216 protein-coding genes, 4 tRNA genes and 6 pseudogenes (2 of these 226 only partly in view) are annotated in these 230,686 nt (G+C 56.6%); 128 read left to right on the forward strand and 98 right to left on the reverse strand.

The features are described from left to right. Both R8G34_21845 and R8G34_21850 read right to left on the reverse strand, forming a co-directional pair. Positions 1 to 187 carry the start of a sugar ABC transporter permease gene (locus tag R8G34_21845; protein MDW3225500.1) on the reverse strand. 734 nt of this gene lie to the left of the window's left edge, so 187 of the gene's 921 nt are visible here — the first part of the coding sequence; it begins with the start codon at positions 185 to 187; its stop codon lies beyond the left edge, outside the window. Positions 188 to 315: 128 nt separating this feature from the next. Beyond that, on the reverse strand, positions 316 to 1,572 hold the full coding sequence (locus R8G34_21850) for an ABC transporter substrate-binding protein (GenBank protein MDW3225501.1): 1,257 nt from the start codon (positions 1,570 to 1,572) through the stop codon (positions 316 to 318). Between the two features lie 234 nt (positions 1,573 to 1,806). Here R8G34_21850 and R8G34_21855 point away from each other — a divergent pair, with 234 nt between their 5' ends. The 12 genes from R8G34_21855 to R8G34_21910 all read left to right on the forward strand — a co-directional run bounded on the left by R8G34_21855 (position 1,807) and on the right by R8G34_21910 (position 12,747). Further along, positions 1,807 to 2,613, forward strand: coding sequence for an IclR family transcriptional regulator (locus R8G34_21855; GenBank protein MDW3225502.1), 807 nt, complete (start codon positions 1,807 to 1,809; stop codon positions 2,611 to 2,613). Positions 2,614 to 2,617: 4 nt separating this feature from the next. Continuing rightward, a complete protein-coding gene (gene ugpC, locus R8G34_21860) occupies positions 2,618 to 3,676 on the forward strand; it encodes a sn-glycerol-3-phosphate ABC transporter ATP-binding protein UgpC (protein MDW3225503.1) in 1,059 nt (352 codons plus the stop codon). 103 nt (positions 3,677 to 3,779) lie between these two features. Further along, positions 3,780 to 4,058, forward strand: a complete 279-nt coding sequence (locus R8G34_21865; protein MDW3225504.1) for a hypothetical protein — start codon at positions 3,780 to 3,782, stop codon at positions 4,056 to 4,058. Next, positions 4,058 to 5,677, forward strand: coding sequence for an AMP-binding protein (locus R8G34_21870; protein ID MDW3225505.1), 1,620 nt, complete (start codon positions 4,058 to 4,060; stop codon positions 5,675 to 5,677). Before R8G34_21865 ends, R8G34_21870 begins: the two co-directional genes overlap by 1 nt. After that, positions 5,674 to 6,495, forward strand: coding sequence for a tryptophan 2,3-dioxygenase family protein (locus R8G34_21875; protein MDW3225506.1), 822 nt, complete (start codon positions 5,674 to 5,676; stop codon positions 6,493 to 6,495). The genes R8G34_21870 and R8G34_21875 overlap by 4 nt, the downstream gene beginning before the upstream one ends. Positions 6,496 to 6,525: 30 nt before the next feature. Next, the gene (gene kynU, locus R8G34_21880) at positions 6,526 to 7,686 is read left to right on the forward strand and encodes a kynureninase (GenBank protein MDW3225507.1); all 1,161 of its coding nucleotides are present in this window, start codon (positions 6,526 to 6,528) and stop codon (positions 7,684 to 7,686) included. A gap of 72 nt (positions 7,687 to 7,758) precedes the next feature. Then, the gene (locus R8G34_21885) at positions 7,759 to 8,907 is read left to right on the forward strand and encodes an ABC transporter substrate-binding protein (GenBank protein MDW3225508.1); all 1,149 of its coding nucleotides are present in this window, start codon (positions 7,759 to 7,761) and stop codon (positions 8,905 to 8,907) included. Positions 8,908 to 8,984: 77 nt separating this feature from the next. Beyond that, complete coding sequence (locus tag R8G34_21890; GenBank protein MDW3225509.1) at positions 8,985 to 9,902, forward strand: branched-chain amino acid ABC transporter permease; 918 nt, start codon at positions 8,985 to 8,987, stop codon at positions 9,900 to 9,902. A 1-nt stretch (position 9,903) separates the two neighbouring features. Continuing rightward, entirely contained in the window at positions 9,904 to 10,887 is a 984-nt protein-coding gene (locus R8G34_21895; protein ID MDW3225510.1) for a branched-chain amino acid ABC transporter permease, read from the forward strand. Continuing rightward, positions 10,880 to 11,635, forward strand: a complete 756-nt coding sequence (locus R8G34_21900) for an ABC transporter ATP-binding protein (protein MDW3225511.1) — start codon at positions 10,880 to 10,882, stop codon at positions 11,633 to 11,635. The genes R8G34_21895 and R8G34_21900 overlap by 8 nt, the downstream gene beginning before the upstream one ends. Further along, positions 11,632 to 12,321 carry an ABC transporter ATP-binding protein gene (locus R8G34_21905; GenBank protein ID MDW3225512.1) on the forward strand — a complete coding sequence of 230 codons (690 nt, stop codon included), beginning with the start codon at positions 11,632 to 11,634 and terminating at the stop codon, positions 12,319 to 12,321. Before R8G34_21900 ends, R8G34_21905 begins: the two co-directional genes overlap by 4 nt. Positions 12,322 to 12,348: 27 nt before the next feature. Continuing rightward, on the forward strand, positions 12,349 to 12,747 hold the full coding sequence (locus R8G34_21910; GenBank protein MDW3225513.1) for a RidA family protein: 399 nt from the start codon (positions 12,349 to 12,351) through the stop codon (positions 12,745 to 12,747). 72 nt (positions 12,748 to 12,819) lie between these two features. Here the strand turns inward: R8G34_21910 and R8G34_21915 are convergent, their stop codons facing one another. From R8G34_21915 to R8G34_21925, 3 genes are all read right to left on the reverse strand, one after another. Further along, positions 12,820 to 13,161, reverse strand: coding sequence for a hypothetical protein (locus R8G34_21915; GenBank protein ID MDW3225514.1), 342 nt, complete (start codon positions 13,159 to 13,161; stop codon positions 12,820 to 12,822). Between the two features lie 319 nt (positions 13,162 to 13,480). Continuing rightward, the gene (locus R8G34_21920) at positions 13,481 to 15,511 is read right to left on the reverse strand and encodes a PhoX family phosphatase (protein MDW3225515.1); all 2,031 of its coding nucleotides are present in this window, start codon (positions 15,509 to 15,511) and stop codon (positions 13,481 to 13,483) included. 157 nt (positions 15,512 to 15,668) lie between these two features. Beyond that, a complete protein-coding gene (locus R8G34_21925) occupies positions 15,669 to 16,871 on the reverse strand; it encodes an FAD-binding domain-containing protein (GenBank protein MDW3225516.1) in 1,203 nt (400 codons plus the stop codon). A 151-nt stretch (positions 16,872 to 17,022) separates the two neighbouring features. Here R8G34_21925 and R8G34_21930 point away from each other — a divergent pair, with 151 nt between their 5' ends. From R8G34_21930 to R8G34_21955, 6 genes are all read left to right on the forward strand, one after another. Beyond that, positions 17,023 to 17,652: an ATP-dependent Clp protease proteolytic subunit gene (locus tag R8G34_21930; GenBank protein MDW3225517.1), complete on the forward strand. Its 630-nt coding sequence runs from the start codon at positions 17,023 to 17,025 to the stop codon at positions 17,650 to 17,652. Between the two features lie 135 nt (positions 17,653 to 17,787). Continuing rightward, positions 17,788 to 19,053: an ATP-dependent Clp protease ATP-binding subunit ClpX gene (gene clpX / locus R8G34_21935; protein MDW3225518.1), complete on the forward strand. Its 1,266-nt coding sequence runs from the start codon at positions 17,788 to 17,790 to the stop codon at positions 19,051 to 19,053. Positions 19,054 to 19,188: 135 nt separating this feature from the next. Next, positions 19,189 to 19,551 (forward strand): RidA family protein, encoded by a 363-nt coding sequence (locus tag R8G34_21940; GenBank protein MDW3225519.1) that lies wholly within the window; start codon positions 19,189 to 19,191, stop codon positions 19,549 to 19,551. Positions 19,552 to 19,642: 91 nt separating this feature from the next. Continuing rightward, positions 19,643 to 20,026: an NADH:ubiquinone oxidoreductase subunit NDUFA12 gene (locus R8G34_21945; protein MDW3225520.1), complete on the forward strand. Its 384-nt coding sequence runs from the start codon at positions 19,643 to 19,645 to the stop codon at positions 20,024 to 20,026. Positions 20,027 to 20,034: 8 nt separating this feature from the next. Beyond that, positions 20,035 to 20,481, forward strand: coding sequence for an outer membrane lipid asymmetry maintenance protein MlaD (gene mlaD, locus R8G34_21950; protein ID MDW3225521.1), 447 nt, complete (start codon positions 20,035 to 20,037; stop codon positions 20,479 to 20,481). Beyond that, on the forward strand, positions 20,478 to 20,834 hold the full coding sequence (locus tag R8G34_21955) for a DUF2155 domain-containing protein (GenBank protein ID MDW3225522.1): 357 nt from the start codon (positions 20,478 to 20,480) through the stop codon (positions 20,832 to 20,834). The genes mlaD and R8G34_21955 overlap by 4 nt, the downstream gene beginning before the upstream one ends. Here R8G34_21955 and aat read toward each other — a convergent pair. The 3 genes from aat to accB are packed head-to-tail and all read right to left on the reverse strand — an operon-like array spanning position 20,798 to position 23,300. Next, a complete protein-coding gene (gene aat / locus R8G34_21960; GenBank protein ID MDW3225523.1) occupies positions 20,798 to 21,430 on the reverse strand; it encodes a leucyl/phenylalanyl-tRNA--protein transferase in 633 nt (210 codons plus the stop codon). The two genes, R8G34_21955 and aat, sit on opposite strands and share 37 nt — an antisense overlap. An 11-nt stretch (positions 21,431 to 21,441) precedes the next feature. After that, the gene (accC, locus tag R8G34_21965; protein ID MDW3225524.1) at positions 21,442 to 22,794 is read right to left on the reverse strand and encodes an acetyl-CoA carboxylase biotin carboxylase subunit; all 1,353 of its coding nucleotides are present in this window, start codon (positions 22,792 to 22,794) and stop codon (positions 21,442 to 21,444) included. Between the two features lie 11 nt (positions 22,795 to 22,805). Beyond that, positions 22,806 to 23,300 (reverse strand): acetyl-CoA carboxylase biotin carboxyl carrier protein, encoded by a 495-nt coding sequence (gene accB, locus R8G34_21970; protein MDW3225525.1) that lies wholly within the window; start codon positions 23,298 to 23,300, stop codon positions 22,806 to 22,808. A gap of 147 nt (positions 23,301 to 23,447) precedes the next feature. Here accB and R8G34_21975 point away from each other — a divergent pair, with 147 nt between their 5' ends. Further along, positions 23,448 to 24,962, forward strand: a complete 1,515-nt coding sequence (locus R8G34_21975) for an AMP-binding protein (protein MDW3225526.1) — start codon at positions 23,448 to 23,450, stop codon at positions 24,960 to 24,962. Between the two features lie 122 nt (positions 24,963 to 25,084). On the opposite strand, the gene R8G34_21980 is transcribed toward R8G34_21975, so the two are convergent. The 5 genes from R8G34_21980 to R8G34_22000 all read right to left on the reverse strand — a co-directional run bounded on the left by R8G34_21980 (position 25,085) and on the right by R8G34_22000 (position 30,351). Then, complete coding sequence (locus tag R8G34_21980) at positions 25,085 to 25,840, reverse strand: ABC transporter ATP-binding protein (GenBank protein MDW3225527.1); 756 nt, start codon at positions 25,838 to 25,840, stop codon at positions 25,085 to 25,087. Between the two features lie 63 nt (positions 25,841 to 25,903). Continuing rightward, complete coding sequence (locus R8G34_21985) at positions 25,904 to 26,668, reverse strand: ABC transporter ATP-binding protein (protein ID MDW3225528.1); 765 nt, start codon at positions 26,666 to 26,668, stop codon at positions 25,904 to 25,906. Positions 26,669 to 26,679: 11 nt separating this feature from the next. Continuing rightward, on the reverse strand, positions 26,680 to 27,879 hold the full coding sequence (locus R8G34_21990) for a branched-chain amino acid ABC transporter permease (GenBank protein MDW3225529.1): 1,200 nt from the start codon (positions 27,877 to 27,879) through the stop codon (positions 26,680 to 26,682). Continuing rightward, positions 27,879 to 28,910 carry a branched-chain amino acid ABC transporter permease gene (locus tag R8G34_21995; GenBank protein MDW3225530.1) on the reverse strand — a complete coding sequence of 344 codons (1,032 nt, stop codon included), beginning with the start codon at positions 28,908 to 28,910 and terminating at the stop codon, positions 27,879 to 27,881. The genes R8G34_21990 and R8G34_21995 overlap by 1 nt, the downstream gene beginning before the upstream one ends. Positions 28,911 to 29,001: 91 nt before the next feature. Next, positions 29,002 to 30,351 carry a substrate-binding protein gene (locus R8G34_22000; GenBank protein ID MDW3225531.1) on the reverse strand — a complete coding sequence of 450 codons (1,350 nt, stop codon included), beginning with the start codon at positions 30,349 to 30,351 and terminating at the stop codon, positions 29,002 to 29,004. Positions 30,352 to 30,588: 237 nt separating this feature from the next. Here R8G34_22000 and R8G34_22005 point away from each other — a divergent pair, with 237 nt between their 5' ends. The 5 genes from R8G34_22005 to R8G34_22025 all read left to right on the forward strand — a co-directional run bounded on the left by R8G34_22005 (position 30,589) and on the right by R8G34_22025 (position 36,716). Next, a complete protein-coding gene (locus R8G34_22005; GenBank protein MDW3225532.1) occupies positions 30,589 to 31,878 on the forward strand; it encodes a short-chain fatty acyl-CoA regulator family protein in 1,290 nt (429 codons plus the stop codon). A 129-nt stretch (positions 31,879 to 32,007) separates the two neighbouring features. After that, positions 32,008 to 32,391, forward strand: a complete 384-nt coding sequence (locus R8G34_22010) for a response regulator (GenBank protein ID MDW3225533.1) — start codon at positions 32,008 to 32,010, stop codon at positions 32,389 to 32,391. 3 nt (positions 32,392 to 32,394) lie between these two features. Next, a complete protein-coding gene (locus R8G34_22015; protein ID MDW3225534.1) occupies positions 32,395 to 32,673 on the forward strand; it encodes a hypothetical protein in 279 nt (92 codons plus the stop codon). After that, a complete protein-coding gene (locus R8G34_22020) occupies positions 32,673 to 35,366 on the forward strand; it encodes a sensor histidine kinase (GenBank protein ID MDW3225535.1) in 2,694 nt (897 codons plus the stop codon). The genes R8G34_22015 and R8G34_22020 overlap by 1 nt, the downstream gene beginning before the upstream one ends. A gap of 123 nt (positions 35,367 to 35,489) precedes the next feature. Beyond that, positions 35,490 to 36,716 (forward strand): FliM/FliN family flagellar motor C-terminal domain-containing protein, encoded by a 1,227-nt coding sequence (locus tag R8G34_22025; protein ID MDW3225536.1) that lies wholly within the window; start codon positions 35,490 to 35,492, stop codon positions 36,714 to 36,716. Positions 36,717 to 36,721: 5 nt separating this feature from the next. Here the strand turns inward: R8G34_22025 and R8G34_22030 are convergent, their stop codons facing one another. From R8G34_22030 to R8G34_22055, 6 genes are all read right to left on the reverse strand, one after another. Further along, the gene (locus tag R8G34_22030) at positions 36,722 to 37,156 is read right to left on the reverse strand and encodes a TIGR01244 family sulfur transferase (protein MDW3225537.1); all 435 of its coding nucleotides are present in this window, start codon (positions 37,154 to 37,156) and stop codon (positions 36,722 to 36,724) included. Positions 37,157 to 37,166: 10 nt separating this feature from the next. Then, entirely contained in the window at positions 37,167 to 37,364 is a 198-nt protein-coding gene (locus R8G34_22035) for a DUF6691 family protein (GenBank protein MDW3225538.1), read from the reverse strand. Positions 37,365 to 37,483: 119 nt separating this feature from the next. After that, positions 37,484 to 37,588, reverse strand: coding sequence for a hypothetical protein (locus tag R8G34_22040; GenBank protein ID MDW3225539.1), 105 nt, complete (start codon positions 37,586 to 37,588; stop codon positions 37,484 to 37,486). A gap of 13 nt (positions 37,589 to 37,601) precedes the next feature. Further along, positions 37,602 to 37,772 carry a hypothetical protein gene (locus R8G34_22045; protein MDW3225540.1) on the reverse strand — a complete coding sequence of 57 codons (171 nt, stop codon included), beginning with the start codon at positions 37,770 to 37,772 and terminating at the stop codon, positions 37,602 to 37,604. Between the two features lie 266 nt (positions 37,773 to 38,038). After that, positions 38,039 to 38,902 (reverse strand): MBL fold metallo-hydrolase, encoded by an 864-nt coding sequence (locus R8G34_22050; GenBank protein MDW3225541.1) that lies wholly within the window; start codon positions 38,900 to 38,902, stop codon positions 38,039 to 38,041. A 62-nt stretch (positions 38,903 to 38,964) separates the two neighbouring features. Continuing rightward, on the reverse strand, positions 38,965 to 39,207 hold the full coding sequence (locus R8G34_22055; protein ID MDW3225542.1) for a hypothetical protein: 243 nt from the start codon (positions 39,205 to 39,207) through the stop codon (positions 38,965 to 38,967). A 1,205-nt stretch (positions 39,208 to 40,412) separates the two neighbouring features. Between R8G34_22055 and R8G34_22060 the strand changes: the two genes are divergently transcribed. Next, a complete protein-coding gene (locus R8G34_22060; protein ID MDW3225543.1) occupies positions 40,413 to 40,697 on the forward strand; it encodes a DUF2312 domain-containing protein in 285 nt (94 codons plus the stop codon). Positions 40,698 to 41,524: 827 nt separating this feature from the next. Here the strand turns inward: R8G34_22060 and R8G34_22065 are convergent. Continuing rightward, positions 41,525 to 42,512, reverse strand: a pseudogene (locus tag R8G34_22065) (IS110 family transposase). A 21-nt stretch (positions 42,513 to 42,533) separates the two neighbouring features. On the opposite strand from R8G34_22065, the gene R8G34_22070 reads away from it, so the two are divergent. Continuing rightward, positions 42,534 to 43,466 carry an IS5 family transposase gene (locus R8G34_22070; GenBank protein MDW3225544.1) on the forward strand — a complete coding sequence of 311 codons (933 nt, stop codon included), beginning with the start codon at positions 42,534 to 42,536 and terminating at the stop codon, positions 43,464 to 43,466. A gap of 1,114 nt (positions 43,467 to 44,580) precedes the next feature. Here R8G34_22070 and R8G34_22075 read toward each other — a convergent pair. Further along, complete coding sequence (locus tag R8G34_22075; protein MDW3225545.1) at positions 44,581 to 45,108, reverse strand: hypothetical protein; 528 nt, start codon at positions 45,106 to 45,108, stop codon at positions 44,581 to 44,583. A gap of 242 nt (positions 45,109 to 45,350) precedes the next feature. Between R8G34_22075 and R8G34_22080 the strand changes: the two genes are divergently transcribed. Then, on the forward strand, positions 45,351 to 47,939 hold the full coding sequence (locus R8G34_22080; protein ID MDW3225546.1) for a methyl-accepting chemotaxis protein: 2,589 nt from the start codon (positions 45,351 to 45,353) through the stop codon (positions 47,937 to 47,939). Positions 47,940 to 48,021: 82 nt separating this feature from the next. Here the strand turns inward: R8G34_22080 and metG are convergent, their stop codons facing one another. The 4 genes from metG to R8G34_22100 all read right to left on the reverse strand — a co-directional run bounded on the left by metG (position 48,022) and on the right by R8G34_22100 (position 52,407). Further along, on the reverse strand, positions 48,022 to 49,743 hold the full coding sequence (gene metG / locus R8G34_22085) for a methionine--tRNA ligase (protein MDW3225547.1): 1,722 nt from the start codon (positions 49,741 to 49,743) through the stop codon (positions 48,022 to 48,024). Positions 49,744 to 49,836: 93 nt separating this feature from the next. Beyond that, entirely contained in the window at positions 49,837 to 51,066 is a 1,230-nt protein-coding gene (locus R8G34_22090) for an MFS transporter (GenBank protein ID MDW3225548.1), read from the reverse strand. A gap of 65 nt (positions 51,067 to 51,131) precedes the next feature. Further along, a complete protein-coding gene (locus R8G34_22095) occupies positions 51,132 to 51,728 on the reverse strand; it encodes a YceI family protein (protein MDW3225549.1) in 597 nt (198 codons plus the stop codon). Positions 51,729 to 51,789: 61 nt separating this feature from the next. After that, the gene (locus R8G34_22100) at positions 51,790 to 52,407 is read right to left on the reverse strand and encodes a hypothetical protein (protein MDW3225550.1); all 618 of its coding nucleotides are present in this window, start codon (positions 52,405 to 52,407) and stop codon (positions 51,790 to 51,792) included. 136 nt (positions 52,408 to 52,543) lie between these two features. On the opposite strand from R8G34_22100, the gene R8G34_22105 reads away from it, so the two are divergent. The 5 genes from R8G34_22105 (at position 52,544) to R8G34_22125 (ending at position 58,203) form a co-directional block, all read left to right on the forward strand. Then, positions 52,544 to 53,587, forward strand: a complete 1,044-nt coding sequence (locus R8G34_22105; protein ID MDW3225551.1) for an aldo/keto reductase — start codon at positions 52,544 to 52,546, stop codon at positions 53,585 to 53,587. A 349-nt stretch (positions 53,588 to 53,936) separates the two neighbouring features. Continuing rightward, the gene (locus R8G34_22110) at positions 53,937 to 54,851 is read left to right on the forward strand and encodes a 3-keto-5-aminohexanoate cleavage protein (GenBank protein ID MDW3225552.1); all 915 of its coding nucleotides are present in this window, start codon (positions 53,937 to 53,939) and stop codon (positions 54,849 to 54,851) included. Continuing rightward, a complete protein-coding gene (locus R8G34_22115) occupies positions 54,848 to 55,384 on the forward strand; it encodes a hypothetical protein (GenBank protein MDW3225553.1) in 537 nt (178 codons plus the stop codon). The genes R8G34_22110 and R8G34_22115 overlap by 4 nt, the downstream gene beginning before the upstream one ends. After that, positions 55,381 to 56,856, forward strand: a complete 1,476-nt coding sequence (locus tag R8G34_22120; GenBank protein MDW3225554.1) for a carnitine 3-dehydrogenase — start codon at positions 55,381 to 55,383, stop codon at positions 56,854 to 56,856. The genes R8G34_22115 and R8G34_22120 overlap by 4 nt, the downstream gene beginning before the upstream one ends. 429 nt (positions 56,857 to 57,285) lie before the next feature. Further along, positions 57,286 to 58,203 carry an EamA family transporter gene (locus tag R8G34_22125; GenBank protein ID MDW3225555.1) on the forward strand — a complete coding sequence of 306 codons (918 nt, stop codon included), beginning with the start codon at positions 57,286 to 57,288 and terminating at the stop codon, positions 58,201 to 58,203. Between the two features lie 52 nt (positions 58,204 to 58,255). Here the strand turns inward: R8G34_22125 and R8G34_22130 are convergent, their stop codons facing one another. Together R8G34_22130 and R8G34_22135 are read right to left on the reverse strand one after the other, a co-directional pair. Beyond that, positions 58,256 to 58,960: an NUDIX hydrolase gene (locus tag R8G34_22130; GenBank protein MDW3225556.1), complete on the reverse strand. Its 705-nt coding sequence runs from the start codon at positions 58,958 to 58,960 to the stop codon at positions 58,256 to 58,258. Between the two features lie 36 nt (positions 58,961 to 58,996). Beyond that, positions 58,997 to 59,398 (reverse strand): DUF983 domain-containing protein, encoded by a 402-nt coding sequence (locus tag R8G34_22135; GenBank protein ID MDW3225557.1) that lies wholly within the window; start codon positions 59,396 to 59,398, stop codon positions 58,997 to 58,999. A gap of 223 nt (positions 59,399 to 59,621) precedes the next feature. Between R8G34_22135 and R8G34_22140 the strand changes: the two genes are divergently transcribed. The 4 genes from R8G34_22140 (at position 59,622) to R8G34_22155 (ending at position 61,587) form a co-directional block, all read left to right on the forward strand. After that, the gene (locus R8G34_22140) at positions 59,622 to 60,074 is read left to right on the forward strand and encodes an EF-hand domain-containing protein (GenBank protein ID MDW3225558.1); all 453 of its coding nucleotides are present in this window, start codon (positions 59,622 to 59,624) and stop codon (positions 60,072 to 60,074) included. Positions 60,075 to 60,142: 68 nt separating this feature from the next. After that, the gene (locus R8G34_22145; protein MDW3225559.1) at positions 60,143 to 60,733 is read left to right on the forward strand and encodes an RNA polymerase sigma factor; all 591 of its coding nucleotides are present in this window, start codon (positions 60,143 to 60,145) and stop codon (positions 60,731 to 60,733) included. Further along, complete coding sequence (locus R8G34_22150) at positions 60,720 to 61,088, forward strand: hypothetical protein (GenBank protein ID MDW3225560.1); 369 nt, start codon at positions 60,720 to 60,722, stop codon at positions 61,086 to 61,088. Before R8G34_22145 ends, R8G34_22150 begins: the two co-directional genes overlap by 14 nt. Before the next feature lie 4 nt (positions 61,089 to 61,092). Then, complete coding sequence (locus tag R8G34_22155; protein MDW3225561.1) at positions 61,093 to 61,587, forward strand: periplasmic heavy metal sensor; 495 nt, start codon at positions 61,093 to 61,095, stop codon at positions 61,585 to 61,587. Positions 61,588 to 61,619: 32 nt separating this feature from the next. Here the strand turns inward: R8G34_22155 and R8G34_22160 are convergent, their stop codons facing one another. Further along, a complete protein-coding gene (locus tag R8G34_22160; protein MDW3225562.1) occupies positions 61,620 to 63,023 on the reverse strand; it encodes a diguanylate cyclase in 1,404 nt (467 codons plus the stop codon). 100 nt (positions 63,024 to 63,123) lie between these two features. Between R8G34_22160 and R8G34_22165 the strand changes: the two genes are divergently transcribed. From R8G34_22165 to R8G34_22205, 9 genes are all read left to right on the forward strand, one after another. Further along, positions 63,124 to 63,408: a DUF3572 domain-containing protein gene (locus R8G34_22165; GenBank protein MDW3225563.1), complete on the forward strand. Its 285-nt coding sequence runs from the start codon at positions 63,124 to 63,126 to the stop codon at positions 63,406 to 63,408. Further along, positions 63,405 to 64,103, forward strand: coding sequence for an HAD family hydrolase (locus R8G34_22170; protein ID MDW3225564.1), 699 nt, complete (start codon positions 63,405 to 63,407; stop codon positions 64,101 to 64,103). The genes R8G34_22165 and R8G34_22170 overlap by 4 nt, the downstream gene beginning before the upstream one ends. A 122-nt stretch (positions 64,104 to 64,225) precedes the next feature. Further along, on the forward strand, positions 64,226 to 65,788 hold the full coding sequence (locus R8G34_22175) for a trimethylamine methyltransferase family protein (GenBank protein MDW3225565.1): 1,563 nt from the start codon (positions 64,226 to 64,228) through the stop codon (positions 65,786 to 65,788). Between the two features lie 99 nt (positions 65,789 to 65,887). Then, positions 65,888 to 66,475: a heme NO-binding domain-containing protein gene (locus tag R8G34_22180; protein ID MDW3225566.1), complete on the forward strand. Its 588-nt coding sequence runs from the start codon at positions 65,888 to 65,890 to the stop codon at positions 66,473 to 66,475. Next, entirely contained in the window at positions 66,472 to 67,503 is a 1,032-nt protein-coding gene (locus R8G34_22185; GenBank protein MDW3225567.1) for a GGDEF domain-containing protein, read from the forward strand. The genes R8G34_22180 and R8G34_22185 overlap by 4 nt, the downstream gene beginning before the upstream one ends. 301 nt (positions 67,504 to 67,804) lie before the next feature. Continuing rightward, positions 67,805 to 68,242, forward strand: coding sequence for a GAF domain-containing protein (locus R8G34_22190; protein MDW3225568.1), 438 nt, complete (start codon positions 67,805 to 67,807; stop codon positions 68,240 to 68,242). Between the two features lie 184 nt (positions 68,243 to 68,426). After that, a complete protein-coding gene (locus R8G34_22195) occupies positions 68,427 to 70,772 on the forward strand; it encodes a cache domain-containing protein (protein MDW3225569.1) in 2,346 nt (781 codons plus the stop codon). Further along, positions 70,756 to 71,397, forward strand: a complete 642-nt coding sequence (locus R8G34_22200) for a response regulator (GenBank protein MDW3225570.1) — start codon at positions 70,756 to 70,758, stop codon at positions 71,395 to 71,397. The genes R8G34_22195 and R8G34_22200 overlap by 17 nt, the downstream gene beginning before the upstream one ends. Positions 71,398 to 72,384: 987 nt before the next feature. Beyond that, positions 72,385 to 74,469 carry a methyl-accepting chemotaxis protein gene (locus R8G34_22205; GenBank protein ID MDW3225571.1) on the forward strand — a complete coding sequence of 695 codons (2,085 nt, stop codon included), beginning with the start codon at positions 72,385 to 72,387 and terminating at the stop codon, positions 74,467 to 74,469. 638 nt (positions 74,470 to 75,107) lie between these two features. Here R8G34_22205 and R8G34_22210 read toward each other — a convergent pair. After that, positions 75,108 to 76,306 (reverse strand): annotated as a pseudogene (locus R8G34_22210) (IS3 family transposase). Between the two features lie 104 nt (positions 76,307 to 76,410). Here R8G34_22210 and R8G34_22215 point away from each other — a divergent pair. After that, positions 76,411 to 77,412, forward strand: coding sequence for an IS110 family transposase (locus R8G34_22215; GenBank protein ID MDW3225572.1), 1,002 nt, complete (start codon positions 76,411 to 76,413; stop codon positions 77,410 to 77,412). Between the two features lie 601 nt (positions 77,413 to 78,013). On the opposite strand, the gene R8G34_22220 is transcribed toward R8G34_22215, so the two are convergent. The 5 genes from R8G34_22220 to R8G34_22240 form a co-directional block, all read right to left on the reverse strand. Continuing rightward, positions 78,014 to 78,088, reverse strand: a tRNA-Glu gene (locus R8G34_22220). Between the two features lie 91 nt (positions 78,089 to 78,179). Then, entirely contained in the window at positions 78,180 to 79,919 is a 1,740-nt protein-coding gene (recJ, locus tag R8G34_22225) for a single-stranded-DNA-specific exonuclease RecJ (protein MDW3225573.1), read from the reverse strand. A gap of 27 nt (positions 79,920 to 79,946) precedes the next feature. Then, positions 79,947 to 80,909 carry a class II fructose-bisphosphatase gene (gene glpX / locus R8G34_22230; GenBank protein MDW3225574.1) on the reverse strand — a complete coding sequence of 321 codons (963 nt, stop codon included), beginning with the start codon at positions 80,907 to 80,909 and terminating at the stop codon, positions 79,947 to 79,949. 85 nt (positions 80,910 to 80,994) lie between these two features. After that, positions 80,995 to 82,281 carry a homoserine dehydrogenase gene (locus R8G34_22235; protein ID MDW3225575.1) on the reverse strand — a complete coding sequence of 429 codons (1,287 nt, stop codon included), beginning with the start codon at positions 82,279 to 82,281 and terminating at the stop codon, positions 80,995 to 80,997. Between the two features lie 84 nt (positions 82,282 to 82,365). Next, entirely contained in the window at positions 82,366 to 82,650 is a 285-nt protein-coding gene (locus R8G34_22240) for a hypothetical protein (protein ID MDW3225576.1), read from the reverse strand. 97 nt (positions 82,651 to 82,747) lie between these two features. Between R8G34_22240 and R8G34_22245 the strand changes: the two genes are divergently transcribed. Then, the gene (locus R8G34_22245; GenBank protein MDW3225577.1) at positions 82,748 to 83,362 is read left to right on the forward strand and encodes a TetR/AcrR family transcriptional regulator; all 615 of its coding nucleotides are present in this window, start codon (positions 82,748 to 82,750) and stop codon (positions 83,360 to 83,362) included. Here the strand turns inward: R8G34_22245 and R8G34_22250 are convergent. After that, positions 83,343 to 84,254, reverse strand: coding sequence for a pirin family protein (locus R8G34_22250; GenBank protein MDW3225578.1), 912 nt, complete (start codon positions 84,252 to 84,254; stop codon positions 83,343 to 83,345). The two genes, R8G34_22245 and R8G34_22250, sit on opposite strands and share 20 nt — an antisense overlap. A 215-nt stretch (positions 84,255 to 84,469) precedes the next feature. Between R8G34_22250 and R8G34_22255 the strand changes: the two genes are divergently transcribed. Next, a complete protein-coding gene (locus R8G34_22255; GenBank protein ID MDW3225579.1) occupies positions 84,470 to 84,688 on the forward strand; it encodes a hypothetical protein in 219 nt (72 codons plus the stop codon). Positions 84,689 to 84,899: 211 nt separating this feature from the next. Then, a complete protein-coding gene (locus tag R8G34_22260) occupies positions 84,900 to 85,844 on the forward strand; it encodes an NAD(P)-dependent oxidoreductase (GenBank protein MDW3225580.1) in 945 nt (314 codons plus the stop codon). Here the strand turns inward: R8G34_22260 and R8G34_22265 are convergent. Then, positions 85,841 to 87,271, reverse strand: coding sequence for a serine--tRNA ligase (locus tag R8G34_22265; protein MDW3225581.1), 1,431 nt, complete (start codon positions 87,269 to 87,271; stop codon positions 85,841 to 85,843). The genes R8G34_22260 and R8G34_22265 overlap by 4 nt on opposite strands. A gap of 88 nt (positions 87,272 to 87,359) precedes the next feature. Continuing rightward, entirely contained in the window at positions 87,360 to 88,067 is a 708-nt protein-coding gene (locus R8G34_22270; protein ID MDW3225582.1) for a serine protease, read from the reverse strand. A gap of 257 nt (positions 88,068 to 88,324) precedes the next feature. Between R8G34_22270 and yajC the strand changes: the two genes are divergently transcribed. From yajC to R8G34_22320, 10 genes are read left to right on the forward strand one after another with little or no spacing between them, the layout of a single operon-like run. Then, positions 88,325 to 88,603, forward strand: coding sequence for a preprotein translocase subunit YajC (gene yajC / locus R8G34_22275; GenBank protein MDW3225583.1), 279 nt, complete (start codon positions 88,325 to 88,327; stop codon positions 88,601 to 88,603). Positions 88,604 to 88,636: 33 nt separating this feature from the next. Further along, entirely contained in the window at positions 88,637 to 90,298 is a 1,662-nt protein-coding gene (gene secD / locus R8G34_22280; protein MDW3225584.1) for a protein translocase subunit SecD, read from the forward strand. A 1-nt stretch (position 90,299) separates the two neighbouring features. After that, complete coding sequence (gene secF, locus R8G34_22285) at positions 90,300 to 91,274, forward strand: protein translocase subunit SecF (GenBank protein ID MDW3225585.1); 975 nt, start codon at positions 90,300 to 90,302, stop codon at positions 91,272 to 91,274. Further along, positions 91,267 to 92,019 carry a sulfite exporter TauE/SafE family protein gene (locus tag R8G34_22290; GenBank protein ID MDW3225586.1) on the forward strand — a complete coding sequence of 251 codons (753 nt, stop codon included), beginning with the start codon at positions 91,267 to 91,269 and terminating at the stop codon, positions 92,017 to 92,019. Before secF ends, R8G34_22290 begins: the two co-directional genes overlap by 8 nt. A gap of 8 nt (positions 92,020 to 92,027) precedes the next feature. Continuing rightward, a complete protein-coding gene (locus R8G34_22295) occupies positions 92,028 to 92,381 on the forward strand; it encodes an Mth938-like domain-containing protein (GenBank protein ID MDW3225587.1) in 354 nt (117 codons plus the stop codon). 42 nt (positions 92,382 to 92,423) lie between these two features. Then, positions 92,424 to 93,041 (forward strand): heme ABC exporter ATP-binding protein CcmA, encoded by a 618-nt coding sequence (gene ccmA / locus R8G34_22300; GenBank protein MDW3225588.1) that lies wholly within the window; start codon positions 92,424 to 92,426, stop codon positions 93,039 to 93,041. Continuing rightward, on the forward strand, positions 93,038 to 93,694 hold the full coding sequence (gene ccmB, locus R8G34_22305) for a heme exporter protein CcmB (GenBank protein MDW3225589.1): 657 nt from the start codon (positions 93,038 to 93,040) through the stop codon (positions 93,692 to 93,694). The genes ccmA and ccmB overlap by 4 nt, the downstream gene beginning before the upstream one ends. A 52-nt stretch (positions 93,695 to 93,746) precedes the next feature. Next, entirely contained in the window at positions 93,747 to 94,514 is a 768-nt protein-coding gene (locus R8G34_22310) for a heme ABC transporter permease (GenBank protein ID MDW3225590.1), read from the forward strand. Then, entirely contained in the window at positions 94,514 to 94,669 is a 156-nt protein-coding gene (ccmD, locus tag R8G34_22315; GenBank protein MDW3225591.1) for a heme exporter protein CcmD, read from the forward strand. The genes R8G34_22310 and ccmD overlap by 1 nt, the downstream gene beginning before the upstream one ends. Next, positions 94,662 to 95,201, forward strand: coding sequence for a DsbE family thiol:disulfide interchange protein (locus R8G34_22320; GenBank protein MDW3225592.1), 540 nt, complete (start codon positions 94,662 to 94,664; stop codon positions 95,199 to 95,201). The genes ccmD and R8G34_22320 overlap by 8 nt, the downstream gene beginning before the upstream one ends. Positions 95,202 to 95,208: 7 nt before the next feature. On the opposite strand, the gene R8G34_22325 is transcribed toward R8G34_22320, so the two are convergent. After that, positions 95,209 to 95,910, reverse strand: a complete 702-nt coding sequence (locus R8G34_22325) for an SDR family oxidoreductase (protein MDW3225593.1) — start codon at positions 95,908 to 95,910, stop codon at positions 95,209 to 95,211. 3 nt (positions 95,911 to 95,913) lie between these two features. Then, on the reverse strand, positions 95,914 to 98,601 hold the full coding sequence (acnA, locus tag R8G34_22330) for an aconitate hydratase AcnA (GenBank protein MDW3225594.1): 2,688 nt from the start codon (positions 98,599 to 98,601) through the stop codon (positions 95,914 to 95,916). A 226-nt stretch (positions 98,602 to 98,827) separates the two neighbouring features. Between acnA and R8G34_22335 the strand changes: the two genes are divergently transcribed. Further along, a complete protein-coding gene (locus R8G34_22335) occupies positions 98,828 to 99,523 on the forward strand; it encodes a DUF1223 domain-containing protein (protein MDW3225595.1) in 696 nt (231 codons plus the stop codon). Between the two features lie 136 nt (positions 99,524 to 99,659). Here R8G34_22335 and R8G34_22340 read toward each other — a convergent pair whose 3' ends face one another. The 4 genes from R8G34_22340 to purB all read right to left on the reverse strand — a co-directional run bounded on the left by R8G34_22340 (position 99,660) and on the right by purB (position 102,980). After that, positions 99,660 to 100,718 carry a FliG C-terminal domain-containing protein gene (locus tag R8G34_22340; protein ID MDW3225596.1) on the reverse strand — a complete coding sequence of 353 codons (1,059 nt, stop codon included), beginning with the start codon at positions 100,716 to 100,718 and terminating at the stop codon, positions 99,660 to 99,662. Positions 100,719 to 100,790: 72 nt separating this feature from the next. After that, positions 100,791 to 101,315 (reverse strand): hypothetical protein, encoded by a 525-nt coding sequence (locus tag R8G34_22345; protein ID MDW3225597.1) that lies wholly within the window; start codon positions 101,313 to 101,315, stop codon positions 100,791 to 100,793. Between the two features lie 98 nt (positions 101,316 to 101,413). Continuing rightward, entirely contained in the window at positions 101,414 to 101,581 is a 168-nt protein-coding gene (locus R8G34_22350; GenBank protein MDW3225598.1) for a carbohydrate-binding module family 14 protein, read from the reverse strand. A gap of 94 nt (positions 101,582 to 101,675) precedes the next feature. Continuing rightward, positions 101,676 to 102,980 carry an adenylosuccinate lyase gene (gene purB, locus R8G34_22355; GenBank protein MDW3225599.1) on the reverse strand — a complete coding sequence of 435 codons (1,305 nt, stop codon included), beginning with the start codon at positions 102,978 to 102,980 and terminating at the stop codon, positions 101,676 to 101,678. An 83-nt stretch (positions 102,981 to 103,063) separates the two neighbouring features. On the opposite strand from purB, the gene R8G34_22360 reads away from it, so the two are divergent. From R8G34_22360 to R8G34_22380, 5 genes are all read left to right on the forward strand, one after another. Further along, positions 103,064 to 103,396 carry a hypothetical protein gene (locus tag R8G34_22360; GenBank protein MDW3225600.1) on the forward strand — a complete coding sequence of 111 codons (333 nt, stop codon included), beginning with the start codon at positions 103,064 to 103,066 and terminating at the stop codon, positions 103,394 to 103,396. Further along, complete coding sequence (locus tag R8G34_22365) at positions 103,386 to 103,799, forward strand: DUF6314 family protein (protein ID MDW3225601.1); 414 nt, start codon at positions 103,386 to 103,388, stop codon at positions 103,797 to 103,799. Before R8G34_22360 ends, R8G34_22365 begins: the two co-directional genes overlap by 11 nt. Positions 103,800 to 103,921: 122 nt before the next feature. Further along, a complete protein-coding gene (locus tag R8G34_22370) occupies positions 103,922 to 104,521 on the forward strand; it encodes a biotin transporter BioY (GenBank protein MDW3225602.1) in 600 nt (199 codons plus the stop codon). A 146-nt stretch (positions 104,522 to 104,667) separates the two neighbouring features. Beyond that, positions 104,668 to 105,234, forward strand: coding sequence for a hypothetical protein (locus tag R8G34_22375; protein MDW3225603.1), 567 nt, complete (start codon positions 104,668 to 104,670; stop codon positions 105,232 to 105,234). 9 nt (positions 105,235 to 105,243) lie between these two features. Further along, positions 105,244 to 105,561: a hypothetical protein gene (locus tag R8G34_22380; GenBank protein ID MDW3225604.1), complete on the forward strand. Its 318-nt coding sequence runs from the start codon at positions 105,244 to 105,246 to the stop codon at positions 105,559 to 105,561. Here R8G34_22380 and R8G34_22385 read toward each other — a convergent pair. Both R8G34_22385 and dddP read right to left on the reverse strand, forming a co-directional pair. Next, positions 105,558 to 106,778 carry a bifunctional alpha/beta hydrolase/OsmC family protein gene (locus R8G34_22385; GenBank protein ID MDW3225605.1) on the reverse strand — a complete coding sequence of 407 codons (1,221 nt, stop codon included), beginning with the start codon at positions 106,776 to 106,778 and terminating at the stop codon, positions 105,558 to 105,560. The genes R8G34_22380 and R8G34_22385 overlap by 4 nt on opposite strands. Before the next feature lie 620 nt (positions 106,779 to 107,398). Continuing rightward, the gene (gene dddP / locus R8G34_22390) at positions 107,399 to 108,739 is read right to left on the reverse strand and encodes a dimethylsulfonioproprionate lyase DddP (GenBank protein MDW3225606.1); all 1,341 of its coding nucleotides are present in this window, start codon (positions 108,737 to 108,739) and stop codon (positions 107,399 to 107,401) included. Positions 108,740 to 108,866: 127 nt separating this feature from the next. Here dddP and R8G34_22395 point away from each other — a divergent pair, with 127 nt between their 5' ends. Continuing rightward, entirely contained in the window at positions 108,867 to 109,604 is a 738-nt protein-coding gene (locus R8G34_22395) for a DUF3445 domain-containing protein (GenBank protein ID MDW3225607.1), read from the forward strand. On the opposite strand, the gene R8G34_22400 is transcribed toward R8G34_22395, so the two are convergent. From R8G34_22400 to R8G34_22410, 3 genes are all read right to left on the reverse strand, one after another. Next, positions 109,593 to 110,519, reverse strand: coding sequence for an alpha/beta fold hydrolase (locus R8G34_22400; GenBank protein ID MDW3225608.1), 927 nt, complete (start codon positions 110,517 to 110,519; stop codon positions 109,593 to 109,595). The two genes, R8G34_22395 and R8G34_22400, sit on opposite strands and share 12 nt — an antisense overlap. A gap of 175 nt (positions 110,520 to 110,694) precedes the next feature. Continuing rightward, entirely contained in the window at positions 110,695 to 112,098 is a 1,404-nt protein-coding gene (gene glnA / locus R8G34_22405) for a type I glutamate--ammonia ligase (GenBank protein MDW3225609.1), read from the reverse strand. A 48-nt stretch (positions 112,099 to 112,146) separates the two neighbouring features. Continuing rightward, on the reverse strand, positions 112,147 to 112,485 hold the full coding sequence (locus tag R8G34_22410) for a P-II family nitrogen regulator (GenBank protein ID MDW3225610.1): 339 nt from the start codon (positions 112,483 to 112,485) through the stop codon (positions 112,147 to 112,149). Positions 112,486 to 112,650: 165 nt separating this feature from the next. Between R8G34_22410 and R8G34_22415 the strand changes: the two genes are divergently transcribed. Then, on the forward strand, positions 112,651 to 114,312 hold the full coding sequence (locus tag R8G34_22415; protein MDW3225611.1) for an NAD(P)H-hydrate dehydratase: 1,662 nt from the start codon (positions 112,651 to 112,653) through the stop codon (positions 114,310 to 114,312). Here R8G34_22415 and R8G34_22420 read toward each other — a convergent pair. Further along, entirely contained in the window at positions 114,309 to 114,827 is a 519-nt protein-coding gene (locus R8G34_22420; GenBank protein MDW3225612.1) for a Hint domain-containing protein, read from the reverse strand. The two genes, R8G34_22415 and R8G34_22420, sit on opposite strands and share 4 nt — an antisense overlap. Before the next feature lie 388 nt (positions 114,828 to 115,215). On the opposite strand from R8G34_22420, the gene R8G34_22425 reads away from it, so the two are divergent. Further along, positions 115,216 to 115,299, forward strand: a tRNA-Leu gene (locus tag R8G34_22425). Between the two features lie 63 nt (positions 115,300 to 115,362). Here R8G34_22425 and R8G34_22430 read toward each other — a convergent pair. From R8G34_22430 to R8G34_22480, 11 genes and pseudogenes are all read right to left on the reverse strand, one after another. Then, a complete protein-coding gene (locus R8G34_22430) occupies positions 115,363 to 115,815 on the reverse strand; it encodes a hypothetical protein (GenBank protein ID MDW3225613.1) in 453 nt (150 codons plus the stop codon). Between the two features lie 114 nt (positions 115,816 to 115,929). Beyond that, entirely contained in the window at positions 115,930 to 116,073 is a 144-nt protein-coding gene (locus R8G34_22435) for a hypothetical protein (protein ID MDW3225614.1), read from the reverse strand. A gap of 121 nt (positions 116,074 to 116,194) precedes the next feature. After that, entirely contained in the window at positions 116,195 to 116,827 is a 633-nt protein-coding gene (locus R8G34_22440) for a recombinase family protein (protein ID MDW3225615.1), read from the reverse strand. Positions 116,828 to 117,219: 392 nt separating this feature from the next. Next, positions 117,220 to 117,576: a hypothetical protein gene (locus R8G34_22445; protein MDW3225616.1), complete on the reverse strand. Its 357-nt coding sequence runs from the start codon at positions 117,574 to 117,576 to the stop codon at positions 117,220 to 117,222. A gap of 44 nt (positions 117,577 to 117,620) precedes the next feature. Then, positions 117,621 to 118,274 (reverse strand): hypothetical protein, encoded by a 654-nt coding sequence (locus R8G34_22450; GenBank protein MDW3225617.1) that lies wholly within the window; start codon positions 118,272 to 118,274, stop codon positions 117,621 to 117,623. Between the two features lie 110 nt (positions 118,275 to 118,384). Beyond that, positions 118,385 to 119,530 carry an alpha-hydroxy acid oxidase gene (locus R8G34_22455; protein ID MDW3225618.1) on the reverse strand — a complete coding sequence of 382 codons (1,146 nt, stop codon included), beginning with the start codon at positions 119,528 to 119,530 and terminating at the stop codon, positions 118,385 to 118,387. Continuing rightward, a pseudogene (locus R8G34_22460) lies at positions 119,530 to 120,273 on the reverse strand (SDR family oxidoreductase). The gene R8G34_22455 and the pseudogene R8G34_22460 overlap by 1 nt, the downstream one beginning before the upstream one ends. A gap of 9 nt (positions 120,274 to 120,282) precedes the next feature. Beyond that, entirely contained in the window at positions 120,283 to 121,047 is a 765-nt protein-coding gene (locus R8G34_22465) for an SDR family oxidoreductase (GenBank protein MDW3225619.1), read from the reverse strand. Between the two features lies 1 nt (position 121,048). Next, entirely contained in the window at positions 121,049 to 122,359 is a 1,311-nt protein-coding gene (locus R8G34_22470) for a Xaa-Pro peptidase family protein (GenBank protein MDW3225620.1), read from the reverse strand. A gap of 60 nt (positions 122,360 to 122,419) precedes the next feature. Next, positions 122,420 to 123,229 (reverse strand): SDR family oxidoreductase, encoded by an 810-nt coding sequence (locus tag R8G34_22475; protein MDW3225621.1) that lies wholly within the window; start codon positions 123,227 to 123,229, stop codon positions 122,420 to 122,422. A gap of 18 nt (positions 123,230 to 123,247) precedes the next feature. Further along, positions 123,248 to 124,996: an extracellular solute-binding protein gene (locus R8G34_22480; GenBank protein MDW3225622.1), complete on the reverse strand. Its 1,749-nt coding sequence runs from the start codon at positions 124,994 to 124,996 to the stop codon at positions 123,248 to 123,250. Positions 124,997 to 125,018: 22 nt separating this feature from the next. Between R8G34_22480 and R8G34_22485 the strand changes: the two genes are divergently transcribed. From R8G34_22485 to R8G34_22525, 9 genes are all read left to right on the forward strand, one after another. Beyond that, complete coding sequence (locus R8G34_22485; GenBank protein MDW3225623.1) at positions 125,019 to 125,273, forward strand: hypothetical protein; 255 nt, start codon at positions 125,019 to 125,021, stop codon at positions 125,271 to 125,273. A 32-nt stretch (positions 125,274 to 125,305) separates the two neighbouring features. Beyond that, on the forward strand, positions 125,306 to 126,262 hold the full coding sequence (locus R8G34_22490; GenBank protein MDW3225624.1) for a sugar ABC transporter substrate-binding protein: 957 nt from the start codon (positions 125,306 to 125,308) through the stop codon (positions 126,260 to 126,262). 79 nt (positions 126,263 to 126,341) lie between these two features. Then, on the forward strand, positions 126,342 to 127,133 hold the full coding sequence (locus R8G34_22495; GenBank protein MDW3225625.1) for an SDR family oxidoreductase: 792 nt from the start codon (positions 126,342 to 126,344) through the stop codon (positions 127,131 to 127,133). An 83-nt stretch (positions 127,134 to 127,216) separates the two neighbouring features. Beyond that, on the forward strand, positions 127,217 to 128,191 hold the full coding sequence (locus R8G34_22500) for an ABC transporter permease (GenBank protein ID MDW3225626.1): 975 nt from the start codon (positions 127,217 to 127,219) through the stop codon (positions 128,189 to 128,191). A 13-nt stretch (positions 128,192 to 128,204) separates the two neighbouring features. Continuing rightward, entirely contained in the window at positions 128,205 to 129,206 is a 1,002-nt protein-coding gene (locus R8G34_22505) for an ABC transporter permease (GenBank protein ID MDW3225627.1), read from the forward strand. Then, positions 129,203 to 130,732, forward strand: coding sequence for a sugar ABC transporter ATP-binding protein (locus tag R8G34_22510; GenBank protein MDW3225628.1), 1,530 nt, complete (start codon positions 129,203 to 129,205; stop codon positions 130,730 to 130,732). Before R8G34_22505 ends, R8G34_22510 begins: the two co-directional genes overlap by 4 nt. Then, positions 130,732 to 131,598 carry an NAD(P)-dependent oxidoreductase gene (locus R8G34_22515; GenBank protein ID MDW3225629.1) on the forward strand — a complete coding sequence of 289 codons (867 nt, stop codon included), beginning with the start codon at positions 130,732 to 130,734 and terminating at the stop codon, positions 131,596 to 131,598. The genes R8G34_22510 and R8G34_22515 overlap by 1 nt, the downstream gene beginning before the upstream one ends. Then, positions 131,595 to 132,299 carry a ThuA domain-containing protein gene (locus R8G34_22520; GenBank protein MDW3225630.1) on the forward strand — a complete coding sequence of 235 codons (705 nt, stop codon included), beginning with the start codon at positions 131,595 to 131,597 and terminating at the stop codon, positions 132,297 to 132,299. Before R8G34_22515 ends, R8G34_22520 begins: the two co-directional genes overlap by 4 nt. 103 nt (positions 132,300 to 132,402) lie before the next feature. Then, on the forward strand, positions 132,403 to 132,708 hold the full coding sequence (locus R8G34_22525) for a hypothetical protein (protein ID MDW3225631.1): 306 nt from the start codon (positions 132,403 to 132,405) through the stop codon (positions 132,706 to 132,708). 51 nt (positions 132,709 to 132,759) lie between these two features. On the opposite strand, the gene R8G34_22530 is transcribed toward R8G34_22525, so the two are convergent. Continuing rightward, a complete protein-coding gene (locus R8G34_22530; protein MDW3225632.1) occupies positions 132,760 to 134,847 on the reverse strand; it encodes an acyltransferase family protein in 2,088 nt (695 codons plus the stop codon). A 412-nt stretch (positions 134,848 to 135,259) separates the two neighbouring features. Continuing rightward, positions 135,260 to 136,659: pseudogene (locus R8G34_22535) on the reverse strand (IS1182 family transposase). Between the two features lie 546 nt (positions 136,660 to 137,205). Here R8G34_22535 and R8G34_22540 point away from each other — a divergent pair. Beyond that, positions 137,206 to 138,276 (forward strand): choloylglycine hydrolase family protein, encoded by a 1,071-nt coding sequence (locus tag R8G34_22540; GenBank protein ID MDW3225633.1) that lies wholly within the window; start codon positions 137,206 to 137,208, stop codon positions 138,274 to 138,276. 539 nt (positions 138,277 to 138,815) lie between these two features. On the opposite strand, the gene R8G34_22545 is transcribed toward R8G34_22540, so the two are convergent. The 3 genes and pseudogenes from R8G34_22545 to hpt form a co-directional block, all read right to left on the reverse strand. Next, positions 138,816 to 140,174 (reverse strand): DUF1214 domain-containing protein, encoded by a 1,359-nt coding sequence (locus R8G34_22545; protein ID MDW3225634.1) that lies wholly within the window; start codon positions 140,172 to 140,174, stop codon positions 138,816 to 138,818. A gap of 210 nt (positions 140,175 to 140,384) precedes the next feature. Next, a pseudogene (locus tag R8G34_22550) lies at positions 140,385 to 140,621 on the reverse strand (IS3 family transposase). 144 nt (positions 140,622 to 140,765) lie between these two features. Continuing rightward, positions 140,766 to 141,308, reverse strand: coding sequence for a hypoxanthine phosphoribosyltransferase (gene hpt / locus R8G34_22555; GenBank protein ID MDW3225635.1), 543 nt, complete (start codon positions 141,306 to 141,308; stop codon positions 140,766 to 140,768). A 69-nt stretch (positions 141,309 to 141,377) separates the two neighbouring features. On the opposite strand from hpt, the gene R8G34_22560 reads away from it, so the two are divergent. Continuing rightward, positions 141,378 to 141,824: a type II toxin-antitoxin system RatA family toxin gene (locus R8G34_22560; protein ID MDW3225636.1), complete on the forward strand. Its 447-nt coding sequence runs from the start codon at positions 141,378 to 141,380 to the stop codon at positions 141,822 to 141,824. A gap of 27 nt (positions 141,825 to 141,851) precedes the next feature. Continuing rightward, positions 141,852 to 143,147, forward strand: a complete 1,296-nt coding sequence (locus tag R8G34_22565; protein MDW3225637.1) for an MmgE/PrpD family protein — start codon at positions 141,852 to 141,854, stop codon at positions 143,145 to 143,147. On the opposite strand, the gene R8G34_22570 is transcribed toward R8G34_22565, so the two are convergent. Genes R8G34_22570 through ispD form a run of 4 tightly spaced genes read right to left on the reverse strand, consistent with a single transcriptional unit; the run spans position 143,133 to position 145,222 of the window. Beyond that, positions 143,133 to 143,597, reverse strand: a complete 465-nt coding sequence (locus tag R8G34_22570) for a CinA family protein (GenBank protein ID MDW3225638.1) — start codon at positions 143,595 to 143,597, stop codon at positions 143,133 to 143,135. The two genes, R8G34_22565 and R8G34_22570, sit on opposite strands and share 15 nt — an antisense overlap. Beyond that, positions 143,594 to 144,091, reverse strand: coding sequence for a phosphatidylglycerophosphatase A (locus tag R8G34_22575; GenBank protein MDW3225639.1), 498 nt, complete (start codon positions 144,089 to 144,091; stop codon positions 143,594 to 143,596). The genes R8G34_22570 and R8G34_22575 overlap by 4 nt, the downstream gene beginning before the upstream one ends. Next, positions 144,088 to 144,567, reverse strand: a complete 480-nt coding sequence (gene ispF, locus R8G34_22580) for a 2-C-methyl-D-erythritol 2,4-cyclodiphosphate synthase (GenBank protein MDW3225640.1) — start codon at positions 144,565 to 144,567, stop codon at positions 144,088 to 144,090. The genes R8G34_22575 and ispF overlap by 4 nt, the downstream gene beginning before the upstream one ends. Then, on the reverse strand, positions 144,557 to 145,222 hold the full coding sequence (ispD, locus tag R8G34_22585) for a 2-C-methyl-D-erythritol 4-phosphate cytidylyltransferase (GenBank protein ID MDW3225641.1): 666 nt from the start codon (positions 145,220 to 145,222) through the stop codon (positions 144,557 to 144,559). Before ispD ends, ispF begins: the two co-directional genes overlap by 11 nt. Before the next feature lie 233 nt (positions 145,223 to 145,455). On the opposite strand from ispD, the gene dusB reads away from it, so the two are divergent. The 5 genes from dusB (at position 145,456) to R8G34_22610 (ending at position 152,605) form a co-directional block, all read left to right on the forward strand. Further along, a complete protein-coding gene (dusB, locus tag R8G34_22590; GenBank protein ID MDW3225642.1) occupies positions 145,456 to 146,385 on the forward strand; it encodes a tRNA dihydrouridine synthase DusB in 930 nt (309 codons plus the stop codon). Beyond that, the gene (locus R8G34_22595) at positions 146,382 to 147,458 is read left to right on the forward strand and encodes an ATP-binding protein (protein MDW3225643.1); all 1,077 of its coding nucleotides are present in this window, start codon (positions 146,382 to 146,384) and stop codon (positions 147,456 to 147,458) included. The genes dusB and R8G34_22595 overlap by 4 nt, the downstream gene beginning before the upstream one ends. A gap of 14 nt (positions 147,459 to 147,472) precedes the next feature. After that, on the forward strand, positions 147,473 to 148,837 hold the full coding sequence (locus tag R8G34_22600) for a response regulator (GenBank protein ID MDW3225644.1): 1,365 nt from the start codon (positions 147,473 to 147,475) through the stop codon (positions 148,835 to 148,837). Positions 148,838 to 148,937: 100 nt separating this feature from the next. Next, positions 148,938 to 151,196 carry a PAS domain-containing sensor histidine kinase gene (locus tag R8G34_22605; protein MDW3225645.1) on the forward strand — a complete coding sequence of 753 codons (2,259 nt, stop codon included), beginning with the start codon at positions 148,938 to 148,940 and terminating at the stop codon, positions 151,194 to 151,196. Further along, a complete protein-coding gene (locus R8G34_22610; protein MDW3225646.1) occupies positions 151,193 to 152,605 on the forward strand; it encodes a sigma-54 dependent transcriptional regulator in 1,413 nt (470 codons plus the stop codon). Before R8G34_22605 ends, R8G34_22610 begins: the two co-directional genes overlap by 4 nt. Position 152,606: 1 nt before the next feature. Here the strand turns inward: R8G34_22610 and R8G34_22615 are convergent, their stop codons facing one another. Together R8G34_22615 and R8G34_22620 are read right to left on the reverse strand one after the other, a co-directional pair. Next, on the reverse strand, positions 152,607 to 153,632 hold the full coding sequence (locus R8G34_22615; GenBank protein ID MDW3225647.1) for a nuclear transport factor 2 family protein: 1,026 nt from the start codon (positions 153,630 to 153,632) through the stop codon (positions 152,607 to 152,609). Between the two features lie 54 nt (positions 153,633 to 153,686). Next, positions 153,687 to 154,169 (reverse strand): hypothetical protein, encoded by a 483-nt coding sequence (locus R8G34_22620; GenBank protein ID MDW3225648.1) that lies wholly within the window; start codon positions 154,167 to 154,169, stop codon positions 153,687 to 153,689. Between the two features lie 104 nt (positions 154,170 to 154,273). On the opposite strand from R8G34_22620, the gene trkA reads away from it, so the two are divergent. The 4 genes from trkA (at position 154,274) to hflX (ending at position 158,871) form a co-directional block, all read left to right on the forward strand. Continuing rightward, positions 154,274 to 155,650, forward strand: coding sequence for a Trk system potassium transporter TrkA (trkA, locus tag R8G34_22625; protein ID MDW3225649.1), 1,377 nt, complete (start codon positions 154,274 to 154,276; stop codon positions 155,648 to 155,650). A 54-nt stretch (positions 155,651 to 155,704) separates the two neighbouring features. After that, positions 155,705 to 157,207 (forward strand): potassium transporter TrkG, encoded by a 1,503-nt coding sequence (locus tag R8G34_22630; GenBank protein ID MDW3225650.1) that lies wholly within the window; start codon positions 155,705 to 155,707, stop codon positions 157,205 to 157,207. A gap of 129 nt (positions 157,208 to 157,336) precedes the next feature. Beyond that, positions 157,337 to 157,576, forward strand: coding sequence for an RNA chaperone Hfq (hfq, locus tag R8G34_22635; GenBank protein MDW3225651.1), 240 nt, complete (start codon positions 157,337 to 157,339; stop codon positions 157,574 to 157,576). Continuing rightward, positions 157,573 to 158,871 (forward strand): GTPase HflX, encoded by a 1,299-nt coding sequence (gene hflX / locus R8G34_22640; protein ID MDW3225652.1) that lies wholly within the window; start codon positions 157,573 to 157,575, stop codon positions 158,869 to 158,871. The genes hfq and hflX overlap by 4 nt, the downstream gene beginning before the upstream one ends. 16 nt (positions 158,872 to 158,887) lie before the next feature. On the opposite strand, the gene R8G34_22645 is transcribed toward hflX, so the two are convergent. Both R8G34_22645 and R8G34_22650 read right to left on the reverse strand, forming a co-directional pair. Beyond that, positions 158,888 to 159,451, reverse strand: a complete 564-nt coding sequence (locus R8G34_22645) for a pseudouridine synthase (GenBank protein ID MDW3225653.1) — start codon at positions 159,449 to 159,451, stop codon at positions 158,888 to 158,890. A gap of 3 nt (positions 159,452 to 159,454) precedes the next feature. Further along, positions 159,455 to 161,920 (reverse strand): penicillin acylase family protein, encoded by a 2,466-nt coding sequence (locus R8G34_22650; protein ID MDW3225654.1) that lies wholly within the window; start codon positions 161,918 to 161,920, stop codon positions 159,455 to 159,457. Between the two features lie 103 nt (positions 161,921 to 162,023). On the opposite strand from R8G34_22650, the gene R8G34_22655 reads away from it, so the two are divergent. Continuing rightward, positions 162,024 to 162,896, forward strand: coding sequence for an NAD(P)-dependent oxidoreductase (locus R8G34_22655; GenBank protein MDW3225655.1), 873 nt, complete (start codon positions 162,024 to 162,026; stop codon positions 162,894 to 162,896). Between the two features lie 59 nt (positions 162,897 to 162,955). Here R8G34_22655 and R8G34_22660 read toward each other — a convergent pair whose 3' ends face one another. After that, positions 162,956 to 163,522, reverse strand: coding sequence for a YSC84-related protein (locus tag R8G34_22660; GenBank protein ID MDW3225656.1), 567 nt, complete (start codon positions 163,520 to 163,522; stop codon positions 162,956 to 162,958). Positions 163,523 to 163,634: 112 nt separating this feature from the next. Continuing rightward, complete coding sequence (gene hemB, locus R8G34_22665) at positions 163,635 to 164,633, reverse strand: porphobilinogen synthase (protein MDW3225657.1); 999 nt, start codon at positions 164,631 to 164,633, stop codon at positions 163,635 to 163,637. Positions 164,634 to 164,755: 122 nt separating this feature from the next. On the opposite strand from hemB, the gene R8G34_22670 reads away from it, so the two are divergent. Next, positions 164,756 to 165,283, forward strand: coding sequence for a component of SufBCD complex (locus R8G34_22670; GenBank protein ID MDW3225658.1), 528 nt, complete (start codon positions 164,756 to 164,758; stop codon positions 165,281 to 165,283). A 33-nt stretch (positions 165,284 to 165,316) separates the two neighbouring features. Next, on the forward strand, positions 165,317 to 168,817 hold the full coding sequence (mfd, locus tag R8G34_22675; GenBank protein MDW3225659.1) for a transcription-repair coupling factor: 3,501 nt from the start codon (positions 165,317 to 165,319) through the stop codon (positions 168,815 to 168,817). Here mfd and R8G34_22680 read toward each other — a convergent pair whose 3' ends face one another. The 3 genes from R8G34_22680 to R8G34_22690 all read right to left on the reverse strand — a co-directional run bounded on the left by R8G34_22680 (position 168,818) and on the right by R8G34_22690 (position 172,317). Next, positions 168,818 to 169,984 (reverse strand): multidrug effflux MFS transporter, encoded by a 1,167-nt coding sequence (locus tag R8G34_22680; GenBank protein ID MDW3225660.1) that lies wholly within the window; start codon positions 169,982 to 169,984, stop codon positions 168,818 to 168,820. It abuts the gene before it with no gap. A 180-nt stretch (positions 169,985 to 170,164) separates the two neighbouring features. Continuing rightward, positions 170,165 to 170,806: a DsbA family oxidoreductase gene (locus tag R8G34_22685; protein MDW3225661.1), complete on the reverse strand. Its 642-nt coding sequence runs from the start codon at positions 170,804 to 170,806 to the stop codon at positions 170,165 to 170,167. Continuing rightward, entirely contained in the window at positions 170,803 to 172,317 is a 1,515-nt protein-coding gene (locus tag R8G34_22690; protein ID MDW3225662.1) for a class I adenylate-forming enzyme family protein, read from the reverse strand. Before R8G34_22690 ends, R8G34_22685 begins: the two co-directional genes overlap by 4 nt. Positions 172,318 to 172,381: 64 nt before the next feature. Between R8G34_22690 and R8G34_22695 the strand changes: the two genes are divergently transcribed. Then, positions 172,382 to 173,005 carry an XRE family transcriptional regulator gene (locus R8G34_22695; GenBank protein ID MDW3225663.1) on the forward strand — a complete coding sequence of 208 codons (624 nt, stop codon included), beginning with the start codon at positions 172,382 to 172,384 and terminating at the stop codon, positions 173,003 to 173,005. Between the two features lie 5 nt (positions 173,006 to 173,010). On the opposite strand, the gene R8G34_22700 is transcribed toward R8G34_22695, so the two are convergent. Beyond that, entirely contained in the window at positions 173,011 to 174,726 is a 1,716-nt protein-coding gene (locus R8G34_22700; GenBank protein ID MDW3225664.1) for an extracellular solute-binding protein, read from the reverse strand. Positions 174,727 to 175,182: 456 nt separating this feature from the next. Between R8G34_22700 and R8G34_22705 the strand changes: the two genes are divergently transcribed. Both R8G34_22705 and R8G34_22710 read left to right on the forward strand, forming a co-directional pair. Then, the gene (locus R8G34_22705; GenBank protein ID MDW3225665.1) at positions 175,183 to 175,968 is read left to right on the forward strand and encodes a 3-hydroxybutyrate dehydrogenase; all 786 of its coding nucleotides are present in this window, start codon (positions 175,183 to 175,185) and stop codon (positions 175,966 to 175,968) included. Positions 175,969 to 176,028: 60 nt separating this feature from the next. Then, positions 176,029 to 177,066 (forward strand): patatin-like phospholipase family protein, encoded by a 1,038-nt coding sequence (locus tag R8G34_22710; protein ID MDW3225666.1) that lies wholly within the window; start codon positions 176,029 to 176,031, stop codon positions 177,064 to 177,066. A gap of 2 nt (positions 177,067 to 177,068) precedes the next feature. Here the strand turns inward: R8G34_22710 and R8G34_22715 are convergent, their stop codons facing one another. The 4 genes from R8G34_22715 to R8G34_22730 all read right to left on the reverse strand — a co-directional run bounded on the left by R8G34_22715 (position 177,069) and on the right by R8G34_22730 (position 180,539). Beyond that, positions 177,069 to 177,791, reverse strand: coding sequence for a DUF502 domain-containing protein (locus R8G34_22715; GenBank protein MDW3225667.1), 723 nt, complete (start codon positions 177,789 to 177,791; stop codon positions 177,069 to 177,071). Between the two features lie 76 nt (positions 177,792 to 177,867). Then, positions 177,868 to 178,800 carry a pseudouridine-5'-phosphate glycosidase gene (locus R8G34_22720; GenBank protein ID MDW3225668.1) on the reverse strand — a complete coding sequence of 311 codons (933 nt, stop codon included), beginning with the start codon at positions 178,798 to 178,800 and terminating at the stop codon, positions 177,868 to 177,870. Continuing rightward, positions 178,797 to 179,690, reverse strand: coding sequence for a PfkB family carbohydrate kinase (locus R8G34_22725; GenBank protein MDW3225669.1), 894 nt, complete (start codon positions 179,688 to 179,690; stop codon positions 178,797 to 178,799). The genes R8G34_22720 and R8G34_22725 overlap by 4 nt, the downstream gene beginning before the upstream one ends. Positions 179,691 to 179,732: 42 nt before the next feature. Further along, positions 179,733 to 180,539, reverse strand: coding sequence for a DUF4198 domain-containing protein (locus R8G34_22730; GenBank protein MDW3225670.1), 807 nt, complete (start codon positions 180,537 to 180,539; stop codon positions 179,733 to 179,735). On the opposite strand from R8G34_22730, the gene R8G34_22735 reads away from it, so the two are divergent. After that, positions 180,538 to 181,686: a HupE/UreJ family protein gene (locus R8G34_22735; protein ID MDW3225671.1), complete on the forward strand. Its 1,149-nt coding sequence runs from the start codon at positions 180,538 to 180,540 to the stop codon at positions 181,684 to 181,686. The two genes, R8G34_22730 and R8G34_22735, sit on opposite strands and share 2 nt — an antisense overlap. 3 nt (positions 181,687 to 181,689) lie before the next feature. Here R8G34_22735 and R8G34_22740 read toward each other — a convergent pair whose 3' ends face one another. Further along, positions 181,690 to 182,310: a thiamine phosphate synthase gene (locus R8G34_22740; protein MDW3225672.1), complete on the reverse strand. Its 621-nt coding sequence runs from the start codon at positions 182,308 to 182,310 to the stop codon at positions 181,690 to 181,692. Between the two features lie 130 nt (positions 182,311 to 182,440). Here R8G34_22740 and R8G34_22745 point away from each other — a divergent pair, with 130 nt between their 5' ends. The 3 genes from R8G34_22745 (at position 182,441) to R8G34_22755 (ending at position 185,888) form a co-directional block, all read left to right on the forward strand. After that, the gene (locus R8G34_22745) at positions 182,441 to 183,196 is read left to right on the forward strand and encodes an RNA methyltransferase (GenBank protein ID MDW3225673.1); all 756 of its coding nucleotides are present in this window, start codon (positions 182,441 to 182,443) and stop codon (positions 183,194 to 183,196) included. 65 nt (positions 183,197 to 183,261) lie between these two features. Then, entirely contained in the window at positions 183,262 to 184,416 is a 1,155-nt protein-coding gene (locus R8G34_22750; GenBank protein ID MDW3225674.1) for a COX15/CtaA family protein, read from the forward strand. Then, the gene (locus R8G34_22755) at positions 184,413 to 185,888 is read left to right on the forward strand and encodes a carboxypeptidase M32 (protein MDW3225675.1); all 1,476 of its coding nucleotides are present in this window, start codon (positions 184,413 to 184,415) and stop codon (positions 185,886 to 185,888) included. The genes R8G34_22750 and R8G34_22755 overlap by 4 nt, the downstream gene beginning before the upstream one ends. A 2-nt stretch (positions 185,889 to 185,890) precedes the next feature. Here the strand turns inward: R8G34_22755 and R8G34_22760 are convergent, their stop codons facing one another. Continuing rightward, the gene (locus R8G34_22760) at positions 185,891 to 186,241 is read right to left on the reverse strand and encodes a DUF6614 family protein (protein MDW3225676.1); all 351 of its coding nucleotides are present in this window, start codon (positions 186,239 to 186,241) and stop codon (positions 185,891 to 185,893) included. A 55-nt stretch (positions 186,242 to 186,296) separates the two neighbouring features. Then, positions 186,297 to 189,008: a DNA gyrase subunit A gene (gene gyrA / locus R8G34_22765; protein MDW3225677.1), complete on the reverse strand. Its 2,712-nt coding sequence runs from the start codon at positions 189,006 to 189,008 to the stop codon at positions 186,297 to 186,299. 229 nt (positions 189,009 to 189,237) lie between these two features. On the opposite strand from gyrA, the gene R8G34_22770 reads away from it, so the two are divergent. Beyond that, the gene (locus R8G34_22770) at positions 189,238 to 189,507 is read left to right on the forward strand and encodes an usg protein (GenBank protein ID MDW3225678.1); all 270 of its coding nucleotides are present in this window, start codon (positions 189,238 to 189,240) and stop codon (positions 189,505 to 189,507) included. A gap of 112 nt (positions 189,508 to 189,619) precedes the next feature. Here the strand turns inward: R8G34_22770 and R8G34_22775 are convergent, their stop codons facing one another. After that, the gene (locus tag R8G34_22775) at positions 189,620 to 190,567 is read right to left on the reverse strand and encodes a radical SAM protein (protein MDW3225679.1); all 948 of its coding nucleotides are present in this window, start codon (positions 190,565 to 190,567) and stop codon (positions 189,620 to 189,622) included. Between the two features lie 173 nt (positions 190,568 to 190,740). Between R8G34_22775 and zwf the strand changes: the two genes are divergently transcribed. Genes zwf through pgi form a run of 3 tightly spaced genes read left to right on the forward strand, consistent with a single transcriptional unit; the run spans position 190,741 to position 194,473 of the window. After that, complete coding sequence (gene zwf / locus R8G34_22780) at positions 190,741 to 192,207, forward strand: glucose-6-phosphate dehydrogenase (protein MDW3225680.1); 1,467 nt, start codon at positions 190,741 to 190,743, stop codon at positions 192,205 to 192,207. Continuing rightward, positions 192,204 to 192,875: a 6-phosphogluconolactonase gene (pgl, locus tag R8G34_22785; GenBank protein MDW3225681.1), complete on the forward strand. Its 672-nt coding sequence runs from the start codon at positions 192,204 to 192,206 to the stop codon at positions 192,873 to 192,875. The genes zwf and pgl overlap by 4 nt, the downstream gene beginning before the upstream one ends. After that, entirely contained in the window at positions 192,872 to 194,473 is a 1,602-nt protein-coding gene (pgi, locus tag R8G34_22790) for a glucose-6-phosphate isomerase (protein MDW3225682.1), read from the forward strand. The genes pgl and pgi overlap by 4 nt, the downstream gene beginning before the upstream one ends. A gap of 82 nt (positions 194,474 to 194,555) precedes the next feature. Here the strand turns inward: pgi and R8G34_22795 are convergent, their stop codons facing one another. Further along, positions 194,556 to 195,038 (reverse strand): thioesterase family protein, encoded by a 483-nt coding sequence (locus R8G34_22795; protein ID MDW3225683.1) that lies wholly within the window; start codon positions 195,036 to 195,038, stop codon positions 194,556 to 194,558. 127 nt (positions 195,039 to 195,165) lie between these two features. Here R8G34_22795 and R8G34_22800 point away from each other — a divergent pair, with 127 nt between their 5' ends. The 3 genes from R8G34_22800 (at position 195,166) to R8G34_22810 (ending at position 198,061) form a co-directional block, all read left to right on the forward strand. Next, positions 195,166 to 196,782, forward strand: a complete 1,617-nt coding sequence (locus tag R8G34_22800) for a long-chain-fatty-acid--CoA ligase (GenBank protein MDW3225684.1) — start codon at positions 195,166 to 195,168, stop codon at positions 196,780 to 196,782. Positions 196,783 to 196,909: 127 nt separating this feature from the next. After that, positions 196,910 to 197,341, forward strand: coding sequence for a hypothetical protein (locus R8G34_22805; protein MDW3225685.1), 432 nt, complete (start codon positions 196,910 to 196,912; stop codon positions 197,339 to 197,341). Between the two features lie 646 nt (positions 197,342 to 197,987). Beyond that, a tRNA-Gly gene (locus R8G34_22810) sits at positions 197,988 to 198,061 on the forward strand. A 736-nt stretch (positions 198,062 to 198,797) separates the two neighbouring features. Here R8G34_22810 and R8G34_22815 read toward each other — a convergent pair. The 3 genes from R8G34_22815 to speB all read right to left on the reverse strand — a co-directional run bounded on the left by R8G34_22815 (position 198,798) and on the right by speB (position 202,836). After that, entirely contained in the window at positions 198,798 to 199,670 is an 873-nt protein-coding gene (locus tag R8G34_22815) for a class I SAM-dependent methyltransferase (protein MDW3225686.1), read from the reverse strand. Beyond that, complete coding sequence (locus tag R8G34_22820) at positions 199,667 to 201,715, reverse strand: ASKHA domain-containing protein (protein ID MDW3225687.1); 2,049 nt, start codon at positions 201,713 to 201,715, stop codon at positions 199,667 to 199,669. Before R8G34_22820 ends, R8G34_22815 begins: the two co-directional genes overlap by 4 nt. A 134-nt stretch (positions 201,716 to 201,849) precedes the next feature. Next, complete coding sequence (speB, locus tag R8G34_22825; GenBank protein ID MDW3225688.1) at positions 201,850 to 202,836, reverse strand: agmatinase; 987 nt, start codon at positions 202,834 to 202,836, stop codon at positions 201,850 to 201,852. Positions 202,837 to 202,999: 163 nt separating this feature from the next. Between speB and guaB the strand changes: the two genes are divergently transcribed. The 6 genes from guaB (at position 203,000) to R8G34_22855 (ending at position 212,615) form a co-directional block, all read left to right on the forward strand. Then, complete coding sequence (gene guaB, locus R8G34_22830) at positions 203,000 to 204,448, forward strand: IMP dehydrogenase (protein MDW3225689.1); 1,449 nt, start codon at positions 203,000 to 203,002, stop codon at positions 204,446 to 204,448. Between the two features lie 37 nt (positions 204,449 to 204,485). Next, entirely contained in the window at positions 204,486 to 205,649 is a 1,164-nt protein-coding gene (locus R8G34_22835) for an RsmB/NOP family class I SAM-dependent RNA methyltransferase (protein MDW3225690.1), read from the forward strand. 133 nt (positions 205,650 to 205,782) lie between these two features. Next, positions 205,783 to 208,050, forward strand: a complete 2,268-nt coding sequence (locus R8G34_22840; GenBank protein ID MDW3225691.1) for an ATP-binding protein — start codon at positions 205,783 to 205,785, stop codon at positions 208,048 to 208,050. A gap of 386 nt (positions 208,051 to 208,436) precedes the next feature. Continuing rightward, positions 208,437 to 209,516 (forward strand): recombinase RecA, encoded by a 1,080-nt coding sequence (gene recA / locus R8G34_22845; GenBank protein ID MDW3225692.1) that lies wholly within the window; start codon positions 208,437 to 208,439, stop codon positions 209,514 to 209,516. 145 nt (positions 209,517 to 209,661) lie between these two features. Next, positions 209,662 to 212,322, forward strand: coding sequence for an alanine--tRNA ligase (gene alaS, locus R8G34_22850; protein MDW3225693.1), 2,661 nt, complete (start codon positions 209,662 to 209,664; stop codon positions 212,320 to 212,322). A gap of 5 nt (positions 212,323 to 212,327) precedes the next feature. Continuing rightward, positions 212,328 to 212,615 carry a DUF1330 domain-containing protein gene (locus tag R8G34_22855; GenBank protein ID MDW3225694.1) on the forward strand — a complete coding sequence of 96 codons (288 nt, stop codon included), beginning with the start codon at positions 212,328 to 212,330 and terminating at the stop codon, positions 212,613 to 212,615. A gap of 54 nt (positions 212,616 to 212,669) precedes the next feature. Here R8G34_22855 and typA read toward each other — a convergent pair whose 3' ends face one another. The 3 genes from typA to R8G34_22870 form a co-directional block, all read right to left on the reverse strand. After that, on the reverse strand, positions 212,670 to 214,487 hold the full coding sequence (gene typA, locus R8G34_22860; GenBank protein ID MDW3225695.1) for a translational GTPase TypA: 1,818 nt from the start codon (positions 214,485 to 214,487) through the stop codon (positions 212,670 to 212,672). A gap of 108 nt (positions 214,488 to 214,595) precedes the next feature. Then, complete coding sequence (locus R8G34_22865) at positions 214,596 to 214,931, reverse strand: SMR family transporter (GenBank protein MDW3225696.1); 336 nt, start codon at positions 214,929 to 214,931, stop codon at positions 214,596 to 214,598. Between the two features lie 15 nt (positions 214,932 to 214,946). Continuing rightward, the gene (locus tag R8G34_22870; GenBank protein ID MDW3225697.1) at positions 214,947 to 215,405 is read right to left on the reverse strand and encodes an Lrp/AsnC family transcriptional regulator; all 459 of its coding nucleotides are present in this window, start codon (positions 215,403 to 215,405) and stop codon (positions 214,947 to 214,949) included. Positions 215,406 to 215,517: 112 nt separating this feature from the next. On the opposite strand from R8G34_22870, the gene R8G34_22875 reads away from it, so the two are divergent. Beyond that, complete coding sequence (locus R8G34_22875; protein ID MDW3225698.1) at positions 215,518 to 215,724, forward strand: DUF6356 family protein; 207 nt, start codon at positions 215,518 to 215,520, stop codon at positions 215,722 to 215,724. A gap of 139 nt (positions 215,725 to 215,863) precedes the next feature. Here the strand turns inward: R8G34_22875 and R8G34_22880 are convergent, their stop codons facing one another. The 4 genes from R8G34_22880 to R8G34_22895 form a co-directional block, all read right to left on the reverse strand. After that, on the reverse strand, positions 215,864 to 217,078 hold the full coding sequence (locus R8G34_22880; protein MDW3225699.1) for an NADP-dependent isocitrate dehydrogenase: 1,215 nt from the start codon (positions 217,076 to 217,078) through the stop codon (positions 215,864 to 215,866). Positions 217,079 to 217,391: 313 nt separating this feature from the next. After that, complete coding sequence (locus tag R8G34_22885) at positions 217,392 to 217,970, reverse strand: HD domain-containing protein (GenBank protein MDW3225700.1); 579 nt, start codon at positions 217,968 to 217,970, stop codon at positions 217,392 to 217,394. After that, positions 217,963 to 218,205, reverse strand: coding sequence for a hypothetical protein (locus tag R8G34_22890; protein MDW3225701.1), 243 nt, complete (start codon positions 218,203 to 218,205; stop codon positions 217,963 to 217,965). Before R8G34_22890 ends, R8G34_22885 begins: the two co-directional genes overlap by 8 nt. Positions 218,206 to 218,209: 4 nt before the next feature. After that, positions 218,210 to 218,863: an alpha/beta hydrolase gene (locus R8G34_22895; protein ID MDW3225702.1), complete on the reverse strand. Its 654-nt coding sequence runs from the start codon at positions 218,861 to 218,863 to the stop codon at positions 218,210 to 218,212. A 168-nt stretch (positions 218,864 to 219,031) separates the two neighbouring features. Between R8G34_22895 and R8G34_22900 the strand changes: the two genes are divergently transcribed. The 15 genes and pseudogenes from R8G34_22900 to R8G34_22970 all read left to right on the forward strand — a co-directional run. Further along, positions 219,032 to 219,493, forward strand: a complete 462-nt coding sequence (locus R8G34_22900; GenBank protein MDW3225703.1) for an Rrf2 family transcriptional regulator — start codon at positions 219,032 to 219,034, stop codon at positions 219,491 to 219,493. Beyond that, positions 219,490 to 220,638 (forward strand): aminotransferase class V-fold PLP-dependent enzyme, encoded by a 1,149-nt coding sequence (locus R8G34_22905; protein ID MDW3225704.1) that lies wholly within the window; start codon positions 219,490 to 219,492, stop codon positions 220,636 to 220,638. Before R8G34_22900 ends, R8G34_22905 begins: the two co-directional genes overlap by 4 nt. 15 nt (positions 220,639 to 220,653) lie before the next feature. After that, positions 220,654 to 222,189 carry a Fe-S cluster assembly protein SufB gene (gene sufB, locus R8G34_22910; GenBank protein MDW3225705.1) on the forward strand — a complete coding sequence of 512 codons (1,536 nt, stop codon included), beginning with the start codon at positions 220,654 to 220,656 and terminating at the stop codon, positions 222,187 to 222,189. Between the two features lie 369 nt (positions 222,190 to 222,558). Then, positions 222,559 to 222,873 (forward strand): heavy metal-binding domain-containing protein, encoded by a 315-nt coding sequence (locus R8G34_22915; protein ID MDW3225706.1) that lies wholly within the window; start codon positions 222,559 to 222,561, stop codon positions 222,871 to 222,873. 75 nt (positions 222,874 to 222,948) lie between these two features. Further along, a complete protein-coding gene (sufC, locus tag R8G34_22920; GenBank protein ID MDW3225707.1) occupies positions 222,949 to 223,704 on the forward strand; it encodes a Fe-S cluster assembly ATPase SufC in 756 nt (251 codons plus the stop codon). Next, entirely contained in the window at positions 223,704 to 224,984 is a 1,281-nt protein-coding gene (sufD, locus tag R8G34_22925; protein ID MDW3225708.1) for a Fe-S cluster assembly protein SufD, read from the forward strand. Before sufC ends, sufD begins: the two co-directional genes overlap by 1 nt. Beyond that, positions 224,984 to 225,469: a YIP1 family protein gene (locus R8G34_22930; GenBank protein ID MDW3225709.1), complete on the forward strand. Its 486-nt coding sequence runs from the start codon at positions 224,984 to 224,986 to the stop codon at positions 225,467 to 225,469. Before sufD ends, R8G34_22930 begins: the two co-directional genes overlap by 1 nt. Positions 225,470 to 225,471: 2 nt before the next feature. After that, complete coding sequence (locus R8G34_22935) at positions 225,472 to 226,059, forward strand: YIP1 family protein (protein ID MDW3225710.1); 588 nt, start codon at positions 225,472 to 225,474, stop codon at positions 226,057 to 226,059. Further along, positions 226,052 to 227,272, forward strand: coding sequence for a cysteine desulfurase (locus tag R8G34_22940; GenBank protein ID MDW3225711.1), 1,221 nt, complete (start codon positions 226,052 to 226,054; stop codon positions 227,270 to 227,272). Before R8G34_22935 ends, R8G34_22940 begins: the two co-directional genes overlap by 8 nt. Before the next feature lie 27 nt (positions 227,273 to 227,299). After that, on the forward strand, positions 227,300 to 227,779 hold the full coding sequence (locus R8G34_22945) for a hypothetical protein (protein MDW3225712.1): 480 nt from the start codon (positions 227,300 to 227,302) through the stop codon (positions 227,777 to 227,779). A gap of 57 nt (positions 227,780 to 227,836) precedes the next feature. Then, a tRNA-Arg gene (locus tag R8G34_22950) sits at positions 227,837 to 227,913 on the forward strand. A gap of 66 nt (positions 227,914 to 227,979) precedes the next feature. Next, positions 227,980 to 228,195 carry a hypothetical protein gene (locus R8G34_22955; GenBank protein ID MDW3225713.1) on the forward strand — a complete coding sequence of 72 codons (216 nt, stop codon included), beginning with the start codon at positions 227,980 to 227,982 and terminating at the stop codon, positions 228,193 to 228,195. A 39-nt stretch (positions 228,196 to 228,234) separates the two neighbouring features. Then, positions 228,235 to 229,359 (forward strand): annotated as a pseudogene (locus R8G34_22960) (IS3 family transposase). Positions 229,360 to 229,693: 334 nt separating this feature from the next. After that, the gene (locus R8G34_22965; protein ID MDW3225714.1) at positions 229,694 to 230,473 is read left to right on the forward strand and encodes a DeoR/GlpR family DNA-binding transcription regulator; all 780 of its coding nucleotides are present in this window, start codon (positions 229,694 to 229,696) and stop codon (positions 230,471 to 230,473) included. Continuing rightward, positions 230,470 to 230,686: the 5' portion of an ABC transporter ATP-binding protein gene (locus R8G34_22970; protein ID MDW3225715.1), read on the forward strand. Its footprint extends 845 nt past the window's final position; only the first 217 of its 1,062 coding nucleotides appear in the window; the start codon lies at positions 230,470 to 230,472; its stop codon lies off the right edge, out of view. The genes R8G34_22965 and R8G34_22970 overlap by 4 nt, the downstream gene beginning before the upstream one ends.

A 230,686-nucleotide genomic window follows, 5' to 3' on the forward strand; every position in this document is an offset into this window, starting at 1 on the left:
AGGTGGCATCCCCCAGACCGTCCCAGTCATAAAAGGAGATCATGATCGACTGATAGATCGGCCAGATCACGTAAAAGGCAAAGAACAGCATCGCGGGGGCCAGAAACAGCCAGGGCGTGACGGCGATCTCGTTGCGCTTGTACCAACTGCGTTTGGCGCTCTCGGGGGCTGGATCCAGTGCTGACATGGGTGTGTCTCCTCGATATCTGCGGGCGTGTTCAGTGTCGCGGCGCATGGGACAGCGGGAGGGGATCACGCTGTGCGATGGGCCGGGGGTCGACCGGGCGTTTGGGAGCCGCCCGGTCGGTTTTTAGATTACTTGTAGACGCGTTCCTGAACCTTATCGAGGCGGTTCAGAATGTCGTCGAGGTTGTCAGGGATCACCATGAATTCCTGAAGACCCTGCATGGCTTCGGCTGCCATTTCCGCCGGGTAGTCACGGTCAAAGAACTGCGCAACACCGCCCGGAGAATTGGAGGACAGCATTTCAAATCCCTCGTTGAGGAACTTGTCATCATCCACGGAGGCCGAGGCATTCACCGGCAATTGGCCAAGGTTCGCGCCGTTGTTGATCTCGGTCTGAACATCCGCTGAAACCGCAAAGCGCAGGAATTCACGCGCGGCTTCCTTGTTGGAGGCATTGGCCGGGATGTGGAACGTGTCTGTTGGAGCGTCTTCGGCCAGGGCCACATCCGGGTTGATCGCCGGGAACTGGTAGAAGTCCAGCTGATCGTCCGTCAGGCCCGCTTCGCGCAGCGGCGCGACGGCAAAGTTACCCATAAGATAGGCCGCAGCTTCGCCATTGACCATGAAGGGCAGGGCTTCTTGCCAGGAGTAATTCTGGTGGTTTTCCAGAAATGCCCCCATGTCGATGAGTTCGCGCCAGTTGGCGAAGGTTGCGCGCACGCGGTCATCGGTCCATTTCACGTTACCTGCGGCCAGATCCATGTGGAAATCAAACCCGTTGGTGCGCATATTGAGATAGTCAAACCAGCCGCCCGCCGTCCACAGGAACTTGGAGCCGATGGTGTAGCAGGCACGACCCGAATCGATGATCGCCTGACAGTTGGATTTCATCTCGTCAAAATTCGTCGGCTCAGACAGGCCCAGCTCTGCGTAGATGTCTTTGCGATAGTAGATGCCCCACTGGTAGTAGGTGTAAGGCACGCCCCATTGTTTGCCATCAATCGTCATCGCGCCCTTCGTGGAGGCGAGGTTGTCGGCAATCGCAGGCTCCGCCCAGAGGTCAGAAACATCCTCAAACAATCCAGCAGACACATAGGGTGTCATGCGGTTGGCCGCATACCATGTGGCCACATCCGGGCTGTCCGCCGTCAGGAAGTTACGGATCTGCGTTTTATAGGCTTCGCGGTCGATCACTGTGGTCTCGATGGTGAGGCCGGGGTGCAGCGCGCCGAAATCGCCGATCATCTTCTCCATCGTTGCGCGCGGCGCGGGGTTGGAGGTGTCGAGGAAAATTTTCAGATCGCCCGTCAGCTCTGCATGAGCCGTGCCGGCAAGCATGGTTGATCCGGCCAATGCCAAAGCCATTGAAGTGGTGGTGAAACGCATGGTGTCCTCCCTAGGGTGCGTGTCCAGATATGAAACTGTTTTTGGTTCCATTATTTGAAACCGAGTTTTATATATTGAAAACTACACTGCAATCTGCATAGACTGTCAACAGTGTTCTTTGGGAAACTGGCGAACACGTCTGGCGCTCCGGGAGGCGGTTCTGGGTTTAAGCACATGATGTTTAAGCAAAGTTCCGAAAGGTGAGGGTCTGACAGGATAGGGAGGTGAGAGCATATGTCTGGGGACGGAACCGTTGGCAAAGCGCTGGATGTGCTGGACCAGGTGGCGGCCTATGGGCGTCCCGTGCGGTTTGGAACCCTGTTGGAAGCCAGCGATTTCCCCAAGGCAACGCTCTATCGGTTTTTGCAAACGCTGACCTCGCAGGGGATGCTGTCCTATGATCCGGACCGTCAGACCTATAGTCTTGGCGTGCGTCTGGTGCGTCTGGCCCATGCGGCCTGGACCCAAAGTTCACTGGCCCCGATTGCCCGACCGTTCATTGACCGACTAAGTGCGGAGACCGGGCAGACGGTGCATCTGGCACAGCTGGACAACGCGCAGGTACTTTACGTGGACAAGCGCAACGCAACGCAGCCCATCGAGATGTATAGCGACGCGGGCAAGGTTGGCCCGGCCTATTGCACCGGGGTCGGCAAGGCGATGATGGCCTTTATCCCCGAAGCGGATCTGGCGCGCGTGATCGCGCAGCAATCGTTTCACCGCTTTACCGAGCACACCTATACCACGCCGGAAGCCTTATGCGCCGAGCTTGAGGCGATTCGGGAGCGCGGGTATGCCTTTGACCGCGAGGAACATGAGCCGGGCATCATCTGCATCGCGCAACCTATTCTGACGGATCGCGGCCGCATTCTGGGCGCCATGTCCATTACGGCTTCGCTGGAAACCACCACACTCACACAACTCGAAACCTGGGCTCCGCGACTGGCGCGGACCGCCGAGGCCATTGCCGAAGAGGCACAGGCCTGGCGTTTCCCGGACTCACATCTTCCACCAACAGACCTTCAACATACAGGGACATAAAACAATGACCGGTGTCACGCTGAACGATGCGATCAAACGCTATGGCGACGTACAAGTAATCCACGGTGTCGATCTTCAGGTCGAAGACGGGGAATTTTGTGTTTTTGTCGGCCCGTCGGGCTGCGGGAAATCCACGTTGCTGAGGATGATTGCGGGCCTGGAAGAAACCAGCGACGGGCAGATCCACATCGGGCCGCGCGATGTGACGCGCATGGACCCTTCCGAGCGCGGTGTGGCGATGGTGTTCCAGACCTATGCGCTTTACCCGCATATGACGGTCAAGGAGAACATGGGGTTTGGCTTGAAGATGAACGGTTTTCCCAAAGCGGAGATCGATCAGAAGGTAAAAGCGGCCTCTGATGTTCTGAAGCTGGAGGAATATCTGACCCGTAAACCGGCGGCCTTGTCGGGCGGACAACGCCAACGCGTCGCCATTGGACGCGCGATTGTGCGCGGGCCGGAAGTGTTCCTGTTTGATGAACCGCTGTCCAATCTGGACGCCGAGTTGCGTGTGGAGATGCGGGTGGAAATCGCCCGGCTGCACAAGGAAATTGGCGCCACGATGATTTATGTGACCCATGATCAGGTCGAGGCGATGACGCTGGCGGATAAGATCGTCGTGCTGCGCGCTGGGCGCATTGAGCAGGTCGGCGCGCCGCTGGATCTATATCGCAACCCGGACAATAAATTTGTGGCAGGCTTCATCGGATCACCGGCGATGAATTTCCTGGAAGGGGTCGTGGGCGAGGGCGGCGTTGAGGTCGCAGCGCTGGGTCGCAGTGTGGCGGTCACGGCGGATTTGCCAGCCATCGGCACAAAGGTATCCTTGGGCATTCGCCCCGAGCATCTTGAGGTGCACATCGGCAAAGGTGATTTGCACGCGGACCTGTCCGAGGCGCTGGGCGGGGTGTCGTATTTGCATTTGGTGGCTGGCACGGGCGAACGCATCATTGCCGAAGAACGCGGCGACATTCGGGCCAAAGCAGGGGACACCGTGGACATCAGTTTTGAGCCACACCGTGCGATGGTCTTTGCCCATGACAGTGGTTTGCGCATCCGTTAGGCAGTTTTGCGGGATCACAGCGCCGACGTGAATATATTTTAGGTTTAAAATATTTTTACTTGAAGCAAATTGCGACTCACCCTAACCTTTTCTTCAAAGGGCGGTGCGCAATGTGCCTGTCCGGCAGGAGACGGTTCTGGTGATGGCGCAGGCGTTTTGGAGAGTTTTGAGCACGCATCGCGCGGCGTCCGGCGCGCATGCGCAGATTCGTATCAGAGCGCGCAATTATTCGATTTGTGATATTTTTCGTACTTTTACGGGCGCTGCCGTGCGTGAAATGGGATGGAATTTTCAGGCGACCCTGGCGGTTTTGGGGCGTCTCGCACGTCGATGGGTTGCGGTGTGGCTGGGCCAGTCGAGCCGTCACATGGGGGCGCGGTGATGTTGTTTGCTTCTGCTCACAGCGACAGTTTCGCGCGGGATAATCTGCCCCCACAAGACACATGGCCCGACCTTTTGCTGGAGGGTTTTGACTATCCCGAACGCTTGAATGCCGCTGTTGAACTGACAGATGCGATGGTTGCGCGCGGGTTCGGGGACAACACAGCGCTGATCGGCAACGGGCGCAGGCGGACCTATAAGGAGCTTAGCGATTGGACCAATCGTCTGGCCCATGTGCTGGTCGATGATCTTGGGGTGAAACCGGGCAACCGGGTGCTGATCCGTTCGGCAAATAATCCTGCCATGGTGGCCTGCTGGCTGGCCGCAACCAAAGCAGGCGCCGTGGTGGTCAATACCATGCCGATGCTGCGCGCAAGTGAGTTGAGCAAGATCGTGGACAAGGCTGAGATCAGCCACGCGCTCTGTGACACGCGCTTGATGGATGAAATGACCGCCTGCGCCAAGACCAGCGCGTTTGTGAAATCCGTGGTCGGTTTTGATGGCACCTCCAACCATGATGCGGAACTGGACCGGCTTGCGCTGGAAAAACCGGTGCAATTTGAGGCCGTTGCCACATCGCAGGATGACGTCGCCCTTTTGGGGTTTACGTCGGGCACCACTGGGGATGCCAAAGCGACGATGCATTTTCACCGCGATTTGCTGATCATCGCGGACGGTTATGCGCGCGAGGTGCTGGGCGTGGTGCCGCAGGATGTTTTTGTCGGATCTCCGCCTTTGGCTTTTACCTTCGGGTTGGGCGGGCTTGCGATTTTCCCACTGCGGTTTGGCGCGGCGGCGACGCTGCTGGAAACAGCCTCCCCACCCAATATGATCGAGATCATCGAGAAATACCGCGCGACGGTTTGTTTCACCGCACCCACAGCGTACCGCGCCATGCTGGCCGCGATGGAGACTGGCGCGGATCTCAGCAGTCTGCGCGCCGCGGTCTCTGCGGGTGAAACCTTGCCCGCACCGGTCTATCAGGACTGGCAGGACAAGACCGGCAAACCCATGCTCGACGGGATCGGGGCGACGGAGCTTTTGCATATTTTTGTGACCAATCGCTTTGATGATCACAAAGCGGCGTGTACCGGCAAACCGGTGCGCGGCTATGAGGCGCGGGTGATCGATGCGCGCGGCAAGGAGGCCCCGCGCGGCACCGTGGGCCGTCTGGCCGTGCGCGGGCCGACGGGGTGCCGGTATCTGGCGGACGCGCGACAGGCCACGTACGTGCAGGATGGTTGGAACATCACCGGCGACAGTTTTTCCATGGACGAAGATGGGTATCTGCATTTTGCCGCGCGCAACGATGATATGATCATTTCGGCCGGGTATAACATCGCCGGCCCCGAAGTGGAGGCCGCACTGTTATCCCACGCGGCGGTGCGTGAATGTGCCGTGGTGGGTGCCGCCGACGAGACGCGTGGGGCGATCGTTGAAGCGCATATTGTTCTGAACAATGAAATTGAGGGCAGCGACAGTCTCATCACGCAGTTACAGGATCATGTGAAGGGTGAAATCGCGCCATATAAGTACCCGCGGCGTGTGGTTTTTCGTGAGAGCCTGCCCAAAACCGCGACGGGCAAGATCCAGCGCTTTGCCCTGAGGGAAAAGACATGAGTGACACGCCGTCCGAGGGGGCGAAAATGGATTTCGCTACGGATATGTCCTATGGAGATTATCTGCGGCTCGACCCGATTTTGGATGCGCAACACCCGTTGTCAGACGCCCATGACGAGATGTTGTTCATCGTGCAGCATCAGACGTCCGAGTTATGGATGCGGCTGGCGATCCACGAGTTGGAGGCGGCGCGGTCGGCGATCCAGAAGGGGGAGTTGCGCCCCGCCTTCAAGATGCTGGCGCGTGTGGCGCGGATTTTTGAGCAACTCAACGGCGCCTGGGATGTGTTGCGCACCATGACGCCCAGCGAATACACCGCGTTTCGCCCGTCGCTTGGCAATTCATCGGGGTTTCAGTCGCATCAATATCGGTTGATTGAGTTTATTTTAGGCAATCGCAATGCGGGATTGATGAAACTCCATGCGCATAAGGAAGCGGCCACGGTGGCTTTGAGCGGGGAGTTGGCACAGCCCTCGCTCTATCAGGTCGCGCTTGATCTGTTGGGGCAACGATTTGACACGTCGGGTCTTGCCGGGCCTGTGGCGGAAACCGCTTGGCAAGCACGCAGCGATATTCAGGAGCTGTGGCAAAAGGTTTATGAGGACCCTGAAACCTATTGGGAAATTTATGAGCTGGCGGAAAAGCTGGTGGATCTGGAAGACTATTTCCGGCGCTGGCGCTTTAATCATGTGACCACGGTAGAGCGCATCATTGGGTTCAAACGTGGCACCGGGGGCACGTCGGGTGTTGGCTATCTGCGCAAAATGCTGGAAGTTGAGCTGTTTCCGGAACTCTGGCACGTGAGAGGGGCCCTGTAAGTGGCAAATATACTGCGAAAAGAGGCGTTTATGCTGCCTGAGGGGATGGTTTACCTTGATGGTAATTCACTGGGGCCGATGCCGCGCGGCGTGCCGGACCACCTGTCGGGGATGTTGAATGACGAATGGGGCGCTTTGCTGATCAAGGGCTGGAACGCGGCGGGCTGGATGGATCAACCCACCCGCGTTGGCGACCAAGTGGGCCGTCTGATTGGCGCGCCTGCGGGATCGGTCGTGATGGGCGACACGCTGTCGATCAAGGTCTATCAGGCGGTGGCGGCGGGATTGAAAGTGCGCCCGAAACGTCGCGTGATCCTGTCGGACACCGGGAATTTCCCGACCGATCTCTATATGGTTGAGGGGCTGATCAAGACGCTCGATCAGGGCTATGAATTGCGCACGGTGGCACCTGAGGATGTGGCCGGCGCGATCACTGAAGAGGTCGCGGTGGTGATGCTGACGCAGGTGGATTACCGCACCGGGCGCATGCATGACATGAACGCGATCACGGCGGCGGCGCAGGCAAAAGGTGCGGTGATGCTCTGGGATCTGGCGCATTCGGCGGGGGCGGTGCCGGTGGATCTGGCCGCTTCAAAGGCTGAAATGGCCGTGGGCTGCACCTATAAATACCTGAACGGCGGGCCGGGGGCACCGGCGTTTATCTATGTGCGTCCCGATCTGGCGGACACCATCGAACCCGCGCTCAGCGGCTGGTTGGGTCATGATGCGCCATTTGATTTTGCGCTGCATTATGCGCCCGGCGCGGGGATTGAGCGCATGCGCGTCGGTACGCCGCCGGTGATGCAGATGAGCGCGCTGGAAGTCGCGTTGCGGCTCTGGGACGACGTGGATATGGATGACTTGCGCGTGGCCTCTGTGGCCTTGCAGGAACAATTCATTGCCGAGGTCGAGGCCCGTGTTCCGGCGCTGGAACTGGTCAGTCCGCGCGACCCGACCCTGCGTGGCAGTCAGGTGTCGTTCCGGTTTGAGCATGGGTTTGCCGCGATGCAGGCCTTGATTGCACAGGATGTGATTGGCGATTTCCGCGCGCCCGATATCATGCGGTTTGGCTTTACGCCGCTTTATCTGGATGGCGAAGATGTCAGCATTGCGGTTGACCGGATGGTCAAAGTAATGGACGAAAAGCTGTGGGATGATCCTAGGTACCGCACAAGGGGCCGGGTCACATAGACAATCTGCGGGCAGAACGCCCGGCACAAATAAAGAGGCCGAAAGCGCCTTGGACACCATGGGAGATACGAAATGAAAATGAGATCAATGATTTTGGCGGCTGGCTTGGCGGCTCTTGCGAGCGCCAGTTTCGCAGATGGGCATGGCGGCAAGGTAAAGGTTGGCATGATCACGACCCTGTCGGGCGGTGGCGCTGGCCTTGGCATTGATGTACGCGATGGCTTCATGCTGGCGGCCAAGATGGCCGGAAACGACAATCTGGAAGTGGTGATCGAGGACGATCAGCGCAAACCCGAAATCGCGGTGCAACTGGCGGATAAGATGATCCAATCCGAAAAGGTCGATGTGATGACCGGGATCATCTGGTCCAATCTGGCGATGGCCGTGGTGCCGGCGGCGACAGCACAGGGCAAGTTTTACCTCTCGCCCAATGCCGGGCCTTCGGCGTTGGCGGGCAAGGGGTGCCATCCGCTTTATTTCAACGTCGCGTGGCAGAATGACAACCTGCATGAGGCCGCCGGGGCCTATGCCAAGGAGATTGGATATACAAATTCTTTCATCCTCGCGCCAAATTATCCCGCCGGTCAGGATGCATTGACCGGGTACAAGCGCACCTATGGGGGCGAATTGGCCGGTGAGATTTACACCAAACTGGGCCAGACCGATTATGCCGCCGAGATCGCGCAGATCCGCGCGTCCGGAGCCGATAGTGTATTTTTCTTCCTGCCCGGTGGCATGGGGATTTCCTTCCTGAAACAATACGCAGGTTCCGGTGTGGACTTGCCGGTTGTGGGTCCGGCCTTCAGCTTTGATCAGGGCATTCTGCAGGCCGTGGGCGATGCCGCTTTGGGTGTGAAAAACACCAGCCAGTGGAACAAGGACATCGACAATGCCGCCAATAAGGCGTTCGTCGAGGGGTTTCAGGCGGAATACGGGCGTCTGCCTTCGCTCTATGCGAGCCAGGGATTTGACACCGCCAACCTGCTGCTGAGCGCGATGGGCAAGGCCGATGTCAAAGACGCCGATGCCTTCCGCGCGGCCCTTGCAGAGGCGGATTTTGCATCAGTGCGGGGTGATTTCAAGTTCGGCTCCAACCAGCACCCGATCCAGAACTTCTATGTGCGCGAAGTGATCAAGGAGGGCGATGTGTTCACCAACAAGATCATTTCAGCCAGCCTGACCGATCACGGTGATGCATACGCTGCGGAATGTTCCTACTGATCTGAGCGCTGCCCCGGTTTTGGGGCAGCATCCTTTCCTCTTGAGGCGACGCGCAGCAGCGCGCAGGCGGAGCTTTCATGTCCAGCATCCTGCTCATCGAACAGATCCTGAACGGCTTGCAGTTCGGCGTGATGCTGTTCCTCATGGCCGCTGGTTTGACGCTGATCTTTGGTGTTATGGGGCTGATCAACCTCGCGCATGGCTCGCTTTATATGGTCGGTGCTTTTGCGGCGGCGGCTGTGGCCGGGGCGACCGGGTCTTTTGTGCTCGCGCTCGCGGCCAGCCTTGTGGCAGCGGCAGCAGCAGGCGCCGTGGTCGAATTGGTAGTGATCCGTCGCCTTTATGACCGCGATCATCTGGATCAGGTGCTGGCAACCTTCGCGCTGATCCTGATCTTTTCCGAAGGCACGCGCTGGGTCTTTGGCTCCTTTCCTCTGTTTCTGGACATCCCGGCGGCACTGTCCGGGCCGGTCATGCTGCCCGGTGGCATCCAATATCCCGCATATCGTTTGCTGATCATCGCCATCGGGTTGTTGATTGCCTTTGGCCTGTTCCAACTGATCGCGCGCACCCGCATCGGTATTCAGATCCGCGCCGGAGAAAGTGATCGCGAAATGATCGCGGCCCTCGGCGTGGATATTTCCAAACTCTACACCATCGTCTTTGCCCTCGGCGCGGGCCTCGCTGGTCTCGCGGGTGCGTTGGTTGGTGCGATCCAATCGGTGCAGGTGGGCATGGGCGAACCGGTGCTGATCCTCGCTTTCGTGGTGATCGTGATTGGTGGGATCGGCTCGATCAAGGGGGCCTTGGTGGGGGCTTTGCTGGTCGGGCTGACCGACACGCTGGGCGGTGTGCTGTTGCCGATCCTGTTTGGCGCTTTCATGGAACCGTCTTCGGCCACGGTTGTCGGCTCCTCGCTGGCCTCCATGTCGATCTACATTCTGATGGCGGGGGTTTTACTGTTCAAGCCCACCGGCCTTTACGGGCGTGCCTGAGATGGGCCGCGCTTCCCTCATAAACCTCGTATTGTTCGCCATGCTGCCTGTCACGGCGTTGATCGCGCTGATGTTGGATGAGCCTTTCATCATCACGCTCACGACCAAGGTTGCCATTCTGGCACTGGCTGGGGTGGGGCTGAACATCGCACTGGGGCTCGGGGGGCTGGTCAGCCTCGGACATGCGGCGTTTTTCGGGATCGGCGGCTATGCCATGGGCATCCTCGCCCATCACGCGCAGACCTATACCCCCTTGATGGAGGCCCCCTTTCTGCTGGAGGGCAGCAATTCGATGCCCTTGATCTGGCTGGTCGCGGTGATCACAGGTGCCTTGGCCGCACTGGCCATTGGCGCGCTGTCCTTGCGCACCTCGGGTGTCTATTTCATCATGATCACGCTCGCTTTTGGTCAAATGCTTTACTATTTCGCGATCAGCTGGCCCGCTTATGGCGGTGAAGACGGGCTGTCGATCTATGTACGCAACGGGTTTCCGGGTCTGAATACGCTGGTGCCGATCCAGTTTTTCGCGCTTTGTTTTATCGTGCTGGCTGTGGTGCTTTTTGGCGTCGGGCGTCTGGCCGCATCGCCCTTTGGGCTGGCGCTGGCGGGCGCGCGGCAAAACCCGGAACGCGTGGAAACCGTCGGCTTGTCGCCCTATCGTTTGCGCCTTCTGGCCTTCGTGATCTCGGGCGCCATCACCGCACTGGCAGGCGCGCTCTTTGCCGATCTCAACCGTTTTGTCAGCCCCACCATGCTCAGCTGGCACATGTCGGGCGAGATCATGATCTTTGTCATTCTGGGCGGGGTCGGGCGCTTGTTTGGCCCGGTGGCGGGGGCTGCGCTGTTCATCCTGCTGGAACATGTCTTGGGCGGATTGTCTGATTTTTGGCATGTCTATCTGGGCATATTGCTGCTGCTGGTGGTGCTCTTTGCGCGCGGCGGGCTGATCGGCACCCTGGCCGGGCGGGAGGTTGCGCATGACTGAGGCCTTGTTGAATATCAAAGGCTTGCGCAAATCCTTTGGTGCGCTGATGGCCACAGATGACGTTAACTTGACGCTCAATCCCGGCGAAATCCACGCCCTGATCGGTCCCAACGGCGCGGGTAAATCAACCCTGATCAAACAGGTGGCGGGGGGGCTGACCCCGGACGCAGGTCAGGTGTGGTTTGACGGGCGCGATGTCACGCCTCTGGATACGGTGGCGCGGGCGCGTGCCGGGCTGGGGCGAACGTTTCAGATCTCCTCACTCGCGATGGAATATACCGTTTTGCAAAACGCGGTGCTGGGGGCTTTGGGCGCGCGCGGCACGGTCTGGCGCTTTTTCAAGCCGGTGATGAAGGATGGCGAGTTGCGCGCGGTGGCGGAAGCGGCCCTGGAACGCGTCGGGCTGATGGATCACCGTGACAAGCGTACCGCAGACCTCAGCCACGGTCAGCGCCGCCTGTTGGAAGTCGCCGTGGCGCTGACGTTACAGCCGCGCGCGTTTTTGATGGATGAACCGATGGCGGGTCTGGGCGCGGGCGGGTCCAAGCGGCTCACCGGTTTCCTCGATGGGCTGCGCCGTGAAGCGCCCATTCTGCTGGTGGAACATGACATGGACGCGGTTTTTGCGCTGGCGGATCGGATTTCCGTGCTGGTCTATGGTAAGGTCATTGCGACCGGATCCGCAGCTGAGATCAAGGCCAACCGTGACGTGCGCGAAGCCTATCTGGGCGAGGAGGAGTCGATATGAGCTTCCTTGTGCTTGAGGGAATCGAGGCCTTCTATGGTCCCAGTCAGGCGCTTTTTGGCGTCGATCTGTCGCTGAAGGAAGGCGAGGTCTGCGCGCTGATGGGGCGCAACGGAATGGGGAAATCCTCAACGGTTAAAGTCATTTGCCGCTTGTTGAAACACGCGGGCGGAACGGTGCGCTTTGACGGGCATGACATTGGCAATTTACCCCCGCACAAAGCCGCGCAAGCGGGCATGGGGTTGGTGCCAGAAGGTCGGCGGTGTTTTCCCAATCTGACGGTCAATGAGAATCTGATCGCTGCAGCGCGCGCCGGGCACTGGGATTTCGCGCGCGTGACGGAGTTGTTTCCGCGCTTGGCGGAACGGCGCGATCAATCCGCCGCCTCGCTGTCGGGTGGGGAGCAACAAATGCTGGCCATTGGACGCGCGCTGATGACCAACCCGCGCCTGATGCTGTTGGATGAAGCGACCGAAGGGCTAGCCCCTGTGGTGCGGCAGGAAATCTGGGCCGCGCTGCGCCAGTTGAAATCGCAGACCGGCATGGCGCTGCTGGTGGTGGATAAATCGCTCGCAGAATTGCGCGGGGTGGCCGATCAGGCGGTGATTCTGGAGCGTGGTACCAGCGTCTGGGCCGGGGCGATGACAGAGATTACGGCGGGCGTGGCCGATCAGTATTTAGGCGTTTGACGCAGCCATTTCAGGAAAGGACAGCACATGCCGCATCAGATTATCCACCCGGAAGGTTGGAAACCGGCCAAGGGCTATGCCAACGGCATTTTGACAGAGGGGGGCACGCTTTATGTCGGCGGGCAGATCGGCTGGACCGCGGATCAGGTGTTTGAGGCGCGCGATTTCATCGGCCAGATGCGTCAGGCCTTGATGAACATCCGCGCCGTGGTCGAAGCCGCAGGCGGGAAGCCCGAGGATATCGCGCGCCTGACATGGTATGTGACGGATAAGGCTGAATATCTGGCGCATCAGGTCGAGGTCGGCGCCGCCTATCGTGACGTCTTCGGGCGGCATTTTCCGGCCATGACCATGGTTGTTGTGTCTGCCCTGGTCGAGGATCAAGCGCGCGTTGAAATCGAGGCCACGGCCGAAATTTCCCATTGAAATTTTAGGGCGTTGTGCCTGATATTTAGAGAGCGCGGCACACCGTGAAATGTCCTTTCTGCCGTAACGCGATCAGAAGTTGACCGGCACCAGCACGCGTCCTCCCACGCCTGAAAACAGAGGAATTTGTTTGCCATCTTTTGTTGTTGCAGCAGCAAAGGGCGGAGCCAGTTCCTTGCCCTTAAACTTCGCCATCGAAATATCGGGGGTCAGTCCGCACCCCTTGTTTCCCGCAGCGCCATGAATATGCGCCAGCGACAGGCGGTCGCCTTTGAAAGACGCATGTTTATAAGCAGCAACGACGCGTTTCGCACCGGCCTCACTTGTACACCAAACGAATAGGTTTTCTGCTCTGGCAGAGGTGGCAATTGAGATCGTCGCGATGGAAATCAAAAATGCAAATGCATGTTTCATCTAAAATACCTTTTTCAATCTAAACGGCGACAACGTTAATATAGCGTGCAAATTTTGCAACTTTCTTGGCGTTTTTCGCGGCGCAGAGGTTGGCGCAATTAACAGATGATGAAGTCCCAAAGCGCTGCTTTCGGCCCAAGTTTTGCGTCAGGCAGACCATCCAGAGGATGCGGACAGCCCGAAGCTTGGGGGCAAAATTGGGCTCGCCCAGATCAGGGAAGGTCTCCGGCAAACCAAGTGACCGTCCTCGCAAAGCAAGATGAAAAAAAGGCCCCGCCGGGAGAGCGGAGCCTTTTATTTTCATAAGGTTACATGTACCTTAGATGGCGATTTTTCCACCGCCCTGTTTCGTGACCACAACCACGGAGGGACGCGGTGGCATGGCGTCATCAAAGTCCGGCCAGCGTGTCGCAGGATCCTCGAATGTGGAATTGCGCTCAAACCCTTTGAAGTCCTTGGTGCCATCCGTGCCCGGGTGCTGCACCGCGAGGAACAGGGTTTCACCGCTGTCATGGAAATAGGGACCGCAAAGCTCACCGCCGACCGGGCAGCGGAAAAACAGCTTGGATGTTCCGCGCAGGTCGCCGTCGGTTTCCAGCCCGTAAAGACCGTCCGATTTCCCGGTTTTGCCCCAGCTGGAGCCCTGATCGGTGGAGATCCACAACCGCCCGTCCGTATCAAACGCGCAGTTGTCCGGAGAGCCGAACCAACCGTTTTCCGATGTTTCTGGGTTCCACTGCGCGCCAACCTCTTCAACGGTTGGATCACCGCATTTCACCAGAATTGACCATGTGCCGGTGGTGGAGGCATGATTGCCGTCGGCTTCCCTGATCTCGATGATGTGACCAAAGGAGCTTTCAGGCCGGGGGTTGGCAGCATTGACCTGATCTGCCTTGCGGCGGGTGTTGTTGGTCAACATGATGTAGGCCGTGCCGTTTGGACCGGGTTGTGCATCCTCGGGCCGGTCCATGGGGGTCGCACCCAGCAGATCGGCCGCGATACGCGTGTCGATCATCACATCCGCCTGGCTGTTGAAACCATTTTCGGCCGTCAGCGGCCCCTCACCATGCACCAGGGGCAACCAGGCGATGGTCCCATCCTCATCGAAACGCGCCACATAGAGCGTGCCATCTGACATCAACGGGCTGCCGAAGACGCTGTTTTCGTCTGTAACGGTGCCGCCTGAGACATATTTGTACTGATAATCAAAGCGGTTATCGTCACCCGAATAGACCACCAGATGACCGTCAGAGGATATGGTTGTTTCAGCCCCTTCGTGACGGAAACGCCCCATTGCCGTATGTTTGATCGGCTTGGCATCCGGGTTGCGCGGGTCGACCTCGACGATCCAGCCCCAACGGTTGGGTTCATTGGGTTCCTTGTCGATGTTCCAGCGGTCGTGATGCTGACCCCAGGCATACCAGCGCCCCGGTACGCCATAACGTTTCATGCCGACGGCTTCCGGTTGCGCAGAGACGTCGGGTTTATCCTCGCCATCCACCACATCGGTCCAAAAATACCCGTGGAAGTTTTCCTCCGCCATCAGATATGTGCCCCAGGGCGTCATACCTCCGGCGCAGTTGTTGACAGTGCCAATGACAGTCATGCCTTCTGGATCGGCGTTGGTTTTCATCCGGGCGTGGCCCGCAGCGGGGCCGTCGATGGTCATTTCCGTGTCCAGCGGCGTGATGCGGCGGTTATACTGGCTGTCCCGCACAAGTGCCCATTTGCCATCCGACCCTTGGGCAATTTCGACCACGGAACCACCATGGGCCGCCATTTCGATGTCCACGAGTTCCTTGGTCATGCCTTTGAAACCATCGCGGTCCTGACGTCCCAAACCGGGGAACATGACCTCTTCATTGGTGTACTCGTGGTTCACACAGAGCAAACCGCGCGTGCCTTCTTCATTCAGCGCGGTAAAACCAACGTAGTCGTTGTTATACCCGAACTGTTTCAGCTGCGCTTCGGCGGTCTGGTTCATCACGTCAAATTCGGGTGCATCCGCGGTGATCGGATCACCCCAGCGCAGCAGTACATCGGCGTTATACCCTTCCGCGACATGGTGCTTTTCATCATTGCCCCATGTCAGTTCGTCGAAATTGTAACGGCTGGCAGCACTGGCTGCGGCGGCCTGTTTTGGGGCAATCATGGCAGATGTGCCAAACAATGCGGTGGTCGCAGTCACGCCCAAAACGCCCTTGAGCATGTCGCGCCGGCCATAGCGACGGTTGATCACGTCCCCGATCGTGCGGCCCAGATTTGGGTTTGTCGGGATGTCGTCAAAAGCCTCATAGGCTTCTGCTTTATTGCCGATTGACGGGTCCTGGATGATGTCTTTGCGGTCCATTTGCTTCCTCGTGTTGGTGGCGATGTAAATGAAACGGTCGCAGTGGTGCGCCGTCTTTATGGGTCTGATATGGTCGGCCGATGTAACGGCACTGTGACGTCTCAGACTGATTTATTGGGTTTCCCGGGATGAGTGTAGCTGCAACTGAGGCGTGAAATCAAGTGAAAGCGGCGAGCAGATCAGGGATGTGCTTCTTGAAAGGGAAAAAGCCCTTTGTTGCCAAGGGCCAAGCCGCAGAATCATAAGGGCGTCGTATTGAGACGACAGACGGCGCGTTCGGATTTTTGCACAGGTTTGCGATGACTGCGGCAATCGGTCCCACAGGTGCATGGGCGGTTACGATCTGTTGCAGGTTCTGCGCATCGGCCCATGTGATGATGTCTTGCACTGTGGCGGTATTTTCGGGCGCGCCCCCAAGCTTGTCGCCCCAACGTGACGCGGTGTCCTTGAGCGCTGACCGTTGAAATGTCGCGATATGGGGCGCCGGGGTCAGGGGGCTGAACCCATTGCGCACCATCAGCGTGGCGGTGCAGGCCGGGCTCATGTGATCAAGGATGAAACCCGGGCTGAGGTCTTCGCAGTGCAGCAACAGACCGGTTCTGAGTGTTGGATCTGCTGTGGCGGCGGGCGGCAACGTCCCGGGCGCGGGATTGGATGGTGCCGCAAGAGCTTCGGCATGTGGCGCGAGATCTTTTGGCGTGAAACGGCCTTCCGTGTATTTTTCGATGTTGCTGGCGCGGGCGAGATAGGTTTTGCCAAGCGTTTGCTGGCCTGAGACCCACCGCCAGCTGAGCGTATTGGAGGCCGGATCCCCGTCAAGCAGATGGCGCAAAAAGAAATCAGCACCCAGGGCCCACGGCAGGCGCAGCGTGAAAACCCAGATGGATGCGAACCACATACGCGCGTGGTTGTGTAGATATCCGGTTTGCACAAGCTCCTGTCCCCAGGCGTCGAAACAATCAATACCAGTGGTTCCCAAACAGGCGCTTTCCCAGCGGGCGCGCAGCCCTGATTGGGTTTGCAAATTGTTGTGATCAGTTTGCAAAGTGGTCTGATACTGATCCCAGACGCCAGGTCTCAATTCCAGCCAGCCTTTCCAGTAGGTGCGCCAGAACACTTCCTGAATGAACTTTTCAGCCGCCTGCGGGCTGTGGCGCGCGAGCACGGAGGCCAGCACTTCGCTTTCGGTCATCAAGCGACATCGAAGGTAAGGGGAGAGGCCCGAAACACCACTGTGGCGTCCTGCCCCAAGGTCATAATTACGCCGGGCGGCATAGGTCCGCCCGGCATCCGGTAAAAATCGAGACAATCTTTCCAGGGCGGCCGTGCGGGTCGGTGTGAATGTTTCCAACGCGTTCATGGGCGGGCAGATAACGCAGTCCGTCGATTGTTCAATATGATTACCTAAGATTGAACCGGTCCCCCTTGCAGCCCCCGTTTGGCAATACTAAGCTTTGGGTAACGGTTCGCGGAGTATGGTCTTGGCGAACACCAACGAACAGGCATCCCTCATGAACGATCCCATCGACACCTATATGAATCTTGTCCCCATGGTTGTGGAACAAACCAGCCGGGGCGAGCGCGCGTATGATATCTTCTCGCGCCTCCTGAAAGAGCGGATCATTTTCCTGTCTGGTCCCGTGCATGACGGTATGTCGCAACTCATCGTGGCACAATTGTTGCATCTTGAAGCGGAAAACCCGTCCAAGGAAATCAGCATGTATATCAACTCGCCGGGCGGTGTCGTGACCTCCGGCCTGTCGATCTATGACACCATGCAATACATCAAACCCAAGGTATCGACTCTGGTGATCGGGCAGGCGGCTTCCATGGGATCGCTGCTTTTGACGGCAGGTGAGACAGGCATGCGGTTTTCTTTGCCCAACTCCCGCGTCATGGTGCATCAGCCTTCTGGCGGGTATCAGGGGCAGGCCACGGACATCATGATCCACGCGCAAGAGACCCAGAAACTTAAGACTCGCCTGAACGAGATTTACGTCAAGCACACCGGTCAAACCCTTAAAAAGGTTGAAGATGCGCTGGAGCGTGACAACTTCATGTCACCGGAAGAGGCGCAAAAATTTGGTCTGATTGACGAGATCGTGGAGAGCCGCGGCAAGGAAGATGACGACACGAAATAGGCTTTGAGGTCCACGGTCAGTTTACCAATTAGCGATTGTGGACCTGAAAACGCTGGCCTAAGCTGAGATGAGAGTATCGAACGCCGCGCCATGCGGGGCGACACAGATGACACGCGAGACCTGAAAGAGTTGACTATGGCTACGAATTCGACGGGCGACAGCAAGAACACGTTATACTGCAGCTTCTGTGGCAAGAGCCAGCATGAGGTGCGCAAACTGATTGCTGGCCCAACCGTCTTTATCTGTGATGAGTGTGTTGAGCTCTGCATGGATATCATTCGCGAGGAGACCAAGGCATCAGGCCTGAAGGCCACCGATGGGGTTCCGACACCGAAAGATATTTGTGAGGTTCTGGATGACTACGTTATTGGTCAGGCCACGGCAAAACGGGTGTTGTCGGTTGCTGTGCACAATCACTACAAACGGCTGAACCATGCCCAGAAGGGCGGCGATATTGAGCTGGCAAAGTCCAATATCCTGCTGATCGGGCCCACGGGCTGCGGTAAGACACTTCTGGCACAGACTTTGGCGCGCATCCTTGATGTACCGTTCACAATGGCTGACGCCACGACCCTCACAGAAGCGGGTTATGTGGGCGAAGACGTCGAAAACATCATCCTCAAATTGCTGCAGGCCTCTGAATATAACGTGGAGCGTGCGCAACGTGGCATCGTGTACATCGACGAGGTGGACAAGATTACGCGTAAATCTGAAAACCCGTCCATCACCCGCGACGTGTCGGGCGAGGGCGTTCAGCAAGCGCTTTTGAAACTGATGGAAGGCACCGTGGCCTCTGTCCCGCCGCAGGGCGGGCGCAAGCATCCCCAGCAGGAATTCCTGCAGGTGGATACAACCAATATCCTGTTTATCTGTGGCGGCGCCTTTGCCGGCTTGGATAAAATCATTGCGGCGCGCGGCAAAGGGTCCGCCATGGGCTTTGGGGCCGATGTGCGAGACAATGATGTGCGCGGGGTTGGTGAGATCTTCACGGATCTGGAGCCAGAAGATCTGCTGAAATTTGGGCTGATCCCGGAATTCGTCGGGCGTCTGCCGGTTCTGGCCACGCTGGAAGACCTCGATGAGGATGCGCTGGTCACAATTCTGACGCAGCCAAAGAATGCTTTGGTCAAACAATACCAGCGCCTGTTTGAGCTGGAAGACACGCAACTTACCTTTACGGATGATGCGCTGTCCGCCATTGCCAAACGCGCGATTGAACGCAAGACCGGCGCGCGAGGATTGCGCTCCATTCTGGAAGATATCCTGCTGGATACCATGTTTGACCTTCCGGGACTGGAGAGTGTCAATGAGGTGGTCGTGAACGAAGAGGCGGTTGTCTCCGAGGCAGCACCTTTGATGATTCATTCAGACGCAGACAAAGAGCCTGCCACCGCAGGCTGACCGCACCAACAATGATCTGAAAGGCTGGCCACTTGGTCGGCCTTTCTGCTTTTTCCAAATGATGGCGATGACATATCGGGCGCGCGCCGCCGCGATACGGAAAGCCGTTTTACACTTCAGGAGTGGAGCCTGCTGATGACCTTGCACCGCATCAAATCCGGCGGCGTATTCGAGGAGAAAATCGGGTATTGCCGGGCGGTTGTGGCTGGGGGCTGGGTACATGTCGCCGGCACAACGGGGCAGGGCGATACCGTTGAGGAACAATGTAAATCGGCGCTGGATACGATTGCGCAGGCGCTGAAAACCGCCGGATGCGATTTCACACATGTTGTTCGCGTCACTTACATGCTTCCGGACCGCGCGGAGTTTGAAGCCTGCTGGCCGATACTTGCAGAGACCTTTGGCCGCAACCCGCCCGCGGCCACGATGATAGAATGCGGTCTGATTGACCCCAGGTTTCGCATCGAAATCGAAGTGACCGCGCTTGTGCCGGAATAACCTGAGGAAAGCTGCTGGACGCGACGCATCCATCTGGACGTTTCATCCACAATCCGGCATATGTAACGCATTGATGCACTGGAGGCATTTCATGGGACTTCTGACATCTATACTGCGGTCGGTGACCTGGTGGAACGGACAGACGTTGAACACGCAACTCTGGACGTGGCGCAATGGTGCTAAAGTGGGCGAAGACAGCCAGGGCAATGTGTTCTATGAAAACAAGGACAAATCGCGCCGCTGGGTGATTTACAACGGCGAAGCTGAGGCGAGCCGGGTAGATCCCGACTGGCACGGTTGGCTGCATCATACATGGGATGCAACCCCGTCGGAATCACCGCTGCCGCACAAAGCGTGGGAAAAACCCCATCAGGAAAATCTGACAGGCACTGCGTTGTCTTACGCGCCGAAAGGGTCCATTCGCCGATCAGACCCGGCACCGCGCAGTGACTACGAGGCCTGGTCGCCGGAGTAAGCAACCAAATGTCTGAAAATACGACCGAAGTTATCGTTGGCGCGGGTGTGCTGGCCGCCGCCGTGGCGTTTGTGCTTTACGCAGGCCAGGTGTCCGATTTTTCAAGCGGTGGCACCAGCTATCCGCTTGAGGCCAGTTTTCGCAGTCTGGAAGGGGTGAATGTCGGGACCGACGTGCGCCTGGCGGGCGTGCGCGTGGGCTCCGTGACGCAGGTCGATCTGAATTCTGAAACCTACCGGGCGGATACGACCGTTTCCGTTCTGGAGGGGATTGAGATTCCCGATGACAGCGCCATCGTTATCTCGTCGGAAGGGTTGCTTGGCGGGAATTTCGTTGAGATTGTCCCGGGCGGGTCGCCGTTCTTTTTTGAACCGGGTGACACCATCGAGGATACGCAGGGTGCCGTCAGTCTGGTCTCACTACTACTCAAATTTGTGAGCGGGTCGTCTGAATGATCCTGCGGGCCGCTTTGGTGCTGGCTTGCATTGCAGGCTCTGCCGCCGCGCAACAGGTCAGCGAAGCGGATGGGGTCATCCTGCGGGGTCTCGATAAGATCAGCGGTCAGGTCTATGACATCGAGATGAAATCCGGCCAGACAGCCGCCTTCGATCAATTGCGCATCACGCTGAACGGGTGCCGCTATCCGGTGGGAAACCCGGCCGGAGATGCCTTTGCTGCATTGGAAGTGGTGGACACCTACAAAAGCGAGACTGTTTTTTCCGGTTGGATGATCGCGTCAGCGCCCGCGCTTTCGGCGATGGATCACGCACGTTATGATCTTTGGGTGATGCGCTGCACTACGTCCTGAGGCGCGCGCAGGGGGGGACGCAAAAAATCTGCGGGCTTTTCTAGCGCCTGAGCCAGCGCTTTGTGATACATTGCGCGGCTGATCTCGATCCCGCCAAGCGATGCCAGATGTTCGGTGAGAAACTGCGTGTCAAACAGCATAAAGCCGCCTTCGCACAGGCGATCCACCAGACACGCCAGCGCAATCTTGGACGCGTTGCTGCGGCGCGAAAACATACTTTCGCCAAAAAACGCAGCCCCCAAAGTCACACCGTAAACGCCTCCGACAAGCGTGGCACCTTCCCAAATTTCGAGCGAATGCGCGCGTCCCTGACTGTGCAGGGTCAGATAGAGCGACCTGATTTCAGTGTTGATCCAGGTATCTGCACGATCCGCACATCCATCCACGACGCCGACAAAATCCTGATTGATGCTGACCTCAAAACAGGTGTTTCGCATGGCACGCCGCAAGGAGCGCGACGCGTGAAACCCATCCAGCGGCATGACGCCACGCCGCTGTGGATCCACCCAGAATATTTCCGGATCATCGCGATGTTCGGCCATGGGAAAGATCCCCGTGGCATAGCCTTGCATCAAAACCTCAGGGATCAGGCGCATGGCGGGGCACGTCAGCCGTTGCCGAGATTGGTCTCTAACCAATGCTCCAGCCAATGGATATTATACCCGCCCGACAGGACGTCATCTTCGGCCAACAGCGCATGAAACAGCGGCACCGTGGTATCCACGCCGTCGACGATCAATTCACCCAAAGCGCGTTGAAGTCGCGCCAAGGCTTCCGGGCGGTCACGACCGTGCACGATCAGCTTGCCAATCAGGCTGTCGTAATAGGGCGGGATTGAATAGCCGTCATAGAGCGCGGAATCCATCCGCACACCAAGGCCGCCCGGTGCATGGAAATGCGTAATCCGACCGGGGCAGGGTGCGAAATTCGGCAGCTTTTCCGCGTTGATGCGTACCTCGATCGCATGGCCGTTGATACTCAGGTCATCTTGCTCAAATGACATTTCGAGACCTGCGGCGACGCGGATTTGTTCACGCACCAGATCCACGCCGAAAATGGCCTCGGTCACGGGGTGTTCAACCTGCAGGCGGGTGTTCATCTCGATGAAATAAAACGCACCGTTCTCATAGAGAAACTCGATTGTGCCGGCCCCGATATAGTTGATTCGCGCAACGGCGTCAGAGCACACTTTGCCAATGGCAGCACGTTCTTCAGGCGAAATCGAAGGCCCGGGGGCCTCTTCAAAAACCTTTTGGTGACGGCGCTGCAAAGAGCAGTCGCGCTCCCCAAGGTGCACCGCGCGTCCTTTGCCATCACCAAAAACCTGAATCTCGATATGACGCGGCGTGGTGAGGTATTTCTCAATATAGACTTCGTCATTGCCGAAGTTTGACTTGCCCTCGGCCCGCGCGGTCATGAAGGCTTTTTCCATATCGTCGGCCGTTTGCGCGACTTTCATACCGCGCCCGCCGCCGCCTGCCGTGGCCTTGATGATCACTGGATAGCCAATTTCCGCGCCAATGCGCTGCGCATCCGCAAGGGTCGGCACGCCGCCCTCGGACCCGGGCACGCAAGGCACGCCCAGCTTTTTCATCGTGTCCTTGGCGGTGATCTTGTCACCCATGACCCGGATATGTTCGGCAGTGGGACCGATGAAGGTCAGATCATGATCCTCAACCACCTGCACAAAATCCGCGTTTTCACTCAGAAACCCATAGCCCGGGTGGATCGCCTCAGCCCCGGTAATCTCGCAGGCGGCGATGATGGCAGGCACCGACAGATAGCTTTGCGTGCCTGCAGGAGGGCCGATGCAGACGCTTTCGTCCGCCATACGCACATGCATGGCGTCACTATCCGCCGTCGAATGGACCGCGACCGTCTGGATGCCCATTTCACGGGCCGCACGCACCACGCGCAGAGCAATTTCGCCACGGTTGGCAATGAGGATTTTTTCGAACATTGCGCGCGCCCCTACTCGAGGATCACAAGCGGTGTGCCAAATTCAACGGCAGCACCATCCTCAACAATGATCCGCTTGACCGTTCCGGCACGGGGGGCGGGGATGTGGTTCATGGTTTTCATCGCCTCGACGATCAGCAGGGTGTCGCCTTCAGAAACGGTCTTGCCGACGGCGATAAACGCTTCCGCACCCGGTTCGGCCTGCATGTAAACGGTTCCGACCATGGGCGAGGTCACAGCGCCGGGATCTTCGGCGGGGTCCTGACTGGGGCTTGGAGCGGCAGGTGCCGGGGCTTCGGCGATGGCGGCTGGCGCGGTTGCGGGCGCCGGGGCCGCCGCCACCTGTGTGACGGCCTGTTGCTGTGTATGACGGCTCACGCGTACGTTCAGGCTGTCATCTGCGCCGTAATCCCGTTTGACCTGAAGCTCTGTCAGATCGTTTTCGCGCAGCAATTCCGCCAGGGCCTTGATGAAGGCCACATCGGCGTCATGGTTCTTTTTTGTCATGTACGTCCTCAACCGTTCGGGAGAGCCTTGTTGCTGTCGGCTCTTGTTCCTGCGCCTCCGTTATAGGGGAAGGGCCCGTGCATGAAAACCCGCCTATTGCGCCCTTGCCAACAGCGGGTAAATTGTCTTGAAACGAAGGGATACAGGATGAATTTAGCGCATTGGCTGGAACGCACGGCGCAGGCGACGCCGGACCGTTCAGCGCTGTTTCTGGGCGAGGATTGCGTCGCGGATTACGCCATGTTTTGGGCGCGCAGCCGCGCGGTGGCCGGGTGGTTGACTGCAAGGGGCGTCACGCCGGGGGACCGCGTTGCGATCTTCATGAAAAACGTTCCCGACTACCTTGTGGTCTTTTATGGCATCTGGATTTCGGGCGCGTCGGTGGTGCCGATCAATGCCAAATTACATGGGCGCGAGGCGGCATTTATTCTGCAAAACGCGGATGTGGATCACGTTTTTGCCTCTCCTCCGCTGGCGCGGGCATTGCAGGAAGCAGACGCGCAAGGCGCGATCACGGTGGTGCCGGGGGACGTGTTTGACGCGGTTCTCGCCCATGAGCCGGCACCGAGCATTGCGCCGCGCCGCCCGGAGGATCTGGCTTGGTTGTTTTACACCTCAGGGACCACCGGAAAGCCCAAAGGTGTGATGATCACCTTCCGGATGCTGACCGCGATGAGCCTGTGTTACGGGGTGGATGCGGATGTGGTTCGCCCTGAGGATGCAACACTTTATGCCGCACCGATGAGCCATGGTGCCGGTATCTACAACATGTTGCATGTGCGCGCAGGTGCGCGCCATGTCTGTCCGGTGTCGGGCGGTTTTGATCCAATCGAAATTCTGGACCTCGCAGAGCATTTTGGATCCGTGCAGATATTTGCCGCCCCTACGATGGTGCACCGCATGACTCAGGTGGCCCGCGACATGGGGCGGGTTGGCACAGGATTACGCACCATCGTCTATGCCGGAGGCCCGATGTACAATGCGGATATCATGGACGCCGTTGATCATTTCGGCCCCATTTTTGTGCAGATCTACGGGCAGGGCGAATGTCCGATGGGGATCACGGCGCTGAGCCGGGCGGACATCGCAGACCGCAGCCATACGCGCTGGCGCGAACGCTTGCAATCAGTGGGGCGCGCGCAATCCGCTGTCGATGTTGCGATTGGGGATGTGGCGGGCAACGTGCTGCCCGTCGGGGAACACGGCGAGATCATGGTGCGTGGAGACACGGTGATGCCCGGGTATTGGCAGAACGTAGAGGCCACCGCCAAGACGTTGGTGAAAGGCTGGCTGATGACCGGCGACATGGGGTTCATCGACGCGGATGGGTATGTCAGCCTGCAGGACCGATCCAAGGATATGATTATCACCGGCGGTTCCAACGTCTACCCGCGCGAAGTCGAGGAAGTACTTTTGATGGATGCAGGTGTGTCTGAAGTTTCCGTGGTCGGCCGGGCACATGCCGAATGGGGCGAGGAGGTGGTGGCCTTTGTGGTTGGGGACCTCGACCCCACACGTCTGGATGCTCTGTGTCTGGCGCATATTGCGCGGTTCAAACGCCCGAAGGATTACATTCCGATCGCGGCATTGCCCAAGAACAATTATGGCAAAGTGCTCAAGACCGAGCTGCGCGCGCGGCTTGAAAAAGATCAGGCGGAGTAGGCCCCCGGTTTCTCAGCGATTGCGGTGAGGGCGCAGACGCCCGGGCGATGCGCAACACCTGCCTTTATATAAAAACACCCGCCGGTTTGGCGGGTGTACTCGCATGTTCAAGGTGGACACCGTCAGATCGCCAGGTATTCTTCACGCAGTTCCTTGTTCTCCAGCACCTCGGCTGCCGTGCCATCAAAAACGATGCCACCAGTGTCCAGAATCACCGCTCGGTCAGCCAGTTGCAGGGCGCGTACAGCATTTTGTTCCACCAGAATCGTGGTGATGCCCTGTTCCTTGATGATGCGCAGAGTCTTTTCGATTTCATCCACGATGACAGGTGCCAGTCCTTCATAGGGTTCATCCAGCAACAGAACCTTGATGTCGCGGCACAGGGCGCGGGCAATGGCCAGCATCTGTTGTTCACCGCCCGACAGCGTCACACCTTCCTGCGTGCGCCGCTCGCGCAAGCGCGGGAAAAGCTCGTAAACGCGCTCCAGCGACCACCCGACGGGCGGTGCGATCTGTGCCAGTTTGAGGTTTTCTTCCACTGTGAGCCCAGCAATGATACGGCGGTCTTCCGGAACAAGGCCCAGACCAGCCTGGGACGCCTGATGGCTGGACATCTTGTGCAGCGCCTGGTGGTCGAGCCAGATTTCGCCGCGCCTGATTTCCGGGTCTGCCAGCCGGGCAATGGCGCGCAGGGTGGATGTCTTGCCCGCCCCGTTGCGCCCCAATAATGCGAGGATTTCGCCCTCATGCACGTTGAAACTCACGCCTTGTACGATATAGCTCTCGCCGTAATAGGCGTGCATGTCCCAGATGGACAGAAAGGCGGGAGCCGTCGCGGCCTGATTGGCGTTCTTTGAAAAGTCCGGTTTGACGTTCATCTCTTTGTCCTCGGTGTTGCGACGTAGGGTGGGCTTTCAGGCCACCCTACGCAAAGGGTGGGATCAGGCCGCGGTCTGGGTTTCGCCCAAATAGGCTTCGCGCACCTTGGGGTGACCCTTGATATTGTCAGGCGTGTCCTCGACCAGTGGTGTGCCCTGTGCCAGCACCGTGATCCGTTCAGCCAATGAAAACACCACATGCATGTCGTGCTCGATGATGGCGATGGTGATGTCGCGCTCATCGCTGATCTGTTTCAACAGATCGATGGTGTTATTGGTATCCGCGCGCGCCATTCCGGCGGTGGGTTCATCCAGCAGCAACAGGCGGGGTTCCTGACTGAGGCACATGCCAATTTCCAGACGCCGTTTGTCGCCGCGCGACAGGGAACCTGCATGCATTTCGCGTTTGTCGGCCATGTTCATGTCTTCCAGCATCTTTTCTGCCGTGCCGTACACGTCTTTCTGGCTGGAAACACTGCTGATGCCATTGAGCTCAAACGCGCCGTCTCGCTTGGCAAAGCAGGGGATCATCATGTTTTCCATGACGCTCAGATCCGCGAATATCTCTGGCGTTTGAAACACGCGGGAAATGCCCATCTGGTTGATCTCATAGGGTTTGCGCCCCAGAACCGATTGTCCGTCGAACATGACGGAACCGGTGTCCGGGATCAGCTTGCCCACCAGGCAGTTCAGCAAGGTCGATTTACCGGCCCCGTTCGGGCCGATGATGGCGTGTACCGATCCTTCGGCGATGGAGAGGTTCACATCCCCCAGCGCCTGAAGGCCCCCAAAGCGTTTACCGACGTTTTTGACTTCAAGAATGCCCATCTGTGCTCTCCTTATTCGGCTGGGGTGGTTTTGCCATCCGGATTGTCATCCGCAGGCTTTTTACGTTTGAACAGCCGCGCGACGCGCTGACCGCCCTCCACGAGACCACCCGGCAGGAAGATCACGACCAGCATGAAGACAATGCCAAGTGTCAGGTGCCAGCCCTTGCCGATAAAGGGGTATACAATCGCCACCAGGAAATCTTCGATCCCGTCCGGCATGAAAGCGAACCACTGATGCAGAATGCTCTCGTTGATCTTGGAGACGATGTTCTCGAAATACTTGATGAAACCCGCACCGAGGATGGGACCGATCAATGTGCCGGCACCGCCCAGGATGGTCATGAGCACGACCTCGCCCGAGGCCGTCCAGAACATGCGTTCCGCCCCCACTTGCGTGTCCATCGCCACCAGCAGCCCCCCGGCCAACCCGGCGTACATGCCGGAGATGACAAAAGCGGCCAGCGTGTAGGGTTTGGAATTCAGACCGGTGTAATTCAGGCGTTGCTGGTTGGACTTGATCGCGCGCAACATCAGCCCGAAAGGCGAGCGGAAGATGCGGATCGACAAATAAAACGCCGCGAGCATCACTACGGCGGCGAGATAATAGCCCGCGCTGAAGGTGAAGACCCAATTGCCGACAGTCATATCGTAACTGGAGCCCATTTCGAGGCCGAAAAAGTTGGCGCGCTCGGTGCCGTCAGCGCCCAGAGCCCGGTCAATGATACGGGGATCGCCTGCCTTTGGCTGCAGCCCGGTTTCACCACCCGTGATGGGGGTCAAAACGGAATACGCCAGCGAATAGGACATCTGGGCGAAGGCCAGCGTTAGGATGGAGAAGTAGATCCCTGACCGGCGTAAAGATATCCAGCCTACCAGCAGTGAAAACACACCTGCCACCAGCACGGAGATGATGATCGCCGGGACCACGTTCATGGTCAAGAGTTTCATCATCCAGATTGCAGCGTAGGAACCCACGCCCAGGAATGCGGCATGCCCGAAGCTGAGATAGCCCGTGAGGCCAAAGAGGATGTTGAAGCCGATGGCAAAGATGCCAAAGATCACAAGGCGCTGCATCAGATCGGGATAGCCCGCGTTGAACTGAGCCATCGCCGAGCCTTCGGGGAAGGGGTTTAGAATGAAGGGTGCAAACAGTGCCAGCACAGCAACGATCAGCAGGAGGGTGAAGTCTTTTTTGGTAAGGCCCATGATTATTCCTCCATCACGCCTTTGCGGCCCATAAGGCCCCGCGGACGTGTCAGCAAGATGATGATTGCAACCAGATAGATGATGATCTGATTGATGCCCGGCAGGGTTTCCAGAACCACGGCCATGGAGGCGAAACTTTCAAGGATGCCCAGCAGGAACCCGGCCAGAACCGCACCCGAGAGAGAGCCCATGCCGCCCACAACAACCACAACGAAACTGAGCACCAGAAAATCCATGCCCATATGGTAATTCGGCGAATTGATCGGCGCATACATAACACCTGCCAATCCCGCGACGGCCGCCGCGATGCCAAACATGATGGTGAAACGCTTGTCGATGTTGATGCCCAGAAGGCCTACGGTTTCACGGTCCGCCATGCCTGCACGCACAACCATCCCGAAGGTGGTGAATTGCAGGAACGCAAACACCGCGCCGATGATGACAGCGGAAAAGGCGAAATAAACCAGCCGCCAGTAGGGGTAGATGATGGTATTGGGATCAAAACCCATCGCAGCGCCGAAGTCGAAGGACCCGCGGAACGCCTCAGGGGCGGGGGTCGGGATCGGGTTGGCACCGTAGAAATATTTGATGATTTCCTGCAAGACGATGGCAAGGCCGAAGGTCACGAGGATCTGGTCGGCATGCGGGCGCTTGTAGAAATGCTTGATCAAGCCGCGTTCCATCGCAAAACCGATGAACACCATGACCGGAATGGCAAAGAGAATGGAGATCGGCACCGCCCAGTCGATGATCGCATCGCCCGTGGTTTGGCCGAAAATATCATAAAGGTAAGGCACATCGACCTTCAGAGGATTGCCCAGAAAGTCGGTTTTGGTTTCGTCAATGACCTCATGGCTGAGAGTCAGAATGCGGCTGAGGGTGACGGCGCAGAACGCGCCGATCATAAAGAGCGCACCATGCGCAAAATTGACCACCCCGAGGGTGCCGAAAATCAATGTCAGACCCAGCGCGATCAGCGCATAGGCAGAGCCTTTGTCCAGGCCATTAAGAATTTGCAGGATAATTGCGTCCATGGTCCCACCTTCATGAAACGGTTTTGGCCCGGTGGCCGAAATCACAGGGCGGAGGCATTCCCCGCCCTGCGCGTTTTACCGGCGTGTTTGATCAGGCGCCCGGATTACAGGTGCCCAAAGAGCCGCCTGCCATCTGGGGGTGATCGGGCTCGTATGTGACCTGTGCGACTGGCGTCACTTCGACGATCTCAAGAAGGTCGAACTCGGAGGTCGGGTTCTCTTTACCCTTCACAACCAGCACGTCCTTGAAGCACTGGTGATCTTCGGCACGGTAAAGTGTTGGACCATTGCCCATGCCGTCAAACTCAAAGCCTTCCAGCGCTTCGACAACGCCACAAGGATTGAATGTGCCCGCACGCTCACAAGCATCCGCATAAAGCAGCGCCTGAACGTAGCAGGTGTGCGCCGCCTGGCTGGGCGGGAAGCCGTATTTGGTGCCGAAGGATTTGACGAATGCTTTGGAGCCTTCATCCGTCAGCGACCAATGCCAGTTTGTCGAGCCAAAGATGCCTTTCACGTTAGCACCCGCACCCTTCGCCATCAGGCGGGAGTAGAGCGGTACGATGATCTCGAAGTTCTTGTTGTTGACCAGCTTGTCGCGCAGGCCGAACTGGACTGCATTGGTCAGCGAGTTGACCATGTTTCCGCCGTAGTGGTTCAGAACCAGAACATCCGCACCCGATTGCAGAACCGGCGCGATATAGGAGGAGAAGTCGGTCTGTGTCAGCGGTGTTTTCACCGCGTTGACGGTTTCCCAGCCCATGGCTTCGGTGGAGGAACGTACGGCTTCTTCTGTGGTGTAACCCCAGTTGTAATCCGCTGTCAGGTGGTAGGCTTTACGGTCGGTGCCGTAGTTCGCCGCCAGAACGGGGGCGAGTGCCGCTCCAGACATGTAGGAGTTGAAGAAGTGGCGGAACCCGTTGGCACGCTTGTCTTTACCCGTGGTGTCGTTGGAGTGGGTCAGACCGGCCATGAAGATGACGCCGGCTTCCTGGCACAGCGCCTGAACAGCCACGGCCACACCGGAGGAGGACCCGCCCGTGATCATGATCGCGCCGTCTTTTTCAATCATCGACTTGGCGGAGGCGCGTGCGGCGTCCGATTTCGTCTGTGTGTCGCCCGTGACATATTCGACTTTCTTGCCGAGGATGCCGTTGCCCGTCAGAGCCTTGGACGAGAATGTGTTCATCATACCAGCGTCGCCGCCACCGTTCAGGTGCTCAACTGCCAGTTCATAAGCGCGCAATTCGTCCGCGCCCTCATCCGCATAAGGACCGGACTGCGGGACGTTGAAGCCCAGTGTCACGGTGTCGCCTTGCGGTGCATTCAGATAGCCTGCATGTGCATCAGCACGCAGATACGTCGGCAGCGTCAGACCGGCAGCCCCGGCGACCGCACCGGTCTTGATAAGACCACGACGCGTCAGTTTCGAATTGGACATTGAAATCCTCCCAGAAGTTAAAATCACACGTTCGGCTTTCTTCCTCTCAGCCGGACGCGCAAGGCACAATGGTGCAAAGTCCTTATCGCCCAGTTTCAGAAAATGTCGCAACAAGTGCTTTGAAATGCTCATTTATTTTGTAAACGAATGCACAAGATCTCTAGGCTAATTGTAAATTAACTGATATTGCAGTGCAGAAAGCTGTTGAAAAGGCGCGATATTACCGAAGGGGTCTGAATGCCACGAGAGGGATTAACCGGCAGCCGAATTCGTGAAAGGCGCTCTGTCGCGGGATTGCGTCAGGCTGACCTTGCACGCAGTCTGGGAATATCCGCCTCCTATCTCAACCTAATCGAGCATAATCGCCGCAGAATCGGCGGTAAGTTGCTTCTCGACATCGCGCGACTGCTCAAGGTTGAGCCCTCCATGCTGACGGAGGGCGCGGAGGCCGCCCTGATCGCGACCCTGCGGGAGGCTGCCACCAGCGCAAATCTTTCCGTTTCCGAAACCACACGTGCGGATGAACTGGCGGGCCGTTTTCCGGCCTGGGCGGAGGTGCTGGCGACGGGACACAGGCGCATTGCAACATTGGAACGCACGGTTGAGACGCTCTCGGACCGGTTGACCCATGATCCGCATTTGGCGGCTTCGGTGCATGAACTGCTGACCACCGCCGCCGCAATCCGCTCGACTGCGGCCATTCTGGCAGATGAGGGTGAGTTGACCGAGGAATGGCGTAATAAGTTTCATGCCAATATCAATGAAGACAGTCGCCGGCTTGCGGAAAGCTCAAAGTCTCTGGTGGAATATCTCGATGCCAGTCAGGGCGTTGAGGATGCCGCGGCCAGCCCACAAGACGAAGTCGAAGCCTTTCTGAACGAGCATGATCATTCTTTTGACGCGCTGGAGATGGGGTTGACCGATCCGGATGCCATTCTCAACGCCGCGCCCAGTTTGAAATCCAATGGCGCGCGTTACATGGCATGGGGGATCCTGGCGCAGATCGTGCAGGATGCGCGCGCCGTGTCCAAGCCGGCCTTTGATGCCGCATTGGACACGCATGGACCGGACCCGGTCCGCATTGCGCGCGCGCTGGGTGCGCCAATATCTCTGGTCTTGCGGCGCATGGCTCTGCGCCCTGCATTGGATGCGGGTCTTGTGGTGTGCGACCGGGCGGGCAGCTTTCTATTCCGAAAACCGACAACCGGATTTGTCATCCCGCGTTTCGGGTCCGCCTGTGCGCTTTGGCCTCTATATGCGGCTTTGAGCCAGCCGGGGCAGGTGATCCACACACCTTTGGTGCAGTTGGGGCGCGGCCGTGCCCGGTTTGAGTGTTACGCCGTTGCCGAAGTCGTTGGACACCCGGTCTATAATCAAGCGCCCCTGGTGCAGGCGGCCATGCTGGTGGTGCCCAACGCCTCAATTGAAGATCGCAATGCTCTGGAAGTTGGTGCGACCTGTGGCGTTTGCCCGCGTGAGACCTGCCCGGGACGGCGCGAGCCCTCTATTCTCAGCCTTGGGATTTAACGAAGGGGCGATACACAGATCGCGGGGTTAGGTTTTGACAGCGTGTCCAAAACCATTGATAGTTTGACAACCGTACTGAGGGAGGCAGGCCGCAGGTCTGACAGGGCGGTGATCTGGGAGGAGACCAGCATGGGCAAAAGCGTGCTTCTGGTGGAGGATGAGCTGAACATCGTGGAGGCGATCAGGTTTTTACTCAGTCGAGAGGGCTGGCAAGTGGACGCGCATTCAAACGGTGCGGACGCCGCAGAGGTGATCCGCGCGCGTAAGCCTGATCTGGTTGTCCTAGATGTGATGCTGCCGGGAAAAAGCGGTTTTGATATTCTGGATGAATTGCGCGGTCACGATCAAACCGTTGATCTGCCGGTATTGATGTTGACCGCGCGCGGGCAAAGCCGAGACCGCGAGATGGCAGAGAAGGCGGGCGTCAGCCGTTTCATGACCAAGCCCTTTTCAAACACCGAAGTGCTGACGGCAGTGCGCGATTTGCTTTACGTCCACGGACAAAGGACCTGACAGGTGGCGCGACCGGGCACCCCTCTGTTCTTGGAGCGCAGCGGTTACCGCCAGCGCCGGGTCATGGATGCGGTGCGGTTGCTGGCCATTCTGGGTGCCGGTTTGTGGATGCTGCCGCTGTTGTGGCCCTCAGCGCAGGTTGGCGCCCCCGAAGCGGTGCCTTTGTCGCGTGCCCTCTCATACGTTTTCGGTGTTTGGGCGGCGCTGATCGCTGCGGCCTATCTGCTGGCGCGACAACTTCGCCGAATTCCCGAAGAAACGGATGAAACCGAGGCCCTGTGATGGCGTCCCTGAATGTCCTCGTCGTGGTCTCGCTTGCTTATGTGTTCTTGTTGTTCTGTGTGGCCTTTGCCGCGGAACGCGCGGGCGTGCGCGGAAAGGCAGGGTGGTTGTTGCGCTCGCCGCTTGTCTACACACTTTCCTTGTCGATCTATTGCACCGCCTGGACGTTTTATGGTGCGGTGGGCTATGCTGCGCGCTCGGGGCTTGAATACCTGACGATTTATCTGGGCCCCAGTCTGGTGATCATCGGGTGGTGGTGGATCCTGCGCCGCCTTGTGCGCATCGGGCGCAGTCACAAGGTGACCTCCATCGCGGATTTGATTTCCTCGCGATATGGCAAATCAAACGGGCTGGCGATTGTCGTGACGATCATGGCTGTGATTGGCGTAACGCCTTATATTGCCTTGCAACTTCAATCTGTCACGGCCTCCTTGTCCATTTTTGCGGCCGCCGGTGAGGTCGGCATTTCCGATGGGGCGGAGGCGCGCGCCGCGGGGTTGTGGATCGCCATTGGCTTGGCCTTGTTCACGGTGCTGTTCGGGACACGCAACCTCAACGTCAACGAGCGTCAGCATGGTGTCGTGATCGCCGTTGCCGTCGAAGCGGTGGTCAAATTGATTGCGCTGCTGGCGGTAGGCGTTTTTGTGGTCTGGGGCATCGCAGGCGGTGTGTCCGAAACGCTGGCGCGCATTGATGCTTCTTCCTTGGGCACGTGGGAGATGGATGGCAGCCGCTGGGCAGGGCTGACTTTTGTGTCCGCCGCAGCATTCCTCTGCCTGCCCCGTATGTTTCAGGTCATGGTGGTCGAAAACGATGACGAGCGTCACCTGCAAATCGCCAGTTGGGCGTTTCCTCTATACTTGATGCTGATGAGTCTTTTCGTCGTGCCCATAGCGGTCATTGGGCTCGATCTCTTGCCCGCCGGGTCCAACCCGGATTTCTTTGTACTGAGCCTGCCCCTCAGCCAGGGGCGTGAAAATCTGGCGATGCTCAGCTTTCTGGGGGGTTTTTCCTCAGCGACTTCAATGGTGATCGTGGCAACACTGGCGCTCTCGACAATGGTGTCCAACCACGTGGTCATGCCTATTTTTCTGTATGTGCAGCAAGGTGGCGCGACGCAATCTGGCGACGTGCGAAATGTCGTGATCCTGTCCCGGCGACTGTCGATTCTGGCGATCATCGGTTTTGGGTATATTTATTATCGCATCTCTGGCGGATCCGGGGCGCTGGCAGCGATCGGTTTGATTTCCTTCGCCGGTGTGGCGCAGTTTCTGCCGGCCATGTTGGGCGGGATCGTTTGGCGCGGTGCCACGCGGGCAGGCGCATTTGTCGGTCTGGGTGTCGGGTTTTCGCTTTGGGTGTTCACGATGCTGTTGCCTAGTTTTGGGCCGGGCGCTGTGCTGAGCCTCAGCACATTTGAAAATGGTCTTTGGGGGCTGGCGTGGCTGCGCCCGCAAGCACTTTTCGACATCTCCGGCTTGGACCCGACGATCCATGCAATTTTCTGGAGCCTGTTGTTGAATGTCATGAGCTTTGTACTGGTATCGCTCATGACCTTCCCGCGTCCTTTGGAGCGGTTGCAGGGCGCGCAATTTGTGAATGTTTTTGATCATTCGGCGCAAAACCGCGGCTGGCATGCGTCGGTTGCCGAAAGCGAAGACCTGATGATCATGGCGCAGCGTATCCTGGGCGCGCGCGAAGCACAGCGTCTGTTTCGCACAGAGGCTGAAGCGCAGGGGCGTGGCGACTATCTGCCTGAGCCCAATGCAGATTTCTTGCAACGTCTGGAGCGTGAGCTGGGCAGTTCTGTGGGGGGGGCCACGGCGCATGCCATGATCAGCCAGATTGTTGGCGGGAGCGCTGTTTCGGTACAGGATCTGTTGGCCGTGGCGGACGAATCTGCACAATTGCTGGAATATTCCAACCGGCTCGAAGCCAAATCGCGTGAATTGAGCCAGACGGCGGCGCAACTGCGGGACGCCAACGCGAAACTTGTTCAACTCAGTGACCAGAAAGACGCCTTTCTCAGTCAGATCAGCCATGAATTGCGCACGCCGATGACCTCCATTCGCGCCTTTTCGGAGATCTTGCGCGATACTGATGGTCTGGGTCCGATGGAGAAAAGGAAATACGCCAATATCATCCACGTCGAGGCCATTCGGCTGACCCGGCTATTGGACGATCTGCTGGACCTGAGCGTGCTGGAAAACGGACAGGTAACGCTCAATCAGCAAAGCGGCAGTCTCGTTGACGTTCTGGATCAGGCCATTGCCATGGCGCAGGCCAGTGAGGCGCGGTCCATATCGTTCAAACGCAGGCGCGTGCAGGAAACCGTGACGCTGAACACCGATCTTGATCGGCTCAGTCAGGTGTTTATCAACCTGATCACAAACGCGCAAAAATACTGCGCATCCGATCATCCGGAGTTGCGCATCGATGTGGGTCAACTGGACGACGTTATCACAATTGACTTTGTTGATAACGGGCGGGGCATTGCGCCAACATCGCGTGAGGTCATGTTCGAAAAATTTTCCCGGATTGGCGCTGAGGAGGGCAAGGGCGCCGGACTTGGATTGGCAATTTGCCGTGAAATTATGGCCCGTCTGGGCGGTGACGTCAGCTATCTGGATGGCACTGGGGGCACCGCTTTTCGCGTGACTTTGCCAAACGCGCGCGCTCTGGCGGCGCAGTGATTTCGTCCAATATTTTGGCCATGATCAAAACGACATAAAGGCTATGGTAACGATTGACGTCTATTCCTTCGGCCAGAAGACCCCGCAAAGAATGCGGTTCGGGTGATTTGACAAGGGCCATCAATGTCAATTTTGCAGCGCAAAGCGCAGGCAGGCAAACAAGAACATCAGGCTCGGGCCATGTCCGTGCCCAAGGCGTTGCGCGTGAGCATTGCCAAGATTGCAGATGATGTTTTCGAAATGGCGCTTGCAGTCATCGGCGCGACGCAGGAACGCTGCGAGGGTGATGCAATAAGCGACAAGGTAGAAGAGGGCGCGTTGCTTGTTGTGATGGACGGACCTCAGGGAATCGTCGGCGGCGTCATGGTCGGACCTGAACTCGTGGGTGCCATGATCCAGCAACAGACGATGGGGACAGTCTCAAAAACCGCCTCCTCCGAGCGCGAGCTGACATCAACAGACGCCGCCCTTTGCGCCCCACTTTTGGACGCAATGTTTGAGCGTGCGCACGCGCTTCTGGAAACTGATGCGGACAGGGATATTCTATGTCCTTACAAATTCGGGGCACGCGTCGAAGACAAACGGCTCATGTCCCTCGCGCTGGATAAATCAGAATATCACGTCATCAAACTGACAATTGATGTTGCGGGTGGAGCTTATCAGTCTGCTTTGACGCTCTTTTTGCCGGTCCTCGAGAAGGGCGCTGGCCTCGTCCTGGCCGATGAGCCGGAAATCAAAAAGCCGCCCCGGACTCTGGAAAAGACGGTCATGAACATTCATGCCGATCTCACGGCAGTTTTGGATCGCGTCAGACTTCCCCTCTCAGAACTGGGCAAGTTGATGCCGGGAGACATCCTCTCGCTCAATCCTGACGCATTCGATACTGTTGAAATTATGACCCGCGATCGCCGCATGATCAGCCGCGGCGCGATGGGACAGCTTGAGGGCAAGCGCGCCATTCAACTCATCGACCCGAATGCGGCTACAAAGAGTTCAAATGGGGGATCCGAGGACCTGGGACACATGGAATTGTCACCGGTCCAACCGATGAACAGCGCAGTTTCAGAAGACGTAGCGGGTGGGCTACCCGGTATGGATATTGGCGCTATTGATCATGAATCGCCAGAGGTTTCCGACCTGCCGGACCTGCCTGATCTACCAGACCTGCCAGCTTTGGAAGGCGATGAGAAATTGCCCGATTTTTCGGATCTACCGGGATTGTCGGATGATGACGCCTTGCCGGAATTGCCAGACCTGCCCGAGCTTTCCGACATGCCGGAGCTTCCCGATCTCGACGGGGGCGAGGACTTGCCAGAATTAGGCGATATACCCGATTTCAAAATCGCCTGAGGAGACTATCGGGTTTTGGCAGACCTGATCGCCTCAAAAGTGTCGCGCAGGTTTTCCAGATCATAGCCCCCGGCGCGTGCGGCCTGAATGATCTGATCTGCGGACAAGTCTTGTGCCGCCGATAATGCCCAGGCAATTGTGGACCGCGTTCCCGATGCACAATAGGCCAGGACAGGCCCATCACAGGCCTCCATCACCGCGCCGTTCGCTGCGATGACATCAGGCGTCATGGTTTGATGCGTCAGGGGGTGTACGGCAAATTCCAATCCCGCGGCGCTGGCGGCCTCGGCCAAGACCTCGCTGTGATGGCTTGGCGGGATTTCAATGTCCGGTCTGTTGCACAGGACAAGTTTTATGCCAGTCGCTGCAATCTGGGGCATGTCCTCTGCTGAAATCTGCGGTGCTGCATAAAAGCGGGGGGTGATCTGGCGCATATCCATGGCTGAAACGCTACGCAAGCCGGCGCGATGTGTCCAGCCACTTGCGTAGCGTTTCAGCCATCACGATGCCTGCCAGCATCGCCATGAGGAAAAGGACGCCATCAGGTCCAGCATAGCTGAGTGATGCATTCGACGGCCCGGGGCAAACTCCGACCAGACCCCAACCTCTGCCAAAATGAACAGCCCTAATAACGAGCGCTGGTGCAATCGCAGGATCAGGTCGCGCCGGAAAGAGCCACCCGCAAGTGGCTTGCGGTCTTCACTTACGCGCCATGCGATGGCCATGGGCAAGGTCGCCCCACCGATCACAAACATCCGCGTGGGGCTTCAGTCTTTGAAAGAGTCAAGAAAACCGATCACTTTTTGAGTATCGGTCATGACGGAAACATGAAGTCCCGCACCGAACAGTCCACCTGCCAGTAGTGAAAACAAAAAAACATATGTCCTAATATCCTACCAGCGTGCGGCTGGCGAAAACTGCCAGCGCTCCTGCGTCAATGTCAAAGATACTTGCGACGATCCTGCGTGGTTTGAGCCGTGGGATGCTGAAGACGCCATGCCCCGATGTGCGTTCGTTGCCAAGGCGTGTGCCAATGCCGACGCAGACAGCAGCCAATGCAAGCAATAGCCATTGTCGCTCAAATGCGTGTCAACGGCACGCGTGCCGCGCCCGTAATCCCCCGGGTACCGAAACCAAAGCCACAAGGAAAACCAGCCGATGCATCCATGTATGGCGTGCGGATCGATCTAAAAGTCCGCCAATGATGCCGCTGGCGCCCATACTTCAGCCATTGCCCAAAAGATAGAGTGCGGCAGCGCAGTCAATCAGGCAGCCCTCGGCGAACCCCCAAATCCAATCCGCGTAGATTACACTTCCTATTGTCAGATCTTGTTGATGGGCAGTTTCAGCATGACATCACCCTGAGCATCAGGCTCAGGCATGTGACCGGCGCGCATATTCACTTGCAAGGATGGAAGTATCAGCTTTGGCATGCCCAGTGTCGCGTCACGCGCTTGCCGCATTTGCACAAATTCTTCCGCATCACAGTTCTGTCCGATGTGTACATTTCGTTCCTTCTGAGCGGCGACAGTAGTCTCCCATGCAAATTCATCTCGCCCCGGCGCCTTATAGTCATGGCCCACGAAAATACGGGTTGGGTCAGGCAGGCTCAGGATGCGCTGGATGGAGCGATACAGATCATGCGCGGACCCGCCTGGAAAATCGCATCGCGCGGTTCCAAAATCAGGCATGAAAAGGGTGTCTCCGACAAAAGCCGCGTCCCCGATGACATAAGTCATGCAGGCTGGTGTATGGCCCGGTGTGTGCATCACGTCCGCGCGCATTTGTCCTATGTGAAAACTGTCGCCATCGCCAAAGAGCTGATCGAATTGGCTGCCATCCCGTTGAAACGCCGTGCCTTCGTTAAAAACTTTGCCAAAGGTGTCCTGAACGGTGGTAATTTGATCGCCAATGCCAATCTTGCCGCCCAGTTTTTCCTGAAGGTAGGGGGCGGCCGACAGATGATCGGCGTGAACGTGGGTCTCCAGAATCCATTGTAATTGCAAGCGTTCTGATTGAACGAAGGCAATAATCGCATCGGCTGATTTCGTATCGGTGCGACCTGACGCATGATCAAAATCAAGCACGGAATCAACGATGCCACAGGCCGTTCCTTGCGGATCACGCACCACATAGCTGACGGTATTGGTGGCCGCATCGAAGAAGGCTTTGACGTCTGGTGACATGGTGAAACTCCCGGATTTCGCAATTTATAGAGCGCTCTGCGGCAGACAGGCAAGGGAAACCATCAGGTCAGGAAGATGCCAAGAATAACGAGCATCAGCCCGATGGCAGACAAAAACAATGCCGCGAGATTCATCGGAAGCGCTTTTTGTAGTTTTGTACGCATTTCTTCATCAGATAGCTTGGCACGGCGGGCGCGTGCAACGTAAATGATGCACCAGATCAACCCAAGAAGACCAATCAGGGAAAGCCCGGCTCCGCCCCAAATCAGGAGTTCAAAAATGAATGGTTTTTCCGCGTTTTCCATTTGGTTGAGCTAACCAATAGATCGCTTGAGCGCAAGTCAGATGCTCAAGGTCCAAAGTGGCGAGGATTTCTCGAAAACAGCGCCCGTTGTCGGTATATCGAACGGGTATCGAGACATAAACTGCGGCCAACGGTCCGTCAGCGTTTGGCAACTGTTTGCGGGCACTGTCACCCACCAGCCGTGCGCGTCCGGGCAAAGGCAGCGTGCGGCGACTTTCGAGCCTCGCGCTGATAAAATTACTACTTGCGGCTGTGTCGAAAACCAGCAGACATCCGTATCAAGACGGCTTGCTTGGATGCGTCCAGGTCGGTGTTGTTATGTCCGCCAAAACCGGTCAAGCCGTGTGCCCATTGCGACGGGATTTCGTTTTAAGCCATATTGACGCGTTCTGTCCGGCCGGATGATACGACAAGCAGGGCTGACACCGGGGACCATAAGAAATGCGCGGGCTTCGATCCGTACTCGCCGCCGCCACAAGGTGCTGTGGGTCCGCATGACATTCAGAAAATGTGGCGTGCCGCGTTTCCGAAAAGAATCCAATATCGGGCTCATTGCCCCGGTAATCAATCCCATAAGCAAGACGGGGGTTGCTGTTGTCCCGGCTTGGTCCGATTAACCTTACCCGCGTACAATGACGTCCTCGGCATGTCACAAAAACCGCTCCAACGACATACTGTCAGATGCAAAATCATGGCCTGATGCGTAACGTTCTAAGGTCAAGACAATCGACAAAAGAAGTCGATGCCGTTTCGCAGAACAAATGTTTTGCCGATGTCAGCGTCGCAAGCTGCGCACGCGTGGGAGTTTTCCGGGCGCTGGCAGGTGGAAGTGGACCGGAGGGGTCTTGTGCGATGCAGAAGAACAAACTTTTGCGGTGTTGAGTCAGTCAAATCGATACATCTCGGATTTCCCGAAGCGGAACGGGCGACTGTGGGCGAGAGCCGCGCGAAAAATTCAAAGCAAAAGGTGAAATTTCATCGGTTTGCGATAGGCTAGACACGTCTCCATATTGCCCAAGGTCGCCTACGCGCAAAACCGCTGATGTGTTGTAGACGATATTGGTGCGGATTGGACCATGAAGCGCGTTCGGGCAAGTTTTGCGCAGAAATCCATGTGGAATCAGTTTGGGCATGAAAGCGGCTTGCAGCGTTGGGTTCAGACCGCTAGGCAAGGGCGATTGAAATCACTGATTTTAGGAGCTTCCCATGAGTGATACCGCGACTGATCCTGCCGTAATCGAAGCGCAGGGTGATGCAACCTATCGTGTCACGGCCAATGAATTGCGTCAGTTTGTCGAGCGGATTGAACGTCTGGACGCGGAAAAGAAAGACCTTGCCGAACAGCAGAAAGAGGTCATGGCAGAAGCGAAAGCCCGTGGATATGACACCAAGGTCATGCGTAAGGTAATTGCTTTGCGCAAACGGGACGCGGATGACATCGCCGAAGAAGAAGCTGTTCTGGAAATGTACAAAGAAGCACTGGGAATGTAGCAACACCAGAGCCAGTGCGGTTTTGTGGAAGGATTGAAATATCCATCGAGCACGCACGCCGAGACATTTTAGAACTAGTTTCGCCTGCATCGGGTCCAGATTTTGGTAGATTTTTGTGGCGAAACAAATGAGTTTATTGGACCCGCACCACCAATTGGTTCAGAACTTCAATACTCGCTCATCGTGGGGCCCGTACATGCGAGGTGCCCCGTGGGTTTCTCGTTTCAGATGCCGCCCGGCGATCTACCGCGATCACGTTGTTCGTCAAAATCGTTGCAAAGCTGTTCGTGCGGCAATGATTGAAACCAGAGCGGCCACAAATTATTTAAAAACAGAAGGTTTTACCGCTTTTTTGACGACTTGATCTGTTACAAATGACTACCTAGTTGACCTGCCCCCTGAAATCAGGCCACGAGATCCGTCTCAAGAGAGGATCGACTATGAAACTCAGATCTAGCGAAGAACAGATCATTGGAATGATCAAGGAATACGAGGCTGGCGTAAGGCGCGGGAGCTGTGCCGTCCCACTGCCGGCAGTCGAAACGCCGTGTCGATGAGAGGGGTGAGGGGCTATCGCAGGGCATCTTCTACATCTATGGATGTCTCTCCGGTTGCAAGGTTTTTTCGGTCCTGATCTGACGGCGTTGCCTGGTTGCAAACATCTATCCGGCGTCGCCGGTAGGATGGCGCGCCCAAATGGGAATTCCGCGTGGTAAGCCTCAACAAGTGGTCGGCCTCATAGGGCCATTGTAAAAGCCAGGTTCCTCACACACCGGAGTTTGCCGGTCGGTTCATGTCCTTGGTCGTCTTGCAATCCTCTTCTTTGCTCAGGCTTGAGCGCGGAACTCTTCGTTTCTGTGCAGCATCGCCCAGATGATGTGCGCGTTCTTGTTGGCAACAGCGACGATGGCACGATTCATGCCTCGGCGCTCCCGGATCGCGTTGACCCATTTGCTGAATGCGTCTGTTCTGCCCTGTGAAACGCGGGCTACCGACCTGGCTCCGTGGATCAACAGCGTCCGGAGATGCTTGTCGCCCCGTTTGCTTATCCCCATCAGGAGGTGTTTGTCGCCGCTGGAATGCTGGCGTGGTACCAACCCCATCCATGCGGCCATATGGCGACCGTTCTTGAACTCTTTTCCATCACCGACAGCAGCAACGACTGCTGTAGCTGTCTTCGAACCAACGCCACAAATTTGCGCGATACGTTGGCAATGTGGGTTTGCGCGAAAAACCTGATCGATACGACGGTCGAAAACTTTGATCCGCATATCAAGTTGCAACATAAACTCGAATAGATCAGCGATAATCTCGCGGGTCATCTCCGTCAGCCCGTTCGAATGATCTTCAAGGATCTCCGGGATCCGCTGCCGTGCTCGGCTCAAGGTCAATGGGATCGTGACACCCCTGTCGAGTAAGAGGCCCCGCATCTGGCAGGCCAAGGCCATGCGGTGGTTCACAAGACGCCGACGCGCCCGGTGCAGAGCCTGAATGTCCTGTTGCTCTTCGTTTTTGGGTGGGACGAACTTCACGTTCGGTTGCAAGAGTGCGGTGCAAATGGCTTCCGCGTCGTTGCGGTCATTCTTCTGGTGCTTGAGGAATGGTTTAACATACTGCGGTGCGATCACCTTGACCGTGTGATCCAGAGCTTCAAATTGGCGCTGCCACCAGAACGCGCCAGTACAGGCTTCGATACCAATCTTGCAGGGGGGTATATCTGCCAGCTCGGCAAGCAATCCCTCGCGTCGAACCCGCTTCTTGAACACGGAACGGGCTTTGTTGCACAAATCGGCTGATGGGTTTCACTGTATGAATCCCGCGTGATAGCTCACGGGCATGAGCAGCTGGGCATCTGCGAAATACAAGACCAAGAACTGGTCGTCTTACAATGACAGTTTGAAACGGCGCGGCTCGTTATCGATCTGGTTCGACCCCGAGATGATTTGGACGCCACCGCCAAGCGGTAAGCGCGGTCGGCAACAGCAATTCAGTGATGCCGCCATTCAGACTTGTCTGACGTTGAAGGTCCTGTTTGGCATACCGCTTCGCCAGACAACGGGGTTCGTCCAGAGCTTGCTGCGACTGGCCGGGTTGGATTGGGTTGCGCCAGATTTCAGCACTTTAAGTCGACGCCAGAAGAAACTGAACGTGAGCCTGCCGTATCGTGGTTCCAAGGGCCCACTGAACCTCCTCATCGACAGTACGTGGATTAAGGTGGAAGGTGAAGGCGAGTGGAATGCGCGCAAGCACGGAGGCTCCAAGCTCTGCATCTGGCGTAAGATACACATAGGCATCGACGACGAAACGCTGGAATTACGGGCCGCCGAAGTCACTGGCAGCAACGTTGGTGACGCACCCATGCTACCAGAACTTCTGAACCGAATCCCATCCAAGCAGGACATCGCCAGTGTTACCGCAGACGGGGCATATGACACTCGCAAATGCCATGAGGCGATTGCGGCGCGAGATGCCCGTGCGGTGATCCCGCCGCGCAAGAATGCCAAGCCCTGGAAGCCGACGAGTGACGGAGCAATTGCGCGTAACGATGCGGTCAATGCACAACGATATTTGGGCCGGACCCTTTGGCAACGCTGGAGCGGATATCACCGCCGAAGTCGCGTCGAAACCAAAATGCACTGTATGAAACTACTCGGCCAATCGTTGATGGCGAGGGACTTCGATAGGCAGGTCGCAGAGATCCAGGTCCGCATCGCCGTCGTCAACCGCTACACCGCTATAGGCATAGCCGTGACTGAGCCAGTAGGCTAAATCCGTCTGGGGCAAGGCGAAGAACGTCCAGCATCCGGTTTGTGCAACAAAGCCCCGAAAACCTGAAAAAAATGTTCGAAGCGTTCAAAACGCTTGGTGGCAGCGGTGACACACGAGACGATATAGCTCAGCCGCAGATTTCAAATAGTTGAGCAGGGTGCCGCCAAAACAGATAGCAACCTGGCACGAGAATTTGGCAGACAAACTTCTACCCACTTAGAGCGACCTTCGCCAGTCGCGTCGAAATTACTGAGTTTTCTTTGATTGCAGCGATCAAGTTATTTCTTGGACTGACAACATCGGCTTTTAGGATTGCCTGCATTGACCACTTCAAACTCAGCGCGATGGGATTTCAGAAAGATGGGTCTCATTGGCCAGCAGAAAGATTGTTTTACCAATAGGCGACGGTTACATAATTTGCCCGACGTATGACCGGCATGTGGTCGTTTAACCCTGCAACAAATCTGTGCGTTTGAAGAAACCGATCACAGTTTTTGGCGGGCTGTTTGCTTTATGAGCAAAAGGTTTCCAGGGAGTTTTCGTGTGTGCTCCAAATCAAAGTGCCAGTGGGTGGGAATACTAGTCCTCGAGCATATCCCTCGCCGTGGCGCATCTTTTGAAATTGGAGTTAGAAGGTCGGCGAAACCGGCTGGATTGAACCGCCCCGCATTTGTCGCACTACCGGAGGTTTGTCTCTTTTTCCGCGGCGTTATCGAGAGCGTTTGTTTTTGCAGGGGATGCCGCCTCAGCCGGTTTCATCTGTGCGATGGGGTCAGGTCGGCGACAGGTGTTGAATCAGGCCCCTTTCAAGGCTTGCCCTGCACTGCGATGGGGTGAGGTCCGTGCGTGCCGTCTGCCGTGAGGAAGCCGGGCAGCGTCCCCGACGGTGCCGAGGCCGGGGTGCAACCGGGCATCCGCGCATCCTGCGCCCTGTTTGATCGATATATTGGCTTGAAGGGTCGCCGGGAAGGATCAGGCCCTCGTTCGTAGAGCGTCTCCAGGACGCGCGAGTGTTGCGGTCCTGATGCGCGGCAACTGACGATCTTGTTGGCGAAGGTATCCCGCACAACGGCGACGCGGGCGCCCGCCTGCGAGGTCGGGACATAGGTGACGCTCACCGGTTCCCCGTGGGGCGATTTGCATCGCCGTAACCGCCCGGAATGGCCGGTTCACACGCGCCGCCGGGCGAACTCCGGCTATGTCCATTGCCCGGCAGACCGGCCCGACCCCACAGAGCTCTCGATGTTCTTTGATAAAGTCGATCCTTTCCGAAACCGACGGTCGCGCTCTGCCGCGCGGCGCGGCAGTCCCCGCCTGCGGTGATGAGAGCGGGAGCAAAATATGCCTTTGCCACAGGCACTTGGGCCATTGGTGTTCCCTTGTTCAGGACCTCACTGGCCTGCCGGAACTGGCGGTTCTCGCGCTTAAACGCCCCGATCCGATCCCCCTCAGCGGCCCTCATACCATCTCGCTGTCCGCTGTCCGTTTCAGCCCGCCGACCCCACGCCGACAGCATATCCGGCCGACAAACACCCTTCAGGGCAATCGGTTTGATCACAGCAGACTGGCTGTCACACGCGCCCGGATGTTCAGACAGCAGCCACCCAGCACGCGCACGTTGCAGGTGAAGACCCGTTTCCACATTTGACCCTCTCCAAAACCCCAAACCCCTACGTCCAAGGCTCCGCTAAACAAACGCCGGGGCAAAGCGCCCAAAGACGGAAGTCTGCATCAAGTTCAACTAAAGTTTGAGCTTTGAAAATGGTTGTCACCACGGGATGCGTTAAGTGCTCCGAAAGGACTCCGATATAAACAATTCTGTAATTTTTGTGACCTGATGCGTTCTGTATCCTCCCCAAGACCACCAAATCAAAGGACTCCGCAATGCCGCCTGTGAAAAAATCCAAATTGCAGACCAACCCGCTCAACAGCCTACTTGTGAAATGCACATTTATGGTTGTGGTTTGTATTTTTGCTGTGGTTCTCAGCGTGGCCTATATGAGCAACCAGATGAAAGCCGAGCTGTCTAATGGTGCTTTGAGCGACCGCGCTGCGGAAGTCACTGGACTGCTTGCGATGCAGATGGGTGGCTCCATCAAATTCGGCAATACGGCGGCTGTCGGTGAACTTGTTGTTGGCGTCATGGAGGCGGCGGAACCGGATGCAACTGGCGCCGTCGTGATGAATTCGAATGGCGTCGTCTTGTATGAAGGCGGGAGCGAGGTCTTCAGTTCAGAAGAAGCGCAAGCTCTCGGCCAAACCGCTCTGGAAACGGGTCTACCTGCACTATCCGAAGATGGCTTGAGCAGTGCGCACCTCGCCGTATTTGGGGACGATAATGCGATAGCAGGCGTGGTGGTAACGAGTTGGAGTTCCGCGAGCCAACTGGCTCGGTTGGGAGAGCTTCAAAACCGCGCACTGATTGTGGGGATGGTCGTCATGGTCGTGGCCGTCGGATTCGCAGGATTTCTACTGCGCACTCAGATGTCGCAACCATTGGTTCGGCTGACAAACGCGATGGGATTCGTCGCAGAGGGCGACTATGCCACAACGATTCCCTATACCGGACGCGGCGACGAAGTGGGTCAGATGGCCCGCCGGCTGGACATTTTTCGGGACGCGCTCTCTGTGGCGAAAGAGGCGGAGCGCGAAAGCGCATTCAAGAGCGCAGCATTTGAAGGGTCGACGGCCCCTATGATGCTGGTAGACGAAGACATGGCGGTGATTTTCGTGAACCCCACCTGCGCCAATCTTCTCAACAAGTTGCAAGGGTGTTTGAAGGACGGATGGCCTGATCTCGAAAATGGGGACGTGCTGACCGCGAACCTTTCAAACTTTGGCGCGCTGAACCAACAGGTCGAGGACATTCGCAAACGAGGCGCCGCGGCGCTGCCAATATCGCACAAGGTCAAAATCGGCGAGTCTCTCGTAGAAATAAACGTGAATGCTGCACTGGACGATTCCGGGGAAATGATTGGTGCGGTCATTGAGTGGGCAGATAAAACAGAGGCTGCGCGGAACGCAGCGGTATTGCAGTCAATTGATGATGCACAGCTTAGGGTGGAATTCGATCCGACCGGTCATGTCATCGACACAAACCCAAACACGCGCGACATCCTGGTAGGGGACGAAAACGCCGTGTCAGACAGAACTCTCGCCGATCTCTTTGAAGGTATGGCGGACGGGTCTGTTTCGAGCGAGAAAACGCGCGCACAAATTCTTGACGGAGACCCTGTTTTTGGCCGCTTTTTGGTGAATCGCGGGGATGCAACCGAACCATTGATTTGGGAAGGAAATTTCGCGGCTGTCAGGTCCCCGGATGGGAGCTTGGACCGTACGATTTTCTTGGGCACGGACGTGAGCGAAAGCGCAAAAGCAGTCATTCTTTCAGAAAAGGAGCGTGCCCGCGTCTCTGAAGAGCAGCAGACCGTCGTCGAAGCTTTGGGTGTTGGACTGCAAGGTCTTTCAGAAGGGGACTTGTCATTCGAAATCTCTACTGATTTCTCTCCTGATTATGAAAAATTGCGGAAGGACTTCAACGCAGCAGTCCGCGCCTTGAAGGAAACTGTCGGGGCAGTCGTACATAACGCAGAATCCATTCGAAATGAAACTGGAGAGATTACTACCGCCGCCGATGATCTTTCGCGGCGCACCGAACAACAGGCTGCGACGCTTGAGGAGACCGCCGCTGCATTAGATGAACTTACCAGTTCAGTACGTTCAGCTGCGGAGGGCGCAGACGAAGCTTCTAGTATGTCGGCCGATGCGCAGGCGAATGCGGAGAAAGGTGGCGAGATTGCACGACAGGCTGTTCAGGCAATGGATGGGATCAAAACATCGTCCCAAGAAATATCCAAAATAACATCTGTTATTGACGACATCGCCTTCCAAACCAACCTTTTGGCTTTGAATGCCGGTGTTGAAGCGGCGCGTGCAGGCGAAGCTGGTCGTGGGTTCGCAGTAGTCGCGACTGAAGTGCGCGCGTTGGCACAACGTTCATCGGATGCTGCCAGAGAAATTAACACCTTGATTTCGAGTTCTGGTGAGCAAGTTGAGCAAGGCGTGGACTTGGTGGACAAAACCGGCGAGGCGTTGGCCGCGATCGTGGCTTCAGTTTCGGAAATTTCGAAACGTGTTTCAACGATTGCGACGTCTTCCCGTGAGCAGTCCTCCGGCCTGAACGAAATAAATACTGCGGTAAACGAACTCGATCACGTCACCCAACAAAATGCGGCCATGTTCGAAGAAACAACTGCGGCAAGTCACTCTCTGACGTCCGAAGCAGATTCGCTTTCTTCTGCTGTATCGCGGTTCAAGCTGGGTGATGACAAAGCGCCAAAACAGCCGAAGCCGGTTGCGACTGAAGGGAAAAAAGTTGTCACTAAGCCTGCTGCGCAAAAGACGGTGCACGGCAACACGGCCCTAGATGTCTCAGAAGATACCGGCACCGATCCCGGTTGGGAGGAGTTTTGAATGCCGACAGTTCCCAGATCGCAAAGGACTGACCTTAGTCACAAAAACGTGTGATGCGAAAGACTGCCATCCTGCAGAGCAATCAACTGCTGCGTAAACCCGAAAAGCGACTTTGCCACTCGTCGCGGTCCTCATCCGTTACTTTGGCAAAGAGTACTTCCGGAACAGAGAATCTGTGTCCGGATTGCAATCCGGACATGAACGTTTCGACATCGTCCGGCCAAATGGCATCTTTGATGTTCAGGCTTTTTAAAATTGACATGCTCGCGTCAGGTAAGAAAGGCTGCGATAGAACTGCAAACAAATGTGCAAAATTCAAACCAAGCTGCGTTTGCATGGCCGCTTTTTCGGGATCCTGTTTAAAAGTACTCCAAGGCGCCGCATGTTGCAGATACTCGTTGCCAATCACCCAAATTGCACGCAGTTCTTGCGCAGATTTTCTGACTTCCATTGCCTCCATAAGCGCTTCGTATTTTGCACAGCGTTCGGAAACTTCGCGGATGATTGAAATTTCATCGTCGCCATAAGGCACTCCAACAGGAACAGTTTCGCCAAATTTGGACCGGCAGAATTTCGTAATTCGACTTATGAAATTGCCCAGAACATCCGCCAAATCCTTATTTACAGAAATTTGGAAATTGTCCCAGGTAAACTCTGAATCGCTGCTTTCCGGCGCGTGGCTCAATAACCACCAGCGCCAATAATCTGCCGGCAGCAACTCAAGAGCCTGATCCATAAAGATACCGCGCCCTTGCGACGTGGAAAATTGACCACCATCATAATTGAGGTAGTTAAACGATTTCAAATGATCGACCATTTTCCATGGCTCTCCGGAACCGATCAAGGTGGTCGGGAAACTCAATGTGTGAAATGGCACATTATCCTTTCCCATAAATTGCGTGTAACGCACATCCTGAGCGCCCTTGTCGGTCCGCCACCATCTTTGCCACGCAGCGTCGTCAAGTGCATTTGCTTCGGCCCATTCCGCAGCGCATGCAATGTATTCGATTGGGGCGTCAAACCAGACATAAAACACCTTTCCTTCCATGCCCGGCCAGTCTTGATCGCCCCTGCGCACGGGAATACCCCAATCCAGATCCCGCGTGATGCCACGGTCTCGCAGCCCCTCGCCATCATGCAGCCACTTCTTGGCAATGGACGTCGTGAGCACGGGCCAATCCGATTTGGAATCGATCCAACGGTCTAGTTCTTCTTTCAAAGATGATTGGCGCAGGTACAAGTGTTTCGTTTTGCGCACTTCCAAATCTGTTGATCCGGAAATGGCGGAACGCGCATCGATCAAATCGGTGGGGTCCAATTGTTTGGTGCAGTTCTCACACTGGTCGCCACGCGCCTTGTCATAGCCGCAGTTCGGGCAGGTGCCTTCAATATAGCGATCCGGTAGAAACCGTTTGTCTTCAATTGAATATATCTGTTTCTCATCCACTTCATCAATCAGGCCCGCATCTGCCAGACGCCCTGCGAAATGTTGTGTGAGGGCATGATTCTGTGGGCTGGAAGACCGGCCGAAATGGTCGAAAGACAAACGAAAACCACGTGCAATTTCTGCCTGAACTGCGTGCATTTCGGCACAGTACTTGGCAACTGGTTTGCCCGCCTTGGCAGCAGCCAGTTCAGCGGGAGTACCGTGTTCGTCAGTAGCGCAAAGAAAAAGAACTTCATGCCCGCGCGCGCGCATGTAGCGGGCAAATAAATCCGCCGGCAATTGGCTGCCAATCAGATTGCCGAGGTGTTTAATCCCATTGATATAGGGAATGGCGGAGGTGATCAGGTGGCGCGCCATGGCAAAGCCTCTCGAAATTCTGCAACGACCCCCATGTAGCTTAGCTTTGGCGTGAGAGCCACGGTGAATCCTATGAACCAAACGGATATCTGCTTACTTGCGCGATTTTGCCCTGCTGCGTCGTGTCAAACGCCCGATTATAAAGGAAGTGCGTGGGGCATAAGTGTAGCGGGTGCGATCAGCGGGCGTCGGTCGTATGCGCATACGGGTCAGACCGAAGACAACCAATAATACATGGCCCGCTGCAAGCATCAGAAACAGAGCCTTTGGCCCGTAGCTTTCGATCAGAAGGGATGCAGCATAGGGCGCAGCAATTGCACCAACAGCAAAATAAAACATGAGCGCGGCTGACAGTTCGACGCGTTCGTCATCACTGGCAAAGTCATGCGCATGGGCTGCGGCGACTGAATAGATCGGGAAGGTTGTCAGGCCAAAAAGACCTGACGTCAACATGATGCCCAGAGTGCCGAAACCAGCGGCGTAAATGGTGATGAACGAACTGATGACGGCCGCAACCGAAAGCCAGATCAGCACCCATCTCCGGTCGTATTTGTCGGCAAGCCAACCGACGGGCAATTGCGCCAATGCACCGCCAAACACGAAGGCTGTGAGAAAATAAGCGATTTGATCGTTGCTTAAACCAACTTCAGAACCGTAGACCGGCCCGACCATACGAAATGATGCACTGGATAGAGCGGCCACCAGCACAGCTGCGGCGGCCAGAGGGGATCGCGCATGGGCGAGGCTGGGCCTGAGACGTGGAGATGCGGGCGTTTCCGGCTGACGAACTGTGGTGAGGGTCAGCGGCAAAAGTGCCGCGCAACACACAATCGCCAAAAGATTGTAGGATATGTAGGACGCGGGCTCCAGGATGCCGATGATCATTTGTGCGGCCATTGACCCCGTCATATCGACAACCCGGTATACGCCCATGGCGCGACCACGTGTTTGATTTGTGACTTTTGCCTGAAGCCAGGCTTCAATTATTGTGTAACAACCTGCCACGCACATGCCGGACGCTACGCGCATCAGAGCCCAGGCATAAGCGTCGATGACCAGCATGTGGCTCATCAAACCAATCGCCCCTGCGGCGGCAAAGGCGGCAAAGGCGCGCGAATGCCCGACGCTGCCCATCAGGCGCGGCGCCCACCAACACCCGAAAAAGAATCCCAGAAAATGCGCTGAGCCCAGCAGACCGATCTCCTGTTTGGTGAAACCGAGCACGAGGCCGGACAACGCATCCAGCGGGCCGACACCCCCGGAGGACAGTTGCAACAGGATCACGGACAAAAAGAGGGCGGCAAATGAAATCAGGAGGCGCATGACAGCATCACGCATACCTTGTTCAATTTGCAGGCCTATCGGATATTCGACAAAAGGCGTCGTTTTTAGCTGCGCGCGCGAATTTCTGCAAAAATGTCGAGATCGACAGGGTCATCGACAAGTTTTGGGTATCCTGTTGCGCCAAACCGGGCACGGCTCAGGGTGCCTTTTAGGCTGATGTTCAGAACGGAGAGGTCGTTGGCGGCGGTCCCTGCCGGGCGGGTGAGTTGGGCGGCCAGTCGCAATGGATTTGTGACCCCGCGCAATGTGAGATTTCCTTCAATCTGGGCTCCGTCGGAAATGCGGTTGCTTGCACCTAAAATGATTCTTGTTGATTTAAATCGCACAATTGGGTGGTTTTGCGCGTCAAGGACCGAAGGGCTGAGCAGGGCTTGTGTGACAAATACCAATCCAGCCTTGGCTTGCCGGATGTCTGTGGTGACATCTGCGCTGGAGGCCGCGAGGTTGCGCGTGTCGACTCGAATGTCTGCTGTTCGGACGGGTACGGTCCCTGTTTGTGTATTCCCGCTCAGTTTGAAGCTGAAGGCTACTCGCGAATTATTTGTGACGAGATCATAAGGCGTGGCCGCGGCCAGCCCTCTTGTCGCCCAACTGGCGATGCCGGCGGAAATCAACAAGCGGCGAGAAATGAGAAGTGGCATAACAGCAATATTCCCTGGGATAACGTTACACATAGGCGATTAAATCAGTTTGCCAATCCGGTCACGCGGGTTTGATCTCGGGCGAGGCGTTTGCATGCGGGCGGTGAATGTCCCAACCCTGCCGGGGTGCGGTGCGAGCGCGTAATCTCTCCAGCCGCCATGCTTCGGGGCCTCTGGCATGTGACGGGCAGAGTTGCCAGCGAGTCTCAACCCCCGCAGCGCCGCCGGCACCCGGGGTCAGCAGCAGCCCCAAAGGCGCATATCGCCCCTCAACCATACCGGTTTCCGCAGCCAGATGCATTCGACGCACCTGTGTCAAACCCGGCAGACCGGGCAAATCCGCCACCGCCAGAGCCACCGCACCTGCCCGCAGGATCTCTTCCATTGTCCACAGGACGTCTTCGGGGCGACGGGGATAGACAAAGATCAGCCGTGCAGGATCAATCCAGCTGGCAACCCCATCACAATGTAATTGCTCCTGCACCCACGGTGGGGTCACCCAGATCACCGGACCTTGGGTCCGGGCCGCAACCCAAAGCGCCAGCGTGCGCCGTGCAGTGCCGCAGGCTTCATGAACACGCGACTGTGCCAGTTTCAATTGTGGTGCTGAAGGCAGCAACGCAAGGGCAGGGCCGGTGGGTTCAGGGCGGCGCGTCAGAAGCGGGGTAAGTGCAGACATTTAAAAACTGTATAGAGTTCTTGCTTTGTTCTCAATCGTGAGTTTTATGTTTCTATACCTTTTTTGCGATAAAGCGGCTTGCAGACACGACGGGTCAAGGTAGTGTGCCCTGAATGCGCGAAAGGAATATTCAGAAATGAAGATGAACAAGCTCGGACGCACGACGATTGAAGTATCAGAGTTCTGTCTGGGCTCGATGACATGGGGCACACAGAACACCGCTGATGATGCACATGAACAGATAGATCGCGCGCTGGATGCGGGCATCAATTTCATTGACACCGCCGAGATGTATCCGGTCAATCCGATCAGTGAAGAAACCGTAGGGCGCACCGAGCGGATCATCGGATTGTGGTTCGAACGTGATATGCGACGCGATGACGTCGTTCTGGCCACGAAACATTCCGGCGAAGGGCTGGCTATTGTGCGCGATGGCGCGCCCATTTCATCCAAGACAATTGCCGAAACGGTTGAGGGGTCCTTGCGCCGCCTCAAGACTGATTACATCGATCTGTATCAGTTTCACTGGCCGAACCGTGGCAGCTATATGTTCCGCAAGAACTGGACATACGACCCGTCCGGGCAGTTGATGCTCGACACCCAGAGTCATATGGAAGATGCGCTTGGGGCGCTTCAGGACGAGGTAAAACGCGGCACCATCCGCTCCTTTGGTCTCAGTAACGAAAGCGCCTGGGGCACGGTCAAATGGCTGGAGGCGGCAAAGCGTGTGGGAGGGCCCCGTGTCGCTTCGGTACAGAATGAGTATTCTTTGATGTGCAGGTTGTACGATACCGACATGGCGGAGATGAGCCTTCAGGAAGATGTGCCGCTACTGGCGTTTTCGCCCCTTGCTGCCGGGTTGCTGACCGGCAAATATCAGGGCGGTAAGGTTCCGGGAGGCTCTCGCATGTCGCTGAGTCCAGAAATAGGTGGACGCAAGACAGATCGCGCCTTTGAGGCCGTGGACGCTTATCTGGATATCGCAAAACGTCATCGGCTTGATCCGACGCAAATGGCTCTGGCCTGGTGCAAGACACGGCCTTTCATGGGCTCCATCATTTTTGGTGCAACAACCATGGAACAATTGGAAACCAGTCTTGGTGCGATTGACCTTGATCTCAGTGATGAGGTGTTGGCCGAGATCGACGCGGCACATCGCCAACACCCGATGCCTTACTGAACGTCAACAGTCAGATACACCACGTCGATGAAAGCCCGGTTTTCTTGACACATGGTGCTCACGCCAGATGCGCCGGTCTGTGCCGGGCTGCTTTTGAGCGGCCATCTTGATCGTTACCACATCCGCATGACGTCCAGACGCCCAAGAGGCACTATGACGCCATTGTCCTGGATGTTGGGACTGTATCTGGAGACTGCGTGCCAATTCATCTGCGTGCCCGCGCTCTTGATTGAGCGCTGAACAAACAAAGGCTTGAACAATCCCGGTGTTTTCCCTCCATTGGGCTTTACATTAGCGCGATTCAAGCAAGCGCCGTTCAAGTGTTGCGGCGACCCGCAAGGAGGAAAACATGCCACTGACCATGAGCAATGAGGTTTTTATCACCTGTGCCGTGACCGGATCGGGGAGTACCCAGGACCGCAGCCTGCATGTGCCCCGTTCACCGCAACAGATCGCCGAAAGTGCCGTCGCCGCTGCCAAGGCAGGCGCCGCCATCGTCCACTGTCACGTGCGCGATCCGGACACCGGCACGCCGAGCCGTGACCTCGCGCACTACCGTGAAGTGACCGACCGCATCCGCGAAGCAGATGTCGATGTGGTGTTGAACCTTACAGCGGGCATGGGGGGGGATATGGTTTTTGGCGACACTGAAAATCCATTGCCGTTGAAGACCGAGGGCACGGATATGATCGGTGCCAAAGAGCGTGTTGCGCATTTGGCGGAATGCCTGCCTGAAATTTGTACCCTGGATTGCGGCACGATGAATTTTGCCGAGGCAGATTACGTGATGACCAACACTCCGGGCATGTTGACTGCGATGGGGAGTATGATCACGGATCTTGGCGTTAAGCCCGAGATCGAGGCGTTTGACACCGGGCATCTCTGGTATGCAAAACACCTTGTTGCGGAGGGGGTTTTAGAGGCTCCCGCCTTGGTGCAATTGTGCATGGGCGTGCCGTGGGGGGCACCGAATGACCTCAACACATTTATGGCAATGGTGAACAATGTTCCGCCAGACTGGACGTTTTCCGCCTTTTCGCTCGGACGCCATCAAATGGCATATGTGGCCGCCGCTGTTCTGGCAGGCGGTCATGTGCGTGTTGGTCTAGAAGACAATCTTTGGCTTGATAAAGGTGTTCTGGCTGAAAACTGGCAATTGGTGGAACGCGCGGGAACCATAATTGAAAACATGGGCGCGCGTGTCGTTGGGGCGAAAGAGGTCAGAAAGAAACTGGGGCTTACCAAGCGCGCCCGCAAGCCATGACCCGCCTTTGGCGCGTTGCAACTCCACCGGAAAAAGGCCTGCGCGTGGCACGCGTGCTTGCCTGTTTCTGTATCCTGAGTGCCTGCGCCCCTTTCCCGGGATCAGAACAGGGGGCGTACCGTGATTTGGACGCGCCCATTGGTGCCACCACGCGATTTGATCCGGTCCGATTTGCCGGGGATTGGGTTTTGGTCTCCCGCTTCGGCTCAGCTGTGGAAGGGCGCGTGGGTTTCACACATGACGCTCAGCAAAACACGATGACGCTCTCCAGCAACGTCATTCCTGAACATACAGGCACCTATGACATCGCAGGCGTTGGCATTTTGCAAAGCCAGCGCGGCGGGGATGACCCGCTGATTGTCATGTGGGTTGACGAAGGCTTTCGCACTGCGGTCATCGGAACAGAAAACGGTGATTTTGGCGCAATACTGAACAGAAAGAGAGACATACCGGCGGATCGTGCGGTAGCAGCGCGTGAGGTGTTGGGTTTTTACGGCTGGGACATCAGCAAATTGCAGAGGACAAAGCCATGACAAAGACGGCGGCGATGATAGGCGGTGGTGTGATTGGCGGCGGGTGGGCCGCGCGGTTTTTGCTGAACGGCTGGAATGTTCAGATCTTTGATCCTGACCCACAGGCCGCCCGCAAAATCGATGAGGTTCTGGCGAATGCCCGCAAGTCTTTGCCGGGTCTTTTGGATGTGGCGTTACCTTCCGAGGGCGCGATGAGTTTTCACGATACAATTGCTGAGGCCGTGATGGGCGCGTCGTGGATCCAGGAAAGCGTGCCGGAAAGGCTAGAGATCAAGCATGCAGCTTTCGCGGAGGTTCAATCCTATTGTGATGCAGGCGCAGTCATTGGATCATCCACCTCTGGTTTCAAACCGTCTGAGTTGCAGCAAAACGCAAAACATCCCGCACAGATCATGGTCTGTCATCCGTTCAATCCGGTGTATCTGCTGCCTCTTGTCGAGGTGGTGACAACGTCAGAAACCGATCCGAACATGATCCAGACGGCGAAATCCATTTTGACAAGCATTGGCATGCATCCGCTGCATCTGAAAAAGGAAATCGACGCCCATGTGGCGGACCGGTTTCTGGAGGCTGTCTGGCGCGAAGCGCTTTGGCTGGTCAAGGACGGGATTGCCACGACCGAGGAGATTGACGACGCCATCCGGTATGGGTTTGGCATCCGCTGGGCACAAATGGGCTTGTTTGAAACTTACCGGGTCGCGGGAGGGGAAGCCGGCATGAAACACTTCATGGCGCAGTTCGGCCCTGCCTTGAAGTGGCCATGGACCAAGCTGATGGACGTGCCCGAATTCACCGATGAACTGGTCGATTTGATCGCAGGGCAGTCTGATGCGCAATCAGGGCATCATTCGATCCGGGAGTTGGAACGGATCCGGGACAATAATCTGGTTGCAATGATGCGCGCGCTCAAAGCTCAGGATTGGGGGGCAGGGGCATTGCTGGCGGCTCAGGAAAGGTCGATCCGGGCGGGGTCTGCATTAGGTCAAAGCGCTGCTGACGTGACCGACCCTGCGGCACCTGTGTTGACGATTCACCGGGCCATACCACTGGATTGGACAGATTATAACGGTCACATGAACGAGGCGAAGTATCTTCAGGCTTTCGGGGACGCCACAGATCGCTTCATGGAGCTGATCGGGTGTGACGCCGCTTATATTGCATCGGGCGGCAGCTATTTTACGGCGGAAACACACATCCGGCACATAGACGAGGTCCACGCCGGCGCGATTATTGAGATACGCACGCGTGTTCTGGGAGGCGGCGGCAAAAAAATGCACCTGTGGCACGAGATGTATGAGGGAGACCGTCTACTGGCCACGGGCGAGCATTTCCTGCTTCATGTCAGCCTCCAGACCCGGCGCCCCTCCGATGCAAGCCCCGCGATTGATTCCGCATTGCGCAGGTTTATCGATGCGCAGTCCGATTTGCCGCGCCCAGAGGGGGCAGGGCGCAGCGTTGGCGCGCCGCGATAAGGAATGGCCTGATCATTGCGCTTGCCGCGTAAGCATTACCGATCAGGAGATTTGGCTTTTGTCCAATAGTCAAAGACGGGATTGCGCGCGACGCTAATTCTCGCGAAAGCTCGCCCCAGACACTGTCGCAGAAAGCTGTGAGCCAGGTCGTGCCCAACATCTCTCTGGTCTTGGGAGCGCGGCGGGTCAGGTCAAGCTATCGCGGTGAGATCACGCACATGCTGTCGGCGTTCCGACAACCCTGCCAGATGCCAAAGGGATACCCTGGAAAACCGCGTTTTTATCATGTCAAAAGGCCCTTGGCGCCCGGAAGTATCGCAAGAATGACCGCTCCCCGGATATCGGCTCACATATTCACGGGAGATGGTCATAATACCGGACCTGAGTTTTCCCTCTGGTGGTGGCCCGGTATTTTCGGCAAGAGAACGCATGGACTTTCCAATGATTGATCTGTGGGTATTTGTAAGCTTCGCCGCAGCAGCGTTTCAAACGCTTCGTTTTATGCTGCAAAAAATGTTGGCGCGCGCGACGTTATCGCCAACAGGCGCCACCTTTGCTCGTTTTTTTTACTCTGCGCCTTTGGTTGCCCTGATCGTTGCGATCTACATGGCGCAGACCGATCAGGCCCTGCCATCCCTGTCCCTTGGTTTCTGGGCGTATGGTCTGAGTGGCGGTCTGGCGCAGATTATCGCAACGATATGTGTGGTTACCCTGTTTAACTCCCGCAATTTCATCGTCGGCGTGGCGTTGATGAAAACCGAAGTGATTCTTTCTGTCGTCATTGGCTTGATCCTTCTGGGGGAAGGCGTCAGTTGGCCTGCCTTCGGTGCGATCGCGCTCGGCTTGGTGGGCGTCTTACTGTTGTCGACCCCGCCTGAGATCGCAGGGTGGCGCTGGCAGGACATGTGGAATCGCGGCGTCGGACTTGGCCTCGCGTCGGGCACGCTTTTTGCCGTGTCCGCCGTATCTTACCGTGGCGCGTCTTTGGAACTTGCGGTGCAGGACCCCGTATTGCGGGCCGGTGTCACGCTGTCTGCGGTGACGGCGTCGCAGATGATTGGCATGGGGCTGTGGTTGTTGTGGCGGGACGCGCCGCAAATCTCGGCCGTCTGGCGCGCGAGACGTGTTGCGGGTTGGATCGGTTTGTTGTCGATGGGAGGGTCCTATGGCTGGTTTTTGGCCTTTACCCTGCAAACCGCCGCCTATGTGAAGGCAGTGGGGCAGGTGGAGCTGGTCTTGAGTTTACTCGCGTCCGTACTGTTTTTTCGCGAAACACCCAGTCGACGTGAACTTGCGGGAATGGTGGTGCTGTGCATCTCGATTATGGCCCTCATTTTGCTGATTTAGTACTTCTTCAAACCATAAATTCAAAAGAATTGATTGCCTTTCGCGACCGCGATCACATCGGCATTTCGTGCCCGCGCAAGCGCAAGAACAAGTTTTCTTCGTCGTTGTTCTTGAAAAATGGAACACTGCCCGGCGCGCTTGGGTCGCCGAGCCGTCCTTCGACTTCTGCCAGAACGACTTCGGTGATAAACGGCATATCAAAAGCCCGCGCGTCTCTGAGGGGAACCCATTGCAGGTGGGAAAGCTCATCGGATGCGGCTGAAAAGTCATCCAGATCTGACGCAACCATTTCACCGTCCACCAAAAAGAACCTTGCATCAAAACGACGCGGACGCCCTGGCGGCGTCAGGGCGCGAAATACGAACTGCAGGTCGGACGCATCGGGAATATGGCCGGTCTTGGCAAAACTTGTCCAGTCGGGCGGCGGTGTATCCCAACTGCCCGGTTTACCAAGCACGAGACCGGTTTCTTCCCATAGTTCGCGAACCGCAGCGACGCTTAAAGCGTGGGACATATCGGATGTGGAATCCTCGAGCAGACGGCTCGCGCAGGGTTCACTTACCTTTCCCGCAACGGGCACCCGTGCATCACCTGCATCCACCGCGCCGCCGGGAAACACGAATTTATTGGGCATAAAGGCCGCTTTTGCGCCGCGTTGACCCATCAAAATGCTCGGATTGCTTGAGCGATCGCGCAAAACGATCACCGTTGCCGCATTCCGTATCGCGGTTTTGTCAACCGCACCAGTATCCGTCATGTGGCAGCCCTTTGTATCACGGGGCCTTGGGTTCGGTCAGGTTTCTGTGCCAAAACCACCCATGCGGCGCGCCCATTGATATCCCACAATAGCCCCTTTCAGTCTTGGCAAGAGATAAAGCGATAGACCGACGCAGCCAACCGAAAAAATGGTAAACAACGTGAGCGGTTCGGGGCGCCAGGTCACAAAGGCGAAATGCAACAGCGGCGCCATCAGATGTCCGACAATCAATATCGTCAAATAGGCCGGGCCGTCATCAGCCCGGTGATGCTTAAGATCCTGGCGACACACGGAACAGGTGTCATTCACCTTCAGATAGGACTTCAGCAACGGCCCACTGCCGCATTTGGGACATTTGCGCCGCCACCCGCGTAACATTGCGCTTTTGGTGTTGCGCGCAACGGGTTGGTCCGCGCTCGTCGCGGGTGCGTGGATCATTCCTGTGTCTTGTTGCATCGCATCATTCATGGCGCGGTCCTTCCGTTCAGCGCTTACTTGCGCCTTTCTTCAACCAATTGAAAGCTTGCCGTTTGCCGCTGCGGCGGGATGTCGCGAAATACCGCTTGAAATATTTTCGACGGAAAGTGGAAGGGCCTGCGTTAAACAGATGTCCAACCCGAAAAGGGGAAACTAAGTGGGCAAGGTTTTAAGGAGTAGAATGATGAAGAATACAGTGTTTATTGGTCTGGTCGCAGCGACAGCAATTGCGATTGCCGGAAGTGCAGCAATGGCCCGGGGTGACCGCCATGGCGCACCTGTCGCGTTCGAAACACTTGATGCCAATGCGGACGGCGCGATCACGCCGGAAGAAATGCAGGCTGCACGCGCGCTGAGAATGTCGACAGTTGATACCAATGGTGACGGCTTTTTAACTCTTGAAGAACTTGAGGCTGGCGCGGCGGAGCGGGCAAAATCCCGCGCAGGCAAAATCATGGAACGGCTTGACACGAATGAAGATGCAAAGCTTTCAGCTGAGGAGTTGGAAAAGCCGGAAAGGGCTGACCGTCGCTTCAATCGTGTTGATGCGGATGGGGATGGTGAGATTACAAAGGCAGAGTATGACTCTGCCATGAGCAAAATGAAAAAGCGTCACGGCCATCGGGATGCGGATTGATATCCTAATAACAATAACGTTGAGGCGCACCTTGTCTGGTGCGCCTTGGCATATTAGCGATGTTCGGGATGGAAATGCCGTCACAGGACCTTTCACAGCTCAGCGACGACGCTCTTTTGGTCTTGTATGCCAATGGAGATCGCTCTGCCGCGCCGCTTCTGACGTCACGCCTTTTGACGCGGGTTCTGGCGCAGGCGCGTTATATGCTGAGTGATGCCGCTGAGGCCGAAGATGTGGCGCAAGAAGCCATGTTGCGTTTGTGGCGTATCGCGCCGGACTGGAGGCAAGGCGAAGCACAGGTGACGACCTGGCTCTACCGGGTGGTTGCCAATCTTTGCTTGGACCGGTTGCGTAAAAAACGCTCAAAGGGCTTGGATGAGATAGCGGAACCCGCAGATCCAGCACCGAGTGTCGCCCAGAATATGCAGGAGCGCGCACGCGGTGACGCGTTGCAAAATGCGCTGGACCAATTGCCGGATCGCCAGAAGCAAGCGATTATTTTACGGCATATTGAAGGGTTACCAAATCCGCAGATTGCCAAAGTTATGGATATTTCGCCGCGCGCAGTTGAAAGCCTGACAGCGCGAGGCAAGCGCGCGCTTGCTGCTATATTGGCAGGGCGGCGGGCAGAATTGGGGTATGAAGATGAAGCAGAATGAAAAATCGGAGATGGCTGCTGTTGAAGCCTTGCTGGCCGTGGCGCGCGATGACCCTGCGAAGGTGCCGGATGCGTTAGTCACGAGAGTTCTGGCGGATTCTGAAAAAGTGCAACCTGCGCCACGGGCTCATGGCCAAAAAAAGTCGCATCTTATGACGCGATTAAAAAATCTCGTTGGGGGTTGGCAAGGGTTGGGCGGATTGGCTGCAGCCACGTGCGCGGGCGTCTGGATCGGTTTGAGTCCGCCGGAAGCCATGCCAGACGCGGGCGCGCTTCTGTTGGGCTATGAAGTTGCCGAATTTACATCAACGACGGCCGAATTGACCAGCTTTGGCTGGGATGCGGAAGAGGGTTAGAGACATGACTGAAAAACCGGAGTCCAATCAAAAACTGCCTCGTCTCTATAAGATTGCGCTTGGGGTTTCGCTGGCCCTCAATCTGGCTGTTGCGGGATTGATAGGCGGCGCGGCGCTGCGCTTTGGTGAAGACGCGCGGGGCGGTTTGCGGTCTGCGGGTCTGGGCGCTTATGGGTTGCCTTATATGTTGGCCTTGCCCAAAGAAGAACGACGACAGGTGATGAAAGCCGTTCGCTCCGATCACAAAGGCCCTGTGCCAGATCGCGCGGCACGGCGCGCGCTTTACGCGGCAGTTTTGTCGGATTTGCGCGCTGAGCCCTTCGACATTGAAGCCCTCTCCGGAGCTCTGAACACGCAGGCTGAGACAACGATTGCGGTCCAGAAATCTGCGCAAACGGCATGGTTGGCCGTGGTTGCACAAATGAGTGATTCTGAGCGCGCGGCATATGCCGATGACATAGAAGACGTGTTGCGGCGTGGTCCGCGTCGTAAGAAATAGCCAAACGGTCGCTCTGCGCGATTACAATGGGGTCAAGCCGCCGGCCGGTTGAGGTTGACCTGATTGCGTCCCTGCATTTTTGCCGCGTAAAGCGCCTTGTCTGCTGCATCCAGAAGGATGTTGGCATCCTGCTGTGGCGCGGGTTGTTGGGCGGTGCGCAGGCCCCCCAAAGTGACGCCGATGGATATGGTCACTTTTATCAACTCACTGCTGCCGGGAATATGGAAACCGCGTCCGCCGATTTTGCGACACAGCCGACTGGCCGCGGCGCGCGCCTCTGTCATCGGGGTCGCGGGCATCACGATCAAAAATTCCTCACCACCGATTCTGGCAATGAGATCAACGCCCCGCAGATTATCGCGCAGTCGCTTTGCGGTTTCGATCAGAACGGCGTCTCCTGAGGCATGGCCATAGTGGTCATTGATCTGTTTGAAGTGATCCAGATCGGCCACCATCACCGCAAAACTACGTCCGGTTGCGGCGGAATGTTCAGCGACGCGCGCCAGATGCGGCATTGCGTAGCGTCGGTTGTGCAGCCCGGTAAGTGGGTCAGAAACCGCGGCCTTTAGGCCTGTACGCACCGTCGCGCGCAACTGATCCGCGATGCGTTTACGACGCAGCATTGCTTTGACACGCAGGGTGAGTTCCAAAGGTTCAAAACCATCCGTCATCAAGTCATCTGCCCCAAGATCAAGCGCATAGGCGCCAAGCCCAGGGTCGGGGCGCGCTTGCAGGACGAGAATGCCCGCGTGACGCGTGATGGCTGTCGCGCGGATTGCCGCCAGCAACCGCAGCACGTCGCTGGTGGACGTGTCATCCTCCGAAAGAGCGAGAATGAAAACGTCGGGAACCTTATCTGGCGACAGATCCCGCAAAGCCGTTTCAGGTGCAGCAAAATCCAGGGTCGTGCGCAACTTCGGGCGCAGGGTATTCACCCAGTTGTGTGCAAGCTGCGCGTCGGTTCCAACCAGCACGGCACGGCCAGCAGGGCCAAATTCAAGCGGTTCTTCTGCAAAACCGAGGGCTCTTGAGGTATCGTCGCGCATTTGCCATTCCGCCGCTGTGTTGTGGGCGCGGATCAGACTGCGAACGCGCGCCAAAAGAAGGGTGTCATCAATTGGTTTCAGCATGACATCCTGAACACCGGCCTCGAGCGCCTTGAGGCGCGTGTTAGAATCGGGCCTGCACCCGACGACCATCATCGGGATTGCGCGGGTTTGCGGGCTGCGCTTGAGGCGACGGCACAACTCGGCCGCATCGCAATCCGGAAGCGCCATTGCCGATATGACGAGGTCAGGATCATGTCTCAAAGCTGCAACGCAGGCCTCATCCGCCGTCGCCGCATGAACAACTTCATAGAAAGCTGACGCCAGTTTGACCTTGAGAACGATGCGATTTGTTGAGATCGCGTCTACTATGAGAATTTTGCCCTGCACGCTTTTTGCGTCCTTTTCTGGGGATGTTTACCGCTGATCGACATTGCGCCGAATTTGGTTAACAAAGGGTTTCGAGTTTGCGGCAAATTATGGACAGATTATCATGATCACGCGGGAGTCCGCCGAGGTGCTGGCATTGCAGGTGTTGGGTTGGTTGGCGGGCAACGAAGAGTTGCTCCCAGTGTTCCTGGGGGCGAGCGGCGCTTCCCAACAAGATGTGCGCAATGGTGCGCAAGACCCTGTTTTTCTGGGCTCTGTACTTGATTTTGTCCTGATGGATGACGCGTGGGTTGTGGAAGCCTGTGACGCGATTGGAGCGCCGTATGGCGCGCTTTTTGAGGCGCGACAGACCTTGCCCGGCGGAGAACAGGTCAACTGGACATGAGTGAAATCAAGGGTGTTCTTTTTGACAAGGACGGCACTCTATTTGATTTTGCGACCACATGGGAATCCTGGGCTGCGGCGTTTTTGGATCGCTTGACGGAAGATCGCGCCTCGGCTGTGCGACTGGGGGCACAGATTGGATTTGATTATGGCGCCCGCCGTTTTGAAAAAGACAGCATTGTCATTGCCGGAACCCCAGGCGAAGTAGCGCAAGCGCTTTTGCCGGCTATGGCAGGATATTCACATGCGCAAGTTGTGGATCTTTTAAATGAAGAAGCCGCCAAAGCACCACAGGCCGAAGCGGTTCCGCTGGCACCGTTTTTGTCGGGTCTCATCGACAGCGGCTTGCGGCTCGGTGTGGCAACCAACGACGCCGAAGCGCCTGCACGCGCTCATCTGGAATCGGCTCAAATTATTGACAAATTTGACTTCATCGCCGGGTTTGACAGTGGTTACGGTGCCAAACCCGGCACCGGGCAAATGCTCGGCTTTGCAAAAGCAATAAACACGGATCCACGGGCGATTGTTATGGTAGGTGACAGCCGTCACGATTTGATAGCGGGACGCGCGGCCGGGATGCGCTGCGTCGGGGTCTTGACCGGTTTGGCAGAGCGTGACGTCTTGGCGCCGCTTGCCGACGCCGTTTTTGACGATATTGGCTTTTTGCCGGAGTGGCTCGCGGCGCTGAGAGTTTGACGCTTTGGTGCCACTGCACACTCCCTTCGTGTAAAAGCGACTGAATTCGTCGCGAATGAGACGGCCATAGGTTTCAACCTCTGCACTTTATGGATCAATCGACGCAGAGAAGGGTTGAATTAATGGCCGAAGTGAAAAGCAAACGCAGAACCCGGAGCGGCGGTCGTGCGGGAGCCGCCACCCGGCGCGGTAGTGCTGTCATCGAACAAATGCCGTGGAAACCGCCTGTAAACATTGACCGTCCCACGGAGCCGCTGTCGCCCGAAGGCGTTGAGGCGATACACGATGGTGCGATGCGTATCCTCGAAGAGGTCGGTGTCGAGTTCCTCAATCACGAAGCCCTCGAAGTCCTGCGCAAAGCAGGGTGTTTAGTGGACGGTGAAAACGTGCGCATGGGGCGTGACTTTGTGATGGAGTGGATTGCGCACGCGCCCTCTCAATTCACCCTGACACCGCGAAATCCTGACCGGGCGATTACCATCGGTGGTAAGAATCTGGTGTTTGGCAATGTGTCATCACCGCCCAACTATTGGGATATGGAGCGCGGCACGAAAGTTCCTGGCACCCGCGAAATGTGTCGTAATCTGCTCAAGCTGACACAATACTTCAATTGTATCCATTTTGCGGGCGGATATCCGGTGGAGCCCGTGGATTTGCATGCCTCCGTGCGCCATCTGGATGTTCTGTATGACAAGTTGACCCTGACCGACAAAGTCATGCATGCTTATTCGCTTGGCAAAGAGCGGGTCGAGGATGTGATGGAAATGGTGCGTATTTCGCAAGGCCTGTCACATGAGGAATTTGACGCAAGCCCCAGATTATACACGAATATAAATTCGACCTCGCCGTTAAAGCATGACATCCCGATGCTGGACGGATGGATGCGCATGGCGCGCCGCGGGCAGGGGCTGGTCGTCACGCCGTTTACTTTGGCGGGCGCGATGGCACCGGTCACAATGGCTGGTGCCGTGGCGCAATCACTGGCCGAATCCCTCTGTGCGGTCGTTTTGGCGCAAATCATCAACCCCGGATGCCCCGTTGCCATTGGGACGTTTACGTCCAACGTCGATATGAAATCCGGCGCGCCTGCTTTTGGCACGCCAGAATACATGCGCGCCACGCAGATGACCGGGCAACTGTGTCGATTCTATGGCTTACCGATGCGTTCAAGTGGCGTTTGCGCCGCCAATGTGCCGGACGGACAGGCAATGTGGGAGACGTCCAACAGTTTATGGGCGGCGGTGCAGTCTGGCACGAATATGGTGTATCACGCGGCAGGCTGGTTGGAAGGCGGGCTTATCGCGAGCCCGGAGAAATTTATTATGGATTGCGAAATACTTCAGCAAATCCAGAGGTATATGGATCCTGGCATCACGGCGACAGGGCCGGACGAAATTGCTTTGGATGCGATTAAATCCGTCGGCAATGCGGGTCATTTCTTTGGTATTCAACACACGCAAGATCGTTACACGACCGCGTTTTACCAGCCGTTCCTGAGTGATTGGAAAAACTATGAGGGTTGGGAAGTTGCTGGAGCGGTTTGGACACCGGAGCGCGCGCATCTGATGTTCAAGGATATTATCGGCAGTTTTGAAGCGCCCAAAATGGACGAGGCAATCCGCGAAGAACTGGCAGATTTTGTCGCGCGGCGTAAAGCCGAAGGAGGCGCGCCGACGGATTTCTAGCCCGCACCAGAAGCTTTCATAATCATTACAATTGAAAGTATTGGATATATCTTAACAGATTACGTGCATTCCTTAGGGACGTATGCGAGCGAGGCGTTCATGCACGGGCTGGTTAATCGAGCAATACAGGGTTTTGTCATCGACTGCTATGGTACTGCGCAGTGGAATGCCGCGACGCGCCGTGCAAAAATCGGCGTCACACATTTTGAAGCCATGTGGGTCTATGATGACGCGCTAACGCCAAGTATTCTGGCAGCAATTTGTGACGTGCTGGACCGGCCGTATGATGAATTGATGGAAGATATTGGTAGCTATCTGGTGTCTCATCCAAATTTGAAAGCGCTCCGGCGTCTTCTTCGTTTCAGTGGTGTAAATTACGTTGAATTCCTGCATTCCTTGGATGATTTACCCGACCGGGCGCGATTGGCTGTGCCCGAACTTGAGTTACCGCGGCTGGAATTGCGCGAACACAGCCCAAGCCGGTACAGTTTGCAATGTGCCGGCGATATTGAGGGATGCGGACATCTATTCAGCGGTATCTTGCGGGCGATGGCCGATGATTTCGGCGCATTGGTGTTTTTGGAACACGAAGGATCGCAAAATGGCGTGGAGACAATCTCAATTGCTTTGCTGGAGGCCGATTTTGCGACAGATCGCGGCTTTGAACTCTCTGCAGGCGCGCAATGAGCGAACCCTCTCTTTGCCATAAAATGCTGAGTGTAATCTGCCCCATGCATGTGGTTCTGGACGAGACCGGTTGCATTCATGCTGCCGGACCCACGGCGGAAAAACTGTTGTTGGGCAAACCTCTTATCGGCAAATCGTTTCTCGAAATCTTCGAGGTGAAACGCCCTCACGCGATAGACACGCTCGAAAAACTACGCGGCACAGAAGGCGCGAAATTGCATCTTCAGTTGCGTGTCCCGCCGCATCGCGAGTTGAAAGGCGTATTGATGGAAGGCCCGCAGGCAGGGCATTTGGTGGTCAACTTGTCCTTCGGTATCTCGGTCGTTGATGCGGTCCAGTATTACAGGCTGTCGGCCACCGACTTCGCGCCGACGGATCCAACGATTGAAATGCTTTACCTTGTCGAAGCGAAATCTCTGGCGATGGACGCCTCGCGTCACCTTAACCATCGTTTGCAGGGCGCGCGTGTGGCGGCGGAAAAACAGGCGATGACCGATACATTGACCGGTTTGAAAAATCGTCGCGCGATGGATCGGGAATTGGCGAATATGATCGCAAATGATGAAAATTTTGCGCTCATGCACCTTGATCTTGATTTTTTCAAGGCGGTGAATGACGATATGGGCCATGCTGCGGGTGACCATGTGTTGCAGGTTGTGTCTTCCATCATGCTGAATGAAACGCGTAAGCGTGACTGTGTCGCTCGCGTCGGAGGAGACGAGTTTGTCATACTTCTCAGAGAGTTGAACGACGTGAGCACGATCAATCAGATCGCGAAACGCATCATAAACAAACTGAGTGAACCCATCCTTTATGCCGGTGAACTTTGCGAAGTATCGGCAAGTGCAGGCACAACCCTGTCGAGCCTGTACGAGTTTCCCGATGCAGATAAGTTGCTGGATGACGCAGATGCCGCACTCTATCGTTCAAAGCATTTAGGGCGCGGGCGGCACACTTTCTACTCAGACACGCTCACCAGAAAATTGACAGATTTAGACGAAGCCCGCACCCCGGACGCCATGAATTGACAGGTGCCTGATCGCGCAATTTTATGAGGCATTTTAGGTATTCCCGCCGGGATAACCCAAGAAAATCACGTCTAAAGACCTGTATTACATGCCTAAACGTCGCCGCACACCAGAGGTAGCATAACGTGTCCGTGAATCTACGTGGGTAGTTATGCGGATACCGCCGACCGCACAATTTGCATATTTTAGGCTGGGCGTGCTCGCTCAGCTGAATTCTTTTTTGTGTTGGTTCTGCAGGACGGTGTTCACCGAATTGAACAAAGCGGCGCGCGGAGAATTGTTATGATTAGGAAGTGTTAACTTGACGAAACTATTTGCTCCAGACGTGCAAGACCTTGAACGCATAACTCTCAAGTTGAGGACGGCGAGGACTTATTTTTTTAGGTGGGAAGGCGATAGTGAGCCGAACCATTTGCTGCAGGCTGATGGGGTTTTCAATCCTGAATTTGTCATGTGCCAGCAAGCTCGCGTCCTTGCCGATCACGTTAAAGCGGTTGGAAAACCTCTATTCATTGATGACATTTATGCGCACCCTCTCATTTCTAGAAAAGACATCGTTTTCGGGCATTGTATCCGTGCTTTCGCAGGCACGCCCGTATTTGAAGATTCGAGCGTGGTACGTGGGGTGTTGTGCACCGTGGATAATAGCAAACGCGATTGGAGTGGCGAGGACATGACCGTTTTGCGAGCGGCATCGCGATGTCTTGCGGCAGATCTTGAATACATAGAATGTGCATGATATGCGTATCTGATCATTTTCCTAGGTAGTTTTTCCCTGTTTTTATGGCGTATTCCGGCATCAAGCGAACAGGCGGTCAGTCGCGCAGTCGGCAAATCACAAAACGGCACTTATTTGATCAATCTGGCTCAAGACCGATGGCTCCGTGCAGGCCAACCATTGAGCAGTGCAAAGTGGCTGCTGCATGAAATTTTCGTTGGGCATGATATTGGCGCTTTGTCTGGCGGGATTACAGTTTGTTGCCGTGACCATTGTCGTATTTTCGTCTTTTCTGACGTCAGAGCGCGTACTGCTTGAGCATGCGCGCGATCTGCTCAGTGATGTCGGTAACAATACGATTGAACACTCCAAGGGTTTTTTGAAACCCGCGAAAGGGGCGGCAGAACTGGCCACCCGGTTGGCCGAAAATAGGGTGATTTCGAGTGATGATCGCATGCAGCTCGACAAACTTCTTTTTCAGCAATTGCAGATATCACCTCAGTTTTCTGGCGTGTTTTACGGCGATGAGAAGGGCAACTTTGTTTATGTGATGCGCAGTGACGGTCCAGGGCCTTTCCGCTCCAAACTCATCTCGCAAGACAATAGTGCACGTTCGGTCGAGCTCACTTGGCGCCAGAATGACTATGAGGTTGTTCAAACAGCCACAGATCCGACTGACACCTATGATCCACGGAACAGGCTTTGGTACATCAATGCACGTGAAGAGCGAGAGAGCATTTGGACAGACCCCTATATTTTCTTCACTTCCCAGCAACCGGGTATCACTGCGGCGTCACCGGTTTTTGACGCGACAGGCCAAATTCGGGGTGTTGTCGGTGTAGATATCGGGATTCATGCCATTTCTGACTTCCTGTCTCATTTGAATATTGGGAAAAGTGGTAAGGCTTTGATCTTGAACAAGAATGGAGACGTCATTGCGCATCCTGATCAAAACCTTATCCGACAGAAAAACCCTGATGGAACCTTCAGCTTTGTAAATATTGGCGAGATTGATGACCCTGTCGCGCGCGCGGCTTTTGGAGATCTGATGCAAAAGCCGGAAATTTCCGTTGAAACCGAGATTTCCTCACGGTTTAATTACGGAGGCTCAACCTATGTCTCCATGGTGATGCCCATCATCAGTGATGAACTGCCCTGGACCATTGCGGTCTATGCGCCGGAAAATGACTTCACCGGCGAGATCAAGGCCAACCGAACGATGAACGTCTGGATAGCCGCATTCATTGCTTTGATTACCGGCGTTTTCGGGCTCGTTCTGGCCAACTACATTCACAAACCAGTGCGTGCTTTTGCGGTGCGGGCGTCGCTGGTCTCTCAGGGTGAAGTATCTGCTTCCGAACCCTTGCCAAAGACTTACCGGGAACTGGAACGCGCAAACGAAACTCTCGTTCAGGCAATCGCAGAGAGAAAGATCTCTGAAGCCGAATTCGGTCGCACTTTTGACCTAGCCTCGCGCGGTATGGCGCAGATTCAGGCACGAACCGGGAAATTCATCAGGGTCAATTCAAAATTTGCCGACATGTTGGGGTATACCGAAGCAGAAATTCTGCAATTGAACGTGCATGATATTTCTCATCCGGATGATCCGGTATCTTCATTTTTCTTCGAGAATGGGATGCATGAAAGATCAGGTTATCTGCATGAAAAACGGCTTTTGCGTAAAGATGGCAGCATCATTTGGGTCAGCGAAAACGTCATCGTGATCAGAGATGACAGCGGTAAATCCCTGCACGCAGTGGTCACGGTTGACGATATCACAGAGCGCAAAGCGGCCGAACGCGAAATCCAACAACTTCAATGGGATTTGTCCCACTCTTCTCGCGTTAACGTGATGGGACAGATGGCCAGCAGTTTAGCACATGAGTTGAACCAACCTCTTCTGGCAATTACGCAGAATATGGACACGGCGCTCTATGCATTGGAGAAAAAAACCGAGACCCCGCAGGATCTGAAGACCCTTCTCGAGGAAACGGATCGCAACGCGCATCGCGCCGGCGACATCATCAAGGCCTTGCGCGGTTTCGTCAAAAAAGAAGGTGTAGAAAAGGCGGAGTTTGATTTTGAAGAACTGTTGGAACAAACGCTCCACCTGATGCGCTCTGAGGCCAAGGACAAAGGGATCAAAATTGGCGTAAATGCGCCTGCGTTGGAGCGTGTATACGGATCCCGTGTGCAAATTGCGCAAGTGCTGGTAAATCTCTTGCGCAACGCGATCGAGTCAATTTCGGACAGTGAAGAGGCCACTGGAGAAATAGTATTGAAAGCGGAGAACACTGATTTTGGCACGTTGATTTCGGTGACGGATTCCGGACCCGGTTTCGATGAAGGCGCGAATTTGTTTGAGCAGTTTGAAACAACCAAGGATGACGGCATGGGACTCGGACTGTCCATCTGTCGCACAATTGTCCAGTCACACGGTGGTAAACTTTGGTATCAACCGGATGCGCAGGGGAAAGCGCGCTTCCTTTTCTCCCTTCCATCTCTTGCGCCGAAATCCCAAAATATGAAGCATGATGACGTCAGCGCCTGAACCAGAACAGACCGTTTTTATCGTTGATGATGATGAAGACATCCGGACGTCATTGTCGCGCGCGCTCAACACACGTGGGTATGCCACCCGCGTATTCCCCTCTGCTCAAACCTTTCTGGATGCCTATGATGCGGATTTGTCGGGATGTTTGATTCTGGATTACGGGATGCCGCAGATGTCCGGTCTCGATCTTCAACGCGCCTTGGTGGGGCGGGGGGCGTCGTTACCAATTATTTTCATTACAGGTCACGGTGGTGTGCCCGAATCCGTTCAGGCGATGAAACTTGGTGCGGTTGATTTTCTGGAAAAGCCATTCCGGCAGGAAGTCCTCATAAAGCAGATTGACGCGGCGTTGAAGCTGGATGCACAAAGCCGTCGTGGCCGCGCCAGAGCGAGAGATGCGAGGAGGCGTTTTGAAAACTTGACGGAGCGGGAGCGCGAAATTGCGCGGTTACTCGTATCTCAACCGTCCAGTTCGTCTAGTAAGGATCTGGCCCGCCAACTCGATATCAGCCCGCGCACAGTTGATCATCATCGGGCGCGGGTATTGGAAAAAATGCGGGTAAACTCCGTCGCTGAGCTGGTGGATTTGTGTATCTCAACCAGCCTTTTTGACCATGCCTGAGTTCGGTTTGGCATAGGTAGTTTTACCTAGGTAACCACGCCAATTTACCAAAATCGATGGATGCTGCACTGTCTAAGCACAGTGTGGGTGTTGGGTTTTCTGTGCGATTTTTTGCGCAATTAATTGGTAGCTGAGATGCGGGTGTAAAGTCATCTCAGGGTTGTATACCCTAATTTGTACCAGCGGTTTGCGAGTATAAATAGGAAGCGCGTCGCGGTTTGCATTGCACTGTCAAGCTGCGGCGCGTCTTCTATTTTGGGAAATGCTTGCTGGTTTTTACCCGATGCCGATTTTGCGGTTTCCGATCCTGGCGGGAAACTGGCTGCAAAGTACTGTACAAAATCAATTCAATGTCCGACCTTCACGGCAGACCGATGAAATCCCATTTTCGAAAGCGTGATCTTGTGAAAACGCCCGAGAAGACGATTTGGTGCCAAGACTGATCATACCGCGGTCACCATGACAGGTGCATTTTCGCTTTTTTTGTTGAAAGTCGCCCTGAGACACTCCCGTTGACAGTTGTCGTCGCAATTTGGCCACGAATTCAAGTGTCGTTGCGAAAAATATCGTAAGGCCTTTCGGGCGCTCCCAGTGAAAAAAACGAGGTGCCTATTCGGCACTTTTTCACCTATTTCATAGACCAATGCATTGCTGGGGAAGGTGCGCATTACCAGCGATTGAAGAGATTGAGCCATAACATTATGCGTTTTGCGCATTTGCGCCGAAGTCGGGCGCAATCGCTTTGGCATTCGACACTGTTTGTGGTCGTTGGGCCAGTGGTGCGCGAAGATCGTCGCCAGCAAAACACAGAACATAAGGCGGTAGGTTGAATAATTGCACGGCGCTTAAAAAACGGTGCTTGCAGGGCATACCAATCGGCTGGTCTGGTACGCTCAAAAAGAGAGGGAACTAGGTAAGCGCATGTTCGTGAATTATTAAGCCGGACGGCGTAGGGAATTGCATCGGCATTCACTAAGGGTTCTCAAAATGACTATTTTTCGCAATATCGGCGTTGGTATTAGGCTTTGCGCGCTCGTGGTGATTTCTATTGCCGGGCTTTTCGCAATGCAAAAAGTATCGATAATAACCTTCGCGGAAGCCAAGCGAGATCTCAAGGAAACTGAGCTTACCCATTTGACGGAAGTGGCGCTTTCCATTGTCGAGAGTTATTATCTTCTGTCTGAAACAGGCGAACTCTCGGTGGAGGAGGCGCAAGAACGCGCGCTAAAAGTTCTCGAGGAGTTACGGTATGAAGGTGAAAACTATTATTGGGTGAATGACCGCAATCCGGTTATGTTGATGCATGGTGCCAATTCAGGTCTGGTTGGCAGGGACTTCGGTGAATTTACCGATCCTAACGGTGTATATCTATTCAACGAGATGGTTGAGGGCACGCAGGATGGGACGCCTGCCACTGTCGCATACCAATGGGCGGCCCCCGGTGCGGAAGAAGGTGATCCACCCGTCGACAAGCTGTCAGTTGTTCAACCCTTTGAACCTTGGGGATGGATCATTGGGACGGGCGCCTATCTTATAAACATCGAAGCAGTTCAGGCGGAGATCACCGGTGATCTTAACTGGATGCTTGCCGGCATCGGCGCTGCGCTTCTTATCGCTGCTGCCCTAATTACGTACACGGTGACGTCCCCAATCCGCCGCTTGACGACACGTATGTCGGATCTCTCTGAGGGAGATACGCAAAGCACCATACCCTACAGTCATGACAGAACCGTATTTGGCGACATCTCGCGGGCAGTGGAGATATTCCGTACTGGCCTCATGGAGCGCGCGGACATGCAGGAAAAAGAAATGCAGCGTGCCGAAGAAGAGCGCGAACGCGAAAAGCTGGCTGCCGAAACTGCGCGTCAGCAAGAGGCCGACAAGAGGGCAAACGAGCAAAAAGCCGAAGAAGAAAAAAGACGACTTGAAACAGAGGCTCAAAACGAACGCGAGCTACGTCAAAAAGCTGAAATGGAAGAAAAAGAAGCGCGGTCCGCGGAGCAGAACAAAGTTGTCGAGGCGTTGGGTGTTGGCCTTCAAAACCTAGCAAACGGCAAATTGACTGACGACATTCCGGACCCATTTCCAGCTGAATATGAAAAGCTACGAGAAGACTTTAACTTGGCAATGAGTTCGCTGCGGGATGCCATTGGAGCCGTGATGCATAACGCTGAGTCAATCCGCAATGAGACCAGTGAGATCACAACATCCGCCGATGATTTGTCGAAAAGGACGGAAAAACAAGCGGCAACGCTTGAAGAGACAGCGGCAGCGCTTGAAGAACTGACCAGTTCGGTGCGCTCTGCGTCCGAAGGCGCGGATGTGGCCGCCTCAATGTCTGCAGAGGCAAAGAAAAATGCCGAAAACGGAGGCGAGGTCGCGCTGAAAGCGGTTCAGGCAATGGAGGGCATCAAGTCTTCATCCCTGGAGATTTCAACAATTACAAAAGTGATCGAAGATATTGCCTTTCAAACCAACCTTTTGGCATTGAATGCGGGCGTTGAGGCGGCGAGAGCCGGTGAGGCCGGGAGAGGCTTTGCGGTTGTTGCGACAGAAGTGCGGGGCTTGGCTCAGAGATCCTCGGAAGCGGCGCAAGAGATTACCACCTTGATATCCAATTCCAGTGACAAGGTAATGCAAGGTGTTGAGTTGGTGGGAAATACCGGGACGTCTCTTGCTGCAATTCTAACGTCGGTGACAGAGATATCTGAACGTATGACAACAATTGCGTCATCAGCGCGCGAGCAATCCGTAGGCATTAACGAAATAAACACAGCCGTCAATGAGCTGGACAGTGTGACTCAGCAAAACGCAGCCATGTTCGAAGAAACTACTGCGGCAAGTCATGCGTTGACAAATGAAGCGAACTCATTGGTTGCTACGGTGGCACGTTTTAGTTTGGACCGTTCAGACTCGGGAGTTTCGAAGATAGGACATTCGAAATCTAAGAGTTCACAAAAACCGGTTCTTGCGCCGGGTGCCATACCTGCAAGCAGTTCTGCTTCCGTTGGAAATGCGGCCTTGAAAGCCGATCATGATGTGGAAACTGACCGTGGCTGGGAAGAGTTTTGAGAAACAATGAACATCCTTGGAACTGCTTCTTCGCAAAACAATTACTAGTTGCTTTCTTGGCTTTAAATGCACCTGGACTCAAGGTTGGTATACGCCAGGTCGGGTTATCCTGTGTAGGTTTAAGCCCTTTTTAGTGGTCCGGCTTGTTTTGGTGGAGTTAGAAGCGCAGATTTTCGCTTCGTGTGGTCAATACATTTTAGCGCGACCTGATTGCAGGTATGGCGCGCGGTGTCGCACGGTTGCTTCTTTGAACACTCATCCTTCATCTTACTGCGTGAACCGCGCTGGATTTGCTGGGGGCTCTGCCTCATGAGTAGGGTGGAGAATCCTGAACGAGACACCGAACAAATATACACCGAAAGTGCGCGAAGGTGCTGTGCGGATAGTTTTGAATTGCGAAGGGCAGCATGAGAGCCGTTGGGCTGCGATTATATCCCTATCGTCGAAGATTGGCTTTGCGCCACAAACGCTGAACGACTGGGTCAAGAAAGTTGCGGTTGATACTGGCCAGCGCGGCCGGATCACACCCGAACAATCTGAAAAGATGAAGGCTTTGGAACGCAAAGTCCGTGACCTCAAGCAAGCCAGCGAGATCCTTCACAAAGCATCCACTGACCCAGCCCTCTGATCCGGGCCGTTTAGGTTTGGAATCCGTTCCTGTTTTTTTCCGTTGATTGGGTTGCAGTCAAGGCCTGCTGAGTGGAGCCCTTGCGGAGCTCAAGCGAGGCAGGCCGGGTGGCACGGTTGAGATTGGCGAAGACGGCCGGTGACAGTCCGCCAAGCGATGTGTGTGGTCGTTCTGTGTTGTAATCGATCCTCCAGTTTTCGATGATCTTCCGCGCCTCAGCGAGGTTGCCGAAGATGTGCTCGTTGAGGCATTCGTCCATTGCCCGGCAGGCGATTGCACAGCAATCTGCCGAGAGAGGCACAGCCAACCATTGAAGCTTTCCACGAAGGCGTTCTGCATGGGTTTGCCTGGTGCGATGTAATGCCAGTCAACCTTGCGGTCCTCCTGCCATTTCAACATCGCGTTCGACGCCAGTTCGGTTCCATTGTCGCTGACCACAAGGCAGGGGTAGCCGCGCAGTTGGGCGATCCGATCCAGTTGGCGGGTCATGTGTCGGCCTGACAGTGAACGATCCACCACAGTTGCCAAAGCTTCGCGGGTGCAATCATCCACGATGCATAGCACGCGGAACCGCTGCCCGTCTGCGAAGGTATCGGACAGGAAGTCCAACGACCAGCGCTGGTTGGCCCGATCCGGCACAGGAATAGGCCTGCGCGTGCCCAAAGCCCGCTTGCGCGAACGCCTGCGGCGTACAGCCAGCCCTTCTTCGCGATGAATCCGGAACAGCTTCTTGTACCCTCTCATCGTTTCCTTCAGAAACGACTGCCGGGTGAGAGTTCACTTCAAACCCCTCTCTGGCCAGCAGGATACCAAGCCGCCGATACCCGAACCGACGACGCTCATTCGCCAGTTCGCAGAGCCGCTTTCGCAAAGCATCATCGCCCTGATCCTGCTTCCGATACTGAAAGATTGACCGATGCAGATCAGCCAGTTCGCACGCCCCCTCTCGGCAGATTGCTGCGCAATCGCCTGCCGGGCAGTGGACGCTCGGACAAGCCGTGCCAATCCATCACGTCCGACACAGCCCGTCTTTTGACATGCTCGACCATTGTCCTGGGACCAATAGCGGACAAGATCTCGCCGCCCGTCGTTTTTTGTTTCGAGGTCTTTCAGCGCAGCGTTGTCCAGCATGGCATCTGCCAGCATCCGCTTCAGACGGTTGTTCTCATCTTCAAGCGCGCGCGGCTTCTTCGCATCCGACACATTCATGCCACCGAACCTGGCCTTGTATTTAATGGGATGGATGTCTCTCCCTCAAACCGCGACGCTGTGAGAATATCACAGCACACAGGAGGAAGAGATGGATAGTATTCATGGGGACCGACTTGGCCAAGAATGTGTTTCAGCTTCACGGCGTTGATGACGATGGCCGTTCCGTGTTCAAGAAGCGGGTTCGACGCGAGGGATTGCTTGCCGAGCTGGCAGATATACCCCCCTGCAAGATTGGTATCGAAGCCTGTACTGGCGCGTTCTGGTGGCAGCGCCAATTTGAAGCTCTGGATCACACGGTCAAGGTGATCGCACCGCAGTATGTTAAACCATTCCTCAAGCACCAGAAGAATGACCGCAACGACGCGGAAGCCATTTGCACCGCACTCTTGCAACCGAACGTGAAGTTCGTCCCACCCAAAAACGAAGAGCAACAGGACATTCAGGCTCTGCACCGGGCGCGTCGGCGTCTTGTGAACCACCGCATGGCCTTGGCCTGCCAGATGCGGGGCCTCTTACTCGACAGGGGTGTCACGATCCCATTGACCTTGAGCCGAGCACGGCAGCGGATCCCGGAGATCCTTGAAGATCATTCGAACGGGCTGACGGAGATGACCCGCGAGATTATCGCTGATCTATTCGAGTTTATGTTGCAACTTGATATGCGGATCAAAGTTTTCGACCGTCGTATCGATCAGGTTTTTCGCGCAAACCCACATTGCCAACGTATCGCGCAAATTTGTGGCGTTGGTTCGAAGACAGCTACAGCAGTCGTTGCTGCTGTCGGTGATGGAAAAGAGTTCAAGAACGGTCGCCATATGGCCGCATGGATGGGGTTGGTACCACGCCAGCATTCCAGCGGCGACAAACACCTCCTGATGGGGATAAGCAAACGGGGCGACAAGCATCTCCGGACGCTGTTGATCCACGGAGCCAGGTCGGTAGCCCGCGTTTCACAGGGCAGAACAGACGCATTCAGCAAATGGGTCAACGCGATCCGGGAGCGCCGAGGCATGAATCGTGCCATCGTCGCTGTTGCCAACAAGAACGCGCACATCATCTGGGCGATGCTGCACAGAAACGAAGAGTTCCGCGCTCAAGCCTGAGCAAAGAAGAGGATTGCAAGACGACCAAGGACATGAACCGACCGGCAAACTCCGGTGTGTGAGGAACCTGGCTTTTACAATGGCCCTATGAGGCCGACCACTTGTTGAGGCTTACCACGCGGAATTCCCATTTGGGCGCGCCATCCTACCGGCGACGCCGGATAGATGTTTGCAACCAGGCAACGCCGTCAGATCAGGACCGAAAAAACCTTGCAACCGGAGAGACATCCATAGATGTAGAAGATGCCCTGCGATAGCCCCTCACCCCTCTCATCGACACGGCGTTTCGACTGCCGGCAGTGGGACGGCACAGCTCCCGCGCCTTACGCCAGCCTCGTATTCCTTGATCATTCCAATGATCTGTTCTTCGCTAGATCTGAGTTTCATAGTCGATCCTCTCTTGAGACGGATCTCGTGGCCTGATTTCAGGGGGCAGGGTCAAAACTTTTACGCCGCTCCGGAAAGATCAGACATGGCAACGCAACTCAGACAAATCAAACTCCGCCAGGCAAACACGGCGCGGGTCCAGATGTACTTAGAGTCTCACTAGATTAAAGGCGATTATATTGAGAACAAGGGACAACAGCGCGTAAGATGCAATTGGTAGCCCGTAGGGGAATCGAACCCCTCTTTCCAGGTTGAAAACCTGGCGTCCTAACCGATAGACGAACGGGCCACTAAGCTGTGAGCGGTTGATTAGGCAATCTGTGTCCGGCGTGCAAGCAGAATTTTCACCCAAAGCAAATAATTTTTATGAAGCTTCGCAGTCAGATCAGCGCAGCGTCTTCCAGACGCAGCTGAACATTTTGTCGTCCGCGCCACGTATTGATGTCCAACCGCCCTGCGAGGTGAAAGTGCTTGCCACCATGGTTTTCCAGCGCGGACCCCAAAGGACCGTCATAGGCACCAAAGCTGATGCATTCCATCGTCTTACTGTCTTTGCCTCCAAAGGTGAGTTTAAGGTGGTTCTCGCCGACCCGCTTTGCAAAGTTAACAGCCATATCGGCAAAGACAAAACGTGGGGCGGGGGCGCTGGCTCCAAAAGGTCCGGCTTTGTCGATCATTTCAGCCAGATCCACTGTTGCCGCTGAAGGCATTAAGATGCCGTCGACTCTGAGATCAGCTGCCCCTGCCAGATGCGCGCCTTGCTTTTCCAGCAATTCGTTCAGACGCGCCATCGCCGCATCCAACTGATCTTCGCTTACCGTCAATCCGGCTGCCATCTTATGGCCGCCACCCTTGATCAAAAGACCTTCGGCGGCCAGACGATGTATCGGTTGACCAAGATCAATCCCCGAAATGGAACGTCCTGACCCCTTGCCAATACCGTTCTCAAGCCCAATGACAATGCTCGGGCGCCCCGAGGCTTCTTTCAATCGAGAGGCCACGATTCCAACAACGCCGGGATGCCATCCCGGCCCGGCCGCCCAAACCAATGCGCGATCCATACCGCGCGTTTCGGCCTGTTCAAGGGCTGCCGCGCGCACACTGGCTTCTATTTCACGCCGCTCGGTGTTCAATGCATCAAGCCGTTCGGCCAGAGCGGCCGCTTCATGCGGGTCCTGCGTTGCCAAAAGGCGCGCACCCAGATCTGCCGCTCCGATCCGTCCCCCAGCATTGACGCGCGGACCTAGAAGATAACCGAGATGATAAGATGTGGGTGCGGTGTCCATTCGGGCGACATCTGCCAGAGCCGCCAATCCAGGGCGCGCGCGTCGCGACATGACACGCAATCCCTGACGTACGAAGGCACGGTTTACACCAATCAGAGGGGCAACGTCGGCCACGGTGGCCAGTCCGACCAGATCGAGGAAACCCATCAAATCCGGGCCGGACTTGCCGAGGCTACGCAATTGCCGCCCCAGTTCCACCAGCAATAAAAAGACAACGCCCGCCGCACATAAATGCGCCAATTCACCGGACTCATCCTGCCTGTTCGGGTTCACCACTGCCAAGGCATCCGGCAGCGTTTCCTCGCCAAGGTGGTGATCCAACACCAAAACGTCAGCGCCCGTTGCTGCCGCAATCGGACCGTGCGAAAGAGTGCCGCAATCCACGCAGATGATCAGCTCATGTGCCTGTGCCAGCTGCGCCATGGCTTCTTCGTTTGGTCCGTAACCTTCATCAATCCGATCTGGCACGTAGAGTGTGGCGCGATGCCCCATATCGCGTAACCAGACCAGCAACAGAGCGGCAGAAGCCCCGCCATCCACATCATAATCGGCAAAGATCGCGATCCGCTGCCGCGAATCCAATGCGCTCAAAACACGCCGGGCTGCTTTTTCCATGTCCTTGAGCGCATGAGGGTCAGGCAAGAGGTCGCGCAATGAGGGCGCCAGAAACTCTGCCGCCTCCTGCGGCGCCACCTGACGGCGGGCCAGTATTTGCGCGACGGCGGGGGGTAAACCCGTGTGTTGAAGAATGGCTTCGGCTGCGCGCTCGATTTCAAGGGGCGGGCCAACCCAACGCCTTCCGCTCAGGCTCTGTTCAACGCCGAGAAAACTCATCCCGATCCCCGCAAGTCGCGCCTGTCGTTACTCGACAGGTGTGCGATAATTGATCCGCCTTACCGATCCAGTCTTGGACCGCATGATCAAGGTTTCGGTTGTCATCCAACCGGGCTCGCGTTTGACAGCGGGAAGGATGTTCCCGTCCGTGACGCCAGTGGCAGCGAAAATCACATCTTCCGTGACCATTTCGTCACGATGATAAATCCGGTCAAAATCCGTGATGCCTGCTTTGCTGGCACGCCCGCGTTCATCGTCATTGCGAAACAGCAAACGGCCAAACATCTGACCCCCCATGCACTTTAGCGCGGCGGCAGCCAGAACGCCTTCGGGGGCGCCGCCCGCGCCCATGTACATGTCGATGCCTGTGTTGGGTTCGGCGCAGTGCATCACGCCCGCCACATCGCCATCCGTGATCAATCGTATGGACGCACCCGTGGCCCGTACCTCCGCAATCATGGGCTCGTGACGGGGACGTTCCAGAATGCATACGGTAATGTCGGAGGCCGCGCAGCCTTTGGCCTTTGCCAACGCCTTGACCCGCTCTCCCGGGGTCATGTCCAGTGTCACGACGTCCGTTTCAAAGCCGGGTCCGATGGCCAGCTTGTCCATATAGACGTCTGGCGCATGCAGCATTGATCCGCGGGGTCCCATGGCAATGACGGTCAAGGCATTGGGCATGTCCTTGGCGGTCAGGGTCGTGCCTTCAAGAGGGTCCAGTGCAATGTCCACGCCGGGCCCTTTGCCGGTGCCGACTTCTTCGCCGATGTAGAGCATTGGGGCTTCGTCCCGCTCCCCTTCGCCAATCACCACAACGCCTGCGATATCGAGCATGTTGAGCTGTTCGCGCATGGCATTGACAGCCGCCTGATCCGCCGCCTTTTCATCGCCGTGGCCGACCAGCCGCGCCGAGGCCAAGGCCGCAGCCTCTGATACGCGGGCAAGACCCAGAGAAAGCATACGATCTTGAAATTCGGCATGGGCTGGCATGAAACTGTCCTTCTTTGCAATTCAATGTGCAATTATCTCTATCGTTGCGTCGTGGCCTGCACAACTGCGCACAACGTTTCGCGTCTCAGACGTGCTCGATGCGCAAGGCAACCGGGTCTGAGGACAACACGCCGGTATCTTCCATAGCGGCCAGAGCGGATTGCAGTGCATCCGGTGTTGTCTTGTGTGTGACAATTAAAACAGGGGCTGTCGTATCATCATGCCCATACTGGCGCATGCGGTCGATAGAAACGCCCGCCTCTCCCAGAACCGAGGCTATTTTCGCCAGTGCGCCGGGTTTGTCTTCAAGCGACATACGCAGATAATAGGGCGCGGGGGTTTCTGCGTGAGCGGGCGTGGACGTCTTGAGCGTCGCTGCCGCGATGCCAAAGACCGGACCGCGCATGCCTTTGGCAATGTCACAGACATCCGCCATAACCGCACTGGCAGTGGGGCCTTCGCCCGCGCCCGGACCGCGCAGCACGATTTGGCTGACAGCATCGCCTTCGAGCACGACCATATTGGTTCCACCGTCCAACTGACCCAAGGGCGACGTGTCGGGGACAAGACAGGGTTGCATGCGCTGTTCCAGCCCGCGCCCTGTCATCTGCGCAATCCCTAGAAGTTTGATCTTGTAGCCCATGTCGGCGGCGGCGCGGATGTCATCAATACTGACGCGGTCGATGCCTTCCAGGGTAATGCCGTCAAAATCGACCTTGGTGCCAAAGGCGAGGGAGGACAGGATTGCCAGCTTATGGGCCGCATCAATACCACCAACGTCCAGTTGCGGGTCCGCTTCCAGATACCCCAGCCCATCTGCTTCGGCAAAGACCTCTGCATAGCTGAGGCCGGCGGTCTCCATGCGTGTCAGGATGTAGTTGCATGATCCATTCATTACGCCCATCACGCGGGTCACATCATTTCCGGCCAACCCTTCCATAAGTGCCTTGATCACCGGGATGCCGCCCGCGACAGCCGCCTCATAGCGCAACACCGTTTGCGTGGCTTCGGCCGCCTCGGCCAGCGCTTGGCCATGGATGGCCAGCAGAGCTTTGTTTGCGCTTACCACGTCTTTGCCCGCGGCCAACGCGGCCTCAACGGCGGTTTTGGCGGCTCCTTCATGCCCGCCGATCAATTCGACAAACACATCGACATCATCGCGGATTGCCAGGGCGACCGGGTCGTCCTCCCATGCGTAGCGTTCCAGAGAAATTCCGCGGTCCTTGGATTTGTCGCGCGCACACACAGCCGAGATGACAATCTGGCGTCCCGTCCGGGCCGTGAGCAAGTCGCCATGTTTGCGAATGATGCGCAGCACACCAATGCCGACTGTGCCCAAACCTGCGATCCCAAGGCGAAGCGGCTCAGACATGACGGTAGATCCTTTGATACATGAACAGGGGCGTTCTTTTGCGCCGTGTAGCGGGTTCGAAGCCTGCGCGCAACGCGCTTGGTGCTACTGCGGCGTTTGGGAAAGACGCGCGCGGTCATCTGCATCCAAAACCGGCGTTCGCAGGCTGTCTGCACGCGACTGCAGGTTGCTGACGCGCGCCTCGAGCTTGTCATCTGTTTCAAGTGTTTCGGGCTCTGGCCCCGCCAAAACATCTGCGATCGGGTCAAGCGGAATCAATTCCGGAAAATCCGCCTGTCGCGCAACTTCCGTGGTCGCGTCTTCGATGGCCGGAAATCGCACACACCCTGCCAAGGCAACAAGCAAAACAATAACGGCAAGATTGCGCATAGGACGAGCTCCAGTTGAAGTCTCCGTTTTGCCCGATGGCGGAACCGCTTGCAAGAAAGGTTTGTTTTGAACGCTTGTTCAGTTAATTATGATGCGCATGGCACGTACAGCAGGTTCACATTCCGACATCACAGGCCCGCGTGTGCGCGACGCCGCGCTGCAGCTTTTTGCGCAACATGGATTTGCGGCTGTCTCGATGCGCCAGATTGCCAGCGAGGTCGGCGTGCAGGTGGGGGCTCTTTACAACTATACGCCCGACAAGCAATACCTGCTGTTTGAGCTGATGAAAAGCCATATGGACGCGCTGTTGAATGCGTTTGAAGACGATGTTCATGCGGATGTGGAAACGCGGCTTCACCATTTCGTACGGTTTCACATCAGGTTTCACCATGACAGACCCGACGCGGTTTTCATTGCCTATATGGAGCTGCGCAATCTGACACCTGACAATTTTGCGCAGATTGAACACTTGCGGCGCCAATATGAAGATCGCCTGCAAGCGATTTTACACGCAGGTGTCGCATCCGGTGTCTTTAGTGTTCCTGATACCAAAATCGCCACTTTGGCCGTGATTGCCATGCTGACAGGTGTGAATACATGGTTTCGTACAGGCGGACGACTGTCGCTTGCGGATGTTGAAGCGCAGTATTGGCAAATGGTGCGCAAATCGGTCGCGGCGGACGGATCTCAATTCAATGCGCGGGTTGAATAAAAGTGCCGTTCTTCAGATCCCGCATGGCCTGTTGAAGCTCTTCGCTTGTGTTCATTACGATCGGACCATGCCAGGCGACAGGTTCGTTTATCGGGGCACCGGAAATCAACAGGAACCGAAGACCCTCTGGCCCAGCCTGCACCGTGATTTCATCGCCTGACCCAAAACGGACGAGCGTGCGGTCGCCGGAGAGATCACGAATGTTGACTTCTTGCCCTGCGATTTCCTTTTCCAGCAGGACACCGCCGGGTTGGCTGGCATCTGCAAAAGCGCCCGCACCCTGGAACACATATGCAAAGGCACGGCGATATGTATCAATAGCAAAGGTCTTGCGCACACCTGCAGGCACCGTGATATCCAGGTATTGTGGGTCTGCGGCTATTCCGTCGACCGGTCCGGTTTTGCCCCAGAACGTGCCGGTGATGACTTTGACGACGGTGCCATCATCATCTGTCACCTGCGGAATATCGGCACCTGTGATATCTTGATAGTGCGGCGCGGTCATCTTCTGGCTCGCAGGCAGATTTCCCCAGAGTTGAAACCCGTGCATTTGACCGGTCGCATTTCCGCCGGGCATCTCCTGATGCAGAATCCCCGAACCGGCGGTCATCCATTGCACATCACCCGCGCCAAGCGTGCCCTGATTGCCCAGCGAGTCGCCATGCACAACGGTGCCGTCCAGCACATAGGTGATGGTCTCAATGCCACGATGCGGGTGCCAGGGGAAACCGTTCAGATAGTCTTCGGGCCGCTCATTGCGAAGGTCATCAAACAATAAAAACGGGTCCAGCTCAGAGGGATCCTGAAACCCGAAAGCGCGGTGCAGCTTTACGCCAGCGCCTTCCATGGTCGGTTGTGCTTTTCGCGTCTCAAGTGTGGGTCTGAGCGACATGGCATTTCTCCCGTTTGCAATGCCACGCAGGTAGCCATTTTTGCGGACGCTGCAATTGCGATCCGGTGAACGCACCCTGTGCAGATATGCGCAGCAGCCTCGTATCATCATGAAACGTGATGCAATACATGATATATATTCGTTTTAAGAATTTGTCGTTTGGCGTTATATCAGCCCTATCCCAATGAGGGGCCATAGATTGAAAGGATAGTCTCATGGTTTTTGAAGCAACTGTTCAGGAAAGAAATGTCATACAAAACGCGCTGCGCGGACCGTTGAAAGCGCTGCTGGTGCTTAGCGTCGGTTTGTTCATCGGTTTGATGCTGGCGGAGATGCCGGAAAGAGGGCCTTCGCAAGGTGATTTTCTGGTCACTGGCGACATCCCTGGCGAAGATTGGCACGGGAATGTGCGCCGGTCGTCACCTGCACATTGATAGAGCAGGCCTCCAGTGTTTCGGCGCGCCGTACCCAAGCGTGGCGTGCCGAAGCAAAGTGCGACATTCCCATTGTTCCAAACGGCGTTGATCTGAGCTTAAACATAACAAAATGATCTTCCATTCATTTTGCCTGTGGGTCGCAAACAGGCGCGACCGGCGTTTTCACAAAGACCAGTTTGCCATCAGTTTTTGGAGCAAGGAGGCGGCCATGAAGGTTGGATTTATCGGTCTGGGAAATGTTGGCGGCAAGCTTGCAGGATCACTGATACGCAACAAGATCAACGTTGAAGTGTATGATTTAAATGCGGATTTAGTGGCCGAGAAGGTCAGGCAGGGTGCCGCTGACGGGTGCGGACCGGATCAAATGATGCAGTCTTGCGACGTCGTCATCACCTGCTTGCCATCGCCCGCCGCCTGCGCTGCCGTATTAAACGAAATGTTGCCCCATATCACGCCCGGCAAGATCTGGATGGAGATGTCGACGACAGATGCCTCTGAGGTCAAGCGCCTTGCCGAACGGGTGGCGGAACGTGGTGGCTCGGCTGTCGACTGTCCGGTGTCAGGCGGGTGTCACCGCGCGGATACGGGAAACATATCGATTTACGCAGGCTGTAACCGCGTGACATTCGAGCGTGTGCTGCCGATTCTGACCTGCATGGGGCGGCGGGTTCTGCATGTAGGTGACATTGGCCACGCCAGCACGCTCAAGGTCATGACCAACTATCTTGCGACAGCCAACCTTCTGACGCTCTGTGAGGCGCTTACTGTGATGAAGGCCGCCGGGATGGATCTCGGCATGACCTATGAGGCAATTGCAATGTCGTCAGGCACGTCGTTTGTTCATGAAACCGAAAGTCAGCTGATCCTGTCCGGCGCGCGCGATGTGAACTTTACAATGGACCTTGTGCAAAAAGACATCGGGCTCTTTCAGAAGATCGCGGATGATCATGCGGTCCCGCTGGAAATCTCGCCGCTGATGATTGACATGCTGTCTGACGCGCAAAACAGATACGGCATGCGCGCGCAATCAGATCGCATGATCGAACGGCTCGAAGAAGCCACCGGGCTCAGCGTTCTGGCACCTGGGTTCCCGCAGGAACTGGTGGATGATGAGCCCGAGGCACGTGGCTATGAGGTTGTCCCAAACCGTTAGGCAAGCAAACCGTCGGCTGTCAGCGTGGTTTTGCCGCCCAGGTAGGAGGCAAGCACGTCCGGCAAAGTGACCGAACCATCCGCTTGCTGGCCGTTCTCCAGAACTGCAATCAGGCACCGTCCAACGGCGAGGCCGGACCCGTTCAGTGTGTGAACGAACTGCGGCTTGCCGCCCTCGGCTGGCTTGAAGCGTGCATTCATGCGCCGGGCCTGAAAATCGCCTGTGGTAGAAACAGAGGAGATCTCGCGATACGCATTCTGGCCGGGCAACCATGCCTCGATGTCAAAGGTGCGGCGCGCGCCAAAGCCCATGTCACCGGTGCATAAGATCACCGTGCGATACGGAATGCCCAAACGTTCAAGCAGATCTTCGGCGCACCGCAGCATGCGTTTTTGTTCAGTATCCGATTGATCGGGATGGGTGACGGAGACCATTTCCACCTTTTCAAACTGGTGCTGGCGCAACATGCCGGCCGTATCGCGCCCCGCACTGCCGGCCTCGGAACGGAAACACAACGTGTGCGCGGTCATGCGGCGTGGCAGGTCACTTTCATCCAGCACGTCGCCGGATACAGAGTAGGTCAACGTGACTTCCGATGTTGGAATAAGCCAAAAGTCCTCGGCTGTGTCGGCGTGTTCATAAGCCGCAGCCACGACATCCTTGATCGAACGATCCGCCATCTTGTCCATGACATCGCCGTATTGGGATTCATATTGCTGGATTGCGGAATTGCTCAGTTTTTCTCTTGCAGCCATTGACGCTGCTATAAAGGAATCTGCGCCAAACTTTGGCAGTTTGTCCGTACCATACATTGCGGCATCATTGACCAATACCGGCGTATTATATTCGGTAAGGCCGTTTTCATCCACATGTGTGTCGATCATGAATTGCGCCAAAGCGCGGTGGATGCGGGCCACGGCCCCTTTGAGCATGACAAAACGCGCACCGGATGTTTTGGCGGCTGTTTCAAAATCCATCGAGGCCGCAACGCCACCAATGTCAAAATGTTCTTTGGGCTTGAAATCGAAGCTGGGGACGTCGCCCCATATATTCACTTCGACGTTGTCGTTTTCATCCGCACCTTCAGGGACATCAGCCGCAGGCAGATTGGCAATCCAGGCAAGCTTTTCTGTCAGCTGCGCGTCCAGTTCCTTGGCTTCCGCCTGCATGGTTGCAACTTCTGCCTTCTTCTCTCCGACAAGAGCGCGCAGCCGGTCAAATTCGGCATCATTGCCGGAGGCTTTGGCCGCGCCCACCTGCTTTGACACTTTGTTCTGATCGGCCTGTGCAATCTCTGCGGCATTGATTTTGGCGCGGCGCGCTTCGTCCAGAGCCAAAATTTCCTTCGACACAGGCGTGTCGCCGCGCCGCGCCATGGCGGCATCAAAAGCATCCGGGTTTTCACGAATGGCACGAATATCATGCATAGCATTTGTCCTTGGAACTGAGTCGGCTTTGGAAGAGGTTATGACCGATCTTTTGACAACACGTAACCGTCAGATTTCGCGTTGCCGTTCACCCCTCATGACCCTCCGGGTCAGCGCGCATCAGGGCGTCCCGCCAATGCGCCATTACCCAGTCGCCCAACGGGACAGCCAAAGTGCGCGGAGAGGGTCCGCCAACGCGACCGGCAATTACGGCGACAACTTTCCACCCGTCACCCACGGCAGCCAGGACCGGCCCCCCGGAATTGCCCGAAATCACTTCGCAATCCAGCAACACAACCGAGGGGGCCGACCCGGATATTGTACTGCAATCAAAACGTCCATTGATCACGTTCGGGCGCTTTCTGTGATACCCCAGAACGGCCAGCTCACCCAGACGCAATGCCGCTACGTCGCTCAAGAGCAAGGGCATTACTGCGGTCGTCTTGATGGGCTCTTCCAGTTGCATGACGGCGATGTCGTATTTGAAACGCTCAGAGCCTTTTGCGTCGAAGTATTCAGGATGAACAAAGACCTGTGCTGACACTCTATGCGCCGCAAAAGTTCCACGATCCCACCCCGCCACAAAATGCCGCGTTCTTTTGATCCCGTTTTTTGTTTCCAGACAATGTGCTGCGGTTAACACGAGATCAGGTGCGACAAGCGTTCCGGTACAGGATGATTTGTCACGAAACCCTGCCATATTCACCAGACCGATGGCTTTCCAGTTCTGACGTTCCTGATGCGACAGGGCGGGCAGGGGGTCGGTCTGCGCGACACGCGCTGTGGCAAATACCATGACGACGGCGGCAAAAAGAAGCACGTGTATTGCGGGGGACCGTCGCATTCAAACCCTTTCTGAGGCGTTGTTTTGCAGAAGGATGCAACGAATTGATACATAGTCCAAGAGGCATACCCCAGATGATTTTTGCCGCAGCACAACCAGAGGTAAATCCTGCACGCGGACTCTTGCAAACCCGTGCCTCAGATCATAGGTTCCGCCCAAATTCGCGCCGTTTGATAAAAATGGCGCGCCCCACCCAGAAGGACCGTTTAATGGAAGCTTTTGCGCAATTTGTGCCCCTCATTCTGATCTTTGCGATCATGTATTTCCTGCTCATTCGTCCGCAGCAAAAGAAAGTGAAAGAGCATCAGGCGATGGTATCTGCGCTGCGCCGTGGCGATCAGGTTGTAACGCAGGGTGGTATTGTAGGTAAAGTCGCGAAGGTCAAAGATGATGGCGAACTGGAGCTGGAAATTGCAGACGGTGTAAAGGTGCGCGTGATCCAGTCGACCATCGCCACAGTCATGTCAAAGACTGAACCAGCGAAGTAAGTACGCTCTGTAACGCGTTGAAAAGGCGTATCTATGCTGCAAATCGATCTATGGAAACGGATCATGATCTGGTTGACCTGTGCGGTTGGCCTCTGGCTCGCTTTCCCTAACGCCTTTTACACCAACGTCGAAAAACATAACGATGCCATCGCTGCATTTGAGCTCAGTGGTGGGACAGCCGATGTAAGCGCGGATCGCTCGCTTTGGCCGGATTGGTTGCCGTCCGGGTTGGTTAATCTGGGTCTGGATTTGCGGGGTGGTGCGCACCTGCTGGCCGAAGTCAAGGTCGCCGATGTGTATGCGGCGCGCATGCAGGCCGCTTGGCCGGAAATTCGCGACGCCCTTCGCCCGGAGCGCGCCACCGTGGGGACCATTCGCCTGCAACCTTCGCCGGACGATGAGGTGCGCGTACGTATCAGCCAACCCGAGGGGATGGGCCGGGCGATGGACGTCGTACGTGGGTTGGCGCGCCCGGTGCAGACGATCACGGGCGTCGGTGCTGATGACATCGAGGTGCGCGCCGAGGACGATCTGCTTATCGTGACCCTTTCTGAGGCGGAAAAACTGGCCACGGATGAACGCACTGTCCAGCAAAGCCTTGAAATCATTCGCCGTCGTATCGACGAGGTCGGCACGCGGGAACCTACGATACAACGTCAAGGCGCAGATCGTATCCTTATTCAGGTGCCTGGTGTCGGGTCCGCTGGTGAGCTGAAGGACATCATCGGGACAACCGCGCAACTGACTTTCAATCCTGTGGTGACACGGGGTACAAACCCGGATTCCGCGCCCGGTATCGGCAATCGCGTTGTGCCCTCCTTGGATGAACCCGGCACATTTTATACTATTGAGTCTGCGGCTGTTGTCACGGGCGAGGAACTTGTCGACGCGCAACCCGCATTTGACCAGAACGGCCGTCCGGCGGTCAACTTTCGGTTTAATTCATCCGGTGCACGCAAATTTGGCGATTACACAGCGGACAACATCGGATCGCCCTTCGCTATTATTCTGGACGATGAAGTCGTGAGCGCCCCGACCATCCAGAGCCATATCCCCGGCGGGTCCGGGATCATCACCGGGCGGTTCAGTATTGAGGAATCGACCAACCTTGCCGTTCTGCTGCGCGCGGGTGCCTTGCCTGCGGGGCTCGAATTCCTGGAAGAGCGCACAATTGGCCCGGAACTGGGGCAGGACAGTATCGACGCCGGTAAGGTCGCGACCGTTGTGGCATTTGCCGCCGTGCTTCTCTTTATGGGGTTGAGTTATGGCTTGTTTGGTCTCTTTGCCAATGTCGCCCTGATCATCAACATTGGCCTGATTTTTGGCCTGCTCAGTCTCGTTGGGGCAACTTTGACCCTGCCGGGCATCGCTGGAATTGTCTTGACGGTCGGTATGGCTGTGGATGCCAACGTATTGATTTTCGAGCGGATTCGCGAAGAGTTGAAAACCTCCAAAGGTCCGGCGCGCGCCATCGAACTGGGCTATGAAAAAGCGCTCAGCGCCATTCTGGACGCCAACATCACGACCTTTATTACTGCCGTGATCCTGTTTGCGATGGGATCGGGGCCGGTTCGGGGTTTTGCGATCACGCTGGGTCTGGGTATTCTGACATCAGTCTTCACCGCGATTTTTGTGACGCGCCTCATCATCGTGATGTGGTTCGAACGCCGTCGCCCCAAAACAATCGAGCTCTGATATGCGCCTGCGGCTGGTCAAACAAAACACAAATTTCGACTTCTTCAACCGCTGGAAGATGTGGCTGGGGATCTCTGCATTGATGACGGTTGTGGCCTTTGCGTCCTTCATGATTCAGGGCCTTAATTTCGGTATCGACTTTCGCGGCGGGACAACCATCCGAACCGAAAGCACACAACCTGTCGACATTGGTGTTTACCGCGATGCGCTGACGCCGCTGGCTCTGGGCGATATTTCGATTACCGAAGTCTTTGACCCACAGTTCGAGGCTGATCAAAACGTCTCCATGATCCGGATCGAGGCTCAGGAGGGCGATGAAGCGGTTCAGGCAGATTTGATAAATCAGATCGGCCAGGCGCTTTTGGCAAGCGATCCGGGTCTCAAATTGCCTTTTGCGTCGGTGGAGTCCGTCGGGCCAAAAGTGTCTGGTGAATTGATTCAGACCGCCGCCATAGCCGTGGTTTTGGCAATAGGAGCGGTTCTGATTTACATCTGGTTGCGCTTTGAATGGCAATTCGCGCTCGGTGCCGTCCTTGCGCTTGTGCATGATGTGATCCTGACAATTGGCATTTTTTCGGAACTGCAAATCCGCTTTGATCTGGCCATCATCGCCGCCTTGCTGACCATTGTGGGCTATTCCCTGAATGATACGGTGGTGGTTTTTGACCGGGTGCGGGAAAACCTGCGCAAATACAAGAAACGACCGTTGAACGAGGTGCTTAACATTTCAATCAACGAAACACTCAGCCGGACATTCATGACCTCGGTGACCACGTTGCTGGCGCTGATCGCGTTGTTTGTGCTGGGCGGGGACGTGATCCGCGGGTTCGTTTTTGCGATGATCTGGGGCGTGATCGTCGGGACCTATAGTTCGATCTTTGTGGCCTCCGCTGCGCTGCTTTATTTGGGCGTCAAGCGTGACTGGTCCAAGCCAGACGCAAATTCCGGCAACCAATACGCCAACATAGATGCCTGACGTATTGGTCCAGACTTTGGCCCTGCCGGGGCTTGTCTGGATCACGTTGGTTACCTTTGTTGCGGGGGTCGTTTATGGTTTTGCTGGATTCGGTGCTGCTTTGATCTTCATGCCCGTCGCCGTTGTCTTCTTGCCAATTGAAGTGGCTGTGGCCGCGTTTTCCGTCTCTGCGTTGGCCTCGCTGGTGACCCTCGTGCCGCGCGCATGGCAGCAGGCAAATCACCGGGATACGCTTATGATGATAGCCTTTGCGTCACTTACGGCCCCCCTGGGGATATGGGTGTTGCGCAGTATGGATATTGGCGTGATGCGATTGGCTGTTCTCGCTGTTGTGACCCTCACTCTTCTGGCTTTGATGGGGGGCTGGCGTTACACGACAGTGCCGAGCCAGATGACACGCGCGGCCATCGGCATGAGCACTGGATTTTTGGGTGGGGCGACCGGACTGTTGGGGCCAATCGCCGTGCTTTTCCAGCTGAGCGGCGCAGATTCAATTGCACGATCGCGCGCAAACACGTTGGTATTCCTGACCATCACAAGCCTGCTGTTGCTGCCGCAAATGGCGCTGCAGGGCATTTTGAGCCCCGCGGCGGTGGCTTTGGGCGTTGTTCTGTTGCTGCCTTACGGCATCGGCGCACGGGTTGGTCAGTCCTTGTTCGACCCGTCTCGCGAACCGCTGTATCGTTGGCTTGCCTATGGTATTATAGCATTGGCCATCGTGCTTGGCCTGCCGATCTGGAACTAGGAGGGATCATGCGACTGAATGAGATTTCTTTTACCGATGCCAAACCCGTTGAGGGCTATGGGCCCGGATTCTTTCGGATCGGGGGAGAGGTCTTTCACGGGCCAGTCATTGCCGGTCCGGGAGGATCTGCGCCCTGGAAAGGTTATGCGGATATCGACGCCTTGCTGGCGCTGGCTGGCGAAATCGATGTTCTTTTTGTGGGAACCGGCGCCGAAATCAATTATTTGCCATCTGATCTGCGCGTCGCGCTGGAGGCGAGCGGGATGGGCGTTGAAATTATGGCCTCTCCGGCAGCATGCCGTACGTATAATGTATTGTTGAGCGAGGGCCGTCGGATTGCCTTGGCGCTCATTCCGGTCTGATCGGGCTTTTGTGCGCTGCGGCATTCGGTTAACGGTTGCACCATGACATTGACCATCCGTGATCTCTGCGTCGTGCGCGGCGGCGTCCCAGTGCTCGAAGGGCTCTCTTTCACGCTGAACCCGGGGCAGGCGTTGATCCTGCGGGGACCGAACGGCTCGGGCAAAACGACTCTGCTGCGAACCTTGGCGGCCTTGCAACCCGCCTTGTCGGGACACATCGAGGGCGCAGAGGACACAATTGCCTACGCCAGCCATTCTGACGGCCTCAAGGCGATGCTGTCGGTCACCGAAAACTTGACCTTCTGGGCGGATGTTTTTGGCCAACAGGACATCGCGCCTGCGCTTGACGCCTTTTTGCTGCACCCCCTCAAGGACCGCTTGGCCGGAACGTTATCGGCGGGGCAGAAACGCCGGTTGGGGCTTGCGCGCATGCTGGTCACCGGGCGACCGATCTGGATGATGGACGAACCGACCGTCTCTTTGGATAGGGCGGCCGTTGCTCAATTTGCACAGGCCGTGCGCGTGCATTTGGCGGCTGGCGGCTCGGCACTCATTGCCACCCATATAGACCTGGGTCTTGAGGCCGACGTTCTGGACATCAGCCCCTATCGTGCATCCCTAGATCTGCGCGCCGGGGCCAGTGACGAGGCCTTTTTGTGAAAGCGCTGTTGAAACGCGACCTGATGCTGGCCTTCCGCGCAGGAGGTGGATTTGGTTTGGGACTCGCGTTTTTCCTGATCGTGACTGTCTTGGTGCCCTTTGGAGTTGGCCCGAATTCCGAACTTCTGTCACGCATAGCGCCCGGCATTCTGTGGCTCGGGGCCTTGCTGGCATGCCTTTTATCGCTGGATCGGTTGCTGGCGCTGGATTGGGAGGATGGCACGCTGGATTTGCTGGCGACCTCCCCGCTGCCGCTTGAGGCAGGTCTCAGCATCAAGGCGCTGGCCCATTGGATCAGCACCGGGCTTCCCTTGGTTCTCGCTGCGCCCGTCCTTGGCATCTTGCTGAATCTGCCGACCGCGGGTTATGGCTGGCTGGTGATATCCCTGCTTCTGGGCACGCCTGCGCTTTCCGTCATCGGTACTTTTGGCGCGGCCCTCACGGTCGGGGTCAAGCGGGGAGGGTTGTTGATGTCGCTTCTTGTTTTACCGCTTTACGTGCCTACGCTGATTTTCGGGGCCGAGGCCGCGCGCCGGGGGGCCAGTGGCATGGACGCAACAACGCCGCTCCTGATGCTCGCCGGGATTACCGCAGGCGTTATCGCCGTTATGCCCTTTGCTTCGGCCGCTGCTCTCAGAGTGAATTTGCGGTGAGCGAGACGATTTGCCCATTGAGCCAAGGCGTAGGAAGGCTTAAATCAATCCTATGTCCGTAACCGATCATACCCCAAAGCCAAAACGCCCGTCGGGTTTCTGGAGCTATGCCAACCCCGTAAAATTCCTGGGGTTCAGCCAACGTATTCTGCCGGCGCTCTGGGGGCTCTCGCTGGTCTGCCTGGTGGTAGGTCTGATCTGGGGATTCTTTTTCACGCCAGATGATTTCCGGCAGGGGTCTACGGTCAAAATTATCTACCTGCATGTGCCATCTGCGATGATGGCGATCAATGTTTGGGTCATGATGCTGGTTGCATCGCTGATCTGGTTGATCCGGCGTCACCACGTCTCCGCGCTGGCGGCCAAGGCCGCAGCCCCTGTGGGCGTGGTGATGACGCTGATTGCGCTGTGTACCGGGGCGATCTGGGGACAGCCGATGTGGGGTACATGGTGGGCATGGGACCCGCGTTTGACGTCGTTCCTAATCCTATTTTTGTTTTATCTCGGCTACATCGCGCTGTGGGAGGCCATTGAGGATCCCGATACGGCCGCAGATCTGACATCCGTTTTGTGCCTTGTCGGTTCCGTGTTCGCGATCTTGTCGCGCTATGCGGTGAATTTCTGGAACCAGGGCCTGCACCAAGGCGCCTCGCTCAGCCTCGACAAAGAAGAAAACGTGGCGGATGTATTCTATTTCCCGCTGCTGGTGTGCATCGCCGGGTTTGTTTTCTTGTTTCTGGCACTTGTCCTCTACCGCACCGGTACTGAAATACGCCTGCGCCGGACCCGCGCATTGCGAGCCCGTGAGGCGCGTAGTTGATGCCCGATCTTGGCAAATACGCCGATGCTGTCTTGTCGGCCTATGGTGTTTCAATCCTGCTTCTTCTGGTCTTGGTGATCTTTACACTGCGCAAAGGTCGTGCCGCGCGCGAAGCGCTGGAGAGCGTTGAGAAGAGGATCAATCCGGATGGCTAAGATCTCGCCCCTTATGATCGCGCCACCGCTGATTTTTGCGGCCTTTGTGGTCATGGCCGGTGTCGGCATGTTTCGCGATGATCCAAGCCAATTGCCCTCCACGATGATCGGCAAAAGCGCGCCGGCAATCACACAGGTTGCCTTGGGAGATTATCCCCCGGTGACACCGGAGGCAATGGCGACAGGAGAAGTGACATTGGTGAATTTTTGGGCCAGTTGGTGCCCGCCGTGCCGTGCAGAGCATCCCAATTTGCTGAAAATGGCGGCGGAGGGGATGCCGATCGTCGGGGTGAATTTTAAAGACACCGAAGGGCCTGCGATCTCCTATCTGGACGGGGATGGCAACCCATTTCTGGCGGTTGGATATGACCCCCAGGGGCGTACCGCAATTGACTGGGGTGTGACCGCCCCGCCGGAAACGTTTATTCTGGATGCCGAGGGAACGGTGCTTTTTCGTTTCGCCGGACCGCTGGTGGGGAGCGATTATGAACAACGTTTTCTGCCCGCGCTTGAGGACGCGCTGCAAAACTAAGGCCGCTCTAGAGCCTGTAGCCCCCGTCCACATTAAGGATTTCGCCAGTGATAAAACCTGCCGCATCCGAGGCCAGGAAACGCACGGCTGCGGCAACATCCTGAGGCTGGGCGATGCGTCCCAAGGCGGTCATCTGCGCAAATTGCGCTATCAGCTCAGCCGAACGTGGGGTCTCAGAGATATTGATTGCACCGGGGGCCACCGCATTAACGCGAATACCGCGCGGCCCCAGTTCCTTGGCCATGGCGCGTGTCCATGTATTCAAAGCGGCTTTACTCGCTGAATAAGCCGCAGCCCCCATCGCGGGCAACACCGCGTTGACCGACGAGATATTCACCACACTGGCACCGCGTTCCAAATGCGGCAGGGCAGCAGACAAGAGCATCATGGGAGCGATTATGTTTACGTCAAAATTCAGCCTGTGATCGCTGAAATCATCGGCTTGCATGTCGGTCGGTTTGATCGCCCCGGCGTTATTCACCAAAACATCCAGCCGCCCGAATTTGGCGATGGTTTGGGCGACAACATCCGAAGCTGCGGCAGGATCGGATAGATCCGCATGCAGCGCGAAGATCCCGGGCCGCTCCAATAAAAGCGGCCCCGGATCGGTGGATCTATAAGTCATGGCAACGTGATAATCACGTGCCAAATCCCGCGCGATTTCTCGCCCGAGACCCCGCGCGGCACCGGTGATCAGTGCCACGCGCATGTATTATGCCGCCTGTGCGAGATTACGCAGTACGTAGTGCAGCACGCCGCCGTGTTCGATGTATTCGATTTCGATTGCGGTATCGATCCGGCATTTCAACGCGATCTCTTTGACGCTGCCATCCGCCATCGTGATGGTGCAAGGCACCTCCTGCAGTGGCTCAATCGTATCGAGGCCCGCGATGGACACGGTTTCATCCCCCGTGAGACCCAAGGATTTGCGCGTGTCACCACCGGTGAATTCAAACGGGATCACGCCCATGCCAACCAGATTAGAGCGGTGAATGCGCTCAAAACTCTCTGCAATAACCGCCTTTACCCCCAAGAGCGCGGTTCCTTTGGCCGCCCAGTCACGCGAAGATCCGGCGCCGTATTGCTCGCCCCCAAAGATCACCAGCGGTGTGCCAGCTTCCTGATACGCCATGGCCGCGTCATAGATTGAGGTCTGCGCGCCATCGGGGCCTTTGGTGTAGCCCCCTTCGACGCCATCCAGCATTTCGTTTTTGATGCGGATGTTGGCAAAGGTCCCACGCATCATCACCTCGTGGTTACCGCGACGCGACCCGTAGGAGTTGAATTCGCGCTGTGGCACCTGACGTTCGATCAGATACTGCCCGGCGGGTGTGGTATCCTTGAACGAGCCCGCGGGGGAGATATGATCGGTTGTGATCATGTCGCCCAGCATCGCCAGAACGGAGGCGTTTTCGATGTTACTGATGGTGCCCGGCTCTTTGCCCATGCCCTGGAAATAGGGCGGGTTCTGGACGTAAGTCGAGGATACGGGCCAATCATAAACTTTGCTGTCCGTGGTGCTGACGCCCTGCCATTTTTCATCACCCTTGAAGACATCGGCGTATTTGGTTTGAAAGGCCTCGCGGGTGACGGTCTGTTCCACCAGTTCTGCGACTTCCTGGCTTGTGGGCCAGAGGTCTTTGAGGAAGACGTCATTGCCGTCTTGGTCCTGCCCGATGGCGTCCTGTGCCAGATTGATGTCGAGCGTACCCGCCAGCGCATAAGCCACAACCAGTGGGGGAGATGCGAGGTAGTTGGCACGTACGTCCGGGCTGATGCGCCCTTCAAAATTGCGGTTTCCCGACAAGACTGATGTCGCGACCAAATCGCCCTCGGCAATCGCCTCAGACAGTTCTTTCTGGATCGGACCTGAGTTCCCAATACATGTTGTACAGCCGTAACCAACGAGGTTGAACCCGATGGCATCGAGGTCCTCTTGCAGGTTCGCGGCCTCGAGATAGGCTGAAACTACCTGAGATCCCGGCGCCAGCGACGTTTTCACCCAAGGCTTGCGGTCCATGCCCAAAGCGCGGGCTTTGCGTGCCACCAGCCCGGCACCGATCATCACATAGGGGTTGGACGTGTTGGTGCAAGAGGTGATCGAGGCGATCACGACCTTGCCGCTTTCCATAGTATAGTCTTCGCCCGCGACGGCGATTTCCTTACCCATCGGACGTTTGAAGGTTTCTTCCATTTCGCGGCGGAAAGCGATTTGGCCTTGATCCAGCGCCACATAGTCCTGCGGGCGTTTCGGGCCGGAAATCGCGGGCACGATGGTGCCCATGTCAAGATGCAAGGTGTCGGTATAGATGGGCGCGTAGTCATCGCCACGCCAGAACCCGTTTTCCTTGGCATAGGCCTCAACCAGAGCAATCCGGTCTTCGTCCCGACCAGTTGTGCGCAGATAACGCAGCGTTTCACTATCAATCGGGAAGAACCCACAAGTGGCACCATACTCCGGTGCCATATTGCCGATTGTTGCGCGGTCCGCCAATGGCAGGCGGTCCAGTCCTTCACCGTAGAATTCAACGAATTTGCCGACAACGCCTTTGGCGCGCAGCATTTCAACGACCTTCAGAACCAGATCGGTACCGGTGGTGCCTTCCATCATGGAACCGGTCAACTCAAACCCAATAACTTCGGGGATCAACATGGAAATTGGTTGCCCGAGCATCGCAGCCTCGGCTTCAATACCACCAACGCCCCAGCCCAGAACGGCGGCACCATTGACCATCGTTGTGTGGCTGTCCGTGCCCACAAGCGTATCAGGGTAGGCGACTTCTTCGCCATTCTGATCGGTGTCTGTCCAGACGGTCTGCGCCAGATATTCGAGGTTCACCTGGTGGCAGATCCCGGTTCCGGGAGGTACGACGCGAAAATTGTTAAACGCCTTCTGACCCCATTTCAGGAACGTATACCGCTCCATGTTGCGCTCATATTCGCGATCGACATTCATCTGGAAAGCCCGGGGGTTGCCGAATTCGTCGATCATCACCGAGTGGTCAATCACCAGATCTACCGGGTTCAGTGGATTGATTTTTTCCGCGTCGCCGCCAAGGCTGATGATCGCATCGCGCATCGCGGCCAGATCGACGACCGCGGGCACGCCAGTGAAATCCTGCAACAAAACCCGGGCAGGGCGATACGCAATCTCGCGCGGGTTCTTACCGCCCTGTGTACCCCATTGCGCAAAGGCCTTGATATCGTCCGTCGTGACCGTCTTGCCGTCCTCAAAGCGGAGCATGTTTTCCAGCACGACCTTCAGAGCGGCGGGCAATTTTGCAAAATCACCAAGGCCTGCGGCCGTCGCGGCGGGAATGGAGTAATAGTCAACGCTCTGGGCGCCAACGCTCAGAGTTTTGCGTGTCTTTGACGTATCGTGACCAACGGTAATGGGCATAAGAGATTTCCTCTGGCTTGAGCTGGATCATTGTTCGGATTGGGTGCTGAATGCCCTAAGGGGATGGGCAGATCAACTCAAATCGGCGTGCCAGGGCATAAATGTATACCATTGTGTACCGAATAGCCCTGATTTTGCTCTCGATCTCTCAAGAAACCTTGATTGGTCATTACAACGCAGAGCTTTTAGGGTGCAACATGGCGTTCAAGAACCTGCAAGGAATCACATGAAAATACTGTCCCCCCTCTTGGCAGCTGTCTGGTTTATGGCAACTCCGGTTTTTGCACAAAACGGACCTGTCGTCGTAGAGCTGTTTACATCGCAGGGATGTTCGTCGTGTCCTCCGGCAGATAAATTGCTTCATGCGTTGGCCGAGCGCGACGATGTGATCGCTCTCGCGCTGCATGTGGATTATTGGGACTATATCGGGTGGAAGGATGAATTTGCGGATCCGCGCAACGCAGAACGCCAACGTGCCTATGCAACAACGGCCGGGCGACGCTCAATCTACACACCGGAAATGATTGTGAACGGTCAGACTGATATTGTCGGGACCAAGCCGATGGAGGTTTCCAAGGCGATCGCCATTCACAAAGAGCAGCCTGCAAGCGTCCGGATTGACGTCGCCAAAGCCGGGGACGAAGTTCGAATTGATGCGGAGACTTTGCAACCCATGGCTGGCCCAATGATCGTGCAGATCCTGCGCTACAAACCGAACCGTGAGGCACGCATCACCCGCGGCGAAAACGCCGGTCACACGATTGCCTATGCAAACGTGACGCAGGAATGGAAGGTTTTGGCAGAATGGGATGGGCGCACGCCCCTTTCCCTGTCAGCAGTTGTGCCAGGTGATGATCCGGTGGTGGTGCTGATACAGGCTGCCAAAATGGGACCTATTCTGGCGGCAGCCCGCATCAGATGAGTGGCGCGCCCTTGCAGGAGGGAAGTTCTTTTCACTCCGTTTGTTAACGCGTCTGCACGAGCGGGACCACGCGTGCTGAAATGACCTTTACCCAAGACAGCGGCGCCCCAGTTCCATGGAGCACCCTTTCTGTTGGTTAGCCCTCATCGCCGTCATCAACCACCAAGAGCAGATCGCCTGAAGCCTCCATGTCGCGGGCTATTCCTATTATGCGCGTCATGGCTTCATCGGCCTCTGCGGCTTTGACCGTTCCTCTGTCTTGCATGTCTTCTCGCAGTTGGTCCGCCATTCGCGCCGACATATTCTCCAGAATGTAGTCTGCTGACGCTTTCATACCGGCAGCTTCGGCACCTGTCAGGGCGATCAACAGGTCTTCCTGCACCAGCTCGCGGATCAATCGCGGAACGTCGCGCGGTGCAATTCGTTTCGGGATATTGGCGAAAGTGAAGATTGCCTTGCGCACCTGTTCGGCGAAGCCTGCATCTGTTTCATCAAGTCCTTCCAGGACGTCATCGCGGGTGACGGATTTGGTTGAATTGAGGATCGCCCCCACGCGCTCCACGGGACCGCTGTCAAACGCTTCGAGTGGTGCGGCGTCGAGCTGGGTTGCCAGCGAAATCCCGATGCGATCCACCGCGTCAGGCGTGACTGCGCTGGTTTGTGAAACGGCGTAGGTGATGCGTCGTGCCTTTGGCCCCGGCAATTGTCCCAGCAACTCTGCAGCACGTTTTACGTCAATTTTGGATAGCAGGACTGCGGCTACTTCGACGCTCTCGTTTTCGAGCACCGGAAGCAGCTTTTCCAGACTCATATCTTTCAAGCGCGCCCAGGGGTCGCCGTATTGGCGCACGCCTGCTTCCTTGCGTAGGCGGGTCGCCGTTTGCTTGGAAATGCGCCCGTCAAGGGACTCCAGAGCGCCCGCCATGCCACCGGGAAAAGACAGTCCGACGTTTTCCAATTCATCCGCAAACTCGGACACGACACTGGCCAGTGTGGCGCGGTCGACCAGACGCATCGAACCCATCTGCTTGGTCAAATGCGCTTGCAGGTCTTCGGGCAGATCTTCCAGTGGAATATCGGCACCCTCGTTCAGCAGCAAACGCACGACAATCGCTGCTTTTGCGCGACGGCTGAGCGTCGCAGGAGCGCTACCGCCCGTTCCCGGCAAGGCCGGAAAGGGCGCCATTGGAACCATTTCTGTCATCTATATCCGCCTCAGTAAAAGTTACTGTGATGCTTGGCAGATAAAGGTAAACATTGGCTGAAATCAGTAGTTGTAAGTTGTCCCGGTTTCGATGGCTTTGCGCAGGGATGTTTCCGACCAACTGCCCGTGCCGCCATGCTCTTGAATGGCGCGCAATTGCACCAACGCGGCCACCATATCGCCAGCGGCAACATATCCCTGACCCATGTAGGATCTGGCCAGAATATTGCCGGGATCCTGATCAATCGCGCGCTGGTAGAAGATGTTCCCAAGTTCAATGTTGCCCAACTTGCGGTGTGTAAAACCCATGTAGGTGAGGCGGCCCGGATCGTCCGCGTCCATCGCACTCAGAACAACCTGCGCATCATGGTAGCGCCCCGCATAGGCCATGTGGCGTACGGTTTGATACAATTGATCCCGATCAAGACTGCTTTCTTTTGGGTCGACGCATCGCCGTATGCGTTCGTCAAACACCTGCGCTCCCTCACAGGCAATCGCCGGTTTGATGGGCGGTTCATCATTGCCGCCGCCGGCCGCCAGTAGTGTTGTTGGAAAAAGCAGGGCAGCGCCCAAGATAATCCGCATCATTACAAATATCCTCGTTTAAGAAACCATGTAAGAGAGTAACGGATCAGAGGGGGGGTTTATTCAATCACAGACGCGTGATTGAATAAAATTTTTATGATTTAGCTGCTGACGCCGGTGACACATGTGCCCGAGGTCGCATCATAAACGGTGCCCGCTGCGCAGGACATCGTGATTTCTTCTTTCTTGCCGTAATTGCATCCTTCGGCGAATGCCAAAACGGGCGTCACGGTGAGGGCCACCGCGGCGGCCAAAGTCTTGATCGTCATTGCGGTTCTCCTGTGTTTGCAACGCTAAGGTAGCAGGAGCACGCAAGCGGTCAACCAAAATAAGGTGTTTCGTGCCCTGGCGCCGCGATCATGCCTAGTCTTTGAACACCCGTTTGAAAATCGTGTCGACGTGTTTGGTGTGATACCCGATATCGAACTTCTCTTCGATCTCCTCCGCGCTCAGCGCGGCCAGCACGTCAGCATCCCCCAGAAGCTCGGTTTTAAAGTCCTTGCCTTCTTCCCAGACTTTCATCGCGTTGCGCTGCACCAGTTTATAGGCGTCCTCGCGGCTGACCCCGGCTTGGGTCAGGGCAAGCAATACACGCTGGCTCATCACCAAACCGCGAAATTTGTTCATATTGGCCAGCATATTGTCGGGGTAGATCACCAATTTATCGACCACTGACGTCAACCGTGCCAATGCAAAATCCAGCGTGATCGTGGTGTCGGGACCGATGTTGCGCTCGACTGAGCTGTGGGAAATGTCGCGTTCATGCCAGAGCGCGACGTTCTCCATCGCTGGTACAACCGCCATGCGCACCAGTCGCGCCAATCCGGTCAGGTTTTCGGTCAACACCGGGTTGCGCTTATGCGGCATCGCGGAGGATCCTTTTTGACCAGCAGAGAAAAACTCCTCCGCTTCCAAAACCTCGGTGCGCTGCATATGGCGGATTTCGGTGGCGATATTTTCGATGGAACTGCCGACAACGCCGAGGGCTGCGAAAAATGCGGCATGACGGTCGCGTGGGATCACCTGCGTGCTGATGGGCTCCGGTTCCAGTCCCAGTTTTGCGCAGACATGTTCCTCAACGGCAGGGTCGATATTGGCGAATGTGCCAACCGCGCCGGAAATCGCGCCGGTTGCGATCTCATAGCGTGCTTTTTCCAGACGGTTCAGGTTGCGATCCATTTCCGCATAAAACCGCGCGAAAGTCAGGCCCATTGTGGTCGGTTCTGCGTGAATGCCGTGGCTGCGCCCGATACGGACGGTATCTTTGTGCTCCAGCGCGCGCCATTTCAGCGCGGCCAAAAGACCCTTCATATCCTCGATCAAAATGTCAGAGGCCCGCACCAGTTGGACATTGAAACAGGTATCCAGCACATCCGAGGAAGTCATGCCCTGATGTACAAACCGCGCCTCATCTGAGCCTACGTGTTCGGCCAGATGCGTCAGAAACGCGATCACGTCGTGTTTAGTGACCGCTTCGATTTCATCAATGCGCGCGACGTCAAATTCAACGTCTTTGGCTTTCCAAACCGCATCGGCGTTTTCGCGCGGGATCACGCCCAGATCGGCCATCGCATCACAGGCATGGGCCTCAATCTCGTACCAGATCCGGAATTTTGTGGCCGGTGACCAGATTGCAACCATGTCGGGACGGGAATAGCGAGGGATCATCAGCTTACCTTTTTGGCATTTGTCTTGGGCTTGTCGCGCTCTTAAACTGCACCGGCATGAGCCACAAGGCGGGAGCCGATGAAATGAGAGCATTGAAGGTCGCAGCGCTGATCTTTTGCCCGGTGATGGCCCAATCGCAGGATTGGACGCCATTGAGCGGGGATGCCATTCGCGCGGCACTGACGGGTCGTACATTGCAATATGAAAACGCGTGGCAGGATTTTCGCGCCACAGGCCGTACGCTATACAATGCGGGCGCTGACAGCTGGGGGTATTGGCGGGTGCAGGGCGATCAATATTGCAGCCAATGGCCGCCCTCCGATCTGTGGGCGTGTTATGACATGGCGCGTGCCGGCGAAAAGCTTCGATTCATCGGGCAGGGCGGAGATGTCACGGATGCGTCTTATGCCGATTGAGACGAGGCCGCGCGTTCTGGCGGATTTCGCAGGCACATGGCAGCTTGATCGCAAGATTGCGCATGGGGACGGCACGCAGGCCCGTTTTCAGGGAACCGCCCTGTGGGATGGTGACGATAGAGGGCTGGATTATTTGGAAACAGGGCATCTGCAAATGGGGCAAGGTCCTCAAATGCAGGCAGAGCGGCGGTATCGCTGGGCTCCCGACTTGGATGTGTATTTTGACGACGGGCGGTTCTTTCACCGCGTTCCGGCATTGGGTGGCCGAGCGTCACATTGGTGCGATCCTGATACTTATGATGTGACCTATGATTTTGGGGCGTGGCCCTGCTTTACTGCCGTTTGGCAAGTGCGCGGACCGAAAAAATCCTACAAAATGCACAGTTTTTACGAACGCAGTTAGCGCACCTTATGCTGTGCTTTTAGCATTTCCAAAATGCGCGGTTTTAGCGCGACAGGCCTTGCACAGATGCTGCTGCTGCGGCATTCATGGGCCAACGCATTCTCAACAGGAGACACAATTCCATGCAACTGTCCGCTTCTCATTCCGTCCTGGCAGAGACCTTCGGGCCAAACGCCGGTTCTGCACAGCGCGCCAAACAAGCCGTACTGGTTGTGGTTGGTATCGCTCTTCTGACGATGGCGGCGCAGATCAAAGTGCCAATGTGGCCGGTGCCGATCACCATGGGGACATTTGCGGTTTTAACAATCGGTGCCGCTTATGGAGCGCGCCTCGGGTTGGTGACGATCCTTGGATACATGATCATCGGCGCACTTGGATTTGATGTATTTGCGGGATCCACGGCAGAGAAGTTTGGCCTTGAATACATGATGGGCGGCACCGGCGGCTATCTGCTGGGATATGTGCTTGCCACCGTGATGCTCGGCTTTCTGGCGCAGCGCGGTTGGGATCGCTCCGCGGCTTGGATGGCACTGGCGATGTTGATCGGTAACGTCCTGATTTATATCCCCGGTCTGGCGTGGCTTGGCATGCTCTATGGGTGGGACAAGCCGATCCTGGAGTGGGGTCTGACACCCTTCCTGATCGGTGATTTCCTGAAACTCGCGCTGGCCGCAGCCCTACTGCCCGCCTTGTGGAAGCTGATCGGCAACGCGCGCAGCTAACTACACATCCCTATAGGATCACAGGAAAGCCAGAGCATCGTCTCTGGCTTTTTTCTTGGTTTGAAATCTGTCGCTTTGCAAACTGAACTGGACAAAATCATCTGAGTGTCGCTCCTTGGGGTAGCGCCAGAAAAAGGATCGCGCCCATGCGTCTGAAAATGTTGAACCTCACAAGAAGCCTTGCCATCGCTGCTGGTTTTCTCGTGGCACCGGTCGCCGGTTTCGCGGGCACGCCCATGACCTATACCGACGGCGAAAGAGCGCTGTTTCAGATTGAGGTGCCCGACTTCTGGTCTGTCCGAACCGGAGGTCTTCGTGATCTCACGGCGCCAGATGCTGAAAACTTTCGCGATGTCTCACGTATCTTTGGCCTGACGCCTGAAACCCACGAGGGGATATGGGTCGGGTTTGTATCCCCGCATGGCGTCGCCTCGTTGGCGGATGCGCGCGACTATCTCACGGACATTGGGCAGTTTCTGGTCAAGGATGCTCAAGTTGAAACCTCCAGGTCTCGCCGGATCGCCGGATTACCTGCCCAGACGTTTTCAGGCACCGGGCGACGCGGTGGCAAGCCGCTCGAATTCACCGCCATCACTATTGATATGCCCAACGGGCGGGTGGCTGTTTCTGTTGTTGTGTTCGAGGCGGGATCAGATGTGGATATCATAAATGATATCAACGAGATGATGGCGTCTTTTAAGGTCGTAAGGTAGGGGGAGCAGATGCGTTTGAAACCTAAAAAGCTTGCCCTGGCCGTGGCCCTGGGCGGGGCCGTCTTGGGCCTCTCCGCCTGTGATCCCGCCGGCGTCAGCACAAGTGGCGCGGTCTATTACGATTCGGTTTTGTGGAACGATTATTACTATGGGTATGACCGTCCAGCCGCGCCAAGCCGGCCAGATCGCCCGGTGCGACCTGAACGACCTGACCGCCCGGATCGTCCCGTCCGCCCCAGCCGACCTATCGATCCGGGTTTTTCACGCCCGCACCGACCCAGTGCACCGATCCACAGACCGGCAGGTGGCATCAGAGGCCGACGCTAAGCAGGCTGCGCCAACTCGGTAATGACAGTTGAACTGCGTTCCAGCGTGCGATGCACCGGGCATTTATCAGCGATTTCAAGCAGGCGTGCGCGCTGTTCATTGCTCAGTTTACCGGTGAGGCTGATCCGTCTGCGCCACGTGTCGATCTTTTCACCCACCGTCGTATCCGCATCCTGTGCATGCACCTTGTTGTGGCTGACATCCACGGAAACATGATCCAGCGGCCAGCCTTTGCGCCGGGCATACATGCGGATGGTCATGGAGGTACAGGCGCCCAGACCCGCAGAGAGAAAACCATAGGGACTTAAACCCTTGTTGGTGCCACCATAAGCCTGAGGTTCATCCGCCAACAGATGGTGCCCGTCTGACGAGGTGATATCGGTCAGATACCCGGCCTTGTCTGCCTCGGAGATGCGCAGCACGCCTTCCGGAGCGCCGGGCGGTGGAGCAGGTGGTGCCAGCTTGATGTAGCGTCGTGCCCAGGTTGCGATCACATCTGCCGCGTATTCAGCGTCTTCCGTGCGCGTGATCAGATGATCCGCCTTGTCGAGCGTCACAAAGCTCTTGGGATGCTTTGCGGCCAGAAAAATCTGACTTGCATTGTCAATTGAAACGATTTCATCGCCGGGCGCATGCAGCACCAGGAGGGCGGCGTTCAACTTGGCAATTGCAGGGGCCATCTGCTCCTGTGCCACATCATCAACAAAACTTCTGCCAATTCTGAACGGACGCCCGCCAAGAGAGATTTCGGCGACTCCCTCGGCGGCGATCTGCGGCAGGGCCTCTGCAAAATTATGGGTCACATGTTCGGGATCAAAGGGCGCGCCCAACGTCGCCACGGCCTTGATGGTGTCAAGTGCGGCTGCTGCCTTGAGCACCGCCGCTCCTCCAAGGGAATGTCCGATGATCAGTGAGGGCGTCATGGACCGGGTCGACAGGAAGTGGTTGGCCGCGATCAGATCATCCACGTTTGAAGTAAAGGATGTATTGGCGAACTCGCCACCCGAATGGCCCAGCCCGGTAAAATCAAAGCGCAACACGGCGATGCCGATGGAAGACAGGCGCGCAGCGATCCGGCGCGCGGCGGGGATGTCTTTGCCACATGTGAAACAATGCGCGAAAATCGCCGTGGCCAAATGCGGCCCCTCCGGCAAATCCAACCGCGCGGCGAGTTGCGAGCCATCATGGCCTGGAAAAGTGATGCGTTCGGTTGGCATGGCAGTGCTCCTTTGTATGACAGAGTGGGGGGCCGGTCAGCCAGTGGCAAGGTCTGTGTCGGTCTCTTCACGCGGAGGTGACGCGTTTGTCGGATTGAATGGAAAAGTGCAACCAAGAACACGCCCTGAAGCGCGGGGTATTCCCGGGAGGCTCAAAGTCTTGGTTGCCTTTTGCGTCGTGCCACGTGCTGCAGAATCGAAACCACCCTTGGCGGTCAGCAGCAGAACCGCAGCGAGGGCTTAGCCATTTACCACCGGTTTGGAAGGAATACCTCTTGGCCGCATCGATTGGATCTCTCGCGTCATCGGAAAAATTGAGCGGAACGAGGGCAGGTATCGCGCGGATGATCCATGAATTTGACAAGCTGATGCGACTGGTGCCGTTGTTCTGGACCTTGAAGTCCTCTTCACGGGTACTGTGATGTCGAGTGCCCACGCGAAAACCTCAGTGGAGGCAAACGGGGTGCTGCCGCAACGTATTCCTTGCGCAAGCATACATCGGCCGCGCCCGCATAAATCCGCCCATAGCAGTGGAAAATTCGCAACCCTGAAAGCCTGAAGACCTTTGCAGATCCCGGCGTCTCGCGCTGGCAATGAAAAAGTTCGGATCTGCCTGAGGGTCAAGCCCCCATCAAGGCAGGATCAAAGGGATAGGTTGTCAGATTCTCGAATCCGTCATCTGTGATGAGCACCTGATCTTCGAGCTTTATCGAAAAATCCCCACCCTCTGAGGAAATCAAGGCTTCAACGCAGAGCGTCATGCCCGGCTCCAGCGGATAATCGTAGGCGCCTGCTACCGCGTGATCAGGATAGGCCACCAATGGCCACTCATCACACAACCCTACGCCATGCATCAGACAGCCGTATTTCAGTTTTTGGAACTGCGCGTCCAGAACATGCGTGCCAGCGGATAACTCCGGTATCATGACACCGGGTTTCAACATCTGCATGTTTTCCATGATGTGCTCCACACCGTGCTGCATGGCATAGACCATGTCAGGCCGAGGCTTTTCGGGGCCAATCCACCAACTGCGCGATATATCCGTGCAAATCCCGTAAGCCCCAACAAGATCCGTATCAAAGCTGATGATCTCGTTTTTCTGGCAAACGCGCGGCCCGCACTCCTGAAACCATGGGTTTGTGCGCGGACCCGATGACAGAAGCCGGGTTTCGATCCATTCGCCACCCCGGCGCACGTTCTCAGCATGCAGCACGGCCCAGATGTCATCTTCACAGGTTTTGCCATCGCCCACATGGGTGCGTGCAAAGTCTTCCATGATCCGGACGGCTGTTTCGCAGGCATGGGATGAACAGCGCATGGCCTTGATCTCATCCGGACCTTTGATGGCGCGTGATTTTTCGGTGACCTCCTCGCCGTCCATGACCTCAAACCCCTGACGTTCAAGACTGCGCAAACCGTGCAACATGATCTTATCCACCGCGAGACGTCCAAGACCGGGCGCGTGCTCGGCCAGCAGCAGGCGCACTTCATTGGCGAAAACATCTGCCGCGGCCCCGACCTGATCCCCCCGGTCAAAATAGAAGAGATCAGCGCCTGAGCGTTGTTCTCGCACCAATGGATTGAATTTGCTGAGAAAAGGCGAGTTCTTGTAATCCCACATGACCATGTAGCCATCTGCGCACAGCAGGACGGCCCGGAATGGATTGTGGGTGTTCCAAAGCTGCATATTGGTGCTGTCCGTGGCATAGCGGATGTTGAGCGGGTCAAACATCAACACGCCAGCATAATCGCGCGCGACTACGTGCTGCGTCAGGCGGGCGTGGCGATAGGCGCGCATCGCGGCGAGATTTGGCAATTCCAACCCGGCTTCCGCCCATTCTTTGAAGGCCAGCTGCGTGGGGCCAATTTCCACCCGGTCCATGTCGTTTGGCGTCCCATCTCCCAGCACGGCACCGCGGCTCGGGTCGATCTTGCGGGCATCGCGATAATGTTGATTCATGGTCGCCTCGACGGGTCTCTATCACCATCACTCTGAGGCGAAATGCGCGTGCGGGTTTGCTCGATTGCGACACCTTCACGCGTCGTTTTTCGAAGACATCGCCTGCGCGTGCCGATAATTGCTTCATATGACCGAGATTCTGCATGATCAGATGCCAAAGGATATGGCGCAAGAAAGGGCTTTGCCCGGTGTTCAGGCCTTGATGCCAGACGCATGGTTGAAGGTAGACGAGGCGTATGGTGCGCAGATGGCCTACCGGCGAGAATTGATCGCGGCGCGACGTCAGGATGTGTTCTGGCAGGGACCCAAGGCGGCGGAGGCCGCGCAAGAAACGCTTGGCGAAGTGTGCCGGTTTTTGCCGTCTCTCGGCTTTGAGCTGTCAGGGTCAAATTGCCGGTGCCCCGATGGGTATTCGATTGATCTAACGAGCGATGCACCATTGGCCGTGTTGGGGCAGATCTTGCAGGAAGACATCTGTATTCTGGACAAGCAAGACGATGCCCATGTGCTGGTCGCTGCGATTTTATGCTTCCCGGCGAGTTGGCGTTTGAGTGAAAAGGCGGGGCGACCCCTGATCGCGATTCATGAACCGGTTGAGGCTTACGATGACCAAATGGCGCGCCGGGTGCAGCGCCTTTTTGATGGGGTGCAGGCCGGGCGACCGCTCTGGCGGCACAACCGGCTTTGGTATGACGACCCGGACCTGTTCCAACCGCGCTCCGTCGTAACACCGCATCTCGTCGCGCCGGGGCAGGCGCAGGCACGGTATCAGCGCGCTGAACGCCAGAGCATTGTCAGGCTGCCGCAGACAAAAGCCGTGGTGTTTTCCATCCACAGCTATGTGGTCGCCACATCAGCTCAGTAGGGCCAGATCGGTTGTGTTCATCCGTCTGCGAGTAGGCATGTCATGCGCGTCCTGGCCGGCAAGCGTCAAAGCAACATCCTTGTAGAACTTGTCGTTATCAAACCACCATTGATGAGAGTAAGTCGGGGTCTGATCTTCGGGTGCGACGTCCTGAAGATACTGTTCATGGCTGTAAACGTCGACGTGGTTCTTATGGATCACGGGCGGCATGCCAGCGCGTCCAACGCGTTTCTGCAGACCATTTCCAAGAATCGCCGGAAGGTTAAGAGTTTCATCCAACTGGCTGAAATAATTTGTAAATCTCTTGCTGCGATGCGCCAGAAGCAGCGAGGCCCAGGCACCGCGGCCAAACCAGCGCGCATCGGCATCCCCAGAGACGAACATCATCTCGTTAAGCCGCCATGCGCCGGATCCGGGAGTGGCGGAATCGTCAAAATCCGAGATCGCGCGCAGGGTCAGGTAGGCCCCCATGGAATGCCCGATCAGGTTGATCTTTCTGTTGGGTTTGCGTTCTACCAGAGGGATGATGCCATCCTCAACAAGGAAGCGCGCGGTTGCTTTGGCGTTGCGCTTGTCGTTGTCATAGGCAAGGACGTTCCCTTCGCTGGGCCAATCATAGACGATGAGCGCGCCGCGATAGCCGTTTTTTCGCAAGCCCGCCTGGATTTTGTCAAAGCGGCTGAGCACGTCGAATTGGTCGTTGTTAAAACCATGCACAAAAATCATCACCTCATCGGTGTCACCCTCTGCATCCACTTGGTCCAGCCAGTCCTTTTGAGAGATGATCCCGCCTTGCCATCTGCCGCTCGCGTCGGGACCCTGGGTGATCCGAACATACCGCGTGAGTTGAGCCGGGTTATTGGTAAACTTTGATGAAGAGGCATTGTAAGTACGGCGCGAGAAAAACAGCGTCATGGGATATCTCCAAAATTGGTTAATAAAAATACCTGCTGACAATGCACGAAAACGCTCAATTTTCAAAATCTGGAATTGATACCCGCTCCGTTAGGCAAAAAAAGGCGCCCCGAGAAAGGGCGCCTTTGTGTTGTTTCAGACCATTTGAAGGCGCGGCGGGATGCGCCGCGCTAGATCAGCAGCTGTAATACATCGCGAACTCAACCGGGTGAGGTGTATGCTCGTATGCTTCAATTTCTTCCATTTTCAAATCGATATACCCATCGATCTGATCTTTGGTGAACACGTCACCCTTGAGCAGGAAGTCTTGATCTGCTGACAGCGATTCGATGGCTTCACGCAAGGAACCACAAACGGTTGGGATGCCGGCCAGCTCTTCTGCGGGAAGGTCATAGAGGTTCTTATCCATCGCTTCGCCGGGATCGATCTTATTGGTGATCCCGTCAAGACCCGCCATCAACAGGGCGGCGAAACACAGATAGGGGTTCGCGGATGGGTCCGGGAAACGAGCCTCTACGCGCTTGGCTTTTGGGCTTTCTGTCCACGGTATCCGGACACAACCCGAACGGTTACGCGCGGAATATGCCCGCAGAACAGGCGCTTCAAAACCCGGGATCAGACGCTTGTAGCTGTTGGTGCCGGGGTTGGTGAAAGCGTTCAGCGTTTTGGCGTGCTTCAGAATACCACCGATGAAATACAGCGCTTCCTGTGACAGATCCGCGTATTTATCGCCTGCAAAGACAGGTTTGCCGTCTTTCCAGATCGACATGTTCACATGCATGCCCGTGCCGTTGTCGCCCGCGATGGGTTTCGGCATGAAGGTGGCGGATTTGCCGTAGGCATGTGCGACATTGTGGATCACATATTTGTATTTCTGCAGCTCGTCTGCCTGTTTGGTCAGTGAATCAAAGATCAGACCCAATTCGTGCTGGCAGGACGCAACTTCGTGGTGGTGCTTGTCCACTTTCATGCCCAGACGTTTCATGGTCGAGAGCATTTCCGACCGAAGGTCTTGGGATTCATCGATCGGGTTCACCGGGAAATAGCCGCCCTTTACACCCGGACGGTGGCCCATGTTGCCCATTTCGTATTCGGTGTCTGTGTTCCAGGACGCATCAACCGCATCTACTTCGTAGGACACTTTGTTGATGGTGTTGGAGTAGCGCACATTGTCAAAGAGGAAAAACTCCGCCTCTGGACCCATATAGGCCACATCACCGATACCTGTGGATTTCAGGTATTCTTCAGCTTTTTGTGCCGTACCGCGTGGGTCGCGCTCGTAAGCTTCGCCGGTGTCTGGCTCGACAACAGAGCAATGCAGGCAAACGGTTTTTTCAGCGTAGAAGGGATCGATATAGGCACTATCCGTGTCTGGCATCAGCTTCATGTCCGACGCTTCGATGGATTTCCAACCCTCGATGGAGGAGCCATCAAACATGAACCCTTCTTCGAGAAAATCTTCGTCTACCTGATCGGACATCACCGTGACGTGCTGCAGTTTCCCGCGCGGGTCTGTGAAACGGATGTCGACATATTCGACGTCCTCGTCCTTGATCATCTTGAGTAGTTCAGTGCTCATTCTGGTATATCCCTTTTGGTTGGAATGATGGTGTAACGGTGACGCGGATCAGAGCGCGTCAGACCCTGTCTCGCCCGTCCGGATGCGGATCGATTGCTCAACCGGCGTGACAAAAATTTTGCCGTCCCCAATTTTTTCGGTCTTTGCGGTATTTACGATGGCCTCAATGGCAGCATCTACAAGATCGTCATCCAAAACGATCTCGATTTTCACTTTGGGCAGGAAATCCACAACGTACTCTGCGCCCCGATAAAGCTCTGTATGGCCTTTTTGACGACCGAACCCTTTGACTTCGATGACAGAAAGCCCCTGAACGCCGACCTCTTGCAAGGCCTCTTTGACCTCATCGAGTTTGAACGGTTTGATGACCGCTTCGATTTTTTTCATGATAGTCTCCCTTGCCGTAGCTCACGATGGACAGACCATTAAGGGCTGGCAGGGTCCATAATTAGGCGTAAACTGGAGAGAGCCGTAAGGGGGTTTGCGGATATGCAGATCAAAAAATGTGCAATACGTCTATTTTTTAATCACAAATGAATCGATGAGGCGAGCGTGACTGAATTACTGACCGCTGAACAGATGCGTGGGCTCGAACAGGCCGCGATCACATCCGGCGAAGTTTTAGGGCTGGACCTGATGGAGCTTGCGGGGCAGGGCGTGGTGGAGGCGCTGGATCAACATGCACCTTTGCAGCGCGATGCGCCCCATCGCGCCTTGATCCTTTGCGGGCCGGGGAACAATGGTGGCGATGGGTTTGTGATCGCGCGGCTATTGGCGGATCGCGGATGGACGGTTGATGTCTACCTGTTTGGGGATCCCGAGAAACTGCCGCCTGACGCGCAGAAAAACCATAACCGCTTTGCCAAACATCACGCGGTGCACCCCTGGTCGGCGCAAAACTGTCTTACGGGGGCAAAACCAGACGTGATCATCGACGCGGTTTTTGGCATTGGATTGACCCGTCCGCTGCCTGCCGCTGTGGCTCGGGTGCTGACGGCTGACATGCCGGAACACTGGATCGGCGCGGGTGATGTTTTCCGACTTGCCGTTGACTGCCCTTCCGGGCTGAACCTTGACACCGGACGCTTCATTGGCCCGACCAAGACAAGCGCGACAGATGATGCTGCTTTACCACACCGTAAAAACGCGTCGGATCTTACGGTGACGTTTCATACCCCCAAGCCGGGCCATTACCTTGGGCAGGGGCCGGAATTATGCGGTGCCTTACATATCGTTGACATCGGATTGCGTGGTGCCGGGCTAGAATGCAGCTTGATCGGAACTCTGCCAGATATTGAAAGAGTTCGACTGACCGAGCCAAGATACTTTGGCGCCAGCGGTCTGAGCGCTCTCAAAGGAAAGGGCTGGCCGGGACGTGTGCTGCCTAAAGCCTGCGGCGGCGCGCACAAGTATGACTTTGGTCATGTGATCGTTTTTTCTGGGGGCGTCGGGCGCGGTGGGGCAGGGCGCTTGGCCGCGCGCGCCGCTCTGCGCGTCGGTGCAGGTTTGGTAACGCTTGTTTGTCCCAAAGCGGCTGTTTTGGAGAATGCGATGCATTTGAATGCGGTGATGCTGCGCGGCCTTGATGATCCAGAACGCCTCCACGATGTGGCAGATGACCGGGTGTCCGGTTTTTGCATTGGTCCCGGACTGGGGGTTGGTGCGCGGACCAAAGCACTGGTCGCAGCGGTTCTGAAACGGGAAAAAAGTCCGCGCCGCCCGGTCGTGGTGCTGGATGCCGATGCGCTGACCAGTTTTGCCGCTACGCCAGACGCGCTGTTTGCGATGCTGCATGAACGGGCGATTCTGACCCCGCATGAGGGCGAATTTGCCCGGTTGTTTCCAGATCTGGCTGCGGCCTTGGGTGACACGCGCTCCAAGATTGATGTGGTGCGCCTTGCGGCAAAACGTGCTGGTTGCGTGATCCTGTTGAAAGGTGCGGATACGGTGATCGCGACACCAGACGGCAGAGCCTGTGTGCACGCGGCCGCCTATGACCGAGCGGTTCCCTGGTTGGCGACCGCCGGCGCGGGTGATGTTCTTGCCGGGTTGATTGCCGGCCTGGCCGCGTCGCGTTTGTCAGGTGATCTGATCGTGATGGCGGAAGTAGCAGTATGGCTACACGCTGAATGCGCGCGCTCCTTTGGCCCCGGGCTGATTGCCGAAGATCTGGCGGAAGAGCTTCCCAAAGTTCTGAGTTCGTACGCCATCTAAGCGGCGCGCTGGCAAACTTCGGTAAACTGGTTGTTCGCCGTGCCCAGTTCCAACCCATCCGCAAAAATCAGTTGCGGCGACGTGCAATGAATGCGGTACACCGTGACCGCCTGCTGCCCAAGGTCCCGGACAAATTCGCCGTCAATCAAAGCGCTCGCATGTGTCAGGGCGTTGGCTTGCCCAAAGAGGGCCTGTGCACGCCAGTCCCGTACCATGATCGTCTGATCGCCAGTAAGCATCACATCACGGTCCTGCCGCGTGTGTCCGATAGATCCGGCGATGATATAGACGACCGGGGTGATCAAGCTGATCGTTTCGATGTCGATGACACGCACCGGTCCGAAATCGCGCGTGAGCACGTGCGATCCGACGCACAGTTGCTCGACCGGTACATCCCTGTCCAAAGTAGGAATGCGTGTTCCGGACACCAACCCCGCACCGGAAGTGTCACTCTTCAAAATCTGGTCTGTCTGGCGGAAAGTTCCACCGACGCGCTGGACCGCCTTGGGTTCCATAGGCGTTTTCCCTTCATCAACCTGTCTCCCAGTTGAAACCAATTTGAGATAACGTCTTATTAACGGCGGCAAAAAATTTCCTGCTCGCACTATGTGACAGTGTTCGCCAAAGGCGACGTGAACCGGTTTACATGCTGGTGTGGCGGAATTGGCCGACGCACCAGTTTTGGGTTTGTACCCTCAACGCTCTTTGGCGACATTCCTGCTTTGCAAACCGAGTGACATTTCTACTTGGTTGCAACACAGATTGCAGAAAAGCTCGAATATGTAAGTGGGCGTAGTTAAATCGACTACCTCGCTTTTTGCCGCGGGTGTTGGTGCGAAGTGGTGAAATCCGCATAGATCTGGCTTGCAAGATTTATTGCGGTCAATTATGCAGCGCATTCGTGCGGGTGTGGCGGAATGGTAGACGCGCTGGTTTTAGGTACCAGTTCCTCACGGAGTGAAGGTTCAAGTCCTTTCACCCGCACCAAAAAGGAATTCCTTGTCCTTCGTACCCCCTAGCGATTTGAATGCAAACGCCATTTCGGGGGTTCTAGCGCCCTCGTTTCGGCAGTATCGGATGCGGTCTTTCAGGGCGAGTTTTAGCACCAACGGCGTAAAAAAATCTGCTTAGGCCCCGGTGTTTCCCAGATTCTCCAAGGGCTTGCGAGAAACGCCAGAGCGGGCTCTTGTTTTTCTCATAGGTGCCTCTTGGTTCGGTCTGTTTTGTTAAATTTTCGGCCAGGCGGGCCTTGTCATGGTCGTGCTGTTCGATCTTTGCTTCATAGCGACGGATCACTGTGGCCTTGCCTGCGGCCATTATCAAATCCAGCAGTTTGTCGATTTCCTTATCGATCTGCGCAATCTGGCGCTTGCTTTCCCGGATCACAGCTTTTGCCTGATTGGGGTGGGCCTCCCAGATATAGCGGAACATATCGCGAGTGAGCCGCATGCAGGTTTGCTCTGGTTGCAGCGTTTTGATGATATCACCAACACCATCTTCCAACTGCGCGCGCTTGATGGATTTCCCGTAAGCCTCGCAGCCTTTGGTTTGGCAAAGGTAGTAGGGGTAGAGTTTGCCTTGCTTGCCCTTGGCAAAAGAGGACCGCAGAGGAACGTCTCAGCAGGTACAGATGGCAATCCCGCGCAACGCAAAGGCGTCTGCGATGTTCTTGCGCTTCGGGGCCTTGGCGACGCCCGCGCGGCGTTGCTGGACCTTGTCGAAGGTCTCCAGCGAGATGAGGGGCTCATGCTGCGCTTTCATTCAGTGGATGCCATATCTTTCTGAACAAATATGGCCGGTGTAGACGGGCCGCGTCAGAATGTCGGTGACACGCTGCTGTTTGACCTCCCCGTACTTGTCGCGTGGAAAGTCGGGATAGGATTCAAAAAAAGCGCTTAACCCCTGCCTGCGTTTCAAAACGTCCTGAGGCATAGCCTTCGAAAGCCTGTTTGACGATGTCGTCGAAGGGCGGGTTCTGGAACAGCATCCTACCGCGCCCAGAAACTTTCTTATAAACATACCCGACAGGCGGATTGTGGATCCAATATCCAGATTCCATGCGCGCTGTCATTTTCTGCCCGACCTGACGGGCGTTTTGCTTGCGCTCAAGCTGTCCTTGCGCGGCGAAGATCGTTTCCACGAATTCGTCCTCCGGCGTTTCATCAAAGGTAAAGTTCAGACATTCGAGCCTGTCGTTGCGGTCGCGAAAGGCCTGGCGCAGGCGGAAATGAAAGTCGCGGTCACGCGCAAATCGTTTCAGGGCGTCAAAGATGACGATGAACTCTTCATCCGGTTGCGCATCCAGAAACGACAAGAGCGCGACCATGCCGTGCCGTTTCACGAAGTCTCCGCCGCCCGTCATCGTGTCGGGGAAGGCCGCGACAACGTCGTACCCTTTGCTGTGCGCGTATTGGCGACAGCGGGTTTCCTGGGATTCAAGACCGTGCCCGTCCGCCTCCTGTCCCTCGGAAGACACACGGCAATATATCAGCAATTTGGGTTTTTCCGGGTTCATGCCTCCTCCTTTTGCCGTTCGGGTTGCTCCTTCGAGTTTAGCACAGCGGCGCGCAGCGCGGCGGTCAGATCAAGACTTTGTCCACTGGTTTTTTTCAGGGCGAACGATATCCCAGCCGAGGTCGACAAAGGAGAGCATGATCGAACAGAGGGTTTCGATCAGTTGGCGTTTTTCAGCGTCGCTGTCGTCACTGTCTTCGAGATAGGGCAGCCAGTCCTGCCAGTTCAGATGCAGACCGGGCGTGGGCGGCGGTGTCGGGGTGTGTTTGTCATAGAATTACTTTCTGAGTTGTGCCTCTTTGACATGAACAAAAGAGGAACATGATCTCAGTTGTTTTGGGATCTGGCAAGGATTATTTTCCTATTTTTTATCGTCTTGCCGGATCTCGGCGGTCACGCGTAGCTCTGCGTCTTGGTCTGCAGGGGCTGCTTTTTCGCCTTGCGGGCTGCGGTTTCGGCGTCGCGGACAGGGATGTGGTGCTGTTTTTCGAGCGCCTTGCCGTAGTCGTAGAGATCTTTGCCATGGTACTGCGCAAAGGTCTCTTTCATCAGGTCTTTCGCGGCGTTCTGGGTGATGCCAAGTTCCTTTGAAAGCGTTACGCCAGCCCGGTCGTAGGCCTTGTAAAAGGGCTGTGTCGGCGCTTTCTGGATCAACTCACCAATGGCTTCAGCGCAATCCAGAGCCCGCGTGCGGGCGATGTCCGGTAAGGTTTGTTCGGCGTTGATAAGACCCTCGCGCATCTGGTTCATGGACATTACCGCGCGCCGATCACCTGCAACGGGTCGATAATGATCTAGGCCGGGTTTGGAGCTGTGTTCTCGCGAACGACCCCCTCAACCCCGGTGCCGCCATTGCCGCGCCCCGCTGGGATATGGAACGGGGTGGCCCAGACCTCATCGCCGATGGCAAGACGCAGTTCGCCGCGAACACCGTCGTGCCGCTGCGCGCCGCCATAGTAGTTGACGGCGATTTGCATGCGTGCGAGATCCACGGGCTGCTTCACCGCAACGGTTTCAAAGTCGGTGCCTGGGCTCAGTGTGAAGTCCTTGAGGAGACGCCCTTCCGGGGTGTCAGCGTGACCAAAGAACACAACCTGTGCGGATGGTGTTGGGCGGACATAGAGATCGAGATCCGCACCAGCCACTTCCCAAGTGATCCCTACCGTCACGTTTGCGGCAGAGCGCCAAACGGGTTCGGGTGCGGCGGTGTCTTGAAGCGGGGTGCGAAAGAGATCCGGAACCGAACCGTCATCCGCTGCAAAGGTCAGCATCTCGATCTTTTCTTCAGGGCGCAGGGGCTCAGCATGCGGGATTTCCGGCACATCCTGACCTGCGCGCGCGAACAGCGTTTCCAAGTCGTGGCCGATATAGGCTGTTGATCCTCCGTGCTCTTCAAAGCCCACCGACCAGAAGCGCTGGACGTGATGCGCGGAGCCTTTGATGGCCAATTGAGCGTTGTCTGACCAAAATCTAAAAGGAGCGCGAGCCGAGGATTTCATTGAACGTGAGAAAGAGGCTGCCCAATGATACCCTATTATCGCCCAAAAGACGGCGACTGCTAAGTCTTTTTGGATTGGCTGAGATTTATTGGACCTACTTCGTTAAAAGATGGCACGCCCAGTTGCCCCAAGGCCCGGACCAACTCGAGGTGCAAGATGTCGAATGCTCTTTGCGCACCAGCCTTACCACCAGCACCGACGCCATAGGCAAAGGCCCGTCCTGCGAAAGCAAAATCAGCTCCAAGCGCCTTCGCCCGCAACATATCAGCGCCGCGGCGTATGCCACTGTCCAGGATGATCGTCATGTCGCCCGCGACGGCGTTTGCGATAGCGGGCAGTGCATCGATTGTGGCCGGGCCAAAGGCCACCTGACGGCCGCCATGGTTAGACACGATAATACCGTCGCAGCCCAGTTTGGCGCAGGTTTCCGCGTCTTTTGCGTGCAAGATGCCCTTGACGAGCAAGCGGCCTTTCCAGCGTGCGCGCAGGCGTTTGAGGTCCTCCCATGTGAAGCCCGGCGTGATCAGGGTTTTTTGGACGTCGGCATAGGACGTCGCGCTTTGCAAAAGATCGGCATAGTTGGCCACATTGGGCGTGCCGTGTTTCAGGCTTGTGAGGGCCCATCGTGGGTTCGCCGCGCATTGTAACATCACATCTGGTGTAAACCGAAACGGCACTGCAAGCTGGTTGCGAATATCACGGTCGCGCTTGCCCGCAGCGGGGACATCGGCTGTGACCATCAAGGTGGTGTAACCAGCCGCCTCGGCCCGCGAGATTAGGCCTTCGGTGACATCTGCGTCGCTTGAGACATAAAGCTGAAACCAACCGTTTCCGTCTGCGGCATCAGCCAGCATTTCAAGGCTGGTAGAGGCAGCAGAACTGGCCACATAGGGTATATTCTGAACCTTGCAAAGCCGCGCCAGCGTCCGGTCGGCACCCGGCCAAAAAGCGTTAAGCATGCCGATGGGTGCCATGCCAAAAGGGGCGTCGAAGGTTTGCCCGAAAACGGTGGTACGGGTGTCGATTTGGGACACATCCACCATGTAGCGTGGCGTTAGCTCGACTTCTTCGAACGCCTCAGAGTTTCGGCGCATATTGCGTTCATTTTCCGCACCTCCATCAACCAGGTCGAAGGCAAAACGCGGAATCCGGGCTTTGGAGCGCAGCCGCAGATCGTCAATAGAGGCCGCGCGTTCCAGCCCCATCAGATTGACCAGCCGCCATCTATTGCAAAGGACTGCCCCGTGGTGAAGGCCGACATATCCCCTGCCAGATAACACACCATCTCGGCAATCTCCTCTGGCTGCCCAAGGCGCCCCATAGGCTGGCGTTCTTTGAATGCAGCGAGGGCTTTGTCGAAATCGCCGGTGGCGCATAGTCGGTCAAGCAAGGAGGGGCTTTGCACCGTGCCCGGGCAGATTGCGTTGCACCGGATGCCGTCCTTGACGAAGTCGGCTGCGATGGCCTTGGTCATGCCAATGATCGCCCCTTTTGAGGCCCCTTAGGCAAAGCGGCGTGGCGCGCCTTTCTCGCTTGAGACGATGGAGGCGATGTTGATGATCGAGCCGTGCTTGTTGGCCAGCATGCCGGGAAGCACCACTTTGGTGATGCGGTATGTGGCCTTGGCGTTCAGATCAAAGGCGCGGTCCCAAACGCTTTCTTCGCAATCAAGGATCGTACCATCGTGAACCCATCCCGCGCAGTTGAGAAGGATGTCCACGGATGCGACAGATGCGACGAGCGCCTGAACCGCTTCGGCATCCAGAACATCAAGTGCATGCCCCGTGATTTTTTTCGATGTGTCCGCCAGTTCCGCAACCGCAGCACCATCCAGATCAATGGCGATGACCTGTGCGCCGCGCGCGGCGAGGGCTTCGGCGCTGGCGCGGCCGATGCCTGCACCCGCCGCAGTGATCAGCGCGGTTTTGCCTTCAAGTGATTGTTGCATGTTTCTCTCCTAGCGGGCGAGCCAACCGCCATCGACGGTTATCACGCTGCCATGGCAATAACTTGCGGCGTCAGACGCCAGAAAAACCGCAGCACCTGCGATTTCGGATGGATCGGCAAAGCGGCCCGCGGGAATTCGCTCCAGCAGAGCTTTAGATCGGTCCGGATCGTCACGCAGGGCCTGCGTGTTGTCTGTGGCAGTGTAGCCGGGAGCGATCGAGTTCACGTTCACCCCATGGGGCGCCCATTCATTGCACAGCGCCTTGGTCAGACCGACAACGGCATGTTTGCTGGACGCATAGGCCGGCACCCGCAGGCCCCCTTGCGATGCCAGAACGGACGATACGATGATGATCTTGCCCGCGACCTGCGCCACCATGCGTTTGCCCGCCGCTTGGCTTAGCAGCCATACGGAGTCGAGGTTGACGGACAGTACGCGTCGCCAATCCTCCAGCGGCATGTCCGTGCTGTCTTCGCGGTGGATGATCCCGGCGTTGTTGACGAGAATGTCCAGCCCGCCCAAGGTGTCGCTGGCAAAGCTTACTACGGCCTCGGCACCGGTTTGATCCATGTTGAAAAAGTCGGCTTGCACGGCCGCACCTTTCACACCCGACGCCTCGATCTTCGTCAGGACCTCGTCGGGTTGATGGCTGCGATAGGTCAGCGCCACATCAGCTCCGGCAGCGGCAAGGCCGAGGGCAATGCCCTCGCCGATGCCGGTTGCTCCGCCGGTGACCAATGCGCGGCGTCCGGCCAGATCAAACAGGTTAGCCATGTCAGTACCGGTTCGCGATTGGCAGTTCTTCGGCAGGGAAGAGGCTGATCACCTCGCAGCCGGTTTCTGTCACCACAACCTCTTCCTCGATCCGCGCGGCGGAATAGCCGTCTGTTGCGGGGCAGTAAGTTTCCAAAGCGAACACCATGCCGGTCTGAATCTCCATCGGGTGATCAAGGCTGACCGCGCGGCTGATAATCGGGCGTTCGTGCAGGGCAAGGCCCAAACCGTGGCCAAACTGCAAGCCAAAGGCAGCGTCTTCGTTTGGAAAGCCCAGGGATTCCGCAGTTGGCCAAACCTCGGCCACCTTGTCGGTGGTCACGCCCGGTTTGATCATCGCGATGGAGGCGTCGATCCATTCGCGCGCCTTGACGTAGGCATCATTTTGCGAGGGCGTGGCCCGTCCCACATTGAACGTCCGGTAATAGCATGTCCGGTACCCCTGATAGCTCTGCAGGATGTCGAAAAATGCCTGGTCGCCGGGCCTTATCAGCCGGTCGGTAAAGTTGTGCGGGTGCGGATTGCAACGCTCACCCGAGATCGCGTTGACCGCTTCCACATCATCTGATCCCATCTCGTAGAGCATCTTGTTGGACAACGCGACGATATCGTTTTCGCGCACTCCAGGTTTCAGCTCTTCATAGATCATGTGATAGACGCCATCGACCATGGATGCGGCCTGCGTCAAAAGCTGGATTTCGTCCCAGTTCTTGATCTCACGTGCGGCCAGCATGATCTGCTGTCCGTCGACCACGTTGATCCCTTCCTCAAGCAGAGCATGGAACATGGCGGTTTCGGCATAGTCCACGCCCACCGGCATGTCGGCCATTCCTGCGTCCTTAATGAGTTGGGCAATCATCTTGGCGTATTTGCGCATCAGGCCGAACTCGGGCGGGATGGTGCCACGCATGCCCACAACGCCAGCAAGGCAATGATCGGGTTCCAGCCAGTCGGAATAGCGCTTGTGGTGTACTGCAGCCGAACCGAAATCCCAAACGTAAGGACTGTCGTCGCCCGTCAGGAGGCAAAACCGGCACATCTTGTCGCGCTCCCATTCGCCGATCTTGGTGGCAGAGACGTAGCGGATGTTGTTCACATCAAAAAGCAACAGCGTGCCTGCATCGGACGCCTGAAGCGCCTGCCGCGTGCGGGCGAGCCGGTAGCGGCGCAGTCGGTCGTGGTCCACCCGGCGTTCGAAATCTACCGTTGTATGTCCCCAGGCGGGCAGTCTGTCGCGCCACTCCCAGTTGGGTTCAAGGTCTTGCGGCGTAAGCAGGTTCGGCATGAGTGCGTTTCCTGGACGTTCGGACATAGTATTCTCCCTGGAGGACGTTGCCCCTGTCAAATATGAGTAAAATCGGTGTGATCGTCGTTACTGGATGCACCAACCACCATCGATGTGGATCATTTGGCCGGTCATGTAGTCACTGTCGTCGGATGCTAGAAAAGACGCGGTACCGACGATGTCATTGGGGTAGGATACACGTTTGATCTGCAACGCGTCGCGCACTATGTCTTCGTAGGCTTGGCCTTCTTTCTCCTTGAAGCCGATATCCACAAGATCTTTGTCAAGTTGTTCCCAGAGCGGGGTCACAACAACGCCCGGCGCGTAGCCGTTCACAGTGATGCCATGTTCTGCCAGACCGAGGGCACCACAATGTGTCAAAGCAAGGCAGCCGTACTTAGAGGTGCAGTACACCGTCACGTCCACCAGCGGTTTGCGGGACGCAATGGAGCCGACGTTGATCAGCTTGTAGGGGTGGCCTTCCATTGGCCCTTGGGCAATCATCTGTCGGGCGGTTTCCTGCATGCCCAGCCACATGGCCTTCGTGTTGACGTTCATGATCATGTCCCAGTTGTCCTCATCAATATCCATGAAGAACCGGGGCTTGTTCAGGCCTGCATTAAACAGACCTACATTGATCGATCCGAAGGCCTCGACTGTGGCGGCCACGGCGGCGGCGTTATCTTTGCGCTTGGTGACATCCATTTTGACGGCAATCGCTTTGCCGTTGTCGGCGGCGTTGATCTCGTCTGCCACGGTCTGCGCCATGTCGAGGTCGAGATCACCGATACAGACGTTGGCGCCTTGTTCGGAAAACGACCGCGCGTTGGCTTCGCCCATGCCGCGGGCAGCACCGGTGATCAGAATATTTTTACCTTTGAGGCGGTTGGGGTCCATGGTTGTCTCCTCCTGTTGTCACGTAGACCTATGCTTTTGAATGACGGCGTCAGCTCTCTCCTGGGCGCGACGCAATGTTTCAGACGGGGGGGTCAGCCCGCGCAGCATGTCGTGGAATTCCTCACCGCAAATCTGGATGATCTCGGTGATCTCGGGCACGGGCGGACGCGGCCAGAATTGCAGCTCGTCGCGCCATGACATTGCATCCACGGCCTCGAAGATGGCGGATAAGCGGCGGACGTCCGGGTCGGCACCGACTGAATAGCGCGGATTGGTTCGGCTACCGTTTTGGATATACAGCTTTTGTGCCTCGGGTGATGTGAAAACGCGCAGCGCCTCGACGGCCGCAGGCACGCGATCTGGCGGCAGATTGGAAGGAATACCCATGATATAGCCGCCCACAGGTGCAATCTGGCTGGCACCGGGGCCAGCGGGATGAGGCAGATACCCGGTCTGACCATCGGCGGGTGAATCCTCGTCCAGCTCAAAATACGGGGCGAGCAGAGTGTAACCATAGGCCATCGCGATACGGCCCTCCGCATAGGGCCGCACACGTTCATACCAAGACATCGACAGGATATCGGGCGGCGAATATTCCATCAGTTCCAGCAGGAATTCGGCGGCACGCAGGCCCGCTTCGGTGTCGATCGTGACGTTGTAGCGCCGATCTGCCAGATGGCTCGTGGCAAAGCCGCCGGCGACCGGGGGCAGATCAAGGACAGGCTGACCGAAATCGGCAAGTGTCATCAGAACGGTGTGACCAAGTGCCGTCCCGCGCGCGGCGTTCCATGCGATGCCGTGTCGGCCGCGTTGTGGATCGTGTAACGCCTTGGCAGCGGCAAGCAGCGCGTCGGTTGTCGCTGGCGGCTCCAGCCCGGCCTCGGCAAACATGTCCTTGCGATAAAACAGAAGTTCCGGTGTGGTCTGGGCTGGCAATCCGTAAGGTTTACCGCCCCAATGCGCGGCCTCCCAGCCCGCAGTGTGAAAATCGGCAGGATCGACGCTCACAATCTCCATCACCTCGTCCAGCGGCATCAGGATGCCGCGCTCAGCGAAGTCCCCGACCCAAGGCAAGTCAACGGCAACGATGTCATAGCGGCTGACTTCGCGCTCTGCATTGCGCACAGCCTCCTCGTGCAGGCGGTCGATGGAAAATGCGCGTTGATGGATTTGCGCGCCGATGGACTGCTCAAATTGCCGCTTGAGGTTATCCATCACCATGAAGGTAGGGTCGCCATGGACCAACACGCGCAAGCCGCCCGCAAGGTTCAATGGCTCGGTCAGCACCTGAAGTGGTGGGATCGACTTGGCGTCCATATAGGATCCGCCAAAGTAGTAGTCCTGGGTTTCTCCGAGCGTCTGTTCGCCGCCGAAACGGCTTGCAGCCAGACGGCCGACGCGGCTCGACAGTTGCATCCATTGATTCAGCAGCTTTTCGCTTGGGTGCATGGAAAAGCTTTTGCCGGTCTTGGTGCGCGGGCGCTGTTCGATTAGGCCATCGCTGAGCATTTCCTTTAGACGACGGTTCGCCGTGGCGTAGGGCGCGCGGCTGGCGCCAATCAGAGCGGTCGCGGTGATCAGGCGACCCTCAAGGTGTCGACGCATTAAGAGAAGTGTCATCCGCAGGTTTGGATTCGGGGCGGAAAGGTTCACCACGTCTTCCAGTTCATCACATAAGGACTCCAGAAAAGCGATGATCTGAAGCATCTCGGTTTTGGCCCTGGGGGGCACTAACCCGGCTGTTTTACGTCCGCTCATTGCATTCATGGGACTGTTTTTTTCTTTCTGGATGGAATTGAAGTTGGTGCGGCGCGCCCCACCGGCCAAAACCTTCAATTTGGAAGAATTGGATTTACCCATTGGTGATCGCCTTCATAAATTGCCAACGCAGATGGGAAAACGTACCGCAAAAATGTCCATATTGAATATAAAGATATCCAAAATGAATATTTTTTGTGACGCACCGGTTGAGGCAACCCCACATGGTCAATGCAGTTTGATTGATCATGATTCCTCGACTGTTGATGGGAATCAAATAAACTGAATTCTGGAAGTTTCCTTGGGAGGAAATCAAAAATGAAAGTTCGTACACTTCTCGCAGCGACTACCGCAACGGCGACGATAACCTTTGCAGGTATCGCCTCCGCCGAAACCATGACTATCGGCATCACGCAGAACAATGTGGGGGTCGACAGCTACCAGACCACCTATGAGAAGGCCTTCATCGCCGCGGCCGAAGCCAACAGTGACGTTGAAGTCGTCGTGTTGGACGCCGGTGGTGACGTTGCGCGCCAGATTGCTCAGATGGAAGACCTCATCCAGCAGGAAGTGGATGCCATCATCATCTGGCCAACAAACGGCGAGGCTGTGATCCCTGCTGTTCGCAAGGCGCATCAGGCTGATATCCCGGTTGTCGTTACCAACTCAAACATCGCTGAAGCTGGCTTTGATTTCGTCTCTTCCTTCTCCGGTCCTGACAACATCACTCAGGGCATCCGCTCTGCCGAGATCATGTGTGACCGCTTCAAGGCCATGGGAATCGAAGACGAAGCAAAGGTTGTCCACATCACAGGCCAGCCAGGCTACACGACGGCCATCGAACGCGCCAAGGGCTTCAACGACCGTCTGCCCGAAGTCTGCCCGAACGTTGAGCAGATCGACGAGCAACCGGGTGACTGGAACCGCGAAAAGTCGCAGCAGGTCATGGAGGCCTTCCTCGTGAAGTATGACGACATCGACGGTGTCTATTCTGGCGATGACAACATGGGTGTTGGCGCAATGAATGCCGCCGTGGCCGCTGGGCGCGAGGGTATTACCTTCGTCGGCGCTACCAACTTCGCAGTGGGCTATGAAGCAATGGCCGCGGGTACTTACTGGGGGTCAATCTACCAGTCGCCTGTTGATGACGCAAAAGCGGCGTTGAAAACCGCGATTGACCTGCTCAACGGGGAAGAACTGCCGTTCCTGAACTACTTCGATACACCGAAGATCACTCAGGACAACATGGGCGAGTTTACCAAGCCGGTATTCTAAGATCCCAACTTTGGGTAGGGGGCTACGGCCCCCGTCCCCTTACGCATTCCAAAATGGGTTCAGGTATGGGAGAGGACCAATGGGTCGAGTCTCTGGTCGCTCGTGCATTGTCACAGGTGCCGCGCAAGGTATCGGGCGGGCAATTGCCGAGGCGCTTTTAGACGAAGGAGCAAGCGTTTGTTTCGCCGATATCAATGGCGATAAGGTCGCTGAGGTCGCAGACCTGAACCTGAAAACACACAGCGATGGCGACGTAACACATGCGCAGGTTGATGTGACCGACCGCTCGGCGGTACGCGCCATGATTGACCATACTGTCGCGTCGTTTGGCAAGCTGGATGTAAAGTTCAACAACGCAGGTGTAAACCGGCCCATGAACTTTATGGATGTCACCGAAGACAACTGGCATTTCATTATGGGGGTCAACGGGTTGGGCTGTATGATCGGCATGCAGGAGGCGGCCCGCCAGATGATCGCGCAGGGCACAGGCGGTAAGATCATCAACACCGCCTCAGTCGCGAGCCGTCAGGGTTTTGACAATGTGGCCCCGTATTGTGCCAGCAAATTTGCCGTCGTATCGCTGACTCAGTCAGGCGCGCGCGCTTTGGCCAAGCATGACATAACGGTCACGGGTTTTGCCCCCGGCGTGGTTGCGACCGAGATGTGGGAGCAGGTCGATAAGGACTTGATGGCGATCGGTGCTGCTGAACGGCCCGGTCAGGCGATGGAGGAGTTTTCGTCTGAAATCTTGCGCGGGCGCGTTGCCGTGCCGCAAGACATCATTGGAACGACCACTTTTCTGGCAGCGCCGGAAAGCGACTACATGACAGGTCAGGTCGTGATGATCGACGGGGGCATGACGCTGGTTTGATCTGACATGCCGGGTGAGGGAATTCGGCAGGTTGGATGGGAGATAAACGAACCGCCGTCAGGCGCGGTCCTAGGGAGGGAACAATGGCTGAGTTTACGAGGCAGGATATCGGAGAGTTGCTGGCGAAACAGGGCATCCTGATCGCCTTTGCCCTTTTCATAATCGGGTTCACAATTGCCAACCCGAAATTTCTGACCCTCGACAATTTTGAGAACGTGGTGAGGTCTTCGGCGATTCTGGGTGTGATGGCGCTGGGGGTGACCTTCGTCGTGATCAGCGGCAATCTCGATCTCTCTGTGGGGTCGATGATGTCATTTTCGACCATCGTTGTACTTGATCTTCACGACAAGATAGGACCGACCCTTGCGATCCCTGCCATGTTTGCGATGACTTTATGCCTTGGGGCGTTCATCGGGTTTCTCGTCGGTTACCTGAAGCTTAATTCACTGATTGTGACGTTGGGGATGCTTTCGGCCATTCACGGACTGACGCTGACCTATTCAGGTGGCAAGAACATGGACATCGCAGACAAGGAAGGCACCTGGTTTGATATCTTTGGTCAAGGGAGTGTCTTTGGGATTCAGACGCCGATACTAATTTTCTTCGCATTGGCTGCTTTGCTGGGCATCATCTTGTCAAAAACGCCGTTTGGCCGAAAAGTATACGCGGTAGGCGGTAACGGTACGGCAGCGACCTTCTCCGGCATAAATCGGGCCCGCGTGGTTTTCATTTGCTACCTTATGAGTGCGTTCTGCGTGGCCACGGCCGGTCTGATGCAGGCCAGCCGTTCCATGGGGTCGCAGAACACCGTAGGACAAGGGCTGGAGCTTGAAGTGCTTGCAGCGGTCATTCTTGGCGGGGCATCGCTGCTGGGGGGATCGGGGACGATGTTCAAGACGGTGATCGGCGTGCTGATCCTCGGGTTTATTCAGAATGGTCTTTTGCTGGTCGGGCTTGATTTCTCCGTACAATACGTCGTGACCTGGGTCATCATCATCCTAGCAGTCTGGCTCGATATTGCGGCCAAGCGCGGCAAGCTTATGTCGCCGATCGCGTAAGGGAGGCAGGAAGATGCAAGCTGGAAAACTCTCAAGATATCTCAAGGGCGGCGCCATCTGGGGCTTTATCGTCTTTGAATTGATCTTCTTCTCTGTGGCCGGCGAGTTCTTCTCCGTCAGCGACAAGGCCTTTATGGACGGCGACAACATGCTGTTGCTGCTCAAGCAGTCGGCGCCGATCGGTATCATCGCCATGGGCATGACCATCGTCATGGTCAACGGCAATATCGACCTGTCAGTCGGGGCGATATACGCGATTTGCGCCATTGTCCTATTGGATTCGATGACATGGGCAATGTTTGAAGGGCTCGGAAACTGGGTCATTCCCGTGGCCTGGTGCCTGGCTCTGCTGACCGGTGTGGTTTTTGGTGCGATCAACGGATTGATTGTGTGGAAGACCGGGGTGGACGCCTTTATCGTGACGCTTGGTTCTATGCTGGGCTTTCGCGGATTGGTTTTCATGTATAACGGCGAGCAACCGACAAGCCATCTCAATTGGACGCTGGTCGATTTCGCCGAAGCACAATTTCTTGGTCTTCACACTGCAACATGGTTCCTGCTGATCGTTACAGCGGCGATCTGGTTTCTGATGAACCGCACAGTCCATGGCCGCAACGCCTATGCCATCGGTAACAACCGCGAAGCGGCGGTCAATGCGGGCATCCGTGTCGGTCCGCATATGATGATTAATTTCATGATTATCGGTTTTTTGGCCGCGCTCTCCGCGGTGGTATTTTATTCGGAATCCGGATCGGTGAACCCCAACGACGGCCAGCTTTACGAATTATGGGTGATCACTGCCGTCGTGCTGGGAGGCACCAAGCTGACTGGTGGGGCGGGCTCGATCATCTCGACCTTCGGGGGCGTGATTGCGATTCAGCTTTTGCGCAAGGGCTTGGCCCATATCGGCGCAGATACATCGACCGTCAACCTTGTGATCGGTCTGATTTTGATTGCTGTGCTCTTCCTTGACCGGCAGCTGAACGTGAAAGGCAAAGAGGAGTTGAAGGTATGACCGGGACGATTGATCTAACGACCCCCGCCCCTGTCCTGCGTCTTGAAGGGATCGTAAAGACCTTTCCCGGTGTACGGGCCCTTGATGGCGTCTCGCTGACCATTATGCCCGGCGAAGTCCATGCCTTGATGGGTGAAAATGGTGCTGGAAAATCCACCCTGATGAAGGTGCTTGGCGGTATTCACCAACCCGACGAAGGTCAGATCATTGTGGAGGAGAAACCGGTGGTCATGTCCGGCCCATTGGAAGCGAAAGCCAAGGGTATCGTATTCATTCACCAGGAACTCAGCCTGGCAGATGAGCTCAGTGTGGCGGAGAACATCTACCTCGGAGAATTGCCACGCAAGCGTTTTGGGTTGGTGGACTGGTCCGAACTCGAGACCAAGACCAACGCGATCCTCGAAAGGCTCAAGGTCAGTTTCAATGCCAAGACCCGCGTTGGCGACCTTTCGATTGCCAACCAGCAGATGGTCGAAATCGCACGAGCTCTGACCGTCGACGCCAAGGCCGTGATTTTTGACGAGCCGACAGCCTCGCTGACCGACGCGGAAAAAGTGGTTTTGTTCGAGGTCATCTCTGACTTGCAACAACAGCGCGTGGGCATCGCCTATATTTCGCACCGGATGGAAGAGATATTCAAGATCACCGACCGGATCAGCGTTTTGCGCGATGGCCAATATCAGGGCACGGTCAATACCGCCGATACGAACGAAGAAGGCGTGACCCAGATGATGATCGGGCGCAAGCTTGACCTCAGTCGCAACGAGAGCCATCACGAACTGGGCGATGTCGCTCTCGAAGTGCACGAATTGAGCTGTGGCCATTTGTTTCAGGATGTCAGCTTCGAGGTGCGACGCGGCGAGGTCGTCGGTTTTTACGGTCTTGTCGGGGCAGGGCGGACGGAAATCGCCGAAACACTGTTTGGCCTTCGAAACCCGTCATCCGGCTCGATCCTGATGGACGGCGAAGAGGTAAGAATTCACTCACCTTATGACGCGATCGAGCGGGGCATATCGCTGGTGCCAGAAGATCGGAAGGAGCAGGGGATAGTTCTGGGGATGAACTGCCGGGATAACATGACCCTGCCGCAGGTCGATGACCTCAAATCCGGCCCCTTCGTTGCCGACGGTGCCGAGATCGCAATCTTCGATCAATACCGCGACAAGCTCGACATCAGGACACCGGGCTGGAAACAGCTCGTGGGCAATCTCTCGGGTGGCAACCAGCAAAAGATTGTCATCGGAAAATGGCTGTCTATGCGGCCCAACGTGCTGATCGTAGACGAACCCACACGCGGCATCGACGTGGGCTCTAAGGCCGAGATTCACAATCTGCTCCGCGACTTGGCATCGCAGGGCTATGCGGTGATCGTGATCAGCTCGGAAATGCCAGAGGTGCTGCATGTGGCCGACCGCATAGTGGCGATGTACTCGGGCCGGATTATGCGGACTTTCACCTCTGAAGAAGTGACCGAGGAAAACCTGATAGCCGCGATTTCGGGCTTGGAAACCGAAAAGGTGGCTTGATGCGGGTGGGTTTTGTCGGTCTGGGCCGTATGGGCGCACATATGGCACGCAATCTGTTCCGTGCAGGGCATGACGTGACGCTCTGGAACCGCTCGCCTTGCAAGGCCCAAGATCTGGCCGCAGAGTTGGGTTGTGCCTTGGCGGACAGTCCCCGGGCGCTGTCTAATGCGGCGGAGGTGGTCGTGACCATGTTGGCCCATGATCTATCTTCCGAAGCAGTGCATGGCGGCCCGGACGGGCTTTGCGCCGGGTCGGCGCGGACCTATGTCGAGATGGGTACGATGAGCCCGGATCACATCGCATGGCTGGCAGAGGAAGCCCCTCTGGGCTCCCGTGTGATCGACGCGCCGGTTTCAGGTGCTACGCAGGCAGCCGCCGATGGACAGCTGATGATCATGGCGGGCTGCACGCCAGAAGACGCCTTGCCGCTAACCCCGGTCTTCGAGGCAATGGGCAAGAAAACACTCTGCCTTGGTCAGGCAGGTAACGCTGCGGTGATGAAATTGGCGGTCAACTCGCTGATCCACGGCATCAACCAGACCCTGGCCGAAGCGATGACGCTTGCACAGGCAGCGGGGATCGCACCGGAAACGGCTTTCGACGTGATCGAGGCCTCTGCTGCCTGTGCGCCGATGCTCAAATACCGGCGTCCACTTTATCTGAACGAGGCAGATCACGACGTGACCTTCACCGTGTCGCTGGCGCGCAAGGACATGGAGGTTACGGCACAACTTGCAGATCGGCTGGGCACCAAGGTGCCGCAAGGCCGCGCTACTCTGGCCAAATTGGTCGAGGCTGAAACCGCAGGTTTTGGCACCCGCGACATGGCATCGATGTTGGCCTTTATGCGACAGGACACGTTATGAAAGCTGCTTTATTTGTCGGTGGATGGGAAGGCCATACGCCAACCCATTTTGCCGAATGGTACAAGGACCTGCTCGAAACCAACGGCTGCACGGTTGATATCTATGAGACGCTTGAACCCCTGGCGCAGCCCGAAAACTTGTCCGATGTTGATTTGATCACGCCGATCTGGTCTTCCGCCCGGTCAGGTCACCGCGAAGAATTCGGTAATATGACCAAACCGCAAGAAGACGGTCTGCTGAAGTTGATCGCCGATGGATGCGGAATCGCGGGATGGCACGGGCACATGGGGGACGCCTTCCGCGACCGCCCGACCTATCATTTTCTGATCGGGGGGCAATTTGTGGCACATCCGCCTGGTTGGCCCGACAATCTTCAGCCGCGCGAAGATTACGTCGACTACGACGTCACCATCTGCAAACCCGACGATCCGATTGTGCAGGGCATCAAAAGTTTCCGCCTGACGACCGAACAATATTACATGCTTGTCGATCCTTCCAACGATGTTTTGGCAACAACGACATTTTCGGGCGATCACCTGTGGTGGATTGAAGGCACTGTGATCCCTGTTGTCTGGAAACGTCGTTGGGACAAGGGTCGCGTTTTTTATTGCTCTATCGGTCATGAACTGGACGACCTAAAAGTGCCGCAAGTCACTGAAATCATTCGGCGCGGCGCGTTGTGGGCCGCGCGCGGGAACTGACTAAACCCAACAAATTCAATATTAGGGAGGAAACGACAAGAAGCTTATCCGCTTTTGTGCGCCCAGCGTAGAAAAACCTGGGCTTTCGGATATAGCTGGCCGCGTGCGCGATTTGTTGAGCGAGGTTTCGGACATTTCTGGCGATACACTGCGTCTCGCAGGCCTGCAGGTGCTGCGCGCGCCGGGCCTGGAATTGCTGCCGGTGGTCGAGGGCCCACCGCAAGAGGGTTTGCGCCTTGGGGCCTGTGTGGGTGGCATCGGCAAATACGTCTGCGTCGATTTGGACTGTGCCGATAACGCCGAAGAGGCGGGAATGGCAATGGTAGATGGAAACAGGCCTTGTTCGCTGGAAGTTCACAAGCATTGGGGGTGGGGTCATACTAAAACACCAAACCGATCACTCACTTAATCGACTGTGTCATAATCGAACTTCCAGCCATGGCGCATAGAGAGAAGCAACTCAAAACGACCGTTCCACGCGTACTACCATGATTAGGTCTGGCTTTTCCGCTGCACCTAGAAGCTCCTGTGGCAGTGTTCGAAGTTTGGAACTCCAGTGTCCAAGATAGTGAATCTCCTTAAAGGTCGCGTCGATGAAGGGCATCAGAGTATTAGTGAAAGAGTCACCAACTACCCAGACAGTTTTCTCAGATAGTGGTGCCTTGTTCATCACGATCTCAGCGCGGGCAAAAGACGTTTCTGGCAGGTTCGTAAGAGGCTTGATTTCCAAGTCGGGAACGCTGGCCCATTCGACCTGCCAATTGTCGCCTTTGGCCACCGGTACATCCTCAAGCTGAGAGATCGTGATTAAATCGCCAGAGTATGGCCCTGCGGCTTCGAACGATACTTCCGGAACAAGCCAGCCCATGCGTTCTGCCATAGTGGAAAAGACAAGAAACGCTCCCTTGTCGTTCCAGTGCGTGTCTGTTTTGAAGTACAACAGACCGGAACTCTCCTTAGCATGCAGCAAGTCTTCGACCGGATCAATCACAGTCAGATTCGGAATAGTGTTCAGTTGCTCGGTGAAATAGGTCACATAGCGCGCTTCTGAGGGCACTATCTCATAAGGCAGATACTCCGGATAGACCGTGGATTTGTTTGGGCCAATCAACAAGACAACCGGCGTGTCTGTCGTCGCCGCAGCCTCAGCAAGGTCCGCGAAAAGCCTTACTTCACGGGCAATATCGTCTGGATTCGGGGGATGTGCGAGCTTCAGTTTCGCTACTGTTTTGTCGAACTCGTTGCCAAGAAAGAGCCACCCCTCCTGGCCCCGATACCATTTGGACGATGGGCCATAAATATGTTCGGCCCCTGGACGTTTGATTGACAGCTCTTCTGGCGTACGCGTTGCAGAGAAATCTGTTCGACTGATTGCGTGTCCAGTCAGGCCAACGCAAATCATCGCGATCATTAAACCAATTATCTTCTGGCGAATATTTCTAAGTCCAAACCTCAAGGGCTTTTCAACAAACCTGACCGTCAGCCACGCAAGAATTATCGCCAAAACGATTGCAACGCTTCGGGCATCCTGATGCGGAACCTCGCCTTCAACAATTTGGAGAAATGACAAAATGGGCCAGTGCCAAAGATAAAGCGGATAGCTGATCAAACCAAACCAGATCGCAATCGGGTTCATCATGAAAATCCGATTGGACCACGCGGTAGCTCCTGCCGCGATTATAAGAATGGCACCGCAAACTGGAACGAGAGCCGAGGCAGAAGGATACGGCCTGTCTGAGGTGAACTCGACAAAACCGTAGATCAGGAGGCAAAGCCCTCCCAAGGCCAAGCCATTTTCAATGAAGCTCGTCTTTCCCTGTGCGATACCCAAGGGGACCATCCGCCCGATGAATGTGTCGACGAACGCCTTGGTTTTGGCTACCGCATTACGTTTATAGTGCATCGTCCAGGCAAGCGCACTGCCGCTCAACAGTTCCCAGAAACGGCCGAAAGGCCAGAAAAAGACTTCGGTCGGTTTCGTCGTCACGAAGCGAACGTTGAAATAAAACGATGCTAATGCAATCAAAAGTGTGATCCACATGAGGCTGAAGCGCTGCCTCCAGGCTAGCCACAGAGCGACTGGCCAAAAGATGTAAAATTGTTCTTCAACGGCAAGGCTCCACAAATGGAGCATGGGCTTCGTATCTGCAGCGGTATCGAAATATGCACTTTCGCCCACGAGTATGAAGTTTACGATGAAGGCTGCGCCACTGGCGACATGTTTTCCTAGTTGTTGAAACTCTTCTGACAATAGGGCGAACCAGCCGAAGATCAGAGAACTGGCCATCACGAGAATGAGTGCCGGAAAAATCCTCCGGATGCGTCTACCAAAAAAGCCGCTAAACGAAAACGTGCCTTCCTCGAGGCCCTCAAAAATATGAGCGGTTATGAGATACCCGCTGATTACGAAAAAGACATCAACCCCGATGAAGCCACCCGTCAAAGCCGTAGGAAAGGCGTGATACAAAACAACCGAAAGCACAGCAAAGGCCCTCAGGCCGTCTATTTCAGCCCTATACACCGTTTTTTTGGGTTCTGCTGAGGGCATGGTGCTCGCTTTGTAGTGTCAGCCCGCAGTTGATCTTCTGTGTGGTCCGGAGCATCTGTTCGGTTATTCACACAAAACTCGTTGCGCCCGCAACATGCAAAATTTGGAACGCTTTGCTCTAACCCGCCATTAGATGCAACTTGCGCAAATGTCAGCTTTGGCCGACTTCAGAATTTTGCAATGGCAGCTCTGTCTGGAGGGTGTGTGGAAACCCGGTTGATCTCCGAGCCTCTAATCGCTTTCGACTTTTGTTTCCTTTTTGGCTTGGTGTCATCAACTTGATGGACTGGATGGATTGTGAGGACGGCGGAAGCCATCTGAGACGGATGGGGCTGTTTGGGCGCAAGTTGCAGGGCAAACGAGGGCTCTTGCGCCCTCGTAGTTGCGATCCTCGTCGGTACGTCCATGATCTCAGCACGCGGGTCATGTTGTAGGCGAGTACGTGCAGCGCCATCTTGCTGGCGACATTTTTCAACCTGCGCATCGTGAAGTGCGTCGCGCCCATCCATGATTTAATCGTGCCGTAGGGATGCTCAACCGTCATGCTGCGCACAGCGCGTTGAGTGGAATCCTTGTCCAGCCGCTGCTGCACCCGTTCCAGAACGTCTTCGTGTTCCCAGCGTCGAACGCGGCGTTCCTTGCTGTTTGTGCATTTGTCCCTAATCGCGCAGCCCGCGCATTCGCTCGACCAATATGTCCGGATAGCTTTGCCGTCTTGCTGGCCGGTAAATCGGTTAGTCAGCTTCTCGCCTGCCGGGCAAACGTAAATGTCTTGGTCAGCGGCATGAGCAAAGTCAGCCATATCGAACTGCCCGCGAGCCGCGGCATTAGAGGTCATGGGTTTTGGAACAACAACCGAGATACCAGCATCTTCGCTGGCAACAATTTCTTCGCCTTTGTAATACCCCTTGTCCGCGATTGCTGTGAGATGATCTGTCGTCACGACATCGTTCGCTGCCGCAGCCATCATCGACAAAGCATCTCGGTCAAAACCAAGCATCGTAACTTCATGCGCAACGATCAGGTGGTGATCGGTTTCGACAGCGGTTTGAACATTGTAATCGACCATGCGTGGCATCCGTGCTGTCGTCGCCATGGATCGGCCATCAATATCCGTCAACGAGACTTGGGTTTCGCCTGTCTCATCTATCCACTGTTCAATTGATCTGTAGCGCACGGCCTCCTTTTGCAGGTGTTCAAGCTTTCTCAAGGTAGGTTATATGCGAACCTCTGGCAGCACCGTGCCAGTCTGCTCAACACCTCATCGGCACGATCCAACTCACCAATATAACGCTCGATTGCCTTGTCGATCTCACCCAACTTCTGACGCAGCTTACCAAGCGTATAATTCTTGGTTTTGGCATTCAAAACTTTGAACCGGTTGCCATCAATGGCAACGACATCACTGTCTAGCAAATCCATGTTGCGAAACAGGGCAACGAACTGCTTACACACCCTGCAGATCGCAGGCACTTTATCTTTGTGGAAGTCCGCAATCGTCTTGAAGTCTGGCTTCAGCCGACCCGTCAGCCAAATGAGTTCCTGATTACGTCCGCACTCTCGTTCCAGCTGCCGCGATGACTGGACCTGGTTCAAATAACCGTAGAGGTAAATCCGCAGCATCAGACCTGGATGATGACCCGGTCTGCCGGTGGCCGCGCGTTGCACATTGAAGCCAAGTGCTGCGAGCTCAAGCATGTCACTAAAGGCATCAATGGCACGTACAGAGCTGTTCTCTTCAACGTAATCATCAAGGTGTTCAGGCAGCGACACCGTCTGCTGGCGATCCAAACCTTCGATAAATTGCGCTATGACCAACCTCCGTACCGAATACGGAAATCATACCGTCAGCCCGGTCAAAATGGGGGAGTTTCCACACACCCTCTCCGCTCTGTCGCGGGTGCTTTGCGCAGTACCCAAGTAATACGGGCTTTCACCAAACCTTAGCTGCAGCTTGAGTCTATGACGGCACCTGGTCTGAAGTGGACATGACCGTCAACCATGTCGGGTGGAGCAGCAGGCATTCTCCGCAGGTGCTAAATCTCACGGTCCTATCCGGGAAGCTTGATATTCAACGACTCATCAACGCCATTCATTTCTGCTGCGCAGCAAAAAACATCGAGCCGGTATCGATCATAGCCAACGATGGGTTATCGGGTCGATGCTAGCGACAAAACCTAAAGGCGTGGTAGTACTCAACTGGAAAATCAAAGTCAGGTTCGGCGTGGTAGGCAGGTTTGATCTGCACGCGAAGAGATCGCGTTGGAACCTACAAAGCAGCTAGTGCCGGAATGTTTAGACAAGGAAATCGAAATGAATTTTTTGACAAAGTTTTGTGGTCTGGCCGTCGTAGGAATCATGAGTTTCAGCGCAAATTCGGCGCGTTCTTGTACCTTTATCACACTTACAGGCGCTGATGGCACGGTCGTTGCCTCACGGACAATGGAATGGGGCGCTTTCGATTTGTCGCCGATGATGACGTTCGTACCTGCGGGTACGAATGGCGCATCCATGCGTATGCCAGACGGGCAGGACGGGGCAAAATGGGTTACCAAATATGACGTCACCGGCGTGACAATTCTGGACCAGATGCTGTTTGGCGATGGGATCAACTCCGAAGGTTTGAACGTGTCCTTGCTCTATTTGCCAGGGTTCGCAGAGTATCAGGCATACGACCCTGAAAAAGCTGAAAGTTCGCTCGCTCCTGTGGATTTTGGTGGATTCATGTTAGGTCAATTTGCGACTGTGGCCGAAGTCAGGCAGGCAGTCGAAAATATCCGTGTTGTGCCGATTGTCACACCCGAACTTGGTATTCCTGCGCCGGCGCATTTCTCAATAACCGACAAAAGCGGCGACCAGATCATAGTTGAATATGTCGAGGGCGCACTGACAGTTCATGAAAACTCGTTAGGTGTTATGACGAATTCACCGCCTTACGACTGGCATGTCAATAATGCGCGGAATTATATCAACATGCGATCCGTGGATTGGCCTGAGGTTGACATCAACGGTGTTGATCTTGCGCCTATTGGGTATGGAACCGGGCTTTTGGGTTTACCCGGAGATTTTACACCGCCCTCACGGTTTATCCGTGCGTTGGCTTGGACGCAAACGTCTCGTCCGACCGATGGTGGAGAAGATACGGTACACGAGGCTCTTCGCATTCTTGCAAATTTCCAACTGCCAATGGAGGCGACCGATCAAAAGTTGAATCCAGCCGAGCTGGAAGTTTTGAAGTACGGAGGCACACAGTACACAGTGGCATATGATTTGCAGAATTTGAGGGCCTATTTCCAAACAAGCGATAACCCTGGGGTGCGCAGCGTTGACTTAAGCAATTTTGATTTCGACGGACTCTCCACGCCATTGAAAATACCAATGCGCGATCCGGGGATGCCGTTTGCAATAGATGTAACACCTGGTCGCTGAAAACTGCATCCCCTACGATGAAAGGGCCCCTGACCAGAGGCCGCTTTTACGCTTCAGAAGGCCAGAGACTGTCGGCTTTAGCCGAAATGAATTGACCGTCCAGACGATGACACGCGGGATTCCTTTGACGGTGCCATCACCCGCAACAGATATTTTGAACTACAAGCACCTCGGGCAGAAAAAGAAGGTGACGATCTGGAGCGGTTTGTGATTTCTAGGGAGACAACTCCAGCAATTTTAGGAGTTTGACATCCGGCAAACTGAATGTCTTGTCGAAAATGGGCTGTTCAGGGCCGTAGATGGGTGTATCGATCAACCCGTCTCTATAAAGATCGGCCTCAATGAGGGGCGCCGATTATGCCCGAGCGATAGGCACGGCGAGGAGAATGGCCAGAACCGACGTGGTTGCGAGAAAACGGGTTTCATGTCCGGAATCTTGTCCCCGAAATCTGGTGGTATAGGTTCCGCGCGGGTGTAGCGAAGGTCCGAAGTGAAATGTCTTGGCAGTTCTGAACGCCTGCCGGGATCACATTGGGCGACTATTTCTTCATCGCAACGAGCGGGGGAGGCGTATAGGTCTGGGCGATAATATCCGAGCCCGGCCCGTAATTACGCAGCACCATCCAGAACGGACCATTCGGCGCTGGCAACCAGTTGGCTTCGTTATCCTTGCCTGGCGATGTTTCGCTGATATAAATCGTCAGCGATCCGTCATCGCCATAGACGACACCACTTGTGGAACTCCCGATTGAATAGCGGTCGATTGGATTGTCGACCAGAAAACGTTCGGGCAGTTCATACATGGTGATCGACCAGAAGAACTTCACATCAGGCAATTGGTCTTCGGTGAAAGTGATCTCGTAACTGGCCTTGCTGCCATCGGTCGGGTTGCCATCGCTATCGGCGGGCAAAGGTATATAGACCGATATGGTGTCAACATTGCCAAAGATCCCGAAAAATACGCCGAGGGCACGATTGAGGTAATCATCTTTTGCATCCGCGCGGGAGCGGTAGAATTTGAGGGGTTCGGCGAGAACATTAGCGTTGGAGACGGCCTCTTGGATCGCATCCTTCTGACCCGCCAGGATTGCGTCCTGTATTTCCTTGCTTAGCGTGGAGGGGTTCCACGGTTTGCCGCGCTCAAGTCCGATCTTTGCCATGTCGGCATAAGCATCCTTGTCTATGTCGTTGGCAGTCGTGAACGGAAGCAGGAACGCAGCATATTCCCAAAATCTGTCAGTCGTCTCGTCACCAACGGTCCAGGTCATCCACTCGATTTCGGGAGCGGGTTCCGGTGCGTCGGTTCCAAGGAATGCGCTGAGCGGCTGCAGCTTATACTTCTTCTGGATGTCTTGGACGTTCGGCAAATCTTGGTCACCGAGAAGTTGCGTGCGCGTTAGCGTTGACAGGATATCGCTTTCACCCTGGATCACACGGTCGATGCCCTCGGGCAGCGCGCCAGTCCAAGAGGGTGATGCCAGCAAGACACTAACCCCTCCATTGCCATCTTCGGGCGAACCCGGATTGCCCAATACATATCCCCAGAGATCATTCCACTGGCTCGTGTAGAACCTGCTGTTGTCGATCTTGGGTAGTGTCATTACCCATGGTTCGGCGCGCAGGTCGAGCCAGGCATAGGAATACGGACTGTCGTTATTCGGCGTAACGATGGTGGTGTCCGCCGGGGTAGACGTGCCCAAATGCAGCCAGTTTCCCAGACATACGCCGTTCTTGGGGTCCAGTGCTTGCTGGTACATCGTGCCGTAGTACATCACCATCGGATATGTGAAGACATAGGCCTGTTTGGCGATTTTCCTCGCCTCCTCGGCTGTCAGATCAGCAGCGGCATGACCGCCAACGGCCGAAGAAAGCGCGAGCGAGACACCAAGGGCTGCCATGCGGACTGAGTGCAGGATGCCCCCAGGCCTGGCACAGTGTCTCGGCCGGTTGGCAGGACTTGTCGGGGCGGTTGGTTCTAAGGAGTTTGTCATCGACGATTTCCTTGTGATGGGAGGCAGATCCAGCTTCGGCCTGAAAATGTCCGTCTTCGAACAGTTTAACACAGATGGCGGTTTGACGTTGAGGTGTCACTGCTAATCTGGCTTCAGTTAAGCAGCGGATTTGGCGGGCTGCAAGCGCCTTGGTTTCATTGCTTTCCTCTTTGTCTTTTCACGTTCGAGCAGGATGGTATGGCCTCTGTCCTTGTGGATGTCGGCGGGTGTCAAATTACGCAAGCTCTCGTGATATCTCTGGTGATTGCAGTGCCTGACAAAAGCCGCGATCTGCGCTTCGAAATCACCAGGCAGGAAGTCGTTTTCCAACAAGAGGCGGTTCTTGAGAGACTGGCGTCAGCATTCCCGCGCCCGGCAGTCATTTTGCAGAAACGATGAAAGGTATAGAGGTCGATCTTTGCATCTGATCAGAGCCCGGCAACAGATGGACTCCATCACAAACACGCGCCGCAAGCGGTAACGCTGACACAAAAACTCTCAGGTCTCTTCGAAACGGACCTTGCCGATAAAGGGTAGGTTTCGGTTTCGCTGAGCAAAATCAATGCCGTAACCAACGACGAATTCATCTGGAATTTCAAAACCAGTCCAGCTTGCCTTGAAATCCACTTCGCGCCGGCTTGGCTTGTCCAGCAATGCTATGGACTTAAGACGCGCGGGCAGGCGGCTTTCCAACAGATGCGTGACATGGTTCAGGGTGTGGCCTGTGTCGACAATGTCCTCAACCACCAGAACATCACGCCCCTCAATTGTGCCGCGCAAGTCCTTCAGAATGCGCACCTCGCGGCTGCTTTCCATGCCGTCTCCATAGCTGGAGGCTTCCAGAAAATCGACCTCGATCGGCAAATCTAATTCGCGCACCAGGTCGGCAATAAACACAAAACTGCCCCGCAACAAACCAACCACCACCAGCTTGTCGGTGCCGGCGAACTCTGTCTTGATGTCGCGGCAAAGCTCTTCAATGCGTGCGGCAATCGATTTGGCTGAAATCATTTCATCTATGACATATGGACGCGTGGACATGGGTTAGGCCTTGATCTTGAGCGATGGAAATAGGACACGAATGGCTACCCTTACCAAACTGACAAATCAATGCCTACGCACTCTGAGACCCGACACCTGCCGTACACGGCGCAACAAATGTATGATCTTGTCGCCGATGTGGCGCGATATCCTGAATTTTTACCATGGTGTTCGGCGGCGCGCGTGAATTCGGTCACCCCAACGGGCGATGCTGACATCATGGAGGCCGATCTGGTGATCAGCTTCAAAGTGTTTCGGGAACGGTTTACCAGCCGCGTCGCATTGATGCCGCATGATAAAAGGATAGACACGGAATACCTTGATGGACCTTTCAAATACATGAAGTCCAATTGGGCCTTCGTGGATGTCGGTGGGGGATGCGAGGTCAGTTTTTTTGTCGACTTCGCCTTTCGAAACATGATTTTGGAGCGCTTGATCGGTGTGGTTTTCAATGAGGCCATGCAGCGTATCGTGCGCGCTTTTGAGGCACGTGCGGAGGCGCTTTATGGCACATAAGCGCAGCAATGCATTCGCGGGCACCGCGTGAGTATTACAGATCATCTTATCGACTTTTGCAACGCCCCTGCGCCTGATGACGCACGCAATATGATGCGGTTGTCGATGTTTGACTGGGCTGCCTGCGGCATTGCTGGTGTCGAGGATGCCGGGTTCGCAGATTTCAAGGATATCATGTTATCCCAAACCGGTCCGGGCGAGGCAACAATGCTGGGTGGGGGACAAAATTGCGCGGCCTCTGCAGCGCTGTTCAATGGCACAGTGAGTCACGCCCTTGACTTTGACGATACGCATTTTGCGCATATCGGCCACCCTTCGGTCGCCGTGGTGCCTGCCGTGCTCGCCATTGTCGAGCGCGAGGGGCTTGATTTTGAGGCGGCGCTGGATGCAGCTTTGATCGGGGTAGAGGCGTCGATCCATGTGGGGCTCTGGTTGGGGCGCTCCCACTATCAGATCGGGTTCCATCAAACGGCGACGGCGGGGGCCTTTGGAGCGACGTTGGCCGCGGCGCGACTTCTGCACCTCGCGGATGATCAGATCCGACACGCTTTGGGTCTTTGCGCGTCTCTGGCTTCCGGGGTGAAAGCGCAATTTGGCACGGGCGGCAAACCTTTGAATGCGGGGCTCGCAGCGCGCAGCGGCGTGGAGGCCGCGCTTTGGGCGCAGGGCGGACTTACCGCTTGCGCAGATGGGTTGGCCGCACCGCTTGGTTTCGGGGCAACGCATCATGGCGCGCAGGATGAAACCTATTTGCCCTCAATGGGTCAATCACCCTGGCAGATCCTGAAGATCAGTCACAAATTTCACGCCTGTTGTCACGGGTTGCACGCCATGCTGGAAGCATTGGCAGCCACGCAGATGGACGCGACAGAGATCGACAAAATTGTCGTACACACGCATCCGCGGTGGATGAGCGTTTGCAACAAGCCGGATCCGGAGACAGGTTTGGCGGCAAAATTCAGCTATCGGCACACGGCCGCGATGGCGCTCCTTGGCAAATCAACCGCGCAACGCGCGATGTTCAGCGATGCGGTGGCGTGTGATCCTGATGTGGTGGCGCTGCGCCAGAAGGTCGTCGTGTCAGAGTCGTCCGATCTCAGCGAAATGCAAGCCAATGTGCAGGTGGTGCTCCTCTCAGGTGAGATGATTGATCTTACGCATGATCTCTCTGTTCGATTGCCCCATGCGGTCCTGACGGAAAAACTGCGCAACAAAGTAGAAAACCTGTTGGGAGGCGAATCAGAAGAGCGCCTATGGCAGGCTGTAAATGCTGGTGACCTGCCATCATTTCTTGCGACACTCGGTGAATCAAATCGCCGATAGAATGAGTTTCAAAGCATGATCGCGCGCGGCGATGCGCACGTGTTCGCGTCCAAGGGGGCCAAACTCTATGGTCTCAGTATGCAACGTTTTGGCGTCAGCGAGCCCGAAACACACTCGCCCTTCCGGTTTGTGTTCTGATCCGCCCGGGCCTGCGATGCCTGTAATTGAAACCGCAATCTGTGCGTGTGAAGCTGACAATGCACCCTTTGCCATTTCGCCCGCCACCGCTTCGGAAACAGCACCATGGGCTTCAAGTGTGCTGCGGCAAACGCACAGCATCTCGTTTTTCGCAGCATTCGTATAGGTGACAAACCCACGTTCCACCACGGCAGACGATCCCGGAATATCCGTCAGAGCAGCACTGACCATTCCGCCGGTACAGCTTTCGGCGGTGGCAATCATTTTTCCCGAATACGTATATTTTTCAATTATTTCTCTTGGGATACTCATGTCAATATACCATGATAAAGCCCAGCCAACGCCAATACACCCAGCGCAGCCAGACCTCCGGCAATAACATCATCAAGCATCACACCCAAGGCGTCATTGCGCCGATCTGCCCATCCGACCGGGCCTGGTTTCAGAATGTCGAACAATCGGAAAAGTGCAAAAGCTGCGATCCATCCCGGCCACATCACCAGAATGTTCAGCCCCATCGACCATGCCGCATAGGACAGTGGCAACAATGCGATCCATTGCCCGACCAATTCATCCACGACAATTTCAGATGGATCATGATCGTCTTCACCTTTTGTCATCTCATGGGTGGCCCACCACCCCTTGAGGAATGCGGCAATCACTCCCAGAAGCAGCAGTGGAAACCCCCCGAGCACATGCAGCAACCACCCCCAGGGCAAGGCAATAAGTGAGCCCCAGGTGCCGGGCGCAGGGCGAATGTATCCAACGCCCATCACTGTGCCGACCATGATGGCAAGGCGTTTCATGGTTTCACCAATGCAGCCGTTGCGATGCACGCGATGCCTTCTCCGCGCCCCGTAAAGCCGAGTTTTTCAGAGGTCGTTGCCTTAACCGATATGCGTGCTGGATCGAGGTCCATAATCTCGGCCATTTTAAGGCGCATGGCTTTCGCGTGCGGCCCGATCTTTGGAAACTCACATATCAGCGTGCAATCCACGTTGGATACCGAAAATCCCATCTCAAGGGCCAGCGCCACGGCATGGCGCAAAAAAACATCACTGGCGGCTCCCTTCCATTGAGGGTCACTCGGCGGGAAATGCTGGCCGATGTCACCCTGCGCCAGCGCGCCGTAAATCGCATCCGTGACCGTATGCATGCTGACGTCCGCATCAGAATGTCCCACCAGCCCGTGATGGTGCGGAATTTTGACCCCGCAAAGTATTACATGGTCACCCGCGCCAAAAGCATGCACGTCGAAGCCATTGCCCAGTCTAATGTCCATTGCGTGCCCTTAAAATACGCTCAGCCCGTTCAAAATCCTCGGGCAGGGTGATTTTCAAATTGTCTTCGCTACCGGGAGTGATGGCGACGCTCAGCCCCGCAGAGCGCGCCAGTTCCACATCATCCGCCGCGCCTTCGGGAAATCCGCGATGGGCGGCGAGAATAGCGTCCAAATCAAATCCCTGCGGGGTTTGAGCGCGATAGAGCCCTGAGCGGTCCACGGATTGGGCTACTTTTTCGTTTTCGCCGCGCCAGAGCGCATCTACCACCGCCACTGCCGGGGCGGCGGCTGCATGGGTGTGCAACGCCGCGATCACGCCGTCAATCACAGCCGGGGTTACGCAGGGTCGCGCCGCGTCGTGGATCAGCACTTTATCGCAATTACCTTCCAGAGATTTCAAACCGGCAAGAACAGACAGGCTGCGCGTTGCGCCCCCGGCCACCACATCTGCAGCGGGCGAACCGCCCCATCGCTCAGATGCAATATCGTCAGGGTGGAGCACCAGCACAAGGCGGTCAATCCCGGGATGATCCGCAAAACTCTGCATGGCGAATTCTGCGCTGGTCCGGCCAGCCAGCGCGCGCCATTGCTTTGGCGTGCCAATGCCAGCCCTTACGCCACGCCCGGCTGCGACAATAACAGCCGCAACTTTCATATGCCCGTCCCCTTACTCATACCTCGTGTCTATGAGTTTGGCGGAGCGGAGGCAATTGGTCTGAACGTGTGCTCAAAAAATAGGCATTCATGCCGGGGTGCCTGACAGGAGGCGTATGATACGTTGAGATAAACACCTACCATTGATAGGGTTTCGGCGATTGCTCAAGGATTAAGCGTTTGCCAACTGCGACCCAGACCTTTGATTTAATGCCTCCGGTGATGCTTGCTCCGATGGCTGGAATCACCGACTTGCCGTTCCGCAGTTTGGTGTCATCCTTTGGCGCGGGGTTGGTGGTATCGGAAATGGTGGCCAGCCATGACATGCTGAATGCGCGCCCCGGAAGCCGCGAAAAAGCGGAGTTGGGGTTGGGTCATGTAGGCACTGCCGTTCAACTCGCGGGGCGTGAAGCCGCGCCGATGGCGGAAGCTGCACGCATGGTTGAAGGGCAGGGCGCGCAGGTGATCGACATTAATATGGGGTGCCCGGCAAAAAAGGTCACGCAAGGCTACTCCGGGTCAGCGCTGATGCGCACGCCGGATCATGCATTGACCCTGATCGAAGCTGTCGTGAAGGCGGTCGACATTCCTGTGACACTCAAGACGCGCCTTGGCTGGGATGATACATTGCGCAACGCCCCAGAGATCGCGCGTCGTGCAGAGGCGGCAGGCATCGCGATGATCACCATACATGGGCGTACGCGCTGCCAGTTCTACAAGGGACACGCGGATTGGGCCGCGATCAATGACGTCAAGCTGGCTGTCGACATCCCGGTGATCGCGAATGGTGACATCATCGATGCTGCCTCAGCGCGCAATGCTTTGAAACTGTCAGGTGCGGATGGCATCATGATCGGACGCGGCGCTCGCGGACGGCCCTGGCTTCTGGCGCAGGTTGCGCATGAGCTTTTTGACACGCGGGCACCCGTCATCCCGGAGGGCGCTGCATTCTCGGCAATGGTCGCCTTGCATTATGAGGCGATGATCCGCTTTTATGGCCACGAACTCGGGCTGCGCGTCGCGCGAAAACACCTCGGCTGGTACATGACGGTCTGCGACACGCCGGAAGACTTGCGCCGCAGCGTGCTGACTGCTCCCACCGCAGATGAAACGCTCGCCTTGATTGGTCAGGCTTGCGTGACTGATGATCTGGTGGCGGCATGAATTCTGACCGCGCGATCTGGGCCAGCTTGCCCGTGCCGACACTGATTATTGGGCCAAATGAGACCGTCGTCGATATAAACTCTGCGGCTGAGGGCTTTTTGAACGTTTCCGCGAAATCTGTTCACGCCGTTCCGGTCTGGGATCTTATTGCGGTGAATGATCCGCTCGAAGCCGCGTTTGAGCGCGCGCGCGACTCCGGCACGCCACTGTTTGTGAACGATGTGGATGTAGGCAGTGGTGAGCGCGCGCCGATGCAATCCGATTTGCAGGTCGCCCCGCTGATCGGGCACGCCGGACATATGATCCTGATGATTTCTCCGCGCGAACTGGCCGGACGTATGACGCAGAACCATTCCGTCAAATCGGCGGCAAAATCGGCGATCGGCATGGCCGAAATGCTGGCGCATGAGATCAAGAACCCCTTGGCTGGGATTACCGGTGCAGCACAGCTTTTGAGCATGAACCTCGGTTCTGAGGACCTTGAGTTGACCGATCTGATTGTCGAGGAAAGCCGTCGTATCGTGAAGCTGCTTGGGCAGGTCGAGCAATTCGGCAACCTGTCGGTTCCGGATTTTCAGCCAGTCAACGTGCATGACGTGCTGGATCGGGCCCGCCGTTCAGCACTTTTGGGTTTTGGGGCTCATATGAAGATCATTGAGGATTATGATCCTTCTTTGCCCATGGCGCATGGCGATCCAGACCAGCTCCTACAGGTGATTCTGAACCTTTTGAAAAATGCCTCCGAGGCTTCAGGCGGCACGGCCGGTACAATCAGGTTACACAGCTATTTCGAACATTCGTTTCGGTTGCGACGTTCGGATGGCACCGGCCAGTCCCTGCCGCTGCAGATCGAAATTATTGATGATGGCCCCGGATTGCCCGAAGCAATCAAGGGCGATGTGTTTGATCCCTTTGTGTCCGGGCGCGAAAATGGGACCGGCCTCGGCCTCGCGCTGGTCAGCAAAATCATCTCGGATCATGGGGGCTGGATTTCGGTGACCTCAATCCCGAGTAAAACGGTGTTCCGCATATCTCTGCCGCGCGCGCCTAAATCAACTTCGCAAAATCTTTAAAGGAGATTTGAACAATGGATGGCACGGTATTGGTTGCGGATGATGACAGGACGATCAGAACTGTTCTGACACAGGCTTTGACCCGTGCCGGTTGCAAGGTCCACGCGACGTCAAGTCTGACCACCCTGATGCGTTGGGTCGGCGAAGGCAAAGGCGATGTGGTCATTTCCGATGTGATGATGCCGGACGGAAACGGTTTGGAAATGTTGCCGAAGATTTCCGAAGACCGGCCGGGCCTTCCCGTGATTGTCATTTCCGCTCAGAATACGATCATGACGGCGATTCAGGCGGCGGAAGCCGAAGCCTATGACTATTTGCCCAAGCCATTTGATCTGCCGGATTTGATGAAACGCACGGCGCGCGCCCTTGAGACGCGTCCACAAACCCGTCGTACGACCCAAGATAATGACCAGCGCCCTGATGAGCTACCTCTGGTCGGACGCACGGCCCTCATGCAGGCGCTGTACCGGGTTGTGGCGCGTGTCATGAACACAGATCTGCCGGTATTGATCTGGGGAGAGTCCGGCACTGGTAAATCCCTGATCGCAAGGGCTATTCATGATTTTTCTGACCGGCGCAGCCTGCCGTTCATCACGGCCTCTGCCGAGGAATTGCAGGACCTTGAAGGACCTGCCCGGCTGTTGGCGCGAGTAAAGGGGGGCACGCTTCTGGTCGAAGAGATCGCCGATCTGCCCGCAGAGTTGCAAGCGCGTCTGGTCCATATGATGGACACGCCGGGTGAATATGCGCCGCGCTTTCTGGCGACCAGCCAATCCGATCTGAATGCGGCGATGGAGGCGGGTCAGATGCGCAAGGATCTCTATTACCGTCTGAGCGGCGCGACCCTGACGGTGCCGGCCCTGCGCGAGCGTGTGGACGATATTCCAATTCTGACCGATCACTTTCTGGCAAAGATGGAGGCATCCGGGTCTGACCAGCGTGTTTTGTCTCAAAGTGCCCGCGAAATTTTTCACAATTACAGCTGGCCGGGCAATGTGCGTCAGTTGGAAAACGCGGTGCGCCGCCTTGGGCTTACCAGTCGCGCTGCTGAGATATCAGCCAGTGAGGTGGAGCAGGTTCTGGGCGCTCAACCCGATCTGGAGCCGATGCGTGCGTCTGGAAATACTGAAAAACTGGGGGCCTCAGTGGAAGGCCATTTGAGACGTTACTTCGATTTGCATGGCAATATGTTGCCGCCGGCGGGACTTTATGCGCGGATTCTGCGCGAAGTAGAGGCGCCTTTGATCGAAATAGCCTTGGAAGCGACAGGCGGGAATCAGGCCAAATGCGCTGATTTACTTGGGATAAATCGAAATACGCTGAGAAAAAAGATCACCGACCTCGATATTGAGGTGACACGGCGTCGCAAATTGATGTAAAACTGCCACAATTCGTGGCCATCGGGGGACACTCCCTGATCAGGACCACAAAATAGAGCGGTTCGGCGCCCCGGCGCCACATCATAAGTGAGGTCATCGGGTGAATCCCCGTGTAGAAAAGTCACTATGGCTACGGTTGGGACGTTTGCGTCGCATTCGGCGTGTACGCAATTTCGCGACGTTGGGTCTGGTGGTTCTGGGCCCGCTTTTGGCACTGTCGACCTATCTGGTCCTTGGGCCTTTGGGACAGGCCGGCAACACGTTAGGTCTGCGCCTCATTCTGCTGGCCGACTTCGTCTATATTCTCGTCGTGGCAGCGCTGGTTTTGGCGCAGGTCGGTCGATTAATCGCGGCGCGGCGCGCAAAATCCGCCGGTTCCAGGCTGCACCTGCGTCTGACAGGTGTATTCGCTTTGATGGCGCTGATTCCGACCGTGACAGTGGCGATTTTTGCTGGGCTTACCGTGAATGTGGGTCTTGAGGGTTGGTTTTCAGACCGTGTTCGGCAGGTTGTCGGCACATCTCTTGCGGCGGCTGAAGCCTATGAGTCCGAACAGCGCGTCGATCTGGCAGAAGACGCGCGCGCGCTCGCCAGCAGTCTGGATGAGGCGCGCCGCTCCGGCGTGAACGTGTCGGACAGCGAACTTCTGAGCGAGGGCCAGCGTCAGATCCAACGCGGTCTGCGCGAAGCCTATCTCATCGATGGCACCGGAGAGATCCGCGCACGCGGGGATCGCTCCTATCTGTTTGATTATGAACAACCCTCAGAAGCGCAGCTTGTGGAGGCTGACGCCATGGACGTTCTGGTCATCGAGGATTGGAGCAATAATGAATACCGCGCGCTGGTGCGTCTCTCTTCCTTTGTGGACCGATTTCTTTACATCAGCCGCGATGTGGACGGCGAAATCCTGTCTCTGCTCGATGAGACCAAGGAAACGGTGCGGCTCTATCAGCAATTGGAAAGTGAACGCGGGCGACTTTTGTTTGATTTTGTCCTGCTCTACCTCGCGTTTGCCGTGATCCTGATCCTCGCCGCCATCTGGTTGGGCCTTTGGTTCGCCGAGCGCTTGTCCGTGCCGGTTGGCCGTTTGACCGGCGCTGCACAACAGGTCGGGGCAGGCGATCTCGATGTTCAGGTGCGCGAGGAGGAGGGCGATGATGAAATCGCCATGTTGGGTCGGTATTTCAACCAGATGACGAAACAACTCAAGGCGCAACGCGGAACGCTTGTCAAAAACAGCGAACAAATCGAGCGCCGCCGCCGCCTGTTTGATTCGGTGCTGAGTTCGGTCACCTCGGGCGTGGTGGGGTTGGATCCGCAGGGATGTGTGACCTTTGTAAATAAGTCAGCCGAAAGGTTGCTGGATTGGCAGGCCGGGCAGGAAAACCTGTCGCTCAAAGTGGCAGTGCCGGAATTTGGACCGATTTTTGAGACGATCACCCAGCCCCAGTATGAGGTGGCGCAGGGCGAGGTTAAGGTCACGCGCCAACGGCGTCTGGAAAACCTGTTGGTGCGCATGGCCAAACGGCGTTCGCAGTCGGGTGTTCTGGAGGGGTATGTTGTCTCCTTTGATGACGTCACTGATCTGGTCAGCGCCCAACGCATGGCAGCCTGGGGGGATGTGGCACGCCGCATTGCACATGAAATCAAGAACCCGCTGACCCCGATTCAACTGTCGGCGGAACGCATCAAGCGCAAGTTCTCCCCAAAAGTCGGAGAAGATAGCGACTCGCTGGAACAAATGACGGATGTGATCATCCGTCAAACCGGTGATCTGCGCCGCATCGTCGATGAATTCTCCAAATTTGCACGGATGCCGGAACCGGATCGCAAAGCACTGAACCTGACAGAACTGGTGCGCGACGCGGTGCTGTTGCAGCAAACCGGACAGCCGGACGTTCAGATCACAGCAACGCTGCCTGAGATCCCAATTGGCGCGGATCTGGATGCGACCATGATTGGTCAGGCGTTGACAAACCTGATTAAGAACGCAGGAGAGGCTATTGAATCGCTTCATAAAAAGGGCGTTCCAGATGGACATGTTCCAATGATCGAAGTGAATTTGAGCACGGTTCAGGATCGCGCCCGGATCACGATTGCCGACAATGGCATTGGCCTCCCTGCGGATCGCGCCCGCCTGTTTGAACCCTATGTGACGACGCGTAGTGAGGGGACAGGCCTTGGCTTGCCCATCGTCAAAAAGATAATCGAAGAGCACGGCGGTACGCTGACGCTTGAAGATGCACCGGTCTTTGAAGGCCAGACCCATGCGGGCGCAATGGCCATCATCACTTTGCCATATTCGACCAGCACCAAGAAACCAGAAACGTCCCCCCTGTTAGAAGGAAGTAACCCATGAGCGACATACTCATTGTTGATGACGAGCGTGATATTCGCGAGTTGATTTCCGACATTCTCAAGGATGAAGGATATCCCACCCGTCTGGCGGGCAACTCCGATGATGCGATGGCGGCGATCAATGCGGAAGCCCCGGCGCTGATTGTGCTGGACATCTGGCTCAAGGACAGTCGCATGGACGGGATTGATATACTCAAATCGGTCAAGCGCGATAATCCGGATGTGCCGGTGGTCATCATTTCCGGCCATGGGAACATCGAGATTGCGGTCGCGGCGATCAAGCAGGGCGCTTATGATTTCATCGAAAAACCGTTCAACATTGATCAGTTACTGGTGGTGATCCGCCGTGCGATGGAAACGTCGCGCCTGCGTCGTGAGAACCAGAGCCTGCGCCGCCGTGATGTGACCAGTTCTGATATGATCGGCAATTCCGCAGCTTTCCGCGCCTTGGTCGGACAGTTGGACAAAGTTACCAAATCGAACGGACGGATTATGCTGACCGGGCCAGCAGGTTCAGGTAAAGAAGTTGCCGCACGCTATATCCATGCCAACTCGAACCGGGCCGCTGCGCCCTTTGTGACCGTGAATTGTGCTGGCGTCGCTCCGGAGAGGATGGAGGAAGTTCTGTTTGGACGCGAAACGCCGGAGCGCGGTGTGGAGCCGGGCCTGTTGGAAGAGGCGCATGGTGGCGTGATCTATTTCGACGAGGTTGCGGATATGCCCATCGGCACCCAGTCCAAGATCCTGCGAGTATTGGTGGACCAGCAATTCCAACGGGTAGGTGGCAATGACAAGGTGCGCGTCGATCTGCGGGTGATTTCATCAACCAACCGCGACCTGCAAAACGCCATCATCGCCGGAACATTCCGCGAAGAATTGTACCACCGCCTGAATGTGGTGCCGATCGCGGTGCCCTCTCTGGAAGAGCGGCGCGAAGACATTCCAACACTGGCCGAACATTTCATTTCGGAAATGAATGCCGTGCAGGGTTTGCCCCTGCGTGAAATCAGTGCCGATGCCGAAGCGCTGATGCAGACTATGGTGTGGCCGGGAAATGTGCGTCAGTTGAAAAATCTTGTGGAACGGGTGCTGATCCTTGGGGATGAAAGCGGACCCATTGAGGCACGCGAGTTGCCGGGTGTTGATGAGGGCAGCGGAGATGACAGCCGCGTGGTACTCTCTGGTGCGCTGGCAACACTGGCGCTGCGCGAGGCCCGCGAAGCCTTTGAGCGTGAATACCTGCTGACGCAGATCAACCGGTTTGGCGGCAATATTTCAAGGACAGCGAATTTTGTCGGCATGGAGCGTTCCGCCCTGCACCGAAAGCTTAAATCACTGGGCGTTGTAACGTCCGCCAAATCAGGCGCTCGGATTGCGCATGTGGACGAGGAAGTCGACGCCGCAGAATGAGTTAACTTTGAAGTTCGCCCAGAACATCCACCCCCTGCATTTTCAGAAAGTGCAGCATGTCGATGAAAATCCAGTTTTCGGCCAGTTTGTCGCCTGCGCGCCGGTAGATGTCTACGACCCGCATGTCGGCTCGGATATCGCAGGGCGGGACGCCCATAAACCCGTTGCTGTTGGTTAGTGTCAGATTGGGCCAGCCAAAAAACCCGCCATAGGTGCCTTCGGCCATGCGGCATACGTGCCCGTTATAGGCGCGCCCCGACAATCCGGTTCTGAAGGGTTGTTGATGCTGTTCGATGTAACGCTCGATGGTGTAGGTCGCGCCAATGCCGGCCGGACCCCACCAGATCATGTCCTCGTGCCAATCCACCTGAAGTTCGTCGCGGGGTGTCAGGGGCTTTGCCGCAGCGTTGGCGTGATTGATTGATCCGATCATGTTGTTGATACGCGAGAGTGTGCGCGTGCTTTCTGCAGGATCCTGAGGGCTGTGCAGCAAACCATCGTGGGTTAATGGGCCGGGTTGCACAAGGTGCTGACCGGTTTGAGGGGCTTCCAGCGGGTTGACACCGGCTTGAATCATCAAATGCATCAGATCCACAAACAACGCACTCTGTGTGATCTTTCCGGCCTCGATCTTGTTGAATTCCGCATAACGCAGGAAGGTCATTTTTCGTGTTGCCGGGATGTTCAGGAAGGGTGCGTCAAAGAGGCCCATCAGATGCCCCATGGAACAGGTCCAAAGGCCCTGAAACCCGTCGATTTCATTCAGACCGGCGAAAAAGATATCCTCGCGGCGCTGAACGTTGGAAAGGGCGGCCAGGAAGGGCGACCAGAAAGCATCCGCAATGGCCTTGGGGCCTGTTTGTTCCTCAAACGGGTGCATCCCGTACCAATGGCATTCAGGGTGCAGGGTCTGGCTGAGGATATCGGATACAGTGTCAGGTGTGGCTTGCGCCAACGCGCGATAGTGGTTCTGCACCAGTGACTTTGCGGTTTGGAAATCGGGCGAGGCGGGATTGGATATGTTCATGGGGTCAAGCTGTAGGAAAGCGTTGGGTCGAGTTCCAGCCCAAATGCGACCTGTTTAGCCCGGTTGGTTCACTATTTGCCACGTGCCATCCTGATACTTGATGGCGCAGCTTTGTTCTGACAGTCGGGGCAACACTTGCGTTTCTGCCTTTGGGGCGGCGCGGAAAACGTTGCCGGGGCAATTGGGCACGGTCACCGGTTGGTATCCTTTTTGCGCCATGCACTGTTGTTGCGCGCGTCCGCGCAAATTCGCGTTTACATCGACGGTGTAGATTTGACCGCGTTCGAAATATCCACCGCGCGTGTAGCAATGCCCATATGCACTGCAATAGCGCCGGGCAGGGATGTAAATTGGCGGCTCCTGCCGGACCTGGTTGTTGACCGGGACATCTGACAGTGCAGCAATTTCGCAATTGAGCTGATCCGTCTGCATGCGCGTGACTTGAGCGCCTTCCTTGTAATAAATTGACAGGGGTGCGCAGGAAACAAGAACCGCAAACCCAATACCCGCCACACAAAAGAGTCTGAATGAAGCCATCGTGTCAGTGTGCCCCGCTTTGCGCCAAAGGACAATTGAATTGACCGTCTCTGGGCCATCTGCCATTCAGAAGGTCGCGAAACGGCTTAGAGGACCTCGGGCGCATGAAGGTGATTATCTGTGGCGCAGGGCAAGTAGGTTGGCAAATCGCGCGCCATCTTTCAGGCGAGCGTAACGACGTCACAGTGGTTGACAGTAACCCTGATCTGGTCAGGCGCGCGACGGATACGTTGGATGTGCAAGGGATCGCCGGATTTGCCAGCTATCCGGATATTCTGGATCGTGCGGGCGCGCGCGATGCGGAGATGATCATCGCCGCCACCTATTCGGATGAGGTCAACATGGTGACCTGTCAGGTGGCGCATTCGGTTTTCGGCATCAACCGCAAGATCGCGCGCCTGCGCAGCCAATCCTATTTGAACGCGATTTATACCGATCTTTATCGGCGCGATCACATGCCCATTGACGTTGTGATCAGCCCCGAAAAGGAAGTTGCTGCCGCCGCCTTGCAACGGCTTTCCGCACCCGCCGCCTTTGACACAGAGACCTTCATGGAAGGCCAGGCGCATTTGATCGGCATTACAATCGAAGAAGAATGCCCGGTTGTTAACACGCCGCTGCGCCAGTTGACGGATCTGTTTTCAACCCTTCGCGCAACGGTTGTTGCTGTGCGCAGGGATGGGTCGCTCTTTGCGCCCGAAGCCAAGGATCAGTTGTTTGTGGGGGATGATTGTTACGTCTTCACCCATGCCGAAGATATCCCGCGCACTTTGGAGATCTTTGGCAAAAAGGTAAGCAAACAGGATCGTGTTGTGCTGGTCGGGGGCGGCAATGTCGGCCTTGCCGTGGCGCAAACCCTTGAATCGCAGGCCAAACGTGTACGGGTCAAGGTGATCGAGAAAAATCGCATTTGCGCGGAAAAAGCCGCCGAAGCTCTGGAGCGCACGATTGTTCTGAATGGGGATGGTCTGGATGCGGGGCTTCTGGCCGAAGCGGGCATCTCGCGCGCGGATGGCATGCTTGCGATTACCGATGACGATAAAACCAACATGCTGGCCTGTGTGCGCGCCAAGGCCGAAGGCTGTCCCTATACCATTGCCTTGATCAATGACCCGACGCTGGTGCCCTTGATGACGCCACTGGGCATTGATGCCTACATCAACCCGCGCGCCACCACAGTCAGTTCCATCCTGCGCCATATCCGCCATGGTCGGGTGCGTGCGGTCTATTCCATTGGTGATGCAGAGGCCGAAGTGATCGAGGCCGAGGTGCTCTCAACATCTCCGCTGGCGGGTAAACGGATTTGCGATGTTGATTTCCCGGAAGGTGTGCTTGTTGGCGCTTTGAAAAAAGGCGGCGATGTCATCCGCCCCATGGGTAAGACACGGATCGAAGAAGGCGATGTGATTGCCATTTTCGCGCTGGCAGGTGACGTCCCCGAAGTGGAGCGGCTGTTGCAGGTCTCCATCGACTTTTTCTGAGCCATGCAACAGGCTCCTCATAGCAGAAAACGCCGCAGTGCCCTTTCGCAACTCATGGACTTGCCGTTGTTCCTGTTGGTCTTCGGCGTGGCGTCCGTGTCGATGTTCATCCCCGCGTTGCATGGTGGTGCCGCCCGCAATCTCGATACCGCACGGATGTTCTTTTACTGCGCACTTCTGGGTCTGACGTTCTTTGTGCTGATCGCGATTGCCATGGCTGGAAGACGCCACCGGTATGGGGCTCTTGGGTCGCTGCTATCCCTGTTTGCGACCTTTGTATTCTTGCCCGCGTTTCTTGCCATACCGTTTTTCGAAGGGCTGGGTACAACCTCTTATCTGAACGCCTATGTGGAAATGGTCAGTGCCATCACCACAACCGGGGCGACCCTGTTTGAAGATCCTGAACGCCTGAACGGTACGCTGCATCTTTGGCGCGCGCAGGTCGGCTGGATGGGAGGGGCAATCATGTGGATTGCCGCCTCGGCCATCCTTGCACCGCTCAACCTGGGTGGCTTTGAAGTGACGGCGCAGGCCGAACCGGGCCAGCGCGAGGCCCGTTTCAGCTTGATTGACCGCGCCGACCCCAGAGAGCGATTGGTGAGGGTCACCGCAACATTGCTGCCCATCTATATCGGTTTGACGATTCTGCTGTGGATCTTGTTGCTGATCAGCGGAGATCGACCGTTGGTATCTTTGAGCCATGCGATGTCAGTCATGGCGACATCCGGCATATCACCCGTCGGCGGCGTCGCTTACAGCGGGTCTGGCATTACCGGCGAAGCGTTGATGGTGCTGTTCATGATGTTTGCCCTGTCAAGATTGACGTTTTCCTCCGACACCATCACCGCAACTCAGGGCGGTCTGCGCACCGATCCCGAATTCCGCCTTGGCATGTTGCTGATCCTTGGCGTGCCTTTGATCCTGTTTCTGCGCCACTGGCTGGGCGCTTTTGACGTCTCGGCCGAAGACGAACTGGAAAACGCTGTCCTTGCGCTTTGGGGATCGGTATTTACGGTTACGTCCTTTTTGACAACAACCGGATTTGTCAGCGAAAACTGGGTGCAAACGCAGGCCTGGTCGGGTCTGGAAACGCCCGGTCTTATCCTGATGGGACTTGCCCTGATCGGCGGCGGTGTTGCGACCACAGCCGGCGGTGTCAAACTGTTGCGCGTTTTCGCGCTATACCTCAATGGCTTGCGGGAAATGGAGCGTCTGGTGCACCCGTCTTCCGTCAGCAGCGCAGGTTCGGAAACCAAGCGACTGCAGCGTAATGGGGCTTTCATTGCATGGATATTTTTCATGCTGTTCGCGCTTACTCTGGCGTTGTTGACCATCCTTCTCACATTTGTTGGAGTCTCCTTTGAGGATGCGTTGGTGCTGAGCATTGCAGGCCTGTCAACGACCGGGCCTTTGATCACTTTTGCGGCTGATGCGCCTATTTCGCTTGCTCAGCTAGACCCCTTTGCAAAGGCTGTTTTTTGCGCTGCAATGGTCCTTGGGCGGCTCGAAACACTGGCAATTATCGCGCTTTTGACGCCTGATTTATGGCGCGACTAGGCGGTTTTCGCGGATAGGTCCGTAACGGACTGTTTTTTGGGGTGGAATCTCCGCGTCGCGCACTTCATAATCGTGTCGAGGGGCGGGCTCGATCTGCGAGTACCGGCAAGAAAAAAGGCGAGTGCTAAAATGGCGTCGGACAGACAGAACCTTCAGGACGCGTTCCTGAATCATGTGCGCAAGACGAAAGTTCCAGTGACAATCTTCCTGATCAATGGCGTAAAGCTGCAGGGCGTGATCACGTGGTTCGACAATTTTTGTGTGTTGTTACGTCGCGATGGCCAATCGCAACTGGTCTACAAACACGCGATTTCAACCATCATGCCGAGCCAGCCGATCAGCCTCTATGAGGGCGAAGACGCTTCTTGAGCAAGCCGCCGTTTCAAATCGAGAATGACGATGCAACGCGGGTCACCCGCGCATGGGTTCTGCATCCTGACATCAAATCTGACCCTGAACGCCGTCTAGCGGATCATGCTTTGGCTGAAGCGGTTTCGCTTGCCCGCGCGCTGCCTGAACTTGATGTGGTGGGCGGTGATATTGTGCCGCTGAAAACTGTGCGGGCGGGTATGTTGTTCGGATCGGGTAAAATCGCCGAAATCAAAGACATACTGGAGCAGGATGAGATTGAGCTGGTGCTGGTCGATGGCCCGGTCAGTCCGGTTCAGCAACGCAATCTGGAAAAAGCCTGGGGCGTCAAACTGTTGGATCGCACAGGTCTGATCCTGGAGATTTTCAGCGACCGAGCGGCAACCCGAGAAGGGGTGTTGCAGGTCGAGATGGCCGCGCTCAGTTACCAACGCACCCGTTTGGTACGGGCCTGGACCCACCTTGAACGCCAACGCGGTGGCCTTGGATTTGTCGGGGGGCCTGGTGAAACCCAGATTGAGGCGGACAGGCGCGCCATTGATGATCAACTCACGCGCTTGCGCCGTCAGCTGGAAAAGGTGGTCAAAACACGCGCATTGCACCGCGCGGCGCGTGCCAAGGTACCCTATCCGATTGTGGCGCTTGTGGGTTACACTAATGCGGGTAAATCGACGCTGTTCAACCGGTTGACCGGTGCGGATGTGATGGCCAAAGATATGCTCTTTGCCACGCTGGACCCGACCATGCGACGTCTGCATCTGCCGGACGGGCCGGAGGTGATCCTGTCTGACACGGTTGGGTTTATCTCTGATCTACCCACGGAACTGGTCGCCTCGTTTCGCGCCACGCTTGAAGAAGTGCTGGCCGCTGACGTCATATGCCACGTGCGTGACATCTCGCATCCTGAGACTGAGGAGCAGGCACAAGACGTGCGTGATATCATGGCGTCTTTGGGTGTCGAAGAGGAACGGCCCAGCTACGAGATCTGGAACAAGTTGGACCTGATGACGCCGGAAGCGGCGGATGCAATGCGCGCGCGTGCGGAGCGGGATGATCATGTCTTTGCGATCTCTGCGCTCACGGGCGAGGGGATTGAGGGCCTGCTCGGGGCCATCACCCATCAACTTCAGGGCGCCAAACGGGAAACGGAAGTATCGCTTGGTTTTGCTGATGGTAAAAAACGCGCATGGCTGTTTGCGCAAGAATTGGTAGAAAACGAGCGCCAAACTGATGATGGGTTCGAGATCACCGTGCGCTGGACCGTGCAACAAGAAGCCGACTTTGCGCGTCTGTAGCGCCCGTAGGGTGGGCCTATGGGCCACCTTCACTTGCATACCGCCAAGCGCCCGGCACCAAATCGTTCAAAGCCCAGCGACCGACCTCAATGCGGATTAAGCGTAAACAGGGCAGTCCCACATGCGCGGTCATCCGGCGCACCTGTCGGTTTTTCCCTTCGCGAATGCTGATGCGCAACCAGGCATCTGGCACGGTTTTTCGAAACCTGACGGGCGGGTCGCGTGGCCACAAGGGATCGGGCGGATCACTGCGCGATATCTGCGCAGGCTGGGTCTTGCCATCTTTTAAAACCACGCCGCGGCGCAGCGCATCCAACGCGTCATCATCTGGCGTGCCTTCAACCTGCACCATATAGGTTTTCGCCATCTTGTGTTTGGGATTGGCGATCCTTGCCTGCAATTTCCCGTCATCGGTCAACACCATCAAGCCTTCGCTGTCTTTGTCCAGGCGGCCTGCGGGATAAAAGTCGGGAACATCAATGAACTGCGACAACGTTGGGCGCGGTGACCCCTCTGAACCCTTGTCGGTGAATTGCGACAACACGCCAAAGGGTTTGTGAAACAGGATAAACCGTGCCATCTCCTATCGTTCTGGCCACAGCACCGTGACGCCTACAGCACCTGCACGGGCCAATTCCTCATCCAGTGACATTGGAATATACTCTCCCCGGCGCCACAGCTGCGCCATGTCATCATAATGACGCGACAGGAAGTGTCCTGACTGCCCGGTTGACGTGATGAACACCGAACTGTCAGGATCGGCAAAGTCATACACGCCGCGATAGGCGGCCCCGTGCACATTCAGAAATGGGTTGCGCCCTGTGCCGCTGGTCAACCCGCGTTGCAGCGTATTGTCCCCGCCATTTGTGGATTGGCGAATATTCACGAAATAGCGCAGGATTGGCACTTTGCCCAAGGCGGCGTGATCATGCGTCGCCTGATGTGCGTCCCCCCAGCGCAATGTTTCCAGCGCCGAACCCCAGGTTTCTTCAATCCAGACCAAAGCATCATCAAGTGCCAGCCGTGCCATGTCAGCGCAGGTTTCCACCGGAGCGGATTGCACAACATCGCACCACACAGCCGCGCCATCCACATCGCGAAAGGCGCGTTCAATGAACAGGGGCTCAACATGGGTCAATTCGCTGGCCAAGGGGCCCAGTTCATCATGCACCATACGGTCCTGCAAACTGCGCAACCAGGCCGCATAGATCAGGGGTTCCGGCAGGTGTTCGTTCATCTCGCCGGACCATTCCGCCAGCAATGTCAGGGCGCGCTGGCGCCGCCGAAGCGGTGTGCCCTCCGCTGCGGCTTCCCCGGTGAACCAAAGTTCAGACCCGATCAGCGGTAAAAGTGAGCGCGCAGTAAAGCTGACGGTGTCAAGTTGTGCTTCAATGAAGCTGTCACGGGTATGGACTTCGCGCGCCTGCATCAAACGTTGCCAGCGTTGGACGCGCTGTGTGTCGCCCCAATCGAAAGAGACGTGATTTGGAAACGGACGATCCACGGTCTTGTTGTTGGTATTGCCCAGAATACCGCCGTTGGGTGAGATGAATTCCGGGTTGGAGGCATAGGGCAGGCGGCCTTGCCAACGGTTCGCCTCAATCCATCCCGGGCTGGGTAAACGCCCCTGGCTTTGATGGCGTGCATCCCGGCGCGGCATCGCACCAATCATTTTCATGGCGATCTCTTCACCATCGACCAGCATCAGGTTTTGGGCAGGCGCAATATAGTCTTCGATCGCCTTCAACCCTTCGGGGATCGATTTGGCTTCCATCAGGCGCATCGCGGCACTCATGGTCGTGTCATTCGGGCTCAAAACGGTCCACGCCAGTGATGCCACATGGCCCGGCGGTGTAATGGTGCCGAGATTGTACATCGTGCCGGGCAGCACTGGACCATTATCGGTCCAGCGCAGGGTAATTGTGATTGGCGTAGAGTCTTTGATGTTGATAATCGAGCCGCGTTTTTCGAAAGCCTTGAAACCGTCAGGAGTGCGGTATTCTTCGGGATTGTCCGGATTTATCTGCTCGATGTAGACATCCTGATCGTCCATCCCGGCCGACGTCAGGCCCCACCCAAGCGCCTCGCTGCGCCCGCTTAGGATCACCGGCATACCCGGTATGGTTGCGCCGATGACGCTGCCAGACTGCAATTGCATCCGCGCCAGATACCAGATTGAGGGGGCGGTAAAGCCCAGATGCGGGTCATTTGCCAGCAAGGTGCCACCCGAAGCCGAGCGGGACGGATCCGCTGCCCAGACATTTGACGCGCCTGCAAAGGCGCGCCCTTTAAAAGGCGAAAGCGGGTGATGCTCTTGCGGCGTGCTTTGCACAAACCGTTTCACACCGGGCACGATCTGGGAATATTCGGGCAGGGCGGTTAATCCGCTGCCAGGAATGTCCGGCAGAATATCAGACAGGCGATCCGCGTCCGACAAGGCCAGCGACATGCGGGCGCGTAATACCTCATGGCTCAGATGTCCTGAAAGCTGCAGGCCCATCAATTTGACAATCGCTAATGAATCCGACGGACGCCATGCGGATACCGGCGCATTAAACAGGAACATTTCCGGTGCACCACGCCCCAAAGCGCTGCGGTTAATCTCGTCAAGGCGCGCATTCACACCCGTTGCGTAAGCCCGCAGCATCAAGTTCGTGCGCTCGTCCTGCGAATCCACCGACGCGCCCGCCAGTGCATATAGATCAAGACGCCGGATCAATCTGTCGATGTTGACCGTTGCCGCGCCAAAAATCTCGGACAAGCGTCCCTGTGCGGTACGGCGCAGCATAGTCATCTGCCACAAACGGTCCTGCGCATGGGCATACCCCAGCGCGTAAAACACATCCGTATCCGCATCACCAAAGATATGCGGCACATTGGCATTGTCGCGTACGATTTCAACCGGAGCGGTCAGGTAAGGCAGATCCAGAACCTTGGTGTATTCCGGCAAGGAGCGCGATGCGAGGTAATAGACCATCACCACGCCGAGCACGATCAACACCACCAATGTGGCCGTAATTCGCATCAACCATTTAAAGATCAGACTCATCCGGTCCCCGTGTCTAATATCCGTCGTCTTATTGACCCTTGGGATTTGACTGTTAGGTAGGTCGGCAGCGTAACGCAACACGGAAAACGGGAAGGGCAACGATATGGCCAAGCTGGCATTTTTAGGATTGGGCGTCATGGGAGGCCCAATGGCGGGTCATTTGCAAAAGGCGGGCCACGACGTGACGGTCTACAACCGCACCGCGAGCAAGGCCGAAGACTGGGCCACAACTCACGGTGGTGCTATGGCTGCAACGCCGCGCGAGGCGGCGGCGGAGGCCGAATTCGTTATGTCCTGCGTGGGCAACGATGACGACTTGCGGTCCGTTTGTCTGGGTGATGATGGCGCTTTTGCCGGAATGAATTCCGGTGCGGTTTTTGTAGATCACACGACCGTTTCGGCGGCGGTGACGCGTGAACTATACGCGGCAGCAAATGCAAAACAGATCAGTTTTGTGGACGCGCCGATCTCCGGTGGGCAGGCAGGCGCGGAGAACGCGGCGCTCTCGATCATGTGTGGGGGCGAAGAAGGCGCTTATGAAAGGGCCACTCCGATCATGGATATCTATTCAAAGATTTGCCGCCGTCTTGGCGACAGCGGTGCCGGTCAAATGACCAAGATGTGCAACCAGATCGCGATCGCCGGTTTGGTTCAGGGTCTGAGCGAAGCGCTGCACTTCGCGGATAAGGCGGGTCTTGATGGGCGCGCAGTTGTCGAAGTTATCAGTCAGGGTGCAGCAGGCAGCTGGCAAATGGCGAATCGATACGAGACCATGCTGGATGATCATTTTGATCATGGGTTCGCTACGGACTGGATGCGCAAGGACCTCAATATCTGCCTGTCCACGGCAGATGAAACCGGTGCCAGCCTGCCGGTCACGGCTTTGGTCGATCAGTTTTACAAAGACGTGCAAAATATGGGCGGTGGGCGTTGGGACACGTCGAGCTTGTTCAAGCGTCTTAAAGCGCTCGGGTAACACATCCAAAAGATCGCAAAAGGCGCGCCGCAGTGTTGCGCGCGCCTTTTTTCATGCGTTCAGGGAATGATGCGGGAGTACTTAGTGCCCTGCAACGTCGCGCCGATCAACAGGCCCGCGCGGCCAAAGACCGCAGCCAGAACAGGCGAAAGCGTCGTTGTCGTGTCCGCCTTGAACCCATCGCCCACGTCTGAGAATACATATTCCACATCTCCGCCAACGGCCCAGCCGGTGGAGGAACGGAACTCGCTCAAGGCTTCTTCGGTCATGAAAAACAGGACATGCGAATATTGCTGTCCGCCGATTTGCAAACCGCCTGAAAACTGCGCCGTGGAATAATAATCAACGGTCACGTCATTGACCAACAAGGCGCCGCGTCCGTAAGCGCCACCAAAACCAAAACCGGCTTCTGTGACCAAAGGCATGACCAGCATGCCGTTCGCCTTATCGGCGAGATTGCGGGTGTTGGGGAACTGACGGTACATTTCGTTCAGCGTTGCAACGACGCGCGCGTCGATCGTGGCCGCGCCCTGTGATCCGATGCCATTGCCACAGGCTGCGGTGAGCGACACGCCTGCCAGCGCGCCAAGGGTAAAGACCCTGCGTGAGAGTGTTGGATGATCCATTTTTTCCGCCTGTAAAGTGTTGCTCGACTGCCGGTTGATCCGACTTGTAAGCAAACATACGCCGATTGGCGGGTAGTGTCACCCGAAACGTCCAGGCCTGCGCGGCAAGCCGCTACTTGTTCAGCAACCGGGCGGCGGCAGGTGCAAAATAGGTCAAAATACCGTCGCACCCGGCGCGTTTGAACGCCATCAGGCTCTCCATCATGACTTTTTCGCCGTCAATCCAACCGTGTTCCGCCGCCGCCTGAATCATGCTGAACTCGCCCGAGACCTGATAGGCATAGGTCGGCGCGCCAAAGCTTTCTTTGACCCTTTTGCAAATGTCCAGGTAGGGCATGCCGGGTTTGACCATCACCATATCCGCACCCTCGCGCAGGTCGCGCTCAATCAGGCGCATTGCCTCATCGGAATTGCCGGGATCCATCTGATATGTCTTTTTATCGCCCGTCAAAGCGCCAGACGCGCCCACGGCGTCGCGGAAGGGGCCGTAAAAGGCCGACGCATATTTCGCGGAATAGCTCAGGATCATCACGTTTTGATGGCCCGCGCGCTCCAATCCTGCGCGCATCGCCCCAATGCGCCCGTCCATCATGTCCGACGGCCCAATGATGTCAGCACCCGCCTCAGCCTGCGCAAGCGTCATCTTGACCAAGGCCTCCACGGTGCGGTCGTTGACGATTTCGCCGTCCTCTACAAACCCGTCATGCCCGTTGATGTTATAGGTATCCAAGGCCACATCGGTCATGATTGCGATCTCTGGCACAGCTGCCTTGATTGCGCGAATGGCGCGGTTGGCGTGGTTTTCGGGATCCCACGCCCCAGCGCAATCCTCGGTGCGTTCTTCCAGCGAGGTATAAGGAAAGATGCAGATCGCCGGTATGCCCAGATCCGCGGCCTCGCGCGCGGCCTCGACGATTTTGTCCACCGAGCGGCGAAAAACTCCTGGCATCGAGGGAATGGGTTCCTCGATCCCCTCACCGGATCGCACAAAGACGGGCCAGATGAAATCATCGACGCTGAGGCTGTTTTGGCGGGTCAGAGCGCGTATCGCAGAGCTCTGACGTGCGCGTCGCAGACGGGTGGCGGGAAAGGGGGCTTGAGAAGGGCGCATGTGTAATTTGTCCAGTTTGGATGACACTTCATGAGTGCCACGGATTTTTCCGCAAGCCAAGGGTGGGAATCGTCGAAGGCCAAGGCTAAGAGAGGACGTCATAACAACAAAAGTCCTCCCCCTTGAGCTTCTATCAAAGCGTCTTTGAACTGATTGACATGCGGTCTTTCTCGAACCTGTGGTTCTGGATCGCGCTGGCAGTGATGTGGTCATCAGCCAGCCATTGGGTTTTGGGTGTGCCCTATGATCTGGTGTTGCGGGCGCGGCGAAACGGCGGGCAGGCAGAGCGCGACCTCGAAGACCTTGTCCGCATCAACACCAACCGACTGCTCAACATTGCGAATGTCTCGGGGCTGTGGCTGTTGGCCTTGGGGTGTTTTTTGCTGACGGCGACGTGCGTTTTGGGGTTTTTTTATCGGGTCGAACTGGCGCAGGCGTTGTTTTTATTGGGCTTTCCGATGTCGATCATCGGTGTGATTTCGCTGTCGACCGCGCGACTGATCTATCACGAGGAACCCAGCGGAGAGCAATTGCGCGCGCGCCTCACGCGTCACCGGCTTTATGTTCAGATCACTGGCGTTATCTCGATTTTCGTCACAGCCCTCTGGGGGATGTATCAAAACCTGTCCGTCGGGCCACTGGGTGGTTGACTTGGGCGCCGCAAACGCGAATTGAAACAACCCATGGCTGATCCCTCCCATATCACCGTTTCAGGCGTTCCCGAAGGGTTTGACGCGCATTTCCTGCTGTCCGAGTTGGAAAAACAGGATGGCCCGATTGTACATGTGGCGCGTGATGACAAACGCCTTGCGGGCATGCAGGCGGCACTGAGGTTTTTTGCCCCCGACATGCCGGTTGTGGTTTTTCCCGGTTGGGATTGTCTGCCCTATGACCGCGTGTCGCCCAATGCCGATATTTCCGCACAACGCATGGCGACCCTGGCGGGGCTTGTTCACGGTATGCCGGGGCGGTTCATCCTGCTGACCACGCTGAATGCGGCAACACAACGGGTTCCGGCCCGCGCCACCTTGAAAGATGCGGCCTTCAAAGCCCGTGTCGGAGAGCGGCTCGATGAAGCCGCTTTGCGTAACTTCCTTGTTCGCATGGGATTTGTGCAAAGCCCGACTGTGACCGAACCCGGTGATTATGCGATACGTGGCGGCATCATCGATATCTTTCCACCGGGCGATTTGGGCCCTGTGCGCCTTGATCTGTTTGGGGACGTCTTGGACGGTGCGCGTCGCTTTGATGCGGCGACACAACGCACGACAGAAAAGCTCGAAGTTGTGGAACTTGCGCCGGTTTCGGAAGTGATTTTGGACGAGGCCGCCATCACGCGGTTTCGCCAGAATTACCGGATCGAGTTTGGTGCGGCAGGGACGGATGATCCGCTGTATGAGGCGATCAGCGCAGGGCGCAAACACCAGGGCGCTGAGCATTGGCTGCCCTTCTTCCACGCCGAGTTGGAAACGGTATTTGATTATGTGCCACAGGCAGTCGTAACACTGGATGATCAGGTGACGGCCATCCGTTTGGCGCGCTGGGAAAGCATTGCGGATCAATATGAAACGCGGCGATTGGCCATGGCGCATCGGTCCAAAATGGACAGCGTTTACAAGCCGAGCCCGCCGGATGCGCTTTATCTTGATGACGCCGCTTGGGCAAGCGCCACAGAAGGACGCCGGGTTTTGCAACTTGCGACCTTGCCGCAAGCGACAGGCTTGGGGGTTACGGATGCAGGGGCGCGGTTGGGACGGAATTTCGCGCCAGAGCGCCAACAGGAATCGTTGAGCCTTTTTGGGGCTTTGGCAGCACATATTAAAGTGAAAATGAAGGACGGTCCGGTTCTGATCGCCAGCTATTCAGAAGGTGCACGTGAACGTCTGATGGGGTTGATCGAGGATGAAGGATTGGTCGAAGCCATTCCAATTCCGAATGTGACCCGCATGGGAAAACACGGGTTGCATCTGGCTGTCTGGGCGCTGGAGCACGGGTTTGAAGCGCCTTGGTCTGTTGGCGGCGCGTCAGGAGACCCGCAAAAAATCACGGTGATTTCGGAGCAGGACGTGTTGGGCGATCGCCTGATCCGCAGTGCCAAGAAGAAGAGGCGCGCTGAGAATTTCCTGACGGAGACTCAATCGCTGAGCCCCGGTGATTTGATTGTGCATGTGGATCACGGGATCGGGCGGTACAAAGGCCTTGAGGTGATCACGGCGGCCGGTGCGGCGCACGAGTGTATTCTGCTGGAATATGCCGAAAATTCAAAGCTCTATCTGCCTGTTGAGAACATTGAACTGTTATCAAAATATGGCCACGAAGAAGGGCTGCTAGACCGTCTGGGCGGCGGCGCATGGCAGGCCAAGAAGGCCAAACTCAAAGAGCGGATTCGTGAGATTGCCGACAAGCTGATCCGGGTCGCAGCCGAACGCGCCCTGCGCAAAGCGCCCGTGCTGGAGCCGCCCGAAGGCATGTGGGACGCATTTTCCGCGCGCTTCCCCTATCAGGAAACTGACGACCAGCTGCGCGCCATTGGGGACGTGATTGATGATCTGACATCGGGTAATCCGATGGATCGTCTGGTGTGCGGTGATGTGGGCTTTGGTAAAACCGAGGTCGCGATGCGCGCAGCTTTTGTGGCGGCGATGTCAGGCACACAGGTGGCTGTGATTGCGCCGACGACATTGCTGGCGCGCCAGCATTACAAGAGTTTCGCGGAACGTTTCCGGGGTTTTCCGATCAACGTGCGCCAATTGAGCCGGTTTGTGTCCGCCAAGGATGCAAATGCGACGCGTGATGGCATGGCGCGCGGCACGGTGGATATTGTGATCGGCACCCACGCGCTTTTGGCCAAAGGCATACGCTTTCAGAACCTCGGCCTGTTGGTGATCGACGAGGAGCAGCATTTCGGTGTTACTCACAAAGAACGCCTGAAACAGATGCGCACGGACATTCACGTGCTGACACTGACCGCGACGCCGATCCCACGGACCTTGCAGTTAAGCCTGACGGGCGTGCGGGACTTGTCCATCATCGGGACGCCACCGGTGGACCGTCTGGCCATCCGTACCTATGTCAGCGAATTTGATACGGTGACGCTGCGAGAGGCATTGCTGCGCGAACACTACCGGGGCGGGCAGTCCTTTTATGTGGTGCCGCGTATTTCAGATCTGCCGGAGATCGAGGAATTCCTCAAGGAGCAGCTCCCCGAACTGTCTTATGTAGTTGCACATGGCCAAATGGCCGCGGGCGAGTTGGATGATCGGATGAATGCGTTCTATGACGGAAAGTTCGATGTTCTGCTGGCCACAACGATTGTGGAATCGGGCCTTGATATCCCGACGGCCAACACGATGGTGGTGCATCGTGCGGATATGTTTGGTCTTGCGCAGCTTTATCAGATCCGAGGCCGCGTGGGGCGCTCCAAGACGCGTGCCTATGCGTATCTCACAACCAAACCACGCGCGAAACTGACAGCCACAGCAGAAAAACGGCTTCGTGTCCTCTCAAGCCTCGACACTCTTGGGGCAGGGTTCACGCTGGCCAGTCAGGATTTGGACATTCGCGGAGCGGGCAACCTTTTGGGCGAAGAGCAATCGGGTCAGATGCGCGATGTCGGTTTCGAGCTTTATCAATCCATGCTGGAAGAGGCGATTGCCAAGATCCGCGCGGGTGAGATGGAAGGTCTCAGCGAGGCAGACGATCAATGGGCACCGCAGATCAACCTTGGTGTCCCGGTTCTGATCCCCGAAGCCTATGTGCCAGATTTAGACGTGCGTCTGGGGCTTTATCGCAGGCTGAGCAGCCTCTCGGCCAAAGTGGAGCTTGAAGGGTTCGCCGCAGAACTGATTGACCGTTTTGGCAAATTGCCGCGCGAGGTCAACACGTTGATGCTTGTGGTGCGGATCAAGGCGATGTGCAAACGCGCAGGCATTGCCAAGCTGGATGGCGGGCCAAAAGGGGCGACAATCCAATTCCACAATGATAAATTTGCCTCGCCCAAAGGCCTTGTTGAATTCATTCAGGATCAACGCGGATTGGCAAAGGTCAAAGACAACAAGATCGTGGTACGCCGCGACTGGAAGGCAGATAACGACAAGATCAAAGGGGCCTTTGCGATTGCCCGCGATCTGGCAGAAAAAGTCGTGGCCGAAAGAAAAGCCAAAAGACGGGCCAAGGCAAGCTGATCACTCCGCGGGCAAGCGATCCTCTATACGTCCCATGACCCGCATCAGCACATATGCCAGCAAAGCCATCATGAGGATAGCACCGACAAGAGGACGGATCGTACCATCAAAGAGCAATCCGATGGGCGATGCGATAACGGCGGCCAAAACGGTGGAAACAGCGCCAATGACACTGGCTGCCATGCCAGCAATATGCCCCATGGGTTCCAATGCAATCGCGTTTAGATTGCCGATGGTAAGCCCGGCCTGAAAGAAGACATAGGCTTGCCAGATCGCAAAAACCGCAAATGAACTGGTGCCCAGTGTTTCGTTGCTGATCAAGACGGTGATCGACAGGACGATCTGAATGCCCAGAGCCACAGTGATCAGGCGTCGCATGCCCAGGCGCACAACCAAAAGTGCATTCAGAAAACTCGCAATTGCAGATACGAGCGCGATGCCCCCAAACCAGAAATGAAATGAGTCTTGTTTGTCATAGACGTGCTCATAAATCGGTTGGATCAACATCAAAACGGTAAACAACATCGACAGGCACAATGTCTGGACGAAAATCGACAGGCGGACCACGGGGTGCGCAAACATTTCCCGAACCGCGCCCACGATCAGATGGAGCTTGAGAGGCCGACGGTTTTCCTTGGCCAAAGTCTCCGGGAGCCTCAGAATAACCCAAACAACTGATATCAAAGAAAAGACAATGAAGGCAGCGAATATGCCCCGCCAATCGCTGTAGGAAATGATCACATAGCCCAGTGTCGGTGCGACGCCGGGGACAAGCGTAAAGATCATCATCACGATGGAGACGATTCTTGCCATCTCACGGCCCGAAAACAGGTCTCGAATGACCGCCATGGAGACCACTCTGGGACCCGCCGCACCGAGCCCCTGAACGATCCGCGCGGCGATGACGACCTCAAAGGATGAACTGGCCCAAGCAATGACCGAGGCGGCGATATAAATCACTGCGCCGCAAATCATCACAGACTTGCGTCCGAATGCATCTGAAAGCGGACCCGTAAAGAATGTACCAATGCCCATGCCCAGAACAAAGGCTGTCATGATCAACGGCGCGCGCGTTGGATCATCTGGCGTCAGTTCCTGTGCAATATTGGGCAAGGCAGGCAACATAGCGTCAATCGAAAACGCAATGGTGGCAAACATCATCGCCATCAAGGCGATGAACTCAATCCTTCCGATCGCAGTTTGCGATTCAGTTTGCGACACTTCAAACCCCCGCCTCAACGAACACCCGCGTTAAGGTTAATTCCGTGTAACTCACAGTTGAAAATCAGGCAACGCCGCATTTCCACACAGACGGACGTTCATCTGTGCAGGCCATCATTTCAGGGGTCAGGCCGTGGCGGCGAGTTCTTCGATGACCTTGGCCCAAAGCTCAGGAGGTTGTGCGCCCGGAACCGCGTGTTTGTTTGCCACAATGAAAGTCGGCACGGAATTGATCCCCATGGACCGGCTGTGGGCATCACGGTCCCGGATATCCTGCGCATCCGCGTCCGAAGCCAATAGTTTGCGCACCACCGCCGCATCCATTTCGATGCCGTCTGCAATGTCGGCAAGAACATCGTGATCCCCGATATCGCGCGCATCGACAAAATATGCCTGAAACAACGCAGACACTGCCGCCGTCTGTCGGCCTTCGATCCCTGCCCAGTGGATCAGCCGATGCGCATCGAGCGTATTGGGGGTGCGTTTCATACCTTCGAAATCGATCTTCAGACCCGTCGCCTCGGCGTTCTGAACCACAGGCGCATAGGCCCGGACTGCGCCTTCCTTGCCGCCGAATTTGCCTTCCAGATAAGCGCGCCGGTCCATGCCTTCGCGCGGCATGTCCGGGTTGAGCTGAAACGGATGCCATTCAATAACAAAGGGGTGATCCGGGATATCGGCCAAGGCCTTGTCCAGATGCGCCTTGCCAATATAGCACCAAGGGCAGATCGGATCGGACATGATGTCAAGTTTAATGGTGTCGGTCATTCGGGAACCTCAAAATTGTCCCGCAAGGCGCGCCGCAGGATTTTACCGTTCGCGCCCATCGGCAAGTCAGGTACGTGAATAAAAAGGCGGGGTTGTTTATACCGCGCCAGCTTGTCAGACACATAAGTCTGCAAGGCGTGATCGTCCAGTGCTGCGGGGCCAGTATAAAAGGCGGCAATGACACGGGCGTCTGCCTTGATTTCAACATCCGTGACGGCAACGGCGGTGATGTCGGGCAGCGAGGTCAGGACGGCTTCAACTTCGATCGGAGAGACGCGATAGCCGCCAGCGTTCATCATGTCATCGTTGCGCCCGAGATAGGTAATGTGGCCATCCTCGCTCATGACGCCCTGATCGCCGGTCAGAAACCAATCGCCCTGAAACCGATCCGCTGTTTCTTTGGGCGCATCGAGATACCCCAACATCAATCCGGGGTCATCGCGGTGCACGGCAATTGTGCCTTCAGACCCCACTGGAACCGGTCCGTTCTCGTCCAGCAAGGCGATGCGGCGACCGGGCTGCGGGCACCCCAAACTATGCGGCGTCGCAGGCGCGTTCGGGGCATTTGAGATAAATGTAGAGCATTCCGACATACCGTAAGCCTCAAATATTTCGGTGCCTGTAAGGGAGTTCCAGGCCTTGGCGATCCGGGCTGGAAGCTTTTCTCCAGCGCTGAGGCCGTGGCGCAAGGAAGGTGTCTCGAAGGGTGTTGGCGATTTGAGAAGTTGGCGGTAGACCCCTGGCGCTGCTGCAAAAATCGTAGCTTTGTGTTTGGCAATCATAGGGGTGAGCGCGCTTGGCGGTGTGCCGTCAGCCGGGATCACTGCCGTTGCGCCAATCGTCCAGGGATCCATTAAACCGGTCCCAAGCGTGTAGGTCCAATTGAAGGCCCCTGCGTGCAGCAACCGATCCTCAGAGCGCAGCCCATACCAGCCGTTAAACATCATTTGACGTGCCCAGATCGCGCGGTGCGCATGTGCAACAGCGCGGGGGACGCCGGAGGTACCGGAGGTGTAAATGATGTATCCAAGCCGTTCCGGATCGCCCATATGAAATGCGGCGGGTGGCAAAGACCGAAAGCCTCGCAGGGTTTCCAGGGAAACGATGCTTTCATGATCTGGACACGCCACCTGGGCATCGCGCAAAATAATCCTGGGTTTGATATCTGCGATGATGCGAGCGGTCTCGATTTGCGTCAGCGCAGAAGAAGTCGGGATTGGCACAAAGCCCGCTGTCAGGGCTGCAAGATAGGCGATCGGGAAATCCACCGTGTTGCCCATGCGCATTAACACCCTGTCGCCCGGTCGCAGTCCAAGATCCGACAATCCGCGCGCGGTGCCGCGTACCGCCTGTTCCAGTTCAGCAAAACTCCAACTTTCCAAATGGTCCGCGCCAATGATCAAAAGCGCTTCTTTCTGCGGAGTGAGATCCGCCTTTGCCAGAACATAACCCGCCATATTGAACGGAGCAGGGCAGGGCGGCGGCGGCCCTTGATCAAATACAGAGAGCATGCCTGCCTGCTAGCGTGGCGCGCCCTGCGTTGCAAGCCCGTCTCCTTCACCTTATAGCGGTTGCATGAAAACCGCTGATCCAAGGACCCTCATCCAGATTGCCCGCCAGAGCGGCAGCGAAGAAATCGGCGCGCCAGTGGACCTTGGCCAAAGGGTTCGTGAGCTACGCAAAGCGCGGAACTGGACGCTGGAACAAGCCGCCTCGCAGGCTGGATTGGCCCGCTCAACCCTGAGCAAGATCGAAAACGGGCAGATGTCACCGACCTATGATGCGCTCAAAAAGCTGGCGATCGGATTGGAAATTTCGGTGCCACAGCTCTTTACGCCGCCACAGGCCGGTCAGGTCAACGGGCGCATGGCGGTCACCAAATCCGGGCAAGGTACGGCACAGGCCACGGTGACGTATGAGCATGAATTGCTGGCTGAAACGCTTACAAAGAAACAAATGTTGCCGTACCGCGCACGCGTTCGAGCGCGCAAACTCGAAGAATTTGATGGATGGGTGCGTCATGACGGCGAAGAGTTTCTTTATGTGCTGACGGGCGTTATCCGGCTTTTTACGGAATTTTACGAGCCGGTTGAAATGCGCCGGGGCGACAGTGCGTATTATGACGCCACAATGGGACATAACGTGGTCTCCGTCAGTGAAGAAGACGCCAATATTTTGTGGGTAACGTCGCTGACCTGATAGGGTCAGGACGGTTCGTACCACCAGACCTCAGGCATAAAATTCGGGCCATCCCCGTAAATGGGCAAGGTCTCCGGGTATTTCATCTCCTTGATGTGGGCGATTTGCCCGGTGGTGAACTGCCAGAACGGGATCACATAACGCCCTGCCGTCAGGACCCGGTCAAGCGCACGTACCGCAGTGTTGAATTCTGCTTCACTTTGCGCAGACAACATCGCATCGATCATGCCATCCACAGCCGGCGAGGCCACCCCCATCCAGTTTCGCGATCCTGGCTGTTCGGCAGCTTCTGATCCCCAATAAAACCGCTGCTCGTTGCCTGGCGACAGGGACAGGGCACGCCGATAAAGCGTCATGTCGAAGTCAAATTCATTGGTGCGCGCGGTGTATTGCGCGCTGTCGGTGGTTTCGATGTTAGCCTCAATCCCCAGACGGGTAAGCGCCGAGAGGTAGAGATCTGCGATTGCAATGTTTTCGCTGCTATTCTGAGCCAGCAGAATCGTGAAAGCCAAGGGTTGCCTCGCCGAATTTTGCATCACGCCGTCTTGCGGCACCCATCCTGCCTCCGCCAAAAGCGCAATGGCCGCACGGATGCCCTTTCGATTGCGCGCAGAGCCATCCGTTTGGGGCAGTGCATAACCCTCCAATGTGCCCGGCAAAAGATCAGGAGCAAAAGGCGAGAGCAGTGCTGTCACAGCCGTGTCCGCAGGTCCGGACTTCATCGCAAGCGTGGAGTTGGAAAAATAGGATGTGATGCGCGGCTGCGCGCCTCCCGTGAGCGTATCATTGATGTATTCAAAATTGAACGCCTGTATCAGGGCCTCGCGCACGCGCCAGTCATCAAATGGGGCTTTGCGCGTGTTCATCACGAACCCGGTCATGCCAGACGGTTTCTGGTGCGGGATCTCGGATTTGATCACATCTCCCCGGCTGATCGCCGGGAAACTGTATTGTGTTGCCCATTTTTCGGCGTTGAATTCGCGCAACGCAGAAATGTCACCAGCTTTGAAGGCTTCAAACAGCACCGAGGCATCGCCATAGAAATCCAGTTTGATTTCGTCGACGTTATGAGTGCCGCGCCGAAACGGGATGTCCGCGCCCCAATACTCCGGATTGCGGGTCAGTTGGACAAAACGGCCCGCTTCATAATCTGACACCACGTAAGGGCCAGTGCCCAAGGGGATCTCGGCCAGCGGTGCGTTTGCAAAATCGCGACCCTCCCATTGCGCGCGGCTCAGGATCGGGCGCATGCCAGCAAGCAGCGCGAGTTCGCGATTTTCGGTGTTGAAATCCATGCGCAGGGACCGCGGACCTGTCTGAGTGATGCCATCGATCTGACGCGCAAGGCTATGATATTTTGGATGACCTTCGGTGCCGAGCAGCGAATAGGTAAAAATGACGTCATCGACCGTGACGGGCGATCCATCTGAAAACCGCGCGCCCTCGCGCAGGGTAAATGCGACCCAGGACCGGTCGTCGGGTACCTCAACCGATTCGGCCAGAAGGCCGTAGAGCGTGAAGGGTTCATCCCAGGATCGACCCATCAGGCTTTCGTGCGTGAAAAAACTCAACTGCCAGGGAGAGGTGCCTTTTCGGACAAAAGGGTTGAGGCTGTCAAAGCCGCCGGTATTGCCCAGAGTAATACTGCCTCCTTCAGGTGCATCCGCCTTTGCGTAGGGTAGCGACACAAAATCAGGTGGCAGGTCCGGGGTCCCATACATAGATATCCCGTGTTGAGGGTCCGCCGTTGCCGTTGTGATCCAGAGAATCGCCACCACTGTGGCCAGAATCCGCATGATTGTGCGGAAAAAAACAGTACCCATTTTGGAGACAATCCCCTGCTTCCCTTGTTTTCTTGACCTTCAGCGTACCGAGGTATTTCCGTCTTATCAAACTTTTAGCTTGGATAGCGGCGCGAGATTGCTTATAACCAAGTTACTGCTCGATAGGTTTCTTGCCTGTATGAAACCTGCCTCAATAACTTAACGCCTGCCTTGCGCAGGCGTTTTTTTTTGCGCGCAGGTTTGGAGCGTTCTTTCTCCATATGATTGAAGTCCAAGGGGGTGCCTACAACCCTTTGTGACAAACAGCATCGGAAAATACCGTTTCCTTTGCACCCGCAGCAATGCATTATGCGTGCAACGCAGCATTAGAGCACACAGAGAAGGACCCCTTTCATGGCGTATGAAATTTCATTGACCGGAAAGACCGCCATTGTCACCGGTTCCAATTCCGGCATTGGGTTGGGCATCGCGTGGGAACTGGCACGCGCGGGCGCGGATATTGTGCTGAATTCCTTTACCGACTCGCAAGAAGATCACGACCTTGCCGAACAGATAGCGGGCAAAACCGGTGTTGCAGCTCGCTACATCCAGGCAGACATGTCCAAGGGCGATCAATGTCGGGCTTTGATCGAGAAGGCGGGCGTTTGCGATATTCTGGTCAATAACGCGGGCATCCAGCATGTGGCTCCGATCCCGGATTTTCCGGTCGAAAAGTGGGACGCCATTATTGCGATCAACATGTCGTCGGCCTTTCACACGACTGCAGTGGCCTTGCCGATGATGCGTGCGGCGGGGTGGGGTCGAGTGATCAACATCGCCTCGGCGCATGGCTTGACAGCCTCGCCCTTCAAGGCGGCTTACATTGCTGCAAAGCACGGTGTGGTTGGACTGACAAAGACCACGGCACTTGAAACCGCCAAAGAACCAATCACAGCTAATGCGATCTGCCCCGGTTACGTGCTGACGCCCATTGTGGAGAAGCAAATCCCGGACACGATGAAAGAATATGACATGACCCGTGAGGAAGTGATCGAAAACGTGATGTTGACGCGCCAGCCCTCCAAGGAATTCGCAACAGTGGAGCAGATGGGCGGCACTGCAACATTTCTGTGCTCGGACGCAGCCGCACAGATTACCGGCACCACCATCAGTGTCGATGGCGGCTGGACGGCGCTGTAAGGTTTTGTTTCTCATCGCAATTCTGTCAAGCAGAACGCACTGAGAAGAAAAGGAGGTTCCATGGCGGTTAAACGCATTAATCTGGCCTTGCAGGGGGGCGGCGCGCATGGCGCTTTCACCTGGGGCGTCCTTGATCGTTTGCTATGCGAAAAGGATATCGAAATCTCTGCTATTTCGGGCACTTCTGCGGGCACGCTGAATGGCGCGGCTGTCAAGTCAGGCATGATCGAGAATGGACGGCAAGGGGCGCGTGAGAGGCTGGATTGGCTGTGGCGCGAGGTGGGCGCGCGGCCGGAACTCAATTTGCCGGCGTGGATGCATCCCTTTTCATTGGGTGAATTCAGTCAGGCTCTTGAATATTCTTGGCCGGTCATGGCTGCAGACACCTGGTCGCGCGCAGTATCCCCTTATGCCTACGGGCCCTTTTACAGCAATCCGCTGCGCGCGATTGTCGAGCAATTTGATCTCGATGCGGTGCATGAAGAAGGCGGCAAAGGCCCCTGTCTTTTCATCTGCGCCACGCGCGTACGCAACGGTAAGGTGCGGGTGTTCAAAGACAGTGAGATCAGCACGGACGCCATCCTCGCCTCCGCATGTTTGCCGACGGTGTTTCAGGCCGTCGAGGTCGAAGACGCGGAGACCGGTTTGAAAGAAGCGTTCTGGGATGGCGGTTATACGGGCAATCCTGCACTGTTCCCGCTGTTCCATCCATCACTGCCTGACGACATCCTGATCATCAATATCAACCCGCTGGAACGCACCGAGCTGCCGCGTACAGCGCAGGCCATCCAGAACCGGATCAATGAGATCAGTTTTAATTCGTCCCTGTTGCGTGAGTTGCGCGCAATTGAATTTGTTCAACGCCTGCTGGAACGCGGCGATTTAAACACCGAGCAGAAAAGCCGCGTACTGATTCATATGGTCGCCGATGATGCTTTGATGAACGAGCTATCCGTAGCTACGAAACTGGTGCCAACGCCCTTTACGCTCTCTCGCCTCAAGGAAGCCGGACAAAACGCTGCCGAGACTTTCCTGAGCCACCACAAGGGTGACCTGAACAAGCGGAGCTCCGTCGATCTGGTGGAAATGTTCCAGTAGCGTTAGGCCGCGTCGATTTCAGGCGGGACGCTCGGGTCTTTGCCATTGGGATAAACAAGACCCGCTGAAATCACCAGTTTGGCCGCCTCTTCAACGGTCATATCCAACAGGATCACGTCGTCGGCTGGAAAAAACAACAAAAAACCCGAGGTGGGGTTTGGCGTTGTTGGCACAAAAATACTGACCATGGGGTTTGCGTTATTGGCGCGGGAGGCTATTTCGCCTTTGGTGTCGGTTGAGATAAATCCAATGGCCCAGATGCCGCGCCGGGGGTATTCTATCAGACAGGCGTTTTCAAACGACCGCTCAGATTGCGCGAACACGGTTTCGGAAATCTGTTTGATGCCGGAATAGACCGAGCGCACGACCGGTGTACGTTCCACAAGGCTTTCAGCAAAGCGTATGAAGGAGCGCCCTAAGAACCCTTTGGCCATCCAACCCACGACAACCGTAAACACCAAAAAGATGACCACGCCGATACCGCGAATGTCGATTTGGATTTCCGGATCCAGCCCCAGCAAATTCTGGAGGACTTTGTCGGGCTTGTAAGACCCTGGCACCAGCGGCAGGACAAACCCGTCAATCCAGCCCACAACGGACCAGATCAGCCAGATTGTCAGCCCCACGGGTGCAATGACCACAAGGCCCGTCAGGAACGACCCCCGAAGAGCGCCCAGCAGGCTGCGTTTTGTCACGGGCGGTTCAGGATCAAACGGGGTATTCATGACGCATCTCTAAATCAAGTGATGTGTAGGTATGCATATTGCGTCGGCTTCACAATGGGTTTGGCAGTCAATCCGTTCAAATTCCCGTATCAGGTGAGAGACTGGCGAGTTCCGCTGAAATTTTGGCCGCAAATCCTGCATTGTTGCGCACCAAGGCAATATTGGCTGTCAGGGACTGACCTTCCGTCAGTTCGAAAACGCGCTGCAACAAATAGGGCGTCACGTCCTTTCCCTTGATCCCATGCGTATCGGCATCGGTCTGGGCCTGTGCAATGATCGGGGCGAGCGTCTGAGCGGGAATTTCATCCTTTGCAGGGATTGGATTGGCCACCAATTGTCCACCAGGCAGGCCGAGCCGCCCGCGCATGTGGTGCGCCTGTGCGATCTGGGCAGGTTCATCCATCCGCAACGGTGCCTTGAGCGGGGAGGTCGCGCTCCAGAAGGCAGGGAAACTGTCCTGTCCCACCGCGATCACCGGCACGCCCTGTGTCTCAAGCACTTCCAGTGTTTTATCCACATCCAGAATTGCCTTGGCCCCAGCGGCAACCACGGTGACAGGCGTTTTCGCAAGTTCCAAAAGATCGGCTGAGACATCAAAGCTGTCTTCGGCGCCCCGGTGCACACCGCCGATCCCGCCGGTGGCAAAAACCTTGATACCGGCCAGATGTGCGGCGATCATGGTGGCTGCAACCGTCGTGGCCCCGGTGCCCCCTGTCGCCATACAGGCAGCCAGATCCGCGCGGGAAAGTTTTGCAACGCCGCGTGATTGTGCGAGCGTTTCCAACTGTGTACCATCCAGTCCGATGTGCAAAACCCCTTCGATCACGGCAATGGTTGCGGGTGTTACGCCCGCCGCGCGAATGTCGTTTTCCACCAGCCGCGCCACATCGAGGTTTTGGGGATAGGGCATGCCATGGGTGATGATTGTGCTTTCCAGCGCGACAATCGGTTTGCCCGAAGCCTTGGCGGCGATGACCTCGGTGGAATGGATCAGGGGCAGGGCGGTCATAAGGCGGTTTCTCCGGATACATAGGTGGCGGCGGCCAGCAAGGCGCGGTTCAATGCGTCCTCTGCACTGGCACCGGCTGCGTCAGCGGCGATATGGGCCGCCATGAAGGTGTCGCCCGCGCCAGTCACGCGGGTGACCAGAACCTGCGGGGGTGTTTGTGTGAGCAAACCATCGGGGCGTCCCTCAGTCGCGTCAGATCCACCATCTGTCACCAGAACCCGCGCCGCGCCGCGTTTCAGCATCCCGGTGGCGGCGTCACGGGAAGTGTCAAAACTTGTCTGGCAGAGCAATCCCGCCTCTTCGAGGTTGACATAAAGCGTGCCACGCCCGGCCTGCATAAAGGGGCTGAGCCGTTCCGCCTTGCCGGGAGAGGCCGGAGCCACCCGCAGATCTGCCTGCGCCAGCAAGGGGCTGCGTGCAATCTCACTTAGCAAGTTTAGTGTGAGATTGCCGTCCAAAGCGACCAATCCAGCAAAGGGGGTTTGCGGAGTTGCAAGGCGTCCACCCGAAAGCGGCGCCAGAATTTTTGGGCCGGCAGCTTCCAGAGAATGGGCATCGGCAATGGCCGCGATCAACCCATTGGCCCCCTCAACGGCCATATAAACGTCTGTTGGCAAATCATCTGAACGATACACCGTGTCCGTGATCATGCCACGCGCTTTGCAGGCCGCGATCAGTTCATCGCCCTCAGCATCCCGGCCAATGGCCGTCAAGAGCGCTGGCGTGAGGCCAAAGCGCACCAATGTCATGGCGATATTCATGGCGACACCGCCAGGCAAGCGTGTGATGCGTCCGGGCACGTCCGAACCCTGCCGCATTGCGCTGGCAGAACGCCCAATCACGTCCCACAGTACCGAGCCGATGCACAATATATCAGGTGTTTGGGTCATGCCTGTCTTGTGACGTGGAAACCCGGCGGGTTCAAGGGCGTGTCAGTCCGGCACTGCAAAGGTCAGCGCGGCCCAGAGTGTTTCCCAGACCGGTGCGGTATCGGAGGTACCGGCCATTGCGCTTGGGCGCAGAACGACCGCATCAAACAGATAGGTGTGACCGGGCGATACCGGCACCGTGGCTATACCCGCGCCATCCGTGCGCGTCATTGTAACTGAGACGCTGCCGTCTCTCGCACGGTCAAAAACTTCGATCTGCGCATCGGGTCTCACTGCGCCATTGTATTCTACGCGAACGCGCATTTGATTGTCGAAATCGGGATCGTAGGGGTTGCTCAACGCCACAAACTCGGTCGCCAATCCATAGGCACGATCGGCGCCAAGCCCGTCACCAACAGCAACCAGGGATTTGGCATGACGTGTGTAGCTTTCCCGAAACCCTTGCAGGGGCCATCCAGCGTCTGCGTGATCTGAGGCGGCATTTGCAAAGTCCTTATGTTCTGCAAATTTCAGGAATTTTTCCCACTCCTTGTAGGTCAGTGACGCAGGAGTTGTTTCATGTAGGATCACCAGTAACCCGCCGTCTGGCGCAGTTGTGTTCAAGGCAGGTGTATCACCGATACGTCCCTGAACAGGTAGGGTTGCCTGACCCTGCGCCAGTTCAAAGCGTGTGAAACGATTGTCAAACCACGCCAGCGTGATGCCTTCGAAATTCTGACCATTGCGCAGGTTTGCGACCAAAGGATCACCTGTTTCAACCTGGTATTCTTCCGGGTCGATCCAGAACTCATGGCCAAGGGCGTCCGTACCGGTTAGCAGTAGCATACAGATCAAAAGACGCGAGAACATGACCGAATTATCCTTAAGAACCTTTGCCATAAAGCTGATCTTTTTGCTGGTGTTGTCAACCGCCACCATTGGAATGTGGGTGCCTCGTGTCTTGGCGCATGAATTGGTGCCGACCATTGCCGATATGACGATTTTGGACAACGAAAGCGTATCTCTGGCGTTTCGGATCAATCTGGAGGCCTTTCTGGCCGGTGTCGATCTGGACGCGGTGGAAAACACAGATGACGATAATGCGGGGGAAACCTATACCACGTTGCGAGGTTTGAGCGCGTCAGAACTGGCGACCCGCGTGCCACAATTGCTGAGTCTCTGGAACGGGGCGCCGTTGGCCGTGGCCGAAGGACCGCTGGCGTTCGCGATCACCGACGTCGAGATACCCGAAGGGCTGAGTGAAGAGTTGCCACGTATTTCCCTGCTGACCCTGACGGTGTCCCTGCCGGAAGGTGCGCGTGATGTCACAGTGCATTGGCCCGCCGGATCGGGCGCGCTTGTTTTGCGCCAACAGGGAGTGGAAGAACCCTTTACAGGGTATCTGGCGGGTGGCGAAAGCAGCCCGGCGATCGCCATTGGTGGCGGCGGCGCGCAAAGTCTGAGCGGCGCATTCTTTGGCTATATCCCGGTGGGGTTCGATCATATTCTGCCGAAAGGGCTGGACCACATCCTGTTTGTCCTGGGCCTGTTTTTCCTGAGCACACACCTGCGACCTCTGGTCTGGCAGGTCAGCGCTTTTACGCTGGCGCATACCGTGACATTGGCCCTTGGTGCCTTGGGCCTTGTAACCATTCCCCCTGCGATTGTTGAACCCCTGATCGCGGCTTCCATCGTGTTTGTGGCTGTTGAGAATATCATCACTTCTGGTTTGAACCCTTGGCGGCCGGTTGTGGTTTTCTGTTTTGGCTTGTTGCACGGGCTGGGGTTTGCATCTGTCTTGCGGGAATTTGGCTTGCCTGAAGGACAATTCGTGCCTGCCCTCATCGGTTTTAACCTGGGTGTCGAAGTCGGGCAGCTAACGGTTATTGCCATCGCATTCGCCTGTGTCGGCTGGTTTGCGCGGAAAGAATGGTACCGGACCCGCATCGCAGTGCCGGCATCCTGTGTGATCGCCGCTGTCGGCGCGTATTGGTTCGTGGATCGGGTTTTTTTGTGAGCTTCAGCCCATGGCAGCAACCAGACGCGTCAAGGAGGCTGCCGGATCATACGTACGCCAGATTTCATCACCGATGCCAAAGAAATCGGTGTAGGGAGCCAGCGTGCGCATCATGGTTTCATCTAGCGCGCCCTCCGCCACAACGGGTACCTCGATGGTTTCTGACCACCATTCAAGAAGATCCAGTTCGACGAAACTGCCATCACCAAGCACGGAAGCTTGCACCGGGCCAAAGCTGACATAATCCGCGCCCGCTTCGCCTGCGCTCATCCCGTCATGGCGCGAGGTGCCACAAAAACTGCCGACGATCGCGTCCTCGCCCAACGTCTTGCGGGTGTCGCGCACAGAGCGCGCCGCATCCGTCAGATGCACACCGTCCAGCCCCAAGCGATCCGCCAGCAAGGTGTGATCGCTGATAACAAGTGCAATGTCGCGAGCATGGGTGACCTCGCGAAGAGCATCGGCTGCACGCGACACTCTGTCTTCGTCCCTTGTGGCGAGGTTCAGGCGCACGCAACCCACGGCCTGCGCGTCCAGCACAGACGCCAGCAGATCAGGAAAACCGGAAAGCTCAATCTCGCTAGGTGTGATCAGATACAGCTGGGGTTGCTCGGGGGTGTCCATGAGGTGATCCTTTGGAAGTCTTTTCCAGACCAGTAACGCACCCATTGGGAAATGAAAACTTTTATACCTTTCAAGGCTCAGACGCCGCAGGTCCGCTTGCGAGCGCACCTGTGTCGCCTTATGAGGCCTTATGAGCACCCCTGTTGAACCCCCCGACATCCCCGCCTTTGTGCTGGTACGCCCGCAAATGGGCGAAAATATCGGTGCGGCTGCGCGGGCAATGTGGAATTTCGGTCTGGACCGGATGCGCATCGTAGCGCCGCGCGACGGCTGGCCCAATCCTGATGCAACAGCCATGGCAAGTGGTGCGGGCCGTTTGCTGGATGACGCGCTGCTCAGTGAGGATCTGGCTACATCCGTGGGTGATTGTTCCTATGTTTTCGCCACGACAGCGCGGCCGCGGGATCTGACCAAACCGGTCTACAGCCCCGAGGCTGCGATGCGCCTTGCCGCCACAAAAATTGCGGAAGGCCAACGGGTTGCTGTGCTTTTTGGGCCTGAGCGCGCGGGGCTGGAAAATGATGATATCGCATGTGCCAACGCGATCATTTCGGTGCCTGTGAACCCGCAGTTTGCTTCGTTGAACCTTGCCCAATGCGTTTTACTCGTAGGGTATGAATGGATGCGCGCCGTCGGGAATGTCATGCATGAAACCACAGAAATGGCCGGTACCGTTTGGGCGGAAACGCTGGAAGTGGAACACCTTGCTGCGCATTATCAGGATCGGTTGGAGCAGGCCGGTTTTTTCTTTCCCGAACACAAGGCGCAATCGATGAAAACCAACCTGCGCAATATGTGGAGCCGGATGCCGCTGACGCGGGCTGATGTGCAAATGATGCACGGCGTTATGCGTCAATTGGTGCGGTGGAAAACGCGCGACGACTAGACGCGCTGGACGTGCCCGCGAACAGAGCCTAGGTATGCAGCGACGCGCAAGACGAGGACGCAATAATGAGCGGCAAGCGAAAGCTTTTCGAAGAAGTGGGCAGCGCCGAGGCAACCCGGCCCGCAGTACAACCGGGGCTGATTGATCAGGGCCATGGCGGCGCGCGCGGTGCGATCAGGATCTGGTTGATGATGCTCTTTGCACTGGTGTTTGTGATGATCGCCGTCGGCGGGCTCACCCGCCTCACGGATAGCGGGCTCAGCATCACCGAGTGGCGCCCTTTTAGCGGTGCCTTGCCACCGATGAATGCCGCCGATTGGAACGCTGAATTTGCCAAATATCAGGCAATTGACGAGTTTCGCATCCAGAACCAATGGATGGAACTCAATGATTTCAAAGTCATCTACTGGTGGGAATGGGGTCATCGACAACTGGGCCGTGTGATCGGTGTGGTCTGGGCTCTGGGATTTGGATACTTCGCAATCCGCCGTCAGATCCCGACCGGATGGACGCCAAAACTGCTGCTGCTCGGTGTGTTGGGCGGGGCACAGGGTGCAATCGGTTGGTGGATGGTGTCCTCGGGTGTCACACAGGGCGAAGGCATCACCGATGTCGCGAGCTATCGATTGGCAACACACCTTGGGCTGGCCTTTGTCATCCTTGGTTTTATTGCGTGGTATACAATGGAAATGGGCCGCTCGGCGCGCGATCTGATGCAGGCACGGCGCGCCAAGGAATCAAAGCAATGGGGCATGGCCACCGGATTGATGCATTTCGCGTTCCTGCAAATTCTGATTGGCGCTTTGGTCGCGGGCATCGATGCCGGGCGCAGCTATACCGATTGGCCGCTGATGGGCGGGCAGTTTTTCCCAGCCAGCGCCTTCACGCTTGAACCGGTCTGGCGCAACTTTTTTGAAAGCCCCGGATTGGTGCAATTCATTCACCGCGTCACCGGCTATGTACTGGCTTTATTTGCCATCATCGTCTGGCTGCTGGGGCGTAGATCGACCCATCCCAAAACGCGATTTGCATTCAATGCGGTGCTTGCAGCGGTAGCCTTGCAGATCGTGATTGGCATTGGGACTGTGCTTTATGGCGCGCCGGTGCATATTGCGCTGGTACATCAGGTCATGGCCGTTGTCTTGTGGGTTTTGATCCTGCGCGCCCGCTTCCTGAGTGGGTATCCTGTTGCCACATCTTTGAGAGGAAAAACTGCATGAATGCCTATGATGACCTGATGGCGTTTAGCCGGGAAACACAGGCTTTGTCGCTGATTGCGGGACGTCTGGAATGGGATCAGGAAACGATGATGCCACGCGGTGCGGCCCCGCAACGCGGCGAGGAATGCGCCGCCATTGCAAGTGTGTTGCATGCACGTCGGATGGATTCGCGCATTGCGGATTGGCTCGGGATCCTTGACGGCGCGGAACTGGATGAAACATCGACCGCACAGCTGCGCCACATTCGCCGCGAGCATGATCGCGCGTGCAAGGTGCCAGCCGCCCTGGCCGCTCAGATTGCGCGGATCACATCGCAGGCACAAGGCGTGTGGGCTGACGCCCGGGAAGCCAATGATTTCGCTGCCTTCGCGCCGACGCTTGAGGAAGTGCTCCGATTAAAGCGAGAAGAGGGGCAGGCGCTGGCAACTGGCGGCGACGTCTATAACGCGATGCTGGCGGATTACGAGCCCGGCACCACGGGCGCACAGTTGGAGGAGATGTTTGGTGCCTTGCGCCCTGAGCTTGCAGCCTTGCGCGCCGCTGTTTTGGAGACTGAGGCTCCGCAGAAACTGAACGGCACTTTTGATGAAGCCGAACAGATGGCGCTGACCCGCAAGCTCGCGCAGGCTTTTGGATATGACATGACCCACGGGCGCGTGGACAAGGCGGTGCATCCGTTCAGTTCCGGGTCGGGCCTGGACGTGCGCATCACAACGCGCACCAATCCTGTGGATCCCTTCAACTGTTTCTACTCCACGATCCACGAAGTGGGTCACGCGGCCTATGAACAAAACATTCACCGTGACTATCTGTTAACGCCCTTGGGCGGCGGCGTGTCCATGGGCGTGCATGAAAGCCAGAGCCGTATCTATGAAAACCAAATCGGTCGCAGCCGGGCTTTCACCGGATGGCTCTTTGCACAAATGCGCGATGCCTTTGGTGATTTTGGCATCAAGGATGAAGACGCATTTTATGCCTGCGTGAATCGCGTGTCTGACGGTTTCATTCGGACCGAAGCGGATGAATTGCAGTATAACCTGCACGTTCTGTTGCGCTTTGATCTCGAGCGCGCTTTGGTGTCCGGTGATCTGAAGGTCACTGACCTCGAGGCCGCCTGGAATGATCGTTTTGAGGCTGACTTCGGCTTCGCCGTTGATAGGCCCGCAAATGGTGTTTTGCAGGATGTGCATTGGGCCGTCGGTCTATTTGGGTATTTCCCGACCTACAGTCTGGGCAACGTGTACGCGGGTTGTTTGCACGACGCGATGCGCGCGGCTCTCCCTGGGCTGGACGAGGATCTGGCGCGAGGGGATACCTCCCCGGCAACAGCCTGGTTGCGCGAAAACGTACAGACGCATGGAGGCCTGTACGAGCCGCGCGATGTGATCGCAAAAGCCACCGGCGCACAAGCCTCCGAAGCCCCTTTGCTGGCCTATCTGAAAAGCAAGTTTTCTGGAATTTACGGGCTCTAGCGTTACAGCAGCGCCATGCGTTCGGCGCGTTCCAAATCCGGATAAGGACGATAGAGAGCAAAATCCGCAGTCTCGATCAGATCATGCACCGCGCGGTGCAATTGTGCGATCTCATCATCATGGCTTCCCGTCAGGCGGAATGCGGCCTCCAACTGTGTCAGCCCATCCACTTCAATCTCGAGCATGAAATCGCGGTAGCAATCTGCCGCGAGGTTGAGCTTGCGCCGCATCAAGCGCCATTCCCCGATGACATTCGCGGCGCGCAGATGGCCCATCCAATCGTCAAGCGCCTTGGCGAATAGCAAGGCCTTCGCGCTGTCTTTCAGCGTGATCATGCAGCAATAAACGTTCATTCAGGCACCTCATCGACATGAAACGCCATGATGTTCGAAAACAGTTGAAAAGCGGTTAAGCCTCGTCGTCTTCGCCGTCCTCAGTCTCGCCCTGATCGGCGATCCAGGCCACGCTCACGACCTCTTCGCCTTTGCCGGTGTTGAACACCTTGACCCCCCCGGCTGAGCGGGAACGAAACGAAATGCCTTCAACAGGGACGCGGATCGACTGCCCTTTGGAAGTCGCAAGCATGATCTGATCATCCATTTCTACCGGGAAGGAGGCAACCAACGCGCCGCTACGCATGGCCTTGTCCATCGCCTGAACGCCCATGCCGCCGCGCCCGCGCACAGGATAGTCATGACTTGAACTCAGCTTGCCCGCGCCTTGCGTCGTCAGCGTCAGGATCAGGTTTTCAGCCGCTGACATTTCCGCGTAACGATCCGGACTAATGGTCGCATTCGCGTCCGTACCCTCATCATCCGAGGCCTCGGTATCATCGGTCAAACCAACCATCGCGCGGCGCATTTTAAGGTACGCTGCGCGCTCATCTGAGGTGGCGTTAAAGTGGCGGATTACAGACATCGACACAACCTTGTCTTTGCCGGTCAATTTCACGCCGCGCACGCCCACGGAACTGCGCGAATTGAACACCCGCACATCTTCGCTGGGGAACCGGATCGCACGCCCTGAGGCTGTGACCAGCATCACATCCTCATCGCGTGACGCGATTTTGGCATTGATCAGCGTGGTTTCAGCATGATCATCCTCGAATTTCATCGCAATCTTGCCATTGGATTTGACATTGGTGAAATCGCTGAGCGCATTGCGCCGCACCGTGCCCGCAGAGGTCGCAAAGACGATCTGCAATTCGGACCAGTCCTTTTCATCGCGGTCCACCGGCATGATGTCGGCCACGGAAACGCCGGGCGGAATCGGCAGGATATTCACAATCGCCTTGCCCTTGGAGGTCCGCCCGCCTTGCGGCAAACGCCAGGTCTTGAGCTTATAGGCCATGCCATCTGTGGTGAAAAACAACAGCTGGGTATGGGTATTGGCCACAAAGAGGGTCGTGATCACGTCCTCTTCTTTGGTCTGCATGCCCGACACGCCTTTGCCGCCCCGCTTTTGGCTGCGGAAATCTGCCAGCGGCGTGCGTTTGATGTACCCCCCCGACGTCACGGTCACGACCATGTCTTCGCGTGCGATCAGGTCTTCGTCTTCCATGTCGCCGGACCAGTCCACGATCTCGGTGCGACGTGGCACAGCGAACAACTCACGTACTTCACGCAGTTCATCCGCAATAATGCCCATAATGCGATCACGCGAGCCGAGAATTTCGAGGTATTCCTTGATCTTACTCGCCAGTTCTTCCAACTCGTCGGTGACCTCTTTGACGCCGATTTGGGTGAGTCGTTGCAGGCGCAATTCAAGGATCGCACGGGCTTGGGTCTCAGAGAGATTATACGTGCCATCGTCATTGGCCGTGTGGGTCGGATCGTCGATCAGCGCGATGTAGGGCAGGATGTCCTTTGCAGGCCAGCGCCGCGTCATCAATTTGCTGCGCGCTTCGGCGGCATCCGCAGACGAACGTATGCTGGCCACTATTTCGTCGATGTTGGTCACCGCCACGGCCAGACCGCACAAAACATGGCTGCGTTCACGGGCTTTGCGCAATAAATACGCAGTGCGTCGCGCGACCACATCCTCGCGGAAGTCTATGAAATAGGTGAGGAATTTGCGCAGTGTAAGCTGTTCCGGCCGACCGCCGTTCAGCGCCAGCATGTTGCAGCCGAAATAGGTCTGCATAGGCGTGAAGCGATATAACTGGTTCATGACGACCTCAGCCGTCGCGTCGCGTTTCAGTTCCACAACCACCCGCACGCCATTTCGATCAGATTCGTCCTGAACATGAGCGATGCCTTCGATCTTTTTCTCGCGCACCTGTTCGGCGATTTTCTCGATCATCGACGCCTTGTTGACCTGATAGGGGATCTCATCGACGACGATGGCCCAGCGGTCTTTGCGGATTTCTTCAACGCGCGTCTTGGCGCGGATGATCACCGAACCACGCCCTTCAAGGTAGGCTTTGCGCGCGCCTGTACGGCCCAACATTATACCGCCCGTCGGGAAATCCGGTCCCGGCACATATTCGATAAGCTGTTCTGAGGTCAGGTCCGGCTCGTCGATCAGTGCGAGCGTCGCATCCACCACTTCACCAAGGTTGTGCGGCGGAATATTGGTGGCCATGCCGACCGCGATCCCACCGGCGCCATTGACCAGCATATTGGGGAAACGGGCAGGGAGCACGGTTGGCTCTTGCTGTTTGCCATCATAGTTGTCTTGGAAATCAACAGTATCTTTGTCGATATCGGCCAAAAGGTACGCCGCTGGCTTGTCCATGCGCACTTCGGTGTAACGCATCGCAGCCGGGTTATCGCCGTCCATTGAGCCAAAGTTGCCCTGCCCATCCAGCAGCGGCAGCGACATGGAGAAATCCTGCGCCATCCGCACCAAGGCGTCATAAATCGCGCTGTCCCCGTGGGGATGGTACTGGCCCATGACGTCCCCGACGGGACGCGCGGACTTGCGATAGGATTTATCATGCGTGTTGCCGGTTTCATGCATCGCGAAAAGGATGCGCCGGTGTACCGGTTTCAACCCGTCGCGCAGATCCGGGATCGCCCGGCTGACGATGACCGACATGGCATAATCCAGATAGGACGTGCGCATTTCACTTTCGATGCTGACCGAGGGGCCGTCATACGCAGGGCGTTCCGGCATCATTTCATCATCGTTATCAGGGGGTTGTGGTGTGTCGCTCACGTGGTCTGCCCATCTTTTCCGCAGGGTCTATATCTAGTGGAATGACCTTATCAGGGGCGCATATAGGGTGCAATCCCTGAGAGACTTTGCGATTGGCAGCCGCAGGGTCATAGTGATAACACACTGTTTTCATTGAAAAGTAATTTATCCATGGCATTCTGGGAGGATGTAGCAGTCAAGAGGACAAGAAATGCCCCCATCTGAAACGGAATTGATGCTCAAAGGATACGGCCTGACGACGGCGGAGTTCTTTTATCATATGCCCGATTACAAGCATGTATTGAATACATTCGTTTGGCAGGAATATGACATCGCGCCGGACCATCCGCGCCTGTTTGGATTTGTCGAATATTGGCAATCCGAGATTGAAGGCCCGTTGCATTCGGTTCGTTTCACGCACCGCAAGATGATCAGCCCGGGCGAATGGCGCAACGTGACGGGCGAATTCACTTTGCACTGAAAGGCGCAGTGCACAAGCTGTACACAGCCTGTACACAAGCTGTGCACCGGGGATGCACGGGCGACGTTTTTCAGCGCTGTGCGTGGTGGAAGGGCGACAGGGGGTCAGACCGTCAGGCGGAACAACTCGCTCCGCCCAGTACGCAGAATTTCGCACAATGCGGATGGTTCAGAGAAACGTCACGCTCAGCCGCCTCCAGCGTCGCGCCCAGTTCAAATTCCGGGGAATAGGGCAGCAGGGTACAGGCCAGCACGACCGGGTGCGCTTCCCCGCGCCGTTTGACGACCATGCGCGATGAGGCGCACATCAGCGCCTCCGGAGATTTGTCCAGAATACCCCAACAGGATGTGGTGATTTCGGGCACCTCGACGGTTTCATCCATTTCAGGAAAGAGCACCGTTGCGCCAGGGTCCTGCGCATCGACGTCAAAACCATGCTCTGCGTAGAACCGGGCATATCCCGCGCGGCTTTCTGCATCGCCATGCGCCATGATCGAGCGGCCCGCGACGGCCATTCTGATCCCGGCATCGCGCAGCCATTTCATGCCCGTCAGCGTTTTGTCAAACGCACCGACACCCCGTTCCGCGTCATGCAGCCCGGCGTCATAGTGATCGACCGAAATCCGCAAGGTCAGCTTTCCGGGAAAGGCCGTGTTCAATTCCTTCAGCCCGGCCTGCATTTTCGCGCGCATCATCGGGCGCATCGCATTGGTCAGGATCAGCACCTCATAACCGCGCGCCAGCGATCTGCGCGCGATCTCGATCATCTGCGGGTTCATGAAGGGCTCACCCCCGGTGAAGGCAATTTCGGTGACAGGCCACCCGCGGGTCTCGATCTGGTCGAGAAAATCGTTCACCTCATCCGCCGTGATATACACCAGCTTGTCATTTGTCGGGCTGCTTTCAATATAGCAGTTCACACATTCGATATTGCAGAGAGTTCCGGTATTGAACCAAAGGGTTTTGGGATTGCTCAGGCTGACATGGGCGCGTCTTTCACCCTTTGCAGTCCAGGTGGAATCCACAAATTTGCCTGTGTTGGCTTCAGCCAGATCTTTCATGCGGGTGGTCGTCCTTGCTCGGTAAGTGTCGCAGTTTTGTGCTAAGAGATATATAAATGCAATAAAACCGCTTTCCCTGCGCGCGCACGGTCTTGTGATCATGGTCAACATGAGGCATGTTTGCGCTAACATCAACTGCGGCTTTTGAGCGCCGTTTATCAGGATGATATCACATGGTTTCGCGTGTTATTCCGGTCGACCCTTTCGATCTCGTGATTTTTGGTGGTTCAGGCGATCTGGCACGGCGCAAGATTCTGCCCGGCCTGTTCCGGCGGTTTTGTGCAGGGCAGATGCCGCAGGATGCCCGCGTCATCGGGGCGGCACGTGCCGAGATGAGCGACGCTGAGTATCGCACAATGGCGCATGATGCGATCCTCGAGTTTGGCGACAAGGTCAGCGCGGAATCCGACCAGCTCACGGCTTTCTTGCAAAACCTGGCGTATGTGGCGATTGATGCAAAGGGTGAAAACGGTTGGCGCGCCCTGAAGAGCCACATGCGGCGCGGCGTTGTGCGGGCTTTCTACTTCTCGGTGGCTCCGAGCCTGTTTGGCGATCTGGCCGAACGGTTGAACAATCACGGTCTCACCGATGGCAACAGCCGGATCGTCGTCGAAAAGCCCTTTGGTCGTGATCTGCAGACAGCGAAACAGCTCAATCAGGATCTGGCCGCGTTTTTCGACGAAAGTCAGATTTACCGGATTGATCATTATCTGGGCAAGGAAACGGTGCAGAACCTGATGGCGGTGCGGTTTGGGAATATGCTGTTTGAGCCGCTCTGGAACAGCCAGTTTGTCGATCATATTCAGATCACCGTGGCCGAGACGGTCGGCGTTGGCGGGCGTGGCGATTATTACGACAAATCCGGCGCGATGCGGGATATGGTGCAAAACCATTTGATGCAATTACTGTGTCTGATTGCGATGGAACCGCCGGCGCGGTTTGATCCGGATGCGGTGCGGGATGAAAAGCTGAAGGTCATTCGCGCGCTGGAGCCGGTGGAGCCGCACCACATCGTGCGCGGACAATATGGCGCGGATGCGGAGGATCCGGGCGAACACCCGGATTACCGTACGGCTGCCGGGAACCCCAAATCGACAACCGAGAGTTTCATTGCCTTGAAAACGCACATTGCCAACTGGCGCTGGGCGGGGACACCGTTTTATCTGCGCACCGGCAAGCGTCTGGGCGCGCGCTCCTCGGAGATTTCGATTGTCTTCAAGGACACGCCGCATTCGATTTTCGGCGAGGAAGCCGGGCGCCACCGCAATGTTCTGTCGATCCGCCTGCAGCCCAATGAGGGCATCAAGCTGGGCGTGACGATCAAGGAACCGGGCCCGGGCGGCATGCGGTTGATCGACGTGCCGCTGGACATGACATTTGCGGATGCTTTGGGCGCGGAGGGCAGCGAAAATGTCGATGCCTACGAAAGACTGATCATGGATGTGATCCGGGGCAATCAGACGCTGTTCATGCGTGGTGATGAGGTTGAGGCCGCCTGGGCCTGGACCGATCCGATCATAGAGGGGTGGACAAGCCGCAACGAGGTGCCCAAACCCTATGACAGTCACAGTGCGGGTCCGGATGCATCTGCGCAATTGATGCGTCGGGACGGGCGCGATTGGCGGGAGGTCACCCCATGAAGTTCATCGAAAACGCAGATCGCGACATGGCGATCATGAATGTCGCGCATGCTTTGACCAGTGATTTGCGCAAATGCCTGTTGCAACATGAGTTTGCCAGTTTCGCCGTGCCCGGCGGCACCACGCCCGGCCCGATTTTTGATGCAATGTCTTCGGTGGATATTGACTGGCACCGGGTGCATGTGATGCTGACGGATGAGCGGTGGGTGCCAGAAGATCATGCGCGCTCCAACGCAGGTTTGGTACAGGCGCGTCTGCTGACGGGCAGGGCGGCGGCGGCAACTTTTGTTTCATACTATCGCGATGGCCTGTCGGCTCAGGCGGCCGCGTCGCAAGTGTCTGAGGCCTTGGTCGGTGAGGTGCCGATTTCGGTGCTGCTTTTGGGGATGGGTGCGGATATGCACACGGCTTCGCTTTTTCCGGGCGCGCCGGGTCTGGCGGAGGCGATGGCGCCGGGGGCACCCCTGCTGTGCGCTGTGAGCCCGGAAGATCAGCCTGAAGATCGAATTTCGCTCAGCGCTTCGGCCCTGAACGGGGCCATGGACAAGCATCTGGTGATTTTTGGGCAGGACAAGCGCGCGGCACTGGAGCGCGCCATGACCCTGCCAGCACAAGAAGCGCCGATTGGTGCGGTGATCAATGGGGGGATCGTACATTGGGCAGCCTGAAAACGCAGTGGGCGGCGCTGACAGCCCTTTTTGAGAAAACCCATGATCGTTCAATACTGTCGCTGTTTGATGCGCCCGACCGGGCGGCGGATTTCAGCGCGCAATCGGGCGATATGTTGTTTGACTATTCCAAGACAAACATGGATGCGGAAATCCGCGCCGCGCTGCTGGAGTTGGTGGATGCAGCCGGTGTTGCGGCAAAACGCGAAGCGATGTTTTCCGGTGCGGCGATCAATGACACCGAAGGACGCGCCGTCCTGCACACCGCGCTGCGCAACCTCGATGGCGGGCCGGTACATGTCGACGGGTTCGACGTGATGCCAGGGGTTCATGCAACGCTGGCGCGGATGCGTCTTTATGCCAATCACGTGCGTGACAGCGACATCACCGATGTGGTCAACATTGGGATTGGGGGCTCAGATTTGGGCCCGGCCATGGCGGTACAAGCCCTGGCGCCTTATCATGATGGACCGCGCTGCCATTTTGTCTCCAACGTCGATGGCGCGCATATCGCCGATACGCTGCGCGGGTTGGATGCGAAAACCACGCTTGTGATCGTGGCCTCCAAGACATTCACGACCATTGAGACCATGACCAATGCGCGCACTGCCAAAGCGTGGATGCTGGATCATGGGGGCGATCCGAGCGTGCAGTTTGCCGCCCTTAGTACGTCCGAGGACAAGACCCGCGATTTTGGCATTCCGCCGGAACGGGTGTTCGGGTTTGAGGATTGGGTTGGCGGGCGCTATTCGGTCTGGGGACCCATTGGATTGTCCCTGATGATCGCAATCGGGCCGGATGCCTTTGATGCCTTCCTGCGCGGCGGTCAGGACATGGACCGTCACTTCCAGGCGGCAGAGGGTACGGAAAACCTGCCTGTGATGCTGGCGCTTGTCGGGATCTGGCACGCACAGGTCTGCGGATACGCCAGCCGGGCGGTTTTGCCTTACGATCAACGGCTTGCGCGGCTACCGGATTATTTTCAGCAGCTTGAGATGGAGTCCAATGGCAAGGGCGTTCAGATGGATGGTTCGGACGTTGATGTGTCCAGTGGGCCGATTGTCTGGGGCGCTGCGGGGACAAATGGCCAGCATGCGTTTTATCAGTTGATCCATCAGGGCACGCGCGTCGTGCCTTGTGAGTTCATGATTGCCGCCGAGGGGCATGAGCCTGACCTCGCCCATCACCATCAATTGCTGATCGCCAATTGCCTGGCGCAGTCTGAGGCCTTGATGCGCGGGCGCAACCTCACGGAGGCCCGCGCGAAAATGGCGGATGCGGGTTTGAAGGGTGCGGAATTGGAGCGTCAGGCGCGCCACCGGGTGTTCACCGGGAACAGGCCTTCGGTGACGCTGGCCTATCCGCTGTTGGATCCTTTTGTGCTCGGTCAGATCGTTGCTCTTTATGAGCACCGCGTGTTTGTGGAGGGCGTCATTCTGGGGATCAACTCCTTTGATCAATGGGGGGTGGAGCTTGGCAAGGAACTCGCGACGTCCTTGCAGCCGGTTGTGGAGGGGCAGGTCAATGCATCTGGAAAGGATGGCTCCACCGCAGCGCTGATTGGATTTGTCCACCTGCATCAAGGCCTCATGCCCTGATCCGGGTGGCCTGAAAGCCCACCCTACGGTGACTAACGCATCGGGTAGAGTGTTTCCGGTAAGGTGGGCTTTCAGGCCACCGCTAGCCCTCCTGCACCGCGCCATCCAGCTTGCAAAACCGGTCACGCACCGCCTGCGGAATCGAAAATCGACCGGTGCCGTCGTGGTTGAGCAAAACCAAAACGCAATCAAATGTCGCGCGCAGTGTGCCACCAGACCAGAGCGTTTGGGCCAATGAAAACGAGGTGTTCCGGAACGCCGTGCATCCGCAGGTGACAATGTAGTCCTCATCCATTCGCATTTCCTGGCGGTAGTGGATGTGCCCCGAGCGGATCACAATGCGCGGATCCTGCCCCGTGCCCATATACCGCGAGATCCCCCAATCCTGCGTGTATTTGATGCGCAGCCGTTCAAACCAGTGCATATAGACCGCGTTATTGACGTGGTTCAGCACATCCAGTTCGGAAAACCGGACCTGATCGGCCATGGCCAGCGGCGCAGGAGGATCGATACCCAGATCGGATTGCGTCTGGTGCGACAGCGGTGTGTGGTAGGAAAGCGACATGCTCTTGCCCTAAGGCCTGCGCGCGGATTTGCCAAGACTTGCCAGACCGGTTTCGCCCATGCACTTTAGGTCCTATGGCAGCCCGTAGCAGCGGACCCATTGCTGATAAAACCAAAGGGAGACTTCCATGCTTGGTCAGATGATGACAGCGCCACTTCTGATATCCTCACTCATTGAGCATTCGGAACGCTACCATACGGAAACAGATGTTATCTCTGTGAACACTGGCGGCGGGCAGGAGCGCACAAGCTGGGGTGAGGTCGGCCGCAACGCGCGTCGCCTGGCCAGCGCGCTTGCGGCTTTGGGGCTTGCACCCCAAGCGCGTTGCGCCACCATTGCCTGGAACAACCGCCGGCATCTGGAAATCTACTTTGGCGTATCGGGGGGTGGGTTTGTCTGTCACACCATCAACCCGCGGCTTTTTGCTGAACAACTTGTTTACATCATCAACCATGCCGAGGATGAGGTCTTGTTCATTGATCGGACCTTTGTCCCGTTGGTCGCTGCCATTCGCGGCAAACTCACGACACTCAAACATATCGTGCTGATGGAGGCTGACGTCGGAGATGCCGATGCAAGCGTGCCGGGCATATTGGCCTATGATGATCTGCTGGCCGGGGGCGATCACACCTATGCGTGGCCGCAATTTGACGAAGGGACGGCCTCCAGCCTGTGTTATACATCGGGCACCACCGGCAACCCCAAGGGCGTGCTGTTTTCGCACCGGTCCACGGTGCTGCATAGTTTCGCCTGCAATCTGGCCGACAGTATCGGGTTTTCGGCGATGGATGTCGTTCTGCCCGTGGTGCCGATGTTTCATGTCAATGCCTGGGGATCACCCTATGCCTGCGCGATGGTGGGGGCACGTATGGTTTTGCCGGGGCCGGGGCTGGATGGTCCCTCCCTCGTCAGCTTGATTGATCAGCATAAGGTCAGTGTGGCACTGGGCGTGCCGACCATCTGGCTGGGACTCCTCGGAGAGGCCGAAAAGGCCGGAAGTACACTGGAAAGCCTCAAGAAAACGGTTGTGGGCGGGTCCGCCTGTCCACCTTCGATGATCGAAGCGTTCCGTGAGCGGTACGGGGTGGAGACGATCCACGCCTGGGGTATGACCGAAATGTCTCCGATCGGGTCGGTCAACCAGCCGCTTGCCAAACATATGGACCTTGAGGTGGATGCGCTGCACCGCTTGCGCGAGAATCAGGGTCGCCCGCCCTGGGGCGTTGAACTGGCAATCGTGGATGATCAGGGCCACCCCTTGCCGCATGACGGGGAGACCCAGGGCGAGTTGATGGTGCGGGGCCATTTCATTCTGGACGCCTATTTCCGCTCCACCAGTGCGGAAACCTTGCAAAACGGCTGGTTCAACACAGGAGATGTGGCGACGCTGGACGCGGATGGCTTTCTGAGCATTCGTGACCGCTCAAAAGACATCATTAAATCTGGCGGGGAATGGATCAGCTCGGTAGAGCTTGAGAACATCGCCATCGCCCATCCCAAACTGGCGGACGCGGCGGTGATCGGAGCGCGGCATGCGAAATGGGACGAACGACCCGTGCTCGTGGCGGTGAAAACCGGCGAGGAAGACCCCGGCATCGAAGAGGTCTTGTCCATCTTTGAGGGTAAGATCGCCAAGTGGCAAATCCCTGATACAGTCGTTTTCACGGATGTTTTGCCGCGCAATGCCACCGGCAAGGTGCTGAAACGCACTCTGCGCGAAAAATTCGGTGATGTGTTGATCTGATAAGTTTGCCTTAACGCCTGTTGAATAGGCTTTTGCCCAGACGCAATTCAATCAACATGCGGACGTGCGCAGGGCATTGACCTGTTTTGTCGTATATCGGTGTGAGCAGGGGTATGAGATGAAATGGATGGCACTTGTTATCGCCGCCTTGCCGTGCGCGGGTTTGGCGGGTCCGGATCGTGCTTCGATCCTTTTGGGCACGGAGCATTTTGGCGCTACGGAGGATTTTCGCGAATTCAATCCCGGGCTGTTCCTGACCTGGGAACGAGAGATTTTCGATTACAGCATTGGCGTGTTTCAAAACAGCTATTCCAACGTATCGCCCTTGATTTCAATCGGGTATAACGTCGAAGTTGCACCGGAATTTGAGGTTGGGGCCTTCGCCGCACTGGCACATTATCCCGGAGAAGGGGACCGCTTCAGTCTCGCCGTGGGGGATGTGGTTCCGCTGCTTGGCCTGCAAACGCGGTATCGTAACTTTTTTGCGCAACTGATTCCGTCCGACGGCGACACCGCAGATGCCGTTCTTGCCGTTGGACTGACTTTTGCGTTGAATTGATTGCGTTTCAGTGATGCCGGTGCGCGCGCCACCCGGTATGTTTGTGTCATATGCGCGCGGAAGTGCTTCCGGCGCAGGTTGCTGGGGTTCTGATGTGGTCGGTTCGGCTTGCCTCTAAACCTGGAAGTGAAAAGGTGACTTCCTCCTGTCCCGCCTTTCCCTAAACTAGGACATACCTCAGATGGGGAGGGGCACAGAACCCCGCCGCACGCATCCTTGCGGCGACGGGGTGGTCCCCCGGTGCATAATCGAGACATCCACTTTCCAACGTCATCCCCTGCGCTCACGGTGGCGCGGGAAGCGCGTTGCGTTACGGCTCTAGTTCTGGATGCAAGTGTTGTAGGCCAATCCATTCCTTAAGGGCGCTTTGTGACTGCAATGCCGGAAAGGGTTTTACCTTTGATCGCACGGGTTGACGTCTAGAGGCGTCTCTCCTTTCGGCTCAAGCGGGGCAGATGCCCTGGGATCCTGTTTGCCTAGAAAGATCTGCGAAAATGCCAGTTAACAGTGGCATTTTGTGGCGTTCACTCCTGCGGCTCTGCGAGGTCCGGGGCAGAGATCAAGGGCGTCGTTTCTGGCACATCATAGGAAACGCCTGCGGCAAGCTCTTGCAGGCTGAGCCTCGGACCGATAGACGGGAGATGCTGCGGGTGTAGCTCAATGGTAGAGCTTTTGCTTCCCAAGCAAGTGACGAGGGTTCGATTCCCTTCACCCGCTCCAAAGACCCGGATCGAAGACTGTCTTTTTACGGCAGAAGTGTCGGGATGAACCCTGTGAACCCGCTGAGCGGTCAACGGATCAAAACCATCGGTCAAAATATCACGTGCCCAACCGTCTTTCCGACTTTCGCAGGAGTGCGGTCAAATTTGAGGATAGCGCTTGGCGCGCGTTCAGATGCTTCACGAACTGTGTTGGATCGGGCCCAACCGGACATCACAGGCTCTCTTTTTCTGCTGAGTGCCGCTGATCGTGGGAACAAGGTTGGCCGAGCCTTGCCTCGGTCTATGGGCGCTATGGTCGAAGGCGAGCGGGTTGTGATCCCAAAGCCTACGGGCTGAAAGTTCACTAACCACGTCAAACTGTCCCTCGCGCCGGACCCGGCACTATACCCACCGTACGCCATTTGCCGAAACGCCGTCGATCTCGAACATGTTTGTTGCCGTATTTATCCCAAAAAAGGCGACGTTCACGGTTCCGCCTTTAAGGCCATGTCACGCCAACCACGTCGCCGTTAGAGGAAAAGGCGTGCATCCGATCAAATGGGATTTGGGGACCGACCGTTAAAAACCGCGCTAGACGAAAATTATGGATGCCGCCGCGTGGTGGCGCAGCGGCCCGCGATGCGCGTGCTCCGCTTGCACCCAGCACTATCCTGCTGACAGGTCATTTTACGCTCGTCAGGACATGCCTGTCCTTGGCGCGACGCCATGGCGTATGCCCAAATCGATATATTGACCTACGGTGATCCAACAGTCTGGCCGTGATCAGCGTTGCGGGCTTGAAAAAAGTTGATCTCAGCTGGAACACGCACGCCGTCCGGGGTCTCGAAAGGTGCGAAGGCTGCACGTACGGCTTCGGCAATGGCGAGGCTGTCCTCCGAATTGCCTTGAAAATGTTCAACGGTGCGCGCGGCCGGACCGACGCTTGTCGCCATGTCCGCAACTTCTGAGGGCGTTCCGGTTGGTGCCAGGCGCAAGTTGCAAACATCCGCATGGATCTGTTCATACCCGGCAGCTGCCAGAATCTCGGTGACATGTGCGACATCGCGAAACGCGAAAGGGCCGGGGGCATCGGGATCGACTTTGGGCGGGGCCCCGAGGCGATCGCGCGCCGCGCGGGCCGCTGTTGTGAACCACGGGTTGTTTTCGATCTGCCCCCAGGCGGCAAAGGTGATCCGGGCGCCGGGTTTCAGCGCTTTGATAGTGTTTGAAAATGCCAATACCGGATCGGCAAAGAACATCACACCGAAGCGCGAGATCAAATGATCAAATTGCGCATGTTCAAAGGTATGATCCGTAGCGTCCGCGAGATGAAACCCGACGTTGGACAGACCCGCAGCGCGACGTTGGGCAAGGTCCAACATGGTCGATGAAATATCCACCCCCGTTGCCGCGCCCGTCTCTGTGATGATCTGCGCGGCTTGCAACGTGCTGGCGCCGGTGCCGCAGCCGATGTCGAGCACATGGTCGCCCGGTTTCAAGGCTGCACGCTGCAAGACACCGTCGAGGACGGGTTGCATGAAGGCATCAAGTTCCACCTGTTGCTCAACCCATTTTTGTCCGGCGGCATTGGTCCAGAAGTCTGCCTGATCGGCATTGGCCTCGCTCATGCGCGCCGCCTGCGACGACGCCCGCCGCTTTTGTCATCAGCCCCGCCGCCACCGGTGTTAAACGTCGCCTCGGGCAGGGTCACAATGGAATTGAGGATTGGGAAGGGTTCAACGGCATTCGGGATCGCAGAGGCATTCACGAAATGCTCCTGAAAGCGGGGTTCAATGGCAGTTTCGATTTTGTGGATGGCGCGCACGGTCGCCTCGATCTCGCCGCGCGCGCTGGTGTTCAAAAGCGCAATGCGCGCGCCGGTCCCGGCTGCATTCCCGGCAGAGGTGACCTTGTCCAGCGGCGCGTCCGGTATCATGCCCAGCACCATCGCATGTTTGGTCGAGATATGCGCGCCAAAGGCACCCGCCAAAACCACCCGGTCGACTTTATCCACGCCGAATTTATCCATCAACAGACGCGCGCCAGAGTAGAGTGCGGCCTTGGCCATCTGGATTTCGCGAATGTCGCGGTTGGTGATGGTGATCAGCGGGCCGCCGGTACTGGTGCCGTCATAGACCCGGTAGGAATAGGTGCGTCCGTCCAGAAAACAGCGATCTGACCCGGTCTGTTCCGGCGATCCGATCAGACCCGGTGCATCGACAATGCCGTGGATGCGCATTTCAGCGACCATTTCGATGATGCCGGACCCGCAGATACCGGTGACGCCCGTGGTGGCGATGACATCTTCAAACCCTTCTTCATCAGACCACAGATCCGATCCGATGACCTTGAACCGCGGGGTTTTGGTGACGGGGTGGATTTCGACACGCTCAATGGCACCGGGCGCGGCGCGCTGCCCGGAACTGATCTGTGCGCCCTCAAAGGCGGGACCGGTGGGGGAGGAACAGGCCAGTACTTTTTCGCGGTTGCCCAGCAGGATTTCCGCGTTGGTGCCCACATCAACCACCAGCACCAGATCGTCGGATTTGTCCGGGGTTTCAGACAAGGCCACGGCGGCGGCATCCGCGCCCACATGCCCGGCAATGCAGGGCAGCATATAGATGCGCGCGGAGGGGTGGATGTTGAGTTCCAGATCATCGGCGCGCAGACGCAAGGCGTTGTTTGTGGCCAGCGCAAAAGGGGCCTGCCCAAGTTCAAATGGATCAATGCCCAGCAAAAGGTGGTGCATCACCGGGTTGCAGACAAAGACCGCGTCGACGATCAGCCCTTTGTCGATCTCCGCCTCGGTGGCGATCTGGGTGAACAGACCGCACATGCCTTCGCGCACCGCCTGGGTCATTTCCTCGGCACCGCGCGGGTTCATCATGGAATAGCTGACCCGGCTCATCAGGTCTTCACCAAAGCGGATTTGCGGGTTCATCACGCCAGAAGAGGCCAGCACCTCACCGGTTTGCAAATCACACAGATGGGCCGCGATGGTCGTGGAGCCTAGATCCACCGCCAACCCATAGACCGTGCCATCATAATAGCCCGGCCAGATGTGCATGATGCGGGGGCGGTTTTCTTTATCCCCCAGATGCACGGCAACGGTGACTTTCCAATCGCCCTTGCGCAGGATCGGTTGCATGGACTGCAGAATATGCAGGTCTGCGGTGACTTTGGACACGCCCCACTGCGTTTTCAGCGCGTCGCGCAGACGTTCGAGATCGCCTGACGGGTCGTGCATGTCAGGCTCTGCCACTTCGACGTAATAAAGCTTGGTGGAAGGGTCGAGCACGATATCGCGCACTTCGGCGCGTTTGCGCACCACCTGTTTGTGCACCTGACTTTCGGGGGGCACATCGATGACCACGTCGCCCTGAACCGCCGCCTGACAGCCCAGACGGCGGCCCGTTTTCAAACCACGTTTGTCCTGGTAACGCTGCTCGACCTTGTTCCATGCAGACAGCGCATTGTCCTGCACCGTGACGCCGTGTTTGGAAAATTCGCCATAGCTGGGCGTGATCTGGCATTTCGAACAGATCCCGCGTCCACCACAGACGGAATCCAGATCGACTCCCAATTGTCGCGCCGCTGTCAGGATTGGCGTGCCGATCGGGAACCGTCCGCGTTTGCCCGAGGGGGTGAACACCACGAGAGGATCATTGGTCATTGTTTGCAGTCACCTGTCTTGCTTTGGCCCCAGAATATCGGCGGTGCGCCGTTCTGAACGCTCCTCAGCGTCACTTAATACGCTTGAGGCGGCATCGCCTGCCTGAAATCGTCATATTCATTATGAAATCTGTGTCAGGGACGCAGTTTGGGGGCGGAAGCGCGCGCATGAAAGATGAACCCAAGCAGGTTCAAAAGGATTTGGGCCGCCAGAATGGACGTTGATCCGGATGGATCATAATCCGGGGCAACTTCAACCAGATCAATGCCAATGATGTAGTGGTTCTGGGCGACGCTTTGCAGCAATTCCAGCACTTCGTAATAGAGGAACCCGCCATGGCTGGGCGTCCCGGTGCCGGGCGCGATGGAAGGACAGAAGGCGTCGATATCCAAGGTGATGTAAACCGGGGTTCCCTGTGGGATCGTGGCCGCGACCCCGTCTGTGCCCATCTGGCGGGCTTGTCGCACGGAAATGATGTGCGAGCCCATGGCGCGGGCGTCTGAATACCCCTCACGCGCGGTGGAGCTGACGTTGCGGATGCCAACCTGAGTGAGCCCGCTGACGTAGGCGTGCTCGGCCGCACGGCGCATCGGATTGCCATGACCATTGCGCACCCCGTGGCGTTCATCCACGAAATCCAGATGCGCATCGATCTGCAACACATGGAACGCGTCACCTGTATAATCCTTGCCGTCAAAGGCGCGGATACAGGGGATGTTGATCGAATGATCGCCGCCAATCACCACAGGCAATGCGCCAGCGCCCAGGGCAGCGCGCACGCCCGCCTCGATGTTGGCATGGCTGCGCATCGTGTCGGTGTGCACGATATCCGCATCGCCCATGTCCACAATGCGCACATCGGCCGGTAGGTATGTTGCATCATCCTCGTGATCGTAAGCGCCGGCATGCCCGAAACTGAACAGGGTTGAGGCTTCTCGCACGCCGCGCGGCCCGAATCGCGCGCCCGCGCGGTATTGCGTCCCGGCATCAAAAGGCGCGCCCAGCACCGCGACATCGGCGTCCATGGCATGCCAGTCCGCGACATAGGGGCGCTTGGCAAAAGTTGAAATGCCCACAAACGGCAGATCCAGTCTGCCCGCGTCGTACCCATGTCCGCTCATATGGTTCTCCTGATGCGCCCGCGTCATAAATGTGCTCAGGGTCAACATCCGGCCTGTGCGGCAGTTTGGCAATGGGGTCGCAGCGCAGATTTAAGCCTTTTCATTTTTGCCGCGCCGTGAAATAGGAAACTGCCAAATGAGACACTCCCGAAGCGAGGTTGCTATGGAGATTCGTGAGGCCCTGACCTTTGATGATGTACTGTTGGTGCCGGGGGCATCTTCGGTTCTGCCGTCCACTGCGGACACCCGCACGCGCGTGACCCGCGCGATCACCATGAACATTCCTCTTTTGAGTTCGGCGATGGACACCGTGACGGAGGGACGCATGGCAATTGCCATGGCGCAGGCGGGGGGCATCGGCGTCTTGCACCGTAACCTGAGCATTGAAGAGCAGGCGCGCGAAGTGCGCCGGGTCAAGCGATTTGAGAGCGGAATCGTGTATAGCCCGATCACTCTGCGCGCAGATCAGACCCTTGCCGATGCCAAGGCTCTGCAGGATCGGTACCGTGTCACCGGCTTTCCGGTTGTAGACGCGCAAGGCCGGGTCGTGGGCATTGTGACCAACCGCGACATGCGTTTTGCCAGCGATGATGCCACGCCGGTTTCGGTGATGATGAGCCATGACAATCTGGCGATCCTGCATGAACCGGCAGACCGCGAAGAAGCCATCAGCCTGATGAAGGCGCGCCGCATCGAAAAGCTGTTGATCACCGATAAGGACGGCAAGCTGACGGGGTTGTTGACGCTGAAGGATACTGAACAGGCGGTGTTGAACCCGACCGCGTGCAAGGATGCCTTGGGGCGTTTGCGGGTTGCCGCGGCTACCACTGTGGGGGATGCGGGATTTGAGCGCTCACAGGCGCTGGTGGATGCTGGTGCGGATATGATCGTGATTGATACCGCGCACGGGCATTCCGAAGGGGTCGCTATTGCGGTGCGCCGGGCCAAGGAACTCTCCAATGAGGTTCAGATCGTGGCGGGCAATGTCGCCACGGGCGAGGCCACCCGAGCGCTGATTGATGCCGGGGCGGATGCGGTCAAGGTCGGGATTGGGCCGGGCTCCATTTGCACCACGCGGATGGTGGCAGGTGTAGGTGTTCCGCAGCTGACTGCAATCATGGACTGTGCCTTGGCAGCCGGGGAAACGCCGGTGATCGCGGATGGTGGCATCAAGTTTTCAGGTGATTTCGCCAAAGCCATTGCGGCGGGCGCCTCCTGTGCCATGGTCGGCAGCATGATGGCAGGTACCGATGAAAGCCCCGGCGAGGTGATCCTCTATCAGGGCCGCAGCTTCAAGAGTTTTCGTGGCATGGGCTCGCTCGGGGCGATGGCAAGCGGATCCGCGGATCGCTATTTCCAGAAAGATGCCGCCAGCGACAAGCTGGTCCCGGAAGGGATAGAAGGGCAGGTTGCTTACAAAGGTACGGCCGGGGCGGTATTGCACCAACTGGTTGGGGGCTTGCGCGCCGCGATGGGCTACACCGGATGCGCAACGGTGGATGAAATGCGCACCAATTGCAATTTCGTCAAGATCACCGGTGCAGGCCTCAAGGAAAGCCACGTGCATGACGTGCAGATCACGCGTGAAAGTCCGAATTACCGGGTCGGCTGATGCGGGTCTGGTCTGAGTGTGCGCGCGGGATGTTTCCGTGACGCCCGGTGCGCGGGTGGCAGCGGCCATCGAAATTCTTGATGTGATCGGGTCTGGTGCGGCTGCCGAACAGGCGTTGACGCGCTGGGCGCGCGCCAGCAGATATGCGGGGTCCAAGGATCGGGCAGCAGTGCGTGATCACGTCTATGATGTGCTGCGCACCAAGAGATCTGCCGCCCATTTGGGGGGCGGGGAGGCGGGCCGCGCGTTGATGATCGGTTTGCTGAGGTTGCAGGGCCAGACGCCAGACAGTTTCTTTACAGGCGAGGGGCATGCCCCTGCGCCGCTTTCAGAAACGGAATGCCGGGTGCCGGGAAAGTCCGAGGCGCAGGGCGATGACTGGAATCTGCCGGATTGGATTATCCCAGAGTTCGAACGCAGTCTCGGCGATCAGGCCTATGCAACCGCGCAGGCCTTGGCGCAACGTGCGCCCGTCACACTGCGGGTGAACCTGACGAAAACCACCCGCTCAGAGGCCATCGCGGCGCTGCAGGCTGAGGGTGTTGAGACCGAAGTGAACCCGCTGGCGGAAACCGCACTGACCGCCACCACCGGTGCGCGGCGCCTACGAAACAGCGCTGCCTATCAGGAGGGGCTGGTCGAGCTTCAGGATGGTGCGTCCCAAGCGATGATCGCAGATTTGCCCGACGGTGTGCGATGTCTTGATTTTTGTGCCGGGGGGGGTGGCAAAGCCCTCGCCATGGCGGCGCAGGGGCGTGACGTCAGCGCGCATGACAGTGACCCCTCGCGGATGCGGGATTTGTCGGCCCGTGCAAAACGGGCGGGAACGCAGATTTCCGAGATCGCGACATCGCAGCTTGCGTCGGTGAGCGCTTTCGATCTGGTGCTCTGTGATGCACCGTGTTCCGGAAGCGGGTCCTGGCGGCGCGCGCCGCACGCCAAGTGGCGCCTCGACCCGCAGCGCTTGCAGGAGCTCACCCAAATTCAGGACAGCATCCTGCAGGATGCGGCGGAATTGGTTCATCCGTCAGGCACGCTGGTCTATGCCACATGTTCTGTCCTCAAGTCAGAAAACGAAGATCGAATCGCCGCATTTGTCCGGCGAAACCCCCAGTGGAACTGCAATTTCGAGCGCCGGTTGGGCGTAACGGACACAGGTGACGGATTTTTTTCTGCACACTTGACGCGCGTGTTGAGCTGATCATACTCAACCTTGGCGCGCATAGCTTTCGTGGTTAAGCCAAGCTTAATACCTGCGGCGCGTAAATGCTTGAGCGATTCGAAACCACCGGGGGAGTCCAATTTTGCCGCGCAGCGCTTTATCACCGTCCAGATTGACCCGCGTTGCCCTGAATGCACAAAAGCGACTCGGCGCCCTTGTTCTGATTGCGCTGCTGCTGGCGGGTCTCGGGGCTGTCGCGCCCGATGTGATCCTGCGCAAAGCGCTTCTCGCGGCCAGCCTGTCCCTGATGGTGCTCAGCGGCGTCCTGATGTGGCTGTCGCATCGCTTCAAAGCGGGCAACGCCAGCATCATTGCCACCCTGTCCGAATTCATCAGCAAAGATGCCGCGCCGAGCTTTCTGGCGGATGGTGAGGGAAAGATCCTGTCGGCCAATCTGGCGGCGCGCAAACGCTTTGATGCGGAACTTGACACAACCGTCAACGGCACGCTCCAAAATACACTGGCCAATCCGGGCGGGATCATGTTTCGCCTGCAAACCCGGTCTGATGCCGAAGGATCTGCGCGTGAGGATCTGGTCACACGCCGCGGTCACATTCGCCTGTCCGTGCATCGCACCGGCACAGGGACTTATCTGTGGCGTCTTGAGGATGTTCCCAATGTGCAGCAGGGCACCGATGGCCCGATGCTGCCAATGCTTCTGGTGGGGCGCACTAATGCTGTTTTATACATGAACGAACAGGCGCGAAAACTGGCTGGCGGTCGCATCAAGACACTGGACCGGCTGTTTAAACATGTGCCCGTTGTACCGGGAACAGTTTGTGACATCACCGGTGTGGAAGGCCCTACGCGCGCGCTGGTCAGCGAAGTGGACGCGGGGGCGGGACGACGCGCCTTGTATTTGCTGCCACCGGGTGCGGAAACCCTGGCAAAAGATGGCTGGAATGTGTTTCAGGACCTGCCGGTCCCCTTGCTCAAAGTCAGCCCTGAAGGGGACGTTCAGGCCTACAACAGACTGGCCGCCGGGCTGATTGGTGTTTCCCTCAAAAACAAGGTGCACCTGTCGGATCTCATGGAAGGGTTGGGGCGCTCGATTTCGGGCTGGCTGGCTGAAACTTTGCTTGGGCGTGCCACGCAGCAGTCCGAATTTCTGCGCCTCAAACGCACAGACAAGGAAGTCTTCGTCCAGGTCACGCTCAACCGTGTCACCGAAGAGGGCAAGCCCGCATTGATTGCGGTACTCAACGATGCCACGGAACTGAAATCGCTTGAGGCGCAATTTGTCCAAAGCCAGAAAATGCAGGCCATCGGGCAGTTGGCAGGCGGCGTTGCCCATGATTTCAACAACCTGCTGACCGCGATTTCGGGACATTGTGATCTGCTGCTGCTGCGCCACGATCAGGGGGATCCGGACTTCAGTGATCTGGTCCAGATCAACCAGAATGCCAACCGCGCGGCCGCCCTTGTCGGGCAGTTGCTGGCGTTTTCGCGCAAGCAGACGCTGCGCCCTGAAACGCTCGACATGCGTGATACGCTGTCTGATCTGACCCATCTCCTCAATCGCCTCGTGGGCGAAAAAATCACACTCACGCTGAGCCATGACCCGGTTCTGCCGCCCATTCGTGCAGATAAACGCCAGTTGGAACAGGTCTTGATGAATCTGGTGGTTAATGCGCGCGATGCGATGAAACAGGGCGGCGAAATACGCATTGTCACCGAAAGTACAAAGCTCTCTGATCCGTTGGAACGGGACCGGGTGACTGTACCCAGTGGTCGATATGTCACTGTTCAGGTGTCTGATGACGGCGTCGGTATTGCCTCTGACAAGCTGCAAAAAGTGTTTGAGCCCTTTTTTACCACCAAGCGCACGGGGGAGGGCACTGGGCTGGGTCTGTCAACGGCCTATGGCATCATCAAGCAAACGGGCGGGTATATTTTTGTCGACAGCACGGTGGGCGCCGGCACAAAATTCACGCTCTATTTTCCGGTTCTGGAAGACACCGAAGTACTGGCCCCGGTCGCAAAACAGGTCAAAGCCAAGCCCGCCGCCAAACATGGAGATGGCGTGATTTTGCTGGTGGAAGATGAGGCCCCGGTGCGCGCCTTTGCCAGCCGCGCGCTGCGTCTGAGGGGGTATACCGTCCTTGAGGCCGATTCTGCGGAGGCCGCTTTGAAAACACTGGAGGATTCTTCCCTCAACATTGACGTCTTTGTCACGGATGTGGTGATGCCCGGCATGGATGGGCCGAGCTGGGTGCGTGAAGCCCTGAAAGAACGTCCCGGCGTGCGGGTCGTTTTCGTGTCGGGCTACGCCGAGGACAGTTTTGGCGAGACGCAGATCAAAATCCCGAACTCGGTATTCCTTCCCAAACCCTTTTCGCTGAGCGATTTGACCGACACGGTGCATCGGCAACTGCACTGAATGCACATCACCATTGGTTTATGTCTGGTGTCTTGGGCCCGGATCTGACCCAGCGGGCGGATATCAGGTGATTTCGCCGGAAATGATTGTGTAAGGCCGCCGCAAGAGCAGGTTCTTCCCACATAGGCATCTCGCCCGCGAAAAGATTAAGAATGTACCGCAAATAATTGTTTTAAAATGATACTTACAGCTTTTTCGTTGATGCCGTCAGAATCCTCTCAGACCTAAACCCCTCTTTAACCAGATTCGGATCAAGATAGTTTAGTGAAATTTTGATTGAAATGTTCTCTTTTTGGTCTCATAAGGAACGTAATGAGAACATCCTGATTTTGCGGAGGCGGCCTCATTGCCGACTTTCGTGAAGTGTGACACAAAAAGGAAACGCAATGGGAACGGCAGATTTATTGAGCATGACCAACAAGAAGACAGCAGACAAACAAAAAGCGCTCGATTCTGCGCTGGCCCAGATTGAACGCCAGTTTGGCAAGGGTTCGATCATGAAGCTGGGTCAGGAAGGTGCCGTGCAGGATATCAAATCCAGTTCAACCGGTTCCCTTGGCCTCGATATCGCGCTGGGAATTGGCGGCTTGCCAATGGGCCGCATCGTTGAGATTTACGGCCCGGAAAGCTCTGGCAAGACAACGCTGACGCTGCATTGCGTCGCCGAGCAGCAAAAAGCCGGCGGCGTCTGTGCCTTTGTAGATGCAGAGCACGCGCTTGATCCGACCTACGCCAAGAAGTTGGGCGTGGATCTGGATGAACTCCTGATCAGCCAGCCGGACACAGGGGAACAAGCCCTGGAAATCACCGACACGCTTGTGCGTTCGGGCGCGGTCAACATGGTCATTGTCGATTCGGTTGCCGCCCTGACACCCAAGTCCGAGCTTGAAGGTGATATGGGCGACAGTTCCGTGGGCGTTCAGGCGCGCTTGATGAGCCAGGCGATGCGCAAACTGACCGGCTCTATCAGTCGCAGCAATTGCATGGTGATCTTCATTAACCAGATCCGGATGAAGATCGGCGTCATGTTCGGCTCACCCGAAACGACCACTGGCGGCAACGCGTTGAAATTCTATTCCTCCGTGCGTCTGGACATTCGCCGTATTGGCGCACTCAAGGACCGCGATGAAATCGTTGGCAACCACACCCGCGTAAAGGTCGTGAAAAACAAGGTCGCAGCGCCATTCAAGCAGGTTGAATTCGACATCATGTATGGCGAAGGCATCTCGAAAATGGGCGAGTTGCTCGATCTGGGCGTGGCCGCCGGTGTGGTCGATAAATCCGGCTCGTGGTTCAGCTATGGAGACGAACGCATCGGGCAGGGACGCGAGAACGCCAAGGGGTTCCTGCGCGAGAACGTACAGATGGCGCTGGACATCGAGGATAAAATTCGCGCGGCACATGGTCTGGATTTTGATATGCCAGAGGGCGAACGCAAAGAGGATGACGACATCCTCGAGGCCTGAGCCTTGCAGTCATGACGCGAAAAACAGGGCGTGCCTGACGGGTGCGCCCTGTTTTCGTCGCGCCGCCTCGCTTGTCCCGTGGACAGCGGCGGATGAGGCGGTTATTTGAGCAAGAACTGAATGACATGCTCAAAGGCCCCGCATCATGCAAACGTTGAATGATATCCGCTCCACCTTCCTGTCTTACTTTGACAAGCAGGGGCACGCGGTTGTGCCCTCAAGTCCGCTGGTGCCCCGCAACGATCCGACCTTGATGTTTGCAAACTCGGGTATGGTGCAGTTCAAAAACCTGTTTACCGGCGTTGAGACGCGCGATTATCAACGGGCCGCCACGGCGCAGAAATGCGTGCGCGCCGGGGGTAAACACAACGATCTGGACAATGTGGGCATGACCGCGCGGCATCTGACATTCTTTGAGATGTTGGGGAATTTCAGTTTTGGCGATTATTTCAAAGAGCAGGCCATCCCCTTTGCCTGGGAGGTTTTGACCAAGGAATTGGGCATCCCCAAGGAAAAACTGCTGGTGACGGTCTATCACACCGATGATGAAGCCGCCGAAATCTGGAAAAAAGTCGCGGGTTTGCCGGATGATCGCATTATTCGCATCGCAACTGACGACAATTTCTGGCGTATGGGGCCAACCGGTCCATGCGGCCCTTGCACGGAAATCTTCTTTGATCACGGGGATCACATCTGGGGTGGCCCTCCCGGTTCGCCCGAGGAAGATGGCGACCGCTTCATCGAGATCTGGAACCTTGTTTTCATGCAGGATGAGCAATTCGCCGACGGCAGCACCACGCCCTTGCCGATGCAGTCCATTGACACCGGCATGGGTTTGGAGCGGATTTCATCCCTGCTCCAGAACACAAACAACGTTTTCGAAACCGATCTGATGCGGGCTCTGGTCGAGGCCTCCGCGGATGCGTCCTCGACCGGCACCGATGACAAGGTCATAACCCATCACCGCGTGATTGCGGATCATTTGCGCTCGACGTCCTTTCTGATGGCGGATGGGGTGATGCCGTCCAATGACGGACGCGGTTATGTCCTGCGCCGGATCATGCGCCGCGCCATGCGTCATGCCCATCTGCTGGGAGCCAAGGATCCCATGATGCACCTGTTGGTCCCCGCGCTCGTGCATCAGATGGGTGCGGCCTATCCCGAACTCGGACAGGCTCAGAGCATGATCGAACAGACGCTGTTGCAGGAAGAAACCCGCTTTCGCCAAACGCTGGATCGCGGTTTGAAGCTGCTGGATGAGGAGCTTTTGCAGTTGGAGGAGGGGGCGAACCTGCCGGGTGAAACAGCTTTCAAACTCTATGATACCTTTGGGTTTCCGTTGGATCTGACGCAGGACGCGCTGCGCGAAAAAGGGCGTTCGGTGGATGCTGCCGGTTTTGACAGTGCCATGGCTGAACAGAAGGCAAAGGCGCGCGCAGCATGGTCCGGAACCGGTGAGGCGGCGGATGCGACCATCTGGTTCGACGTCGCCGATCAACATGGTGCCACGGATTTTCTGGGCTATGACACGGAAACGGCGGAGGGCCAGATCGTGGCGCTGGTGCAGGGTGGCACGTCGGTTAAGGAGGCCTCTGTGGGGGAGGAGGTTCAAATCGCGCTGAACCAATCGCCTTTTTACGCCGAAAGCGGCGGGCAGGTCGGAGACAAGGGCACGCTCCGAACGGCAGACGGGACGGCCGACATCACCGATACGCGCAAGACTGCGGGGGTTTTCATCCATATCGCGAAAGTGACGACCGGATCACTCAAGACGGGTGAGGCCGCGGTTTTGGAGGTGGATCATGCGCGCCGAACGGCGATCCGCGCCAACCATTCGGCCACGCATCTGCTGCATGAAGCCCTGCGAGAAGCGCTTGGCACGCACGTGGCCCAACGCGGATCCCTCAACGCAGAGGATCGCTTGCGGTTCGATTTCAGCCACACGCAGGCGCTGAGTTCTGATGAGGTGGTCAGGGTCGAGGCGGATGTGAACGCCTATATCCGACAGAACGCAACCGTGGAGACCCGGATCATGACCCCGGATGATGCCCGCGCTCTTGGCGCGCAGGCGCTTTTTGGCGAGAAATACGGTGATGAAGTGCGCGTGGTGTCGATGGGTCATCAGGACGGCTCTGGCAAGGGCGTGGCAGGGAATACCTATTCACTTGAGCTTTGTGGGGGCACGCATGTGCGCCAGACCGGAGACATCGGCGCTCTTGTTATTCTGGGGGACAGTGCCAGCAGTGCCGGCGTGCGCCGGATTGAAGCCTTGACCGGGGCGGCGGCGATGTCACATCTGCGGGCGCAAGACAACAGGCTGGCCGAAGTTGCGCTGGACCTCAAAGCACAGGCGGTGGACGTGCCGGACCGGGTGCGCGCGCTGATGGAAGAACGGCGCGCCTTGTCAAATGAGGTGGCGCAGCTGCGTCGTGAGTTGGCCATGGCGGGTGGCGGTGGCGCTGCGGCACCGGAGGTGCGCGACATTGGTGGGGTCTCGTTCATGGCGCAGGTTTTGTCCGGCATCACTGGCAAGGACCTGCCCGGCTTGGTGGACCAATTCAAAGAAAAGATGGGCAGCGGGGCGGTTTTGCTGATCGCGGATGCGGACGGCAAGGCGGCGGTGGCCGCTGGTGTGACAAAGGATTTGACCGACAGGCTTTCCGCCGTGGATATTGTCAAGGCGGCAGTGGTTGAGTTGGGCGGTAAAGGCGGCGGTGGCAGGCCGGACATGGCCCAGGGTGGCGCGCGGGATGTTCAGAATGCCGATGCCGCCGTTGCTGCCGCAGAAGCGATCGTGAAAGGATAAGAAAGATGGGTGCACTTTGGATTGCGCATGTGACAGTCACGGATGAAGAAGCCTATGGCAAATACGCAGCCCTTGCCACGCAAGCAATTGCCGATCATGGCGGCGTGTTCATCGCACGGGGCGGAAAGTTCGTGCAACTTGAAGGGCAGGCACGTCCGCGCAATGTTGTCGCGCGTTTCCCGGATATTGAAACAGCGGAAAAATGTTATAATTCTGGTGTTTATCAACGTGCATTAAACCATGCGCGCGATGCCAGCGAACGCGAATTGATGATCATTGAAACCAATGAATGAGAAAAAGGCCGCTCCGGAAGAGCGGCCTTTCCTAACTGCGCCGGATCCGGGACCCTAGCTCGCGCGCGCCATGCGTTTGCGCTCATGCGGGTCCAGATAACGTTTACGCAACCGGATGGCATTGGGCGTGACTTCGACCAGCTCATCATCGTCGATATAGGCGATGGCCTCTTCCAGCGACAGCGTGATCGGCGTGGTCAGACGTACCGCTTCATCGGTGCCTGAGGCGCGTACGTTGGTCAGCTTCTTGCCCTTGAGCGGGTTCACTTCAAGATCGTTCTCGCGGCTGTGCTCACCGATGATCATGCCTGTGTAAATATCGGTCTGTGCGCCGATCATCATCTTGCCACGCTCTTCAAGGTTCCAGAGCGCATAGGCCACCGAGGTGCCGTTTTCCATGGAAATCAACACGCCCGCACGACGCCCGGGGATCGCACCTTTGTGCGGCGCCCATTTATGAAACACCCGGTTCAACACGCCGGTGCCGCGCGTATCGGTCAGGAATTCGCCGTGATACCCGATCAGCCCGCGCGAGGGCACATGTGCCACAATGCGGGTTTTCCCAGCGCCGGCGGGCTTCATTTCGACCAGTTCACCGCGCCGTACGCCGGTGATTTTCTCGATCACCGCGCCGGAATATTCGTCATCCACGTCGATGGTGGCTTCTTCGATGGGCTCGTGACGTTCGCCGTCAATGTCCTGAAACAACACTTGGGGGCGCGAAATGCTCAGCTCAAATCCTTCGCGGCGCATGTTTTCGATCAGAACGCCCATTTGCAATTCGCCGCGCCCTGCGACTTCGAATGCCTCGCCGCCGGGGGTGTCGCTGATCTTGATCGCGACGTTGGATTCGGCCTCTTTCATAAGGCGTTCGCGGATGACGCGGCTTTGGACTTTTTTACCATCGCGTCCGGCCAGCGGGCTGTCGTTGATTCCAAAAGTCACCGTAATGGTGGGCGGATCAATCGGTTGTGCGGGCAGGGCCTCGCTGACTTGCGGCGCGACGATACTGTCGGCCACGGTGGCTTTGGACATGCCTGCAAGGCTCACGATGTCACCCGCTTCGGCCAGATCAATCGGTTGCTGGATCAGCCCGCGGAAGGCTAGAATTTTTGTCACGCGGAAGTTTTCGATCAGATCACCGTCACGCGACAGCGCCTTCACGGTTTCGCCTGCCTTCAGCGTTCCGGCCTCAACGCGACCTGTGAGAATGCGTCCGATGAACGGGTCCGCGCCCAGCGTTGTGGCCAGCATCTGAAACGGCTCGTCACGGCGCGCCACCTGCAACGGGCTTGGCACATGCTCTACGACCAGATCAAACAGCGCCGACAGATCTTTGCGCGGGCCATCGAGCTCCATGTCCGCCCAGCCGTTACGCCCGGAAGCATACATCGCCGGGAAATCAAGCTGGTTGTCATCCGCGCCCAGATTGGCAAACAAATCAAAACACTCATCCAGTGCACGATCCGGTTCCGCATCCGGTTTGTCGACCTTGTTCAGCACCACGATCGGTCGCAGACCCAGTGCCAGCGCCTTGGAGGTCACAAATTTGGTCTGTGGCATGGGCCCTTCAGCCGCATCCACCAGCAACACAACACCATCAACCATGGAGAGGATCCGTTCGACTTCACCGCCGAAATCCGCGTGACCGGGCGTGTCCACGATATTGATCCGAGTGCCTTTCCACTCCACGGATGTGGCTTTGGCGAGGATGGTGATGCCGCGCTCGCGTTCCAGATCGTTGCTGTCCATGGCGCGTTCGGATGTCGCCTGATTTTCGCGAAACGTCCCGGATTGTTTGAGCAGTTCATCCACAAGCGTGGTTTTGCCGTGGTCAACGTGAGCGATAATTGCGATGTTTCGCAGGTCCATGACGAGAGCCTTTATTGGGAAATGGCGCGCCCTAAGCGCGTTTGTTTGGGGGCGCATACCGCGCCGCCAGTCAGAAAGCTAGGGGAAATCTGCACAGATCCTTAAGGGCTAGTGAGTTGCGCTTTGCGAGAACAGGTGAATGATCAGAATGCCGAGGATGATCAGGCTCAGGCCGAGCACGGCGGGCAGATCGAGGCGCTGGCCAAATACCACGTACCCGATGATCGCGATCATCACGATGCCGAGGCCGGACCAGATCGCATAGACGATCCCCACAGGCATGAATTTCAGCGCCAGTGCGAGCAGATAAAACGAAACGCCATAAGCGATCACAACCAGCACTGAGGGCCACAATCTGCTGAACTGCTGGCTGGCTTGCAACGCCGTCGTCCCGATCGTTTCGGCTATGATGGCAAAAATGAGATAGATGTAATGCATCGGCATCGGCGCGCCTTTCTTTTAAAGCGGCAGTTGGTGCGTGTCTTTGATCTGCTCCATGACGAAACTGGCGGAAACATCTGACAAAGGGACGCGGCGGATCAAGGCCTGATACAATCGATCATAATCTGCCATATCAGCCACACGCGCGCGGATCAGATAATCCAGATCGCCCGTCATGCGATAAACGCCAAGGATTTCGGGCATATCGCGCGTCGCCTTTTTGAAGGTCTCCAGCCAATCCGGGGCATGGGCATTTGTACGGATCATCATGAACACCATAAGCCCAAGCCCCAAGCTATCCGGGTCCAGCAGGGTCACGCGGGCAGAAATGACACCGGCACTTTCCAGCGCTTTGATCCGGCGCCAGCAGGCGTTCCGACTGAGATGCACCCGCTCACCCAAGACATCGAGCGATTGGCTGGCATCCTTCTGCAAGAATGACAGAATGCGCCGGTCTGTTTCATCAATTGTCACCACAAATGACAATTTGTCGGGATATTTTCACGGCGTCAATCTGAATTGGTTAATAATTGGGATAATTTTTTAACGCAATACGGGCATAAAGCCTGGTAGCAAAAGGAGACCCTCAATGATCCAACGTATCTTTCTGTCCCACCCGGCCACCGTCGATGAAACGTTCCTTCAACATATGTGGTTTGCAATGACCTTTTCGGCGTCGTTGTTTGCAGCGGCCGGGGCGGCGCTTGTCCACGCCTTCATTCCTTGCCTGTTCGAAAAAACCGCAAGCCGGATCATCACACGCTTGTATGAACGCATCCACAACCGCGGCGCTTGAGGCTTCCGAGACATAACTATCTTGGCGGGTTCGGAGTCGTGTGTCTGGTCACAGGGGTGTTCCGGCATCCCGGTTTCACTGTTGTGAATGAAAAGCCAAATCCTCAAAACCCGGCTTCTCTTTGGGCCTTTTCACCAGCTTAACCGGCCAGCGCCTTGTTCAGGTTCTCGTCGACCTTCTCCAGAAAGCCCATCGTTGTCAGCCATTTTTGATTAGGACCGACCAGCAGCGCAAGGTCCTTGGTCATGAAGCCACTCTCGACGGTATCCACCACGACCTTTTCCAAAGTTTCTGCAAAATGCGCGAGCGGCGCGTTTTCGTCGAGTTTCGCACGGTGCTTCAACCCGCCTGTCCATGCATAGATCGATGCGATGGAATTGGTGGAAGTCTGTTCGCCTTTTTGATGCTGGCGATAGTGGCGCGTCACCGTGCCATGGGCGGCTTCGGATTCCACAACCTTGCCGTCGGGAGTCATCAAGACCGAGGCCATTAACCCCAGTGAGCCAAATCCCTGCGCAACCGTGTCCGATTGCACATCACCATCGTAGTTCTTGCACGCCCAGACATAGCCGCCCGACCATTTCATCGCGGAAGCCACCATATCGTCGATCAATCGGTGTTCATACCAAATCCCGGCCTCCTTGAATTTATCGGCAAACTCCGCGTCAAATATCTCTTGGAACAATTCCAGAAACCGGCCGTCATATTGCTTCAGGATGGTATTTTTGGTGGACAAATAAACGGGCCAGCCAAGGCTGAGACCGTAATTGAAAGAGGCGCGGGCAAAATCAATGATGGATTTATCCAGGTTATACATGGCCATAACCACGCCGCTGTCAGGCGCGTCAAAAACCTCGCGCTCAATCTCGGTGCCGTCTTCCCCAACGAATTTCAACGTCAGTTTGCCCGCACCGGGGAATTTGAAATCGGTTGCGCGGTATTGATCACCGTAAGCGTGACGTCCCACTACAATTGGCTTGGTCCAGCCCGGCACAAGGCGGGGTACATTGCTGCAAATGATCGGCTGGCGGAAGATCACCCCGCCCAGAATGTTTCGAATCGTGCCATTGGGTGACCGCCACATCTGTTTGAGCCCAAATTCCTCAACCCGCGCCTCATCCGGTGTGATGGTTGCACATTTGACGCCGACCCCGTGCTCTTTGATTGCGTGGGCCGCGTCAACGGTGATTTGGTCATCCGTGGCGTCGCGGGCCTCCATCCCCAGATCGTAATATTTAAGGTCCACGTCCAGATAGGGCAGGATCAGCTTTTTCTTGATGAAGTCCCAGATGATGCGGGTCATTTCATCGCCGTCGAGTTCGACGATGGGGTTATCGACCTTGATTTTGGTCATGCTGAACTCCGTTTGCGAGGGTTTAGGGCGTTGCGCGCGGTGTAGCGCAGTCCGCATGATTTGGAAAGACGGTATGCAATTGCATACCGAGATTGTGCTTAAAATTTGTCAAAAATGCCTGCAGAAGGCCCGAAGGGGCCTCCTTTCGGGCAGACCTGTTGCTTGGATCATGTGCGTTCTTGAGCGCCACAAAACACTGACTGTCTGCTAACGGCATCACGACGTCAGAGACCTTGACGCAGTATACCCTCGGCCATCATTTGGTTCACGGTCACATCGCAAGGTCAAAACGCACATTGCCTGATCTTGCGGGTCATTTTTGTGCAAAAAACGCCTGCAGTTTGGGATGTAACCACTGCCAGAGGGTTGGTGCACCGCGCTTGATCGGAATACCGACGCGCGCTTCAAGCTGCTCATAGGACACATTATACTCGGTCCATGTGCCACCGCCATTGGCGAGGTTTCCTATCGGTGTCTGAACGCGGTCGATGGATTTGGCAAAAACCGCGTCGGGACTTGTCGCGGCCTCAAACTCGTCCCAGAGTGCGCGAAAGGAACGCGCCTGATCCGCAGGCAGCAAGCCGAAAATGCGATCCGCCGCTGCCGCCTCCGCCAGCGCCATGGCGTCCTCATCGACCTGTCCATGGATCGGGTTATCGCCCGCGTCAATCTCTACCAGATCATGCAGCAGAAGCATCTTGAGAACCCGGTCGATCTGCACATCTGATCCGGCCTGATCCGCCAGTACATAGGCATAAAGCATCACGTGCCATGAATGTTCAGCGGAGTTTTCGTGCCGGCTGTCATCATGCAGTCGCGAGGCGCGCAGGATGGACTTCAACCGGTCTGCTTCGCTCAGAAAGTCGATCTGAGCGGTCAGGCGATCATTCATTGCCGGGCAGCCCCGCGCCCTGCGTCAGTTCATCCTGCAACCGTTTGAGCATGTCGCGCGCCCGCTGTTCTGCCCGCCGCACCCGAACGGCGGTCAGATAGGCTTCTTCCATGGTCTGTGATGACCCGCCGATAGCGTCTGCGACGCGCTGCACGAAGGCGTCATCGCCCGTGGCATTGATGATCTTCAGGCTGTCCAGCGCCAGTTCATCGGCGATATCATCGACGAGGCCCATGGGGTCAGCGCGATGTTTCTGTCAAACGGCGCTTCACGTAAGACGTTGTGGAATCGATCAACGTATCGATATGCGGCTCTTCAAAGAAGTGCCCGGCACCTTCAACCTGTTCGTGCGTGATTGTGATGCCTTTTTGTTCATGCAGCTTGCTGACCAGCGATTCCGTATCGCTTGGAGGGGCCACGCGGTCTGCCGTTCCATTGATGATCAGGCCAGAGGCCGGGCAGGGCGCAAGGAATGAAAAATCATACATGTTGGCGGGCGGTGCGACAGAGATGAACCCGGTAATTTCCGGGCGTCGCATCAAAAGCTGCATACCGATCCACGCGCCAAACGAAAAACCGGCCACCCAACAGTGTTTGGAGTTGTTGTTCATCGACTGCAGGTAATCCAGCGCGGAGGCCGCGTCAGACAGTTCGCCAATCCCCTGATCATACTCGCCCTGGCTGCGTCCGACACCCCGGAAATTGAACCGCAGCACGGTGAACCCCATGTTGTAAAACGCATAATGCATCCGGTGCACGATCACCTGGTTCATCGTGCCGCCAAATTGCGGGTGCGGATGCAGGATGATCGCGATCGGCGCGTCTCGTTCTTTTTGAGGGTGGTAGCGGCCTTCGAGGCGGCCTTCGGGTCCGGGAAAAATGACCTCGGGCATGAGCGTCCCTGTAACAATGTCTATCGGCACATGGCGAATTCTTGACGGCTTCGCTCAGGTACCTTAGAACGGTTCTAATTTGTGCGCACTGCGTTCGTCGGAGTGCGAAACCCGGACTTAGGCATTTTAAAGCGCCACGTCAATCAAATGCGGGCAAGGAGCCTTGGAGTGAAGCTTTCGACGAAAGGACGCTATGCCATGGTTGCACTGGCCGATATTGCTTTGCAGCCAGAAGGGCAACTCGTGACGCTCGGCGACATTGCCGGTCGGCAGTCAATTTCGCTGCCTTATCTGGAGCAGCTGTTTGTCAAATTGCGACGGGCGGAACTGGTGGCATCCGTGCGCGGTCCGGGTGGCGGGTATCGGCTTGCGCGGCGCACCTCGGATATCCGGGTGGTCGATATTCTGTCCGCCGTGGATGAAACCGTGGATGCAATGCACAAGGGCGCGGGCGCTTCCGGGGGCGCGTCGGGCAGTCGTGCGCAGTCCCTGACCAACCGGTTGTGGGAAGGGTTGAGCGCGCATGTCTATGTGTTTCTGCACCAGACACGATTGTCAGACGTGATCGCCAATGAGCTGGTGCCGTGCCCGGCCGTGCCAAGCCTGTTTGACGTCGTGGATGAAGAATGAGCCGGGTTTACCTGGATCATAACGCAACGACGCCGCTGCGCGCAGAAGCGCGCGCTGCGATGAGCGCGGCGATGGATGTCATGGGAAACCCGTCCTCTGTGCATGCAGAGGGGCGCGCGGCCAAGGGTTTGATGGAACGTGCGCGGGCGCAGGTCGCCGCCCTTGCAGGCTGCACGCCCGGGCAGGTGGTATTTACCAGCAGCGCCACAGAGGCCGCAGCCCTTGCGGTAGCGCAGAAAGATCAGCACGGAGGGATATTTGCAGCTCTGCCAACAGAGCATGACTGCCTGACCGTATGGAGTGAGGCAGAATTGCGGAGTCTTTTTGGAAAGGACGGCCATTTTTCCCAACAAGACGGTCTTGCCGATTTTTTCGGGCGGGCCACAGGGCCAGCCTCGCCTGTGGCACTGATTGCAATCTCAGGAGCAAATAGTGAAACCGGTCTGATGCCGTCCGACGGAAAGGTCGTGCCAAGTCGCCACGCCCCCGAGCCGCACCCGTATTCGGTGATTTGTGACATCACGCAGGTCGCGGGCAAAATGCCCATACAATACGATGGCAACAAACGTCCGGCCTATATGATCCTGTCGGCGCATAAGCTGGGCGGGCCGAAAGGTGTCGGGGCGTTGATCAATTTCACCTCTGAAGACCCATCTGCGCTGCTGCGCGGAGGTGGTCAGGAAATGGGCCGCCGTGCGGGCACGGAAAACATCATCGGGATTGCGGGATTTGGGGCTGCGGCAGAGGCTGCGGCGCGCGATGTGACCGCCGGGCGGTGGGAAGAAATCGCAGAACTTAGAAAGATTCTAGAAAACACCCTTGCAGCCGAGGCCAAGACGACTATTTTTGTCGGGAAAGGCGCGAACCGCCTGCCCAATACAAGTTGTTTTGCCACGCCGGGCTGGAAAGGCGAAGCCCAGGTCATTCAGATGGACCTTGCCGGTTTTGCAATTAGCGCAGGATCCGCCTGTTCCAGCGGCAAGGTCAAGGCCAGCAATGTGTTGCGCGCCATGGGATACGACGAAGAAACAGCCAGCAGCGCGGTTCGCGTGTCGTTGGGATTGGAAACAACCGAGCAGGACATTCAGCGATTTGCTGAGGTATGGCTTGAAAAAGAACGTAAATTTCGCGCCCGCGCGGCGTGAGTGATGGAGGGTAAGATGGCTGCACTGGATCAACCGCTGGACGATGTTCAGGTAAAAGAAGGCGTCGATCAGGAAACCGTGGATGCGGTGCGCGAAGTCGGCGGCAAGTATAAATACGGCTGGTCCACCGACATCGAAATGGAATACGCGCCCAAGGGTTTGTCGACCGATATCGTGCGTCTGATTTCAGAAAAGAACGAAGAGCCCGAATGGATGCTGGAATGGCGTCTGGCCGCCTATGATCGCTGGCTGCAAAAGAAAGAGCCCAAATGGGCGATGGTGGATTATCCGGAAATCGACTTTCAGGATCAATACTATTACGCGCGTCCCAAGTCGATGGAGGTCAAGCCAAAGTCCCTGGACGAAGTTGATCCCAAGCTGTTGGAAACCTACAAGAAACTTGGCATCCCGCTTAAGGAACAGATGATCCTCGCGGGCGTTGAGGGGGCCGAAGAACTGGGCGATGAGCCGCGCAAGGTGGCCGTTGATGCGGTATTTGATTCCGTCTCCGTGGGTACGACTTTTCAGGATGAATTGAAAAAAGCAGGCGTGATCTTCTGCTCGATTTCGGAGGCCATCCAAGAGCACCCCGAACTGGTGAAGAAATACCTCGGCACCGTCGTGCCCGTGTCAGACAATTACTACGCGACGCTGAATTCCGCCGTGTTTTCGGATGGCTCGTTCGTCTATGTGCCGCCGGGCGTGCGCTGCCCGATGGAACTTTCGACCTATTTCCGCATCAACGCTGAAAACACAGGCCAATTCGAACGCACGCTGATCATCGCGGACAAGGGCTCCTATGTGTCCTACCTTGAGGGCTGCACCGCGCCGCAGCGTGACATCGCGCAATTGCATGCGGCTGTGGTCGAGATAATCATCGAGGAAGACGCGGAGGTGAAATATTCCACCGTGCAGAACTGGTACCCCGGGGACGAAAACGGCAAGGGCGGTATCTATAACTTCGTGACCAAACGCGCCGATTGCCGTGGGGATCGGGCCAAGGTGATGTGGACGCAGGTGGAAACTGGCTCTGCGGTGACGTGGAAGTACCCGTCTTGTATTCTGCGCGGCGATGACACACAGGGTGAATTCTATTCGATCGCCATCGCCAACAACATGCAGCAGGCCGATACCGGCACCAAGATGATCCATCTGGGCAAGCGGACCAAATCGCGCATCGTCTCTAAGGGGATTTCGGCCGGTAAGGCACAAAACACCTATCGCGGGCTGGTCTCGATGCACCCCAAGGCCAAGGAGTCGCGCAACTATACGCAATGCGACAGCCTGCTGATTGGCGGGGATTGTGGCGCACATACCGTGCCTTATATTGAGGTCAAGAATAACTCCTCACGGGTGGAGCATGAGGCGACGACCTCTAAAGTGGATGATGACCAGCTATTCTACTGCCGCTCGCGCGGGATGGATGAAGAAGAGGCCGTGGCGCTGGTGGTGAACGGGTTCTGCAAGGACGTGCTGCAGGCGTTGCCAATGGAATTCGCCATGGAAGCGCAGCAATTGGTGGCGATTTCGTTGGAAGGCTCGGTGGGTTAAGGCTTGGCTACTTTTGGCTACCAGAAACCGCGTCCCCAGCCGCGGCTCAAGGACGCATATTCGGGTCCGCCTTCGATCTGGCGGGCTGCGTTATGGTTGTTCGTTTCGGTGGTAATTCCGGTGGCCGTTTTTTCCAGTCTCGACGTTTTGCAACTTGGGGTTTGGCTGGACGTTGGTCTTAGCCTTTTGTGGTTTATTGCGCTTCAATCTTTCGTTGGCGAGTTAGTTCGGTTTTTTCGTAAATTTAGGAGAACGCGCGAAGTAGCTTTGATTGCGGCAAGATCCCTTAAAGAAGAGCAATTGATCAAAGACGGAAAGACGGTGTCGGGAATTACGCCATCAGCTTGTAAGGTAAGCGAGAGTAAATAGATGATCCTAACAACAACCAACACCATCGAAGGCCGCCCGATCACCGCCTACAAAGGCATCGTCGTGGGCGAGGCCATCATGGGTGCGAATATCGTGCGGGATTTCTTTGCTTCCGTGACGGATGTGATCGGCGGACGCTCGGGCGCTTATGAAAGCAAACTCAAAGACGCGCGCGACGAGGCCATGCAGGAAATCGAAGAACGCGCCGCCGCCATCGGGGCCAATGCGGTTGTGGGCATCGATCTGGATTACGAGGTGATCGGGGATTCCATGCTGATGGTTTCTGTTTCCGGCACCGGCGTCACGATCACCTAGAGAAGATACATAAAGAACACGTCGCAAGACATTGAATAAAAACCGCTCTTGCGGATGGACATAAAGGACGAAAACATGCTGAGCATCAAGAACCTGCACGTGAAACTCGAAGAAGAGGACAAGCAGATCCTCAAAGGCGTCGATCTGGAGATCGAAGCGGGCAAGGTCCACGCGATCATGGGCCCAAACGGGTCCGGCAAGTCGACGCTCTCCTATGTGCTGTCGGGTAAAGACGGCTATGAGGTCACCGACGGATCCGCCGAGATGGAAGGCGAAGACGTGCTCGATATGGAACCCGAAGAGCGCGCCGCCGCAGGCCTGTTTCTGGCGTTCCAATACCCGGTCGAAATCCCCGGTGTGGGCAACATGACTTTCCTGCGCACCGCCGTGAACGCACAACGCAAGGCCCGCGGACAGGAGGAAATGTCGGCAGGTGACTTCCTCAAAGCCGTGCGCGCCCGCGCCAAGGAATTGAAAATCGACGCGGATATGCTCAAACGCCCGGTCAATGTCGGCTTTTCGGGTGGTGAGAAAAAACGTAACGAAATCCTGCAAATGGCCATGCTTGAGCCCAAGATGTGCATTCTGGACGAGACCGACTCGGGCCTCGACGTGGATGCGATGAAGCTGGTGGCAGAGGGCGTCAATGCGCTGCGCTCAACGGGGCGTGGGTTCCTTGTGATCACCCACTATCAGCGTCTGCTCGATCATATCAAACCGGACGTGGTGCACATCATGGCGGACGGGCGTATCGTGAAAACAGGTGGGCCAGAACTGGCGCTGGAAGTTGAAAACAACGGTTACGGTGATATTCTCGCCGAGGTGGCATAATGGCAGAAGCAGCATTGCAGATTAGCCCGACGCAGGCGCGGGTTGAGAGCCTTTCGATGCCGACAACGGGTTGGTCTGTGCCCGCGCGCAAAGAGGCTTTGGCACGTGTCCATGCCATGGGCCTGCCGGAACGGCGCGATGAATACTGGAAATACACCCGCCCCGAGACGCTGGCACAGGTTGGCGCGCCGCCAGCGGCACTGTTTGACAACGACGAAGCGCCGGTCTTTGGCGAGATGGACCGGTTGCAGATCGTTTTTGTCGACGGGGTGTTTGATGCTGAGGCATCTGATGATCTGACGTTGGAAGGCGTGACCATAGATCGCCTGGCCACAGCGCAGAGCGATCTGCATTGGGCCCAGGATCTATACGGCGTGTTGGAAAAAAATGGCCAGGATCCAGTGCACCGGCCTCTTGCGGCACTGAATACGGCTTTTGCCAGCGATGGCGTGTTGATCCGCGTGACCGGCAAACCTTCAAAACCGATCAATCTGTCCTATCATCACAACGCCGAAACCAGCGATGCAATCCTGCATCATGTGATCCGCGTTGAACCGGGTGCGGAGGTGACCATACTGGAAAACGGACCGGCGGCCGCGCGTTTCAACAAGGCAATGGAAGTAGACATCGCGGATGGCGCGACGTTTCAGCATGTGCGGGTGCAGGGGCGCGATCACGAACGCCGCGCCGCGACGCATGTCTTTACGCGGCTGGGGACCGAAAGCACGTTCAAATCCTTTACGCTGACGGCGAATGGGGTGCTGACGCGCAACGAATGCGTGATTGAATTGACCGGTGATGATGCGGTGGCCCATGTGGCCGGTGCCTGTGTCGGGGACGGTGATTTCCATCACGATGACACGGTCTTCATCACTCATGATGCGGTGGGTTGCGAAAGCCGCCAGGTGTTCAAGAAAGTGCTGCGCAATGGCGCTACAGGCGTGTTTCAGGGCAAGATCCTGGTGAAAAAGGATGCGCAGAAAACCGATGGCTATCAAATCAGCCAGTCCTTGTTGCTGGATGATGACAGCCAGTTTCTGGCCAAACCTGAGCTGGAAATCTATGCTGACGATGTGGTTTGTTCGCATGGCTCGACATCGGGTGCAATCGACGAGGATGCGTTGTTCTACCTGCGCTCGCGCGGGGTGCCTGCGCCCACCGCGACAGATCTGTTGACCCTTGCGTTTCTTGCCGAAGCGGTTGAGGAGATCGAAAACGAGGACCTGCGCGAAGAGATCAATGGCCGCCTCGCGGCATGGCTGGAACGGCATCGCAGCTAATGGCGGTCACGCGCAACATAAGAGCAACCTACCGCAACCCGGGCAAAGTCATGCGCGGGTTGTTGTCGCTTGGCCCGCGCGAGGACCGTGCTCTGGCCTATCTGATGGCGGGGTGTTTTATTGTGTTCATCTCGCAAATGCCCAAGCTGGCGCGCGAGGCGCATATTGAAGGGACGGAATTGAACATGTTGCTGGGGGCCTCTCTCATGGCCTGGGTCTTTATCGCGCCCCTGTTGCTCTATTTCCTGGCGGCATTGTCGCATCTGTTGGCAAAGCTTTTTCGCGGGCAGGGCAGCTATTATGGCGCGCGGCTTGCGTTATTCTGGGCCTTGCTGGCATCATCCCCATTGATGCTGTTAAACGGCCTTGTCGCGGGATTCATAGGGCCCGGGCTGGAGCTGCAGATCGTGGGGCTTGTTTGGTTCACCCTATTTTGTTGGTTTTGGATCGGCGGTTTGATTGCCGCAGAAAGGACGCCCGCGTGAGCATGGCGGTGGATTGGCCGCAACTGGCCCTGCAAACCCTGCGTGATCCCAAAGCCGCTGGTGCGCGGATCATGAGTTGGCAGATTGAACGCAACACTCTGTGGATGATTGCCGCACTTGTGATCGCCTGCAGCACATTCGTATCCTATGCGTCCCATCTTATTACGCCGGTGCCAGAACCATATGGTTCCTTGGTGGAACAACCGCTGCGGCTGTTTGCCATCATGACCGGCGTTTTCCTCGTGTCTGTTTACATGCTGTTTTGGGTCGGGCGTTCGCTGGGCGGAACCGGTGAGATGGATGATTTGCTGGCCCTTCTGGTCTGGCTGCAAATCCTGCGCGCCTTTGCGCAGGTCATCATTCTGGTCACCGTTTTGGTGGCACCTTTCCTGGCCGCCTTTCTGGTTTTGTTCATTTTGATCGCCACACTCTGGATTTTCCTGAATTTCACGAGCGTCGGATTGCAATTGAATTCGCTGACGCGTGCGACAATGGTATGCCTTGTCACGCTGTTTGCGATTGTCTTTGTTATTGCTTTGATCGGCCCGATGGTTGGCCTCAACCCTTTGGGAGTGCCCGCAAATGTATGATGTCGACCAGATACGGCGCGAGTTTCCAATCCTGAGTCGGGAAGTAAACGGTAAGCCGCTGGTTTATCTGGACAACGGGGCCTCTGCACAAAAGCCGCAGGTGGTGATTGACGCGATCACCAATGCCTATGCCAATGAATATGCAAACGTGCATCGTGGGTTACATTTCCTGTCGAATCTGGCGACGGAAAAATATGAATCCGTGCGCGGTGTCATTGCGAAATTCCTGAACGCCGGGTCCGAGGACGAAATCGTGCTCAATTCAGGCACCACCGAGGGCATCAACATGGTCGCCTATGGCTGGGCGATGACACGGATGCAAGCGGGTGACGAAATCATTCTCAGCGTGATGGAGCATCATGCCAACATCGTGCCGTGGCATTTCCTGCGCGAACGGCAGGGCGTGGTGATCAAATGGGTAGACGTGGACAGCACCGGGTATCTTGATCCACAGGCCGTGATTGATGCCATTGGGCCAAAAACAAAACTGATCGCAATATCCCATCTTTCCAATGTGTTGGGGACGCGTGTCGATGTGAAGTCGATTACGGCGGCGGCGCATGAACGGGGTGTGGCGGTGCTGGTGGATGGCAGTCAATCCGCAGTGCATCATCCGGTGGATGTCGCTGACATTGGATGTGATTTCTACGCGATCACCGGGCACAAGCTTTATGGGCCATCAGGGTCTGGCGCGATCTATGTCAAATCCGAGCGCATGGCGGAAATGCGCCCCTTTATCGGCGGCGGCGACATGATCAAGGAGGTTACCAAAGACACGGTGACGTATAATGATCCCCCGATGATGTTCGAGGCCGGGACGCCGGGGATCGTCCAGACCATCGGTCTGGGCGTGGCACTAGAGTATATGATGGGCCTGGGGATGGAGAACATCTCTGCTCATGAGGATCGGTTGCGGGACTATACGGTTCAAAAGCTGAGCGGCCTCAATTGGTTACAGGTACAGGGGACGACGCCGGACAAGGCGGCGATCTTCAGCTTCACGATGAATGGTGCAGCGCACGCACATGATATTTCGACCATTCTGGATAAGAAAGGCGTGGCCGTGCGGGCAGGGCAGCATTGTGTGGGGCCGTTGATGGCACATATGGGGATCACGGCAAGTTGCCGGGCTTCCTTTGGGCTTTACAACACCGAGGCTGAGGTTGACGTGCTGGTGGATGCGCTTGAGCTGGCGCATGAGCTCTTTGCCTAACGGGGCAAATCACGGTACCGTTGTTCCATGAAAACGACATTTCTTGCAGGTATAACTGCGGCATTGCTGCAAGTCAGTGCGGTCTCCGCAGACATCCAACCCCTTTCCGGCACATGGTCCGGCTCGGTCGCTTTTGACGGGCAAACCGGATGTCCGCCTGAAATGATGGCGCAGATGCAATCGGGGCAGCAGGGCTATTCCGGCGAGGCCTTGAATTTTCCGCAGCCCTTCGATCCTGTGGCGCTTGAGGGGAATGACGCTAATTTTATGTGGACCAAAATCACCGAGAACGTGTGGGAGGGTGTTTTCAGCGACATTCAGGCCACGCCATTTGGAACCCTGAGCGTCGTTTCCAAGTCCATCGTTGTGATCATCGCTCCCGAAAAGATCAATCAGGTCGCGGAACTCAGCGTCGACCTGCCTTTGGGATTGGCTCAGCAACTGGGAATGGCTGGCACCACCTGTTTTGTCGGCAGCACAGTGTATCACACCCGTATCGGTCCATGATCAAAGACCTGTTTTGCCGTTGCGGGGCGTAGTTACACCCGCTATACCGCCGTTTAAGCACCCGTAGCTCAGCTGGATAGAGCGCTGCCCTCCGAAGGCAGAGGCCAGAGGTTCGAATCCTCTCGGGTGCGCCATTTTTCATGATAAAACAATTACTTACCGCCCTAGTGGTTTGACGATCGAGTGCTTACGCGGGAAACTTGCGTAAGCAAACAGCCAAAATCATCACCTTAAAGGGGCATTACTGCCTTGCAATTGCACTCAGTCGTTCAACCGACGCGAGCCCAATGCCGATGGTGTCGGTGATCCCAGGCGTTAATGGGTCAAATATTCCGGATGCCATAAGGGAAGTCGGTCGCGACCTCGATCCAGTGCCAGCCTTCGGCCCGGATGGTCTTATGGTGCTGCCCCACTGAAGTGTTCGGCCCCTATGGTTAGGAATCGGAGGGTCAAAGATGGGAATCGAGCGACACAAGCCGGAAGAGATTGTCAGTAAGTTGCGGCAGGTTGAGGTGCTGTGCGGCCAAGGGATGGCGCGCGTAGACGCCATCCGACGTGCAGATCACAGAACAGACCTTCTATCGCTAGCCTAAGCAGTATGGTGGGATGGGAACCGACCAACTGAAAGAGCTAAAGCGGCTTCAGAAGGAGAATGATCGGCTGCGGCGAGCGGTATCGGACCTGACGCTGGACAAGCTGGTCCTGTCGTAGGCCGCACGGGGAAACGACTGAGCTCTTCACGTCGCCGTGCCTGCATTGACCATGTGCGGAGTCAGCTCCACATCTCGGAGCGTCGTGCTTGTCGTGTCCTGGGGCAGCCTCGCTCCACACAGAGGCGGGTGCCCGTTGGCCGCGCCGATGAAGATCGTCTGGTGTCTGACATGATCGAGCTGACGCGCCAATATGGTCGATACGGGTACCGCCGGATCGCGGTTCTGTTGAGAGATGCTGGCTGGCAGATCAACGACAAGCGGGTCGAACGCCTGTGGCGATGTGAAGGGCTCAAAGTGCCCCTGAAACAGCCAAAGAAAGGACGGCTCTGGCTGAAGGATGGTTCCTGTGTTCGGCTGAGGCCTGAATACCGCAACCATGTCTGGAGCTATGACTTCGTTCATCATCGGACCGATGATGGGAAAGCGTTCCGGACGCTCAACATCCTGGATGAACACAGACGGGAGTGCCTCGCGATCCGAGTGAAGAGGAGGCTGAACTCGACCGAGGGTATCGACGCGCTGACCGACTTGTTCATTCTGCGCGGTGTCCCTGCCTACATCCGGTCAGACAACGGCCCAGAGTTCATCGCTCAGGCCGTTCGAGAATGAATCTCAGCAGTCCGTGCCAAGACCGCCTACATCGGGTCCGGCTCGCCCTGGGAGAACCGGTATTGTGAAAGCTTCAATGCAAGGCTTCGGGATGAACTGCTGAACGGAGAGGTCTTCTACTCGCTAAGGGAGGCGCAAATCCTGATCGAACAATGGAGGAAACACTACAACACCAAACGACAACATAGGGCCCCAGGCTACCGCCCACCGGCTCCGGAAACCATCATCCCGATGAAACCCAGGCCAATCATGCACTAACATTCAAAGTGAACCAACCAAGTGGCGCTGATCAGCATAGCAAAGGGGACGCACTTTGTTACTTAACAGAAAGTGCCTGCGCCTAACCTTCAACCGTCAATTTCATGACCTCTGTTACTACGGGTCTTTTGCTGTTTGCAGGTGCCGTCCCGCTCAGCCCCATTTCGATTGATAACCCCGACCGATACCGTTCACGGGACAAGGGGTTCTGCACCCTCATCCCGAATTTTACTTGTTTGATCGCCAATGCTCGTTTATGAGCGTAAGGAAGCGTTTGTGAACGCTTTTGATGGATTTGATTCTTGCAATACTGCGGAGCGCTTTAAGATTGAATATGTCCGACAATTTTGAGCTTGCAGCGGTCAGGCGTGAGAAAATCGTTGACCTGGTGGTTTTGCGAGGTGCGATGACTTTGCGCGATCTTTGCGATCATTTCAGCGTGTCCAACGCAACAATGCGTCGGGACTTGCAGGCACTGGATGGCGAAGGCCGTGTCGAGCGCACACATGGCGGCGTCATGAAAATTACCAGTGTTCTGGGAGACCTGCCCAACGATCAACGCAAGGTAGTGGGCGCTGAGGAAAAAAGGCGAATTGGCCTCGCGGCCATCAACTTGCTCAACGGCGATGAAGTGGTATTTTTGGATGCAGGTACGACAGCCCACGCCGTTGCCGTCCAAGCCAACAAAAAGCCCAATTGCACCTATGTTACGACTTCTTTGGGTATTGCCAAAAAACTGCAATCCTTGGGCATTACTGATTTCTACCTCATCGGTGGGGCATACGAACCGATAAACGATTCCTTTGCTGGCACGCTGGCTATTGAGGCGTTGCGATCCTTGTCCTTTGATGTCGCATTTATCTGTTGCTCTGCGATTGATCTAAAGAACCAGTCGATAAGCGTTGCCAGTGAGGCCTATAGTCAGGTTCAAAAAGAAGTCCTGTCCAACTCCAGAACGAAACTGGTGATAGCGGATGGCAGCAAGTTCAAACCCAGCGCTTTCATGAGGACGGCAACGTTCTCGCAGATTTCCGGTATCATCACCAACGGTGACGCAAATGAAGCTGACTTGGACCTGATCCGGAAATCCAACCTCGAACTGGTGCTGTCATGACTGCTGCGGGGGTATCGTTGGAAGTACGTAACCTTCAGAAAACCTGGGGGGCCACAAAGGTTCTTCTGGGCGTTGATTTCAGCATCCACGCAGGTGGATTCCTGACGCTGTTGGGTCCGTCAGGCTGTGGCAAAAGCACCGCCCTCAAACTGATCTCAGGGCTTGAGAACGTCACGGATGGCCAGATATTACTGGACGGTCAAGACGTTACGG

It is taken from the genome of Paracoccaceae bacterium (assembly GCA_033344815.1).
Taxonomy (GTDB): domain Bacteria; phylum Pseudomonadota; class Alphaproteobacteria; order Rhodobacterales; family Rhodobacteraceae; genus Roseobacter.

Bases quoted from the DNA above. Each gene is read 5' to 3' on its own strand.
- sufB (MDW3225705.1), top strand. From the start codon at position 220,654: ATGGCTGCACTGGATCAACCGCTGGACGATGTTCAGGTAAAAGAAGGC.
- R8G34_22360 (MDW3225600.1), top strand. From the start codon at position 103,064: ATGAGAGCATTGAAGGTCGCAGCGCTGATCTTTTGCCCGGTGATGGCC.
- clpX (MDW3225518.1), top strand. From the start codon at position 17,788: ATGGCTACGAATTCGACGGGCGACAGCAAGAACACGTTATACTGCAGC.
- R8G34_22680 (MDW3225660.1), bottom strand. From the start codon at position 169,984: ATGGCGATGATGTTTGCCACCATTGCGTTTTCGATTGACGCTATGTTG.
- R8G34_21855 (MDW3225502.1), top strand. From the start codon at position 1,807: ATGTCTGGGGACGGAACCGTTGGCAAAGCGCTGGATGTGCTGGACCAG.
- R8G34_21945 (MDW3225520.1), top strand. From the start codon at position 19,643: ATGGGACTTCTGACATCTATACTGCGGTCGGTGACCTGGTGGAACGGA.
- R8G34_22655 (MDW3225655.1), top strand. From the start codon at position 162,024: ATGGCCAAGCTGGCATTTTTAGGATTGGGCGTCATGGGAGGCCCAATG.
- R8G34_22935 (MDW3225710.1), top strand. From the start codon at position 225,472: ATGGCGGTGGATTGGCCGCAACTGGCCCTGCAAACCCTGCGTGATCCC.
- glpX (MDW3225574.1), bottom strand. From the start codon at position 80,909: ATGCCAGCCCATGCCGAATTTCAAGATCGTATGCTTTCTCTGGGTCTT.
- R8G34_22905 (MDW3225704.1), top strand. From the start codon at position 219,490: ATGAGCCGGGTTTACCTGGATCATAACGCAACGACGCCGCTGCGCGCA.
- R8G34_22500 (MDW3225626.1), top strand. From the start codon at position 127,217: ATGGCTGAGTTTACGAGGCAGGATATCGGAGAGTTGCTGGCGAAACAG.
- R8G34_22410 (MDW3225610.1), bottom strand. From the start codon at position 112,485: ATGAAAAAAATCGAAGCGGTCATCAAACCGTTCAAACTCGATGAGGTC.
- R8G34_22800 (MDW3225684.1), top strand. From the start codon at position 195,166: ATGCTTGGTCAGATGATGACAGCGCCACTTCTGATATCCTCACTCATT.
- R8G34_22240 (MDW3225576.1), bottom strand. From the start codon at position 82,650: ATGCGCAATCTTGCCGTTATTGTTTTGCTTGTTGCCTTGGCAGGGTGT.
- R8G34_22060 (MDW3225543.1), top strand. From the start codon at position 40,413: ATGAGTGATACCGCGACTGATCCTGCCGTAATCGAAGCGCAGGGTGAT.
- R8G34_22400 (MDW3225608.1), bottom strand. From the start codon at position 110,519: ATGACGCTGTTTTTCTCGCGCCGTACTTACAATGCCTCTTCATCAAAG.
- R8G34_22270 (MDW3225582.1), bottom strand. From the start codon at position 88,067: ATGGTATTTGCCACAGCGCGTGTCGCGCAGACCGACCCCCTGCCCGCC.
- purB (MDW3225599.1), bottom strand. From the start codon at position 102,980: ATGATCCCTCGCTATTCCCGTCCCGACATGGTTGCAATCTGGTCACCG.
- R8G34_22265 (MDW3225581.1), bottom strand. From the start codon at position 87,271: ATGCATGATATTCGTGCCATTCGTGAAAACCCGGATGCTTTTGATGCC.
- R8G34_22435 (MDW3225614.1), bottom strand. From the start codon at position 116,073: ATGAAAGCGCAGCATGAGCCCCTCATCTCGCTGGAGACCTTCGACAAG.
- R8G34_22175 (MDW3225565.1), top strand. From the start codon at position 64,226: ATGGCCGAAGTGAAAAGCAAACGCAGAACCCGGAGCGGCGGTCGTGCG.
- R8G34_22095 (MDW3225549.1), bottom strand. From the start codon at position 51,728: ATGCCACTTCTCATTTCTCGCCGCTTGTTGATTTCCGCCGGCATCGCC.
- R8G34_22645 (MDW3225653.1), bottom strand. From the start codon at position 159,451: ATGGCACGGTTTATCCTGTTTCACAAACCCTTTGGCGTGTTGTCGCAA.
- R8G34_22370 (MDW3225602.1), top strand. From the start codon at position 103,922: ATGCAACTGTCCGCTTCTCATTCCGTCCTGGCAGAGACCTTCGGGCCA.
- R8G34_22485 (MDW3225623.1), top strand. From the start codon at position 125,019: ATGGAATTGAAGTTGGTGCGGCGCGCCCCACCGGCCAAAACCTTCAAT.
- R8G34_22105 (MDW3225551.1), top strand. From the start codon at position 52,544: ATGAAGATGAACAAGCTCGGACGCACGACGATTGAAGTATCAGAGTTC.
- R8G34_22750 (MDW3225674.1), top strand. From the start codon at position 183,262: ATGAGCGGCAAGCGAAAGCTTTTCGAAGAAGTGGGCAGCGCCGAGGCA.
- recA (MDW3225692.1), top strand. From the start codon at position 208,437: ATGGGAACGGCAGATTTATTGAGCATGACCAACAAGAAGACAGCAGAC.
- R8G34_22705 (MDW3225665.1), top strand. From the start codon at position 175,183: ATGGCGTATGAAATTTCATTGACCGGAAAGACCGCCATTGTCACCGGT.
- ispF (MDW3225640.1), bottom strand. From the start codon at position 144,567: ATGGACATTAGACTGGGCAATGGCTTCGACGTGCATGCTTTTGGCGCG.
- R8G34_22420 (MDW3225612.1), bottom strand. From the start codon at position 114,827: ATGGAACCCAAGGCGGTCCAGCGCGTCGGTGGAACTTTCCGCCAGACA.
- R8G34_22170 (MDW3225564.1), top strand. From the start codon at position 63,405: ATGAGTGAAATCAAGGGTGTTCTTTTTGACAAGGACGGCACTCTATTT.
- guaB (MDW3225689.1), top strand. From the start codon at position 203,000: ATGGAGATTCGTGAGGCCCTGACCTTTGATGATGTACTGTTGGTGCCG.
- R8G34_22010 (MDW3225533.1), top strand. From the start codon at position 32,008: ATGGGCAAAAGCGTGCTTCTGGTGGAGGATGAGCTGAACATCGTGGAG.
- R8G34_22235 (MDW3225575.1), bottom strand. From the start codon at position 82,281: ATGTCTGAGCCGCTTCGCCTTGGGATCGCAGGTTTGGGCACAGTCGGC.
- R8G34_21900 (MDW3225511.1), top strand. From the start codon at position 10,880: ATGACTGAGGCCTTGTTGAATATCAAAGGCTTGCGCAAATCCTTTGGT.
- R8G34_21930 (MDW3225517.1), top strand. From the start codon at position 17,023: ATGAACGATCCCATCGACACCTATATGAATCTTGTCCCCATGGTTGTG.
- R8G34_22940 (MDW3225711.1), top strand. From the start codon at position 226,052: ATGTATGATGTCGACCAGATACGGCGCGAGTTTCCAATCCTGAGTCGG.
- zwf (MDW3225680.1), top strand. From the start codon at position 190,741: ATGGTTTCGCGTGTTATTCCGGTCGACCCTTTCGATCTCGTGATTTTT.
- R8G34_22445 (MDW3225616.1), bottom strand. From the start codon at position 117,576: ATGAACCAGATGCGCGAGGGTCTTATCAACGCCGAACAAACCTTACCG.
- R8G34_22945 (MDW3225712.1), top strand. From the start codon at position 227,300: ATGAAAACGACATTTCTTGCAGGTATAACTGCGGCATTGCTGCAAGTC.
- R8G34_22895 (MDW3225702.1), bottom strand. From the start codon at position 218,863: ATGCCCGAGGTCATTTTTCCCGGACCCGAAGGCCGCCTCGAAGGCCGC.
- R8G34_22505 (MDW3225627.1), top strand. From the start codon at position 128,205: ATGCAAGCTGGAAAACTCTCAAGATATCTCAAGGGCGGCGCCATCTGG.
- trkA (MDW3225649.1), top strand. From the start codon at position 154,274: ATGAAGGTGATTATCTGTGGCGCAGGGCAAGTAGGTTGGCAAATCGCG.
- R8G34_22335 (MDW3225595.1), top strand. From the start codon at position 98,828: ATGAAAATACTGTCCCCCCTCTTGGCAGCTGTCTGGTTTATGGCAACT.
- pgl (MDW3225681.1), top strand. From the start codon at position 192,204: ATGAAGTTCATCGAAAACGCAGATCGCGACATGGCGATCATGAATGTC.
- R8G34_22880 (MDW3225699.1), bottom strand. From the start codon at position 217,078: ATGACCAAAATCAAGGTCGATAACCCCATCGTCGAACTCGACGGCGAT.
- R8G34_22475 (MDW3225621.1), bottom strand. From the start codon at position 123,229: ATGGACCCCAACCGCCTCAAAGGTAAAAATATTCTGATCACCGGTGCT.
- R8G34_22195 (MDW3225569.1), top strand. From the start codon at position 68,427: ATGAAATTTTCGTTGGGCATGATATTGGCGCTTTGTCTGGCGGGATTA.
- hfq (MDW3225651.1), top strand. From the start codon at position 157,337: ATGGCGTCGGACAGACAGAACCTTCAGGACGCGTTCCTGAATCATGTG.
- R8G34_22150 (MDW3225560.1), top strand. From the start codon at position 60,720: ATGAAGCAGAATGAAAAATCGGAGATGGCTGCTGTTGAAGCCTTGCTG.
- R8G34_22350 (MDW3225598.1), bottom strand. From the start codon at position 101,581: ATGACGATCAAGACTTTGGCCGCCGCGGTGGCCCTCACCGTGACGCCC.
- R8G34_22470 (MDW3225620.1), bottom strand. From the start codon at position 122,359: ATGTCCGAACGTCCAGGAAACGCACTCATGCCGAACCTGCTTACGCCG.
- ispD (MDW3225641.1), bottom strand. From the start codon at position 145,222: ATGAAAGTTGCGGCTGTTATTGTCGCAGCCGGGCGTGGCGTAAGGGCT.
- R8G34_22290 (MDW3225586.1), top strand. From the start codon at position 91,267: ATGCCTGACGTATTGGTCCAGACTTTGGCCCTGCCGGGGCTTGTCTGG.
- R8G34_22200 (MDW3225570.1), top strand. From the start codon at position 70,756: ATGACGTCAGCGCCTGAACCAGAACAGACCGTTTTTATCGTTGATGAT.
- R8G34_22465 (MDW3225619.1), bottom strand. From the start codon at position 121,047: ATGGCTAACCTGTTTGATCTGGCCGGACGCCGCGCATTGGTCACCGGC.
- hemB (MDW3225657.1), bottom strand. From the start codon at position 164,633: ATGCGCCCTTCTCAAGCCCCCTTTCCCGCCACCCGTCTGCGACGCGCA.
- R8G34_22380 (MDW3225604.1), top strand. From the start codon at position 105,244: ATGCGTTTGAAACCTAAAAAGCTTGCCCTGGCCGTGGCCCTGGGCGGG.
- R8G34_22115 (MDW3225553.1), top strand. From the start codon at position 54,848: ATGACCCGCCTTTGGCGCGTTGCAACTCCACCGGAAAAAGGCCTGCGC.
- R8G34_22805 (MDW3225685.1), top strand. From the start codon at position 196,910: ATGGCACTTGTTATCGCCGCCTTGCCGTGCGCGGGTTTGGCGGGTCCG.
- R8G34_22130 (MDW3225556.1), bottom strand. From the start codon at position 58,960: ATGACGGATACTGGTGCGGTTGACAAAACCGCGATACGGAATGCGGCA.
- R8G34_22545 (MDW3225634.1), bottom strand. From the start codon at position 140,174: ATGGCAGCCCTTGGTGTCTCGCTCGCGCTTTCTTCGGCCGTTGGCGGT.
- dusB (MDW3225642.1), top strand. From the start codon at position 145,456: ATGGCTGGAATCACCGACTTGCCGTTCCGCAGTTTGGTGTCATCCTTT.
- R8G34_22250 (MDW3225578.1), bottom strand. From the start codon at position 84,254: ATGTCGCTCAGACCCACACTTGAGACGCGAAAAGCACAACCGACCATG.
- R8G34_22610 (MDW3225646.1), top strand. From the start codon at position 151,193: ATGAGCGACATACTCATTGTTGATGACGAGCGTGATATTCGCGAGTTG.
- R8G34_22745 (MDW3225673.1), top strand. From the start codon at position 182,441: ATGAGCACCCCTGTTGAACCCCCCGACATCCCCGCCTTTGTGCTGGTA.
- gyrA (MDW3225677.1), bottom strand. From the start codon at position 189,008: ATGATGCCGGAACGCCCTGCGTATGACGGCCCCTCGGTCAGCATCGAA.
- R8G34_22650 (MDW3225654.1), bottom strand. From the start codon at position 161,920: ATGAGTCTGATCTTTAAATGGTTGATGCGAATTACGGCCACATTGGTG.
- R8G34_22000 (MDW3225531.1), bottom strand. From the start codon at position 30,351: ATGTCCAATTCGAAACTGACGCGTCGTGGTCTTATCAAGACCGGTGCG.
- R8G34_21850 (MDW3225501.1), bottom strand. From the start codon at position 1,572: ATGCGTTTCACCACCACTTCAATGGCTTTGGCATTGGCCGGATCAACC.
- R8G34_21980 (MDW3225527.1), bottom strand. From the start codon at position 25,840: ATGAACGTCAAACCGGACTTTTCAAAGAACGCCAATCAGGCCGCGACG.
- R8G34_22755 (MDW3225675.1), top strand. From the start codon at position 184,413: ATGAATGCCTATGATGACCTGATGGCGTTTAGCCGGGAAACACAGGCT.
- R8G34_22100 (MDW3225550.1), bottom strand. From the start codon at position 52,407: ATGTCTGCACTTACCCCGCTTCTGACGCGCCGCCCTGAACCCACCGGC.
- R8G34_22575 (MDW3225639.1), bottom strand. From the start codon at position 144,091: ATGAAACGCCTTGCCATCATGGTCGGCACAGTGATGGGCGTTGGATAC.
- accC (MDW3225524.1), bottom strand. From the start codon at position 22,794: ATGTTCGAAAAAATCCTCATTGCCAACCGTGGCGAAATTGCTCTGCGC.
- R8G34_21955 (MDW3225522.1), top strand. From the start codon at position 20,478: ATGATCCTGCGGGCCGCTTTGGTGCTGGCTTGCATTGCAGGCTCTGCC.
- R8G34_22595 (MDW3225643.1), top strand. From the start codon at position 146,382: ATGAATTCTGACCGCGCGATCTGGGCCAGCTTGCCCGTGCCGACACTG.
- R8G34_22320 (MDW3225592.1), top strand. From the start codon at position 94,662: ATGGCTAAGATCTCGCCCCTTATGATCGCGCCACCGCTGATTTTTGCG.
- R8G34_22855 (MDW3225694.1), top strand. From the start codon at position 212,328: ATGGGTGCACTTTGGATTGCGCATGTGACAGTCACGGATGAAGAAGCC.
- R8G34_22205 (MDW3225571.1), top strand. From the start codon at position 72,385: ATGACTATTTTTCGCAATATCGGCGTTGGTATTAGGCTTTGCGCGCTC.
- R8G34_22540 (MDW3225633.1), top strand. From the start codon at position 137,206: ATGAGTTTCAGCGCAAATTCGGCGCGTTCTTGTACCTTTATCACACTT.
- R8G34_22815 (MDW3225686.1), bottom strand. From the start codon at position 199,670: ATGAGCGAGGCCAATGCCGATCAGGCAGACTTCTGGACCAATGCCGCC.
- ugpC (MDW3225503.1), top strand. From the start codon at position 2,618: ATGACCGGTGTCACGCTGAACGATGCGATCAAACGCTATGGCGACGTA.
- R8G34_22570 (MDW3225638.1), bottom strand. From the start codon at position 143,597: ATGAGTATCCCAAGAGAAATAATTGAAAAATATACGTATTCGGGAAAA.
- R8G34_22735 (MDW3225671.1), top strand. From the start codon at position 180,538: ATGACCGAATTATCCTTAAGAACCTTTGCCATAAAGCTGATCTTTTTG.
- R8G34_22660 (MDW3225656.1), bottom strand. From the start codon at position 163,522: ATGGATCATCCAACACTCTCACGCAGGGTCTTTACCCTTGGCGCGCTG.
- R8G34_22260 (MDW3225580.1), top strand. From the start codon at position 84,900: ATGAAGGTTGGATTTATCGGTCTGGGAAATGTTGGCGGCAAGCTTGCA.
- R8G34_22080 (MDW3225546.1), top strand. From the start codon at position 45,351: ATGCCGCCTGTGAAAAAATCCAAATTGCAGACCAACCCGCTCAACAGC.
- mlaD (MDW3225521.1), top strand. From the start codon at position 20,035: ATGTCTGAAAATACGACCGAAGTTATCGTTGGCGCGGGTGTGCTGGCC.
- R8G34_22090 (MDW3225548.1), bottom strand. From the start codon at position 51,066: ATGCGCCTCCTGATTTCATTTGCCGCCCTCTTTTTGTCCGTGATCCTG.
- R8G34_21925 (MDW3225516.1), bottom strand. From the start codon at position 16,871: ATGAACGCGTTGGAAACATTCACACCGACCCGCACGGCCGCCCTGGAA.
- R8G34_22025 (MDW3225536.1), top strand. From the start codon at position 35,490: ATGTCAATTTTGCAGCGCAAAGCGCAGGCAGGCAAACAAGAACATCAG.
- alaS (MDW3225693.1), top strand. From the start codon at position 209,662: ATGCAAACGTTGAATGATATCCGCTCCACCTTCCTGTCTTACTTTGAC.
- R8G34_21995 (MDW3225530.1), bottom strand. From the start codon at position 28,910: ATGGACGCAATTATCCTGCAAATTCTTAATGGCCTGGACAAAGGCTCT.
- acnA (MDW3225594.1), bottom strand. From the start codon at position 98,601: ATGCCCATTACCGTTGGTCACGATACGTCAAAGACACGCAAAACTCTG.
- R8G34_21870 (MDW3225505.1), top strand. From the start codon at position 4,058: ATGTTGTTTGCTTCTGCTCACAGCGACAGTTTCGCGCGGGATAATCTG.
- R8G34_22020 (MDW3225535.1), top strand. From the start codon at position 32,673: ATGGCGTCCCTGAATGTCCTCGTCGTGGTCTCGCTTGCTTATGTGTTC.
- R8G34_22685 (MDW3225661.1), bottom strand. From the start codon at position 170,806: ATGACCGACACCATTAAACTTGACATCATGTCCGATCCGATCTGCCCT.
- R8G34_22155 (MDW3225561.1), top strand. From the start codon at position 61,093: ATGACTGAAAAACCGGAGTCCAATCAAAAACTGCCTCGTCTCTATAAG.
- R8G34_22255 (MDW3225579.1), top strand. From the start codon at position 84,470: ATGGTTTTTGAAGCAACTGTTCAGGAAAGAAATGTCATACAAAACGCG.
- ccmD (MDW3225591.1), top strand. From the start codon at position 94,514: ATGCCCGATCTTGGCAAATACGCCGATGCTGTCTTGTCGGCCTATGGT.
- R8G34_22700 (MDW3225664.1), bottom strand. From the start codon at position 174,726: ATGTATGGGACCCCGGACCTGCCACCTGATTTTGTGTCGCTACCCTAC.
- R8G34_22180 (MDW3225566.1), top strand. From the start codon at position 65,888: ATGCACGGGCTGGTTAATCGAGCAATACAGGGTTTTGTCATCGACTGC.
- R8G34_22965 (MDW3225714.1), top strand. From the start codon at position 229,694: ATGTCCGACAATTTTGAGCTTGCAGCGGTCAGGCGTGAGAAAATCGTT.
- R8G34_22930 (MDW3225709.1), top strand. From the start codon at position 224,984: ATGGCGGTCACGCGCAACATAAGAGCAACCTACCGCAACCCGGGCAAA.
- R8G34_21985 (MDW3225528.1), bottom strand. From the start codon at position 26,668: ATGGGCATTCTTGAAGTCAAAAACGTCGGTAAACGCTTTGGGGGCCTT.
- R8G34_22055 (MDW3225542.1), bottom strand. From the start codon at position 39,207: ATGGAAAACGCGGAAAAACCATTCATTTTTGAACTCCTGATTTGGGGC.
- R8G34_22365 (MDW3225601.1), top strand. From the start codon at position 103,386: ATGCCGATTGAGACGAGGCCGCGCGTTCTGGCGGATTTCGCAGGCACA.
- R8G34_22185 (MDW3225567.1), top strand. From the start codon at position 66,472: ATGAGCGAACCCTCTCTTTGCCATAAAATGCTGAGTGTAATCTGCCCC.
- ccmA (MDW3225588.1), top strand. From the start codon at position 92,424: ATGACATTGACCATCCGTGATCTCTGCGTCGTGCGCGGCGGCGTCCCA.
- R8G34_22915 (MDW3225706.1), top strand. From the start codon at position 222,559: ATGATCCTAACAACAACCAACACCATCGAAGGCCGCCCGATCACCGCC.
- R8G34_21975 (MDW3225526.1), top strand. From the start codon at position 23,448: ATGAATTTAGCGCATTGGCTGGAACGCACGGCGCAGGCGACGCCGGAC.
- mfd (MDW3225659.1), top strand. From the start codon at position 165,317: ATGGCTGATCCCTCCCATATCACCGTTTCAGGCGTTCCCGAAGGGTTT.
- R8G34_22125 (MDW3225555.1), top strand. From the start codon at position 57,286: ATGGACTTTCCAATGATTGATCTGTGGGTATTTGTAAGCTTCGCCGCA.
- R8G34_22510 (MDW3225628.1), top strand. From the start codon at position 129,203: ATGACCGGGACGATTGATCTAACGACCCCCGCCCCTGTCCTGCGTCTT.
- R8G34_22005 (MDW3225532.1), top strand. From the start codon at position 30,589: ATGCCACGAGAGGGATTAACCGGCAGCCGAATTCGTGAAAGGCGCTCT.
- R8G34_21940 (MDW3225519.1), top strand. From the start codon at position 19,189: ATGACCTTGCACCGCATCAAATCCGGCGGCGTATTCGAGGAGAAAATC.
- R8G34_22050 (MDW3225541.1), bottom strand. From the start codon at position 38,902: ATGTCACCAGACGTCAAAGCCTTCTTCGATGCGGCCACCAATACCGTC.
- sufD (MDW3225708.1), top strand. From the start codon at position 223,704: ATGGCAGAAGCAGCATTGCAGATTAGCCCGACGCAGGCGCGGGTTGAG.
- R8G34_22395 (MDW3225607.1), top strand. From the start codon at position 108,867: ATGACCGAGATTCTGCATGATCAGATGCCAAAGGATATGGCGCAAGAA.
- R8G34_22455 (MDW3225618.1), bottom strand. From the start codon at position 119,530: ATGGGGCTGGAACGCGCGGCCTCTATTGACGATCTGCGGCTGCGCTCC.
- R8G34_21885 (MDW3225508.1), top strand. From the start codon at position 7,759: ATGAAAATGAGATCAATGATTTTGGCGGCTGGCTTGGCGGCTCTTGCG.
- secF (MDW3225585.1), top strand. From the start codon at position 90,300: ATGCGCCTGCGGCTGGTCAAACAAAACACAAATTTCGACTTCTTCAAC.
- R8G34_22310 (MDW3225590.1), top strand. From the start codon at position 93,747: ATGTCCGTAACCGATCATACCCCAAAGCCAAAACGCCCGTCGGGTTTC.
- R8G34_21915 (MDW3225514.1), bottom strand. From the start codon at position 13,161: ATGAAACATGCATTTGCATTTTTGATTTCCATCGCGACGATCTCAATT.
- R8G34_22820 (MDW3225687.1), bottom strand. From the start codon at position 201,715: ATGACCAATGATCCTCTCGTGGTGTTCACCCCCTCGGGCAAACGCGGA.
- yajC (MDW3225583.1), top strand. From the start codon at position 88,325: ATGGAAGCTTTTGCGCAATTTGTGCCCCTCATTCTGATCTTTGCGATC.
- R8G34_22560 (MDW3225636.1), top strand. From the start codon at position 141,378: ATGCCTACGCACTCTGAGACCCGACACCTGCCGTACACGGCGCAACAA.
- R8G34_22690 (MDW3225662.1), bottom strand. From the start codon at position 172,317: ATGCTCTCTGTATTTGATCAAGGGCCGCCGCCGCCCTGCCCTGCTCCG.
- R8G34_22775 (MDW3225679.1), bottom strand. From the start codon at position 190,567: ATGAAAGATCTGGCTGAAGCCAACACAGGCAAATTTGTGGATTCCACC.
- R8G34_22530 (MDW3225632.1), bottom strand. From the start codon at position 134,847: ATGCCCTCAGCAGAACCCAAAAAAACGGTGTATAGGGCTGAAATAGAC.
- R8G34_22145 (MDW3225559.1), top strand. From the start codon at position 60,143: ATGGAAATGCCGTCACAGGACCTTTCACAGCTCAGCGACGACGCTCTT.
- R8G34_22890 (MDW3225701.1), bottom strand. From the start codon at position 218,205: ATGGGCCTCGTCGATGATATCGCCGATGAACTGGCGCTGGACAGCCTG.
- aat (MDW3225523.1), bottom strand. From the start codon at position 21,430: ATGCGCCTGATCCCTGAGGTTTTGATGCAAGGCTATGCCACGGGGATC.
- R8G34_22795 (MDW3225683.1), bottom strand. From the start codon at position 195,038: ATGTCGCTTTCCTACCACACACCGCTGTCGCACCAGACGCAATCCGAT.
- R8G34_22480 (MDW3225622.1), bottom strand. From the start codon at position 124,996: ATGAATGCAATGAGCGGACGTAAAACAGCCGGGTTAGTGCCCCCCAGG.
- dddP (MDW3225606.1), bottom strand. From the start codon at position 108,739: ATGAATCAACATTATCGCGATGCCCGCAAGATCGACCCGAGCCGCGGT.
- R8G34_22070 (MDW3225544.1), top strand. From the start codon at position 42,534: ATGAGCAGCTGGGCATCTGCGAAATACAAGACCAAGAACTGGTCGTCT.
- R8G34_22140 (MDW3225558.1), top strand. From the start codon at position 59,622: ATGAAGAATACAGTGTTTATTGGTCTGGTCGCAGCGACAGCAATTGCG.
- R8G34_22340 (MDW3225596.1), bottom strand. From the start codon at position 100,718: ATGGTTCCAATGGCGCCCTTTCCGGCCTTGCCGGGAACGGGCGGTAGC.
- R8G34_22520 (MDW3225630.1), top strand. From the start codon at position 131,595: ATGAAAGCTGCTTTATTTGTCGGTGGATGGGAAGGCCATACGCCAACC.
- R8G34_21905 (MDW3225512.1), top strand. From the start codon at position 11,632: ATGAGCTTCCTTGTGCTTGAGGGAATCGAGGCCTTCTATGGTCCCAGT.
- R8G34_22620 (MDW3225648.1), bottom strand. From the start codon at position 154,169: ATGGCTTCATTCAGACTCTTTTGTGTGGCGGGTATTGGGTTTGCGGTT.
- R8G34_22710 (MDW3225666.1), top strand. From the start codon at position 176,029: ATGGCGGTTAAACGCATTAATCTGGCCTTGCAGGGGGGCGGCGCGCAT.
- R8G34_22760 (MDW3225676.1), bottom strand. From the start codon at position 186,241: ATGAACGTTTATTGCTGCATGATCACGCTGAAAGACAGCGCGAAGGCC.
- R8G34_22110 (MDW3225552.1), top strand. From the start codon at position 53,937: ATGCCACTGACCATGAGCAATGAGGTTTTTATCACCTGTGCCGTGACC.
- R8G34_22515 (MDW3225629.1), top strand. From the start codon at position 130,732: ATGCGGGTGGGTTTTGTCGGTCTGGGCCGTATGGGCGCACATATGGCA.
- metG (MDW3225547.1), bottom strand. From the start codon at position 49,743: ATGGCGCGCCACCTGATCACCTCCGCCATTCCCTATATCAATGGGATT.
- R8G34_22215 (MDW3225572.1), top strand. From the start codon at position 76,411: ATGGGGACCGACTTGGCCAAGAATGTGTTTCAGCTTCACGGCGTTGAT.
- R8G34_22295 (MDW3225587.1), top strand. From the start codon at position 92,028: ATGCGACTGAATGAGATTTCTTTTACCGATGCCAAACCCGTTGAGGGC.
- R8G34_22875 (MDW3225698.1), top strand. From the start codon at position 215,518: ATGATCCAACGTATCTTTCTGTCCCACCCGGCCACCGTCGATGAAACG.
- R8G34_22600 (MDW3225644.1), top strand. From the start codon at position 147,473: ATGGATGGCACGGTATTGGTTGCGGATGATGACAGGACGATCAGAACT.
- R8G34_21890 (MDW3225509.1), top strand. From the start codon at position 8,985: ATGTCCAGCATCCTGCTCATCGAACAGATCCTGAACGGCTTGCAGTTC.
- R8G34_22695 (MDW3225663.1), top strand. From the start codon at position 172,382: ATGAAAACCGCTGATCCAAGGACCCTCATCCAGATTGCCCGCCAGAGC.
- recJ (MDW3225573.1), bottom strand. From the start codon at position 79,919: ATGAGTTTTCTCGGCGTTGAACAGAGCCTGAGCGGAAGGCGTTGGGTT.
- R8G34_21920 (MDW3225515.1), bottom strand. From the start codon at position 15,511: ATGGACCGCAAAGACATCATCCAGGACCCGTCAATCGGCAATAAAGCA.
- R8G34_22345 (MDW3225597.1), bottom strand. From the start codon at position 101,315: ATGATGCGGATTATCTTGGGCGCTGCCCTGCTTTTTCCAACAACACTA.
- R8G34_21895 (MDW3225510.1), top strand. From the start codon at position 9,904: ATGGGCCGCGCTTCCCTCATAAACCTCGTATTGTTCGCCATGCTGCCT.
- R8G34_22885 (MDW3225700.1), bottom strand. From the start codon at position 217,970: ATGAATGATCGCCTGACCGCTCAGATCGACTTTCTGAGCGAAGCAGAC.
- R8G34_22715 (MDW3225667.1), bottom strand. From the start codon at position 177,791: ATGAATACCCCGTTTGATCCTGAACCGCCCGTGACAAAACGCAGCCTG.
- R8G34_22030 (MDW3225537.1), bottom strand. From the start codon at position 37,156: ATGGATATGCGCCAGATCACCCCCCGCTTTTATGCAGCACCGCAGATT.
- R8G34_22385 (MDW3225605.1), bottom strand. From the start codon at position 106,778: ATGCCAACCGAACGCATCACTTTTCCAGGCCATGATGGCTCGCAACTC.
- R8G34_22770 (MDW3225678.1), top strand. From the start codon at position 189,238: ATGCCCCCATCTGAAACGGAATTGATGCTCAAAGGATACGGCCTGACG.
- R8G34_22730 (MDW3225670.1), bottom strand. From the start codon at position 180,539: ATGTTCTCGCGTCTTTTGATCTGTATGCTACTGCTAACCGGTACGGAC.
- R8G34_22490 (MDW3225624.1), top strand. From the start codon at position 125,306: ATGAAAGTTCGTACACTTCTCGCAGCGACTACCGCAACGGCGACGATA.
- R8G34_22135 (MDW3225557.1), bottom strand. From the start codon at position 59,398: ATGATCCACGCACCCGCGACGAGCGCGGACCAACCCGTTGCGCGCAAC.
- R8G34_22245 (MDW3225577.1), top strand. From the start codon at position 82,748: ATGGCACGTACAGCAGGTTCACATTCCGACATCACAGGCCCGCGTGTG.
- typA (MDW3225695.1), bottom strand. From the start codon at position 214,487: ATGGACCTGCGAAACATCGCAATTATCGCTCACGTTGACCACGGCAAA.
- R8G34_22325 (MDW3225593.1), bottom strand. From the start codon at position 95,910: ATGCGCGTGGCACTGATCACCGGTGCCGCGCGGGGTCTCGGGCGAGAA.
- R8G34_22725 (MDW3225669.1), bottom strand. From the start codon at position 179,690: ATGACCCAAACACCTGATATATTGTGCATCGGCTCGGTACTGTGGGAC.
- R8G34_22495 (MDW3225625.1), top strand. From the start codon at position 126,342: ATGGGTCGAGTCTCTGGTCGCTCGTGCATTGTCACAGGTGCCGCGCAA.
- secD (MDW3225584.1), top strand. From the start codon at position 88,637: ATGCTGCAAATCGATCTATGGAAACGGATCATGATCTGGTTGACCTGT.
- R8G34_21875 (MDW3225506.1), top strand. From the start codon at position 5,674: ATGAGTGACACGCCGTCCGAGGGGGCGAAAATGGATTTCGCTACGGAT.
- speB (MDW3225688.1), bottom strand. From the start codon at position 202,836: ATGAGCGGACATGGGTACGACGCGGGCAGACTGGATCTGCCGTTTGTG.
- accB (MDW3225525.1), bottom strand. From the start codon at position 23,300: ATGACAAAAAAGAACCATGACGCCGATGTGGCCTTCATCAAGGCCCTG.
- R8G34_22865 (MDW3225696.1), bottom strand. From the start codon at position 214,931: ATGCCGATGCATTACATCTATCTCATTTTTGCCATCATAGCCGAAACG.
- R8G34_22120 (MDW3225554.1), top strand. From the start codon at position 55,381: ATGACAAAGACGGCGGCGATGATAGGCGGTGGTGTGATTGGCGGCGGG.
- R8G34_22740 (MDW3225672.1), bottom strand. From the start codon at position 182,310: ATGGACACCCCCGAGCAACCCCAGCTGTATCTGATCACACCTAGCGAG.
- kynU (MDW3225507.1), top strand. From the start codon at position 6,526: ATGCTGCCTGAGGGGATGGTTTACCTTGATGGTAATTCACTGGGGCCG.
- R8G34_22440 (MDW3225615.1), bottom strand. From the start codon at position 116,827: ATGAACCCGGAAAAACCCAAATTGCTGATATATTGCCGTGTGTCTTCC.
- R8G34_22615 (MDW3225647.1), bottom strand. From the start codon at position 153,632: ATGAACATATCCAATCCCGCCTCGCCCGATTTCCAAACCGCAAAGTCA.
- R8G34_22720 (MDW3225668.1), bottom strand. From the start codon at position 178,800: ATGACCGCCCTGCCCCTGATCCATTCCACCGAGGTCATCGCCGCCAAG.
- R8G34_22630 (MDW3225650.1), top strand. From the start codon at position 155,705: ATGGACTTGCCGTTGTTCCTGTTGGTCTTCGGCGTGGCGTCCGTGTCG.
- hpt (MDW3225635.1), bottom strand. From the start codon at position 141,308: ATGTCCACGCGTCCATATGTCATAGATGAAATGATTTCAGCCAAATCG.
- R8G34_21910 (MDW3225513.1), top strand. From the start codon at position 12,349: ATGCCGCATCAGATTATCCACCCGGAAGGTTGGAAACCGGCCAAGGGC.
- glnA (MDW3225609.1), bottom strand. From the start codon at position 112,098: ATGAGCACTGAACTACTCAAGATGATCAAGGACGAGGACGTCGAATAT.
- sufC (MDW3225707.1), top strand. From the start codon at position 222,949: ATGCTGAGCATCAAGAACCTGCACGTGAAACTCGAAGAAGAGGACAAG.
- R8G34_22375 (MDW3225603.1), top strand. From the start codon at position 104,668: ATGCGTCTGAAAATGTTGAACCTCACAAGAAGCCTTGCCATCGCTGCT.